Here is a 230,686-nt window from a genome sequence, read left to right as displayed (position 1 = left end):
ACCAGGGATCAAATACACAACGGCATTCGCATCGCGCATTGCTGGGCTATTGGCTCGTTTGCAGCGATTGTAATACGCCGCGTAATCTTGCCGATACGCTTCTAGTGCATCGTCTAGGGTGGCAATGAGCGCGTCTACATCTGGAGCGCTCGGGTCTAGTTCTAGAATTAACGGACGAATCTTGGTGCGCAAGAAGTGATCAGGGCAAGAGGTGCCAAGTGCTGCTAGCGGGCGAAGATCTTTACTGGTCACAAATTCCAGCACTTCTTTGCTGTCATTAAAGTGGCCTACTTTGTAGCTACCGCCTTGGCTGATTTTGCCTCGTAGCGCGGGGGTTAGTTTGGCGACAATTTCACGGCGATCGGCTTCGGGTAGGGTTGGTAATACTTGCCCGCCAAAGGCTGGTGCGGTGTTGTTGCTGGCTAACCATGCTGATGCTTTTTGAATGATACGAACGGTCGTTTCATAACAAGATTTCGCCGTATCGCCCCATGTAAATAAGCCGTGACCTTCTAATACAATACCCACCAATTTCGGATTATTGCGGGCGACTTGTTCTAGTTTTAAGCCTAGATCGTAGCCTGGGCGCTGCCAAGCTAGCCAACCCAATTCGCCACCAAAGATGCTTTCCGTTAGTTGCTTGCTGTTTTTGCTAGCCGCAATTGCAATTAGCGCATCTGGATGCATGTGATCAACGTGCGCATGTGGAATATAAGCATGTAAAGGGGTGTCGATACTGGCTGCACGTGGGTTTAAGTTAAATGTGCAGTGTGGTAAGAAACCGACCATTTCATCTTCGTGCTCAAGTCCGCGATAACGGTTTTTGAGCGCGTTGAGTTTATCCATATAAAGCGTGGAAAAACCATCTAGCTTAATGCTGCCTAAGTCACCACCAGAACCTTTAACCCATAGCACTTCGGCGCGCGCACCGGTGAGCGGGTCTTCCATCTGGATTTTAGCCGACGTATTGCCGCCGCCAAAGTTAGTAATACGTAGGTCTTCGCCTAACAGGTTTGAACGATAAAGTAACAACTCTGGTTCGCTTAGCGTAGCGGCCTCTTGATCATCCCAACGTGAAAGGATGCTATCAGGGTGCGGTGCGTTCATGTGTAACAGGTCTCCAATGGTGAATATCTAACAGACAGCTCTGCTGGCAGTCTTGTGGATGTCGGGCTGATATAACCTGCGTATCCCGTCACCGTAGCAGTGCAATCAAAAATCAGTTGATGGCGGATTTTGATGCTTGTTTGCGTTTTACTAAGTTACTGATCAGAAAAATCAGTGTCAATCAATTAATGATCAATGTTATGATTAAAAGTGATTCAATCACAAAGTTGATTGATTGTTTGTTGACAACTTTATCTGCGCTTGAATAGTCTGTATTACGCAGGAGACACAGCAATGCTGAATAATAAAAGACGTAAAAACCTACTAAAGGTACTGGCTGAAAAACAACGTGCGACCGTTGATCAATTGGTGAAATGGCTCAATGCCTCGCCAGCAACGGTTCGTCGTGATATTAGCTGGCTGGCCGAGAGAAACCTGTTGGTTAGAACCCGTGGTGGTGTAGAGTTTTTGGCGCCCAAAGAGGCTAGTATTCCTCTGGCAGGCGCAACCTTCCAGCATAACCTGACGCAGTTTACCGCCGAAAAAAGAGCCATTGCTCAACGTGCGGCTAGCCTATGTCAGGACGGTGAATGCATCATCATTAACGGTGGAACCACCACCTACATGATGGGCGATTTTCTGACTGAACGACACTTGAAAATTTTGACCAATTCGTTCCTGATGGCGGAACGTTTGCTCACGAATAGTCAAAATGAAATCATTGTGCCCGGTGGTCAGATATACCGTGAACAGAACGTCATCCTTAGCCCATTTGATAGCGATATCACGCAACATCACTATGCTTCCAAGATTTTTATGGGCGCATGTGCGGTGTCTCAGGTTGGGTTATTGGAAAGCGATCCGCTGTTAATCCAGGCAGAAAAGAAATTGCTTAGTCAGGCAGATGAACTCATTTTACTGGCAGATAGCAGCAAATTTAGCAAAAAAGCCGGCTTAATCTTGTGTACGTTAGAACAACTAGATTATGTGATTACCGATGACAAAATCAGTGATCAATCCGTCAATATGCTAGAAGCGGCTGGCGTCAAAGTATTGGTGGAGTCGATCGATACGGATTAAGCAGCTTTCTATTTCACGTGTTTTACAAATACATATCCAATTATATAAAAGAGGGGTAGACACATGAAGTTGAAGAAAATCCTGGTTGTAGCAACCTCAGCAGCGTTGATGATCATGCAAGGATCAGTATTTGCTGCTGAAAAGGTAAAAATCGCCATGGTTGTAAAAAGCCTAGGTAATGGTTTTTTTGACGCGGCAAATGAAGGTGGCAAAGAGGCCGCTAAAGCATTGGGAGATGTTGATTTTATCTACACCGGCCCAACTACACCGACCGCAGAAGGTCAAATCGAGGTGATTAACTCGCTGATTAGCCAAAAAGTAAATGCGTTAGTGATTTCTGCGAACGATGCGAGCGCGCTAGTACCAATTGCCAAGCGTGCCATGCAACGTGGCATTAAAGTGATTTCATTTGATAGCGGCATTGCAAAAGATGGCCGCCAACTACAATTGAATCCATCGAATGCAGAGTTAATCGGCGTGAAACAGCTGCAAATGGCATCTGCAGCGATTGGTGGACAAGGTGAAATTGCGATTTTATCTGCAACCGCACAAGCCACTAACCAAAACATTTGGATTGGTGAGATGAAAAAAGGGCTACAAAAGCCTGAGTTCTCCAAAATGAAATTGGTTGCCACCGTGTATGGTGATGACCAATCAGACAAGAGCTACCGTGAAGCCATTGGCTTATTGCGTAGCCATCCAAATCTAAAAGCGATTATTGCACCAACGACCGTTGGCATTAATGCAGCAGCCAAAGCGGTGGCAGACGAAAAACTGATCGGTAAAGTATTTGTGACCGGTTTGGGATTGCCATCAGAAATGGCCGGCCATGTGAAAACGGGCGCAGTGAAAAGCTTTGCGATCTGGAACCCAATCGATCTAGGTTACTCGGCAACCTATATTGCGCATGAGTTTGTCAAAGGCAAAGCAACCGGCAAAGCGGGCGAAACGCTTAACGTTGGCCGTATGGGCAAAATTAAAGTCGATGGCAATGGTGAAGCCGCCATGGCCGCGCCATTCACTTACGATAGCAGCAACGTAGACAAATTCTCCAAAGTATTCTGATTTTTTACCGTAACGGATAATCAATCGTACAGCGTCTGCTAACCCTAAAGGGTTGGCAGGTAGCTGCACAGACGTATGTTTTGGAGATCAAGATGATGGGTAACACAATTGTTGCCGATTTGCTGCCGCAATCTCTACCAGATCAGGCTGCTGCTGTGCGTTCACGCAGTGATGAGCCTGTGCTGGAGTTACGCGATATTAGTAAGCGGTTTGGTGGGGTGAAGGCGCTAACCAATATGCAGGTAAAAGCCTTTCCTGGGCAAGTAGTTGCATTGATTGGTGAAAATGGTGCCGGTAAATCGACGCTAGTCAAAATTCTTACGGGTATTCATAAGCCTGATGGCGGCCAATTGTTATTAGATGGCCAAGCACAACGGTTTAGTAGCCCTCAAGCAGCCATGAAAGCAGGCATTACCGCCGTTCATCAAGAAACCGTGATGTTCGATGAATTAAGCGTGGCAGAGAATATCTACATTGGCCATCACCCGATGGTAGGCACGCCTGCCCGTGTGGATTGGGCAAAAATGGAGACAGATGCCGAAGCCTTGTTCGAGCGCCTAGAAGTGCGGATGAACGTGCGTGCAAAAGTCAAAGAACTGAGCATTGCACAACGCCACTTTGTTGAAATTGCCCGTGCGCTTTCTCAGCACGCCCGCATTGTGATCATGGATGAACCGACCGCAGCGCTTTCGCAAAGAGAAATCCAAGAGCTTTACCGGATTATTGATCAGCTAAAAGCAGCAGGAACGGCTGTGATTTTCATCTCTCACAAGTTTGATGAAATTTTCCGTGTGGCAGATCGTTATACCGTGCTCCGCGATGGCGAATTTGTGGCAGAAGGGTCGATTGCGGATATCTCTGAACAACAATTGATTGCCATGATGGTGGGTCGAACTATTGCCCAAGTATTCCCTAAGGAAGATGTGCCGCTTGGCGACACCGTGCTGTCTGTGAACGGTTTCTCCCATCCGACCGAATTTGATGATGTCAGCTTTCAATTGCGCAAAGGCGAAATTCTCGGCTTTTATGGTTTAGTGGGGGCAGGGCGAAGCGAGGTAATGCAGGCGGTATTCGGGTTAACTAAACCCAGCCGTGGCAGCATCGAAATCAATGGCAAAAAAGTGGTCATTAAATCAGCGGAAGAAGCTATTCGTGCCGGCATCGCTTACGTTCCAGAAGATAGGCAACATCAAGGTGGTTTGATGTCGATGTCTATTTTGCACAATGTCACGTTGCCGCTATTAGAGAAAATGGGCTTTTGGCTATTAGGCAAAAAGCGAAAAGAACTCTCGATTACCCGCGATTACACCCACAAATTAGAGCTAAAAGCGGCGCACTTTGGGCAGTCGATCTCTGAACTTTCTGGTGGCAACCAGCAAAAGGTAATTTTGGCCAAATGGCTAGCCACCAAACCTTCGGTGATTATTCTCGATGAGCCAACCAAAGGGATTGATATCGGTTCGAAAGCCGCGGTTCATCGCTTTATGAGCGAACTGGTTGCTCAAGGCCTATCGGTGATTTTGGTATCTTCCGAACTTCCTGAAGTCATGGGGATGTCCGATCGAATTATCGTGATGCACCAAGGGCAAGTCGTGAAGGAATTTGCACGAAGCGAAGCAACCTCCGAAGCTATCGTGGCTGCGGCATCAGGAGTAACGCATGACTAACTTTATTCATCAGCGTAAGCGCGAGCTGATTTTAGCCTTACTGATTGCGCTATTAATTGGCTTAATTGGTGTTCGTGCGCCCATCTTTTTAACCCTAAAAAGTATGGATAACCTCGTCACAGACATGTCAATTTTGCTCATGTTAGCGTTAGCGCAAATGCTAGTCATTGTGACAAGAGGGATTGATTTGTCCATCGCGTCCACCTTGGCGTTAACCGGCATGATGGTCGCGTTGCTTAACCACCATCACCCCGATATTCCGGTACTGGTTTTATTGGGAATATCTATTGTATTGGGGGCTGCGCTTGGGCTAATTAATGGCGTATTAATTGGTGTGTTCCGCCTACCGCCCATTGTGGTGACATTGGGCACCATGAGTGTCTACCGCGGCTTAACGTTTGTTTTCTCTGGCGGTGCTTGGGTATCGTCAAACGATCTGAGTAAATCCTTTATCGAGTTCCCGCTATCTAGATTCGGCGGTGTGACAGCGCTAGTATGGCTAGCCTTACTCTCTTTAATTGTTGCAGCGTGGGTTGTGAAGTACACCCGCTTTGGTCGTGAACTCTTTGCGATTGGCAATCATCCCTCTGCTGCCAGATTAGTCGGCATTCGCATTCCCGCGCGCTTAATTGGTGTGTATACCTTATCAGGGATGATGGCAGGGTTGTGCGGGTACTTGTGGGTTGCACGCTATGCCGTCGCGTTTACCGAAATTGCTTATGGATTTGAACTCAATGTGATTGCGGCCTGTGTGATTGGCGGTGTGAGCATTGCAGGTGGCGCGGGGACGGTGGTGGGGGTGGTGTTAGGCTCGCTCTTTTTAGGGGTGATTAATAATGCCTTACCGATTATCCAAGTGTCCCCATTCTGGCAAAGCGCGATCACTGGTACGGTGATTCTGGTGGCGGTGTTAGTCAATGCGCGTGGTGATAAACGCGGTGGTAAGCAAATTCTACCGTTACATTTTCGTTCCGCCAGTGCAAAAGGCTAAGTAAAGAAGAGGGGGAGACCCTCTTCCTGCTGTATAAAGAGTACGCAGTACGACACATATAAATAAGTCGATCATGGCACGCCCTGAATCGATATAAAGAGGAGTTCAACATGACCAGTCGTTATCAAGTTGAAGATCGCGCAGCCCACTTCTGGAAAGAGCTTTTTAAGCGCTGGGAAGTCTTGTTGTTGGGCATTTTTGTGATGATCTTTGTCTTCAATAGTCTGCATTCCGATCACTTTTTAGACCCATACAATTTGGCCGATAGCACCTTTAACTTTAGTGAAAAAGCGCTGCTGGCCCTACCCATGGCATTACTGATTATTTGCCGGGAGATTGATCTTTCTGTGGCCGCCATTATGGCGCTGTCGTCTATGGCAATGGGACTCGCGAATCAACATGGGCTATCTGCCTATGAATTAGCCGCTATTGGTATTGGTACGGGCGTCCTATGTGGCCTCATGAACGGGGTATTAGTGACCAAATTTCGCTTGCCTTCTATTGTGGTGACGATTGGAACGATGTCGCTATTTCGCGGTATTGCGAGTGTGGTACTGGGGGATCAAGCCTTCACTAACTACCCGACTGAGTTTGGCGAATGGGGGCAGGGCTATGCGTGGGGAATTATCCCTAAAGAGTTCATTGTGTTTTTAGTCGCCATTGTAGTGTTCTCTTTATTGCTACATGCCACGACGTTTGGCCGTCGCTTATTTGCGATTGGCAATAACCCTATCGCGTCACGTTTTACGGGTATTCGGGTAGAGCAACATAAGCTATTTCTCTTTGTGTTAATGGGCGCGATGGCCGGGCTTGCTTCTGTGCTACTCACCGCGCGTATTGGCAGTACTCGTCCAAATATGGCGCTAGGCTGGGAGCTTGAAGCCATCACCATGGTCATTTTGGGGGGCGTCAGCATTGCCGGTGGTATCGGCACCATGCTCGGCGTGGTGATTGCAATTTTCACTATGGGGATGGTGACCTACGGTATGTCGCTAGACAATATTCCCGGCATCATCATGACGATCTTGGTCGGCTTTTTATTGTTGGTCACCATTACCGTACCAGCAGTGCTCCGTCTTGGCACTGTGCGAAAGGAGTGATCATGGAGCAAATCGCTTTTCGCATGCAGTTGCATCGAGGTCAATTAGCCGAATATAAGCGCCGACATGATGAGATTTGGCCAGCGTTGGTAGACCTCTTAAATGCTGCAGGTATTCGGGATTACAGCATCTTTTTAGATGAACCAACCCATCTACTATTTGGCGTATTACGACGAACAGATGATCATCAGATGGATGCCTTGCCGCTTCAACCGATCATGCAAAAATGGTGGGCGTACATGCAAGATATTATGGATAGCCATCCAGACCACTCTCCGGTGTCTGTTCCGCTGATTCCTGTCTTTCATCTGGATTAATCATGTCACTGATCGCAGTTTTTGATATTGGCAAAACCAATGCCAAGTTGACGGTGACCACTCGTTCCGGAGCGGTACTGCTTGAAACCAGAACACTGAATCACGTTGTGCAGACGGGGCGTTATCCCCATGCAGACGTAGATGGCTTATGGGCGTGGTTATGCCAGACCTTGCAATCCTTTTCTGATCGACTAGCGATTACCCAATTTGTAACCACGACACATGGCGCAACGGCCGCCTTGATTGGTGATGGGGAGTTGGTGTTTCCTGTGATGGATTATGAATGGGGGATAGAGGACGAAGCGCTTTACGCAAATGAGCGCCCCAGTTTTCAAGAAACTTGCTCGCCTAAACTACCCGCAGGGTTAAATCTAGGACGGCAAATTGCATGGCTCGCCAATACCCAACCAGAAGCATTCGCACAGGTTACGTCTATTCTCATGTATCCCCAATATTGGGCGTGGCGACTCACTGGGCATGCGGTAAGTGAAGTCACCTCTTTAGGTTGTCATACCGATTTATGGACGCCGAGCACTGGTGATTTTTCTAGTTTGGTCGCAAAAAAAGGCTGGCGGCATTTGTTTCCTCCTTTAGTAAGTGCCAATACCGTGGTCGGCACAGTGTTGCCGACGGTGGCTTTAGAGACAGGGTTAGCAGCACACTGCGAAGTCATTGCGGGCATTCATGATAGTAATGCGTCTTTACTGCCGTATTTGTCTGCCTCAAGCAAGGGGGAATCACTCACTGTCCTTTCCTCTGGAACTTGGCTCATCATGGCGAATATTGGCGGCGATGTCTCATGCATTGAAGAATCTGCAGACATGCTTGCGAATGTAAGTGCCTATGGGCAAGCCATTGCCTGTGCACGCTTTATGGGGGGGCGAGAGTTCGCTGAAATTGCCGGGCAATCACTTTCCCCTTGTGCAGAAGCAGACATTTCTCGGCTAATCAGTGAATCGATTTTCGCTTTACCTGCATTTGCCGAAACGGGTGGGCCATTTATGGGTAAATCCGGAAAGATCACGACAGACCGGGTACTTTCAGCGGAAGAAAAATACGCGCTAGCCACACTTTATTTGGTGTGCGTGACGCACTATTGTTTGCAAAAGCTGGGTAGCCAAGGTCGCCATGTCATTGAAGGTGGTTTGGCGGGTAATCCCTTCTTTGCCGCACTGCTTGCGGGCTTAGACTCGTCAAGACGTGTTTACTGTTCTGATGATCTAGCCGGTACAACGGGGGGCGCCTTGTTACTCTGTCAGACAGACAATATACCTATTAAGCAGCTGCGTGAAATTGTTCCAACCTTATCGGATGCTATCCAAGCCTATTATGACGTGTGGCTAGAAAGTGCACTGGCACATTGAATTCCACTTGAGGAATCGCGAACCCATCATGGGCATGAGAGGGCGCGTTTTTTAACCGGGCAAATTGCCCGGTTTTTTTCGTCTAGTACCTAGAGACGAATCTGAGTATTTGACACGTCAAACGACTCGTATTACAGTTTAGTTATGAGTATTTATTCAAAAAAGAATAAGTACCGCGCCGATTTGACACAGCTTGCCGGCGCGCAATAAATGGGGCTAAAGCGTTGGAATGGACTCAAAAAACCCGCCGCGCTTTCTATAGCCCGGCGGGTTTTTGCTTTTTAACCGCTCGTTTATCTACGAGTAGGAGAATTCATGTCACAGTCTATCGAAAACGATTCTGTCGGCATTGTGGTGCCACAAGTTGCCCATTTTGACGAACCGCTAGCGTTAACTAGCGGTAATACACTAGCAAACTACGACCTTGTGTATGAAACCTATGGCAAGCTAAATAGCGATGCTTCGAATGCCATCTTAATTTGCCATGCTTTGTCTGGCCATCAGCACGTAGCGGGTAAACACCACGCGGATGATAAGCAAGTTGGCTGGTGGGATAATATGATTGGCCCAGGCAAACCAATTGATACCAATCGCTTTTTTGTGGTGGGTTTAAATAACCTGGGTGGATGTCATGGTTCGACAGGTCCATCTTCTATTAACCCTGAGACCGGTCTACCTTACGGTTCACGCTTTCCGGTGGTGACAGTAAAAGATTGGGTCGATTCTCAAGCCAGATTATCAGATCGTTTAGGCATCACTCAATGGGCGGCTGTTGTGGGTGGTAGCCTTGGCGGAATGCAGGCATTAATGTGGAGCATGAGCTTCCCAGAGCGGATTCGCCATGCAGTGGTGATTGCGTCTGCGCCCAAACTATCTGCGCAAAACATTGCGTTTAATGATGTCGCCCGTCAGGCAATTTTGACGGACCCTGATTTCCATAATGGTGACTATTACCAGCATGGCGTAGTGCCAACACGTGGTTTGCGTCTTGCTCGTATGTTAGGCCACATTACCTATTTGTCTGACGATGGAATGGGTGAAAAATTTGGCCGTCTGCTGCGCAATGAAAAGTTCAAATATAGCTTTGATGTCGAATTCGAGATCGAGTCTTACTTGCGTTATCAGGGCGATAAATTTGCCGGTTACTTTGATGCGAATACCTACCTGCTAATGACCAAAGCGCTGGATTATTTCGATCCTGCAAGGCGGTTTGGAGAAGGCAATCTTAGCCGGGCGTTGGCACGTGCAAAAGCCTCTTTCTTTGTGGCCGCATTTGATTCAGATTGGCGTTTTGCCCCTGATCGCTCTAGAGAAATTGTAAAAGCATTGGTCGATAACCGTTTACCAGTGACTTACGCAGACATTGAATCGGCACATGGACATGATGCCTTCTTAATGAAAGATCCCCAGTATTTCGCCGTGATGCGTCGTTATATGGATCGCATTTACCGAGAGGTAGCATGATGGCAAACGTCTCATTAAATATTCGCCCAGAATTCAAACAAATTGCCGAACAAATCAAAGAAGGTAGTCGCGTGCTCGACTTAGGTTGCGGCGATGGTTCTTTGTTGGCCTACTTGCAGCAAACCCGAAAAGTAAGTGGCTACGGGGTCGATCGGGATGACGACAATATATCTGCTTGTTTAGATAATGGTGTGCACGTCATTCAAAGTAACCTAGAGTCAGGGCTTTCTATGTTTGAAAGCGACTCGTTTGACTACGTGATTTTGAGCCATACCATTCAAGCGATGAAAGATGTGGAAGGGATTTTGAAAGAAATGTCTCGCGTAGGAAAAGAGTGTATTGTGTCTTTTCCAAATTTTGGTTTTTGGGATAATCGCCGTCAGTTAATCCTAGGCAGAATGCCGGTGTCCGATCTGATTCCATACCAATGGTACGATACGCCGAACATTCACTTTTGTACGGTCAAAGACTTCCATCGCCTATGCACGCAACTTGGTTTTCATGTGCAGGATGTACGCCCTTTACACAATGGCGAACGCGTTCCATTCTTAGCTAATTTATTAGCCAGTTTGGCGATTTTCCGATTTACCAAGTAACGCAAATACCTGAGAGTTGCTGCTATGCCTACTATTGCAGATTTTAAAGCGGTATCGTTAGCCGGTAAGCCAATTGATTTGGCCGAGTATCAAGGCAAAGTAGTGTTGGTGGTTAACACGGCGAGCCAATGTGGTTTTACACCGCAGTATGCGGGGTTAGAGGCGCTTTATCAGCAGTATCATGCAAAGGGACTAGAGATTCTCGGGTTTCCATGCAACCAATTTGGGAAGCAAGAACCTGGCAATGCATCCCAAATTGGTGCTTTTTGCCAAAAGAACTATGGCGTTAGCTTCCCTATGTTTGAGCGAATTGATGTCAATGGGCATGCCACTATCCCGCTTTATCAATGGCTAAAGAAAGAAGCAAAAGGGATATTCGGGCAGCCAATTCGCTGGAACTTTACCAAGTTTTTAATTGGTAGAGATGGCAAGGTAATTCGGCGATATGCGAGTTGGACAAAGCCAGAAAAAATGGCCGCAGATATTGAGAAGTTATTGGGCTAGTTTGGCTAACTTGTTGATTAGTTAGCCAAACGGTGCCGGTCACGATTTATTGTTAGCTGATTGTTCGTCTTTTAAATTGTACTTTTTTACCTTATCAAACAAGGTCGTTTTTGCCATTCCTAATGCTTGGCTAGCTTGGGTTAAATTACCCTGATAATGTGCCAGCGCATCTCTAATTAACGCTTTCTCAAACGTTTCTACTGCTTCTGAGAAATTCTGAGGCCCCGTTTTTTCTGGGATTTCAGTGCTTTTAAAGAGAGGCAACCCGAGCGCGACGCGCTCTGCCACATTTTTTAATTCCCTTACATTGCCTGGCCAATCATGCGTTTGCAGACTCGCGATCATCGCGCTATCTGTCGCAGGTACTTCTCTGTCAAAACGCAGTGAGGATTCTGCCAAAAAGTGCTCGAACAAGAGGGGGATATCTTCTTTTCGCTGACGAAGTGGTGGAATGGCGAGGGTTGCTACATTCAGCCGGTAGTATAGATCCGTCCGGAAAAGACCTGCTTTACTATGCTGTTCCAAGTCTTCTTTGGTGGCGGCAATAATACGGCAATCGACAGGAATCGATTGATTCGAGCCTAGGCGTTCTAAGCGTCTATCTTGCAGTACGCGCAGTAATTTAATTTGTAGCGCGATGGGCATCGTTTCAATTTCATCTAGAAACAACGTGCCTTGATGCGCATGCTCGATTTTACCAATCCGTTTTTTACCTGCCCCAGTAAATGCATTGGCTTCGTGCCCAAAAATCTCACTTTCAAACAGGCTTTCCGGTAAACCGCCGCAGTTAAGAGGCACAAACGTGTGTTGTTTCCTACGGCTAAAGTCATGCAGGCTACGTGCAACTAATTCTTTACCTGTTCCTGTTTCGCCTTCAATCAATACATTGGCGTCGGTATCGGCAAGGTTCGCAATCATTTTGCGCAAAGATTGCATCGCGGGGGAGTGGCCGATCAAATAGGCTTCGAGGGGTTTTTCATGCAACTGCTGACGTAAGAAGCTAACTTCTAATGCTAAGCGCCGCTGTTCCATTGCGCGTCTTGCCACTTCAATTAAGCGTTCAGGTGAAAATGGTTTTTCAATAAAGTCATACGCACCATCACGCATGGCATCCACCGCCATGCTAATTGCCCCATGTCCGGTAATGAGTACCACCGGTAAGGTGGCATCAATTTGCCGAATACGTTTGAGTAGCTGCAAGCCGTCCATGCCGGGGAGTCGAATATCAGAAACGATAATCCCTGCAAAAGTATTGCTAATCATCGGCAGGGCTTCTTCTGCAGACGTTGCCGTTAGCGTCGGAATATCCTCTAAAGCAAAGGCTTGCGAACAGCCAACTAATACATGAGGATCATCCTCAATAATCAGCACGCTTAGTGGACTGGTACTCATGTGACTTTCCTATCAATGAAGGGTAACGACAAAGATTACTTCAACAGGGTGAATCGGACCCTCGTTTATGATTCGTCAGACTGATGAATGTCTAGCGTCAGCGTAAAGGCTGCACCACCCGTTGGGATTTGCTCTGCACTTAATTTGCCACCCACCGCAGCCGCCAAGCTTGCCGACAAGGTGAGGCCCAATCCTAAACCATGAGGTGCAGGCTTGGTGGTGAAAAATGGCTGAAAAAGGTTATTCAATGCTTCGGTAGATAAACCACTACCATTATCTGCTACCGTTAAATGCAATTTTTCGTTGTCGATCTTTGCAGAAATAATGAGCCTTGGCGTGTCTGTCGATTGCATTGCATCGATCGCATTACCAATCAAATTGGTCAGAATTTGCTCAAGGCTAGTTTGATCAATATTGAGGATCACATCTTCATTGAGATTATCCTGAACAACAATCACCCCTTCTAACCGTGGTTGAAGCAGCAGCCAATTTGCATCTAATGCGCGTTTTAAGCTAGATGTGCCATGCTTGCGTTCAGGTTTTCTCGCAAAAGCACGTAAGTTCGCAGTGGTTCTACCCATTCGGTCCACCAACTCATTAATCATCTGTAAATTGGTGGTGACCACTTCCTGGTTGCCGCGTTCGAGAAACCGAATGCTGTTAGCGGCAATGGTTCTTAGTGCAGCTAAGGGTTGGTTTAGCTCGTGTGCAATACCGGTAGACATTTGGCCTATCGCGGCCATTTTACTTGCTTGAACTAATTCATCTTGCGTCTCACGCAAGTGTTGTTCGGCGGCCATTCGCGATTCCACTTCCGCCATCAACTGTAAGTTTGTTTGTTGCAAGACTTCTGTGCGCTCGGTAATGCGCTGTTCTAGTTCGCTATTGGCTTTTCGTAACGCTTCTCTGGCAGCTAATCGCGCGCGAATCACTTTGCGTCGTTCATTCCAAGCAATCAATAAAATAGAGAAGCAGGCAAATAAGGTCGCCGCCAAAATTGCATTACTGATGGCATCATCTTTTACCGAGTCAAGTGGAACTAGCAGGGTAAATCCCCATGGCGTCCCTTGTAATTGCCTTGTTTGTGCAATATAACTAACCGGCCGGTTACCTTCCGTCTTATCGCCTTTTAGCACCAAAATTTCGGCATGATGCCCAATTGGCTCTCTAGTAATTGGCGCTAAATCTAAAAGCGCTTGCCAATAATATTGCAAGCTTCTTGCCAATGCTTCGCGCTTGGCTGGCGAAATCGGGTTAATTGCTTTTAGTTTTAAGGCAGGATCAGAAGATAAAATAATGATGCCGTTGCTATCGGTCACAAACGCATGTAACCCTGCTTTTTGCCAGCGTTCTTCTAGTGCTTCTAACTTAATTTTGGCTACACCCACCCCGACAATTCGGTCTCGGTATTTCAGTGGGTGAGAGAGGTAGTAACCCGGTTCGCCTACCGTAATTCCTATCCCATAAAATCGACCGGGAGTCCCTTTAATGGCATCTTGCCAATAAGGGCGAAAGGATAAATCCTCATCTAGATAACTATCCTCATCATCCCAATTGCTCGTCGCTAGCACGCGACCCGTTTGGTCTAACACATAAACCACTCGGCTACCCGCTCGTTGGTTTAGTCCTGACAGATAGCGGTTTGCTGCCTCACGTGTTTTGGGTGAGGGAGACATCAAAATATCTTTGATGGGCTGCTCTAGTTCAAGAATAGAAGGCAAAAAGGCATATTTGCCCATCTCGCTTTCAATTCCCTTTGCGTGAAACTGTAATTGTTTTGAGGCACTTTCCTGCAGCGTATTAATGCCATGCTGCATGCTCAAATGAAAAGTAAGCGCACCTATACAACCCATTAAAAATAGCAGTAATGCAATTTTAAAAAGGGTAGCTCGGTTTAAAAATACGCTATGAGACTTCAGTGGCATGTCGCTATCTATTCCTCCATGCCGGAAACGATCATTTAAGTCGTCATCCGGTTCGGAGAAAAGCATAACCGATCTTTTGGTGACTTGCTGAGCAAAATCAATGAGATCAGGTTTAGAGGACATGCGGTTAGCCCTGCTTAACAATGGGGAATGTCGTTAAGCAGGGCACTCCTGTGGGTTAGTGTTGAAGGATTTTGGATAAGAATTGCTTCGCACGGTCTGAACGTGCTTCTGCATTGCCAAAGAACTCTTCTTTTGCGCAATCTTCTACAATTTGACCTTTGTCCATGAAAATAACGCGGTTTGCCACGCGACGTGCAAAGCCCATTTCATGCGTCACACACATCATGGTCATGCCTTCTTGTGCCAACTCCACCATTACATCCAATACTTCATTCACCATTTCCGGATCAAGCGCTGAGGTCGGTTCATCAAATAACATCGCGATAGGGTCCATCGCTAACGCACGTGCTATCGCTACACGCTGCTGTTGACCACCAGACAATTGACCAGGGAATTTATGTGCGTGCGCTTTCAAACCCACGCGGTCTAGGTAACCCAAGCCTTTTTGTGTTGCTTCCTCTTTGCTACGTCCCATTACCTTCATTTGTGCAATGGTTAAGTTGTCAGTAATGCTTAGGTGCGGAAACAATTCAAAGTGCTGAAATACCATCCCGACACGTGCGCGTAGTTTTGGTAGGTTGGTTTTCGGGTCAGCAATCGAGATGCCATCGACAACAATGTCACCTTTTTGGAAAGGCTCAAGCGCGTTGACACACTTAATGAGCGTCGATTTACCCGAGCCAGATGGTCCGCAAACCACGACCACTTCGCCTTTACTGATTTTGGTATTGCAATCGGTGAGAACCTGAAAGTCGCCATACCATTTACTAATTTGTTTAATTTCAATCATTTGTAAATCCTTTCATTCACAGTTAACTAGCAGTTAACTGCTTAGCGAATAATGGCAATCTTTCCGTGCAAATATTTCACCGCTTTAGATAAGCTAAAGCTAATCGTGAAGTAAATAATTGCAACGCCGATATACATATCAACCAAGGTGTTATCTCGGTGCGCCACTTTATCTGCGGCGCCCAATAAGTCGGTCGCACCTACCACATAGACCAACGAGGTATCTTGGAATAGCACGATGGTTTGCGTGAGTAGCAACGGTAAGATATTGCGGAATGCCTGCGGCAAGATCACATAACGCATGTTTTGCGCAGGGGTAAAACCCATCGCTAGACCGGCGTTAATTTGGCCTTTTGGAATCGACTGGATACCCGCGCGGATAATTTCGCAGTAATAAGCCGCTTCAAAAATCGCAAAGGTGACATAGGCCGATTTATCCGCGCCCATTTGAACGCCGGTGATTAATGGCAGCAAAATGTAGAACCAAAAAATCACTAGTAACAATGGGATGGAACGAAACAGGTTGACGTAAGTAGACGCCGCGCCGCTAATCCAACGGTTATGAGACAACCTAGCAATCGCGAGAAACGTACCAAAGGTAATCCCCACTAACATGGCAAAGCCAGTCAGACTCAGCGAGTACTGCAAGCCTTCTAGAATGAAGTCACGCGAAATCCAGACATTTTCGAGATTAATTTCCATTATTTACCTCCCGAAATATAGCCCGGAACACGGGTTTTCTTCTCAATGAACGCCATTATCCTGTTCACACTAAATGCGACGATTAGGTAAAGCGCACTAACAATGGTCATGACTTCAATCGGGTTGGCTGGTGCATAGTCACCGGTAATCTGCTTCATTTGGAAGGTCAGTTCGGTTAGACCAATTGCCAAGGCAACGGCCGAGTTTTTGAAGATGTTCATAAACTCTGATGTTAGTGGCGGAATCACAATACGGTAAGCCATTGGCAGTAACACGTAGCGGTAGGTTTGCCCTAAGGTAAAACCCAATGCTAAACCTGCATTCTTTTGTCCTCGTGGCAACGCCAAAATACCGGTTCTTACTTGCTCTGCGACACGTGCCGCGGTAAATAGTCCAAGCCCAAACACGGCGGTAGAAAACTCAGGCAGCGGCATATCTCGCTTCATCCAGTCGCCTAGGGCGGTTGGCAATAGTTCTGGCAAGACAAAGTACCAAATAAACAACTGAACAATCAGTGGAATATTTCGAAAGATTTCTACATAAGCCGTTCCAATAAAGGATAAGGGCTTCGAGGGGAGGGTACGCAAAACGCCAATCAGTGAGCCCAGTAGAAGGGCGATCACCCATGCCGATAGCGCGGTCGCGACTGTCCAGCCTAGACCGGTAGCTAGCCACTGATAATAAAATTCATCAGATTCAGGGACTTGTTGTAAAACAACTCCCCAATCCCATTGATAAGTGCTCATGACAACTCCTTACCGTCTATCAAAGGACAGTAAATAAACTGTGGTGACGGCGGTGGAAGTAATTAATTAAGGCGGTTGCCTATTTTTTTATGAAAGGCAGGGTAAAAGGACTTTACCCTGCCTATTTAGTACATCATCACGTTAAAACAAATAGCTTTAACAGCGGATACTTACACGCCTTTGTCAGACGGGTTTGCAATCGCATTTTTCAACTCTGGGCTCATTGGCAAGTTCAGGTTGATATTTTTTGGAGGGATTGGGCTTAAGAACCATTTTTGGTAAAGCTTATTGATTTCACCAGACTTCATGACGCCTTTTAGGGTGTCATCCACTACCTTTTTAAAGGTTGGGTCATCTTTACGCAACATGATGCCGTATGGCTCTGCACGTAGTGTTGGGCCAACAATCGCAAATGCTTTTGGATTCTTAGAGTTGGCAATTAAACCTGCTAGCAAGATTTCGTCCATCACAAATGCATCTGCACGGCCTGTTTCAACCATCAAGAAGCTTTCTGCATGGTCTTTTGCATAAACGTTTTTCACGTCAATGCTCATGCCTTTTTCGTTTTTGCGGATTAGCTGATCTGACGTTGTACCAGTCGTCGTTACGACTGCTTTACCATTTAGGTCATCCAAAGAGTCAATCTTGGTTCCTGCTTTAACTACCATGCGTACTGGCGCCACGTAAGTTGCAACACCGAATGCAACCTGTTTTTGACGTTCGAGTAGGTTACTGGTTGAACCGCACTCTAGGTCAACAGTGCCGTTAGTCATTAGCGGGATACGAGTAGCAGAAGTCACTGGTACTAGGTTTACTTTCAAACCTGGCATGTTTAATTCTTTTTTCACCGCATCAACGATTTTGTAGCAAAGGTCCATTGAGTAACCAATAGGCTTTTGCTTGTCGTCTAGGTAAGAGAACGGAATAGAAGATTCGCGATGGCCAACGTTAATTACACCACTTGCTTTAATTTTTTGTAGTGTAGACGTTGCATCTTCAGCAAATGCAGTTGCTGAAAATGCACAACCAATAGCGGCCATCATGAGGGTTGCTTTGCGGAACATCATCTCTCCTTTTACATGCTGATGCACGTAGATGTGTAAGTGAATTAGATCAACCGTTTGTTGATCATCGTTGCGCTATTTCTAATGCACAAAGCGTGCCAGTCATCTGGTTGAAATATTTTGTATTTAAATTCAATTACTTAGTATATCTTGATTGCGAAAGATGTGACCTTGACTGTTCGGAAATCCGAATAATGGTGGCCAATCTGTTCGAACGTTCGAATAATTCTTTAATTAGCTTGTTTGATGTTTATTAAAAAAAAGCTACTATAAATTATGCTAAGCAATGTAAAGTTTTCCGGTATGATGCCGATCTATTTTTTGCTGCATGTTCATAATAAATATATCGCTCATCAAGAGATGAGCTAATCGTCCCCTGTTCAGGAGAATCCTAACAATGACTTCTATTCGCACGCGGGTAATTGTTTTTGTCTTAACTATTGTTGTACTGCTTTCTGCGTTATTTAGCGGGGTGGCGTATTACAAAATGCGCGAGTCGCTTGTTACTGGTGTGTATGCCGAAATTAATCAAACGGCAGCTGGTAAAGTGAGCTTTGTTTCTGAGTGGGTTCAGTCCCGCCAAAAAATCGTTGGGTCTGTATTGCCTCGTTTTGGCTCGGGTGATCTCAAGCCAATGCTAGATCAAGCCCATGATGCGGGTGGCTTTGATGATATGTACGTTGGGCAGCCTGATAAAACCATGACCCAGTTTAGTAAGGCGATTCCCGTCCCACCTGGCTATGATCCAACCGGTCGTCCTTGGTATAAAGCAGCAGAAGCTGCCAATGGCCCAATTGCCTCTGCACCTTATATTGATGCAGCCTCAAAACGCCCAATTATTACATTTGCCGAAGCACGCCGTGATGGCGGTAATTTGGTGGCGGTTGCTGGTGGGGATGTGACCTTGCAACGGGTCGTTGAAGAAATTATGTCAACCAAGCTTCCAGGTGAAGGTTATGCATTCCTAATCACTAAAGATGGTTCTGTGATTGCTCACCCTGCAAAAGATTCTGGACTGAAACAAATTAAAGAGGTGATTCCTGGTTTTGATTTAGCTCAGTTACCTGCGGATGGCAAAATCCAATCCATTAAAGTAAATGGTGATGGTGCTATTTCAGCCCTATATCCTGTCGGTAATACCGGCTGGTTATTGGGGGTGATGGTGCCGGAATCCAAAGCATTATCAGATCTAAATGAAATGCTGGTGCTGATGCTTGGCTTATTAGTGGTGGCCTGTGTGGGCGCAGGGATATTGGCTTACGGTGGTATTTCAAAAATGATGTCTGGCCTTGCTGTCATGCGTGATGCAATGAATGAAGTGGCCAGTGGAAACGGTGACCTAACTAAGCGTTTGCCAGTGAACTCTAAAGATGAAATTGGCCAAATTGCCGAAGCATTCAACAAATTCTTAGGTAGCCTTCGCCAAATGTTCTTGGATGTTAGACAGCAAAGCCAAGCGGTTGGCGAAGCCGCTGAACGTTTACATCAATCTGCTCAGGTCGTTCGTTCCTCTTCTACCCATCAGGCAGAAGCTGCAACCTCTACTGCTGCCAGCGTAGAAGAGGTGACGGTCAGTATTCAGTACATTGCAGATACGGTGAAAGACTTTGAGGCAACGGCGAATGAAACTGGCGCAGCAACCTCTTCTGGTGAGTCTTTGGTTCGTGATGTTGCGCGAGAAATTAGCCAAATTAATTCAAGCATTAACTCATTGGCAGACACCATGGGTAAACTTGGCGCGCAATCTCAACAGGTGGATACCATTGTTCAGGTAATTAAAGATATTGCAGAGCAAACTAACCTACTGGCATTGAATGCGGCAATTGAAGCGGCGCGTGCGGGTGAAATGGGGCGCGGTTTTGCTGTGGTGGCAGATGAGGTGCGTAAGCTAGCCGCTCGAACCGCACAAGCAACCATCGAAATTGGTACGATTGTTTCTGGTATTCGCACGGAAATCGATGCGGCAAGCAACAGTATGGTTAGTACGCGCAAACAAGTCGACCATGGTGTGGCGCTATCTGATAAAGCAGCTGAGGCGATTAGCACCGTGCATGGTGAAACTGCTCGCTTAATTACGGGCGTATCTGATATTGCGAATGCGACAAAAGAGCAAGCGGCTGCGAGTACGGATATTGCGCAAAACATCGAGCGAATCAGCAGCATGGTTCAGCACAACAGTAGTACGGTGGATGAAGTTGCCGATGCAGTTGCGCAATTGGAGCAATTGTCTGCTTCGCTACAATCCATTATTGGACGCTTCCATCTATAAGTAAGGTTGAATAAGCGCCTTGTGCGCAAACAATAAAAAGCTCATTAGGTCTTCTCCTGATGGGCTTTTTTATTTAGCATCTAAACGATCTTCAAGTTGCTATTTCTTTGCCGAAAGTCCCTATGCATATTTTACTCATGCCCGATTCATTCAAAGGTTCGCTAGCTGCTAGCGAGGTGTGTTTGGCGATGGAAGATGGAATAAAGCGGGCGTTGCCAACGGCAATGGTTACTGCGTTTCCAATGGCTGATGGTGGTGAAGGAACGATTGCGGTGACGCATGCTTCCTTTGGTGGCGAAATGGTGGAACTAGAAACCATTAATGCAAATAGTGAGCAGACCTTAGCACCTGTTTTGTGGCTAGATGCGGAAACTGTATTAATTGAGTCTGCAACGGTGGTCGGTTTGCCCAATGCTATTCCAGGTACGCTGTGGGATAGAACGACTTTTGGTTTGGGTTTGCTGATTAAAGAAGTTGTGAGTCTTGGTGCTAAAACGGTGTTGCTGGGGCTAGGTGGTTCGAGCACCAATGATGGCGGTGTTGGTCTGCTCATGGGAATGGGGGCAATCTTGACTGATGCGTCTAATGTAAGCATTCCGCCTACGTTAACAGGGTTACAGTCACTTTCCGCGATAGATTGGTCTCCGATTACTCAGCAATATGCCCATGTGCGGTTTGTTGGGTTAAGCGATGTGGAAAATCCATTGTGCGGCGAAATGGGCGCTTCAGCTATTTATGGTCCACAAAAAGGGTTGGCAAAAGACGAGATCGCGTCTGCAGATCAATTATTAGGTCATTTTGGACAATTAATGATCGCCAATGGATTATCCCCCGCGTTAATAAAGATGCCAGGGGCGGGCGCCGCTGGTGGCTTGGGGTTTGCGATTGCGGCATTGGGCGGCGAGCTAATTGGTGGTGCAGCATGGTTGCTCGCGCAACCAATCGTTAAGCAGGCGATGAAAGAAGCGGATTGGATTTGGACTGGAGAAGGTCGTTCGGATTTACAAACGCTATCAGGAAAATTGCCTTTGCAGGTGGCTAAGGAAGCAAGGCGTGTTAATAAGAAGGTGAGCTTGTTGAGTGCTTCGATTGCAGAAGACGCGCTAACAGCTTTATCCCAACAGTTTGATGGTTGCTTTAGCATTGCGCATGGCTGTCATGAACTAGATTACATGATCGCCAATGCGCCGCAATTACTTCAAAATCAGGCCTACCAGCTAATGCGCGTAAAACTAAGCAGTTAAGCAGATCACCTAGTGGGGCCTGAAAAGCATTAGCGCTGCTTTTCTTGCACGAGGACGATTAACGCTTTTTGGTAAAAGGTTTGTAGTTCAAGTATATTTTTCGTCTTTTTCGCGCTAGCTAACAGTGGCTCGAAGTATTCATTGCGTTCATTTGGGTAAACCGATAGCGCAGAAATAATCCAGCGTTTCGCTTCGGTTACTTGTCCCATTTGCGCTAGTAATATTGATCGGCGATACACAACGGATGCGTATGGGCGCCAGTAAAGTAATCGAGTATTTCTTGCTAATTTGCTTGCGACGTTCACTTCTTCAGAACTATCTAGATAGCTCAGCATTTGATCCGCTTCTAGAGAGACAAACGGATTCTTGACTGCTGCGGCCCCAAGTACTTTAGACTGATTGGGGTTGCTGCCAGATAGACTGTACCCTTCATTTATTTGTAGTGAGCCTTGGTACACCATGTAAGTGGCCCATCCCGTTGCTCCGACGCCGGCTATCCAGATAAGCGGTACGATCACACTAGGAAGAGTGATGGTTTTTACGGCTCTTTCTGTTGTGGCTAGCATGATCGTGAATGGAATCAATAAATACCAGTACCAAAGCGGAAACTCTAAATTGGAGTGGATAAATAAGACGGTTAGCCCACCCCAACAAAGAATCGTTGCTGCACTTTTTTCTGTTTTGATTTGCTGCAAGAACCAAGTCGCAAAGAGTAATACGGTGAGTAGTAGTCCGATCGACCCCGTTTCCGCCGCTAATTGGGTAAAGAGATTGTGCGAGTGGTCATACACCTTATCTCTGGGCACTTCGTTGTATGGGGGTAGTTGTTGCAAGATAAAGCTTTGGTAAGCGTAGCGACCAACGCCTACGCCATGAACAGGATGATGCGTCCACGTCTCAAAGCTTTTTTTCCATTCATCGGTTCTTAAGCGTTGGCTAGCAGAGATACCACCCGCTTCAATTCGGTTCAACGTAGAACGGTTAGTTACGCCTAAGAAATGGGAGGCCGTAGGGGGCAAGCTAAACTGGGCAACTAAGCCGACCAGCATGGCAACGACTACCGCAGAGGAGACTCGACGAGGTTCTGCGGTACGAATGAAAAAATACGATAGTGTCGAAATCCCTAGTACGCCAATTAGGCTTAAAAGGACGGTTCTAGAGCCTGTAAAGGGTAGCGGCGCACCGAAAAAGATGAGTGCCGCGAAGTAGGCGAGGTATCTCATCCAGCGTTGCGGAATGTGACTAAAGAGATAAATTGCCGATAACCAACTAATGAGTAACAAACTGCCAAAGAGGTTGGGTTGCCCGATCGCGCCATTGAGTTGTAAGCGGCTAAAGTTGCTGCAATGTAGGCAGCTAAAAAATTCCTCCCAACCGGTATAAGCGGTATAACCGCCCCCTAGTGTGAGCAGAATGGCGATGAAAGAGATAATGGATTTATTACCCGTGATCTTACTAAATTGCTGAACGGTAAGTGAGAGGGTAAATAAACCAATGAAGCTAAAAGTGGCTTGCCAAAGCGGCATGTAGCCCGGATCAGCAAAGCCAAGGGCAATACCTAATAAAGCACTTACTAGTGCGGTGTATAGGAGGGTCGGTGTAATCGCCAGCTTCATGTGGAGTAACCAATATCAATATTGGGCGGCAGTTTAGCATAGCTAAATTAACTGCTGTATCAAGAAACCGGCAACTCGTCACAGGAATGAAAATATTTTATTTGGCAGGTAGAAAAACAACAAACCCCAAGGCATGCCTTGGGGTTTGTTTGATTTTGCACGTCTGACAGGAGGCCGAAAGCTTACCTGTCAGCAACCAGCAATTATAGCTTTTCAGCGTTGCCAGCTAGGTATTCAGCAACCCCTTTAGGGTCAGCTTTCATACCTTTGTCGCCTTTGTTCCAACCTGCTGGGCAAACTTCGCCGTGCTCGTCGGTGAACTGAATCGCGTCAACTAAACGTAGTAGTTCGTCAATGTTACGGCCGATAGGCAAGTCGTTAACGATAGATACACGTACTTTGCCAGATTTGTCGATCAAGAATGCGCCACGGAAAGCAACGCCGTCATCTGTCTCAACGCCGTAAGCTTGAGCGATAGCGTGGTTGATGTCAGCTGCCATGGTGTACTTCACTGCACCGATACCACCAGCATTGATTGGGGTGTTACGCCATGCGTTGTGAGTGAAATGAGAGTCGATAGATACTGCAACTACTTCTACGCCTTTTTCTTTGAATGCGTCCATGCGGTGATCCAAAGCGATCAACTCAGATGGGCAAACGAAAGTGAAGTCTAGTGGGTAGAAAAATACCAAGCTGTATTTACCAGCGGTGGTTTGAGAGAAGCTGAAGCTGTCTACGATTTCGCCAGAACCCAATACGGCTGGTACGGTAAAGTCAGGGGCTTGCTTGCCAACAAGTGTTGCCATTTGTCACATCTCCATTGAAAGATTGCATCGTCTGAAAGTAGACGCTGCTAAAAGTAGGGTACTCCACACTCTGACTAGGTCAGTAGCTGGGTAGTTCCGAAAAAACTTAACTACCTAAGTATAGCGGGGATTGTATTAAAAAAAAGTGGGGTGCTTGAATTTAGTGATTGATTTTTTCTATTGGCTCGATAGAAAAAAAGCATTGGTGTTTGCACCAATGCTTTTTCCTTTTTTATTGCCCCGTGTGGGTGTGATGTCTGTGTTGACCTAAAAATCTAGACAACTCACTGAGCGCTTTTTGGTATACATCACGCTTGAAGTCAATGACCGACTCTAGCGGATCCCAATAACTACTCCAGCGCCACGCATCAAACTCTGGATGAGAGCTTGCACGTAAGCAAACGTCACAATCTCGGCCGGTTAGTCTTAGTAAAAACCAGATTTGTTTTTGACCACGATAACTGCCTCGCCATTCTCTTCTGATCCAACTCGTGGGAACGTCGTAACGTAACCAATCGCGGGTTCTGCCGAGAATTTGTACGTGATCAGGTTTTAGACCGATTTCTTCTTGAAGCTCACGAAACATGGCTTGCTCAGGCGTTTCGCCATGTTTTATACCTCCTTGTGGAAACTGCCAAGAATGCTCCCGTATCCGTTTACCCCAAAACACTTGGTTTCTACCATTACACAATATGATGCCGACATTGGGGCGATAACCGTCGCGATCAAGCATAGTTATCACCTTGCAAAACTAATGAACTGACGTGATTTTTTCACATTTGGTCGAATTTTTCCAGTCTGGTAATAATTCGGTCATCCTTTTGGCAACAGTGAACTCTGTTTTAGATCAGCAAGTTGTCTTTGCTATGCGGATTTTCATCCACCAAACGGATCAGTAAGTCATTAAATGCCAAGCCTGTACTATCGGATAATGCCTCCGCTAACTCATGCAAGGCTTCAATGCCGGGCTGATGCTGCGTACGGTTAAACGCCATTACAATCGTATTGCCATGCCGGTAATCCGGAAGTAACAAAATTTGGCCTTCAAAAATCGCCCGAATACGTTCCACTAGCATTTGAAACTGTGGAGAACTACGCCATAAATTCACCATCATGATGCCATTTTCAGTCAACGCTTTTTTTGCATTGTGATAAAAGGCATCGCTACATAGGTTGTCTGCTAGCTTATGGCTGCCAAAGCCGTCTACCATAATTACATCGGTATGATTGGTTTTATCGGCAATAAATGCGCCACCGCAGCCAATGTGAACCGGCAGTTTCTCTTGGTCTACCGGTAGCAAGAATGCACTGTGGGCGACACTCACCACTTCAGGGTGCAGCTCGACACTTTCGATCACTGCATTCGGAATGTGTTTATGCATAAACTTAGGCAACGATGCACCACCTAAGCCAAGTACCGTCACGCGTTTGGGACGGTCGTTAAATAGCATAAAGCCCATCATGCAATGGGTGTAGGGTAAAACAAGGACGGCAGGGTCGCTAATTCGCATAGCGGACTGAACGGTTTCAGAACCTAAATGCAAATAACGGATGCCGCCTTTTTCGCTTACATTGATGGCAACGGATTCGTTGCCTGCCGTATTTCGGCGAGTTCTAAACAAGGCCATTTAGGGGGCCTTTGGCCATTCGGCACGGGTAGTACGGATTTCTGCGCCCACGGCTTCTACATCCGGATAGGCCTCTAGTTTGGCGGTTGAGACACAAACCGAGTTTACCTCTGGGCAGGTGAAGCAAAGGTCGACAATGTTTTCTGCCAAGGCTTCTTGTAAATTGAAGTGCTTGCTTTTGACTAGCTCGACAATCCCATCGCGCAAGTAGTCATAGTCTAGCGAGTATTGCACGTCATCTGCGGGTAGGCGGACATCATCTAATTCCACTTCTAGATTGATGTGAATCGTTTGGCGACGCAGACGTTCGTGTTGGTAAAAACCAATAGAGGCCATTAATCGTAAATTACGAAAAAAAAGTTTACGCACAATTTAGCTTTCAGAGATAAATACTTCGGCCACCATCAACATTTAAGACATGGCCAGTGACATAGGGTGCTTCTAATAACAAGAAAGAGACCGCCCCCGCTAAATCTTGCGGTGTACCGGCTCTTTCTAAAAACGTGGTAGCAAGAATGGCATTTCTTGCCGTTTCATCAAAGTCTGGGTGCGACTCAGGCCAAATATTAACGCCAGGCGCTACCGCGTTCACCCGAACAGCCGGTCCTAACTCTCCTGCAAGCGACTTTGTTAACGCCACAATACCCGCTTTGGCAATCGAGTAAACCACATGACCGCGCATGGGTCTTTCTGCATGAATATCAGCAATGTTTACAATGGCCCCTTTGCTGGCGGATAAGTAAGGGGCGGCGGCTTGGCTTAGCCATAAAGGCGCTTTTAGGTTGGTGCCAATCAGGTCATCCCAACTTGCTTCTGTAATGCTGCCAACAGGGGTAGCGAAAAAACTAGACGCGTTATTTACCAAATAATCTAGACGGCCAAACGTTGTAATGGCGGTTTCTACCAGTACATCTAAGGCGGCTGTATCTAGTAGATCTGCTTTTACCGCGACAGCAGAGTGGGGTCTTAGCGCATTCAGTTTGGTGACTAAGTCATTTGCTTCTTTTTCTGCCTGCCGATAATGAATGACGACATTCACCCCTTTGGCGTGCAAAGTTTGGGTAATGACAGATCCTACCCGTTTGGCTGCGCCGGTAATGAGGGCGACGGGTTGCTCGGATAAATGACTAGTTGAATTGGTTGCCATACTGAGTTGGTAAACGCATTCGTAAGAATCGAGAGTCTTTATTTTAAACTATGTAGCAAAGGTTTAGGCGACTTCTCTTTGCGCCACATACAACAATACATGCGTTCATGAACAGATACGCTCACTTACTCAGTTAGCTTTGGTTACAATAGCGCGCTGCAAAATAGGGGTGAGCTCAATGGCTGATTTAGAGCGATTATCTACGTGGATTAAATACCGTAGTGGTTTGTGTAAGGACTGTACTGCGGCATGTTGTAGTATGCCGGTGGAAGTGCGCCTAACGGATCTTATCCGTTTAGGATTGGCGGACGAGTTTGAGCGCGGCGAACCCCTAAAACAAGTGGCAAAACGCCTTGAAAAACAGCGCGTTATTGAGCATTTTAATTTCAAGTCTGGTCGGTTTACTTTAGCCAGAAAAACAAACGGCGATTGTTTGTTTCTGGATCAAGATACACGCCTCTGTACCGTTTACGACAAGCGCCCGGATACTTGTCGCAACCATCCTACCATTGGTCCTCGCCCTGGTTTTTGTGCTTATACCCCGCAGATGAGGCAGGGTAGACGGTCAAGTTAGCAAAAAGCGTTAGGATTGACTGAATATTCTTTGCATATCTGTCATATAATCAAGCCATGCAAAACCCGCATGAACCTCCTTCTTTAGATCGCATTGATTTAGCGTTCGGCTGCCTATGTCTGCTGACAGGGGGGATATTGTTTTGGAAAGTGATTACGTTTTTCCTAGACGTGAATCTTCAGCAAATCACTGCGAAGGCAATTATTGGAAGCTGGTTGGCTGTTTGGTTAGGCGCCAATGCACTTAAAGTGGGGAAGTCGATTGTGAGCGACTCCATTGCATGGATGCGCTGGCGTAAACTGCACCCACCGCCGCCACCGGTTGATGAGGTGGAAGGCGAATCAGAAGATACTCCTGTTGATGCACAGGCTTAACGGTGTCTTCTACTGAATCTACAATCAACGAACTTTCCCTACTGGCTGCTGCACCGCAGCTTGGTCAATTGCTTTCTGCGCTCGATCGACCTATTTTTTTAGATCGCTTATTTGATTGGTTGTCTGGGTATTTGCCTCACCAACAAATGAATCTTTACCGCTATGTACGACCAACACGAGGAGAACCTGTTTCTGCCGTAGAAGTGCTGTATTGGTCTTCAAAAGCCGAGTCACTGGGGGATTACCCCCAGTTGCAAGCGTATGTGGGTAAATATTGGCATGAAGACCCGGCGCTAGATGTGATTCAGCATCTAGCCGAACCTTGTTTGTTTGTTGCGAGTACCGATCAACTAGGCGAGGCCTTTCTCAATGCCTGCTACCCCGGGGGCGCTTCGCAAGATTGTGATTTGCTGTGCGAATGGGGAGATGATGTCTTATTGCTTGCGCTATATCGTCTAGATGGCGCTTGCCGTTTTACCATGCAAGAACTGGCAGTGTTGCGACAATTATGGGCAATGATTTCGCCGATGTTGGTGCAACATTTGCAATGTTGCCAACGCGAACCGGTGATGCTCACCGAGGGCTTATCGCTACGATTTGAGCAAAAGCTATTACGTCAGCGAATTCAGTTATCGCCAAAAGAATATCAGACCTGTTTGTTACTGCTTTCTGGTCAGAAATTACCAGCAATTGCGCATGAGTTAGCGGTGACCGCAAATACCGCCAGAACGTATCAGCAGCGAGCATTCCAAAAGTTAGGCGTGAGTAATCAAGCGGCTTTTTTTGCTTGGACGAACGCCTAGTCATTTTGCTGTGTCCTCAGATTCGGGGACATACAGTTATCTTTATCACACATAGACTTTGCCTCATCTACTCCTTTTTGGGCTCGGTCTATATGGATCTTATTCGTGATTTCTTCCAACAACATGGCATTACCGAAGTGGAATGTATTGTTCCTGATACGACAGGTATTGCAAGAGGAAAAATTATCCCCAGAAGTAAGTTTGAAACAGGGGAAGATATGCGGATGCCGGTTGCCGTATTAGAGCAAACCGTGACTGGAGACTACCCGGATGAATCTAGCACCGGGCCGACAGACCCAGACATGGTGTGCATTCCAGACCCTACTACCATTCGCTTAATTCCATGGGCGACAGACCCCACCGCACAAGTGATTCATGATTGTGTGCATTTTGATGGTTCACCTGTCGAAATTTCATCACGCTATGTGCTGCGCCGTGTGCTTGCGCTTTATGAGGAAAAAGGTTGGCAGCCAGTCATTGCACCAGAGTTGGAGTTCTATCTGGTGGATATGAACCGTGACCCAGATTTGCCTTTACAACCGCCGATTGGTCGGACGGGGCGGGCAGAGTTTGGTCGCCAGGCGTACTCGATTGATGCGGTGAATGAGTTTGATGCGCTGTTTGAGGATATTTACGAATATTGTGAATCCCAGCATCTAGACATTGATACGCTCATTCATGAAGTGGGCGCGGCACAAATGGAAATTAACTTTTTGCATGGCGATCCATTGGCCTTAGCTGACCAAGTTTTTCTATTTAAGCGCACAGTCAGAGAAGCTGCACTTAGACACAAGATGTACGCCACGTTTATGGCTAAACCGATGGAAAATGAGCCGGGGAGCGCTATGCATATGCATCAAAGCGTAGTGGATAAGGAAACCGGGCAGAATATTTTTACCCAAGCAGATGGCACGCCTAGCCAAGCGTTTTATCACTTTATTGCCGGGCAACAGGTATATATCCCATCTGTAATGCCTATCTTTGCGCCATTCGTTAACTCTTACCGCCGATTATCTCGCTTTACCGCGGCCCCTATTAATGTGCAGTGGGGCTTTGATAACCGTACGGTAGGGATTCGTATTCCTACTTCATCCCCTGCTGCAAGACGCGTCGAAAACCGTGTGGCTGGCGTAGATTGCAACCCATATCTAGCGATGGCCGCTACCTTGGCATGTGGCTACTTGGGTTTGACCCAGCAACTCTCTGCGACAGAACCATTAGCAACCGATGGGTACGATTTGCCGTATGAGTTGCCTAGGAATTTAGAAGAGGCAATGACACGTATGCAAGTCTGCGAGCCAATTGCCGAAGTCTTGGGAAGACAGTTTGTGAATACCTATTTGCAGACGAAAGAACTAGAGCATGAAACCTATAGCAAAGTGATTAGCTCTTGGGAGCGGCGTCACTTATTGCTGCATGTCTAAATAAAAGTACTCGTCAGAGTCGTTAACGAATTACTTGGTATTTTTTGGAGAGGAAATCACCATGTTGGTTAGTCGTATCAGCAAAGTTATCCCTAGTTTCGTTGTGTTGGCATCCTTGTCGGCTGCTTGCCAAATGGCGTGGGCAGAAGAGCCTGTTTTAAACATCTATAACTGGAATGACTATATCGGAAAAGACACCATTCGCCAGTTTGAAAAAGAAACCGGCATCAAGGTGAAGTACGACGTTTACGATAGCAATGAAACCTTACAGGCCAAACTGCTAACGGGGAAAAGTGGTTACGATTTAGTGGTGCCATCTTATGAGTTTGCGGGTAAACAAATTCAGCTTGGCGTGTACCGAAAGTTAGATAAGGCGAAGCTGAGTAATCTAACGAATCTCGATAGCAATATCTTAAAGAAAATGCAGCCGGCAGACCCCGGTAACCAAGTGTTAGTCCCTTATATGTGGGGAACAACGTCAGTTGCTATTAACGAAGATAAGGTGAAAAAAGCGTTGGGTGGCAATTTACCGACGGATGCATGGCGCTTGGTGTTTGATCCAAGTTACACCAGCAAACTAAAGGGGTGCGGCATTTCCTATATGGATAATCCGTCGGATGTGTTTGCGATGCAAAACATTTATCTAGGAAAAAATGCCAATGATTTTTCAAAAGAATCGTTAGATAAAAATGTCTCTGAACTCGCAAAAGTTCGCAAAGATATTCGCCTATTTAATGCATCCCCGATTGATTTGTTAGCCAATGGTGATGTGTGTGTAGCACTAGCTTTTTCTGGTGATGCATTAGCCGCTAGAAATCGTGCAGAAGAAGCCAAAAATGGGCAAAAAATTCGCTACATTATTCCGCAAAAAGGAACGGTTGTTTGGGTGGATAGCTTGGCAATTCCTAAAGATGCCAAGCATCCGGATAACGCGCACAAGTTTATTAACTTTATTCTGCGGCCGCAAATTACCGCGAGTATTAGTAACGAAATTTTCTATGCCAATGCAAACACCAAAGCAACGGCCTATTTAGATAAAGCGATTTCAGGAGACCCTGCGGTGTATGTACCAGAAGGTTTAATGAAAATGCTGGTCGCAGAAAAAATTATTCCAGCTAATGAGCAACGGTTCTTAACACAAAGCTATACCCGTTTTAAAACCAATAAGTAATGTGTGTTTCCCCCTGAAGTGAGAAAGGCGATTGTATGTCTTTAATGAGTTTTGTCAGACAACCCCATGTGGATTCTTACTATGCCGCGACCGCGAATGACCATAGTCGTTATCCCACGTTAACCGAAGATTTAACCGTCGATGTCTGTGTGGTGGGCGGTGGGTTAGCAGGGGTGTCGACAGCACTCAACTTAGCGGAAAAAGGCTATAAGGTAGCCTTGGTGGAGGCCTCTCGTATTGGCTGGGGTGCAAGTGGGCGTAATGGCGGGCAGATGATCTATGGGTTTGCTTGCGGCATGGATACGTTTGCCAACTTCATGTCGGAAGACGAAGTAAAGCAAGTCTGGCAAATGGGGATGTATTCGCTTGATATTATCCAGCGACGCGTAAAAGACCATCAAATCGATTGTGATTTGAAGACGGGCTATTTCCATGCGGCAAACAAGCCTCGTCATTTAAAAGAGTTAGAAGCTTGGCAAACAGAAGCCATTCAACGCTTTGGACATAACCGATTCTCATTGGTCGATCAAACCGATCTTTCAAAATATGTCGATACAGCGGCTTATTTAGGCGGCATGTTTGATCCGGATAGTGGTCATCTTCACCCGCTGAATTACAACCTTGGGTTAGCTCGTGCGGCTAAATCGGCTGGCGCCATGATCTTTGAAGAGACGCCTGCAACGGATATTCACATGAGCCAGCAAGCCGGCCAGAAAAATGTGGTGATGACGCCGACAGGTGAAATCCGTGCGGAATGGCTGGTGCTGGCATGTAATGCCTATATTGGTACGCTTTCTCCTGCGCTCGATAGAAAAATCATGCCAGTTGGCACGTATGTGATTACCACCGAGCCGATGGAAAAAGCCCGTTGCGACGCCTTAATGCCGGCACGCGCGGCCGTCTGCGATAGCCGTTTTGTGTTGGATTATTTCCGCACGACGAAAGATAACCGAATGCTATGGGGCGGCAAGGTAAGCTATTCCAAGTTACCACCGGCAGATTTGCCCAACGCAATGCGTGCTGACATGCTAAAAATTTTTCCACAATTAGCCGATTTAAACATTGAGCATGCGTGGGGAGGCTTTTGCGATATTACGATGAGCCGTGCGCCGCATTTTGGCCGCTTGTCTCCTACCACTTATTTTGCACAAGGCTTTTCTGGCCATGGTGTCAATGTAACAGGGCTGGCTGGTGAACTCATTGCTAACGCCATTGCCGGGCAAGCAGAAAAGTTTGATTTGTTCGACAAGGTAAAACACCGTGATTTCCCTGGGGGAAGTTTATTTAGAACGCCTGCGCTAGTCATGGCGATGCTCTACTACCGGTTAAAAGACTATCTATAACCCCAAAAATAAAAATGCAGATAAGTGAAAAGTCATGATGAAACATGCATTGTTAATAGATCCAGAAAACTTAGCCGTCACGCCACAAACCGACTTTCCGCTGAATGATCGTCGAGTCAGTGGTAATCCATTACGGACGACTTGGAACTGCTATACCACACAAGATGAAAAACTCTTCGTTGGCGTATGGGCATCTGAAATTGGCAGCTGGAAAGTGGTTTGCGATCCGAATGAAGAAGAGTTTTTCACCATCATCGAAGGGGTGGCAAAAATGATCGATGAGGATGGCCAAACCACTACCTTTCATCCGGGACAAGGTGGCGTGATTCCTGGTGGATATCGGGGTACGTTTGAAGTAATTGTACCGGTCAAAAAATACTATATGATTACCACCCGTGACGCAGGGTAGTGCCGCTATTATTTGTGGGCGAAGGTTGTTTTGACAGAGGTGAGTATTGATGCAAGTACAGATTGTCGATTTACCCGCTGTACGATTGGCGACTATACGAAAAGTAGGGCCGTACGGGGAAGCGATCAGCTTATTCTGGAAAGAAACATACTTACCTTGGCTAGCAGAACAGCATTTATTAGCAAACAGTCAGTATGGGATTGGTTACGATAATCCCTATATCACCCCTGCTAATGAATGTCGCTATGATGCGGGCGTGGAAGTATCTGACGATTATCTTATTCAATCGCCTGCTGTAGAAACAACCCTAGCGGCAGGGCAATATGCCGTCTATGCGTTTGAAGGAACCTCTTCCGACATCGTGCAAGCATGGAAAATGCTGATGCAAGATTGGCTACCAAAAAGTGGTTATGAGTTAGCAAATCTACCTTGCTTTGAACGGCATATTCGTCCAGTTTCCTCCGAAATAGTTGGGCTATTCGCCTGCGATATATGTATTCCGCTGAAATCTAAATCTGTCTAAATTTTAATCTGCCCGTCTCTATTTCACGACTTACAGACTTGCTTGACCAATTGGTCAGCAATTGCTCAAAATCATTGATGCCAATCAAGGTGATTTCTATCTGACCTACCTAAGCTATCGAAAATCTTTACGAGAAGCTATTTTATGTGACTGATTTGTAAAGAAAATATAATTTCTATTGGCGAGTGTAGGTCGGCGTATGAAACAGAATCATCCCATTACTCAAAACGAAAAAGCTTTTAACCAAGGTTTGATTGTCACCAAAACAGACTTAAAAGGTCAGATTACTTACGCAAATGATTTATTTGTTGAAATCTCGGGTTTTAGTCGAGAAGAGCTGATTGGTCAGCCTCATAACATCGTTCGTCATCCAGACATGCCTGCTGCGTTATTTAAGCAGCTATGGGATACGGTAACGACAGGGGAATCATGGCGTGGTTTGGTAAAAAATCGTTGTAAAAACGGCGATTTTTACTGGGTCGATGCGTTTGTGGTCCCATTGGTAGAGAAGGGCACGCCAGTTGGTTTTATGTCGGTTAGAAAACCAGCAGACAGAAATGAAGTTGCACATGCCACCGCGCTTTATCCTACCTTACAACAATTAGCGGAAGTGAAGTTAGCGAAAACAGAAACCTTGCTTCCGTGGCTAACGCCATTATGTGTCTTGGTTCTGATGCTAGCACTTGTTGGCAATCTGTTACTTAACCCAACTTGGATGGGGGGCGGATTGTCTATTGTGGGCGTTGTGACGCTGATTGCTTGGTGGTGGTTAGAAAGAAATAAGAAAACCCAGCAAACCAAGCTGCTCACTGTGTGTGATGCAATTGCAAAAGGCAACCTAACCAATCAACTTGTCTTATCTAAAGCGAGTGACTTGGGGCGACTTGAAGCTGCATTTGCCACGATGCAAGTGAATCTAAAAGTGATGTTAGACGAGTTGCAACATTCGTCTAGAGATCAGGCGAGCAATGCAGTGGAAGTAACAAAGAGTATTGCTGCACTAGTCGAACAAGTCTCTAGTTGCAAAGTACACTTTCAAGAGATGAAGCAAGAATTAGAAGATTTAAAATCGTCAGAAGAGCGTGTGAAAGGAGCGGCGGAAAAGACGGCGTTACTCAGCCAAGATAATCAAAAGAGCCTAATGGACTGCGTGTATAGCATGCAAGCCACCCATCAAAAGAGTGTGTCTTCTCATCAGCTAGTGAAAGACATGCAGGTGTCGATCGATGAATTAAACAAGATCGTCGCGAGCATCTCTCATATTTCTCAGAATATTCATGACATTGCCGGCCAAACGAATTTATTGGCTTTAAATGCGGCGATTGAAGCGGCAAGGGCGGGTGAAAGCGGAAAAGGTTTTGCGGTGGTGGCAGACGAAGTGAGAAAGCTAGCAGAAAGAACGACAAAGAGTACGCAAGAAATTAGTGCTCTGGTTCAACACGTCTCTCATGCGACAGATTCGGCGAATAGCGCTATTCACCAAATTGCTGATGAATCCTCCGCAACGGCGACGATTATGCAGCACACGATGGATGAACTGAGCAAACTACAGTCTTTAGCAAAGCAAGTAGATGCCATGATGCAAGACATTGCCAAAATGAATTCAGAGCAATTTGAGACGACTAGCCATTTAGCGATAGAAATGGAAATGTTGTCAGATTCATTAACGGCTTCTGCTTGCCATGTGGCAGAAAGCCGTAATTCGCTAGATGAGCTATCTAATCAGGCGCGCTATGTTGAAAAAATGGCAGATGCGTTTAAAGTCGAGTAAACGTATTAGCCTTCACGGGTAAGCTCATCTACTAAACCATTGATGAGCTTATTCGCGATACTGTACTTGAATGGTTGTGTTGGTAATTCATCTAATGAAAACCAGCGTGCATCTTCAATTTCATTGTCGTCTGGTGTAATTTCTCCGCTATCGTAATCGGCAACAAACGCCAGCATTAGCGAGTGTGGAAACGGCCAGCATTGGCTATTAAAGTAGCGAAGGTTTTTAATCTTAATGCCGACTTCTTCCATCGCTTCTCGGTGAATGGTTTGCTCGATGCTTTCACCTGGTTCTACAAATCCTGCTAGCGCGCTATACACGCCAGGCGGGAAGTGTGGACCTCTTGCTAGCAATAATTGTTTATCTTTTTTGATGAGTACCATCATGGCTGGGCTAATACGCGGATAGGCTAGTTGCCCGCAAGATGGACATACTCGCGCCCGCTCACCCAGTTTAATGGTGGTAGAGGTACCACAACGCCCACAAAAACGATTCGAGCGATCCCACTCGAGTATCTGCAACGCTCTCGCTGCAATCCAAACAAAGTGCTCTTCTATCTCGGCAAACGCTGCGCGCAGCCCGAGCCATCTGCCTGCTGTCTCTTGCTTTTCAGTTAAGTCGACCGCGTAGCAATGTTGTCCAGCTAAATCCCCAATGTAGTGATGTACTAAATCGAAATAAGACTGGTTATTTGGTAAAGACAACATGTGCGCATCTACGTAGCACAATTCATTCTCATAAAACCCAAACAATAAGGGGGCTTCTGTGCTTGGTGCGGATGGCGTGAGGGTCGGCTCAAATGCAAAAGGGAGCATGTTTAATCCAGTTCTTTATATTCTACGAGCACGATATCTAGCTCTTGCGGGCCTTCGGGCGTTTGCAAGATGACCGTATCACCTTCTCGTGCTTTTGTTAGTGTTCTGGCGATGGGAGAAATCCAACTCACATAGCCTTTGGCTGGATTAATTTCGTCTAGTCCAACAATGCTAATGGTTTCATCGTCACCACCGTCACGATTAAACGTCACGGTTGCGCCAAAAAATACCTGATCCGTATCTTTTCGTTCTGTATCGACGACTTCCGCAGTCTCTAGACGTTTTGTCAGAAAACGAATGCGACGATCGATTTCTCTCAGTTTCCGTTTTCCATAAATATAGTCACCATTTTCTGAGCGATCTCCATTACTGGCTGCCCAACTCACAATATTGACTAACTCCGGGCGCTCTGTCGAAACTAAATGACGTAGCTCATCTAGCATGCGCCGATGGCCTTTCGGGGTCATGTAGTTTTTGCTACCAGGCGGAATAGGCGGGACGCCTGCTGGCAGATCGTCATCGTCCTGATCGGTTTCTTTTGTAAATGCCTTGCTCATCTGAATAATAGTTTAGATAGTGCGATGAAAAAGATAGTCAGAAATTTTTAAAGAATTTTATACTGATGTGTAAGATTCTTGAAATTGGTACGACTAACGTTTAGGTGACACAAAATATGACGGGAAACTATTTTCACATATTGCGGTCAGTCTTGTATTGACAATACACCTATAAAAGAGAATCGTATCATCAAATTTATCAGGAGTTTTCAAGATGGATAAAAAACAAGCACTAATCTTAAGCGCAGTTGGTTCTTTACTTGCTGTTAGTTTTGTTGCAACACCAGTTGCTGCTGCAGAAAAAGAAAAATGCTTTGGTATTGCAAAAGCAGGTAAGAACGATTGTGCAAGTGCAACAGGTAGCCATAGCTGTGCTGGGCAAGCTAGCAAAGATAACGATCCTAACGATTGGAAATACGTGGCCAAAGGCACCTGCCAAAATATGGGTGGCATGGTCAAGTAATCGTCGGTTTCACTGAATCAGAAAATTCGGGTAGACCCATTCCCTACCCGAATCCGCTGCAGAGATGATCTGTGGCATTGCCAATCTCCATTGGCAAAAACAGGTAAAAAAATAAACATCATTACCTGTTGGTTGGGAGCTGTAAGGTTTCATCAATCATTTCAATTCAGGAGACACAATAATGCAATCGAAGCAGAAACTGATGTTAAGCGCACTAACTGGATTAATGGTTCTGGGCGCATCTGCCAGTGTGATGGCAGAAGGCGAAACAGAAAAATGTTTAGGTGTGGCAATGGCCGGACAAAATGATTGCGCTAGCATCAATGGCAGTCATAGTTGTGCAGGGCAAGCAACCGTCGATCATGATGCGGCTGATTGGAAAAATGTACCCGTTGGAACATGTACCCAAATGGGTGGCGAAGTCTCCTCTTCTTAAGTTTATCTAATCAAACCAGCGGGGTGTTTCCTCGCTGGTTTGATCATCAACTATCATCCAAATGAACAATTTAACGCATTTACCCGTGGCGGCAGGGCTTGGGTTACGCCACCCTTTTGTCAAAGAAGTTTGGCAGAAAAAACCAAAAGTGGCGTGGTGGGAAGTCCATAGCGAAAACTATTTTGATGGTGGTGCCAATTTAGCCACCCTCAAAGCGTTGCGTGCTCACTACCCAATTAGTTTGCATGGGGTAGGGATGGGCATTGGTAGTGCTGTGCCACTTGATCAAACACATTTAAACCGGCTGGCAGATTTGGTTAATGTGATTGGGCCAAACCAAGTGTCAGAGCATTTATGCTGGAACCGAACCGAAAAAGGAGCGATTCCCGATTTACTTCCTGTGCCTTATACACAAGCCATGATCGACTGGATCGTCGACCATGTAGATCAGGTGCAGAATAAACTAAAGCGGCAAATTTTATTAGAAAATGTGTCTGCTTATTTAGCCTTTGAAGGTAATGAGATGACCGAGGCCGATATGCTGGCTCAGATTGTGCAGCGATCTGGCTGTGGCATCTTATTAGATGTGAATAATATCTATGTGAATAGCGTGAATTTAGGTGTATCTGCCGATGCGTTTTTGGCCGCGATGCCTGCTGGTTCGGTAAAAGAAATTCATATTGCAGGCCACAGCGAAGAAGATGGTTTTTTACTCGATACCCACGATCACCCGGTTATTCCACCTGTCTGGGCATTATTAGAAAAGGCCTATCAATATGTTGGGCCTGTTCCTACCTTGTTAGAGCGTGATGGCAACATCCCTGTATTAGACGAATTACTGCTAGAAGTCGCTACAGCAGAGGAAATACTGGGTAAGGTGAAAAGAGAAAAGGGGATGTCTTGATGAATCCAACTGTTCAGCAATCACAGTTTTTTGATTTGATAACGTCTCCAAATCTAGCAGAAGACGCATCGAGTTTATTTTCTGTTTTTAGCCCTCAGCGATTAGCTGCGTATCGCCGCAATCATCAACTCAATCGCACCCATGCACTCAGTGCTTTATTTCCTGTTGTGACTGCTTTAGTTGGGCAAGCTTTTTTTGAGGAAATGGCGGCGCAATATGTAAGTAGCCAAAGAGCCATATCGCCCAATCTTCATGATCTAGGTCACGACTTCCCTGACTGGATGGCGTCTTATCCCCCAGCTATTTCATTGCCATACCTACCGGATGTGGCAAGGCTAGATTGGCGCGTACATTGCGCTTTTTATGCAAAAGATGCGTCACCATTATCACCTTCTAGCCTAGCATCTGTGCCGCCAGAAAAAATAGGGGGACTGATCTTTGTTTTTCATCCTGCTGTCTGTCTCATTCAATCGAATTGGCCGCTAGCGGATATTTGGGAATACCACCAGCCAGAACAAAAAGTGGTGCAAGTGGATTTAAATAAACCAGGCGGCGGGGTGCTCGTGACTCGTATTGCTAATGTAGTAACGCCTATCCGGCTCTCAACAGTAGATACAGCGGTGACCAACGCGCTGATTAGCGGGTGTGGTTTTGCAGAAGCGGTGGATATAGGGTTGGCAATCGATGAGGCATATCAGCCGCTATCCACGCTGCAATGTTTGTTTGAAGCGAGTGCTTTGATCGATATTCAATACTAACAACAATAGAACCCATCCATACAGGAGGAACACATGCGTCGCTCTCAATCAAACCGTGAATGGCAAGCACCTTGGCTAACTGCATTGCAATCGATCGCTTTGCTGTTAATGCGTATAGAAATCTTCCGCGTTTTTTTTCGCTCGGGGCTTACCAAAATAGATGATTGGTCTATTACGATCGCTTTATTTACCGATGAATACCATGTGCCATTATTACCACCGAGCATCGCGGCACCATTAGCTACTGGCGGCGAGTTAATTTTCTCTGCGCTACTCATTGCGGGGTTATTTGGACGTTGGGCGGCGATTGGCTTATTTGGTGTGAATGCGATGGCGGTCATCGCTTACTGGCATGGTTTGGTGACACCAGCGAGTGTATGGACACCTGGTCTTTATGATCATTGGCAATGGGGGCTGATGTTGTTTGCCCTCTCTGTTTTCGGTACTGGCGGAATTGGGTTAGATCGCTTTCGTAAATCTGCTTAATTTTTGATCGCTAATAAATTTCTTAATCAATTCAATGGGGTAACTGCTTTATCCACAAGCTTTCCCCATGCTTGTCAAAAATGGATGTGGAAACTCTGCTATGTTATCCACATCCATCCAAAAATACTCTTTTACATTTGGTTTTGTGCGGTTATCCCCCAGATCGGCTTATAATTTGCCTAAATTATGAGCGCAGGTATTTTGTTGTTTAATTTCAGTGATTTAATGAATTTATCCACAGCTTATCCCCGAGCTAGTTCAGTTCCAATGTGAATGAGTTTGTGGGGCTGATTAAATTTTAATCTGGCATGTTTTGTTGAATAAATTCATGGGTTTAGCAACCTTTTCCACAGGCTTTCCACGGAGGTGTTCAAGCTTGATGTGGAAAGATGAGTTGAATAACTTTATCTGGTCAAAAGAATCACCATTTTTCTCTCTTTGTGCTTAAGTTTGACTTAAGCTTGCAAAGGTAAACTTTGTTTTGCCAGTCTCAGTCAGCGTGTAGAAGGACTGCTAAACGTATGAGTCGAGTCTGGATGGAAAGTATCCGTCGAATCTCCCGTTGATGGATATTTTCCGCACCTTACAAAATGGGATGGAGAATAAAATGGAAAATAAAAGCAAAGTACTCGTTTGGGATCTACCCACACGTGTGTTTCACTGGGTGTTAGTGATTAGCTTTCTAACCGCATACTTTACTTCTGAAGGTGAGCACCTTCGTAGTATTCATGTGCTGGCTGGTTACAATGTGGCACTCATGATTATTTTCCGTTTAATCTGGGGACTTGTCGGTACGCGTTATGCACGGTTTACTCAGTTTATCCGTTCTCCATTGGCCGCTATTCGTTATTTCAAAGCCATTAAAAATGGCGACCCAGAACATCATGTTGGGCACAACCCTGCTGGTGCATTAGCCATTCTGGCGTTACTTGCATTTGGTATTGCAACGCCATTAACTGGCTGGCTAACTTTTTCCGATACGATGGATGCGGGAGAGATTCACGAACTACTTGGTAATGCGTTCATGGGCTTAGTGGTTATCCATGTAATTGCTGTTGTGTTAAGTAGCGTACTGCATAAAGAAAACCTAGCGCGTGCCATGGTCACCGGTAAGAAAGAGGGCGCATCTACAGAAGGTATTCGTTCAGCTAGACCATTAGTGGGCGCTTTATTGTTAGCCTTAGTGGTTGGCTTTGTTTACTCAGGCTACGGTGGTGCAAAAAGTTTACTTGCCCAACAGCCAATGTTTGCGCCTTTATTTCAAGATAATCGGCTAGAAGCTGGAGATGACTATAGCAGTGCAGATAGTAGCGAACCCGCTAAACAGCTGGTGTTAGCGAGTGCCGGCGAAACAAAGCACCATGATGATGGTGATGAAGATGAGCATCGTGAAAATGAACATCACGATAAAGAGTCGGGTGAAAAAGATTAATCCATTTCTCTAGTCGTTCAGATTAATATAAAGAAAAAGGCGGCCATTGGCCGCCTGAGTGTTGAGTGAGTCTTGCGTTGTTGTTGTAGAAATCTTTACTTATTGAATCTCTTCTGGTTTCACTACTAGCCAGTTTTTATCTGCTGTGACCGACTGACCAAGTGCCGCTTGTTGCTTAGCCGAATCTTCCCACCACTTTTGAATCACCGGCATATACTTCGCTTTGCGGTTTACCCACACTCTAACGCCACCTTTTGCCACATCTGTGCCATTTAACAGCATGTAACCATCAGAAATTGGTGTGTCACCAGCGACTAAGACCGGTTTTTTCCACTGGTCAATCCAGCCTAAAATGGTCCCCATTTTTCCTTCATACCAAGTCATTGGGTTCATTAAATAAGGGGTTAATTCCATATTTAAGTTAGCAGCTTGGTTGTAAGTACCTTTTTTGATTTGCAAACGGGACGTTGTTAGTGCACCAGTGCTTTTGTCTTTCAAAAGCATATTCACACCAATAATGTTTTCTGGTTTTGCGTTGTAGCCATATTTAGGATCGGCTACTACCATGCGAACAAGTTCTTCACTAGCTGCACTGATCACATAAACGCTAATGCCATTTTCTTGCAGCTTGTTATATAGCTCTTGCATGCCGGTATAGAATTTGGGTGGGGTAGAGCTCGCCTCAACTACCTCTTCACCGTTGTAATATTTCACGGGCACCGGTTTGCCTTCGGCAATCATGTCATCAAGATGACCTTTCAGTTCTTTTAGCGTCAGTCCAGAGAAAACTTGTGCTACCCATGGATAACAAACCAAATCATCTACTTCACACATTCTCACATAGTAGCTGTATAGGCTCTCTTTGAATGTTGGTGTGTCTTTAAATGGAATCAGTTTTAAAGATGGGTCTAGCTTTTCTCGGGTAATGATTCCTTTCATTTCTAAGTACGGGAGCAGGGATTCTTCAAGGTCATAGCGGTAAGTCGTGTTGTCTGCGTCAAATACAGCATAAGCGCCGGTATTTGCATTTTTCTTGATCATCGCATCGAGTTTGGCGGCAACGTCAGCTGGCCAATGCGTTAATTCCGTTGCGGACGCAGAGAAGGTGGTTAACGCCAGTGAAACAGACACAAACAGCTTTTTCCAAGAATTCATATGGGCTCCCAATAGTGGAATGAAAATTGTTGTTGTTTGAAACTGTGTGATGAGTATTACATGAGTAATTTAAAAAGTACACAATAATACAAAAAAACACACAAATACCCATTTTTGAAAAAAGGGGGATCAAATAGATACTCAAACCCGAGGGCGGGTGAGGTGTGTTTAATGTAGTGGAAGAGAAACGGTAACGGTTAAACCTGTACCTTCAAGGCGGTTGCTAAGTTGAATGGTGCCATGGTGTAAGCGGACAATCTCCGCTACTAACGAAAGCCCAAGGCCAGTACCTTCTTGACGTGTGCCGGTGATTCGGTAAAAACGATCGAAGACACGATCTAATGATTCTTCTGGAATACCTGGACCTGTATCTTCAATGATTAAAAGGGCTTTATCGGTGTCGGACAGGCAGGAAATGGAGCACACACCACCTTCAGGCATATAGCGCAGCGCATTATCCACTAAGTTGCGCAGCATTAATTGCAATAAGGTCGCATCGCCATTCACAATAATGGGATTATCTGTCAGCAGTGCTAACTCTTGCTGGTGTGATAATGCTCGTCCTGCCTCATTCGCAAGTGTGTTTCTTGCTAGTTGTTGAAGGTCTATTGGCGTGTCTCCAATCAAGGTTTGATCATGTTCAATGCGGGCTAACGCAAGCAACTGATCCAGCACGCGGGATGTTCTCCCTGAACCTTCAACCAGTTGCTGCAATGCATGCGCACGTGTTTCTGGATCTTGGCTTTGGCTGGCTAGTTCAGCCTGCACACGCAACGCGGCTAATGGCGTTCTGAGCTCGTGTGCCGCATCCGCGGTAAAACGTCTTTCTTTGCGAATCGATTCATTTAGCCGTTCTAGCAGCGCATTCAGTGCTTTTAACATCGGCTGCACTTCTGCGGGAATATTTTCATCAGGGACGGGTTCTAGGTGTTGTGCATGCCTTGTACCTATCTCAGAGGCTAGCCGGGTAAGTAGTTGTAATCCTCTGCCAATCGACCATGAAATCATAATGGCTAAAACAGGGGCAAAGAGTAAAAAGGCGAGTAACTGTGTGGTCACAATTTCAGCAACCACTTTATGTAATTTTTCTTTATCTTCTAGCACGCGAACTTGTAGCGAATGGTCTTCATCCCAAACGGCAAAAGAGCGCCAACTTTGTTTGTCTTGGCGATTGACGGCAAAACCACTTTCCGGGTTAAACGGAACGGAAGGTGCGTTTGGACTGGCAATAATTAATGCGCCATCATTTCGCCAAACTTGTACTTGTAACTCATCATTCTTCGCAGGGAAATGTTCGCTCTCGATTTCTTCCTCTTCCCCTTTTTTATCTCGGTGCTTTATTGAGCCTTCAATATTAAAGGCAAGCAGTGTGTACGCTGTTTCTTGTAGTTTGCTATCTAGTAACTCTAATGCCTCGTGCCTAGCTGCATAAATGGTAATCAGTGCTGTCACTAACCATAGTGACAACATCGCAATCAATGTATTTTTTAACAACTGTTTTTTTATTGAAGGCATTGTTTTTTCAGCACTTTTTTGCTTTTGACCAAATGGTTTGTCACGTAAACGTCACATCAAATTAGTAGAATGACTCTCTGGTACAGGATATAAGAGTCTCGAGGTTTAGTGTGTCAGTACATGCCTTTAACCGCATGGATCGGGAAGATGAACAGCTTAATTTTTTCATGTCCATTTTGGATAAGGAAGAATTGCATGCCCATTTTCAGCCGATTGTAGACTTAAAGCAAGGCCGAATTCTTGGCTTCGAAGGGCTTATTCGTGGCCCTGTGAATTCCACGTTAGCCTCTCCCGCGCAATTGTTTGATATTGCAGCGCGCCACGGCCTGTTATTGCCCCTAGAGGCGGCATGTCGACGTGTGATTATTCGCCAATTTGCAGAGCGCCAACTACCTGGTAATTTATTTTTAAATACCAATCCAGACTGCTTTTTTAGCCCCGCTTTTTCGGTCGACATGCTGGTTGATATCGCCAAACAAAATAACTTTCCAGCAAGCCGCATCGTTCTTGAAATTACCGAAAGCCGTCCAGTCACCGGCGGCTATCAAGCCTTGTTGCGCAGTCTGACGCCGTATCGAAATGCAGGCATTAAGATTGCGCTAGATGACTTAGGCGCGGGTTTCTCAAGCTTGCGTTTGTGGTATGAGTTGCAACCAGACTTTGTCAAAATTGACATGCACTTTGTGCAAGAAATTGACCGCGATCCACTCAAAAAGCACTTTACTACAGCGGTTCAACACCTCACGGCTTTGTCTGGCAGTTGCTTGATTGCAGAAGGTATCGAAACCCATGAAGAACTCCGTATTTTGCAAGAGTTAGGGGTGGCGTTTGGGCAGGGCTACCTGCTAGGTAAGCCGATGGGACTGGCATCTCCTACGATGAACCCAGACGTGCTCGCCACCATTCAACGAGAAAATGAGCGTATTCAATTACATCAGCAGGGCAGAAAGACCAATCACTCGCTTTCGCTGATGATGCAAACGGTAGCACCGGTTAGCCCAGAAACCTTGAGTGAAACGGTTTACCAACGCTTTGCCAATGACCCCGAGCTATATGCTTTACCTGTGGTGGCGGATGGGCGCCCGATTGGCATGTTAGATAGGCAAACTTTACTCGAACTATTTGCCGGGCATTACAAACGAGACTTATATGGTAGAAAACCTTGTCACCGATTAATGGACACCAACCCATTAGTCGTAGATGCTACCTCTGATTTGTCGGTCGTTAGTCAGCAGGTGGTGGCAGAAGGGCGCAGCCAGTTATCGAAAGGGTTTATCGTTACGGAAGGTGGTTATTATCGGGGGATCGCAAGCGCGTATGACGTCATGCGCGCCATGTCAGCCCATCAACTTAATCAAGCGAGATACGCCAATCCGTTAACGCAACTCCCTGGCAATGTGCCGATTGATGAGCAAGTCGACATGCTGATCGCAAACAACGTACCGTTTGTTGCGTGCTATGCTGATCTCGATCATTTCAAACCATTTAATGATGTATATGGTTACCGCAAGGGTGACGACATTATTCGGCTAACAGCCAATCTGCTGTTAGATATTTCTCAACCCAAGCGTGATTTTGTCGGGCATATTGGCGGGGATGATTTTATCGTGCTCATGCAAAGTGCCGATTGGGAACATCGCTGTCGTATGGCTTTACAGCGCTTTGATCAAGATGTCAGCAATCTGTTTTTACCGGGTCACCGAGAGCAAGGTGGCTTTATGGGGGTTAACCGCCAAGGCGAAAACACCTTAATCCCATTAACCTCGTTATCGATTGGTGCAGTCGTCGTGCCATCCGGTGCTTGCAGCACACATCACGATTTGGCCGAGTTAGCGGCAGAGGTGAAGCATATGGCAAAGATGACACAAGGAAGTAGTTTGTCTATTTGCCATATGAGTCAGGCTTGGCGTTAATTCTTAAGAACAGAGTGTTTCAAGCGGTAACGGTCTTTTCCAGAACTTCCACTTGTCACTTGTTTGAATACGGTAAGTGGAGGTTTCAGATTCGTCAGAGAGTACTAAGTCTAATTGACTCACTTTTCCACTCGATAACGCCGCTGCAAGTGGCGTAAACCAAACATCTTCCACTTCACGTAACGCTTCTTGCCATGCCCACACATCTTGGCGAATCTGCGCCCAATTCGCCGTTTCTAGCTTAATTAACGCATCTTTTTCAGATTCGAGAATCATCTCGCTTCTTGATGGGGATGGGCTAAATGGGATGTTCAATTGCTTGGCGAGGCCTTGCCACATCACGTTATCTATCCACCATTGGGTTGACGACGGCTGGCTAGCTGTTTGTGTTGATTTGCCTGGGCTTGATAACCAAACGCCATGAATCACCGGCATCCCTTTGGCATCTCTTTCATCATTTACTGGGTGGTTATACATCAGCATTTGCATTTCATTCATTTGCCGATGCCAAACCATCGCATTAGGGCCGGTTGGCAAAATCGGGTCCATGCTTCTGCCCACCGCGGTTTCAAACGGCGTAAATGACTCCGTCACCTCATTCGCAACATGTAGCAGCCACTGATCTGGGGTTTGCACATAAAACTGCATACCATCCTGAGCGAAATGCTGATTTAACCCTCTTACCAATGCTTCTGCTTCCAATAGGCTAATCCCTAACTGGCCCGCATCGGCAATTCGTAATTCGGATCGATTGGGAATTAAGTGGATCGGATGAGCAAATAGCCAAGTCCCTGCAGAATCTGTTGGCTGATTGGCTAACAAGCTGGCTGCATAGGCTGCCGACGGGAAGTCTCGCGATTGGGTGGCGTCCGCTAACCAATCATTGCATGTGCCAGTAATGGATTTAATTTTACTTGCTTTGCCTAATAACCAAGCCAAAGAAGGAAGAGACAACTCTCTAAAGAATTGCTTATCTGCATGTGGCCAAATCAGGCCGGGAAGTACTAAAGTCAGTTTCATGGGCAGAATTGTAAACCTGACCCTTATAAAAAGAAATGATGAGATGGATGATCAGAAATCCTGAATAACGCTTAACGAAGATAGTAAATCCGCGTTACTATCCGGTTTAGGCTGTTTAGCCGACTGTTTTACGCACATTTAACGAAATACAGGGCAATCAGGTGACAGAAGAGCAAACGTCGCAACCGGATAATCCGGGGCATCTACAAGTTATCCAACATGTGTCTGCCAATATCAAACAGGCACGACAACAAAAAGGCTGGAGCCAAGTGCATTTGGCGACGGTCGCGGGCGTTAGTCGGCGTATGTTGGTGAATATTGAAGCCGGTGAAAGCAATGTCAGTATTGCGACGGTAGACCGTTTGGCAACGGCGTTAAATGTCCCGTTTGACCGAATTGTCAGGGCGCCGCAACCAGATGCTCAACAAATGAAAGCGCCGGTGCGTGTTTGGCAAGGAAACCAGCCTGCTAGCCATGCCACGCTATTGCAAAGTGTGCAAAGTAGCAATACCACGGTTGAACTGTGGTTTTGGCAGCTTGCTCCGGGTGACTCATATCAGTCAGAAGCGGATCCTGTTGGCTACCAAGAAATTCACTACGTGATGAGTGGTGAGTTGGCCTTGGTCACAAAAGGCAGAATTCATGTCGTGAAGGCGGGTGAGTCTTTTGTCTTTGCTAGCCAAGAGCCTTATGCGTATCAAAATAGAACCACGCAAATGCTCTCTTTTACCCGAAATATGGTCATGGCGCTTTAAGCACTAAGTTTAGGTCCCCAAAAACAAAAAAACAGGCTCGAATGACCTGTTTTTTGTTTTTGGGGGTATATCAGATATTACGCAATGCCCAATGCGGCTTTTTGTTTTTGAATTAACTCAGCAATACCAGCGCCTGCTAAATCGAGTAATTCATTCATCTCTTCACGGCTAAACGCTTCACCTTCTGCCGTACCTTGGATTTCAACAAATTTACCGCTACCCGTCATCACCACGTTCATATCCGTGTCGCAAGCAGAGTCTTCTACATAATCCAAGTCTAGTACCGGTTTGCCATCCGCTACCCCAACAGAAATTGCCGCCACGTGATCTTTTAGTGGAAGGCTAGCTAATTGACCTTTGCTTACCAACTGAGACAATGCATCATGAACCGCCACAAATGCGCCGGTAATACTAGCGGTACGTGTGCCGCCATCTGCTTGAATCACATCACAATCCACAATTACTTGGCGCTCGCCTAAAGCAACTAAATCGATCACTGCACGAAGACTACGGCCAATTAAGCGCTGAATTTCCTGTGTACGGCCACTTTGTTTGCCGCTAGCTGCTTCGCGCTTCATGCGAGAGTTGGTCGAGCGTGGCAGCATGCCGTATTCAGCCGTTACCCAACCTTGGCCTTTGCCTTTTAAAAAAGAAGGCACATTCTCTTCAACGGTCGCGGTGCAAATTACTTGCGTATCACCAAAAGAAATTAGCACACTACCTTCGGCATGCTTGGTAAATTGTCTAGTAATGCTTACTTCTCGAAGCTGGTTTGCTTGTCTGCCTGATGGGCGCATGATTGCATCCTTTATAAAAATGTATGGGCAACGCACATTGGGTTGCCCATCAAAAGAGTATTCAATTTAACAGGTGCGAATCTAGGTTCGACATCCATTATTATTTATTTGGTATAGCGTTTAATCGCTTTTTGAATATCCGAAATTGCTTTCTCAATATCCTCGTCAGACACTTCGCCAGTTGCTTTTAGATCGTCATCCACACGGATGGTTTCCAATTGGCTATTCACGTCGTTATCTGTCATTTTTAGCGTAGAGGTAGCGGTACTTTGGTTCAGATCATCCTCTTCCAACCAAGTAATACCCAGCGCGGTTAAGTTGTCGCCAAATTTGCCACCATTAAACTCTGCCTTATCCATTAATTGAGGCAGTGCGTAGAGAACCGGAAACTGGCCTAGGTACTGTTGCAATTCCATTGGATCTAATGTGCCCCACAGACCATCTGTACACAACAAAATCGTATCGCCATGCGATATCGGACGGCGTGGCGATAATTCCACTTCTGGCGGGAAGGCACTGCCTAAGCAGTTATAAATCTTGTTACGATCAGGGTGAGTTAATGCTTGGGCTGGGGTGATCTTACCCATCTGCATTAACTGCTGAACGCGAGAATGATCGGTGGTAACGTGCTGCTGCTGCCCGTTATGGAAGAAATACAGGCGAGAGTCGCCCACGTGCGCCCAATAAGCCATGTTGTCCTGAATTAAACAGGTCACGATGGTGGTGCGTGGTGTTTCTAGCAACTGATTTTTACTGGCGTAATCTAAAATTGCATCATGCGCTTGGTGAATGGCTTCATACATAAATGCAGAAGGTTCTTTCACAACAGGTTTAGCTGCCGCTTCAAATTGGCGGATCAGCATTTCAACTGCAATTTGTGCGGCAATCTCACCTTGCAAATGGCCTCCCATGCCATCTGCAATTACCAATAACAACGCATCACGGCTATAGCTATAGCCCATACGGTCTTGGTTGTACTTGCGTCCACCGCGTCTACTTTCTTGGTAGATGGAAAACTTCATTTTATTTTTTTGCCTCAGCGATTACGCGGAAAAATATTTTGCGTTAAAAACGACCGGATTTTTTGTGAAAGTTTTGGTTCCGGAATTTCATAGTCATTACGTAACAGTTCTTTTTGAATTTGCAGTACAGACTGCGGGCGATTCAAAAAGTCTTTTTCAAGGCACCAGTCTACTATTTCTAGTAAGTGCTTAGAATAGACCCCATTCCACAGTTTAGACGCCGAAACATACTTATCTTCGACTGCCCGTTGATCACCCGGTTGCGGTGCATGGGCGGCCATGCATGCGTAGATACTAGCTCCCACGCTGTATATATCGCTCCAAGGACCTAAGTTATCTCTGTCCCTATACTGTTCTGGCGGCGCAAACCCTGGCGTAAACATTGGCGATAAGCGCGGGTTATTTTGTGTAAAAGTTTGTCTGGCAGAACCAAAATCCAACAGTAATGGTGTACCGTCTTGTCTAATGTAGATGTTCGCGGGTTTGATATCTAAGTGAAGAAGTTTGTGCAAATGCACTTCACGTAAACCATTTAGCAACTGGCCAAATACCAAACGAATCATGCTCTCTTTCATGGTTTCGTTTTGCCGCAACTGAATCTCTCGTTGCAACGTACGGCCACGTTCGTAGCTCATCACCATATAAACGGTTTCATTAGCGCGGAAAAAGTTAATCACGCGCACAACATTCGGGTGATTAATCCCCGCCAACGCCTTGCCTTCTTCAAAGAAGCACTTTAAACCATAGCGGAAAGTGGGAAGATACTCAGGGTTCTCTGGATTAACGATTTCGCCATCCACACGAAGCACCAGTGAACTTGGCATATATTCTTTAATCGCCACTGGCTGATCATTTTCATCATGTGCCAGGTAAACGATACTGAAACCTCCAGAGCTTAACGGTTTTACAATGGTATAATTCTGTAATTGATATCCGCGCGGCAGTGGTAAGTTAGCTTGCTGACCCATGTTTTGCCAAACCTGTTCTCTTGTTGTGGGGACGAACGGTGTCTAATTATTGTTTAAGGCAAGCGCTACGCTTGCCAAGGCAACTGTACTCTACCAAGTGTTTTGCTGGATTAGCAATCATCTCGGTCAGAAAACAGTGATTACAACGTATAATAATTGAATTGTCATTCTTCGTTCGCCGCTTGTAAAGTCGTGGCGTCCGATTTTTCGGAATCTCTGAAAGGAAAATGCATGATTGCCAGTATGACCGGCTATGCAGTGAAAACTCTCCCAACCCCAATCGGCATGATGACGTTGGAATTGAAATCGGTCAATCACCGCTTTTTAGATGCAGTGTTCCGTCAACCAGAAGAATTCCGTCAATTTGAACCGTTGATGAGAGAGTCTCTCTCCGCTAGATTAAACCGCGGTAAATTAGAGTGCCGAATTGGGTTAGTGCCTAATCCAGATCAAACCCCAACCTTGCAAGTGAATCAAGCAACCGTCTCTGCGTTGCTCGCTGCAGAACAGCAGGTGTTGGCATTAGCTGGTGGTGCAAAAGGCCTGACGGTATCGGATATTTTGCGTTGGCCTGGCGTATTGGCAACCGACTCTGTCGATACCGAAACCTTAGCTGGCATTGTTAAAGGCGCAATCGAAGCGGTATTAGATGACTTTATTGCGACTCGCCATCGCGAAGGCGATAAATTATCCGCCATGCTGATTGATCGTATTGAACAGATCGAAGCGATTGTAAAAGACATTACGCCGCTATTGCCAGCTGTGGTGGCTGCTTACCAGCAAAAGTTAACCGAGCGTTTGCAAGAGGTTTTAGAGCAAGGTGAAGAGTCTCGCATCCAACAAGAAGTGGCTCTCTTTGCGCAAAAAATTGATGTGGATGAAGAGTTGACTCGTCTAACTACCCACTGTACCGAAGTGCGCCGCATCCTGAAAAAGGGTGGAGTGGTTGGTAAGCGCCTAGATTTCTTGATGCAAGAGTTGCACCGCGAAGCCAATACCTTGGGCTCAAAAGCCGCCAACATGGAATTCACCCAAGCATCGATGGACCTGAAAGTGCTGATCGAGCAAATGCGTGAGCAAGTGCAGAATATCGAATAAATAGCACTTGTCTCTTCAAATAAAAACGCCACGAAGATTACTCATCGTGGCGTTTTTATTTGGTGCAGGCAAACCCTAATCTGGCTTACAGCCCTTCAAAGTCACAAATCGTAAACAGCGGGATTTGTTTGTCCTTGATCAGCTTGCTGCCACCTAGTTCTGGCAAGTCAACAATTGCAGCTGTTTCAATCACTTCTGCGCCTAGGCGTGTTAGTAATTTGTAGCCAGCCATCATGGTGCCGCCAGTCGCGATCAAGTCATCGATCAATACAATACGGTCACCCGCTTTGCAGGCGTCCGTATGCATTTCTACGGTGGCGTTGCCATACTCTAGCTCATACTCTTCAGCAACCGTGGTGAACGGTAGTTTGCCTTTTTTACGAATCGGGATGAAGCCGACATTTAGTTCGTAAGCAAGTACAGAGCCTAAAATGAAACCGCGTGCATCTAAGCCTGCCACCATGTCGATTTTTTGATCCATATAGCGGTGAACAAAAATATCAATCAATAGACGGAAGGTTTTTGGGTTTTGCAAAACAGGAGTAATGTCGCGAAACATCACTCCATCATGCGGCCAGTTAGGCACAGTACGAATCCAGCTCTTTAAATAGCCGGCATAATCCAGATTACTTAAGTTTTCCATTGGTCACTTCTTAGTGGAAGAAAGCTAGTTTGACGATCCAAAGACCGGCAATCACTAGTACGGTTGGTTTTAAATCTGCAAAACGACCAGCCAATAGTTTGATGGCGACATAGCTAATAAAGCCAAATGCAATACCATCGGCAATCGAGTAGGTAAATGGCATTGCTACTGCGGTAATTACCGCTGGGGCAGATTCTGTTAGATCTTCCCAGTCAATTTCTGCAAGGCCGCGTGTCATTAACACCGCTACATAGCAAAGTGCTGGTGCAGTGGCGTATGCCGGCACCGTTTTCGCTAGTGGAGAAATCCATAGGCAAGCCAAGAATAAAAGCGCCACTACTAATGCGGTTAGACCGGTGCGGCCACCTACAGAAGTACCTGCTGCAGATTCAATATAGGCGGTTGTAGAAGAAGTGCCAAGTGCTGCACCGGCTGTAATGGCGACAGAGTCCGCCATCAATGCACGTTTTAGACGTGGCAATTTTCCATCTTTATCTAATAAACCAGCGCGGTGACAAACGCCCACTAATGTGCCGGTTGTATCAAACAAATCAACAAAGAAGAAAACAAAAATAACGCCAACTAGACCTGCTGATAGTGCGCCGTTTAGATCCATCTGCATAAAGGTGGGTGCCATGCTCGGAACAGGGGCAAACACACCTTCAAATTTAGATAAACCAAGGATAATCGAGAGCACGGTGACGGCCAAAATACCAATGATGATCGAACCGTGAACCTTGCGATATTCCAATGCAACAATCAGGAAGAAGCCAAAGATAGCCAGCAATACTTTTGCATCGTGAAGATCTCCCATGGTAACCAGCGTTGCAGGGCTGCCTACAATGACACCAGCACCTTTCAGCGCGATGATGGCTAAAAATAAGCCAACCCCTGCTGAAATCGCGAACTTTAGCGATTTAGGAATTGCATTCACAATCGCTTCTCGCACTTTAAATAAGCTTACCGCAAGGAAGATCACGCCAGAGATAAACACTGCGCCCAGTGCGGCTTGCCAAGGCACACCCATGCCTTTTACAACAGTAAATGTGAAGTACGCGTTGAGACCCATGCCTGGTGCTAGCGCAATCGGGTAGTTAGCCACTAACGCCATAATCGCGGTACCCAATGCCGCCGCTAAACACGTTGCGACAAAAACCGCATTAAAATCCATACCTGTGATGGATAAAATACCTGGGTTAACAATAACGATATAGGCCATCGTCAAGAAGGTGGTAAACCCTGCGATGACCTCTGTTTTTACATCTGTTCCATGCTCTTTGAGCTTAAAGAGATTTTCCAGCAGCATCTGTAATGCCTCCCTATGCAGGAAAAGGTGGTTCGGAAAGAAAGCCGGCGATTCTATCCTGAAATGGATGCCTAGTTGGATAGGTAAAGCATCTGTTTGATGGGGGGTAATCGCAAGCTAAGCGGGATTTTTGACGGAAACGATATAAAATTCAACCATTTGGTCAGTTTTATTTAGGTGAGATGAATAGGTTGTAACATTTGCGCCAATCAGACACTTTTCTCAAAATGCTGCAAAGCAACACGTAAATGGGGCGCTAATTTCGCCGAAAAATAAGACAGGTTCAGGAAATCATTACAAAAATGCGAGTTTTACCGGTTAAATTTTCTTGAAGCTTGTGTTACGCTGACAAATCCCACTGCAAAAACGTGATGTCTTACGAAGTTGGGTGTGTGTCATCAAATGTCGTTTTTATTCCCATCCAGATTTACTAGATATGCTGGGTGATAAAAGTCTGGATAGGAATGAAAACACTTAAATCAAGCAGGTATATTTAGCATGGAAAAAGGCAATATTTTTATCGTGGCAGCGCCATCTGGTGCCGGTAAAACCACTCTGGTGTCTGCTTTATTAGCAGCAGATGCTAATGTGAAACTGTCCGTTTCATTTACGACTCGTTCTCCTCGCCCAGGAGAAGAGAATGGTAAGGACTATCACTTTGTTAGCCGTGATGCGTTTGTCGACATGATTGGCAAAGGCGATTTCCTAGAGCACGCAGAAGTGTATGGTAATTTCTACGGTACCTCAGAAAAATGGATTCGTGAGCAGTTAGCCACAGGGCAAGACATTTTGCTAGAAATCGACTGGCAAGGCGCTCAGCAAGTTCGTAAATTATTCCCAGAAGCCATTTCTGTATTTATCTTACCGCCTTCATTGGAAGTGCTAGAGCAACGTTTACGTGGTCGTGGTAAAGATTCTGAAGAAGCGATTCAAGTGCGCTTAAAGTCTGCACAGGACGAAATTCGTCATGTGGATGAATACGACTATGTGATTGTTAACGAGCTGATCGATGCATCCGTTCATGACATTATCAGCATTGTGCGTGCGGCGCGTTTAAGAATCGTCAATCAATCCCGCAAGTTTGCCCAACTGATGTCCGAGCTCAAGGGCGTTTAACATCGATTTGGTGTACAATAGAAAATAGGCGGGGTGTTTATGCACCCTGCGTAAGCATTTTTATACAGCTTATCTTTGCTATTCGTAGCGTTTTAAGTTGTTTGTCGCTAACTGTATTACCTGAGTAAATCGACTATGGCACGTATTACCATTGATGATTGCCTGAAAAGAATGGCAAACCGTTACAACCTGACATTGGCTGCGACCACTCGTGCTCGCCAGATTGCGAATGGCTCTACTCCACAGGTAGATGCTGCACGTGACAAGCCAACAGTTGTTGCATTGCGTGAAATGGCGCAGGGCAAATTGTCAGAAGAGATTCTTAAGCGTTATCGCGATTTTTAAGCAATCGCTGGATTCTCTATCATGGACGGGGCCGCCATTCCACTAAGTACAGATGCAGTCGGTTCTGGCAAAGTTGAGTCTGCGCCGGCCTCTCCCCATGAGCAGCTTGAGCAAAGCCTCGAGCTTTTTTTCTCCAAACTTAAATATTTACCTCAGCCTGATATTGATCTATTAGAAGCGGCCTATCGCTTTAGCGAAGTGGCGCACGAGGGACAATATCGTAAGAGCGGGGAACCCTACATTTCCCACCCACTCGCGGTGGCGACGATTCTTGCTGATTGGCATTTAGATCCTCAGGTCTTGATGGCGGCGCTCTTGCACGATGTGGTGGAAGATACCGCGGTAACCAAGGAAGAGTTGCAAGAATTATTTGGTAAGCCAGTCGCAGAGTTAGTCGACGGTCTATCTAAACTAGAAAAAATCGAATTCCAAAGTCACGAAGAAGCCCAAGCAGAGAATTTTCGTAAAATGCTGCTGGCCATGGCGCGTGACATCCGCATTATTCTGATCAAGATTGCGGATCGTCTGCACAATATGCAGACGCTTGATGCGATGCGTGCAGATAAACAGCGTCGCATCGCACGTGAAACGATGGATATTTACGCCCCCATTGCGAACCGCATTGGCTTAAACGCGGTGTATCAGTCGTTACAAGATCTTAGTTTCCGTTATCTTCACCCCAATCGGTATCAGGTTTTATCCAAAGCGGTGAAAGCTGCGCGCGGTAATCGCCGGCAGCTAATTGATAAAATCTTGGCTGCACTACAAACCAAGCTAGAGTCTGCCAAATTAAAGTTCTCTGTTTCCGGTCGCGAGAAAAACCTGTTTAGCATCTATAAGAAAATGCAAGAAAAGCATCTGACATTTTCTGAGGTGTTAGATATTTATGGTTTTCGCGTGGTGGTAGAAGATGAGCCTTCATGCTATTTGACATTGGGTGCTTTGCACGCCCTCTATAAGCCAATCCCGGGTAAGTTTAAAGACTACATCGCCATCCCGAAAGCAAACGGTTATCAATCGTTGCACACTACTTTATTTGGCCCGTACGGAACGCCAATTGAAGTTCAAATCCGTACGAAAGATATGCATCGCACGGCAGAGGATGGCATTGCTTCTCACTGGATGTATAAGAGTACCGATGGCCACATGAATGAGGCGCATCAGCGCACGCATAAGTGGTTGCAACGTTTGCTTGATATTCAGTCTGAAAGCGGCGATGCCGCCGAATTTCTTGAACATATCAAGGTCGATCTCTTCCCTGACGAAGTGTATGTGTTTACGCCCAAAGGCCGCATTTTGGCCTTGCCACAAGGCGCAACCCCAATCGACTTTGCTTATGCAGTGCATACCGATATTGGTACGCATTGTGTGGCCGCGCGGATTAATTACGAACTCATGCCACTTCGTACACGCCTAAGAAGTGGTGATCGGGTAGAGATTGTGACGGATAATCAGGCGTTCCCGAACCCGTCATGGTTATCTTTTGTTTCTACCGGTAAGGCGCGTTCGCAAATTCGCCATTACCTAAAAACCATGCAATACAACGAATCCGTTGCATTGGGTGAGAGTTTGCTTGAGCAAGCCTTTGATGTACTGGCACCAACGCGGGGAGATCACCCTCCTGAAATGTGGGATCGTTACCTGAAAGAGATTGGCTCGAAATCGAAAGATGAAGTGCTAGCTGATATTGGTTTAGGTAAGAAGCTCTCGATGGTAGTTGCACGTGCGCTATTGAAACTGAGCGGTATAGAAGCTGCTGACATGAGTGGCCTGCCTGCTATTCAACTGCGTGGTTGGGAAAGCTCTGCACTACATTATGGTAAGTGTTGTTATCCACTGCCGGGCGACAAGATTGTGGGTTTGGTGACAAAAGGGCAGGGCTTAGTTGTCCACATGTCTGATTGTCATCACGTAACCAACCCAGAGGTTAACCCGGAGAATCTTGTGGAAATCGATTGGGATCCGCCATCCGATAAGCAATACGATGTCGGCCTAGATGTTATTGCGGTGAACGACCGTGGCGTGTTAGCACAAGTGGCTGCGGTGGTATCTGATCACAATGCCAATATTGTGAATGTGCATTTAGAAGAGTTTGATCAACGACCAAACTTCACTTACATTCGCTTCTTGTTGCAAGTGCAAAATCGCGCTCAGTTAGAAGATATTATCCGTAACTTGCATGCGATGCAGATTGTCGAAAGTATTCGCCGCCGCCGTAACTAATGCTAGCGTCGGCGCTGCATCTGTAACCTTTTTTAATTCAAAACAAGAACTTGCAAATGGCTGACTTTCTTATCCGTGCAGCAACGCCTGCAGATGTGGCTTCTATTCATCAAATGATTTTAGACCTTGCAGAATTTGAGCAACTAACCCATTTAGTCGTTGCGACAGAGCAAGATTTGCATCAGCAATTGTTTACTGATAGTCCTTTTATTTTTGCCTTTGTGGTTGAGCAAGCGGGCAAGGTGGTGGCGTTTTCGCTGTGCTTTAAAAATTACTCTACCTTCTTAGGTAAACCCGGTCTTTACTTGGAGGATCTGTATGTGCAACCTGCTGCGCGGGGAATGGGCATTGCTAAAGCGATGTTGCGTTATCTAGCGAAAGAAGCGGTGGCGAGAGGGTATGGTCGATTTGAATGGACGGTACTGGATTGGAATGCCAACGCCATTGCCCTGTACGAGTCGATGGGCGCTGAACTAATGAATGAATGGCGAATCTGCCGTGTAACCGGCGATGCATTGCTGAAACTTGCTGGAGATTAACTAATCTTCTAATTTTTCAGATCGTTGCGATTGATATTGTGCATACACAATGGCAGCGGCCCATACACAAGCGATAATTAGCATGAGTCGGCCGCCATTGTGCGCTAAATTCGCAATGAGTTGATCTTTTTCTAGTAGCCCCAAATCACCTAAAATATTGTGCCAGTCATGCCGTTCTGATCGCATATCAACAATATCTTCGTTGTACTCTCCAATTAAACCAAGCTGCAAACTTCTGGCATCACCAATATAAGGGGCAACATCCATTAGGCTTTGTCCTGCCCAGGCAAAGCACACCGATGCAGCAAAGGGATTTTTGTATTTCAGCAAAAATGCGGCCGCTAGAATGAGTGGCCACAGCACTTGGAAGAAACTTCCGCCAAAGAACATTATCAAACGGCCAAACGGTCGAAAAAACAAATGCCCCGCTTCGTGAAAAACGAGGTTGATATTGTGCATGAACGAACTGCCAATTTCGTTGGTATGCCAGTTCATGGTGATAAAATGCAGGCTCCACCAGACAAGTAAGCCAAGGCCAATAGCCCGTACCCACCACATATCATGATCGGATATTGTGTCATCCGAAGCGGGTGGAGTAATGAATCGTTCTTTCCAGGTGGGGTTAGTTGACGTGTCGTCATCCTGTTCTTCGTCGTGTGCTTGTTTGGACATTGGTGACGAGGCGAGTATTTTGGCAAATACAACACCGCAACTCGGGCAGATAGGAATGGGTTTTCCTTCTGCAGTTCGTGCATTTGCTTTGCATTTTGGGCAAACCACAAATCCATGTGAGTCGATGTGCATTTATTTGGCTTGAATGTCATTGGCGTAGTTTGACTATATCATTTGAGAAAGCTATGTGGATAGACACTCACTGTCACTTAGATGCGCCAGAATTTAAACCGGATCTTGCAACACTGATGGCTGATGCACAACAATCAGGCGTATCTGCTTGGGTGGTGCCCGCGGTAACACTGGCAACGTGCACGGATGTGATTGCACTATCTGAACAACAAAGTGCGTGTATTCCTGCACTTGGCTTGCATCCCATTTATGCCGATGCTGTACATGAAATGTCTCATATTGATCAATTAGATGAATTGCTGGCGACGCATCGGCCTTGGGCGGTGGGTGAGATTGGTCTGGATTTTTTTGTGGAAGGGTTGGATGAAAAGAAACAAACTGATTTGTTTGTCGCCCAACTAAAACTAGCCAGAAAATATGATCTACCGGTTGTGCTACATGTACGTCGTTCGCAAGATAAAATCCTTAAATACTTGCGGCAGTTTCCGGTAAAAGGTGGTTTTGCCCATGCATTTAATGGCAGTGACCAACAAGCAATGCAGTTTGTCCAAATGGGGTTTAAATTAGGGTTTGGTGGTGCGATGACTTATTCACGCGCCTTAAGAATCCGTCATCTAGCCGTGACACTCCCGCTAGATTCGATCGTGATAGAAACCGATGGGCCAGATATCCCGCCGGAGTGGGCGCCGCATCAACGTCATACCCCTGATCAATTACCTCGGATTGCAAAAGTATTGGCAGCGTTAAGAGGTGGGATAGCATTAGATGAACTCTCTATACAATTAAGAATCAATACAGAAGTCGCGTTAGGCAGAGCGCTACCCGTTTAAGCAAGATACTCGACTTGTCTAGAATGAGTGATCAGGCGACAATGCCTGCCTTCCACCCCTTTGGTTATGCAGCAAGGAATCGCTAAATGGATTTGCAAGCAGTAAAACAATATCTTCAAGGTCTACAGCAGCAGATTGTCGATGGGCTTTCTTCTTTTGATGGAAAGTCTTTTGAGCGAGATGAATGGGTTCGTCCACAAGGTGGTGGCGGGATTTCTTGCTTGATAGAAGATGGCCATTTCTTTGAGCGTGGCGGGGTGTTGTTCTCTCATGTACAGGGAGATCGCTTACCTCCGTCTGCATCTGCTAGCCGTCCTGAAATTGCAGGCCGTCGCTGGGAGGCGATGGGTGTTTCTTTAGTATTGCATCCACGTAATCCCTATTGCCCAACTGTACATTTAAATGTGCGCTTTTTCTGTGCGATGGAAGAGGGCGCAGAACCCGTTTGGTGGTTTGGGGGCGGAATGGATTTAACCCCCTATTATGGATTTACCGAAGATGCCGTACATTTTCATCAAACCTGTGCCGATGCGGTTAGCCCTTTTGGCGAGCAATATTACCCGCAACTGAAAAAACAATGTGACCAATATTTCTATTTAAAACATCGCCAAGAACCTCGTGGTATTGGTGGTTTGTTTTTTGATGATTTTAACCTATTAGGTTTTGACGCTTCTTTTGCATTTACCCGTTCGGTGGGCGATGCATTCCTAAAGGCGTATTTGCCGATCATCGCAAAACGCAAAGAGATGCCTTTTGGTGAAAAAGAAAGAGAATTTCAACTGTATCGCAGAGGCCGTTACGTTGAGTTTAATTTGGTGTTTGACCGGGGTACGCTGTTTGGTCTTCAATCTGGCGGAAGAACAGAATCTATCTTGCTTTCTATGCCGCCATTGGTTTCTTGGAAATATGATTGGCAACCAGAAGAAGGTACTGAAGAGGCGAAGTTATATACCGATTTCTTGATAGAAAAAGACTGGTTAGGACGTGGTAGTTAGCAAATTCAGATTTCAGTAATATTACCGATCGGGGGCAGAGATGTCCCCGATTTGTATTTTGGGGGCTAAAGTGTCGTAAATCTGATCTGCTCTGTCGCAAAAATGACCATTTTTGTGAAAAAAATTAATGCCATGTTAATAAAATTGGTGTTTTTTTGTTTTAAATCATTGGCTTAATGTAAATGTCGCATTTTTATAAAATTTATTGCCGTTCGTGTCGTAATTACATAAAATGAACTAACTGATCAGGTGCTCTGTTGGGTTGATGCTATACAGACTTTGTTAAATCAACTTAAATCGCACCCTTCTGGCAAAAACTGCAATAAATAGTGGTTTTCAAAGACAGGCAGCCATATTGAAACTGCCTGCAAGGATTATCAAAAAGCAATCCAGTCTGAAGTTAATCAGGAACCCGTTTTGATACCCGGGCTGGCGGGTAGGATAAGGGTTCTGTGCCTGTTCGTGAGGGGAAAAATGGACAGACAGCAGTGGTTGGACGGCACGCTATATCGCCGACATTTTGAGCAGGACAGTTGTGGCTTTGGCCTGATTGCCAATTTAGACGACACACCAAGCCATTGGCTGGTGAAAACAGCGATTGAATCATTGGCGCGCTTGACGCACCGTGGTGCGGTTGCTGCGGATGGTCTGTCTGGTGACGGCTGTGGTTTACTGTTTAAAAAACCAAGTGCCTTCCTTCGTGAAGTTGCGGGTGCCTGTGGTTTTCCATTAGCAGATAATTACGCTGCCGGTTTGGTCTTTCTAAGTGCCGATGCGGAGATTGCAGAGCAATCTCGCCAGATCCTGAAAACCGAACTAGCTGGCCAAGGTTTATTGGTAGCAGGCTTCCGCTCTGTACCAACTAACCCGATTGCACTTGGCGAATATGCCAAGGCAACGCTGCCAACCATTGAACAAGTATTTGTAAACTGCCCAGCTGTGATGACACCTGACGTGTTTGAGCGTCGCTTGTACATTGCACGCCGTCGCGCAGAAAAAGCAGCGAAACCTGCTGACAAATCATTCTATATTCCAACCCTATCTGGCAAAGTGATTAGCTATAAGGGCTTGGTCACACCAGAAAACCTGCCGGTATTTTACCCAGACTTGCAAGACGCACGCTTCTTGTCATCTTTGGCGGTTTTCCACCAGCGCTTCTCTACCAATACTTGGCCAGAGTGGCGTCTAGCACAGCCATTCCGCATGATGGCGCACAACGGTGAAATTAACACCGTTCAAGGTAACCGTTCTTGGGCGCGTTCACGCGAACAAGTAATGAAGTCTGCGCTGATTCCAAACATGGATGATATCCGCCCAGTGGTTAGCACGGACGGTTCTGACTCTATGTCGATGGATAACCTATTAGAAGCATTGGTGATGGGCGGTATTCCGCTATTCCGCGCCTTGCGTCTAATGGTGCCGCCAGCATGGCAAAACGTGGATAGCATGGACAAAGATCTTCGTGCTTACTACGAATACACTTCTATGCAGATGGAGCCATGGGATGGCCCAGCGGGTATCGTATTAACCGATGGCCGTTACGCCGCCTGTATGCTAGACCGTAACGGTCTGCGTCCTGCACGTTATGTCGTGACCAAAGATCGCCACTTAACCATTTCTTCAGAAGTGGGTGTATGGCCATATGCGCCAGAAGACGTGGTGGAAAAAGGCCGCGTTCGCCCAGGTCAAATTTTTGCAGCTGACTTGGAAACAGGTGAGCTACTGCGTTCAAACGATATTGATAACCAAATCAAAGACGCAGCGCCATTCCGCAAATGGGTAAAAGAGAACGCGCGTTACATCGAAACCGCGATGAACGAAGACGGTCTTGGCCCCGTGATGGACAAAAAAGAGCGTTTGGCCTATCAGAAGCAATTCCAACTAACGTTTGAAGAGCGTGATCAAGTGATCCGTGTCTTGGCGGAAGATGGTCAAGAGGCCGTGGGCTCGATGGGGGATGATACGCCTATGGCGGTGTTGTCTCAGAAAATCCGTTCGCCATTTGATTACTTGCGTCAGCAATTTGCGCAGGTAACCAACCCACCAATCGACCCGATTCGTGAGTCGGTGGTGATGTCGTTGAACACCGTTTTTGGCCCAGAGCGCAATATTTTTGAGCAAAGCCCAGACCATGCGAAACGTTTGGAAATTCGTTCGCCAATTCTGAGCCACGCGAAGTACGAAGCGCTAATGAACTTAAATGATTCGAACTACAAATCAGTGAAGTTCGATATCACTTACAACCCACAAGAATCTACGCTAAAAGCAGCACTAGATAAGCTGGTTGCGGACGTATTGGCTGCAGCTCGTGCGGGAGGGGTGATTCTAACGCTAACAGACCGTAACATTAGCAAAACTCGCTTGCCTATCCATGCGTTATTTGCTGTGGGTGCGGTGCATGCCGCGCTAATTAACGCAGGTCTTCGTACCAAGACAAACTTGGTTGTAGAGACCGCTGCAGCGCGTGATCCACACCACTTTGCTTGTTTGATTGGTGCGGGTGTTTCTGCTATTTATCCATACTTGGCTTACCAGACTGTACAAGAGTTGCTAGAAACTCAGCAGATCAGCGGTAACATCAATGATCTACTTTCTTACTACCGTAAAGGTATTAACAAAGGGTTGTTGAAAGTCTTGTCTAAAATGGGTATTTCAACCATCGCTAGTTACCGTGGTGCTGGCTTATTTGAAGCCGTTGGTATCCATGAAGAAGTGATGGAAGTTTGCTTGCCAAACACAGAGAGCCGTTTGTCTGGTGCTAACTTCGCTGACTTTGAAGATGATATGAAAGCATTGGCACGCCAAGCGTGGAACCCAATGCGTCCAATCTCTCAAGGTGGTTTGCTGAAGTATGTGTTCGGTGAGGAATATCACGCTTACAACCCAGATGTGATTACTTGGTTGCAAAAAGCGGTACAAAATACCGATTACGATGCGTATCGTAAGTATGCCGATCTTGTGAATAACCGCCCAGTGGCGATGTTCCGTGACATGCTAAAACTGAAAACAGTAGATGGCATTTCGCTAGAAGACGTTGAGCCAGTAGAAGAAATCCGTAAGCGTTTCGACTCTGCAGGGATGTCGCTAGGTGCGCTATCTCCTGAAGCCCACGAAGCACTTGCTGAAGCGATGAACCGCATTGGTGGTCGCTCTAACTCGGGTGAAGGTGGTGAAGACCCTTCTCGTTACGGCACAATCCGTAACTCGAAAATCAAGCAAGTGGCAACAGGCCGCTTTGGTGTGACACCACATTACTTGGTGAATGCAGAAGTGCTACAGATTAAAGTAGCGCAGGGTGCAAAACCGGGTGAAGGTGGTCAGTTACCGGGTGACAAAGTAAGCCCGCTAATTGCACGTTTACGTTGCTCTAAACCTGGCATTCCGTTGATTTCACCTCCGCCGCATCACGATATTTACTCGATCGAAGATTTGGCGCAGCTGATTTTTGACTTGAAACAGGTTAACCCACAGGCCTTGGTGTCTGTGAAGCTAGTGGCTGAACCAGGTGTTGGTACGGTGGCAGCCGGTGTTGCCAAAGCGTATGCCGACTTGATTACCATCTCTGGTTACGACGGTGGTACAGGTGCATCACCACTGACTTCTGTGAAGTACGCTGGTACGCCATGGGAACTAGGTTTAGCAGAAGCACAACAAGTGTTGCGTGCAAACGGCTTGCGTGGTCGCGTTCGTATGCAAACTGACGGTGGTTTAAAAACAGGTCTAGATGTGGTGAAAGCCGCTATTTTAGGTGCAGAAAGCTTCGGTTTTGGTACCGGCCCAATGGTTGCCTTGGGATGTAAATACCTACGTATTTGTCACCTAAACAACTGTGCAACGGGTGTGGCTACGCAAGAAGTAAAATTGCGTACAAAGCACTTCATCGGTATCCCAGAAATGGTGATCAACTATTTCACTTTCATCGCGCAAGAAACCCGCGAGTGGATGGCGAAATTAGGTGTATCTAAACTAGAAGAGCTCATTGGCCGTCTAGACCTACTGGAAGTGCTAGAAGGTGAATCCGAGCGTCAAAAACGCCTGGATCTAAATGCGTTGGTGGGTGGTCGTGATATTCCAGCTACTGAACCACGTTTCTGCGTAGAAGCATCTAACCCATCTTTCGATAAAGGTGAGTTGGCTGAGCAGATGGTGGTGGATGCACAATTGGCACTACAACATAAAACTCACCAAGAGTTGTTCTACCCAATTAAGAACACCAACCGTTCGATTGGCGCACGTTTGTCAGGTGAAATTGCTCGTCGTTGGGGCGTAAGTGGCTTGCCAGAAGGCACGTTACATGTTCGCTTTAAAGGTAGTGCAGGTCAGTCATTTGGTGTTTGGAACGCCAATGGTCTAGATCTAACCCTAGAAGGCGATGCAAACGACTACGTTGGTAAGGGTATGAACGGTGGCCGTATTGTGATTGCTCCGCCACCTGGTTCAACTTTCAAGTCTCACGAGTCTGTGATTGTGGGTAACACTTGTTTGTATGGTGCGACAGGCGGTAAGTTGTACGCAGCAGGTATCGCTGGTGAGCGTTTTGCCGTACGTAACTCTGGTGCATTCGCGATTGTAGAAGGTGCCGGTGAACACTGTTGCGAATACATGACCGGTGGTTGTGTGATCGTCCTAGGTGAAACGGGTGGTAACTTCGGTGCGGGTATGACCGGCGGCTTCGCCTTGGTATACGATGAAAACGACAAAATCGTTCGTCGTTATAACAACGAGCTAGTCGACATTCAGTTGATCACTAGCGAAGCGTACGGGCATGTTCGTCAATTCTTGCGTGATCGTATTGAAGAGCACGTTGAATTAACAGGCTCTGCACGTGGTCGGGAAATTCTGGATGACTTTGCCGATGCAATTGGTAAGTTCTGGTTGGTAAAACCAAAAGCAGCGAAGTTGGAAAGTCTGCTGAAGGACTAATTGCGTGAAATGGAGGGGAAACCCTCCATCTCTGAAAAGTTATCGAAAAGATTTGAGGCGTATCATGGCTGACGTATTTCAGTTTTTGAATCTTGGCAGAAACCCGGGCGAGAAAAAACCGGCAGAATCGCGCAAGATTGAGTTTAGAGAAATTTATCAACCACTAAGCAAAGAGCAAGCTGTTGAGCAAGCTGGCCGTTGCTTGGGTTGTGGTAACCCATACTGCGAATGGGAATGCCCTGTTCACAACTTTATTCCTAACTGGCTAAAGCTAGTCAAAGAAGGCAAGTTGTTCGAAGCGGCAGAAATATCGCACAAAACCAACTCTTTGCCAGAGATTTGTGGTCGTGTTTGTCCGCAAGATCGTCTGTGTGAAGGTTCTTGTACCCTGAATGAAGACTTTGGTGCCGTTACCATTGGCTCGATCGAAAAGTACATTACAGACGAAGCCTACAAAGCAGGCTGGCGTCCAGATATGTCTGAAGTGGTTTGGACAAGCAAAAAAGTCGCCGTCATTGGTGCTGGCCCTGCTGGTTTGGCCTGTGCAGACGTTTTGGTACGTAACGGTGTGAAACCTGTTGTGTTTGATCGCTACGAAGAAATTGGTGGTCTGCTAACTTTCGGTATTCCAGAATTCAAACTGGAAAAAGAAGTGGTGCAACGTCGTCGTAAGATCATGGAAGAAATGGGTGTTGAGTTCCGCCTAAACACCGATATTGGCCGTGACATTAGTATTGACGAACTACTGCGTAATTACGATGCCGTCTTTATGGGTATGGGTGCGTATAAGTATATGAAGGGTGGTTTTGATGGTGAAAACCTACCTGGCGTACTAGAAGCATTGCCATTCTTGATCTCTAACGTGCGCAACACCATGGGTACGTTAAAGGATGGCGAAGAGTTCCTAGATATGGCAGGTAAGCGCGTTGTGGTACTTGGCGGTGGTGATACCGCAATGGATTGTAACCGTACCTCTATCCGTCAAGGCGCAGAGAGCGTGATTTGTGCTTACCGCCGTGACGAAGAAAACATGCCTGGTTCTAAGCGCGAAGTCGCAAACGCGAAAGAAGAGGGCGTGCAATTCTTGTGGAACCGCCAACCAGTTGGCGTGGTAGAACACGAAGGCGCGTTGGGCGTGAAGCTAGTCACTACTCGCTTGGGCGAACCGGATGCAAAAGGCCGTCGCTCCCCAGAAGTGGTGCCTGGTTCAGAAGAAATTGTACCTACGGATGTTGTGATTGTTGCGTTTGGTTTCCAAACCGAACCAGATAGCTGGTTTGAAGCACAAGGCATCAAAACAGATGACCGTGGCCGTACCGTTGCTCCAGCAACACAAGCATTTAAACACCAAACCACCAACCCGAAAATTTTCGCGGGCGGTGACCAGGTGCGCGGTGCAGACTTGGTGGTACGTGCAGTATTTGAAGGCCGCCAAGCAGCCGAAGGCATCTTGTCTTACTTGAACGTTTGGTAAGGTAAGCAATACTACCTAAAGGTCGTATTGATAAACAAAACGGCAGAAGAGCAATCTTCTGCCGTTTTGTTTTGTGCGGTTGTACTAGCAATAAAAAATGGCGACCTACTTGGCCGCCATTTTTTTCACTTCGCAATCTTACGATTCGCTAAAGTCCATTTCTGGCGGCTCTTGTTTAAAACCTTTTGTTAAATAGGCCAGATAAACTACGCCTACCGCCAACCAACCAAGACCTAACTTGATGGCATGTCCATCCAAGCTAACCAATAACCATAAATCGGCAACAGCACCAAGTGCGGGGATAAGCAGAAAGCGAATAAAGTCACGTGGAGATGGTTCTGTTCTGCGAATATAAAAGCGCGCAATCACAGAAATGTTCACGCTAGTGAATGCCAAGAACGCACCAAAGTTAATGAATGAAACGGATGTGCTGACATCCATGGTCAGTGCGAGTAATGCAACAACGCCACATAAAACAATGTTAAAAGCCGGTGTTTGGAATTTATTATGTAATTTACCAAACAAACCTTTTGGTAACACACCATCACGTCCCATTGCATAGATTAAGCGAGAGGCACTGGCTTGCGCAGACAATCCAGAAGCAAATTGACCAATGATTAGACCAATCAGGAAGATTGAGACAAAAATGTCACCACCAATATTTTTGGCGATTTCAGACGCCGCCGCATCTGGTGATTGATAGTTTAAACCTGGGTGAGCTAAACCCACAAAGAATGAAGTCACAATAAATATACCACCACCAAACAAGGTAACCAACATAATGGCTTTTGGGATGGTTTTCTTCGGGTGAACGGTTTCTTCTGTTAGCGTGGTCACCGCATCAAAGCCAAGAAAAGAGTAACAAGCAATCGCCGCACCGGCCATTACTAATGAAAGCTGTACTTTTGGCTGATAAAACGGAGATAGATCAAAGAAAGACTTGGTCGCATCACCGGCTACATAGTGAATAGCAAGTAACACAAAGGCGATTAAAACCAGCATTTGCGTCAACATCATTAGGTAGTTGATGGTGTTCGCAAACTTAATGCCAGCAATATTAATGCAGGTAGTCACCACGATAAAACCGATAATCCAAACTGACATTTGCACATTGGGGAAGGCGCTATTTAGGTACACTGCGCCAAATAGCCAGATCACCATCGGTAAAAATAGATAATCTAATAAAACCGCCCAGCCCACCAGAAAACCTAGTTTCGGGTTAATTGCTTTACGCGCATAGGTATAAGCAGAACCAGCAACTGGGTACTCTGCCGCCATTTTTCCATAACTATATGCCGTCATTAGCATGGCGATTAATGCGAGTGCATATGCACCGGCAGTTACCCCTTGGGTGGTGGTCGCCATAAGGCCATATGTACCTAATACAATAATTGGGGTCATGTAGGCTAAGCCAAACAAGACCACCGAACTTAACGTCAACGATCGTTTTAAACCACTCATTACTCTCTCCCTAAACAATGTAGTGACTTCACTACATCCAAAAAGCACCCTCCTCAGGGCGCAATTTCACACAAACAACTTATTCAGAAATTACAAATGCGCGTTGACCTTCGTTACCTTCTACTAGCGTTCCTACTTGCTGAATACGGCGAAGCGCAAGGTATTGGTAATCTGTACGGCTTTTCTCAACGAAAGCCATATCTAAAGAAACCTGAGCAAAGCTTTCTTCGCGCCCTAAAGCCGTAATGACTTCACCAAATGGGTTGACGACAGCGCTTTCTCCCGCAAACACTAAATCGCCACCGGTACCGCAACGGTTCACCATCACTGCAAAGATTTGGTTTTCCATCGCACGCGCGGTAATTAGTACGCGGTGAACCGGGCCATAAGGGTCCATATTGCCGTTTGTGACTAAGAGTAGTTCCGCTCCTTGTGCGGCGAGGGCGCGCGCGGTTTCTGGGAATTCAATGTCAAAGCAAATCAAAATGCCAACCCGAATTCCTTTCCACATGCCGGTTACTAGCTGGTTACCCGGCTCAAATACGCCAATATCCGATGCCCATAAGTGAGTTTTACGGTATTTCAGGTGAATACCTTCTGGCGACATTAAGACCGTGGTGTTGTAAAAGTGGCCGTCTTCTACCTCTGCAAATCCTAGTGCAACAGAAATTTGTTTTTTATTAATCGCGGCTTGCACAGCTGCAAGGGTCGGGCCATCTTCGGTTTCAGCAACAGAAGCGACTTGTTCTGCTGTTGGAAAACCCATCAAGCAAGTTTCTGGAAAGACAATCAGGTCTGTCTCCGCTGCTGCAGACTCGATAATCGACAACACCTTGGCTAGATTGGGTTGAGTAACACCATCTTCCGAACTAATTTGGGCTAATTGAATATTCACGTGTCACGCTCCGAAAGCACGTTGATCTAATACCGAGATTTGCATCAAGTAATACAGAGTATTTGATGAATCTCTTTATAATGTGGATGAATCAGTAATGTCAGCAAGTATAGGTTTAGAAAAAATATTTAGACATTACGCATTAGGGGTAACCTTTGGGGGGTATAGGGATGCTGTCATTGGATAATTTTGTGTGGCACCGCGCGGTTGGTGTGGTGATCGAGTCCTTAGATCAAGACGATTTTTGGCTTAAATTGACCCGCGTATTATCTGATTATGTGCATTTTGATAGCTGGGTCGCATTAGTTTTTACAGATCACTCTCCTCCAAACGTATTAGCAGAGATGCCAATGGATGACGGTTTGGCTGATCCGTTATTTGAAGATTATCTCAATGGCCTTTATGTATTAGATCCGTTCTTTATCGCGTCCAGAGAAAATCGTAAAGAAGGTTTGGTGCGGCTAGACGATGTGGCACCGGATCGATTCAAAGCGACTGAGTACTACCAACGGTATTTTCGCTTAAATATTGTGGAAGACGAACTGCAAATTAATTGCTTGCTACCAAATGAAGCGACCTTGTGCTTATCGCTAGGTTCGCATCAGCGAATTCCGCCGACCGCACTCAGTCTGTTAGAGATATTGTCACAATGGTTAATCCCTTTATTACGGCAGCGTTGGCATTTCGAGCAAATTAAAGCTAACACGGTCTTATCTGGTTCTCGCCCGGCCACTAAAGAGCGAGTCTCTGCATTAGTGAATGCTAAATTCAACTTGGGCAATAGTACGCTCACCACAAGAGAACTAGAAATTAGTCGATTAATGTTAAGCGGCTTTTCTTCGAAAGGGATTGCTTCTCGCTTAGGAATTGCGACAGAAACCGTCAAAGTGCATCGTAAACACTTATATTCAAAGTTGGGCATTAATTCACAGTCCGAATTGTTTTCTCTCTTTTTGCGAGAAACTGTTTCAGATGTTGGGGTAGGGGAATAAACTAGATTGAATAGAATAGATCGGCAATCGAAGGTTGCTCTGGCATAATATGCGCCGTATGAAACCTCGATATCGACAAGCTGCTAATACCTACTCACTGTCTGATCCTGTTTGGACACAGGCAAGAGTCATTGCTTCACCACTTGCGTGGCGATGGCTAAGTTCAGCGGGTTCACTTACCTGGCGTTTAAAACAATTAAGCCCCAATTTTGCGGTCACCCTGATGAAGTCCGGGCATGGCTTTGTCTTGCCGGATGAATGGGCGTCAATTGCATTGCCCAAAAGGCAACAGGTCTGGCAGAGAGATGTTTGCCTAACGCTAGATGATGAGCCAATGGTAGTCGCCCACAGTATCACTTCTCTCACTGGCGTGAAGCAAGTTTGGAAATCGCTGTATACGCTAGCAAGAAGACCGCTTGCGGAAGTGTTGTTCACAGACCCTAGCGTACTTCGCTTACCGTTATCTTATGCGCGCATTAACCCATTTCATCCGCTATATCAGCAAGTCAAGCAAATCGACAAGCATTTGTCCGAGCCACTGTGGGCACGACGCTCTATTTTTGTTCGTAACAATACACCGCTAATGGTGACAGAGATATTTTTACCTGCTTTATGGAAAAGGATTTATCGCAGCCATGACGCTTAGCAATAAATTACACGCTTATGCGAGACTTGTTCGTTTAGATAAGCCGATTGGCTCACTCCTCTTGATGTGGCCAACCCTATGGGCGTTATGGTTAGCAAGTGCAGGGCGCCCAGACCCAATGTTGGTAGTAATCTTCATGGTGGGAACCGTTCTGATGCGTTCTGCTGGTTGTGCTGTCAATGATTGGGCGGATCGGGATTTTGATGGCCACGTAGAACGTACCGCAAAGCGTCCCATCGTATCTGGCGAGGTCTCTCCAAAAGAAGCCATTGTGGTGGCAGTTGTTTTGGCGCTCATGGCGCTATTAATTGCACTTCCTCTCCCAACATTATCCTTGCTAATGACTATTCCAGCAGCCATTTTGGCTGGTACATATCCCTTTTTTAAACGGTTCTTTGCGATTCCTCAGGCCTATTTAGGGATTGCTTTTGGTTTTGGTATCCCGATGGCGTATGCGGCAATTGTTGGTGAGGTGCCCGCTATTGCATGGTGGTTATTAGTCGCTAACGTATTATGGACAATTGCTTACGATACTGAATACGCCATGGTGGATCGAAACGATGATATTCGTATCGGCATTAAAACGTCAGCGCTCACTTTTGGACGATTTGACGTCGCAATCATCATGCTCTGCTACGCCATTGCATTAGCAATTTTGGTGGCGGTTGGGATGGTGCACCACTTAGGCATGATCTATTACGGTGGATTGGTTGTTGCGGGTTTGATTGCGGTGTATCACTATTTCTTAATCCGAACCAGAGAACGTGCCAAATGCTTCAAGGCCTTTTTGCATAACAACTGGTTTGGCTTGGCTGTGTTTGTTGGGATATTAGGTCAATTAATGTGACAAAACAGTTTGCTAGCTAAAGGTTTGATCATTTTCTGTCTCCGCGTTTTTGAAATTTGACTTGAGTCAATTTTCGTACTCGCTGAGGTGTGGACAATTGCTCCGTGTTAAATGAAGTGATTACATGTGGAGTAAAAAAATGAATTGCAAACTTTTGTCAGCGGTTTTAGTTACCGGGTTGTGTGCATCTCTTGCTGTAAAAGCTGAAGATGAAGGTAATTGGATGATTCGTGCAAGGGCAGTGAATTTAGATATGGCCCAAAAGTCTGATCCAGTTTCAGGAACAGGTGCAAGCAACCGCCTTACTGTAAATAACAAAGTAATTCCAGAGTTGGATGTTAGCTATTTCTTTACACCAAACATTGCTGCAGAATTAGTGTTGACAGTACCTCAGAAGCAAAATGTATATCTGGATGGTGACAAAATCGGTACGTTTAAGCATCTACCTCCAACCTTGCTAGCTCAGTATCATTTTAATCCTGAAGGTAATTTCCGTCCGTACGTTGGTGCCGGTGTTAACTATACTTTGATTAGTAAAGAACAGATCGCTAACGGGGCTTATCACTTAGATAACCACAGTACCGGACTTGCTCTTCAAGTAGGTTTTGATTATAAACTGGGTAAAAACGTTTACTTGAATGTGGATTTGAAAAAACTCCGCCTTCGTAGCGATGTGCTAGATAGTTCTAATCAGAAAGTTTCACGCGTGAAGCTTGATCCAGTCTTGTTTGGTATTGGTATTGGATATCGTTTCTAAGTGATGTAGCTATATCCGCTCATTGAGTTGGCGTATTGAACAGAGGCTGATTTATCAGCCTCTGTTTTTTTGTAATTAGCCCTTGCTAGGAGCAAGTACTAATGCTTCGCCTTCAAGCACAATCGTTTCACCCACCTTACAAACAGTTGCTAGGGTCACTCGTTTTTTTGCTAAATCAATCGCGGTAACCGTTGCCCGGGTAATGACTGTATCGCCAGGGCGAACTGGCGCCTTAAACTTTAAGCTTTGGCTCATGTAAATACTGCCAGGTCCTGGTAGACGAGTGCCAATAACGGCTGAAATTTGACCGGCAGTTAACATGCCGTGTGCAATGCGGCCTTTAAACATGGTGGCTTCTGCATATTGTTGATTCAGGTGAGCAGGGTTGGTGTCGCCACTGACGCCGGCATACATCACAATATCTGCATCGGTAATGGTGCGACCAATTTCTGCAAATTGACCCACTTCCATCTCTTCAATGTAAACACAATCTTGCGACATCCTAAAACTCCTTGAGGTTAAGGTATTGAGTTGCAAATATCATAAGCGGCAATGCCAGAATTTGGAATCAGAGCATGTTAGAAAGACTTCGCTACTTTGGCTCTCTTTGATACACATCATATTTGCAGTGTTAGGTAAAACGGTTGTATTTATTGTATGATACATTAAATTGCGGAACCTTATTCCGCATTGCAGAATTAAATGGGTGCAATAAGGGGCGCCTATTAAAATTCATCATGCAAATTGGTATTCATGATGAACTTTGTCGTTAATTCACGGCGATTGGCTTAACGCATATAGTTAAGCCTGTTAAAATATAAAGTTATCGAATTCACTTTTAGGCTGAAATGCACTTGTGTTCAGCCAAATTAGTTGGCTACAAAGTGTTTTATGCCAACTACTACTAATTAACTCTTCATGCCAGCAGGAGGCGTATGAAAGTCCTAGTCGCAGTTAAGCGCGTTGTGGATTACAACGTCAAGGTACGTGTAAAAACCGACGGTAGTGATGTTGATATTGCTAACGTAAAAATGTCGATGAACCCTTTTGATGAAATTGCGGTAGAAGAAGCAATTCGTTTAAAAGAAGCAGGCAAGGCAACTGAAGTTGTCGCTGTGTCTTTGGGTGTGACGCAATGCCAAGAAACGCTACGCACTGCTTTGGCTATGGGTGCTGACCGTGGCATTTTGGTTGAGACAGATCAAAAGCTAGAGCCATTAGCCGTCGCAAAGTTACTAAAAGCGGTGATCGAGAAAGAGCAACCTCAATTAGTGATTCTTGGTAAGCAAGCGATTGATGACGACGCAAACCAGACTGGTCAAATGTTGGCTGCGCTAACCGGCTTCCCGCAAGGTACATTTGCTTCAAAAGTCGAAGTGAATGGCGACGCGTTAACCGTGACTCGAGAAATTGACGGCGGTCTAGAAACGATTGAAATTAGTTTGCCAGCGGTGATCACTACCGACTTGCGCCTAAATGAGCCGCGCTTTATCAAATTGCCAAATATTATGGCAGCAAAGAAAAAGCCAATCGAAACCACGACGCCAGCCGCTTTAAACGTAGATGTTGCTCCACGCATTACAGTGGTCAAAATGGCTGAGCCTGCGGCACGTGCTGCAGGTAAAAAAGTGGCTAGTGTTGCAGAACTAGTTGAAAAACTCCGTACTGAAGCAAAGGTGCTGTCATGAGCGTATTAGTCATTGCAGAACACGATAATAAAGAATTAAAAGTTGCTACCCTAAAAACTATCGCTGCAGCTCGCAAAGTGGGTGCCGATGTTCACGTATTGGTTGCAGGGTTTCAATGCGCAACCGTAGCAGAAGCTGCAGCAAAAGCAACTGGCGTAGCAAAAGTGCTAGTGGCTGACGCAGAAGTGTATGCGCATCAATTGGCTGAAAACATGGGTAGCCTAATTGCGTCGCTCGCTAAAGCGTATGAGGCTGTATTGGCGCCAGCAACCACTGCGGGTAAAAACTATCTGCCACGCGCAGCAGCATTGTGTGATGTTTCAATGGTTTCTGACATTGTTGCTGTTGAATCCGCAGATACTTTTGTGCGTCCAATTTATGCGGGTAACGTATTAGCTACCGTAAAAAGTAACGATCCAATCAAGTTTGTTACTGTGCGCCCAACTGCATTTGATGCAGATGTTAGTAACACCGGTTCAGCAAGTATTGAAGCTGTAGCAGCGACCGCAGACAGTGGCAAGTCTAAGTTTGTAAATGCAGAAATGGCAAAGTACGATCGTCCAGAATTAGCGACCGCACGAGTGGTGGTGTCTGGTGGTCGCGCATTGGCGTCTGCAGAAAACTTCAATGCAGTGTTAACACCGCTTGCAGATAAACTAAGTGCCGCATTAGGTGCCTCACGCGCGGCGGTGGATGCTGGTTACGCGCCAAACGATTATCAAGTAGGCCAAACAGGCAAAGTGGTTGCGCCTGAAATTTACTTTGCGGTGGGTATCTCTGGTGCAATTCAGCACATTGCAGGTATGTCTGCTAGTAAAGTCATTGTTGCGATCAACAAAGATGAAGAAGCACCAATTTTCCAAGTGGCAGATTACGGTATTGTGGGTGATTTATTTACCGTTGTGCCAGAGTTGGTGAAAGCACTGTAAGTAATTTTTGTTCGCGTGCACAAATAAATAAGGCTGCCTAGGCAGCCTTATTTATTTTCTGGTTTACATTTCGTTTCCGAAAACTAGAGATATCGCGATCAAGCGTCTTTTGCAAATGTAATTTGCGCATGCCCGTTTGCTCTGGCGTGGTAAAGTGCTCTATCTGCGCGGACAACCAAGGCTTGAACACGTTCTTGGCCGCCCATTTGTGCAATGCCACCAGAAATAGAGATGGTGACTTTTTCGTTTTGAACATACATAGACGAGCGTTGCAGAATCAATTGCAAGCGGTCTAAAACAAATTTGGCACCTTTCAGATCGGTTTCAGGAAGAATGAGTAAAAATTCTTCATCCCCATATCTCACCATGCTGTCAGAATCCCTCATGACAGATCGGCTAATGGTGACGAGGTGTTGCAAAATTTTTCCTGATAGGTCAATGCCAAAGTTGGCTTTGTAATCATTAAAACTATCGACCGATAGTAGGCAAATGGTCAAGCGCCCTTTGTTCTGCTGAGCTTTTAACACTTCTCTTGCTAGTGTTTTATCCATGCCCAAACGGTTTTGTGCGCCAGTCAATTGATCGTGATGAATCCCGTGCTGGGTTTCTTCAATTTCTTGCTGCAATGTCTGTAAAGATTGGCGAGTTTCATTTAGCTCGACTCGAGAGCTTTCCACCGTCAAATGCATCGATCGAGTGGTTTCCAGTATAGAGCCTAACAACGACATGATCTGCTGTTTCTCTTCTATTTCACTTAAGTGTTCAATCGATTGAGAAATACTCTGGTTTGAGCCGCCTAAGTACTGAATCAGATTTAGCGTGGTGGACGATGCTGAATTAACTACTTCATGTAATTGCCCGACAAAAGCCTCATCAATACCTGCATTTTTTTCGGCTGCAGGCGGCGTGTCGCCGGTCACTTCATAATAGAAGCGGGCGTAATTTTCTGGTGTCGGTGGCAAAGCCTGTTCGGCTAAGCGAATCAGTGCAATGCGCGCAATATCGGCTGGAGATGCTGGCATATTATCTTTTTAGCATATCTGCAAAAAATGTACAGAAATAACCCGCCATTTCAATTGTAAAGATTCTTGAATGGCAGCATGTTTTGTTTTTATGGGCTTCGCCTTTTATCAGGCAGGGGCAGCATAAACGAGGAGGTCGCTCCCTGCAAGCCAATTGGTAGAAATCTGAAGAACATTGTCGAGTTGCTGTCATGCAAATCGGATGCTAGTTATAATAGCTACGATTACACGCCTAAACGTAGTGACTAAGTGCGGGGGTGTTTAGTGCTCCGTTGTTGGCGTTCCCTCTTTATTTAATATAAGCAACCAACTATTAAATCTATGCATATTCATATTTTAGGTATTTGCGGCACGTTTATGGGCGGTATTGCCGCATTGGCAAAGTCGGCAGGACATCGGGTGACTGGGTGTGATGCCGGAGTCTACCCTCCAATGAGTACGCAGTTAGAACAATTGGGGATTGAATTAATTGAAGGTTTTCATTCTGACCAGTTAAATCTCAATGCCGATCTATATGTGGTAGGAAACGTCGTCTCTCGTGGTAATCCGCTAATGGAAGCCATTATGGACCGTGGCCTGCCATATATTTCTGGCCCGCAATGGTTGGGTGAGAATATTCTGAGAGATAAATGGGTGCTAGCTGTTGCCGGTACGCACGGCAAAACCACTACCAGTTCCATCTTGGCCTGGTTGTTAGAGTATGCAGGTTTAAACCCAAGCTTCTTAATTGGTGGTGTACCAGAAAACTTTGGCGTATCTGCTCGTTTAACCGATAGCCCATTTTTTGTCATTGAAGCGGATGAATACGACACAGCGTTTTTTGATAAGCGCTCAAAATTTGTGCACTACCGCCCACGCACTGCCATCCTTAATAATCTAGAGTTTGATCACGCAGATATATTTAATGACATTGCTGCTATTGAAACCCAATTTCACCACTTGGTAAGAACCGTACCGGCTAGTGGTCGATTGGTCGTGAATGGTAAAGAAGCATCGCTTGAGCGTGTGTTACAAAGAGGTTGCTGGTCAGAGGTGGAAACCTTTGGCGCGGACAATAGCCTTTGGCAAGCCGGCGAGCAAACGGAATGTAATGGTTTCGAAGTAAAAGTAGGTGGTGCACTACACGGTAATGTTAGTTGGGAATTGCTCGGTGAACATAACCGAAATAATGCATTGGCTGCGTTAGCGGCTGCTAGGCATGTGGGTGTGACGGTTACAGATGGTATTGCTGCGCTAGCTAGTTTTCAAAACGTCAAACGTCGTATGGAAGTAAAAGGCTGCGTAAACGGCATTACCGTGTATGACGATTTTGCCCATCATCCCACTGCCATTGAAACCACCATTGCTGGCTTGAAACATAAAGTTGGTGATGCGCGCATTTTAGCTGTGCTTGAGCCGCGTTCTAACACCATGAAACTAGGTACGTTAAAAGACCAATTGGCGAGTAGTTTAACGGTTGCAGATAAAGTCTTTTGCTACGCAGCCAATCTAGGGTGGGATGCCGCTGGTTCTCTAAGCGCGCTAGGGGATAAGGCGAGTACCTTTGAAGAACTCGATACGCTAGTGCGGGCGGTAGTGGCAGAAGCTAAAGCGAATGACCATATTTTGGTGATGAGTAATGGCGGTTTTGGTGGTGTGCATGGAATGTTGCTCTCCGCATTGGTGGCGGAAAAATAACTCGTAGTGTTTTTTGGGGGGTAAAAGAGTTTGGTAAATCACTTGTTTTGGGTTGTGCTGATTATAAAATAAGCATGACAAGTGGTTTTGTTGCAAAACCGCCACAGAAAGGCAACGAAATGACGAAGGGCTGTGTTTGATACTTGGCTTTTTTGCTACACCTGCGTTTTAATAGTCTCGTGGTTTTGAAATTGGTGTCGCTAAAGACATCGATATACGTCAATCAAACTCAACGGAGTTTTATCAAATGAAAAAACTGATCGCAGTTGCAGTTCTTAGCGCTTTCGCAGCTCCAGCTTTTGCTGACAGCGGCAACGTAACTATTTCTGGTTCTGTTCAAGGCGCATACCAGCACGATAACAAAGCATACGACGGTACAGCTGCTCAAAACCGTATCAATGGTCGTTTCGAATTGACTTTCTCTGGTACTGAAGACCTAGGCAATGGTTTGTCTACAGTATGGGGTGCAACAACACGTACCGGTCTAGGTACAACTACTGGCGAAGGCTCTAAAGAGTCTGGCGCATTCGCAGGTAAAGAAGTTTACGTTGGTCTAAAGAGCGCTTCTTTCGGTCAAGTTCGTCTAGGTAAAGATCTAGACAACTACAATGACGGAAAACACAGTGGCTTCACATACTATAACTACGGCGGCGATTTCTTCGGCCGTACTGATGTATATAATGATTTTGGTTCTTCTAATGGTACAGACTCTCGTAACAACGTAGTTCGTTACGATCTACCAGCATTCGGTAATTTGACAGCTTCTGTTCGCTACAACATGGGCGAAAACAAAACTGCATCTGTTAAAGCATCTAAAGGTTACACCGTACGTGCTGACTACGATACCGAATCTTGGGATCTAGGTGGTGCTTACAACTTGCAAAAAGGTAACTCTACCTCTGCAGGTGACAACTCTGCTAAAGTTACTCAATACAGCTTGACTGGTGCTTACCGTTTCGGTAACGGCCTAGAAATCGCTGGTGAATACGAGCGTACTAAGAAATCTGAAACCAATGCTTCTTACGTTGCTAAGAAAGAATCTATGTTGTATGTTAACTATACAACTGGCAAGCTAGGTTTCGGTGGTGAAGTTGGTCGCGTTAAGAACTACAACTACGATTCAGCTAAAAAACAAACTCTATACGGTTTGTATGCTCACTACAGCCTAAGCAAGCGTACTACTGCATTTGCTGAGTTGGTATCTTCTAAAGTTACCGATCAAGATCGTGCACGTAGCTTTGCTATCGGTATGAAACACTCTTTCTAATCTGTTAGTTATCTAATAGTTTAGTCAGTGAAAAAACCGCCTTCGGGCGGTTTTTTCTATTTGTGGTTTTGTTATTGTTGATTCGTTTGACTGTCAATAGATTGTCATTCTTGCGTCACGGTGTTGTCATGTTTACCTGCTTAGATAGTGGGTATGAATACACCGAACGATGCTTACTTATTATCTTCTCCTGAGCAACCTGCTAACGTTGCTTCTGCCCCTTCCTCATTACATTTCCGATCTATTTTTATTTCTGATATTCATTTGGGGACCGCTGGTTGCCAAGCGAAGTTCTTATTGGATTTTCTAAAGCATACTGAATCTGAACATCTCTATCTGGTTGGCGATATTGTCGATGGTTGGGCGTTGAAGCGGAATTGGTATTGGCATCAGACGCATAATGATGTTGTTCAGAAAGTGCTAAGAAAAGCCCGTAAAGGGACTAAGGTGGTGTTTATTCCGGGGAATCATGATGAATGTGTCCGGCACTTTTTAGGGCTTACCTTTGGCGATATTCAGATTGCAGATGAGGTCGTGCATGAAATGGCTGATGGGCGAAAGCTATTGGTACTGCATGGTGATTTGTTTGATGGGGTGATTCAGTGTGCCAAATGGTTGGCTTATGTAGGAGACCAAGCATATGAATTTACGTTGAAACTTAACCGTTGGTTGAATCAGGTTCGTGGACGAATGGGGTTGGGGTATTGGTCGCTATCTCAGTACCTGAAGCATAAGGTAAAGAAGGCCGTCAATTTTGTGACTCAGTTTGAAGAGGCGGTTGCCGCGGAAGCACGGCAGCGGGGATTGGATGGGGTGGTATGTGGCCATATTCATAAGGCTGAGCTGCGGGAAATTGGCGGCGTGATATATGCCAATGATGGGGATTGGGTAGAAAGTCTAACCGCGTTAGTGGAAACCTTTGAAGGTGAATTACAGATTATTAGTTGGCAAGTGCCGGGTGGGCAAATACTAGAAAGGCTGCCGGCAGTCGTGGCGAGTAAGCATTCATAAAAGCGATCGTGATTTTACGATCGCTTTTTTTATATCTAACAATCACCTAAACGGAATATACATGAAGATTTTAATTGTCACGGATGCTTGGTTGCCACAGGTAAATGGGGTGGTGCGTACTTTAGAATACACGGCGGCCGATTTAGAAAAGTGGGGCCATGAGGTGGAGTTTTTGACTCCGCAAGGGTTTAAAACGATGCCAATGCCAACGTATCCGGATATTCGATTGTCGCTGTTCCCGTACCGAAAGGTAAAAGCCTTTATCGAAGAATTAAAGCCAGAGGCGATTCATATTGCAACAGAAGGCCCATTGGGTATGGCTGCAAGAAAGTGGTGCTTGCAGCAAAATGTGCCATTTACCACCGCTTATCACTCGCGCTTCCCGGAGTATGTTCAGTTACGCACGGGTTTGCCATTGTCGGTAAGCTATGCTTGGTTGCGCCGCTTTCATGGTGCGGCTCGTCATGTGATGGTGCCAACGCCGGTGGTGAGGAAAGATTTAGAAGCCCAAGGCTTTACGAATGTCGCGACATGGTCTCATGGGGTGGATTTAAATCGTTTTCATCCTGAGGGGGAAAAGAATGCTTTGCCGGGTGAGCCGCCAGTGTTCTTGTATGTGGGGCGTGTGGCGGTAGAGAAGAATTTAGATGCCTTTTTGTCCTTAGATTTGCCAGGTTGCAAATGGGTGGCAGGTGTTGGCCCTGCGCGAGAGCGGTTGATGAAAGAATACCCTGAAGTAAATTGGCTAGGGGTATTAGATAGTGTGCAACTCGCTGCTGCTTACCGTAGTGCGAGTGTGTTTGTGTTCCCGAGTAAAACAGATACCTTTGGTTTGGTGATGTTAGAAGCCATGGCCTGTGGCTGCCCTGTGGCTGCTTATCCTGTTACTGGGCCTCTAGATGTGATTGGTGACTCTGATGCTGGTGTGATGGAAGAGGATTTAAAGTTGGCTTGTTTAAAAGCCTTGGTAATTGACCGTGCGACGCCTAGATTGTACGCAGAGCAATTTGCTTGGGAAAAAGCGAGTGAGCAGTTCTTGTCTTGGTTGTGCCAAATTGTTTGGGAGGGTAGTAAACCGTATGAGAAGACGAAACAATTGGCGATTGCATGAATAGTTGATTGTCATTTAAATGTCGTTTAAAGACAAGTAATTTTCCATCTAAACCCAAAGTTTGATCTGGATCAAGCTTTGGGTTTTTGCATTTTTAACCGTGTTGGTAATTTTAAAAAGTACTTATTTTTCAATTGGATGTATGCGTATGAATAAAATGTGAAAAAAGTTTGACCAAATTTATAGGTTTACCTATTGATACGTCGAAATCCCTTTTTAGCATGTCGAAAAAACGTTAATCCGACATGCAAGAAAGCCCGAATATTGCGCCCATGTTCTGCACGTTTGTTTTCATTTAATTGCACATGGGGTGAGAGTCATGGGAATGCGCGAAATTGCTGTAAAAAATGCTGAAGTTGCTGACAAAGTACGTGAACTAGTCAACAACCGTAAACCAGGCTATAGCTTGGATGCTCCTTTCTACGCTAGCCAAGAAGTCTTTGATATTGATATGAAAGAAATCTTTGGTAAGCACTGGATCTATGTTGGTGTTTCTCCAGATGTACCAGAAGCTGGTGACTATATGACCGTGAAAATTGGTGAGCAGCCAATTCTGATTGTTCGCGGTGAAGACAATGAAATTCGCGCGTTCCATAACGTTTGTCGCCACCGTGGCGCACGTGTATGTAGCGGTGCAAAAGGTTCTACCGGTAACTTAGTATGCCCTTACCACCAGTGGACATATAACACACAAGGTAACTTGCTATTTGCTGAGCACATGGGCGAAGGTTTCAACCCACAGCACCATAGCCTAAAACCAGTTCATTTAAAAAATGTAGCCGGTATGTTGTTTATCTGCTTGGCTGAAAATCCACCAGCAGACTTCGATGACTTGGTCGCTACTATGACCCCGTACATTGCACCACACCAAGTAGAAAACACAAAAGTTGCTGCTCAGATCGATATTATCGAAGAAGGCAACTGGAAGTTGACCATGGAAAACAACCGTGAGTGCTACCACTGTACTGGTAACCACCCAGAGTTGACGATTTCCTTGTTTGCTTACAGCTACGGTTTCGCACCTAGCGAAGGCACTGACCCAGGTGCTGAAGCTTACGACAAGATGATTGCTCAGCGCCATGCAGAGTGGGAAGCAATGGGCTTGCCATCTAAAGAAGTTGAGCGTCTAGATTGCGCGATTAGTGGTTTCCGTACACAGCGTATGCCACTAGACAAGGCTGGTCAGGCTCAAACCATGACGACTGAATCTGCATGTAAAAAATTATTGGCTGACTTTACCGATTCTGCATTGGGTGGCTTGTCTTTCTGGACACAACCAAACAGCTGGCACCATTTCATGGCGGACCACATTGTGACCTTCTGTGTCTTGCCAATTAGCCCAGGTAAAACATTGGTTCGTACTAAGTGGTTAGTGAACAAAGATGCAGTAGAAGGTGTGGATTACACCGTAGAAAACCTAACACACGTTTGGAAACAAACCAACGACCAAGATCGTTTGTTGGTGGAAGAGTCTCAGCGCGGTGTAGTGAGCGATGCTTACGAGCCAGGTCCATACTCTCCATACACTGAAACATTGGTTGAGAAGTTCTCTGCTTGGTATGTTGGCCGTTTGAAAGCTAACTTAGGCTAAGTAGTAAAAGGGAGGCTTGCCTCCTTTTAAAGAAAAAATTGGTTCAACAGCATGCCCTATGAATAATTTGCCTACTGGCAGATGCTTTGTAGGGCTTGTTGTTTTAAAACCTTCGTCGTATTTAGAGGAGATGCTTTGATGATTCAGCGCAGTTTATTTGTTTCTCATGGTGCACCTGATATTGTGTTAAACCCGGGTACTTGGGGGTCGATGTTATCTGCGTATGGTCAAATGCTGTGTGACGTAAAGGCGGTGTTAGTGATTTCTCCGCATTGGAGAACAAGAGGACTATTTATTACTTCAGCAAAAGCGCATCATGCGATGCATGATTTTGGCTCTTTTCCTGAAGCATTGTATGAAATGGAATATCACCCACCGGGTGCAACCAAGTTAGCCGAAGAAATTGCGACGCATCTTAGCCAACAGGGTTGGCGGACAACGGCGGACGCGCTACGTGGTTTAGATCATGGCGCATGGATTCCGCTCATGCAGTTATTTCCGGATGAAAATGTACCGGTGCTGCAGTTATCGATGCCCATTAAGATGACGCCACTAGAGGCGTACCAATTAGGTGAGGCATTACAAGGATTAAGCCGCAGTGGTGTGTTGGTGATGGGGTCTGGCTGCTTGACGCATAATTTGAAAGATTACCACCAAAAGCCACTAGAAATGCCGGACTATGTGATGCGTTTTACCGAGTGGATTCGCGATCGTATTGAGCATAATGATAGAGCGGCGTTGATTGATGCGCTAACGTTAGCGCCGGATGCCGAATTAGCCCATCCTACGTCAGAACATTACTTACCCTTGTTAGTGGCATTGGGGGCGGCTGGCGATGATGCACGGGCGACGCTCTTAGAGACCGGTGTGCAGTCGAATGTGCTATCGCTGGAGTCTTATGCTTGGGGCGTGCATTCTGCACCTGAAACTTTCCGCGCTTGTTAATTAAGCCTGGGGGCTGTAGGGGAGTCACAATTGTCCCGATTATCGGGGTAATGCTCTTGGTTTTGTACTATTGGTTGTGGAAATGAATCGATTTATGATGCTGCTATTCTGATATTAGCTAGGGGCATGATGATGGCGGCAAATCGATTATTTATTTTTTTGCATGGCGTGGGAGATAGTGCTGCTGGCATGCGTGGTTTTGCCAATCACTTTGCCGCGCAATTTCCGGACGTAGCGATAGAAGTGCCAGATGGCACCTTGCCAATGGGCCCGCATGGCGGCAGGCAGTGGTTTCCTATTCAAGGTGTGACAGAAGAAAACCGGCCTTCACGAGTCGCGGAAGGTTTGCCGGCAGTAGTGAGTTTGATTAAGGCTGCGCAAGCAAAATACCAAGTGGCAGCGAAAGATACCGTGCTAATTGGTTTCTCGCAGGGGACAATTATGTCTTTGGCCACCGTGGTGGCGCATCCTGAATTAGTGGGGGCAGTGATTGGTTTTTCTGGGCGATTTGCAGAACTGCCATCATCCATTTCAACAGAAACCAAGATTCATTTGTTGCATGGTGAAGCAGACCCTGTGATGCCGGTGATGCTGGCAAAGCAGGCGTATGCGCAGTTGCAATCGCTAGGGGCGAGTGTGACCTTAGATACCGAACCCGGCGTGGCCCATCATATTGGCGCCGGGCTATTCCAAAAAGCGATTGGCTATTTAACGGTATAAGCTGCAGCGAATTAGAATGTGACACCTGCGCGAAGAATTACGTTCGCGTAGGGGGTGCATTCGCCTGTGCGGATAATGACCTTGGCAGTTTTGCTGAGGTCTTTTAACTGCTCATGGCTGATCGTATCTTTAGTAATGCCCTGCGTGGCAGTTTCAATACCGGTTTGAATTTCTGGGCTATGGTTCGCGGTTTCTGCGGCAATTAGCACGGCTTCAATGGCTAATTCATTGGCAACTGCTGTAAGCACATCTAGAAATTTAGGCAAGCCTGGTACAACTGCTAGATCAATCAGCGGGGTATTGGCGGGTACTGGCAACCCTGCATCGCCAATCACGATTAAATCCCCATGACCAGCAGCGGTAATGATCTCGGTAAGTTTGGCGTGAAGCAATCCTGTTTTTTTCATGTTAGCTCGCGATGAATTGATTAAGGCAGCGTAATTTCGTGACGATGCGGAATGGAGCTTTGTGCGCCTTGCCTGCTGACGGTAATGGCGCTGGCTGCTTGGCCAAAGGCGATCGCTTCGGTTAATGCCATACCTTCTTGTAGGCCGGTGGCAATGCCGCCAATAAATGTGTCACCCGCTGCGGTGGTGTCTACGGCAGTGACTTTTTGTGCCGGGAAATGGCCATTTGCTTCTTTGCCTAATGCGTAAACACCTTGGCTACCTAAGGTAATCATTACTTGATGAATACCTTGTTCTTGTAGTTTCAGCGCTGCTTGGTGAGCACTTTCTACATCCGTCACCGAAATACCGGTGAGTTCGGTTGCTTCGGTTTCGTTAGGGATGAGGTAGGAGATCGCTTGCCATGCCCAATCGGGTAACTCGGCCATTGGTGCAGGGTTGACTAACACTTTGGTGTCCACCTTTTTCGCAATTTCTAAAATGCGAATAATGGCAGGGATGGGAATCTCGAATTGCAAGATAAGCAAAGAGGCGGCTTGGATATCTGCTTCTAAGGCATCGATATCTTCTGGGGTAAACGTACCGTTCGCACCTGCAGAAAGTAGAATGCGGTTTTGGCCGTTATCTTCCACTAAAATAATGGCAATGCCGGTGGCTGTCTCTACTGTTTGAACCGCGCTGGTTTCTGCGCCGGCTTCTTTTAAGCCGTTGATTAAACTCTGACCAAAATCATCTTTACCAACTCGACCAATCATACGGACATTGGCGCCTAGTCTTGCGCAGGCAAAAGCTTGATTGGCTCCTTTTCCACCATGATGGGTGGCAAAGTCATGTCCGAGGAGTGTTTCCCCGGCTGCTGGTACACGTGGAGTACGCATGACCAAGTCCATGTTAAGACTGCCAATCACAAGAATAGGAGCGGATGAGTTTTGCATCATTGTTGAATCAAATCATGAAAGAGTAGAAGGGGCGGCAGAAGACTGCCGAACAATTAATTCTGGTTGCAAGATCAGTTGGCGAGTTTGCGTACGGCCACCTGACAAGCGCTCTAGTAGTAATTCTGCCGTACCCACGCCAATCGCCTTTTTCGGCTGCGCAATGGTAGTAAGTGGCGGGATGGTATACGCGGCTAATTCAATATCATCGAATCCAACAATCGAGATATCACCCGGTACGGATAAACCTGCTTGGTGAATCGCACTCATTGCACCAATTGCCATCACATCGTTACAAACAAACACAGCGGTTGGACGATCGTTTCTTGCCAGTAAGGTTTGCATTGCATTGAACCCGCCACGGCTAGTGAAGTCACCACGTGCCACATCGCCTTCTCGACGATCAATGCCTGCTGCTTGTAGGGCTAATTTCCAGCCCGCACGTCTTTCTGTGCTTGGTGCTAAACCTGCCGGGCCGCTAATACAGGCAATATTACGATGACCGAGTTGAATGAGATGGTCTGTCGCCATTTTGCTGCCCGATGTATGGTCTACCTGAACCAGATCGCTATCTAAGCCAATAATGTTGCGATCGACCAATACCAGCGGTACGTTGAGACTTTCTAATTGGCTGGCTAGTGCTGCTTCTGCGCCTGAAGCGACTAAGATCAGCCCATCAATCCGCCGCTCTGCCAATACGCGAAGATGGCAAGACTGTTTTTCTGGGTCGTTATCAGAATTACATAAAACAAGGTTGTAACCCGCATCAAAACACTGGCTTTCTACGCCGCGAATAATTTCCGCAAAGTAGGGGTTTGAATTATTTGGAATCATCATCCCTAGGGTGCGGGTGGAGTTGTGTTTCAAACTCCTTGCGATCGCACTAGGCACGTAACCTAGCGTAGCTACTGCCGTCTCAATGCGTTGCTTGGCCTCTTCGCTAACAAAGCGAGTGCCATTTAGCGCGTGTGAGACGGTGGTGACCGATACGCCTGCATGTAATGCGACATCTTTAATGGTTGCCATAGTAGCTCTGGTATACGCTAGGTGAGTTAACCGCGTGTTTCAACTGTGTATTTATTGCATTTAAATTGGCAAATTGCCAGATTAGTGTGAGCGACGGTTACGACGACGTTCACGGTACATATCTAGCACAACGGCAATAATAATTACACAACCGGTGATAATGCGCTTTGTTGGTTCTGAGGCACCAATTTGTGCCAATCCAGCTTCTAGCACTGAAATGAGCAATACACCTAAGAATGTGTTGGCAACTGAGCCACGGCCACCCATTAAGCTAGTGCCACCAATCACAACGGCTGCAATCACGACTAGTTCTGCACCAATCCCCGCGTTCGGGTCTGCTGCTTCAAGGCGTGATGCTTGCATAATACCGGCAAGACCCGCTAATAAACCGGTAATGGCAAACACCGCGATTTTCACTGGGCGAGGATCAACACCTGCTAAGCGAATGGCTTCTTCGTTTGTACCAATACCAATCATGTAACGGCCAAATACAGTTTTCACCAAGATAATCTGGGCAATGATCACAATTGCAATCGCAATAAAGAAAGACGGTGACAATTGGCCAACCACCGGCGCACTTAACCAATCAATTGCGCTACCGATATATTGGGTTTTAGAGTCGGTTGCAATGTACGCTCCGCCACGTGCTACTTCTAGCATGCCTAAGGTGACGATAAAAGAAGGTAAACGCCAGCCAACTGAAATCACCCCGTTAATCATGCCGGTAACTAAGCCAGTTAGCATGGCAAGTAGCATGGCTGGGAATAAGCTCCAGTGCCATTGCAGCATGGCAATACCCGCTACAGCACTAGAAAGTGCCATGACCGAACCAACGGATAGATCAATACCGCCGATGATAAGAATAAAGGTCATGCCAACGGCCATTACTGCTACGGCTGGGATTTCGTTCGCAATGGTGGTGAAGGTATCTAAACTAAGAAAATACTCACTTAAATAACTAAATAAACCCACCATGAGCAATAGTGCAATGATGAGGCCTAGGTAGTTTCCAAGCTGCTGCTTTAGTTGGCTGGCTTGGTTAGCAGTCTGACTTTGGGTGGTCATGATGTTTTTCCTGCAAAATTAATGGGTTTGTGCAGTGGCTGCGCCATGCTTCATCGAGCTATATTCGCTAAACGCGGCTTCTAGCAAGGCTTGTTGTGACCAAGAGCCACGCTCAAAAATGGTTATGAGTTTGCCCGCACTCATGACGGCAATTCGATCGCAGACGGACATCAACTCACGAAGGTCACTTGACACCATCAAGAGGGCTTTGCCATTGGCGGCCATCTTGTCCATTTCTTTGTAAATATCTGCACGTGCACCGATATCTACACCACGGGTTGGTTCATCTAACAGTAACACATCACAATTGCGATGAATCCAGCGAGCAAAAACCACTTTTTGCTGATTACCGCCAGAGAGTTCTCCGGTGGTTTGCTCGATGGAGTGGCTACGGATGCCTAACAGTTCGCGCATTTCACTGACTAAGCGAATTTCTTTCGCGGCTTGTAGCCACGTCCGTTGTGAAACATCGGGAAGATTCGCTAAAGTGGTATTCACTCGAATCGATTGGCTAAGCAGCAACCCTTGTGCTTTACGGTCTTCTGTAACCAAACCAATGCCGGCTTTCACCGCTTTAACTGGTGAATGCTTCATCGGAATAGATTGGTTTTTGAGGGCGATCTCACCACTGTCTCGTTGGTCTGCACCAAAAATTAAGCGGAGTAGTTCGGTACGGCCAGAGCCAACTAACCCAGCGATGCCTAAAATCTCTCCATTATGTAAATCTAGGCTGACATCTTTTACTGCACTGCCACGGCTTAGGTGTTTGCAGCTAAGTGCGAGTCCGCTAGTTGGACGGCGAGGTCGGTCCATGCTTTCTTGTACGTCTTTACCTACCATCAAGCGAACAATTTCGTCTTGTGTGGTGGTTTTCATTGGACGTGTTTCAATCAGGTGGCCATCTCGAAGTACGGTCACACGATCTGCAATTTTTTCGAGTTCGTCTAGGCGATGTGAAATATAGATAATGCCAACGCCACGTGCTTTGAGCTTTTCGATCTGTTCAAAAAGATGCTCAACTTCACGGTTGGTTAGCATGGCACTGGGTTCGTCTAGAATCAGCACTTTGCAGTTACCCACTAAGTTGCGGGCAATCTCTACCATTTGCTGGTGGCCAATACCTAATTGGCTAACAGGGGTTTCAGGATCGATATGTCCTAAACCAATGGTTTCCATCTGCTTTTTCGCCAAGTCCAGCATGGCTTGTTTGCGAATAAAACCGCCACGGTTTGGCAGACGATCTAATAGTAAGTTTTCGGCAACAGTTAAGGTAGAGATCAACCCTAACTCTTGCAACACCATCCGAACGCCTTGTTGCTCGGCCGATTTACGGCTATCAGGGCGGAAGTCTTTTCCATCTAATAGCATCACGCCACTAGTTGGCGTCACTAAACCCGCAATGATTTTTGATAGGGTACTTTTGCCCGCCCCATTTTCACCGGTGAGTGCTAAGACTTCGCCAGCGTGCAGGGTCAGGTCAATATGCTGTAGCACCGGGCCTGCGTAATGCTTGCCAATACCAGATGCATGAAAGAGTGCGCTACTTGTCATGGTAGTATTCCATTGATCCCGCCAGATCAATTTCGCAGAACGAGCGGGATCAAAGCAAGATTACTTGGTTACCAATTTAACATTGGTCTCAACAACTGCTGGCAGTTTGTTTTGCGGTGTTTTTGCTTTCACTGCTTTTAATGCAGTTTCAATACCAAACACAGCTTGTTGTGCACCAAACTGATCTGCAGTCGCTAATACACGGCCATCTTTTAGCATTGGTTGGATAGCAGAGATGTTATCGTAACCAACAACAGCTACTTTGCCTGATTTGCCTGCAGTTTTGATCGCCGCCACTGCGCCTAGTGCCATATTGTCGTTACCCGCCAAGATCGCTTTTAGATCTGGTGTTTCACGCAACATTGCGCTAGCGATCGTGTTCGCTTTGTCCATTTCCCATTCGCCAGACTGCACGTTTACTACGTTGGCTTTTGCTGCTGCCATCGCGTCTTTGAAGCCTAGGGTACGTTGTTGCGCGTTAAGGGTGGTAGAAACACCTTCTAGGATCGCTACTTTATCGCCTGCTTTGATCGATTTTGCTAGGTAGTCACCCACTAGTTTTGCGCCAGTGCGGTTGTTTGGGCCAACAAACGGTACGGTAATGCCTTTTTCTTTCAATGCTGCTGCATCAAGTTTGTTGTCGATGTTTACAACAATAATGCCTTTAGATACGGCTTCTTTTAGCACTGGTACTAGCGCTTTAGAGTCTGCTGGTGCAATCACGATTGCATCTACTTTTTCAACCATCATTTGCTGAACGATTTTGATCTGTGCTGCGGTATCGGTTTCGTCTTTAATACCGTTGCTCACTAATGCGTAATCTTTGCTGTGCTGTTTCTGATGAGCCTTCGCACCATCTTGCATGGTTTGGAAGAATTCATTTGCTAGGGATTTCATCACTAGCGCGACCTTTGGATGTGCAGCATCAGCAAATGCACTGCTGCTAGCGAACAAACCAACAGTGGTGATCGCTGCTAAGGTTTTTAAAGCAAAACGGCGTGAGTTCATCAGGTTCTCCTAAGTGTCTATTCTGACTTTATTTGGTAGAAAACAATGACGCAAACGTTTGCGCAATCGTTTGCGTGCAGTTTATGTGCACAAAATAAGCAAATCAACAACTTTCGATGTTGCGCTGCCGCATTTTTGTCAACCGTTTGACGAGATGTTTTAAAAATAAAAAAACATCCACCGAGTGAAGGGGGAAATAGCGAGCGGAATATAAGGCGGATTAACTGACTGACCAGTTGGTTACATGAGCGTATAGGTTTTCTTTAAAAAATGCGTATGAATATAGAAGGGAGATTTCCATACTCGCAATCAGAAACACAATAAAACTGCCCAATAAAGAGGAGCGGATACATGAAGATTGCGAGCAAAACATTGGTAGCATTTGCGGTGGCGTTGGCTTCCGTGTTGGTGGTCGGTGTGGCTGGTATATTGCAAATGCGCAGCATTGGAAAAGAACTTGATACCGCCTTTAACGATACGCTGCCTAGTCTATCTATATTGCAAAATGCCAAGGCTGAGGCCGTTAAAGTCAATGCGGCAATGATTAAATTTGTGCTGACGACGGATCTTTCATCGAAAGATAGCTATGAAGCGGAAATGAAAGCCGCTGACGCCAATGTCACAAAATTTCTAAAAACTTATCAGGAAAAATATCTCAGCGACGAACAAGACAAAAAACTACTCAGCGTATCGTTGGCGACATTTGCCGGCTACCAGCAGTCATTAAAAGAGGCGATTGAAGTTTCTAATTCGGGTGATTTGGCCGCTGCAGAAAAACTGATGAAGAACGTCTTGGCGCCAAAAGCGAAGCAGTTAGAAGACAATCTTGAAGCACAGGTTAGCCATAGTAATGCGCTTGGTTTGCAAAATGCGGATTCAGCAAAAAAAGCAGAGGTGATTGGACGTCAAGTCATTATCTGGGGGGCGCTGGCTGGGTTGATTCTTTCTGCGTGGATGGGGTTTAAACTATACCTAACGATTCGTAGTGGGCTAAATACGCTATATCAAACCGTCCATGAGGTGAGTTCGACTTTGGACTTTACGAAGCGAGCTAAAGTAACGACGGAAGATGAGGTCGGAAAAACGATTCATGGTTTAAATGAGTTGCTTGATCGTATGCAGCAAAACCTGCAAGTGCTGTTGGCTAGTTCTCAGGAAGTGGCAAATAGTGCAAATCAGATGACGGCGAATGCGCAACAACTCGCCCAAGCATCGGATACCCAAAGTGATGCAACAGAAAATGTGGCCGCGACGACGGAGCAAATGGCCGTGAGTATTCAGCTAGTGGCCGATCAGTCTCATCAATCACAAGGGTTGGCGAAAACTTCAGGCCAATTAGCCATTGCAGGGGCGCAAATTATTGGGAGTACGATTGACGATATTCGCCGAATTTCTGCCACGGTAAAAAATACCGATGAAACGGTAAAGTTGCTCGATCAACAAAGCAACCAAATTGGTGCCGTCTTGGCCGTGATTAAAGAAGTGGCTGACCAAACCAACCTACTCGCATTAAATGCAGCCATTGAAGCGGCAAGGGCGGGTGAGCAGGGGCGCGGGTTTGCGGTGGTCGCAGATGAAGTCAGAAAATTGGCGGAACGTACTGCATTATCGACACAAGAAATTGCTGGCACGATTAACCAAATGCGCCAATTGTCTAATAGTGCGCGTCAGCAAATGGAATTAACTTTAGAAGAAGTAAATGCCAGTGTGAAACGTGCCGATGAAGCAGGTGGTGCCATCGAAAAAATTGGCGAGGCGGCAGAAAACACAGCAAGTAATGTAGAAGAGATTGCGCTTGCCATTCATGAGCAAAGTTCCGCAACAAGCAATATCGCCGTGCAGATTGAACGCATCACACAAATGACGGAAGAAGCGAGTGCATCTGCCGAAGCAGCTTTAGCAACCGCTAACCGACTAGATCAGTTGGCGAGTGAGCAAATGAATATTCTGCAAAAATACAAACTTTAGGCGTCTAATAAACCTGTTCGGTTGCCGATCCATCTTTCTAGATGGGCGGCAGCCACTTCTGGTTGCTCGGCTAATAATCTTGGCGCCAGATTTCTCGCAATTTCGAGTAAATCCGTATCTCTTTCTAGATCTGCAAACCGCAGTAATGGCACGCCACTTTGACGGTTGCCTAATAGTTCACCTGGGCCGCGAATGTGTAAGTCTTCACGCGCAATCTCGAAGCCATCTGTGCTTCGGCGCATGAGGTCTAGTCGGGCTTGGGCGATTTCGCCTAATGGCGCTTGATATAGCAAAGTACAGTAACTTGCTTTGCTGCCGCGTCCAACTCGACCACGTAATTGATGTAGTTGCGCTAAACCCATCCGTTCAGCGTGGTCGATCACCATTAGCGTGGCATTTGGCACGTCTACGCCCACTTCAATCACGGTGGTTGCGACCAAGATATCTAACTCATGGTCTTTGAATGATCGCATCACCGCTTGTTTTTCACTTGGTGGCAATTTGCCGTGGACTAAGCCAATACGCAGGTCGGGCAACATCGCTTGAAGTGTTTCGTGGGTGGCAACGGCGGTCTGTAGTTGTAATGCTTCAGACTCTTCAATCAGCGGACAAACCCAATAGGCTTGCGCGCCTTGCCCTGCTGGTGCGGGGCGGCAAGCGGCGCCCACTCGTTCTATCAAGTGTTCGCGCTTACGGTTATCTAACAAGGTGGTGACGATGGGTGTTCTACCTGGTGGAAGTTCATCAATCACAGAAACATCCAAATCCGCAAAATAGCTCATCGCCAAGGTACGGGGGATAGGTGTTGCCGACATCATTAGCTGATGCGGTGCTCGGTTTTCATCGCTGCCTTTGCTGCGAAGTTGTAGCCGCTGCCCGACACCAAATCGGTGTTGTTCATCTACCAGTAATAAGGCCAAATTGGCAAAGCTGACTTTGTCTTGAAAAAGTGCATGCGTACCTACCGCAATTTGCACTTCGCCTGATGAAATCGCCGCTAGGTTGGTTTCCCGTTCTTTTTTCTTTTGGCTGCCAGATACCCAGCCAATGCGGATACCCATGGGCGTTAGCCACTCGGTTAGCTTGCGGAAGTGTTGTTCGGCTAGTAACTCGGTGGGGGCCATAAAGGCAGCTTGCATGCCATTTTCGACAGCTTGCAGAGCGGCGAGTGCGGCGACAATGGTTTTACCACTACCCACATCCCCTTGCAGCAAACGTTGCATCGGTACATTGCGGCTTAAATCACGGCAAATTTCGTCAACAACGCGGCTTTGTGCAGGTGTGAGCGCAAAGGGGAGGCTGGCTAATAGTTGGCCAGTTAACTGACCGGTAGACGTAAGGATTGGCGCAGGAACTTCTCTGCGTTTGGCACGGTTAGACAGGAGGGTGAGTTGCTGTGCGAGTAACTCATCAAACTTTAACCGTTTCCAAGCCGGGTGTGTTTTGGCGGTAAGGGGGTATAAATCACTCTCTACCGGAGGCGAATGCAAGAACCGGATGCTCTTTTCTAGTGGTGGTAGTTTATACGCACCGACAATCGAGGCTGGCAAGGTATCGTCTAACAGGACATGTTTTAATGCAATGCCAACTAGTTTCGCGAGGGTGTCTTGGGAGAGTCCGTTGGTCGTGGGGTAAACCGGGGTAAATTGGTTACCCAGTGGCGCATCTAGCCCACTAAACTTGGCGCGAGGGTGCACCATTTCCAAACCAAAGAAACCATGCTTAATTTCGCCGATTAACCGAACCGATTTACCGACTTGCCATTGCTTTTGCTGTGAGGGATAGAAATTGAGAAAACGGACAACTAAACGTCCCGTTTTATCGGCTACTTCGGCAATCAATTGTCTGCGATGACGAATTTGCACTTCGCTTTTTTTGATGAGGCCTTCGACGACAACGACCCGATCATGCGGCGCTTCGGTGATGCCATACAACTGCGTTTCATCTTCGTAACGATGTGGCAAATGCAATACCAAATCTTCCAACCGTGTAAGGCCGAGCTTGGCTAGCTTTTGGCGATTAGGATCGGTAAAGCCGGCGAGTTTACGAAAGGGATCTGGCGTAGCTGAAATGACTTCTGACATAAGTCAGGATTATTCCATAGTAGTAGCCGGTTTGCTATGCCTAGCATTAGATGGTTGATGTGTTTGCATCGGGAAATAAAAAACCGCCTAAGCAAGATACTTAGGCGGTTTTTGGTATTGCTATATTGCTCGAGATTAACCCAAGAACAATACGCCGTCAGCTTCGATCAACGAGCCGCGTGGTAGCGCAGATACTTGAACCGCTGCACGTGCTGGGAATGGTTGTGGTACATACTCAGCCATGATTTCGTTTACTTTAGCGAAGTTAGCCAAATCCACCATGAAGATGTTCAATTTAACTAAGTCGGCCAAAGAACCGCCAGCTGCTTCAGCAACTGCAGCTAGGTTTTTAAACATTTGATGGATTTGTGCATCGATGCCTTCCACGATTTCCATGGTCGCAGGATCCAATGGAATCTGACCAGACAAGTACACGGTGTCACCTACTTTTACCGCTTGTGAGTAAGCGCCAATTGCTTTAGGTGCATTGTCTGTATGGATGATGGTTTTTGCCATTTTTTAAGCTCCGGTGGTGATAAATCACTCTTTGCCAGTCTTTGCCATATGGGGTGCGTTAGGCTGGTAAAAAGTGGTGAAGTAATTGGTTAAGGAAACGCTGTCCTTTTAAAGTTGGCGTAATCATCTCATGATTTCGAGTAATTAGCCCCTCTGATTCGGCGTTTTGCAATGCTTTCCCGACGCGGTTAATAGGTAATCCGGTATGCTGAGCGAAGAGCTCAACCGGGAAGCCTTCGGTTAACCGCAAGGTATTCATCATAAATTCAAACGGTAAATCCGTTAACTCTACCGCGTGTTCTTCTAAAATTTGGCTACTGTTTGCTACGTTTTCCATATAGGCCGTTGGTTGCTTATGGCGTATTTGGCGCAAAATCTTGTCGTGGAAAGATAGCTTGCCATGTGCGCCAGCGCCAATCCCTAGGTAGTCGCCAAAGCTCCAGTAATTCAGATTATGCTGACAACGATGTCCTTTTTGCGCGAAGGCGGATGTCTCGTAGTGTTCAAAGCCGGCTGCCGCTAGTCGGTTTTCGATCGATTCTTGCATATCCGCCGTCAGATCATCATCCGGTAACTCTGGCGGATAGCGATAGAATAGCGTGTTCGGTTCTAACGTTAGGTGATAGCACGACAGATGTTTGGGCGAGAACGATAGTGCCGTCTCGATATCTTCCATGGCTTCCGCTAGGGTTTGGTTTGGAAGACCATACATGAGATCTAGGTTAAAAGTGTCAAACGTTTCTGCGGCAATGTTGACCGCCCGTTTGGCTTCTTCGCTATCGTGCACGCGGCCTAAAGCCTTGAGATGACGTTGGTTAAAACTTTGAATGCCAATGGATAAGCGTGTAATGCCCGCCGCCCGATAATCTTTGAATTTTTGGATTTCAAACGTGCCTGGATTGGCTTCTAGAGTAATTTCCGCATCGGTATGAATGCGCAAGCGTGCCCGGAACGCCTCTAAGATTCTATCTAACCCTTTGGCCGATAAGAGGCTTGGCGTGCCACCACCAAAGAAAATCGTAATAACACGGCGGCCCCAAATAAGCGGTAGGGCGGATTCTAAATCCAGTATGAGTGAATCAATATAGGCGTCTTCGGCTAAGTCACCCCGTTTTTCATGCGAGTTAAAATCGCAATAAGGACACTTTTTTAAGCACCAAGGGATATGTACGTAAAGTGACAAGGGCGGCAGCGATGTCATTTGCCAGTTACTTTTCCCTACCGGCATGGCTATGGGTTGGCTCACTTGCCGGCTTCCTTGTACGGATTCACTAGACTATCGATCATATCGTGCAGTGCCTGCCTAATTTGGGCTTCCGTACATTCTAGTAGCACTGCGTCTTCTAACGCATCTTGCGCCATCTGACGAAGTTCTTCGATATTTTCATTTAATACTTTAATTTTTTCGACGCAAGAGACGGGGCTACCATCTGAACGACACCAAGTAGGAGGGGTGAAACTCATTTTGTCAGTCCGCTTTCTTTTAGCTTGGTCAGCAATGCCTGAATCGCTTGGCCGCGGTGGGAAATGCTATTTTTTTGCTCTTTTGGTAACGCTGCTGCTGTGCAATTAAATGCGGGCAGATAAAAATGCGGGTCATAGCCAAAACCACCATCGCCACTTGCGATATCTTGCACTACACCATACCAACTGCCATCGACAATCACTGGGCGAGGATCATCCGCATGTAATACCAGTGCCAATACGCAGTAATAGAAAGCAGTGCGGTCTTTGTGTGAGGCTAAATCTGCAATTAATTTTTGATTGTTGCGCTCGTCAGATTTTGGTTCTCCCGCATAGCGTGCAGAAAAAACGCCGGGAGCATTACCCAAGGCTGGCACACAAATACCCGAATCATCTGCTAGCGCAGGTAAACCGGTTAGCTTACTAGCGTGACGCGCCTTTGCGAGTGCATTTTCTAAAAAGGTAATGTGCGGCTCTTCGGCTTCTGGCACATTCAGTGCGCCTTGCGGAATTACCTCAATCTCCATTGGTGCGAGTAGGGCAGAAAACTCGGCAAGTTTTCCTTTGTTATTACTGGCTAACACCAATTTTTGCAGCGTGTGGCTCACGGTGGAATATCCAATCGGTCATTGAATCAAATGAAGTGCTTATTTTACGCCGGTTCCGGATTTGGGGGTAGTTGGCAGTTGTGAGTAACCTAGAATTTTCGTTATGCTGTGTCATATCGTTGCTTCGTCCACCGTGAGGAAGCATTGGGAAGATGCTTGTTATTTAATCATTACAGAGACGCCCATGCCGCTTACCCAAGCCGCACAAATGCCTGCTAATTTACATACCGTTGCGCTGACTGTCTCGCTCATGCAAAAACGAGGACTACAGGTAGACGCATTGCTAAGCGGTAGCGGGATTGCGGTGGATGACTTGCGCCAGCCAGCCATGATGATTAGCCACGCCCAAGAGCTGATCGTCTTTCATAATGCGTATGAGCAAAGTGGAGATGCCTCGATTGGCTTGGAAATTGGCACTGCTATGCATATTTCTAGCTATGGCATGCTGGGGTATTCCATGCTCGTCAGTCCAACTTTGGGCGATTCGATTCAGTGTGCGTTAGATTTTCCGCTGTTGTTAGGTAGTTATTTTGATATTTCACTAGAAACGGATGATCAGTTTGCCTACTTGTGCGCCAAAGGCTACAACTATCGGCCTGATTTGTATTTGATGAATAGTGAGATGTGTCTATCTTCGCTATGGGCCATTATTCGTGATGTGATGTCGGCACCGGTTGTGCCTGTGGCGGTGAAGGTAGCTAACGCGGCACCTAAACATCAATCGCAATACATCAGTGCTTTCGGCGTGGAGGGGACATTTGATACCTCTACTAACGCACTCGTGTTCCCAAAAGAATGGTTAGCACAAGCCTTGCCGCTGGCCGAGCCAGTTAGCTATTTAATGGCAAGGCGGCAATGTGCTCAACTCGCTAGCGAGTGGCAGACAGCCAGTGGTCATGGTGTGGTCGCTAAAGCATTACGCCTCTTACATGCGGAACCTAAGCGATACAACACATTAACCAAATTGGCTGATGGGCTTTGTATGTCAGAGCGAACGCTGCGCCGCCGCTTTGCTGCCGCCAACACCTCTTTCCAAACCTTAATTGATAAAGTTCGGTTTGAATTAGCGCAAGATTATCTTAGCCATACCCGTTTGAGTATCGCTGAAGTAGCTGAAAAATTGGGCTACAGCGAAACGGCAAGTTTTCGTCATGCCTTTCATCGCTGGTCGGGCAAAGTTCCAAGTGAATGGCGAGATTCTAGGTAGCTTTTTTCTGCATCACGCGCGCTCAAATTTTTAATTTGCTAACTAAGTAGTACTACTTAAGAAGTTTTTACGATACATTGGCCGTAATTATCCCCTTGCTGGCCGCTTCCACACTGACACACCAAGCCCTAACTGCTGCAAAAATGACATCTGTTTCGCCGTCACCCCATCACGCGAGGAGAGAGCAAGATGCAGCAGCGGCAAGTCGCTATCCAAATTCAAGCATTATCGATGTGTTTTGGCCAAGGAGATGATCAGGTCAAAGCGCTAGATTCTGTATCGTTAGATATACAAGATAATGAGTTTTTTACGCTTTTAGGCCCTTCTGGCTGTGGTAAAACCACTTTGCTAAGGTTAATTGCGGGCTTTGAGCAACCGACGAGTGGCCACCTTAGTTTATTTGGCAAACGGCTAGAAGGCTCGATGCCATTTGAGCGACCAATTAATACCGTTTTTCAAAGCTATGCTTTATTTCCTCATTTAACCGTGGCCAAAAATATCGCCTTTGGTTTAGAGATGCAAAAAAAGCCAGCCAGCGAAATTGATCGCATTGTGGAAGAAATGCTGGTGCTGGTGAAATTAAAGGGGATGGGTAATCGAAAGCCCAACCAATTATCGGGCGGCCAACAACAGCGCGTAGCATTAGCCAGAGCACTGGCTAATCATCCCAAAGTGCTGTTACTAGATGAGTCGCTTTCCGCACTTGATTTGAAGTTGCGTAAAGAAATGCAGGTAGAACTGAAACGTCTGCAACGTGAAACAGGGATCACCTTTATTTTTGTGACGCACGACCAAGAAGAAGCGCTCACCATGTCAGACCGGATTGCTGTGCTGTCTGGTGGTGTGGTTCAGCAGATTGGTACACCATCAGAAATTTATGATGCACCGGTGAATCGCTTTGTCGCGGATTTTATTGGTGAAACAAACTTTCTGAATGCGGTCGTTGTGGCGGATGGTTTAGATCTAGGAAATGGCCTGGGTACCTTAGCGTTTAATACCAGTGGTTTGACGATGGGTAAACCCGTTACGCTGGCGATTCGTCCAGAGCGCCTTTGCTTTGATGAAAGTGGATTGCCTGGGGTGATCGACAACGTCGTTTATATGGGGACCGATACGGTTTACCACGTCACACTGCCGGGTCAGCCAATGATGCAAGTTCGTCTTCAAAATGACTATGGCGCCAATGCCGCTTACCCAGTTGGGACAAACGTCAGGGTCGGCATTCTTACTGAGTCAATTCGTGTATTGGAGGACTAATCATGCTAAGTCCTGCATTGCGGCGAACAGGTTTACTCGCACCCACCGTGATTACCTTGTTTGTTTTCATGGTGTTACCAATGGGGTTAATGGCATGGATGTCGCTTTTAGAGCCTGATACCTATGGTGGGGTGAAGTGGGGGCATTACTCACTAGAAAGCTATACCCAGTTTTTATATGAAAGAGATTTAGACGATCAGTTGGTGCTTAATACCGATTATATCGGGATTTTTGTTCGCTCTTTCCTTCTTGCTGGTGGCGCAACAATTGCCACCTTACTGATTGGGTTTCCAACCGCGTTATATATCGCGTTAAAAGATGAGAAAGCCCGTAACCGCTGGATTTTGCTCATTTCCATTCCATTTTGGACCAACTTACTTGTCCGCACTTTTGCTTGGATGTTGTTGCTGCGTAATGGAGGCTTGGCAGAGCAGTTTCTTAGCGCGGTGGGGTTAACGCACGAACAATTAAACCTGCTTTACACCCCAACCGCCGTCGCAATTGGTCTGGTGTATTCCTTTTTACCCTTCATGATTTTGCCTATCTATACCAGCCTAGAAAAAATGGATTGGAAATTGGTTGAGGCCGCTTTTGATCTGGGGGCCAATCGTTGGATGGCATTTCGCCGAGTCATCTTGCCCTTAGCGATGCCGGGCATTGTTGCTGGGTGTATGCTGGTGCTGATCCCCGCGCTGGGATCGTACTTTATCCCCGAACTACTCGGCGGTGGCAAAAGCTTGATGATTGGTAACTTGATTCAAAACCAATTTGGCGGGGCGAGAAACTGGCCGTTTGGCGCCGCGCTCTCATTTGCGCTTCTAGCCATGGTGATGTTAGCGATGATGGCCTACAACCTTCGATTCAAACGTGCACCGGGAGCAGGCAAATGATCAGTCAAAGCAATCGTTTGTGGCGTTTCAAAGGGGTTGGCCCAACCGCATGGTTTGCCTTGGTGTACTTGTACCTACCAATCTTAATCTTAATTGTTCTCTCTTTTAACGCAAACAAAGTGGCGACCATTTGGAGTGGATTTTCATTAGATTGGTATGCCCGCGTTTGGGATAACCCCAACATTTTAAGAGCCGCGAAAAACTCGTTTATCGTGGCTACCGGGGCAACGATTGTTTCTACCACCTTTGCCACCATGGCTGCTTTGGCGATGTCTGCAGGTAAATTCCGTGGCCAGTCATTCGTAAATGCCATGTTGGGGTTACCGTTATTAGCGCCAGAGATTGTGACCGCCGTGGCGACTTTGCTGTTCTTCCTCGCCATTGGTTTAGAACTGGGCATGTTGTCCGTCTTGGTGGCACATACGGTATTTTGCATCCCGTTTGCCTATATGCCGATTCGTGCAAGGTTAGAAGGGATGGACCCGCGTTATAAAGAGGCGGCTGCTGATTTGTATGCCACCCCTTGGATTACCTTTTGGCGAATTACTTTTCCGCTATTAATGCCAGGCATTGTGTCGGGTGCCATGTTGGCATTCATTATTTCGCTAGATGATTTTGTGATTACCTTTTTTGTTGCAGGTGCGGGCGCTACAACACTACCCGTGTATATCTTCGGCATGATTCGCATGGGCATCACGCCAGAAGTAAATGCGATTTCCGCCATGATGCTGCTAGTTTCAATCGCTTTTGTTCTGTTGTCTTGGTTGGTGGGTAAAGCTCGCCAGTAGAAAGTCTGTTGATTATCGTTTTTATCGAGTGATTTACTTGAGGAGAGAGAAATGAAACGTCGTGTGATTGCCTTGCTGGTTGGCTCAATGGTGTCGGGTATGGTGCATGCCGGTGGAGAGCTAAACCTCTATAACTGGTCAGATTATATCCCGCTAGACCTACTGAAAAAGTTTGAGAAAGACACCGGTGTCAAAGTGAATCTGGATGTTTATGACAGCAACGAGTCGCTGTTAGCCAAGCTCAAAGCGGGTGCAACCGGTTACGATGTGATCGTTCCTTCAGACTACATGGTGAAAATCATGATTGCTGAAGGGCTGCTGGATAAGGTGGAAGTCAATAAGTTACCTAACTTCAAAAATGTGACAGCGCCACTGAACAAACCATTTTTTGACCCAACCCGTTCTTACAGTGCGCCATATATGTGGGGGGTAACTGGCTTTACTTATGATTCTGCGCGCGTGCCAGGTGGCAAATTGCCTGAAAGCTGGAAATCATTCTTCGAGCCACCAGCAGCGCTAAAAGGCCAAGTGGTGGCATTAAATGACATGAATGACATGTTTGTGGCGGCCTCTCTGTACCTGAAGATTGATCAATGTACCGAAGATCCAAAACAAGCACAGAAGGTCTTAGACGTTCTAATGAAACAAAAACCAATGTTGGCGATGTATAACTCAGACGGCACGATTGAGCGCATGCAAGCCAAAGAGGTGATTATGCATCACCAATGGAATGGTGCCGCTCACCGAACCAAAGAAAAGCTAAAGTCAGCGGTCTTCGTGTATCCGCAAGAAGGTATGCCGTTCTGGAACGATAACTTCGCCATTCCAAAAGGTGCGAAGAACAAAGACAACGCCTTGAAATTCCTGAACTGGATGATGGCACCAGAAAACATTGCACTTGCATCAAACTTTACTGGCTACAACAACGCCATTAAAGGCGCTGATAAATTTATGGATGAATCGCTACGCTCTGACCCAGCGGTGAATACCCCTGCTGCTTATAAGAGCCGATTTGTTCCAAATAAAGTGTGCTCACCAAAAGCGTTGGCACTTCGTGACAAAGTGTGGACGAAACTGAAAAAGTAAGCCACGGAAGATTGGGGGGGGCGAATATAACCGCCTCCCATTTGACGAATACATTCCCTATGAACTTCCTTGAGAAGTGGCATAGGGTCTTTTTTACCCAAAATTTCCGGATCCCCCGGGATAGCATGCCAAATAACAGGAGATACTCGTGCTAACCATTTACAGTGATACACATCGTTTGCATTACGGCCAAGCCGAATTAATGGATGGCAAAATGCAGCCTTGTTTCGAGAAACCAAGTCGTGCAGACATGGTACTCGACCGGGTCAAGGCGGTTGGGCTTGGTGAAGTGCGTGGTCCTGATGAGTTTGGTCAATCTCCGCTACTACGCGTGCATTCCGCTGCTTATGTCGAATTCTTAGAAAATGCTTGGAAAGAGTGGAGTGCACTCGGTCGTTCGCATGATGCATTGCCTCTTGTTTGGCCGGTACGCGGTTTACGTACCGATCGTATCCCGGCAGATATTGATGGCAAATTGGGCTACTTTGCGATGGACGCCGGCGTGCCAATCACGGCGGGTACATGGGAGGCGATTCGTCAAAGTGCTAATGTGGCCATGACCGCCATGCAAGAAGTGGCCAATGGTGCGAAGTCGGCTTTTGCGCTGTGCCGTCCACCAGGCCATCATGCCGCAGCAGATTATATGGGCGGATACTGCTATCTCAATAATGCAGCCATTGCAGCACAAGCCTTGCTTGATCGCGGCGCCAAGAAAGTTGCCATCTTAGATGTGGATTACCACCACGGAAACGGCACGCAAAGTATTTTCTATGATCGTGCAGACGTGATGTTTGTTTCCATTCATGGCGACCCAATGGTGGAGTATCCGCACTTCTTAGGGTTTGCCGATGAATATGGCGCAGGGCCAGGTTTTGGCTTTAATCATAACTATCCTTTGCCTCACGGCGCTGCATGGCCAATGTACGAGCAAGCACTAGCAGACGGTATTCGTAAAATACAAGCTTACGCACCAGATGCGGTGGTGGTGTCGTTGGGGGTAGATACTTTCAAGGATGATCCGATCAGCCAATTCAAACTAGAAAATAGTGATTATCTGACCATGGGTAAGATGATTGCAGAAATTGCTTCTCCAACCCTGTTTGTGATGGAGGGAGGCTACGCAGTTGAAGACATTGGTGTAAATGCTGTCAATGTTTTGCTAGGGTTTGAAGGTAAATAATTTCTATTCTGTTGTATTTTTTGTGACAGAAACATGAATAATGCTTGACCGGACTTCTTGCTATTTTTATCCTCGGTGAAAATTAAAAAAGAAAGGTCAAGCATGCTAAGGTTTGCTTGGAGTTTATTGCTGCTAGCCACGGTTTCTGGGGCGGAAACTGTTTGGGTCGCGGGCACAGAATGGCCGCCATATATGGGGGCTGCATTACCATCACAAGGTGCAGCTGCCGCGGTGGTGACGGAAGCATTTCGATCAGTCGGGGTGGAGGTAAAGTATGATTTTCTACCTTGGCAACGAACAGTCAAAGATGGCTCGCAAAACCGAAAATACATTGGTTACATGCCTGCTTATTATTCAGCAGAGCGTAGCAAAAATGGTTATCTCTCAGACCAAATTGCCTTAAGCCATATTGGTTTTGCAAAAACGACTCATCGCATCATCCAGTGGAAAGATGAACAAGAACTTGCCAACTACAGAGTGGGTTTGGTGAAGGGCTATGTTAACACGCCAGCGTTTGATCGCCGCTTAAATGCGGGAGACCCAAACCTAGACTTAGCGGTTTCAGATGAAAACAATCTGGTAAAACTTGCCGCAGGGCGGATTGATATGGCGTTAATCGATAGGTATGTCTTTGCCTACTACCAACAGTTCTCAAAAGAGCCGGGCGTAAACACGACAAAACTCGAATTCCAAGGACAGATCGTAGAAGAAAAGCCTGTCTATCTGATCTTCCAGAAAAATCCACGTGGGCAACAATATAAAAGAAAATTACATGAAGGAATGCAGCGAATTAATATGCAAAAGACCTTTATGCTCACGATGCAAGCCATTGTTCCTGGCTTTGCCGATTTAGACATTCAAGCTAACAAAAAATAATTGCCAACGCCAACACATAAAAAAGCCTGCAGGTTGGTCACTTGCAGGCTTTTTGTTTTTCAACGAATCAACGTCAGATTACATGTTTGGATAGTTAGGGCCACCACCACCCTCCGGCACTATCCAATTAATATTTTGACTCGGGTCTTTAATATCACAGGTTTTGCAATGCACGCAGTTTTGCGCGTTGATTTGCAATCTAGGTGATTTACCTTCTTCCGCCACAATTTCATATACGCCAGCAGGGCAGTAACGTTGTTCTGGTGCATCGTAAACGGCTAGGTTATGTGCAATCGGCGCATTGCTATCTTTTAAGGTGAGATGGCAAGGCTGATCTTCTTCATGGTTGGTGTTTGAAAGGAACACAGAAGAGAGACGATCAAAAGAAATTTTGCCATCCGGTTTTGGATAGTTAATTCGATCACATTGGCCAGCTGGTTTTAATTTTGCACTATCTGGTTTTGTGTTGTGCAATGTCCAAGGGGCATTGCCACCAAATAATTTCTGGTCCATGCCCGCCAACAAAGTGCCCCACCACAAACCACCTTTACTCATCCATGGTTTGAAGTTACGAGCTTTGTGTAGCTCGTCTGCTAACCAGCTGCTTTCAAAACTACTTGCGTATGCGGTTAGCTCATCTTGGCTGCGTTCGGCAACGAGTGCGTCAAATGCAGCTTCAGCTGCCAGCATGCCACTCTTAATTGCTGCGTGGCTACCCTTAATGCGTGGTACGTTCAAGAAGCCCGCATCGTCACCCACTAGCGCGCCACCAGGGAAGGTTAGTTTTGGCAAGGCTTGAATACCCCCCGTCACGATCGCACGTGCACCATACGCAACGCGACGGCCACCTTCTAAATATTGGCGAATTTCAGGATGTTGCTTTAAGCGTTGGAATTCTTCAAATGGAGATAGGTAAGGGTTGCTGTAACCTAGACCAACGACAATCCCAATGGAAACTTGATTATTTTCTGCATGGTATAAAAAGCTGCCGCCATATGTGTCGGTACTGAGTGGCCAGCCAGCCGTATGAATCGCCAAGCCTTCTTGATGTTTGGCTGGGTCAATGTCCCACAATTCTTTAATACCAATGCTGTAAGACTGTGCGTCCTTGCCTTCGTCTAGACCAAACTGTTTGATCAGTTGTTTGCCTAAATGGCCACGACAGCCTTCTGCAAATAAAGTGTACTTGCCGCGAAGTTCCATTCCTGGGGTGTATTCTGCTTTTTCGCTGCCATCTTTCGCTACACCCATGTCGCCAGTAATTACGCCACGTACAGTCGTGCCTTCGTTATCAAATAGCACTTGCGAAGCAGTAAAACCTGGGAAAATCTCAACGCCAAGGGCTTCAGCCTCTTGTGCTAACCAGCGACAGACGTTACCAAGGCTGACAATATAGTTGCCATCGTTATGCAGCGTAGAAGGAAGCAGCCAATTTGGCGTGCGCATTGATTCTGTTTCGGTTAAGAAGAAAAAACGATCTTCCGTCACCGCGGCATTTAAAGGGGCACCTTTTTCTTTCCAGTCTGGAATCAATTCGGTCAGCGCTTTCGGGTCCATAATGGCGCCAGAAAGAATGTGCGCGCCAATTTCGGAACCCTTTTCTAGTACAACCACCGACAACTCTTGCCCTTTTTCATTGGCAAGTTGTTTTAATCGAATAGCTGCAGACAAACCAGAAGGTCCGCCCCCTACGACAACAACGTCGTAGTCCATATATTCACGTTCCATGCTACGCCTTTCCCGAGTTCACCATGAAGTGAGCCGCAATGATTGCCTACAATTTCTCTAATTGGACGCTATTTTAACCGCAAATGCACGAATCTCGCAGCGGAAATCAAACAGCTTTTATTCAGTATTACTGAATAGTGGCAAGTTTTTCTGCTGGTTTCGCTTTTGCAAGTAAGACAACCGCAACCAAAACAAAGAGCCCGCCTAGCATTTGTTGCTTACTAAACGATTCATTCAAGAAAAGGCTGCCTAGCGCAATGGTCATCACCGGTTCGAAGGTCGACAAAATTGAGGCTTGGCCAGGTCCTGTGTAGCGCATGCCGATAAAAAAGGTAGAAACCGCAAGGACAGTGCCAATCGCGGCTAGTGCAAAAACCGCCGTCCAACCTACCGTGGTTTGTGGCGGTTGAAACCCTGCATTTAGCGATAGCATCGAATTAGTAATGCCTGCCGTTACCAAAATAATCAGCGTGCCCATCATCGAGTCCCCTTTTAAGCGACTGCCCATGACGATATACACTGCATAAGAAACGGCAGCAGAAAGAGACAGCAAAATGCCTAAGGCAGAGCCGTTAATCTGCCCTAAGGTGAGTGCGGTGCCAATAATCGAAATAAAGAGCGGTAGGACTCTATCTTTTGTGAGTTTTTCCCAGCCAAGCACCGCTACGAGTAAAGTGACCATCACAGGGAATGTATAAAGTAATAGCGCAACTAAGCCGCTAGAGGCGTACTTTAGCGCGGTAAAATATGATTGAGCTTGTAAGGTGTATAAAACCGCCCCCATGAACATATAGCCAAATAGATGCTTGCGCGGGGGAAATTTTGCACCACGCCAAATCACAATTGGCAACATAAGAAGTGCCGCAATGCTAAAGCGCAAAATGAGAAGACTAGTAGGAGATGTGCCTGCTTGGTAAGCTAAGTTGGCAAAAAGTGCCATGCTCCCAAAACTGGCGGCTGAAATCAGTATTAAGACAAAACCTAGCCATCGGTTCGATGAACCTTTGTTTGTTTCCACAGTCACCTCTTTGCATTCTTTTTGTCATGAATATCCAGTAAAATGGCGACTTAATGTCTCCAAGCGTCAAACCGCTTAACTGGACGATGATCTTTGCTTTACTACTTAATAGTGATTTGAAAACAGACTAGAGAGAGTGGAGCAGGGGATCGGCAGATTATTCATCTGCCGAACCCTGGAGGAGAGAGTCGAGTTCTTGCAAACTCAAAACGAATTTTAGACACTTGCAATGGTTTCCGCAAACAGATATTTTTGCTTGTGAGGCCAAAAAATTTTAGGGCTTAAATAAATGTCTGCGCTTCCTATTGCCGCGGTAAGAGTGTTTGAAGTGGCTGCTCGCCATGAGAGCTTTCAAAGAGCAGGACAAGAACTATTCTTATCTGCAGGTGCGGTTGCGCATCAAGTGAAGCTCTTGGAAAACTGGTTAGGCGTAAAGTTGTTTTTACGCCAAGCGAGAGGGTTGGTCTTAACACCTGCTGGCAAGCGATACGCAGATAGCATTAGACCGCTTTTGGCTCAGATTGAGACTATATCTAAGGTTGCGCAAAGCAGAGGTAGTGATGATCGGTTGGTGACGGTTTCTGCGACACCAAGTTTAGTCACGCGCTGGCTGATGCCAAGATTAGGGCATTGGCGAGAAAAAGAGCCAGAGGTTGAGTTGAGATTGTTAGCCTCCGTAGCACCCGTAGACTTTCTACGTGATGGTACGGATGTGGCAATCCGTTTGGGCAATGGACCTTACCATGGTTTGATGTCGGATATATTAATGGCCGAAGAATTTTGTGCCGTTTCGAGTCCTTCTTTCCTAAAAAAGTTCAAAAAATTTACACATCCAAAAGATTTATTGGGTGTGCCTTTGTTGCATGATGAATCCGAAAGTCGTATTCCCGATCAGATTGATTGGCACATGTGGATGGCTGAATTAGGGGTAAAAATTCCCGCGACTGTAACTGGACTACGTTTTTCTCATACCTATTTAACGATTGAAGCGGCCATTTCTGGCCAAGGAGTGGCCATTGCGTCGCTTCCGATGGTAGTAGATGATTTAAAGGCGGGTAGATTAGTTCAGGTGCTGCCTCATCGCGTACCGGGTCCATATCAATATCACTTGCTTCGCTTGCCAGATGCAGAGCGGCGCCCCGCGGTGAAGTCATTTTGTGATTGGGCTAGAGCAGAGGCGGCTGAATGTATGATGCATGCAATTCAAATGTAAAAGCAAAGATGTCGCTTATAAAACAAACTGTTAGCTGTCTTCCTCTGTTATAGTCTTTGCAACAATCCATAAGGAGTGCTGAGTGAGAATCGCCCATACTGCATCAGGAATGCCTGCTCAATGGTGGATGACCGCATGGCCTCGACGAGACTTGGTATCAGATTGCAGTGATGAAGAGCGTTTGAGCGATTGGCTAAAGCAAGGTGGCGGGCTAGTTGTGCGGTCGGCGGATGAGCATTGGCTATCTCCTGCGCTACTGAGTGATCGTACTGATGTGATGGTGATCGATTCACGACAAATCTGGTTAGATGATGTGTTAACCGCGGCAAAGTCTTTTCAGTCTGTTGGTGTTTCTTGTCTAGATCAATGTCCGCCAGATGCATTTACGGCAGGCATGCCTTGGGTGTTAGCAGGCGATCATGGGGTCTTTGATCAAGTCGCGAAGGTGGTTCAGCCTTATTTTGAATATCCTGCGCCACTTTGGTTTACCGGTCCGATGGGAAGTGGGCATTACCTCCAGGCGGTGTTTGAGTTGTGCCGTTATCGTACCTTAGTTCAGTGGCAAGCTTGGATGGGGGATATGCAAGCACCTTCGCCTGAACGAATTGCGCTTCTATTTAAACAAGATAGACACTTGTTGTTGCAGTTAGAGGGCTTTTCGAACCATTATTTATCTTGCCTAGGACTTGACGAGGTGCAGCCGGAGCACGGTTTTGCACCGCAATTAGCTAAGTGGTGTGTGACCATGTTGCCTATTTGGTTGGAAGCTATCCCTTGAGTGTGTCAATGTGTCGCAATGATGGTGTTCTTGCCTGCGATACAATGTGCGATCGAATTCATTTTATTGCCTGAATATGCCTATTTTTTCTCTAGCCAGACTGTTGCTTGCATCATTCGCCTTGTTGTTGCTTTCAGCCTGTTCTAATGCGCCAGATTTTAAAGCTACCGATGTCTCTAGTACATCGATGGGTGGTGATTTTCGTTTGTCGGATACTAACGGGCAAATAAAGCAGCTGAAAGATTTTAACGGCAAAGTGACGGTTATCTTCTTTGGATATACGCATTGCCCAGATGTTTGCCCCACTACCTTGGGTGAGTTAAGTCTAGTGGCAAAAAAAATGGGGGCGAGCTTTTCTGGCGTGCAAGTATTGTTTGTTACGGCAGATCCAGAGCGGGATTCTGCGTCTATCTTAAAAGATTATGTGAGGTTGTTTAACCCAAGCTTTATGGCGCTACGCGGGCAAGGTGCCGATTATGAGGCGTTTAAATCGGCTTATAAATTTATTGCCAGTAAACACCAAGAACCGGGTAGTAGCTATTACTCAGTGGATCATTCCGCAGGGTGTTATGTGCTAGATAAGTCGGGCAAGGTGAGATTGTATGTACCGCTAGGTTTTGGTGTGGATAACTGGGTACATGATTTGAATCTGTTGCTGCAAGAATAGTTGGTCAGACGTATAAATGTGAAAAAACCACCAAAGTTGGTGGTTTTTTCTTGTGAAACAGTCTACGCAGTGCATTTAGCTAGCTAGCAGCACCAATTCCTGCTTCATTTTTTGTAGTGCTTTCACTTCAATCTGGCGAATACGCTCTGCTGATACGCCATATTCTGCCGCTAGTTCGTGCAAGGTGGCGCCACTGTCATCACTTAACCAACGAGATTCAACGATGTGTCGGCTACGTGGGTCTAGCTTGTCTAGTGCGCTCATGAGGCCTTCGCCTTGCAAGAGTGCTACGGCTCTATTTTCTAATTGCTTGGTTGGCTCGTTTTCATCGTCAGCCAAATACGCAATCGGAGCAACCGCATCTTCATGATCGGTTTCTAGTGGCTCGATAGAAATGTCTTGCCCATTCAGGCGCATTTCCATTTCTAATACTTCTTCTGGCTTCACCCCAAGTTGTTCAGCAATATCATTTGCTTCTTTTGGGGTTAAAGCAGAAAAGCCAGTTTTCATGCTGCGAAGATTAAAGAATAGCTTGCGTTGCGATTTTGTTGTCGCAACACGAACAAGGCGCCAGTTCTTTAAGATAAATTCGTGGATTTCAGCCTTGATCCAATGAACAGCAAAGGAAAATAGACGCACCCCACGGTTTGGGTCGAAGCGTTTTACCGCTTTCATTAGTCCAATATTACCTTCTTGGATCAGGTCAGCCTGTTGTAGGCCGTAACCAGAGTAGCTGCGAGCAATCGATACCACAACACGCAGGTGAGAAAGCACTAACTGTCTAGCCGCCTCCACGTCATTGTGTTTTTGGAGCTTATCGGCCAGAGAGACTTCTTCTTCCTGGGTCAACATTGGCATCTGATTCACGCTGTGAATATAGCTCTCCAGATTGTTGGCATGTAGCGCAACAGGTAGAGTCGCATTAACGGTCATCAGAACCTCCCTTGATTTTTTTGGTTTCTGCTAAACAATTTGTAGCAGAATAATCTCTATCTGCAAAGTAGTTTAGCACTCTTGTGGTAAGAGTGCTAAACGGATTTTTTGTTCCCACAGATGGAAAATTTCGATAGCAGAGAGGGCAATGAGTGAGGAATTATTACTTACTGCCGTGCATGCGCACGTATTTCGCATGCAATTCTTCTTGCGATTCTTGCTTGCTAGGGTCATGCGGAATACAGTCAACCGGACAAACTTGCTGGCACTGTGGTTCATCATAGTGGCCAACACATTCGGTACATTTTTCAGGATCGATCTGATAAATCTCTTCGCCTTGAGAGATCGCATCATTTGGACATTCTGGTTCACAAACGTCACAGTTGATGCATTCATCAGTAATCATCAAAGACATGGTGTTCTTCCTTCGAATCAAAACAAAAAATTAACCGGAAAAAGAAATTCTTTTTTGGCCTTTCCGGATCAGGCCTCAGATGCGGTGGCAAGTTTTAACAAGGTATAGTGCACTTGTCCCGCCTTGCCTTGGCGGAAAATTTCCCATTCATCAGAAAGTTCAGGCAGTTTGCCGCTTTCTAAATATAAATAACCGTTAGGCTTGAGTACTTGTTTGGCAATTTCCAACACGTCTGCTGCTAAGTTTGCAGCAAATGGCGGGTCGGCAAAAATCACATCAAACTTTTCTCTTAGCGCAGGTAGCTGTCTAAATACATCTCCCTGACGAAATTCAATTTGGCTGGCGCCTAGCTTTTTTGCATTATCCAGTAGTTGGCGGTAGGCGCGTTGATTGAGCTCAAAGCCTAGCACTCTTGCTGCAAAACGTGAGGCAGCTTCAAAGCTGAGTGCACCACTGCCACAAAACATATCTAGGCAGTGCTTGCCATGTAGATCTTGACCTAGCCAGTTAAATAAGGTTTCTTTAACGCGATCACTGGTGGGACGTAAGCCATCTCCATCCGGAAAGGTTAGTTGATGACGGCGCCATTGTCCGCCGATAATCCGGATTTGATTACGCAACATGCTAGATGAATACCACGAATGTCATCGGATTTTGCCAAGAGTTATGGCGAAACTGCCAATCGCTCCGTACAATAGCAACTTATTCAATCATTACCAATCTGAATGAAGGTAATGATGAACTGCCAACCCTATGAAATTAATCAATTAACTTGCCATTATACCCCAATATATGGGGTTGTTGGATGTTGTAGGAACACCGGATGTTCAGTTTTTTTAAAAAAGATAAATCAAAACCAGTAGATTCGCCTGCTAGCGAGTCTAGTGATGTCGTTGAAAATACAACACCTGTTGAAGCAAGTGCGCCGGTTGCCAAGCAAGAAGATGCCGCGCCTAAGCTTGGCTGGGCTGCCCGGTTAAAGCAAGGGCTAACGAAAACACGTCAGCAGTTTACCAAGCAAATCGCTAGTTTATTTGGTGGCGGTCAGATTGATGAAGACCTGTATGAAGAGCTAGAAACTGTCTTGCTTACTTCTGACATGGGTGTAGAGGCGACGACAAGTCTTTTAAAAAATGTAAGGGACAAAGTGACCTTACGTGATTTAAAAGACCCTGCCGCATTAAAAGGTGAACTAAAAGATGCCTTGTGCGAGCTGATTCAGCCACTTGAGCAACCTTTAAACGTGTCTACTCACCATCCTTTTGTCATTATGATGGTTGGCGTTAATGGGGCGGGTAAAACCACTAGTATCGGTAAATTGACGCATTACTTCCAAAGCCAGGGTAAATCTGTCTTGCTAGCCGCGGGGGATACTTTCCGTGCGGCCGCGCGAGAGCAATTGCTTGCATGGGGTGACCGCAATAATGTGACGGTGATTGCGCAAGATGGTGGTGATCCCGCAGCTGTTGCATTTGATGCCATTCATGCGGCGAAAGCACGTGGCATTGACGTGGTACTTGTGGATACCGCTGGCCGTTTACCTACACAGCTACACCTAATGGAAGAAATTAAAAAGGTGAAACGTGTGGTGACGAAGGCAGAGCCAACTGCGCCGCATGAAATTCTATTGGTGTTAGACGCAAATACTGGGCAGAACGCAGTTCAGCAAGTAAAAGCATTTGATGACGCACTAGATTTGTCTGGTTTAATTCTGACGAAACTTGATGGCACGGCAAAAGGTGGTGTTATTGCAGCGATTGCTAAAGTGCGCCCTGTGCCGTTGCGCTTTATTGGCGTAGGTGAAGGCTTAGACGATTTGCGTCCTTTTATCGCAAATGATTTTGTGAATGCACTCTTTGATGAAGAGGGTGTCTGATCATTACTCGTGAACTAACTACGCATAAGTAATGAAGGGATCTTCATGTCGCTGATTAAACTCAGTCAGGTGAATAAACGTTATCCGGATGGGCACCAGGCTTTGCATCAGGTGAGTTTGGATATTGCCGCCGGAGAGATGGTTTTTCTTACAGGTCATTCAGGTGCGGGTAAAAGCACATTACTCAAGATGATGGCCGCGATTGAACGGCCAACATCCGGTAGTGTGCTTGTGGCTGGCCAAAATATGGCATCGCTCAAACCTGTTGCAATCCCTTTTCTACGTAGAAATCTTGGGTTGATTTTCCAGGATCACAAACTGCTTTTTGATCGTTCGGTATTTGATAACGTCATGTTGCCGCTATCTATTATTGGTTATCCGCCAAAAGAGGCGGCAAAACGTGTACGAGCTGCTTTGGATAAAGTGGGGCTGTTAGATCGCGAAAAAGCATTGCCAATTACCTTGTCTGGTGGTGAGCAGCAGCGTCTTTGTATTGCGAGAGCGGTCGTGAATCGCCCGAGTATTTTGTTGGCAGATGAGCCGACTGGGCATTTAGATGCTGAGTATGCAGAAGAAATTATGCAGCTATTTAAAGCGTTTAATCAGGTGGGATCTACCGTCGTGATTTCAACGCATGATGAGGCGATTTTGACGCGATACGGCAATCGCCGCTTACATTTAGATAAAGGGAGACTGGTTGCATGAAGGCATGGTGGTGGGCGCATCAGCAAGCACTCGGGACTAGTATTCGTTCCTTATTTCGTCAGCCATTTGCATTAATGATGACTTTGCTCGTCATTGGTGTGGCATTGGCGATCCCTGCTTTGTTATGGGTATTAATTAGTAATGGTGAAAAAATTGTCGCCAATATGCCGGTGACGCCACAGTTAACCGTTATGTTAAAACCAGAGGTTCGCCTTGCGAATGTGGGGCCGTTAATTGCAGATCTCAAAGCAAGACCTGGTGTGCAGGTGGAAACCGTTGATAGAGATGCCGCTTTTCAAGATTTAATTAAACGTGGGCAATTAGGTGAACTGGGCGATGCATTGCCAGATAACCCACTGCCCGACGCGATTGTGGTGAAGTTTGACGATATCAATGCGCCTGCGCAATTACTACCCGTGTTGCAGCAAAAGCCAGAAGTGGCGGAAGTCATTCACGACGCTGCGTGGGTAGAAAGATTGGCTGCATTTGCCCATTTAGGTCGAACTATTGTGATTTGGATTGGCGGACTGTTAGGTGTTGGCCTTCTGGTGATTATGGCCAATACGGTACGTTTACAAATCTTGCTTCGCAAAGATGAAATTGAAGTTAGCCAATTAATTGGTGCGACTAATCGCTATATTCGTCGACCATTTTTGTATTTTGCGGCATTGCAAGGATTGCTGGGCGGTGCTGTTGCTTGGGGTGTAGTTGAGTTTGCTGTCATTCAATTGCATGAACCCGTGACACAATTGGCCCATTTATACGGAACAGACTTGGCATTGTCTGGCATGCCAGTGCTGGAAGGACTAATTCTGCTAGTTAGCGTGATGCTAATTTCGTGGTTAGGTGCTTGGATTGCGGTTGGTCGGCATTTGAAGGCATTTATGCCGAAGTAAGTATGGATTGAAATGAAGTGTGAAAAAAGCAGGCCATTGGCCTGCTTTTTTATTTGATGCCGTTAATGAGTGAAAAGCTCGCTGCTAATAAGACGGTGCCAATATGGGCGGCGGCAATATTAGCGACGATTAGCGGTTTCATCTCTGCCGTATTCCCTTTTATTTTCCATAAGGTGAGCAAACACCATAGTTGGAGGATGAGTGGCAGTGCGGCAGAAATGGTTAGCCAATTGCCCGATAGTGATGCTATTGCTAGTAGCAGCATAAAGCAGATTTGAATCATTAATAGGTATAACAGCGTTGCTTTTCCTGCCCCCATTCGCACCACCAAGTGATGTTTGCCTGCTTGCTGGTCTGCTTTTCTATCCGGATATTGATTTAAGAATAAAACGGCGGTTGCTTGTAAGCCGTAATATGCTGCCAGACAAAGGTTTGCTGGTGTTGCTGAAGTCGACAGTAAACTAAATCCAAAAGGAATTGCCCCAAATGAGAGAAAGAGGGCAATTTCTCCTAAGCCACGGCTATTTAATTGTAATGGCTTTGCGGAGTAGCCCCAGGCAAGCACCATACCGACTAAGCCGATTCCTACTAATTGCGGTCGCTGACTGCAAATAATTAAGCCAAGCACTGCTGCGACACCAAAGCAGAGGTAGGCGCTGAAGCGTATTTCTTTAATATGCAGCAACTGATCTTGGATGAAGCGACTGCCGCCTGTAAATGGGGTGATTCTTTCTTCGTTTATTCTGTCGGTACCATTTTCTTCGTCTGCCACATCGTTAATTAAATTGGCACCCGCATGCACAAACAATACACACAGAATCGCGAGGGCATTTAACCACCAAACGTAAGTTTGTGACTGACTGGCAATGCCTAATAGCATGCCGACTAGGCTAAGTGAAAAAAATTGTGGACGGGAAGCGAGAAAATGGGTGCTAAGTTTGTTAGGCATAAAGAAAGCCGTTGGGCGAAGTGAATTTGTCAGAATTGTAAGGTATAAAGGGCTTGTTCGTCCTCTGTTGGCTGGAACCATTTTCAATAGGCAAGTATCATAGCTTTCAATGTCGTCGACATCGACTTTGTTCCTGATAAGGTTTATTTGTGCGTTATTTTGAGCTGCTTTTAGGTTTACGTTATACCCGCGCGAAGCGGCGTAATCACTTTATTTCCTTTATTTCATTAGCCTCCATGCTGGGTATCGCTTTAGGTGTGCTAGCGTTGATTACCGTTCTTTCTGTGATGAATGGTTTTCAAAAGGATATTCGTGCCAAGTTATTGGGAGGTGCCTCCCATATTGAAGTGGGTGGAAATCCACAGCTAGCCGCTTGGCCGCAGGTACTGCAATCGGTGCGGAAGAATGAGCATGTAAAAGGGGCTGCGCCCTTTATCTTCTCTCAAGGGCTATTAACTTGGGAGTCTAATGTTCGCGGGGCCATGATTCGTGGTGTATTACCTGGCGAAGAAAATAAGGTGGTGGATATTGGTCATCACATGGAGCAGGGTAAATTTGAAACCTTGATGCCTGGCAGCTTTAATATTGTTTTGGGTAGTGAGTTAGCGCGTCAGTTGGGGGTTTTTGTCGGGGATAAAGTGGTGCTTGTTGCGCCAGATGGCCAAGTGACACCTGCGGGCGTGATGCCGCGCATGAAACAATTTAAAGTCAGCGGAATTTTTAATATGGATCTATATGAGTACGATGCCGCACTCGCGATGATTCATTTAAAAGATGCGCAAAAACTTTACCGCTTGGGGGATGATGTGACGGGGATTCGCGTAAAGGTGGATGACCCAGACCGCGCGCCTTTTATTCGCCAAGAAATATTACGCGATCTGCCACGGGATGCTTATGCAACCGATTGGACACTGCAAAACGCGACCTATTTCCGTGCGGTACAAATCGAAAAAACCATGATGTTCATTATTCTTACCTTGATTGTGGCGGTGGCTGCATTTAATTTGGTATCGACACTGGTGATGTCGGTGACGGATAAACAATCGGATATTGCTATCTTGCGAACGCTTGGTGCTAGCCCCTCCAGCATTATGGGTATCTTTATGATTCAAGGTTCTCTAACTGGATTTATTGGTACTTTGCTTGGTGTGGTGGGAGGCGTGTCCTTATCATTAAATATTGATGTCGTTGTGCCATGGTTAGAGCGGGTGCTGGGCGTGCATTTTCTTTCAAAAGAGGTTTATTTTGTGAGCGAATTGCCAAGTGATCTGCATTGGGGGGATGTGAGTGTGGTAACGATGATTGCGCTCAGTCTTTCTCTTGTTGCGACTTTGTATCCAAGCTGGCGAGCTTCTCGCGTGCAACCTGCGGAGGCGCTGCGTTATGAGTAATTCCACGCCAATTTTATCTGCGCTTCACCTTGGTAAATGTTTTGGCAAGGGGACAACTGCGGTTGATGTATTAAAAGCCGTTGATTTATCCTTATTGCCCGGCGAAATGAAAGCGATTGTAGGGAGCTCAGGCTCGGGTAAAAGTACCTTGTTACATCTGCTGGGTGGACTAGATAAGCCTGATCAGGGTGAAGTGATGTTAGCTGGTGAACGGTTTTCATCGCTTAGCGAAGCCGCACGGGGGCGATTAAGAAATCGTTCTCTGGGTTTTGTTTATCAGTTTCATCATTTATTACCAGAGCTTACCGCTGAAGAAAATGTAGCCATGCCTTTGCTGATTCGGCGAGTGAATCCAGTTGACGCCCTAAAAGCGGCAAAAGAGATGTTGGCAAAAGTGGGATTACAAAAACGTGTTGCCCATAAACCGGGTGAGTTATCTGGTGGTGAGCGTCAAAGAACCGCAATTGCAAGAGCGATGGTAACTAAACCTGCTTGCCTGTTGGCTGATGAGCCAACAGGTAATTTGGATAGGGAAAATGCGCAAATGGTTTTTGATGAGATGCTGTCCCTGAATCAAGAAATGGGTACCGCATTACTTCTGGTTACTCACGATATTGAACTAGCCAATAAGATGGCTAATGGCGCATTGCGTTTGGTGGATGGGGTGTTGCAGCCGGCCTAATAAATGGGAAAGTTAAAGCGCGAGTGCTAGGTTAGGATGAGCGCTTTAATCAGCGTGCGAAGTTCGCCAATTAATAGATGGGGGTTCATTTCTGGATTCATGTGGCTTCTTAACATGATCCCTTCAAACATGGCCATCATCATGTTGGCTTTGGTTTTTAATTCCTCTTTCGATTTACTCGGAAGATGATTTGCTGCGATGGATTTCGCGATAATTTCAGTGAGTTGATCGCGAATTTCTTCATCAAATTTCGATAGAATTTGATGAAGACTAATGTTTCTAGATGCTTCTGCCCACACCTCTAGCATGAGGGTGGTTTGTTCTCTGTTTGTACAGTCATTCATGCCTTCATCTAAATGATCAAGCATGCTTTCTAACGGATCTTCTGCCGCAATAAACTTAGCAAACATCTCATTATGTTTTGCTTGGTCTTTTTCTGAGATGGCGGTAATGATGGATTCTTTGTTTTCGAAGTAATGATAAATGTGGCCAACACTCATGCTGGCTTCTTTAGCAATAATGGACATGCTTGCTTTGTGAAAACCGTATTGGCGAAAGCAAGTGGTTGCCGCGGTGAGGATCTGATCACACCGTTGCTCGTTGCGTACTTGTGGTTTCGCTGGTTTTTCGCTCATGTCTTTCTCCATAAGGGGCTGTATTCTAACGGAATTCCCTTTTTTTTACTTATTTTTTCGCTGTACTTTAGAAGTTGCTAAGTAGTTGTAAAAAATGTTGTGGATGCTAATTACTATCATTGCCTAAAATTGTAAACCAATTTAGAATGAACGCTCAATCTAATTTTTGATCTGCCGCAAATAATTTACACATTTGGTTTTTTGGGAGAGCTTCGCCATGCGAAAAAGGTATTTGCAACAATCCTCAGGGCTTCTGTTAACAGGTGCAATTGGGGTGCTATTGACTGCTTGCGGTCAACAAGAGGGTGGGCAAGCTGGCCACGGAATGGGCGGAGCAAAGCCTGAAGTAGCGGTTGAAGAAGTGAAAGCCCAACCGCTAACAATGGCGTCCGAGTTGGCTGGTCGTACAGTGGCGGCAGAAGTTGCAGAAATCCGCCCGCAAGTGAATGGCATTATCCGTAAACGCTTATTTACTGAAGGTGCAGAAGTAAAAGCTGGTGAGCCACTTTATCAAATCGAACCAGATAGTTTTCAAGCAGCATTTGATAGTGCGCAAGCAGCATTAGCAAAAGCGGAAGCCACGCTGCTGAGCGCAAAAGCCAAATCTGATCGCATGAGTGAGTTGGTAAAAATCAATGCGGTGAGTAAGCAAGATACTGATGATGCAACCGCTGCATACAAAACCGCACTGGCCGATGTGGCTAGCAATAAAGCTGCAGTGCAGACCGCTAGAATTAATCTGAATTACACCAAAGTATTGTCCCCAATTAGCGGCAAGGTGGGTAAATCTAGCGTCACAACCGGTGCGCTGGTGACTGCTAACCAGACCACCGCCTTGGCGACCGTTCAACAGCTTGATCCAATCTATGTGGATCTCACCCAAACGTCTAAAGAGTGGTTTGCACTGAAGCAGCAATTAGCCAATGGCAAATTGCAGGCTGAGTCGGATGCAAAAGTGCATCTGAAATTAGAAGACGGTTCTCAATATCCATTAGCCGGTAAGTTAGCCTTTAAAGATGTGTCTGTTGATACGAGCACTGGCACGATTACGCTTCGCGCTATTTTCCCGAACCCAAAACGTGACTTACTGCCAGGCATGTTTGTGAAAGCCTCTCTTGAAGAGGGTGTTCGCCAAAATGGTATTTTGGTGCCGCAACAAAGCGTGACACGTACACCAACTGGTGAAGCGGTTGCGATGGTTGTTGGTAAAGGCAACAAGATCGAGCAGCGCGTTCTTAAAGTGGAACGCTCGATGGGTGATAAATGGTTAGTGAGCAGTGGTGTAGTTGTGGGCGATAAAGTCGTGACAGAAGGTCTACAAAAAATCGCACCGGGTGCCGAAGTAACGATTGCTGCACCTGCTGCTAAACAACCTGCTAAACAGTAAGGATTAACTGATGGCTCGCTTTTTTATTGATCGGCCCATTTTCGCATGGGTTGTTTCGATACTGATTATGCTTGCCGGTGTGCTGTCTATGGAACAGCTGCCAGTTGCACAGTATCCGAACATCGCGCCACCATCCGTGGCAATTTCTGCTACTTATCCAGGTGCGTCTTCAAAAGCTGCTGAAGATGCGGTGACTCAGGTAATTGAACAGAAAATGAAGGGGCTAGATGGACTGAAGTATATGAAGTCTACTAGTTCGAGTAATGGTCAAATTAGCATTACGCTAACCTTTGAAGCAGGTACTAACCCAGATATTGCGCAGGTTCAGGTTCAAAATAAACTGCAGCAAGCAATGTCTTCCTTGCCACAAGAAGTGCAAGATCAAGGTGTGCAGGTAAACAAAGCCGCCATGAACTTCATGATGGTGATTGGTATTGTTTCAACCGATGGCAAACGTAGCAATATCGACTTAGCTGACTATGCATCAAGTAACTTGGTGGATGTATTAAGCCGTGTGGATGGTGTGGGTGAAGTGCAGTTGTTTGGTGCTCAGTACGCGATGCGTATTTGGATGGATCCAGCAAAATTGCAATCTTACCAATTAACACCGGCGGAAGTGAAATCTGCACTCGAAGCGCAGAACACGCAAGTTAGTGCGGGTCAATTGGGTAGTTTGCCTGCGGTAAAAGGTCAGCAACTGAACGCCGTGGTCACGGTGCAAAGCCGTTTGCAAACAGCAGAACAGTTTGAAAATATCTTACTGAAAACCACTAGTGATGGTGCCGCGGTTCGTCTAAAAGACGTTGCGCGCGTTGGTATTGGTTCTGAAAGTTATGATGTTGTTTCTCGTCTAAATGGCAAGCCAGCTGCTGGTATTGGTATTAAGTTAGCAACCGGTGCGAATGCGCTTGAAACCAGCAAATTGGTGAAAGCAAAACTGGAAGAGTTAAAAGGTTTCTTCCCAACCGGTATTTCTTCTGAAATTCCTTACGATACAACGCCATTTATTCAAATTTCGATTGAAGAAGTGATTAAAACGCTGGCGGAAGCGGTTGTGCTAGTGTTCTTGGTAATGTGGTTATTCTTGCAGAATTTCCGCGCAACACTGATTCCGACGATTGCTGTCCCTGTGGTGTTATTGGGTACGCTGGGCATTTTATATGCGTCAGGTTACTCGATTAACACACTAACGATGTTCGGGATGGTGCTCGCCATTGGTCTCTTGGTCGATGATGCGATTGTGGTGGTGGAGAACGTCGAACGGATTATGTCCGAAGAGGGGCTTTCTCCAAAAGAAGCCACACGTAAATCGATGCGCCAGATTACTAGCGCGTTGGTGGGTATCGCCTTAGTGCTGTCAGCGGTGTTTGTGCCAATGGCGTTCTTCGGTGGTTCTACCGGTGTGATTTATCGCCAGTTCTCTATCACGATTGTGTCTTCTATGGCCCTGTCGGTGTTAGTGGCGATGACGCTAACCCCCGCGCTATGTGCGACCTTGTTAAAACCTGTTGCAAAAGGCCATGCATACGCTGACCGCGGGTTCTTTGGATGGTTTAACCGTTGGTTTGATAATGGCACACAGCGTTATCAGCGCTGGGTTGGTGGTGTATTGAAACGTGGCATTCGCTTTATGATTGTCTTCGTGGTGATGGTGGCAGGGATGTCATACATGATGATGCGTCTACCGACTTCATTCTTGCCGGATGAAGATCAGGGCATCATGTTTACCATGATTCAGTTGCCAACTGGTGCTACGCAAGAGCGTACGATGAAAGTGGTAGATAACGTTGAGCAATATTTCCTCAACAAAGAAAAGGAAAACGTAAAGAGCATTTTCACGGTGTCTGGCTTTAGTTTTGCTGGTAGTGGTCAGAACATGGCGATTGGCTTTGTTCGGTTGAATGATTGGAGCCAACGTCATCGTCCAGATCAAAACGTAGCAGCAATTGCTGGTCGTGCAATGGGCGCGCTTGGCTCATTACGTGATGCCTTTGTTTTTGCTTTCGCGCCACCTGCTGTGTTGGAATTAGGTACGGCTAACGGTTTCGATTTGCAGTTGCAAGATCGTGGCGGTTTGGGTCACGAAGGCTTGATGAATGCGCGAAACATGCTGTTGGGGATGGCTTCACAAAGTAAAGATGTGATGGCCGTTCGTCCTAACGGGATGGAGGACTCACCACAGTTGCGCATTGATGTAGACCAACAAAAAGCGCAAGCACTTGGGTTATCTATTTCTGATATCAACAGTGTGATTAGTACGGCTTGGGGTAGTAGCTATGTGAATGACTTCTTGGATCGCGGTCGTGTGAAGAAAGTGTATTTACAAGGTTCGACAGACAGCCGCATGAAACCAGAAGACTTGAGCAAATGGTATGTGAAAAATACCGCGGGTGATATGGTGCCATTCTCCGCTTTCTCTAGTATGACTTGGGATTATGGTTCTCCAAGACTTGAGCGTTACAACGGCAGCCCTTCTGTGAACATTCAAGGGATGGCAGGTCCAGGTAAGTCGACTGGTCAAGCAATGAAGGCTATGGAAGAAATGATTGCTAAATTACCGCCAGGTGTGGGTTATGAGTGGTCAGGTATTTCTTCTGAAGAATTAGACTCTGGAAGTCAGACAACCCTGTTGTATTCCTTGTCTATCTTAGTGGTGTTCTTGTCGTTGGCGGCACTTTACGAGAGCTGGTCAATTCCATTTGCGGTGATTTTGATAGTGCCTCTTGGTGTGTTAGGTGCCTTACTTGCGACTTTTGTCCGCGGATTGTCGAATGACATTTACTTCCAAGTGGGCTTGTTAACTACGATTGGTCTATCAGCAAAGAATGCGATTTTGATCGTTGAATTTGCACAGCACCAATTAGAAGAAGGCAAAGAGCTGATCGATGCGACACTGACGGCGGTCAAACTACGTCTACGTCCAATCTTGATGACCTCGCTAGCGTTTGCTTTGGGTGTATTGCCACTCGCCATCAGTAATGGCGCAGGCTCGGGCAGTCAGCATGCGATTGGTACGAGTGTGTTGGGTGGTATGTTATCGGCAACCGTATTAGGTCTATTCTTTGTACCGCTATTCTTTGTGCTGATTCGTAAAGTATTTAAGCCAAAACGCGCTGTCGTTTCTGGAGCAGATCATTCTGCTAACAGCGAGGAGGAAACGCATTCATGAAACATCTAGCTTTAACGCTAGTCGCATCCGGCCTGCTGCTGGCCGGTTGTGGCACCATGGCGCCAGATTATCAGCAGCCGAAAGCACCGATTCCAGTTGGTTTCCCAGGGGAAATGGGCGGTTCGAGTGTTGAATCGCAGGCATGGACATCCGTTATCGAATCTGACAAGCTAAAGCAAGTGATTGCCTTAGCCTTAAAGAATAATCGTGATGTGAAGCTAACTGCGTTAAATATCGAGTCTGCTCGGGCGCAATACCAAATTACCAAGTCAGATTTACTGCCTTCAGTGAACGGTACATTTAGCCAAACCGCCCAAGGGAAACTAGACGGTGGTGGGGTGAGCCATTCTTATGAAGCTGGTTTGACGATGGCAAGCTACGAATTAGACTTCTGGGGACGTGTGAGAAGCCTAAAAGATTCTGCGCTTGAAACGTATTTGGGGACAGAATCTGCTCACCAATCTGCGCAGATTTCGCTAGTTTCTACTACCGTTCAAGCTTGGATGCAATTATCTTCTGACTTGTTTGCACTGCAAGAAAGTCGCAAGTCATTCGATAGCTATCGTAAAACTTATGATTTGACCAAAGCCCGTGTTGATCGTGGTGTGAGTTCCGAAGTAGAGTTGCGTCAAGCTGAAACTGCATTACAAGCGAGCCGTTCAAGCTACTTGGGTTACCAAGGGCAAGTGCAGCTAGACCGAAATGCACTCAGATTATTGGTGGGTGATGAGGTGCCAGAAAATCTACTGCCAAGCGCAGAAGATATTCAAGCGCCACTCGTGATGGATGTGCCTGCGGGCTTGCCTTCAGATTTATTAAATAACCGTCCAGATATTCAAGAGGCGGAACATAATCTGAAGTCAGCAAATGCAAATATTGGTGCAGCTAAAGCGGCATTTTTCCCAACGATTAGCCTAACCGGATTTGCAGGCTCAGCAAGCAATAGTTTGGGAGACTTGTTCGATAACGGAACGGGTATCTGGCGTTTTGTGCCACAAATTTCACTACCCATCTTTAACGCTGGCAAGCTAAGTGCACAACGCGATGTGGCTGAAGTCACTAAAAACATCCAAGTCGCTACTTATGAAAAGCAAATTCAAACAGCGTTTAAAGAAGTGGCAGATGCATTAGCAACAAGATCCCAATTACAGCAGCAATATGATGCAGTAAGTGGGCAACTAAAAGCTGCTGAAGCTGCTTACAAACTGGCGGATGCGCGTTACCGTAGTGGGATTGATAGCTACCTCAGTTTGCTAGAAACCGAAAGAAGTTTAGAAACAGCTCGGATTACGCATGCCAATTTATTATTAAGCATGCAAGCTAACCGAATTGTTCTATATAAGGCGCTTGGCGGCAAATTACCTGTTCCAACTCCTTAATTCAGTAATAATTAGCGCATAAAATGCCCCTGCAAGTGGATAACCACCACTAAAAGGGGCTTTTTTTTGGTCTGAACGAAGAAAAATCGCTTTTTTTAGCTGGCGTGATATGTCCCTTGTGATTTTAGTCGTTTACACTTAAGTAGTAGCGTTTACGTTTTTTCACATGCCGGATATAAAAAAATAATGGCAGATAAAATTGGACGATTTGAACTCGTCAAACCATTGGGGCAGGGAGCCCAAGGCAGAGTCTGGCTTGCAAATGACCCGATGTTAGGGAGAATGGTCGCAATTAAAGAATTGCTGACCAAAGGGACAGACACTCGCCATCGTGAAGCATTGTTAGGGGAGGCTAGAATTGTCAGCCAACTCCAACATCCTTCTATTGTTCAATTATTTGATGTGGTTGAGCATGACAAAGGCCATGTCTTGGTTTTTGAATATGTTGAAGGCCAATCGCTAAAAGATTGGATGGATGCCAATGGGGCAATGGAGCCTGTTAAGGCTGCTGGGGTGATTGCCGAAATCCTGTCTGGTCTAGGTGCTGCACACGAAAAAGGAATTCTTCACCGCGATATCAAACCCGCGAACGTGATGCTAGACGCAAACGGGCACGCAAGGTTAATGGATTTTGGTATTGCAGTGCCTGCGAATCAATCCAATACCTCTGCGGCATCGGGCACTGTGCAATACATGGCCCCAGAATATGTTTCGGGCAGACCCGCCGCCATTAATGCGGATATTTTTTCTGTGGGTGTGCTGGGCTACGAATTAATGACCGGGCGAAACCCTTTTGAGGGGAGTAATACGTTTGAGGTGTTGAATCGTATTGCCAATGTGGCCGTTGTTCCGCCAAGCCAAGTATTGGCGGCAGTGCCAGAGCGAATGGATCATATTTTGATGGTGGCATTAAATAAAAATGCGACCGAGCGATATGCTTCTGCAAACGACATGCAAACCGCTTTACAGAGCTTTTTGACGCCGGGAGAAAACGGTGCAGAAACCGCTGCATATTCTCCGACACTGGAGTTCTTACTTCGTCGACTAAAGCACTCACAAGATTTTCCTGCATTATCACAGTCAATCACTTCTATTAATAAACTCGTCGCGGCAGATGCAGAAAGTATTCATCGGCTTGCGGAAACGATTCTGCATGATTTTTCACTCACGAATAAACTACTTCGTTTAGTGAATTCGGCAGTTTACGGGCAGTTTGGTGGCACGATTAGTACCATTTCCCGCGCAGTATTAATTTTAGGATTTGATACGGTTCGTAACTTGGCGATTAGCTTAATCGTCTTCGAGCATCTGCAAAATAGGCAGCAAGCTACCAACCTGAAAGACCTGATTGTAGGAAGCTTTTTAAGTGGTTTGTTAGCGAGAAAAGCCGCAAAAAAAGTAGGGTTGCGAACTGGAGAAGAAAGTTTTATCTGTGGGATGTTCTATCACATGGGTAAGCTCTTAGCTGCTTATTACCTGAATGAAGAATATCAAGAAATTGTTAAACGGATGCAGCAAGGGCAAACGGAGCAACAAGCCGCTATGCAAGTGCTGGGGGTGGACTTTTCTGAACTAGGGCTTTGTGTTTCAAAAGAGTGGCGATTCCCTGATAAGTTAATCAAGGCGATGACCCCATTTAAAGATAGTGTCCCAACTCCTAGAGGCGATGCTGAGCAAATACGCTTAGCGGCAAACTATGCCGGAGGGCTTTCGCAAATTGCTATGTTTGCAGGGATTACCGATAGAGATAAATCGATTGCGGCACTACATCAGCAATACAGCAAACACGTGCCAATTACTGAAAGCGAACATTTAGAGTTTTTAAAAGAAGGACTGAATGCTTTACTAGATGAGGCGCACTTCTTTGGGGTGGATGTTGGTCGCGGTGGGTTCGTGAATAAGCTCAAGCAATTTGCTGGTATGCCGTATCAAAGTGCTGAAACGAAGTCTGGCGAATTGGGGGATACCCTAGAGCAAGCCGCACAAGCCTTTCTGAATGCAGAAGTAGATACGGTTACCCAAGATACAATTGATACGGAAGGGGTGCTCACCGCTGGCGTACAAGATATTACCAATACATTAGTGAGTGATTACAAACTCAACGATCTAATCAATATGATTTTGGAAACCATGTATCGCGGTGTTGGCTTTAGGCGTGTTCTTTTCTGTATGAAAGATGTACGAGCAGGAAAACTCGTTGCCCGTTTTGGCTATGGCGCGGATATCCCCGAAATGAAGCAATACTTTTCGGTCCCATTAGATGGCGTGCATGATGTGTTTCAATTATCAATGTCCAAAAACTTGGATATTCAAATTGATGATGTAAAGACAGGATCGTTATCAGAGCGAGTGCCACAGTGGTTTAAAACGCATGTAAGAGCTGAAGCATTTGTGGTGCTACCTGTCATCATCGATAAAAAAGCGATTGGTATGTTTTATGGGGATCAAGCGACGGCAAATACCTTAAACCTGACCGCTAAATCGCTTACCTTGTTGAAGACACTAAGAAACCAAGCTGTTTTAGGAATTAGGCAAAAACAACCATAGCCAGAGTCCAACTATCAGATTGCCTTAAACGGATGTGCAGCCATAGGTTATAATTCCTTGTTTATTATGTGCAGGAATCATTATGGAACCCGTCCGTTTAAGTAAGCGCATGGCAGAGTTAGGTTTATGCTCAAGACGCGAAGCGGATGAGTATATTGCGCAAGGCTTAGTCCGAGTGGACGGCCAAATCATCAGTGAGCTTGGCTCCAAAATATTGCCGAATCAAAAAATCGAACTGGCAAAAGAGGCCAGTCGACAACAAGCTAATCGCGTTACTATTTTGCTGAATAAGCCGGTTGGTTATGTTTCAGGCCAGGCGGAAGATGGCTATAAGCCCGCCGCAACCCTGATTACTGCTGAGAATCACTTTCCTGGTGATCGTAGCGGTATCCAATTTAGCCCTTCTCATACCCGTGGACTAGCGCCTGCTGGACGTCTGGATATTGATTCCGTCGGTTTATTAGTACTTACCCAAGATGGTCGCGTTGCTAAAAAAATTATTGGCGAAACCTCTGAACTCGAAAAAGAATATTTGGTTCGTGTGAGTGGCCGCTTATCCGAAGAAGGCTTACGTAGGCTGAATCACGGATTATCTTTAGATGGAGAAAAGCTAAAGCCCGCGCGCGTTTGGTGGCAAAACCAAGATCAGCTACGTTTTATCTTGCAAGAGGGGAAAAAACGCCAAATTCGTCGTATGTGTGAGTTAGTTGGTTTGCGCGTTGTCGGATTAAAGCGTGTTCGTGTGGGACGCATTATGTTGGGAGATCTTCCCCCTGGACAATGGCGTTACCTACGTTCCGATGAGCGTTTTTAATGTCACGGTTAGATCAATTATTGGTTAGCCAAGGATTGGCTGTGTCTCGTAGTCAGGCGAGACAAATGATCGAATCCGATCGCGTTTTTCTAGAAATCGCTGGTGATCGTGTTCTGTGTAATAAGCCTGCTGGTAAATTTGATCCGAAAGCACAATTTTATATTGTGCCTGATGAACTAGACCGTTATGCCTCTCGTGGCGGTCTAAAGCTGGCTGGTGCGCTGCGTTCATCCAATATTCGCCCAGACGGCGATATTATTTTAGATGTTGGCATGTCGACGGGCGGCTTTACCGATTGCATCTTGCAAGCAGGCGCGGCAAAAGTAGTGGGTGTAGAGGTTGGCCATGATCAATTGGCTGCAAAATTACGAAATCGCCCAGAGATTGTCTGTCTAGAAGGAATTAATGCGCGCCATCTGAGTGAAGCCGATTTAGGGGAGCATTTCCCTAATGGTGGATTTGATGGGGTTGTGATGGATGTTTCCTTCATCTCGCAAACCCTTATTTTGCCAAATCTCGTTCCCTTGATGAAAAGTGGCGCCTGGATACTTAGTTTGGTCAAACCTCAGTTTGAAGTAGGACGGGAAGGGCTGGGAAAAGGGGGCATAGTAAGAGACACTAGTCTTTTCCAAACGGTTGAAGAGAATATTCGAGAAGCAGCCAAACAAGCTGGCCTAAATATTTTGGGTTGGTTTGAAAGCCCTATTCAGGGTGGTGATGGTAACCAAGAGTTTTTTCTTTTTGCTAAAAAATCCTAATTAGACAAAGGGTTTCTACTATGAAAATCACCGACTTTTCCAAGCCAAATGCCATGGAGGAGTTAGTCTCTCGTATTGCAGAGGACGGATGGGCCGTTGTCGATCATTTTTTACCGGCGGACTCCGTTAAAACACTACGTAAAGAGTGTATGGCCGCACATCGAGAGGGTGGTTTCCATGTAGCGGGAATTGGCCGCGGTGGCGATTTCACTGTGCAAGAGGGTATTCGCTCTGACGAAGTAATGTGGCTAGAACCTGAAACCGATAGTGCATCGCAGAAGGCGTACTTCACCCAGTTAGATCAGATTAAGCAGCAGATGAATGAGCAGTTTTTCATGGGGCTGAATGAGTTTGAGGGCCACTTTGCGATCTATAACGAGGGCGCGCTTTACAAAAAGCATCTAGACGCATTTCGTGGTCAGCGCAGTAGAGTCCTGACTGTCGTTTTTTATCTCAATGATGATTGGGCGTCAGATGATGGTGGTGAGTTAAGATTGTATCTAGACCCAAATGGCGAATCGGAAATACGAGATATCATGCCGATTGCCGGGCGTGCGGTTATCTTTATGGCGGAACGTTTTTGGCATGAAGTCTTGCCTGCTTGCCGAGATCGGATGAGTATTACCGGTTGGTTTAAAGTGAGGTCGACTTAAAAACAGTTGTAGTAGTCTTGCAACAGGCGAATGTTTTTGGACGTGTTTGATAAATTGTGTATTTACATATAGAACGAACGTTCTATAATGAGTGCATATTCCTTGAACGCGGAGAGTGTCATGAAATACATTCGTCAACTTACCTCAGATACCAATCGTTTGTCTAGCCTGGGTGATGCAATTGTGTTTGCAGTGTCTAGCATGGTAGGTATCTACCTACTAGCTGGTATGATATTCCCTGCTTAATCAACTGCTTATAAGTTGATCATTCCTTTTTCTAGCATGCCAGCAAATTCTTCTGCTGGCATGGGTTTCGCAAAAAGAAACCCCTGAATTTGATCGCAGCCATTGAGTTTTAAGAAGTCATATTGCTGAATGGTTTCAACGCCTTCTGCCGTCACGGAGAGATTAAGCGAGTGGGCAATATTGATAATGGCTGGGACTAGCGATACTTCTCCTTGCTCATAACCACTCATGGCAATGAAAGATCGATCTAACTTCAGATTATCGACCTTAAATTGGTGCAAATAGGAAAGGGAAGAATAGCCTGTTCCAAAGTCATCAATACTGACTTCAACTCCCAGTTCTCGAATTTGCTTAAGGTTGCGCTCAATCTGATCAGATTGTCTTAGCAACATTCCTTCTGTAATTTCAAGTTGCAGGAACTTAGGAGCGATTCCAAATTGCTTTAGAATTGCTTCAATACTGTTGGGTGTTCTTGGATCAGAGAAATGATCTGCGCTTAAATTCACCGATACAGGCACTAAAGTGTGCTTTTCTGCTTGCCACTGCTGCATGTGGCGAAGTGTTTTGTGCAATACCAATAGATTTAACGATTGAATCAACCCACGTTCTTCCGCTAACGGAATAAAGTTAGCCGGGCTAATATAGCCGCCTTCGGCTTTCGGCCACCGCACCAATGCTTCTGCACCATTGATGATGCGTGTCAATGTATCTACTTTAGGCTGGAAGAATACCTCTAGCCGCTCTAGTTCGATTGCACGACGAAGTTTTTGCTCTAGATCTAGTTGATTTTCAACATCTTTCACCATTGAATGGGTAAATGGCTGAACAAGATTTCCTCCATTTGTTTTGGCAATTTGCATGCTGATATCTGCATGGCGAATTAATGTCTCTGCATCTGCACCATCGGCGGGATAAACCGCATAGCCAATACTCGCAGTCAGCGACACTTCTGATTCTTGTACCGTGTGCGGGAAAGTGATGACTTCCATTAAACGACGACAAAGATGCTCGATCTCTTCTCCTCGGTTAATAGGTGTAAATAGAATCACAAATTCATCACCTGCAAAACGGGCAATAGCATCTGTTTTTCGAAGTAAACGACTTAATTTCACCGAAATTTGTTGAATTAACTCATCGCCAATTACGTGTCCAAGTGCATCATTTACATTTTTGAAACGGTCTAAATCGACATGCAAAATAGCAAACTGATCATCATGTAATGCCGATTGGATTGTTTTGCTAATCATTTCTTTTAGGCCGCTACGGCTATAAAGACCGGTGAGTTGATCGTGCGTGGCCAAATAAATGATGCGTTTTTCAGAGAGTTTTTGCTCTGTAATATCCATTTGCACCGTGGTAATACGTACCACATTTTTCATTTCATCTAATGTCGTTTTCGCAAATAAGGCGAGTTGTCGAATGCTATTGTCGGGCAAGAGTATTCGGTAATCCGTCTTATACTGGCGTAGATGACCAAATGAAAGTTGCTCCATCAAATTTTGAAGTTTTGGCAGATCTGCTGGGTGAACGCGCCTTAACCACTCCCGTAGTGAAGGGGTAATGGAACCATCTGGGATACCAATAAACTGAAAGGTTTGGGTATCCCACTCATGCGTATTTTCTTCTAGATACCAGTCCCAAATCCCCATCGCCGTCGCTTGGGTTGCTAACTGTAGCCTGCCACCTAGTTTATTTAATGTTTTTTCTGCACTTCGCCATTGATCTAAACTCTTTTTCAGTAACTGAGTTTGTTGTTCGACTTGGCTGCGACTACTTTCTAAGGCGTTGGATAGCTGTAAAAAAGCATTGTGCAAATGCACTAACGCATCGGGGTGGTGGGGCGGGTTTTCATCTTTTAGATGAAAACTAATCAGTTCATCTGTTAGTCGACGCAGATTGCCTAGCGGAAAAATCACCTTGCGGCGGATTTGATAAATGGTGAATAAGTAACTAATCGCTAAACAACCGACCACCAAGGTGGTGACTAACCATTTTTCTTGATGGTTGAGTTGTCCTGCATTGAAGATCGTGAAAATGGCTGCAATCGACAGCAAAATAAACGTGATACCAATTAAACGATGTAGTTTCCCAATGGCGGTACTAGTTTTCTGTATCACAGACATGAACGGTCTCGTTGGACTAATAAGGGCGTTGACTAAGAGAGGCTTAAGTCAGAATGGGAATCCATGCCATCCGCTGTATGAATCAAGGCGTTTACTGCTCGCTCAAAAAGTGGATTGTCATCCATAAACTTTACTCGACCAGTATCTACTAAACGTGAAAACACTTTCGCACCCAGAATAACCGGTTTATTCTGGCCTTGAATGGTCATCGCAAAATGTTTTGCTTTTTTGCTGACCCAGCGAAGCACTGCGGTAGTTGGACTAGACCCAAGCTGCAACGTTACGGCAACTCCCGCTGTTAGTCGATTCATTACTTCTATATTGGGTGTGATGCCCGCTGTGCTAGTTGCGGTTAGCCAGTCTGAATCAGCATAGGCTTCTGTTGGATCGATTGCAACCGTATCTTCCAGCGCCCATGAGAACGTTTCTAATGAACCTTCCAATTCGTTAATCACTTCGTGGAAGAAGTTTTCATTTGGGAACTCTTTAAACTCGTCCTCAGATGCGTCTCCTGGGGTTTGCATCCAAAGAGGGTCAAAAAGTACCGTGTTAATTCGCTTAACAAAATACTCTAAAGGAGGAATATTTACACCAACGACAGTCGATGGTCTAAGAGCTCTTGTATGTGCATCTACTAACCAATTGAGTAATTCTTGTCGTTTATCTGCAGGCCAGGTGGTGTGCTGAAGGCCAATTTTCAAGACACCAATTAAGCGTGGAATCATTTTTAATAAAACATTCCGGTCACTTTGGTGTTGCTTCGGCGCAATGCTCCAGATCAGTTCCGAAATCAGGTTTTTGTATGCATGTTCTTCAGGATCTTGATGAAAAGAGGCTTTTTCTAACACCCTTGCCCAGGTATAAACCAAAAACTCATTTAGGTATTTATCTAAGCGAATACCCTCTAAAGACGCGCTAATCATGGCACTGATGCGGGTAAATCGCATCGTTCTTTCTTCCGCCTGATTAATATACTTCTCGGCCTTATCAATAAACTGTTCTGCACCTTCTAATTGTTGCTGGATGAAGGTTTCTAAGCGGGCTAATTGCTCTTCAAAACAGGTTAAGTGTTCACCATGATCATCTATTAAATCATTAATGATTAACTTCACTTCTTTAATCAGCTTGTCCCCTAATGGGTCCACTTCATGCAAAGCAAGTGACGCAGAACCGAGTTGGTTGACGAGTAATCTTGCTGGGTGGCTACGTTCGTTAAAGAGGCTTGGGTCTTTTAGCGCAACTTTTAATACAACAAACTGTAAGCGACCAATTTGCGCGCGGATTTCTGATGGTACAGCTTGATCTGACAAAATAAATTCAAACAACATGGCCACAATATCAATGATCATTCGCTCATTGGCATTTTGGGTTTTACCTGCCAATTGATCACGTTGCTCCATGATTAAATTACGGACAACCTTGGTATCGTGTACTTCTAAATCAAATTGTTGATCTTGCGTGTACTGTGCTTCTGCCGATGCAGAAATACTTTCCATTAAAGCGTGTGTAACTTCTCTTTGCGGTTGGCTGGCAAAGGATGCTGAAGAGAACTCATCTGCGCCATTAAAAAAGTTACGGATCGTTTGCCCGATTTTTTGTAAGCCTTTACCAAATGAGATGGGAGATTTCTCTTCTGTTTGAGGCGTGAAACTACCGGTATCTTCTGTTATTTCCCCGCTTGGAATGCCTGCTTTGGTTCTTAACTGATCAAAAAGATTGCTTACATTGGAAAGCGGCATGCCTTGAATACTAGATACATGTTGCGTTGGTCTAATCTCTTTTCGATTCGCCGCCGTGTTTGTATTTACGGTAGTGCCTGGAGGCGTACGTTTGGTTTCTGTGGCTTCTTCTGCTAGCTCTTCGTCGTTGTTTTCTTCGTCAGCATGGGCTGTGCTCGTACTATCTGCAGATTTCCGAATGCGTAATTGCATTTGTGCAGAAATGCCGTTGCGTTCAAGCAAATCATTTAACGATTGATAAATTTCTTTCGCTAATGGAAATAAATGCCGCTGTAGATTGATGACGAGGGTTTCATGCACTTCTACTGGTGGATTGAGAGAGTCAATCCCATTAAGGAGTGATTTCGTAAACAAAAAAGGACGGAACGGGTTTTCTCGCTCTAAAATTTCGTCTTGATCAAATAACACCGCGATTCGGACATTTAGTTCATTTAGCGCTTCATAGCTATAGGCACGGGTTTGAGCGGTTAAACCATCAATTAATAATTCTTCTTCAAATGCATTTGCATCTATCAGTGTCAGCTCTGCCGCATGTAAGCCTTTTCCTTTAAAGCTTGGCCGGAAAGAGTTGTAGGCAGTTTGTAAGCTGCGTTTACTGAGTGAGTCTAGTGTTTTGGATAGGGTGTTGATGAGCTCGTTATGTTGTGTGGTTAGCATAGAGCGGGCATCAAAACATTTGCCGGATTCAATAATACTAGTTGCGTTCTCTGCTAACTCAAAAAGCGCGCTTTCTGTCGCGGTTAGCGCAGCAGGGATGCCTTTTTGAAATTCAGCTAAGAACTTTTTTTGTGCAAGAGATAAAAGCTCGTCTCTATCGATCATGATGGCTTCAATGTTGATGTCTGTAAAAATAGCTAACGGTGTTGAAAATGCAGGCGAAAAAGATGCAAATTCATGTTAAGCGCAGTATAGACAATATTGCTTAAAATTTCTGTCAACAATGATTAACTTTTTGTTTTAATCGAGATTTTATTTTCTTATCGAATATATTTTTTTGATTTATGCAGCTGCTTTTGTTAAGGCTAATACCGCTCGTTCAAAAACGGGGGTCTCATCAATAAATCGAATTCGTTCTTTTTGGATTAGTTTAATAAACGTTTCGGTATCGACCATCAGTGGTGTGGGTTGATCTTTTAAGATCAATAAAAAGTGATTACTTTCTTTGTTAACCCATCTTAAGACGGCTGTACATGCCTTGTTGCCAAGTTGGATATGGATGGCCATCCCTGTTGTTAGCTGCTTGATTATTTTCTGTTTTTCAGTAAAAGACATTGGCGTGTCTGTGACACCCTCATCTTCCACTTTGAGTTCATCAATCGTCGTATCAATCCGCTTTAATACTTGAACAAAGTAGCTATTTTCAATGCTTGAGTGAGTATTTTTGGCCGACGTCGGATATTGAAAATCGCTGGCTTCATTTGGCACTGTGATCGAAGTAGCTGGCGTTTCCGACAGCGTTGCCCCTTCCGTTGGGCGGAGTGATTTCATGTGAGTGGAGACTAGCCACTTAAAAAATGCCTCATGTTGCTGATGAACTTCGTTAATTAACCCTAAGCCAGTTTTTAGCAATTCATTCATTGTTGGAATTTGTTTAAACAGCATGGCGCGATCTTGTGTGGTGCGCTTAGGCGTTAGGCTCCAAATCAGGTTGGAAGTTAAACCAATCAGTTCCTTGGATTCTGGATGCGGGTGCTTTGCATTTTCTTCCAGCACTTTCGACCAAGTATTTAATAGAAAATCTTGAGCAACTTTTTCTAATTGATCAATTGGGTGGTTGATTAATAGATTGGCTCGGATTTGAACATAATGTTTAGATCGCTCAGCCGCTTCATTTAAATGTGCTTCAACTTTTGCTAGATGATTGCTCAGGGCTAATTGTGTTTGAATAAAATAAGAGAGTGTTTCTAATTGCTCACTAAATTTCTCAATGTGTTCTCCATTGTCTTCCACTAGCTGATTAATGATACCTTTTACCACTTCAATCAGCTTTTCACCGGTTGGGTCGACTTCATTTAGTTTGAGGCTGGCGGAACCTAACTGATTTACCAATAGCCGAGCAGGGTGCTTTTTGTTATTCAGTAATGCGCTATCTTTAAGCGCTAATTTGAGTACCACAAATTGTAATCGTCCAATTTGTGCTCGTATCTCGGCCGGCACGTCTAGATCCGATAAAATTAGCTCAAATAAAATGGCGATTAGGTCGATGGTGACTTTTTCATGCTCAGAGGAAGCTAGTTGGCGAAGTTTGCCCCGTTCTTGAACGAGTTTATTGTCTAACAGCGCATTTGGTTGCGTCTCTTTACCCGCGGCGCCTGCAACTTGAATTTGCTGATGAATTTCGGCTAATAGCGGTTGGTGAATAGACGAGTGAGAGGTATCGCTTGGTGAGGCCGTTGCAACAGGTGCCTCTCCTTGGAAAAACTGTTGAAATGCTTTACCCAATGACCCTAAATGAAATCTCGCTTTTGTACGAGGAGGTTGGGTTTTTAGTGTCGGAGAGAATGAAGCAACGTTCTCTGTTGCGGCTTTCTCTTGCTTAATCGCAGATAAAATCTGCTCGAACTCATCACCTAGTTGGCTGATGTTTGATTGTAGATGATCTGTTTCTGATTCTACTGGTGCAGAGGCGCGCATCTGATTGGCAGAAGCATCCTCTGTATCGATCGATTTTTTTATCCGTAACGTCATTTCATCAGAAATATTTTCTGCCGCAAAAAATGCATTGATCTCTACGTAAATGTGCCTAACAGCAGGGATTAGCTGGTTGAGCAAATGAAGAACTAACTGATCTTTGATTGCCCTTGGTGGGTTGTAAGGTTCGATTGCCGTTAAAATGGCATGTGCAAAAACATATGGTCTAAATGGATTTTCTCTCGGAAGAATGTCTGGCTGATCGAACAAGTTGGCCATCCGAATATCCATTTCACGCAGTTCTGTATGTACCTGATTCCCAATAATATTCGTCAGGTCTTCCACCAACAGCTCTTCTTCAAAACTATTGGTGTCAATGAGTGAGAGCTTATCCGCCTTGATTGTTTTGCTTTGACGTGACGGGGTAAAAATGGCGTACGCAGAAAGGATAAAACCTTGAGAAAGGGCTTTTAAGGCAATTGCACAGTCTTCCATAAAGGGAGATTGTTGTTGCGTCAGTAAGGCGCGGGCATCAAGAAAGTGGCCAGATGTAATCGGGTTGCCTTCTTTTTCTGCTGCAAGAAATAGCGACTCAGACGCACTGCTCAGTACACTTGGAAGCGCGGTTTCGAACCCCGAAAGCATCAGTTGCTGGGCATGATTCAGTATGACTGTTTTTTTCATTTCGGATCATTTACCCTTGCAAATGGTAGGCTTTCAATATGATATTGAAGCCTACCTGTTTTGATTGATTGGCTATCTGCGCTAAGTCAATCGAGACGATTTCGCTTAAGCATTTTTCAATACTTGTTTTATTTCATAAATCAAATCCAGTGCTTGTCTTGGTGTAAGTGAGTCTGGGTCTATCCCTTCAACAAATGTATGCAGCGCACTTGCCTCGCTAGCAGGCTCTTCTATCTCTTCAAACGCTTGCATCGCAAATAAATCTGCTTGCGGGCCGCCGGCCCCAATGCTCATGGCTTCTAACTGCTGTAAATGGCGTCTAGCGACGCGAATCACTGTGCTTGGCACGCCTGCTAGTTGGGCAACGGCTAATCCATAACTTTGGCTAGCCGGACCATCTTTTACTGCATGCAAAAAGACCACGGTATCTTTATGTTCCACCGCATCCAAATGCACATTGGCAATTTGCGGGTAATCTTGCGAGAGTCTAGTTAATTCGAAGTAGTGGGTAGCAAATAGGGTGTAGCTCTTATTTTTCTCTACCAATTGCCTAACAATGGCATACGCTAATGCTAAGCCATCAAACGTAGATGTTCCTCTACCAACCTCATCCATCAATACCAAGCTTTGCTCAGAAGCATTGTGGAGAATATTCGCGGTTTCGGTCATTTCTACCATAAAGGTAGAGCGGCCGCCCGCTAAGTCATCTGATGCGCCAATCCGGGTAAAAATACGATCAATGGGGCCAAGCGTGACTTGGCTCGCCGGCACAAACGAACCCACGTGCGCCATTAAGGTTATTAATGCTGTTTGACGCATATAGGTAGATTTACCACCCATGTTCGGGCCGGTAATCAGCAGCAATTTTTTTAGCGGTGATAATTGCGCGTGGTTCGCAATAAAATCTTCTACCTGCGCTTCTACCACCGGGTGGCGCCCATCTTGAATATCAATAATCGGTTCTTCAGTAAAGGTAGGTTGCGTCCAGTTACCTTCTATGGCGCGTTCTGCAAATGTGCTTAGTACATCAATCCCTGCTACTGCTTGTGCTAAGTGTAGAAGGTTCGATAAGAATGGCTGAAGTTGATCTAACACGCCTTCGTATAACTGCTTTTCTAAGGCTAGGCTTCTGTCTTGTGCAGAAAGAGCCTTGTCTTCAAAGGTTTTTAATTCTGGCGTGATGTAGCGCTCTGCATTTTTTAAGGTCTGTCGACGGCGGTAATCCTCTGGGACGCTATCTGCGTGTACTTTGCCCACTTCAATATAAAAGCCATGTACTCGGTTGTATTCGACTTTTAAGGTAGAAATACCCGTGCGTTCCCGTTCGCGTTGTTCTAGTGCTAGTAGGAATTCATCGCAATTGGTTTGAATGCCGCGTAACTCATCTAAGTCGGCCGAGTAGCCGTGATTAATTACGCCGCCATCGCGAATTAGCGTTGATGGTTCTGGCAAAATCGCATTCGATAGTAAGTCTGCAATGGCAACTGGTGGGGTTAATTGCTGGGCAAGGTTTGCCAACAAAGCACCTTGTTGTGCCAGTAAATCAATTGGTAACTGGCTTAGTTGCTTCACACTATCTCTTAGGCCAGATAAATCTCTTGGCCGTGCGCTTCTTAAACCAATCCGGCTAACAATCCGCTCAATATCCACAATCGGTTTTAATGCGGAGCGAATGGATTCGAATAATTGCTCGTTTTGAAGCTGTGCGACGGCATTTTGTCTGGCAGTGAGTAACTCTCGATGACGCAATGGATGGTGCAGCCAATGTCTTAATAAGCGGCTGCCCATGCTGGTAATACAAGTATCGAGAATAGAGGCGAGTGTTGGTGCCGCTTCGCCACGGATCGTTTCTGTTAATTCCAGGTTGCGGCGGGTGGCGGCATCTAGCTCAATATACTGACCGCGGCTCTCAAGGGTGATGCCTTGTAAATGCTGTAACTCCGCCCCTTGTGTGCTTCTTGCGTATTGTAATAGTGCGCCTGCCGCAGAAATGCCTTGTGGTAGTGCTTCAATCCCAAAGCCAGATAAATCTTGCGTACCAAATTGTTTGCACAGCAAACGTTCTGCTGCCGATACATCAAAATGCCAAACTGGCAGTTTTTTTAGCGGCGTGGAGATAGATTGGAACACTGCTAAAGTTAAATCTTCTGGGATCAGAATTTCAGCCGGACGTAGGCGCTCTAGCTCAGAAATTAGGTGCTCTGGTTTGCACTCTAACACCGCAAACTTACCTGCCGATAAAGCCATCCAAGCAATACCAAGTCTTCCCTTGTGTGGGATGAGCGCTAAAAGTACGTTGTCTGTTTTTTCGTCTAGTAGGGCCGCATCTGTTAAGGTGCCTGGCGTGACAATGCGAACAACTTTTCTCTCGACGGGGCCTTTGCTGGTTGCAGGATCGCCTACTTGCTCGCAAATCGCAATCGACTCACCTAACTTTACCAATCTGGCTAGATATTGCTCCGCCGCATGGTAAGGAATGCCAGCCATAGGGATTGGTTTTCCAGCACTCTGACCTCGTGCGGTGAGTGTGATGTCCATCAACTTTGCTGCTTTTTCTGCATCTTGGTAAAAAAGCTCGTAAAAATCCCCCATCCGATAAAAGAGTAATTTATCAGGATGATCAGCCTTTAATGCATGGTATTGCTGCATCATTGGTGTGTGTTGTGGGATAGACGAGTCTTTTAAATTGGTCGTGCTCATGCAGTTCTGCTTAGTCATATCAGGCGAAAGAGGTAATTTTAAGTAAGCTTTGCCTAAAAGTCATGGCACAAGCGGAAATCATCCTTTATTTTTATGATATGTATAAGTACTATTGCGATGTTGATAGTTAATTTGTATTGGATGTCTAAAAACAATTAATTATACATATGAATTTTTCTTCACTATACTGGTCTCATCCTAACGCAACAGATCAACCTTAAACAAAGGAGTGCATCATGGCTAACCGTCCAGAAATTAAAACGTTGGAAAACTTGGAAGCGGCATTTGCTGGTGAATCAATGGCGCATATTAAATATCGTTATTTTGCAAAAATTGCTCGTGAAATGGGCGATGAGGCAACGGCGAAAGCATTTGAAGAAACCGCAGATCAAGAAGTGATGCATGCATTTGGCCATCTTGACTTGTTGTATCCAAAATCGACCTTAACACCGGCTAAATGTTTAGAGATCGCGATTGCCGGTGAAACCTATGAATACACTGAAATGTATCCAAAGTTCCGTGAAACGGCAGTGGCAGAAGGTAATACGGCTGCAGTAACCGAGATGGATGAGCAAATTGCAGAGTCTCAAGAACACGCAGCGTTCTTTAAAGCGACACTAGAAAAAGCGGCGAAACGATTTGCTGCATTGGCAAAAGTAGAAGAACGTCATGCCAATCATTACCAAGCGCAGCTAGATAAAGTAAAGTCTGCCTAATTAGATCGTACAACACATTTTTAGATTAACGAATACAGCATTTCAATAAAGGGAAATCAAATGAAAACTTGGCAATGTATTGTTTGTGGTTACATCTACGACGAAGCAGCAGGTGATCCAGATCACGGCATCGCAGCAGGTACAAAATGGGACGATGTGCCTAATGACTGGTCCTGTCCGGACTGTGGCGTGTCGAAAGAAGATTTCGAAATGGTTGAAATCTAATTAAGCATGCTTGGCGGCTAATCCGCCAAGTGGTAAATGAACAGGATAACTATCATGAAACCTATTGTAATTATCGGTGCAGGGCTAGCAGGATTTGGTGTTGCCAGAGAACTCAGAAAACTGGATACAACCGTACCGATTATGGTGATTAGCCAAGATAAAGCAGATTTTTACTCTAAGCCGATGCTATCTAACGCATTTGCCCAAAATAAAACTGCCGAGCAGCTCATCAATACAATGGCTTCGAAAATGGCCGAACAGCATCAGCTAGCCATACAAGCAGAGACAACAGTTGAAAATATCAACTTATCAACCCAAGAGGTGGTAACGAGTGCGGGTGTCTTTGCTTACAGTAAGCTGGTGCTGGCGGTAGGAGCATCTCCTGTTCGTTTGCCAATAGCAGGTAATGCAGCCGATAAAATTTTATCGGTCAATAGCTTAAATGATTATGCAATCTTCCGTGAGCAACTAACCCAAGGAAACAGAGTTGTCCTCTTGGGCGGTGGATTAATTGGCTGTGAATTCGCCAATGATTTAACCACTGGTGGCTTTGAGGTAACGGTTGTCGATTTGGCTGAAACACCCATTGCAGCGTTGTTACCCGCGGCGGTTGGTCGGTCACTACAAGATGCTTTAGTAGAGAAAGGTGTTAAATTTTGCCTAGGCCGGAAAGTCGTGTCAGCTAATCAAGAGGGCAGTGCGTTGAATGTCGTGTTAGATGATGGAACGACACTCGGTACGGATCATGTGTTATCTGCCGTTGGGTTGCGGCCAAACACTGCCATTGCGGAAAAAGCGGGGCTTTCTGTGAATCGTGGCATTGTGGCAGATAGCTTTTTGAAAGTGGCTGAAAACGTCTATACGCTGGGTGATTGTGCCGAAATTGATGGTCAATGGCGTCCGTATGTCATGCCAATTACGATTGCAGCGCGTTCATTGGCGAAGACACTATTGAGTGAACCTGAGGCGGTGAACTTCCCTGTTATGCCTGTGCAAATTAAAACGCCTGCTTATCCAATCTTAGTGCAACCTGCACCAAGAGGCGTAGAAGGGGTATGGCACGAGGAAGCGGTTGAAGACGGTAGTATTTGGCAGTTTGTCGATACCACCAATAAAGTGAATGGCTTTGTACTGACTGGCAAAGCGATTGCTGCTCATCGTGCAAAAATGGTCGCTGCCATGGCTTAAGTGTCAAAACGTGTCGTGTTGGAGAGAATCGTTGTTTGCTAAACGAACTTTTTCTCTCCTCTCCCTCTCTCTAACAATAAGACAGGCATCATTGCCATCGAATCAGCCTAATAAATAGAGAAGGGTAATCAATGAAAAAGTTATTAGCCGCAGTGGCGGTGACATTAGTAGCTGGTCATGCAAGTGCCGCCGATTGGGTAAACGTCGGGGATGATAACCGTGTCGATTTAGACGCGGTAAAAAAAGATGGTGATCAGGTTACTTACCAAATTCGTTGGGACAATCCTAAAGATGCAGACGAATATCAATTCACAGAAGTTGTCGTGGATTGCAAAACAGGTATAACCCGTTTGCCTCGTTACTTCAATCATAAGAAAACAGGCCCACAAGGTTATCAAGCAACGACTGGGGAAGATGCAAAATCTGCTGTGCCAGAAGATGGGACCGTGGTGTCCGTGCTGAACCATCAGCTATGTAGCGGCAAGCCAAGTGGTGCTGCGATCGAGCAAATTTTGCTTGGCGATAATTAATCTCCTTGCACATCCAATAAAAAAGCTGGCGTTAGTGCCAGCTTTTTTATTGGATGTCTAGCATTCAACCGAAATGCCTTAAGAACGCAATCCCAGCATCGCTAATACGTCAATATCATCGATATCTTTGATACGCTTCAGCAGGATTGGCTTCGCTCCGGTAAATGACTTCCACGTGGTTTTGAATCGCTCTTCGCCATCAGTTTCTGCATCCGCATTCTCATTTTGCCTAAAGCGCGCTTTTTTGGTGATTAAATTGACGCTGACATCACTATTGGTCACAGGGCCAAAATTGTCACTTGCATCATAACCAATCAGCTGAAAATCTCCATGCTGATAACGGAAGTTGTACATCCAGTAGCCGTATCTACCATGCCCATAGTGTAAATAGAGGTTGCCTTTTTCAATCGATACATTCAATTCCGGCGGCATGTAAACGCCTCCATCCTCATTTTCAGAGGAAAAGCATGACAAATTTTCTAGCGCTAAAGTAAAACCACCTGGTTGAGCAAATGCAATTAAAATCCCTCTTCGATTTCGATCGACTATTTTTTGAAATTGATTTTCCACAAACTGGCGTTTGTCGGTACTTTTGATGATATAAACCCAATCCTTTTGTTTATCCCCGTTAAGATCACCGCTAATTTTTTCGGTGACAACATAGCCACTAGGAACAAATGCATCTGGCGAGTTAGCCACCTTTCCTATTGTTTGGCTAAACACGTGAGTTGCACATAGAAGAAGTGCTAAAGCAATCATTTTTTTCATGATATTTTTCTGTTGTTGCTGGCTTAAATACCGCCAGTTGCGTGAGATTTTACCGATTGAATTTTTAATCCAGTGAGTGTTCTTTTTAGTTGCACTACATCATCAGACTCAGAGGTAATCTGCGGTAAGTTGCTGGCAGTGATGGTTGTGCGCTGTTTGTAATGCACTTCCGCCGTCATCCAAGGGAAGCCACTACGTGTGATGATCACATCATTAAAGTCTGATGAAGTGGATACATGCAATACCGTTAGTGCTGCGGATGCTTCTTTTAAATAGCCACACATTTCGTCTTTGCCGCCTTCAACTTCCCATCTTCCTTTGGCACTTTCTGCGGTTAATGAAACGGCTAAATCACTAGCAAAGTCATCACATGCAGATGTGTCGCCCGATAGCGCTTTTGCATCATGTTTTGTAAGCATCGACATAATGTTGGACTCAGAAAAAGTAATTCGCGAATGTGCAAAGAAAAGTAGAGATCCAAATAGCGTCAATAAAATCATTTTTTTCAAGTTGAATCTCCTTCTGTGGCATGCAAATGTTTCCGTCTGCACGCGAATCTCAACAGATCGCTGAGCATTTGCTTGAATGCTAATTAAATATTATGCAAATGGCAAATTGAACGTAAGAAACTGTCCCCGTTTATCGTCTAAAAAAACTGCTAACTAGGCAAATTGTTTAGAGAGGAAAAAAAGAAAAAACAGAGGATGTGAATGATCTCAAAAGCACTGTGTTTAGTGGTGGATTAGTGCTTAAAACAATGCTTTTGAGGGGGGCGCTTTAGGTTGCGATACGAATTAGCTCTCAAGTACCCATTTGCCAGGCCCATCCGATCCAAGTTGTTTGGCTAGGTAAGGGAGTACATCAGTCAATGTGTCTTTTAAGGTGTAAGGCGGGTTCACAATAAACATGCCACTGCCAAACATTCCAAATCCGTCTTCACGAGGAACTTCCACTTCTAACGATGCATTAAGCCAAGATTTGCACGGTAGCTGTTTTAGCTTTTCCACCATCGCCAACCAGCCCGGGCGTTGAAGTTTGGGGTACCAAATGGCAAATGTACCGGTTGCAAATCGGTGTAAGCCGTCTTCAACTGCTTTAACAACCGTTTGATAGTCTTGCTTATCTTCGTAAGGCGGATCGATCAAAATGAGCGCACGGCGTGGCGGTGGAGGTAAGACAGATTTCAGCCCCGCAAAACCATTCGCTTTTTGTACTAAAGCGGGTTTTCCTGTGCCAACCAATCTCGCTTCCGCAAAAACGGCTTCTAGTAATTCTGCATCACTTGGGTGTAATTCAAATAAACGGAGTTTATCTTCCACGCGAAGGCTTTTACTCGCTACCCACGGAGAGCCGGGATAATTGGCTAATTCACCATTCGGATTGTCTGCGCGAATGGTATCGATAAACCGAGACAAGGCCAAAGGGAGGTCTGATTTTTCCCATAGCTTACCAATACCCGTGTTGTATTCCGCATTTTTTGTGGCAAAACCCGCAGTTAAATCATATCTACCCGCACCTGCATGCGTGTCGATGTACCACCAAGGCTTTTCTTTCTGGTTCATGTATTGCAATATTTCATGCACCACAAGGTGTTTGAGTACATCGGCGTGGTTGCCGGCATGAAAGGCGTGGCGATAACTTAACATGTTGCGTTTGCTTTAGCGGGTAAAGTTAGATTGTACTGTAAGCTGTCGTTTCTCTGCCAATTTGCATGTGTTAAAACGCAACAGTCGGCAAAATTCTGTTAACCTACGCAGCCCCTTTTAAAGATGGATACCCTAGATGGCACGCGCTTGTGGCATTGATTTTGGCACTTCTAATTCAACAGTCGGCTGGTTACGACCGAACGCGCCTATTTTGCTGCCGCTGGAAGATGGAAAAGTAACGCTTCCAAGTGTCGTATTTTTTAATGCCGAAGAAAACTCCTCCCATTTTGGCCGAGATGCACTAAACGAGTACCTAACAGGGTACGAAGGCCGGTTGATGCGATCGCTCAAGAGTATTTTGGGCACGAGTCTAATTGATGGCCAGACCGAAGTCATGGGGCGAGCACTTCGGTTTAGAGATTTGCTCAGCTACTTTATTGGCGAACTGAAAGTGCGTGGTGAAGCCGCTGCTCAGCATGAGTTTCGTCAGGTGGTGATGGGGCGTCCTGTCCATTTTGTCGATGATGACCAGGAAGCCGATCAACGCGCAGAAGATACTTTGGCTGATATCGCCAAATCTTGTGGATTTGAAGAGGTTAGCTTTCAGTTCGAGCCAATTGCCGCAGCGTTTGACTATGAACAGCAAATTTCCTCTGAAGAGCTCGTGCTGATCGTGGATATTGGCGGGGGTACGTCAGATTTCTCGCTCGTCCGACTTTCGCCTGATCGACGCCAATTAGTCGATCGTAAAGATGACATCTTAGGTAATGCGGGGGTGCATATTGGAGGAACTGATTTTGATCGCCGACTTAGCTTAGAAACGGTGATGCCACTACTTGGCTATCGAACCGGCCTAAAGCATCGTAATGCAGAAATCCCATCCAGCTATTACTTCAACCTGGCTACTTGGCACACCATTAACTTGGCTTATACCCGTAAGGTGTGGGCTGAGTTGCAAGATGTCATGAGAGATGTGGCCGAGCCGGTGAAATTTAAACGTCTCTTAACGCTGATTGATGATAAAGCCGGGCATGAACTGGCGATGCGTGTAGAAGCAGCAAAAATCACGCTATCAAGCGAGTTGCAAACAGAGATTGATTTAGATATTGCTGAAGTAGATCTATCTCATGAGATCTCTCAAGCAGACTTCTTTCAAGCCATTGATCCGGAAGTAAACCGCGTCGCCGCGACGGTTGATGGCATGCTAAAAACAGCAGGGTTAAATGCGGCTCACATCGACACCGTATTCTTCACCGGTGGTTCTAGCGGCATACCGCATTTAAGAGCAAAAATTGCTTCCGTATTGCCGGCCGCTCGCCATGTAGAGGGTGATTTGTTTGGCAGTATTGGTGCTGGTTTAGCGATTGACGCTGCTCGCCGATATGGCTGATCATCCGGTCAAATTTTATCACTTGGTGTAAAATAAGTTTTATTTGCCGCATGACTATCATGCGCGCGTTGATTAACCGTCGGTCTGTTTTACCGGCAGGTCTGTGGTTTGCTTTCGCATGCCACATCAGGAGTTAGCATGTCTTTGAAGTTCACCCTTCACAAAACCGAAGGAAAAGCCCGTCGTGCGACGGTTACGTTAAATCATGGTGATGTAGAGACCCCAGCGTTTATGCCGGTAGGTACTTATGGCACAGTAAAAGCCATGGCACCTAACGAATTAAATGATATCGGTGCGCACATTGTCTTAGGCAATACATTCCACCTTTGGCTTCGACCTGGTTTGGATGTGATCCGCGCACATGGCGGCTTACATCAGTTTATGGGATGGGATAAACCTATCCTGACCGATTCAGGCGGTTTTCAGGTGTTTAGCCTTGGTGCGTTGCGCAAAATCACTGAAGAAGGGGTGAAGTTCCAAAGCCCAATTAATGGCGATAAATGTTTTCTAACGCCAGAAGAATCTATGCGCATTCAAACCGTGCTTAATTCAGATATCGTGATGATTTTTGATGAATGTACGCCATACCCTGCCGATATGAAGCAAGCAGGTGACTCGATGCGCCTATCTAAGCGTTGGGCAAAGCGTTCTCGCGATGAGTTTGATCGTTTAGAAAATCCAAATGCTTTATTTGGTATTGTCCAAGGTGGTATGCATGAAACCCTGCGTGACGAATCACTAGAAGCGCTGGTTGATATTGGCTTTCATGGCTACGCCATTGGCGGGTTATCTGTTGGTGAGCCTAAAGATGATTTTGCACGTATTTTGGCGCACACCGCACCAAAACTTCCAACGGATAAACCGCGTTATCTGATGGGCGTAGGTACACCAGAAGATTTGGTCTATGCAGTTAGCCAAGGCGTTGATATGTTTGATTGCGTGATGCCGACACGTAATGCCCGAAACGGCTGGATCTTTACCCGTTTTGGTGATATCAAAATCAAAAATGCAAAACATCGCTTAGACACACGTCCACTCGATGAAACGTGTTCTTGCTATGCATGTAAGAATTTTAGTCGTGGCTATTTGCACCACCTGCATCGTACCGGCGAAATCTTAGGTGCTCGCTTAAATACTATTCATAATCTGCATTATTATCAGCAGTTAATGCGCAATATGCGTGAAGCGCTAGATGAGGGCCGCTTTGATCAATACCGTAAGCAATTTGCCGAAGAGCGTGCGCGCGGAACTGATTAAGCAAAGTACAATCAAAGCATTATCTGTTCATCATCACTGTGTAGCCCCTGCTTAGTCAGGGGCTCTCTGTTTATACCTCAGGGGGTAGTGTGTTGTTAAAGCGCTTGGTTTCCTTTCTATTACTTGGTTCGGCTTTTCCACTAATTGCAGCTCCATTACCTCCTAATGCAGAAATCTTACAAGGTACGCTACCCAACGGCGTGAAATACCTGATTCAACCCAATGCACAACCCGCTAAAAAGGTGGAGTTACGCTTAATTATGGAAGCGGGCTCAACAGGCGAAACCGATGCCCAAAAAGGCTACGCTCACTTTGTTGAACATATGGCTTTTCAGCACACGAAACATTTCCAGAATGAAACGGTTGGGCAATTTATCGAATCATTAGGGATGCGTATTGGACCAGATTCGAACGCCTACACCAGTTTTAATGAAACGGTGTATATGCTGCCCGTGCCAACAGACGACGAGGCAAAGTTAAAGAAAGCAACCGTATTACTTGCCGACTGGGTGGGGGGGATTACGTTTAGAGCAGCAGATGCACAAAAAGAATCCAGAGTTATTACTGAAGAATGGCGGATGAGCGAGCATCCCCGTGCGCAAATTAAGCCAGCCGATGATGTGCTCTATGCCGGTAGCCGATATGTAGATCGCTCTCCGATTGGTGAGATGGCACTCGTTCGCCAAGCTAATATTCAGCAGCTAAACGACTTTTATCGCCGCGAGTATCGACCAGAGCGTGCAACAGTAATTGCGGTTGGGGATATCAACCCAAGTCAATTAAAGCAAATGCTAGAAGAAGCATTTAAAGATATTCCGCCAAGTACGCCACCAAAATCCCCTGTGGTTCCGCCATTAACATTACAAAAGCTTCCTGCAACCCTCGTGATGAATCACGATAGTTTGCAAGACCCGCTCATTAAGTGGGTGATTCCCGCAACTGTACAACCAGTTAATACAGAGGAAAGTATTTATAGCGGTTTGGCTGTACAAATGGCGCAATCCTTATTTGCTAGACGATTGGACATTCAATCAGAGCAACCTGATTATCCAATCAGTAAGTCGGGTGTGATGACAAATGAAATGGTCGATAGACGAGACAATACCGCCTTCTTATTTGTGCCTAGAACCGGGAAGCTAATGCCTGCATGGCAACGCGTGCAGCAAGAAGTCGTTCGTGCTTCAGAGCAAGGCTTTACGGAGGAGGAATACCAAGACGTTAGACTCAATATGCTGAATCAAATGCGTCAGATGGCCGCCGAATCACATGCAAATACCTCTGAAGAGTTGGCTTCTTCACTCTTGCATGATGTCTTGCAACGGAATGTCTCGATTAGCCCTGCAGAAATGCTGAAACTGACCGAAACATGGTTCCAAACAAATCGGCTGGCTGAAGTCAATGCTGCATTTCAGGGCATGATGCACACCAAGGAAAAAATGCTCACCGTAATGTTGCCTAGCTCGGTGCCGCTTGCTTCGGTAAAAGCTTCGCAATTCAATGACTCTTCAACGTTGGCCAAGTTACCTGTCTGGACAGAGAAAAAACTAGGTGCGTTAACTGATCAACCAGTCAATCCAGGCAATGTATTGTCGCAAGCGGTATTGGGTAACGATATCGTGCGCTATCGGTTATCGAATGGCGCTGAGGTATATTTCAAACAAACACAAAACACCCCAGGTAAAGTAGTGGTTAGTACCTTTTCTTCCGGTGGGCTATACAATGCACCACCTAACCGGTATACCGCCGCATCGATGCTAGATGATGTATTAAATCAAAGCGGTGCAGGAGACTTTTCGCTATCCGCATTAAGCAAAATGACTGCTGGTAAATTAATCTCTTCTTCTTACTGGTTGGGAGCGGGAGAGCAGGGGGTTAGTGGTGAGGCTCGTACAGAAGACTTAGCCGATCTATTCGCACTCATGCATTTGCAGCTTACCAAACCAAGAATTGATCCGCTCATGTTAAGTGAGGTGAAACAAGATACCGTCAAAGCTTGGATTCAAAGCCATAAAAAGACGGAAACTTTGCTGATTGAATCGCTAGCCAATCAAATTTGGTCCGGCGATTATCGAAAAAAATCCGCGACACCCGCTCAAATTAATGAAGTAAATGATGGTGAGTTACAACAATTAGCTAACCAATACTTTACGGCTTCCGGGCCTTGGAAGATGGTTATTGTTGGTGATGTGAATCCAAGTCAATTAACCCCGCTACTTAACCAATGGGTAGCCTCGCTTCCTGCTAATCAATACAAGATGACCTTGGCTAGCCTTTCTCCTAAAGGCGCATTTGTGGATATCCGAAATAATTCGGCAGAGGCTCAAGCGCTAGATGCAAAAGATAGAAGCCAGACGATGTTATTTATCCGAATGCCCGAGGCCTACAACCAACAAAATCGGATGATTGCGCAAGTACTGGAAGATGTTTTACAGCAGCGCTTAGAGGCAGAGTTAAGACAAAAATCAGCGCTCGTGTATGGCATCGGTGTAGATGCAGAGATTCGCCGCCAAGAAGGGTTTCGTTTAGATATCGACTTCTCGAGCCAATCCACAAATGCTTCACAAGCCTTAGATAAAACGAAGCGCATCCTTGAAGACCTGCAAGCTAAGGGGGTGAATGAAGAGGAATTCAAGTCAGCCATCTTGCATAGCCAGCGGGTGTGGGAGGATGCCGAAAAAGATGATCATGTGATTGCGGGAACGCTTGTTAACTATATCCGTAGTGGAGAACCTTTGCAAAGCATTAGAGATAGGGTGAAAGAATTAAGCCAATTAGATCGTGCTTTAGTGAACCAGCAAGCCAAGCATTGGTTTGATAAAAAGGCCATGTCGATTGGACAAGTCAATCCGTTCTCAGGAACCTAATGCAGAATTAACCGTCCATTAAATTGCAATTGTCATTCTTGGGAATGTCATTTGGCAGGAGTAAGCTGCCGAAAGTAATCTTTGCAACGTATTGCGCTGCAAAGAGCAGGAAAGCCAATGCGCCATTACTGTAATGATGTATTTGGCAGAAAGGACGGAATTTGGAACTCTTACTAAATAAACTGCTACTTCGCCCTGATGCTTGTGATGAAAGATGGCTAATGCAGTTAATCAACTGTATTCGACCAAACAAAAAGCAAGAGATCAGTGATGCAAATCTGAATATGATTGCGCTAGTTGATCTGCTAGAGAGGCGACCTGAGTATCAGCTGGCATTGTCTTCTTTTGTGAAAAAGATGTTGTTAACGTATCGCTGGCAACAACTATTTTCCGACTCCGGTATACCGGATAGCAAAGGTTTTGCAGCCGCCTTCTGGGAACGTTTGGTATTTCACTTTTTGCCACCAATCATCCGCTCAGAAAGTATGATTGATCAGCTCGGCATTTTTTTCTCGGACGAAGAGGATGAAGAATGGTTGTCAGCCATTTCGCCCTCCATTTGGCGTCGTCTCTTTTCTCTATTGGTTCCAAACGCAGAGACGAAAGCAGAGATTACCAATTATCTGCGATCAGAAATTGTTAGTGCAATCCAGGTACTCTCCTATCGCGTCAGTGCAATTGGCTTAGAACCAGAGTTGATTCGTAATGTCGCTGATTTAGAAAAATATGACTCTCCATTTATCCAGCAAAATGTCGAAGTCGTTTCTTTTCTGAACAAATTCAAGCATTTGGATGCATCATTAGACGAGGGACTTCGAGGTGATCAGCTCCACATTGAAGTTTTGTTATCTCAATGCGAATCTATTATTGGTAAAGTCAGAAAAAATGCACAGATAAATGGCGTGAGTATTAGTTTGACACGCTTATTATTAAAACTTGGTTTAAGTATCTCTCGATTAAAAGAATTGCTTGCCTTGCTAGAAGGGGCTTCTCCAGCGCAAGTGGGCGATTTTGCATTAGCTGTTGTTCGTAATGAGGCAAAGCGTTACAGCATTAAAGAACTATTTGGCTCCAATACTGCACTGTTGTCACTGCAGGTGACCGAGCATGCTGGGCGTACTGGCGAACACTATGCGGCAAATAACCGTGCAGAATGGAAATCCATGTTGAAGTCAGCGATGGGCGCTGGCTTTGTCATTGCGTGGATGGCCTTGCTAAAAATTCTAATTAGCAAAATGGACCTATCTCCACTTGGATTTGCAGTACTGTATAGCTTGAATTACGGTCTAGGCTTCATGCTAATCCATATTTTGCACTTTACGGTTGCGACCAAACAGCCCGCGATGACGGCAAATATGATTGCCGCTAACATGGATAGCCACTCTAAAAGTAAAAAGCAGCGCTTAGATGGACTCGTAGATTTATGTACCAAAGTTGCTAGAACCCAGTGGATTGCGATCGCCGGTAATATTTTATTTGCCTTGCCGTTGGCCATTTTAATTGCGATGGCAACGCAATCTTTATTTGGACATCCATTAGCAAATGCAGAAAAAGCAAAGCATTTACTGGCTGATCTAGATCCAATCCATAGTTTGGCATTATTTCATGCCGCTATTGCTGGCGTATGCCTCTTTTTGTCTGGTTTAATCTCTGGCTACTACGATAACAAAGCAAGCTATAACCATATTCCCGAACGTCTAAAAGCGCTGCCTGGCTTGCAAAGTATTTTAGGTCGAAGACGTCTTAATAAAATGGCCGATTATATTGGCCAGAATTTAGGTGCGCTCACCGGTAATTTCTTTTTTGGATGCATGCTAGGAACAATCGGGGTTATCGGCTTATTTATTGGCTTACCAATCGATATCCGGCACATCGCATTTTCAAGTGCTAACTGGGGATTTGCGATGGCCTCTATGGATTGGCAAGTCACTTGGCACTATGCGTTGCTAACCTTTGCAGGGTTTTTATTAGTCGGAATGGTGAACTTGTTTGTCAGTTTTAGCATTGCTCTTTCGGTAGCGATGCGATCACGTCGTGTCGCACTTTCTGAAGATCGGCAGTTGATAAAAGCGTTGTTGGCCGCATTTAAATCCAAGCCATCAAGCTTTTTCATCCCTCCTAAAGAAGAGGCTGCATCTGCAAGCATGCAAAAAGATTCCTCTTGAAAAAAAGGAACTTTCTGATGGCTTTAGCACCTTAGGGTTTGCAATCTGATATGAGAAGGTTGGCATTCATCCTGCCAACCCGTTAGAATGTCCGATTGTTTTTATCTGATCATGATTAACAAAAGCAAATAATCGTGATGATTAGCGTTAAATATTAAGGGAAATAACTATGTGGATTAGTCCAGCTTTTGCAGCGTCAGGCCCTGCTGGTGCAGGTGGCATTATGCAGTTCTTGCCAATGATTGTGATTTTTGCTGCTTTCTACTTCATTTTGATTCGTCCACAACAGAAAAAAGCTAAAGAACACCGCGCAATGTTGTCTGCTATCCAAAAGGGTGACGAAGTCATTACTAATGGTGGTATTGCTGGCAAGTTGGTGAAGGTTTCTGAGCAATATGTAACGGTTGAAATCGCTGCAAATACAGAAGTGGTTATCCAACGTTCTGCAATCGCTGCGAAATTAGAAAAAGGGACTATCAAGTCTGTTGCTTAAGTAAGCTTCCAGATAAATTGATATGTTTCGTAACTAACCGGGAGCCAAAACGCTCCCGGTTTTATTGGAAAACGCTATGAACCGTTTCCCGCTATGGAAAAACTTAATGATCGGCCTCGTCTTAGTGGTCGGTCTCTTGTATTCATTGCCAAACCTATTTGGTGAAGCACCTGCTGTACAAGTCTCTCCGCTAAAAGCAACCGCCACAGTCGATGCCGCCATGATGGCCAAAGTGGAGCAAACGTTAAAAGCTGCTCACTTGCCTTATGACGCGGTCGAGCTAGAAACGAATGGTGCGAAAGTTCGTTTTGCTGATACCGAAACCCAGCTAAAAGCAAAAGATGCATTACAAGCTGCGTTTGGCGAAAGTTATGTTGCTGCGTTGAACTTAGTGCCAAATACACCAAACTTCTTAAGAAGTATTGGTGCTCACCCAATGTTCCTTGGATTGGACTTGCGTGGTGGTGTTCACTTCATGCTTGAACTCGATATGCAAGCGGCCATTGAAAAAACAATGGAAGGGCATGCTAGAGATATGCGCATGACGTTGAAAGATCGCAAGATCCGTTATGTGCGTATTATTAAAGATGCTGATACAGCAACCGTTAGCTTCCGTGACGCAGATGCAGTAGAAGCTGCTTTCCCAATTTTAAAATCAAAAATGACTGGTATCGGTCTCACGAAAGTGAATGACGGATCTGATTTTAAAATTGTGGCCAAACTATCTAACGAAGAGTTAACCGCTGTTCGTAAAGCGGCGGTTGATCAAAACATCGCAACGCTACGTAATCGTGTGAATGAACTAGGTGTGTCTGAACCTATTATTCAACAGCAAGGCGCCGATCGTATCGTTGTTCAGTTGCCTGGTGTGCAAGATACCGCAAAAGCAAAAGACTTAATCGGTCGTACTGCTGCACTAGAATTGCGTATGGTGGTTGCAGATTGGCGTAGCCCAGACGTGATGGAAGCTGCGCTAAAGGGTGATCTGCCTCCAAATACCGTGCTAGTAGATGATAATGAGGCTTACAACCCATTTAAAAAGCTATTGCTGAAAGGTGATGTTGAGCTAACCGGTAATAACATCGAAAAAGCCGACCCTTCATTTGATCAGCGCTCTAATCAGCCTGCCGTTTCCATTAAGCTAGACTCTGTTGGTGCGGATATCTTCAAGCAACTTACTCGTGAAAACGTTGGTAAGAAGATGGCAATGGTCTTGATTGATCGTGGCCGTGCAGAAGTGATTACCGCGCCAAACATTAACGAAGAAATTGGTGGTGGTCAGGTACAAATCTCTGGTGCAATGTCTTCAAAAGAAGCTTCTGATGTCGCCTTGCTACTCCGCTCTGGTTCATTGGCTGCGCCAATGCACATCGTAGAAGAAAGAACGATTGGCCCATCATTAGGTAAAGAAAATATTGCCAGAGGTTTTCACTCTACATGGGTTGGCTTTGCCTTGGTGGCATTGTTGATGCTGTTCTACTACCGTGTATTTGGCGTGATTTCTGTGGTGTCACTTGCTGTAAACGTGTTGTTACTGGTCGCCGTATTGTCGATGTTGCAAGCAACCTTGACCCTGCCTGGTATTGCCGCAATGGCGCTGGCGCTGGGTATGGCGATTGACTCTAACGTGCTGATTAACGAACGTATTCGTGAAGAGATTAAGGCCGGTAACTCTCCTCAGGTCGCGATTAGTGAAGGCTATAAGCATGCTTGGGCAACGATTATCGACTCTAACGTAACGACCTTGATTGTTGGTTTGATGCTAATGATCTTTGGTACCGGACCCGTTAGAGGCTTTGCGGTGGTGCATTGTCTAGGTATTTTGACCTCGATGTTTAGTGCGGTACTTGTCTCTCGTGGCTTGGTAAACTTGGTTTACGGTGGCCGCAAGAAGCTGAAGACGCTATCCATCTAATCATTAAATGTGCTTTGGCCTGCTGTTTTTAGGCAGGCCGATTGAAAGGGAAATGAAATGGAAATCTTCCATCCCAAAAAAGATATACCTTTTATGAGTTATGGCAAACTCACCACATTTATTTCGATGGTGACGTTTGTTCTAGCCGTATTTTTTCTGGTGACTCGGGGTCTACACTTTGGTGTGGACTTTACGGGTGGTACGGTACTAGAAGTTCAATATGCTAAAGCGCCTAACCTAAATGTGATTCGTGAGGATGTGCAAAAGCTAGGCTACTCTGAAGTGGCTGTACAAACTTTCGGGACATCTAAAGATGTCATGATCCGTTTACCGCTGTCAAAAAGTGCGAATGCTGCAAAACAAAGTGAACAGGTCATTAGCCTATTGAAGGTAAAAGACCAGAGCGCAACCTTAAAACGAGTGGAGTTTGTCGGCCCTCAGGTTGGGCAAGAGTTGGTTAGCAGTGGTTTGATTGCGATTGGCTTGGTATGTGCTGGCATTATTGCTTATTTAGCGATGCGCTTTGAGTGGAAGTTTGCGGTTTCAGCCATTATTGCCAACATGCACGACGTGATAATTATCTTGGGTTGTTTTGCGTTCTTCCAGTGGGAATTCAACCTAACGGTATTGGCAGCTGTGCTGGCGGTGCTGGGTTACTCTGTGAACGAATCCGTGGTGGTGTTTGACCGTATTCGTGAAAACTTCCGCAAGGCGAGAAATAAATCCGTTACAGAAATTATCGATAACGCGATTACCTCAACGATGAGTCGTACCATCATGACTCACTTGTCTACTCAATTAATGGTAACTTCAATGCTGTTCTTAGGTGGGGAAGTGTTGCATAACTTCGCACTTGCGCTAACTATCGGTATTTTGTTTGGTATCTACTCTTCAGTGCTAGTGGCATCGCCATTATTGTTGATGTTTGGCGTAAAGCGCGAAGATTTTGTAAAGCCTAAAAAGACCGAAGTAGAACACGCAACACCATAATATTGGTCTTCAGTAAAACGAATGAATAGGCAGCAATTTATTGCTGCCTTTTTTCTATCTTAAAGCGAGATTTCTATGTTTTTGGTTGATTTCATCCTGCATATTGACGTGCATTTACAAGCGCTATTTGCGCAATATGGGTTGTGGGTGTATTTCATTCTTGGGCTGATTGTTTTTAGTGAAACGGGTTTGATTGTGGCACCCTTTTTGCCGGGTGATTCGCTGCTGTTTGCCGCGGGTGCGTTGACGGTTGGCAGTGTACTAAATCCCGTTCTGCTTTGTGTGGTACTTATTTGTGCGGCCTTACTTGGTGATAATGTGAACTACTGGGTGGGTAGAAAATTGGGAATGAAACTATTTTCCAATCCAAACTCCAAAATTTTTAGACAAGACTACCTCAATCGGACGCATGCCTTTTTCGAAAAACATGGTGGAAAAACAATTATCGCCGCTCGTTTTGTTCCCATTATCCGTACCTATGTCCCATTTACCGCTGGAGCAGGGGCGTTGCCATACCGTCGTTTTCTGAGCTTTTCATTTATCGGGGCTGTGGTATGGGTGGTTACACTCGTTTACGCAGGCGTATTCTTTGGTGGGCTACCTTGGGTGAAGAAAAACTTTACCGTCTTGGTGCTAGGGATTGTTGCCGTTTCATTTATACCGATGCTGATCGAAGTGCTGCGTCATCGATTTGCAAATAAAGGTTAGCAAGTTAATAAGATTAGTTGACCAATTTAATCGGGTATTTTACAATTTTAACTAATCCGATTAACCGCTACATTCACGGGGTCTGACCGATGCGATTAACAACAAAAGGTCGTTTTGCAGTAACTGCAATGATAGATCTTGCGCTACGCTCATCTTGCGGCCCTGTCACATTGGCTGCGATTAGCGAGCGTCAGAACATTTCTCTTTCTTATCTTGAGCAGCTGTTCGGCAAGCTTCGCCGCGCTGAATTAGTCGATAGTATTCGCGGCCCTGGTGGCGGTTATTGCCTAGCTAGAGAAATTGCTGATGTTTCAGTTGCCGATATCATCATGGCAGTGGATGAGCCAATTGACGCAACACAATGTGGCGGAAAAGAAAACTGCTTAGAAGATCGTCAGTGCATGACGCATGAACTATGGAGTAGCCTGAATGCAACGATTTATCAATTTCTTGCTTCAGTGACACTCGGTGAATTAGTTGAACAGCAACGCCAAAAAATGGAGTCTAGCTGTAACGATACCAAAGTCATTCTAGATAAACGACCTGCCGCTGCAGTGTAACGAATGACTTGCTTACGATTGAATAGGACACGTTAAATTATGAGTAAAAAGCCGGTATATCTTGATTATTCTGCAACGACACCAGTCGATCCTCGTGTGGCTGAGCAGATGATTCCATGGCTGACCGAAATGTTTGGTAACCCGGCAAGCCGTTCTCATGCTTTCGGATGGGAAGCCGAAGAAGCGGTTGAGAATGCTCGTAATGAAGTGGCTAAGCTAGTTAATGCAGATTCAAAAGAAATTGTTTGGACTTCTGGTGCTACCGAATCAAACAATTTGGCAATTAAAGGTGCGGCGCATTTTTACTCAACCAAAGGTAAACATTTAATCACCATGAAAACCGAGCACAAAGCGGTGCTTGATACCATGCGTGAATTAGAGCGCCAAGGCTTTGAAGTGACTTACTTAAATCCATTAGAAAATGGTCTAGTGGATATGGATGTACTGAAAGCAACCATTCGTCCAGACACCATTCTTGTGTCTGTGATGTTTGTGAATAACGAAATTGGTGTGATTCAACCAATTGCGGAAATTGGTGAGTTGTGCCGTGAAAAAGGCATTATTTTCCACGTAGATGCAGCACAAGCCACCGGTAAGGTCGTGATCGATCTTGCTTCGCTGAAAGTGGATTTGATGAGCTTCTCTGCTCACAAAACCTATGGTCCAAAAGGCATTGGTGCACTCTATGTGCGTCGTAAACCACGTGTTCGTATCGAAGCACAAATGCACGGTGGTGGTCATGAGCGCGGTATGCGTTCTGGTACGCTGGCTACTCATCAGATCGTTGGTATGGGTGAAGCTTTCCGCATTGCACGTGAAGATATGGTTGCAGAAAATGAGCGTATCCGCATGTTGCGCGATCGCCTGTGGAATGGTGTTTCTTCAATTGAAGAAGTTCACTTAAATGGTGACATGGACGCACGTGTTCCCCATAACCTGAATGTGAGCTTCAACTTTGTTGAAGGTGAATCATTGATCATGGCGTTAAAAGATTTGGCTGTGTCTAGTGGTTCGGCATGTACGTCTGCAAGTCTTGAGCCATCTTATGTCTTACGCGCGCTAGGTCGTTCTGATGAGTTGGCGCATAGCTCTATTCGTTTCACGATTGGCCGATTTACAACCGAAGCAGAAGTCGATTTTGCCGTTCAATTGATTCATGAAAAAATTGGCAAATTGCGTGAGCTTTCTCCATTGTGGGAAATGTTCAAAGATGGCATCGACTTGAACTCTGTTCAGTGGGCCGCTCATTAATTAACGACTCCTATGTGGTGACTTTGTTGCCATATAGTTTTTTGACCAGTTTTGTCACGCCGCTTCATCGTTAATGAGGTGGGTGAAGGAGAAGTAAAATGGCATATTCAGATAAAGTGATTGATCATTACGAAAACCCTCGCAATGTTGGTTCATTCGACAAAGGCGATGACTCTATTGGAACCGGCATGGTTGGTGCGCCTGCCTGTGGTGACGTGATGAAGCTACAGATTAAAGTGAACGAAGCAGGTGTGATTGAAGACGCAAAGTTCAAAACATACGGTTGTGGTTCTGCGATTGCTTCTAGTTCGTTAGTGACTGAGTGGGTAAAAGGCAAGTCTTTAGACGAAGCGCTATCTATCAAAAATACTCAGATTGCTGAAGAATTGGCGTTGCCACCAGTGAAAATCCACTGCTCTATTTTGGCTGAAGATGCAATTAAAGCAGCGGTAGAAGACTACAAGGCAAAACACGGTAATAACTAATCGTGTACGTAGTGTCGGGTAGGGAATGAGGAAGGAAAGATCATGGCAGTGACATTGTCAGTTAGTGCGGCAAATCATGTTGCAAACTTTATTGCTAAACGTGGTAAAGGCATTGGCCTACGCTTAGGGGTGAAAACCTCTGGCTGTTCAGGTTTGGCGTATAAGTTGGAATTTGCAGATGACAAACAAGAAGGTGATTTAGAGTTCTTGTCTCATGGTGTAACGGTGCTAATTGATCCAAAAAGCCTAACCTACCTAGACGGCACGGAATTGGATTTTGTGAAAGAAGGCTTGAACGAAGGGTTCAAGTTTAATAATCCGAATGTGAAAAACGCCTGTGGTTGTGGCGAAAGCTTTAATGTGTAATTTCTAATGTCTGCCGAAGTTAATTTCTTTGAGTTATTCCAGTTGCCGATTCAATTCCAAATTGATGCAAAGCAACTGGAGGCTGCATATAAAGACGTTCAAACTAGAGTTCATCCAGATCGATTTGCGGTTGCATCAGATGCAGAGCGTCGTGTTGCCATGCAATGGGCGGCAACAGCGAACGAAGCATTTCAAACCCTCAAAAAACCATTGTCACGCGCGCAATATCTATTAAAGCTAAATGGTGTGGATGTTGGCCTAGAGTCAAATACCAAGATGCCAATGGATTTTCTGATGCAACAAATGGAATGGCGTGAGTCTTTAGAGTCTGCTGTTGCTGCGAAGTCGATGAGTGACTTAGACGACCTGAATGATTTGGTAGGTCAAGAAAATCGAGCGTTGATTCTTGCGTTACAAGAGGCGTTGGCCGATCAGAGTAGCCTTGCAAGTGCTGCTGTGATTGTAAGAAAACTGCATTTCATTCAAAAGCTAGATGAGGAAATTAGTTCGAGCTTTGATCTTCTTGCAGAATAGATGTCATTCTTCGTATTTCAAATAATATTCATACATTCAATATTCATGATGGATTAAGAGTTGCTAAGAGCTGACCTTAATAAGCTAGTCAACAAGTGGTTGAGTGTGTATAAACGTAGCAAAAATGTAGTCACCTCTCATTGATAAGTGGTTGTAAATAACCATTTGATATTCGTCACCAAAATGTAGTTAGTTATCTTTACTAGGGTTATTTGATTATGGCGTTGTTACAAATTTCAGAACCTGGCCTTAGTGCTGCTCCACATCAGCATCGTTTGGCGGTTGGAATTGATCTAGGAACAACGAACTCTCTAGTGGCTACAGTGAGAAGTAGCATGCCTGTGGTCTTGCCAGATGAGCAAGGCAGAGCCTTGCTGCCATCTGTTGTGTACTACGATGCAGAAGGTAAGCCGCTTGTTGGTTATGGCGCTCAGGCTTTTCAAGCGAAAGAGCCGCAAGATACATTAGTCTCTGTAAAGCGCTTTATGGGACGAGGTTTGAAAGATATTTCAACCGAACATTTGCCATACAGATTTGTCGACGCACCAGGCATGGTTCAGTTTAACCTTCGTGCGGGTCAAAAAAGCCCGGTTGAAGTTTCTGCCGACATACTGAATGCGCTAAAAGTACGTGCAGAAGCATCGCTTGACGGCGATTTGGTCGGGGCGGTAATTACTGTACCCGCTTATTTTGATGATGCACAACGCCAAGCAACCAAAGATGCCGCTAAATTAGCGGGTTTAAATGTACTTCGATTATTAAATGAGCCAACGGCTGCTGCGATTGCATATGGTCTGGATAATGGCTCTGAAGGCTTGTTCGTTGTTTATGATCTAGGTGGTGGCACATTCGATGTTTCCATTTTGAAGTTAACCAGAGGGGTCTTCGAAGTGGTTGCGACGAGTGGCGACTCTGCCTTAGGTGGGGATGACTTTGATCATCGCATATATTGCTGGTTGTTAAATGAAGCGGGACTATCTCAATTAGGTCATAAAGATAGTCGCTTATTGCTACAGAAGGCGCGCGAAGCTAAAGAAGCGCTAACTGATTCAATCTCCACTCATGTTGCCGCCGTGCTTGAAGATGGTACGCCAATTCAAGTGACGTTGACGCAAGATACCTACTTTGAAATCACCAAGCATTTAGTCGATAAAACCATGCTTCCTGTACGTAAGGCATTGAAAGATGCTGGCGTGCGAGCAGATGAAGTCGATGGTGTGGTGATGGTTGGCGGCTCTACCCGGATGCCGCACGTTCAACAAGCCGTTGCAAAATTCTTTAATAAACCGCCACTGAATAATCTAGACCCAGATAAAGTGGTTGCTTTAGGTGCTGCTATTCAAGCTAACGTGCTAGCGGGTAATAAGTCTGGTGATGAATGGTTGTTGTTAGATGTCATTCCATTGTCTCTTGGTTTAGAAACCATGGGCGGGTTGGTTGAAAAAATTATCCCTCGCAATAGCACGATTCCTACTGCAAGAGCGCAAGAGTTTACAACCTATAAAGATGGCCAAACCGCCATGCGCATTCACGTATTGCAAGGTGAGCGTGAGATGGTGGCAGATTGTCGTTCGCTTGCTACGTTTGATTTAAAAGGAATTCCTCCAATGGCTGCCGGCGCGGCCAGAATTCGAGTAACCTTCCAAGTGGATGCGGATGGCTTGCTGTCTGTTAGTGCTTTGGAAGTTGGCAGTAAAGTGGAAGCAAGCGTGGTCGTGAAGCCATCTTATGGACTAACCGATGAAGAGATTGCCAACATGCTGCAATCTAGTATCGAAAATGCCAAAGAAGATATGGATGCGCGTCGACTGTCAGAATTGATTGTGGATGCAAACCGTTTAGTAGAAGCAACGGAAGCCGCGATTGCGGAGGATGGTGCAGCGCTATTAAACGATGCTGAAATTGCAATGATTAACGAAGCATTGGGTTTGTTAAAACAGGCTGTATCTGCTCGCGATGAAAAGCAGATTAAAGAGATGACGGCGAATGCATCAAAAGTAACGGATGATTTTGCTGCAAAACGGATGGATGCTAGTATTCGCAAAGCGTTAGCAGGACAGAAACTGTCTGAAATTGGATAAGTGAAATGACAAAAATAGTAATTTTGCCGCATGATGAAATCTGCCCAAATGGTGCTGAAGTGGAGGCAACGCCTGGTCAGAGTATTTGTGATGCATTGCTCGAGCACGATATTGATATTGATCATGCTTGCGGACAAGTCTGTGCCTGTACGACTTGCCATGTCATTATTCGTGAGGGATTCGCAAGTTTGAACGATACAAGCGAAGACGAAGATGATATGTTGGATCGTGCATGGGGATTAACCGCGCAGTCGCGTCTTGGTTGCCAAGCAAAAGTGGCAAATACACCATTAGTGGTAGAAATTCCAAAATATAGCCTTAACCACGCTAAAGAGGGTCATTGAAATGAAGTGGACAGATTCAAGAGAGATTGCTATCGAATTGTCTGAGGCTCATCCAGACATTGATCCGAAAACTGTTCGTTTTACAGACCTAATGAAATGGGTGATGGAACTACCTGGTTTTGAAGATGATGAAAGCCATTGTGGTGAGAAAATCTTAGAAGCTATCCAATTAAACTGGATGGATGAAGTCGAATAAACCAAGGTGTGAATGGTAAATTCGACACAATCGATTTAAAAAGCCCTGAATGATCAGGGCTTTTTTGTTGCGAGCTTGATTTACGTTAGGTGTTTCTTCGGCATTCATGGCAAAATTCTGTCCTGACATGCTCGCATCTTTTAAAAAGTTTATTTTCTTTCGCGTCTTCTTTTCACTTTGCCTGATCGGGTTGCAATTTCCTGTTTCAGCTGCGCAGGTGAGTTGGAGTAGTGCGGAAATGGCGTGGTTTAAATCTCATCCGGTTATTCGGGTGGGTTTATCCACTAATGAGCCATTTACACAAATTGATCCTAGAACCGGTACTGTTGTCGGTTATATCCCCCCTTTTTTAGTGCAACTCCAAAAGCAGATGGGGGTTCGACTTCAACCCATCTGGTATGCAAGTTCAACTGAGTTAGATGAGGCTTTCCGGCTACGGCAAATAGATATTGTTGTGCCGAAGGTGCAAACGCCTGAAGCATTGAAAAATGCAATTTTTTCCGATCCTTTTTTAAGGTTATCAAATAAGCTCCTTGTTAGAAATGATTACCGAGGGGAAGCGGTTTTAGAAGAGTTGTACGATGTTCGCTTGTCTGTCGTCGCTAATTCGCCGGTGGCCGGTTTTTTAAATCGAAACTATCCGATTCTTCCCCAGCAAGCTTATCTCTCTGAAAGTGAAGCCGCGTTAGCCGTTGTGCAGGGCAAGGCTGATATGGTGGTGCTTGATCAGGCAAAAAGTACCTGGTTAATTCGGCAAACGGCCTATGCAAGACTAAGAATAATAGGCGAGAGTGGTTATAACTCGCTCTTTAGAATTGCCGTTCGCTCAGATTGGCCATTGTTGGCGCATATTCTGGATAAAGCGATTGCCTCTGTTCCAGACAATGAAATGCGATCGCTCTACAATCGCTGGATGTTGCCGCCTCAGCCGCAGTTGCTGGATAGTCGCTGGTTCTGGGGCGCGGTCTCTGCTGCCCTATTAATGTTGGCCATCTGGATGGGCTGGTTAACACATGTGAATCGCCGATTAAGAAAGCAAACGCAAGATCAATTAATCCAATTGGAACATGAGTTGTGGGAGCGTCAACAAATGACCTCTCAACTATCTCAAACGCAGTTCACAGTAGATCATTCGACCGTTGGAGTATTTCAAGTTAATTGGGATGGTCGAATTCAGTATGCTAACCAAGCTGCGGCCAAACTTATTGAATATACCTCGCTAGAGTTAGTCCGATTAAGACTTCAACAAGTCATGCCGCAATTTACGGTGGATAGCTGGTTGGACTTTTGGCACGACCTACGCTCACGCCAATCGGCAACATTTGAAGGGGTGTTGGAAAAAAGAAATGGTGGACGGGTAGCCGTTGAAGTGACCGCGAGTTATTTGGCATGGGCAGAAAGCGAATATATTGTTTGCTTCATGACTGACATTACAGAGCGATTGCGGATTGAAAAGGCATTAAGGCAAAGTGAAGCCCGATTTAAAGGGATTGCATCGAATGTTCCTGGTGTGGTTTTTCAGTTGGAAAGATCCTTGATTAGTGAAGAGGTTAACTTAACCTACCTCTCTGATGGCAGTAGCTTATTGCTTGGTTATGCTCCTGCGGAAATTCTAAATAAAGATTTAGAGTTTTCATTGCTTATCCACGATGAAGATCGAACTTCATTTGAGCGAAGTTGGCGTATGGCGCGAGATCGCCTGGCCGATTGGCATTGGCAGGGCAGAATTATTCGTCGAGACCAGACCGTTTTCTGGGTGGACTTGAAAGCCGAAATTCGTCGTCTCGAATCCGGCACGGTTGTGTGGGACGGTATCTTATGGGATATCACCAATAATAAACAAAATGAACTATCCCTTTTGGCTACTGGCGAGCGATTAAGAGAATTGTCAGTTCACTTAGAAAGTGTGCGTGAGGAAGAGAAGGCGAAAATTGCACGCGAAGTACACGATGAACTAGGGCAAGTGCTAACCGCTTTAAAGCTAGAAACCTCGCTTTGTGAACTGTCATTTGCAGCGAATCATCCAGCGCTTCAAGAGCGCTTAACTGGGATGAAAAAGTTAATCGACCAAACGATTAAGATGGTGAGGGATGTTGCTTCTGCCTTACGCCCCCCAGTGCTGGATTTAGGGTTGGCGGCTGCTTTAGATTGGTATGCAAGGCGTTTTGAAGCAAGGTTTGGATTGCCCGTTGCCGTGACTATTGCAGACGATGTGCCATTTTTAGACGAGATGGAATCGACTGCATTATTTCGAGTAGTGCAAGAAGCACTAACGAATGTTGCAAGGCATGCAGATGCAGGAAGTGTTAGGATTGACCTCGTCATGCGTGATGAGGTGTTAATTCTTACCATTGCAGATGATGGCAAAGGTTTTGATATTCACCAATCAAAAGAAGAGCGATCTTTTGGATTGATTGGCATACGAGAACGTATTGAAATGATTGGCGGAGAATTCACTATTGATTCTCGTCTGTACCACGGAACTGTTTTGCTTATTCAAGTTCCAATGAAAGAGAAAGTACGCACATCATGATTAAAGTCATTGTGGCAGATGATCATAAAATTGTACGAGAAGGTTTAAAGCAATTGATTAGCCTTGCTCCCGATTTAACGGTTGTCGGTGAAGCGACAAATGGCCAAGAGGTGATGGAGCGTGTGAAGCAGTTGGCGGCGGATGTCTTATTGTTAGATATCTCGATGCCGGATTGTAACGGGGTAGAGTTGATCCCCAAAGTGAAGGCTTTGCCTACGCCGCCTTCTATTTTGATGCTTTCCATGCACAATGAAGCGCAAATTGCCGCACGGGCATTAAAGAATGGCGCATCTGGCTATACAACGAAAGATAGTGACCCAGCATTGTTGGTGGCGGCAATTCGTAAGGTGGCGGCTGGTGGAAGATATATTGAGCCAGATCTTGCCGATCGCTTGGTATTTGAGGTTGGTTTATCAGGGGATCGTCCTGCGCATGCATCGTTATCTGAACGAGAATTGCAGGTGTTTGAACGGTTGGTTAAAGGCGCGCATCTAAATGATATCGCAGAGCAACTGGTCATTAGTGCTAAAACAGTCAGCACACATAAGGTACGATTAATGCAAAAATTAGGCGTGACTTCTAATGCCGAATTGGTGCGTTATGCACTGCAGAATCAATTATTCAAGTAAGTAAATCCCTTGTCCCTGTAGGGAAAATCCTACAGGTACGTCAGCTATATTCTTAGGTAAAAATCCGTGCTGGATGATATTGCAAATCCAGTAATCAGCGCATCATACGATCCATTATCAACCGGATGGATCAATCATGTCCGATACTTCAAAAGACATCCTTGTCAGTTTTCGCAATGTTCAGAAAAGTTACGATGGCGAAAGCTTAATCGTAAAAAGCTTAAATCTGGATATTCGCCGCGGTGAGTTTTTGACTCTGTTAGGCCCATCTGGTTCCGGTAAAACCACCAGTTTGATGATGCTTGCAGGTTTTGAAACACCAACTGCTGGTGAAATTCGTTTAGGTGAAAAGACACTGAACAATGTGCCGCCTCACAAACGTAACATCGGTATGGTTTTCCAGAACTATGCGCTGTTCCCTCATTTAACTGTTGGCGAAAACTTAGCCTTCCCATTGAAGGTTCGTAAGCTAGACGCAGCGACAGTCGATGAAAAAGTTAAAAAAGCATTAGCAATGGTTCAGTTGGAAAAGTTTGCTAATCGCTACCCAGCGCAAATGTCTGGTGGTCAGCAGCAGCGTGTAGCGCTAGCTCGCGCACTAGTGTTTGAGCCTCAATTGGTCCTGATGGACGAGCCATTGGGCGCGCTAGACAAGCAATTGCGTGAACACATGCAGATGGAAATCAAACACATTCACGAAAAGTTGGGTGTAACTGTTGTGTACGTTACCCATGATCAAAGTGAAGCGTTGACAATGTCTGACCGTGTAGCTGTGTTTAACAACGGTGATATCCAACAGATTGATGGTCCACGTGCTCTGTACGAAGCACCTACCAGTTCATTTGTTGCAAACTTTATTGGCGAAAACAACCGTTTAAGCGGTGTGTTGCAAAGCGTCGATGGATCAAGCTGCCAAGTACGCCTGACCCATGGCGAAGTCGTTCACGCCAATAAGATCAATGTCGGTGATGTTGGTCAGCCAGTCTCTATTTCTATTCGTCCAGAACGCATTATGTTCAACGCAGATAGCGAAACATGTGCAAACCGTTTTAATGGACGTATCTGCGAATTTATCTATCTTGGTGATCATGTTCGTATTCGCATGGAAGTGTGCGGAGAGCCTGATTTCATCGTCAAGATGCCGATTGCTCAGCTAGATGACAATCTGAAAGTCGGTGACATAGTTCCTATCGGTTGGTCTGTAGAGCACGCAAGAGCACTAGACCCACTGTAATTGGATGGTTTCTGAAGTAGTTGTTTTTTTTGCAAACGCAACCCTTTTAGAGCGAGGAGCGAGTAAATGAGTAAAGTAAGTATCAAGCCAGTGGTAATTGCTGCCACATTAGCAATGGTTGCAATGTCAGCTTCTGCAAAAGATCTGACCGTGATTTCTTTCGGTGGTGCAAACAAAACTGCTCAAGAGAAAGCATACTACGGCCCAATCAAGGCAAAAGGCATCAATGTTGTAGCTTCTGAGTACAACGGCGAAATGGCTAAAATCAAAGCCATGGTCGATACAAAAAGCGTGTCTTGGGATGTGGTTGAAGTTGAATCTCCAGAACTAGCACGTGGTTGTGATGAAGGTCTATTCGAAAAACTAGACTACTCAAAAATCGGTAACAAAGCAGACTTCGTACCAGGTGCTGTTCAGCAATGTGGAGTAGGTGTGTTTGTTTGGTCGACTGCTTTGGCATACAACGCAGACAAGCTAAAAGCTGCTCCTACTTCATGGAAAGACTTCTGGGATGTGAAAAAGTACCCAGGTAAACGCGGTCTTCGTAAAGGTGCTAAGTACACCCTTGAAATCGCTTTGATGGCTGATGGCGTTGCACCAAAAGACGTATACAAAGTATTGGCTACACCAAAAGGTGTGGATCGTGCATTCAAAAAGCTTGACCAATTAAAAGCGAACATCCAATGGTGGGAAGCTGGTGCTCAGCCTCCACAATTCTTGGCTTCAGGCGACGTAGTAATGAGCTCTGCTTATAACGGCCGTATTTCTGCTGCAGCTAAAGAAGGTAAAAACCTGAAAGTGGTTTGGGCAGGCAGCTTGTACGACTTCGACTACTGGGCAATTCCAAAAGGTACACCTAACAAAGAAGATGCATTGAAATTCATCGGATTTGCGAGCCAACCAGCTAACCAGAAGACTTACTCTGAAAACATCTCTTACGGTCCTTCTAACAAGAAAGCCGTGGCTTTGTTAGCACCAGCAGTTGCTGCTGATTTGCCAACCTCTCCTAAGAACATCAAAAACGCAGTTGGCGTTGATACCGTGTTCTGGGCAGATTATGGCGAGTCTTTAGAGCAACGCTTTAACGCATGGGCTTCTAAATAAGCTTCCCCTCTGATTGCGATTGCAATCCCGCCCTCCTAAGGGAGGGCGGTTTTTTCTCTGGAAGGGTTTTCTAAATGAGTTTTCGGCAAGCAGTTTCAACAAGTGGTTTTATTCTAAGCTCCATCTTACTTAATGCTGCGGTTGCAGAACCATTGTCGATTGTTTCGTTTGGCGGCCCTAACCAGCAGGCTCAGATTAAAGCTTTTTATACCCCGTTTCAGGCAGCTACCAAAATTAAGGTAGATGCAATTAGTTATAACGGTGATTACAGCCAAATTGAACAGGCGCACGAAACCGGGAGTCCTCGCTGGGATTTAGTAGAGGTAGAGTCTCCTGAGCTTTTACGTGGTTGTGAAGCGGGTGTCTTTGAAAAAATTAGTTGGACAAAGCTAGGAAACGCTACTCAGTTTGTTCCTGGTGCTGTTAGCCGCTGTGGAGCCGCTATTTTTGTCTGGTCTACTGTGCTTGCCGTCAAAAATGGCGCGAATACGCCGAAAGACTGGGCTCAGTTCTGGGATGTGAAAAAGTTTCCAGGTAAGCGTGGTATGCGTAAAGGGGCGAAATATAACCTTGAATTTGCCTTGCTTGCCGATGGCGTAAAGCCAAATCAAATTTATGAAGTGCTCTCTACGGCTGATGGCGTGGACCGGGCCTTTAGAAAACTACAGCAACTAAAACCAAATATTGTTTGGTGGGAAGCTGGCGATCAGCCGCAACAATGGTTGCAGGCAGGTCAAGTAAGTGCATCAACTGCATATAGCGGACGCGTTGCGTTAGCAAAGCAAAAGGGTGTGCCTATCCAAGCCGTTTGGCATGACTCTATTTACGATTTCGACAGCTGGGCAATTGTCAAAGGTAGTCCAAATCGTGAAGCTGCGCTGAAGTTCTTGGAATCGGCACTAAAGCCTGAGCGCCAAGCGGTATTTGCAGAAGCAATGAGTTATGGTCCAACGCTTTATGATGCCATTCCGAAAGTGAAAAGTAAGTTTCAGGCGGATTTGCCCACTTCGCCTGCCAACATGGTTCAGGGCATTTCACTCGATGTAGTGTTCTGGGCTCTTTACGGCGATAAGCTGGAAAAGCGTTTTAGCAGCTGGGTTGCTGCGAAGTAAATTTCAAAACGCATTGGAGATTCAATGATGACAACGAATGCTGCGCAAAACGCACCCATTCTTACCGTAGACGGCGTACCTTTAAAAACTCAGCTGCATCGTGCTGAGCGTTTAAACCGTTTTAAGTCACTGGCACTGATTGCACCGCTAGCAATCTTTTTAGTGCTCGTTTTTGTCATGCCACTCGTGGCCATGCTTAAAAAGAGTGTAGACAATCCTGAAGTACATGATGCTTTGCCAAAGACATCGGCAGCAATTTCTGCTTGGGATGGCAAGGGGTTACCTGCTGAAAATGTCTATGCGTCATTGATTGCAGATCTTCAAATTGCTTACGATAACCAAACCATGGGTGATCTAGGCAAGCGTCTAAATACTGAATTACCTGGCTATCGCAGTTTGGTAAACAAAACGGCTCGTGCATTACCGCTAGATCCTAAGCCAGCTTCTGTGAAAGCGGCATTGCTAGAGCTAGATGAGCGTTGGGGCGATCCGTCTTACTGGCAAGTAATTCGTCGTAATGCCTCGCCTTACACCTCTTACTATCTGTTAGCGTCTCTTGATCATAAAGTTGATGAGCAAGGACAGATTGTAAAAGCAGAGCCAGAACAAGCGATTTACCTAGATGTATTTGCTCGTACCTTGTGGATGAGCTTTGTGGTAACGATTTTGTGTCTAGTATTCTCATATCCAGTGGCGTACTTATTGGCAACGCTACCAACACGCAAATCTAACTTGTTGATGATTTGCGTACTGTTACCATTCTGGACATCTGTACTAGTGCGTGTTGCCGCTTGGATCGTGTTGCTACAGTCTGGCGGTCTGATCAACTCATTCCTAATCTCTTTGGGTATTATTGATCAACCACTTCAGTTGGTATTTAACCGTGTGGGTGTATACATCTCCATGGTACATATCTTAATGCCATTCATGATTCTGCCTATTTACAGTGTCATGAAAGGAATTTCGCCAACGTACTTACGTGCAGCGATCTCATTGGGAAGTCATCCATTCTCAGCTTTCTGGAAAGTTTATTTTCCTCAAACCGTCGCAGGTGTTGCGGCAGGTGGTTTGCTAGTGTTCATCATGTCGATTGGTTACTACATTACGCCAGCGTTGTTAGGTAGCCCGAATGATCAAATGGTGAGTTACTTTGTTGCGTTCTATACCAATACAACCATTAACTGGGGTATGGCGACAGCGCTAGGTGGCTTGTTATTCGGTGCAACGCTGATTCTATATATTGTGTATAGCTGGTTGGTTGGTGCTAACCGTCTACGTCTGGGCTAAGAAAGGAAATCAACATGTTACAGCCTTATGCAACCCCGATTGAACGGATTTGGTACTGGGGATTCCGTGTTCTTTGTACACTAGTTGTTTTATTTTTAATACTACCAATCTTGGTGATTGTTCCATTATCTTTTAATGGTGGTTCATTCCTTGTGTATCCGCTGCAAGGTGTGTCATTACGTTGGTATGCCGAGTTTTTTAACTCGGCCGAATGGATGCGCTCTCTAAAAAATAGTTTGATCATTGCACCAGCGGCAACGTTTGTTGCCATGGTATTGGGAACAATGGCATCTGTCGGTTTGACTCGTGCAGAGTTCCGCGGTAAGTCACTATTAATGAGTATCCTGATTTCACCAATGGTAGTGCCGGTAGTGATTGTGGGTGTGGCAACTTATTTGTTCTTTGCTCCACTAGGTATGTCTAATAGCTACCTATCACTGATTTTGGTTCATGCTGCTCTAGGTGTTCCATTTGTGATTATTACGGTAACTGCAACCTTGCAAAGTTTTAATCGAAACTTGACGAGAGCTGCGGCAAGCCTAGGTGCAGATCCCTTAACTACCTTCTTTAAGGTGACATTGCCGCTAATTGCACCGGGGGTGATTTCTGGCGCGCTATTTGCCTTTGCTACCTCGTTTGATGAAGTGGTGGTGACGTTATTCTTGGCCGGACCACAACAAGTAACGCTACCACGCCAAATGTTTGGCGGTATCCGCGAGAACATTAGCCCAGCGATTGCTGCCGTAGCGACGATCTTGATCGCTTTCTCAGTGGTGATGCTGTTAACGCTAGAGTGGTTGCGTGGGCGCAGTGAAAAAATGAGAACGTCAGCGTAATTAGCAGGTTTTTCTCATCTAATTGATTGCGTAAAAAACTAAAAATGGCGAGAGTTCTCGCCATTTTTTTTTGGGGTTCCTAATCTCGGCAGTGTACAATCTCGCTATTTGAAAAATCTCCGCCCCACAATGGGTGATGATGAACTGTCAGATAGCAAGTTTAGAAAACTAATCTGATCTCAGTATAGGTTTAATTATGAGTCTGAAATGCGGTATTGTTGGCCTGCCAAACGTAGGTAAATCCACTCTTTTTAATGCGTTAACGAAAGCGGGCATCGAAGCGGCTAACTACCCGTTCTGTACCATCGAGCCAAACGTTGGCGTGGTTGAAGTTCCTGATCCTCGTCTAGATCAATTATCTGCCATCATTAATCCACAACGCGTTGTGCCTGCAATTGTTGAGTTTGTGGATATTGCAGGTCTTGTTGCTGGTGCAAGTAAAGGTGAAGGATTGGGTAACCAGTTTCTTGCCAATATTCGTGAGACCGATGCAATCGTCAACGTGGTGCGCTGTTTCGAGGACGACAACATTGTTCACGTTGCAGGTAAGGTTGATCCCATCTCTGATATTGAAGTTATTCTAACGGAGCTAGCACTAGCAGATTTGACTGCTGTGGAGCGTACGATCCACCGCGATGCCAAAAAAGCAAAGTCAGGTGACAAAGATGCGCAAAAGTTAGTCGCAATCCTTGAAAAACTACTGCCGCATTTAAATGAAGGTAAACCAGCGCGTTCGGCCGGTCTATCTGATGAAGAAAAATTACTCATCAAACCGCTATGCCTGTTAACGATTAAACCAGCGATGTACGTTGCAAACGTGGCTGAAGATGGTTTCAAAAATAACCCGCTACTAGACCGTGTGGCTGAGCTTGCTAAGTCAGAAGGTGCACCAGTGGTTGCTGTTTGTGCCGCCATTGAGGCAGACATTGCCGAGCTAGAGGATGCCGATAAAGCCGACTTCTTGGCGGAGCTAGGTCTAGAAGAGCCTGGTTTAAATCGCTTGATCCGTGCAGCGTACCAGTTGCTTGGGCTACAAACCTATTTCACTGCTGGTGTAAAAGAAGTTAGAGCCTGGACGATTCGAATTGGCGATACCGCACCACAAGCGGCTGGTGTGATTCATACCGATTTCGAGCGTGGCTTTATCCGTGCGCAAACCATTAGTTTTAATGACTTTATCACTTTCAAAGGTGAGCAAGGCGCTAAAGAAGCCGGAAAAATGCGTGCAGAAGGCAAAGAATATATCGTTAATGATGGTGACGTAATGAACTTCTTGTTCAACGTCTAATGAAGGAGTTGTGCATGCGGTTGGCTTGGAAACGTTGGATCTTTTCATTATTGGCGGCATGCACCATCTTGTCTTTGCATGCTGAAGATGAGGCTGATTTAGAGCAACCAGATGACGTCCCTTGGGAAGAAGTGAAAAGTACATTGCCTGCGTATCCAGAGGCAGGTGAGTGGCTTCCTTTTTTTGTGACCTCAGCGACTACCAATACTTTTTACATTGATGCAAAAAGTTTGGAGGGGACAAAAGATGGCGTGATGCATTACACGCTAAAAGTTGTCAGCGAAAATGGAGCGGTAAACGTTACTCGGGAAGGTATGCGCTGTTCTACTCGAGAACAAAAATTGTATGCGATTGGTGATGATCGCAGTAAAACATGGCGAGAACCAAGAAATAATCAGTGGGTGTTTTTTAAGAAGTGGGCCATCAACAGACAGTTGAATGTTTTGTATGATGACTTTTTCTGCCCAGGCCGAATTATCGTTTATAACGTAAACGATGCGATTCGTGCATTACGTTCAGGGGTGCCTGTTTCAGGAAAAAGCAGCAGAGATTGATTAACTTTGTGACAAATTGTCGCAAAAATGGTCGACAGAGGTTTAATAAGGCCTCTGCTTTGCGTTAGAATAGAAAAGTTTTAGATCATGGCGGGATAACGAGCGATGAGCAATCAAGTAGTTGATAGTGGAAAACGCCGGTTCCTACTCACCGCATCAGGTGTGCTGGGTGGAGCTGCGGTAGCTGGGGTTGCGACCCCTTTTGTGGCCAGTTGGTTCCCTAGTGCACGAGCAAAAGCTGCTGGTGCACCTGTGGAAGTAGATATCAGTAAGATCGAACCGGGTCAATTGCTGGTAGTTGAATGGCGTGGTAAACCTGTATGGGTGCTTAATCGCACACCAGAAATGTTGGCAGCACTGCCTACATTGGATGCAAAGTTGACAGATCCAAAGTCTGAGCAACCTCAGCAGCCAGATTATGCAAAGAATGAGCTTCGCTCTGTTAAACCAGAGATCTTCGTTGCATTAGGTGTCTGTACGCACTTGGGCTGTTCACCAACCTTGCGTAAAGAAATCGGCCCAGCTGATTTAGGCGCAGATTGGCAGGGCGGTTTCTTGTGTCCATGTCACGGCTCTCGCTTTGACTTGGCTGGTCGAGTGTTCTCAGGTTCTCCTGCACCAATCAACCTTGAAATTCCACCATACAAGCTATCTGGCTCTACCTTGCTAGTTGGCGATGACGGTAAGGGAGCTTAATTTAAATGTCGAACAATAACAAAGCTGAAGCGTTGTTAGGCTGGGTGAACGCACGTTTCCCGCTAACAAAAATGTGGGAAGAGCAGTGGGGTAAATACGCTGCGCCTAAAAACTTCAACTTCTGGTATTACTTTGGTTCATTGGCTGCATTGGTGCTGGTTATTCAGATCGTAACCGGTATCTTCTTGACCATGAACTACAAGCCAGATGCGCAAACTGCATTCTATGCAGTGGAATACATCATGCGTGACGTGCCGGGCGGATGGATTATTCGCTATATGCACTCAACTGGCGCATCGATGTTCTTTGTTGTGGTTTATTTGCATATGTTCCGTGGTCTTTTGTATGGTTCATACAAAGCACCGCGCGAATTAATCTGGATCTTCGGTGTGATGATCTTCTTGGCGTTGATGGGTGAGGCTTTCATGGGCTACCTATTGCCATGGGGACAGATGTCATTCTGGGGCGCTCAGGTGATTGTTAACTTGTTCGGTTCTGTGCCATTCATTGGTCCTGACCTAGCAATCTGGATTCGTGGTGATTACGTTGTTTCTGACGTTACCTTGAACCGTTTCTTTGCGCTTCACGTAATTGCATTGCCGCTTGTGTTGATCGGCTTAGTTGCTGCTCACTTAATGGCGCTTCACGAAGTGGGTTCTAACAACCCAGATGGCGTTGAAGTGAAGAAACAACCTAAAGATCCAAAAACTGGTTTGTATCTAGATGCAATCTACAGCCACCCTTACTACACCATCAAAGATATTTATGGCGTTGTGGTGTTCTTGGTTGTGTTCTCTGCGATTGTGTTCTTCTTCCCTACAGGCGGTGGATACTTCCTGGAAGACAACAACTTCTTCCCTGCAGACCCATTGAAGACACCTCCACATATTGCTCCAGTTTGGTATTTCACCCCATTCTATGCAATCTTGCGCGCAGTGCCTCCATTGTTTGGTTCTCAATTCCCTGGCGTTGCTCTAATGGGCTTGGCGGTTGTGTCTTTTGCGCTGCTTCCATGGCTAGATCGTAGTCCAGTGAAGTCAATTCGCTACCGTGGTGCGATTTGGAAAATTGCCTTGGCATTGTTTGTGGTTGCATTCTGTGGCTTAGGCTACTTGGGTGTATTGCCATCAACTCCAGAGCGTACTGTATTGGCTCGTATCTATAGCGTGATCTACTTTGCCTTCTTCTACCTAATGCCTTTCTATACCAAGATTGACAAGGTGAAGCCAGTGCCAAGTCGTGTGACTATGTAAGGGATGGAATCAGTCATGAAATTCAAGTCGATAACTAAAAAACTGCTTGCGATTGCTTGCCTGACACCACTATTTGCAATGGCAAATGAAGGTGGTCCTGCGCTAGACAAGTTCGAAGTTAATACGCGTGACAACGTATCGTTGCAACGTGGTGCACAGACATTTGTTAACTACTGTTTGTCTTGCCACTCTGCACAAGCAATGCGTTTTAACGGTCTAAATGAGATTGGTATTCCTGATCAGCAAATCAAAGATAATATGTTGTTTGCTGGCGAGAAAGTAACTGATCAAATGAAAGTGGCAATGAACCCAAAGGACGGTAAAGGTTTCTTTGGTGCAACGCCACCAGATTTATCTGTTATTGCTCGTGCGCGTGGTGCTGATTGGTTGTACACCTACTTGCGTAGTTTCTACCGCGACTCTTCTCGTCCTACGGGCTGGAACAACGTCGTGTTCGATAAGGTAGGTATGCCACATGTGTTGTGGGAACTACAAGGCGAGCAGCACGCAGTCTTTAAGGCTGAAAAAAATGCTGAAGGCCAAACAGTGCAAGTGCTAGAAAAGCTAGAGCTAGTAAAACCTGGCTTATTGACTAGTATTGGCAAAGATGGCAAAGCAAACACAGCAGACTATGATCAGAAAGTCGGTGATCTAGTAAACTACCTTGTATGGATGGGCGAGCCTCATCGCAATCTGCGTGAGCAGATGGGCTATGCGATCCTGTTCTTCTTGGGTGTGTTGCTATTGCCATTCGTATACTTCTTAAAACGTGACTACTGGAAAGAAGTTCACTGATATTTAAGTTGAATGTGAAAAAGAAAAAAGCCGGTAAAACCGGCTTTTTTCTGTTTGAAAACAATGGCTTGTGAATTTGTTCTGGATATTGCCTATCGCTTTTTGGTAAAATGTTTTTTTAGTTCTTTTCCGAAAGCTATCTCATTATGATGACTTTATATTCTGGAACCACATGTCCATTTAGCCACCGCTGCCGTATCGTTTTATTTGAAAAAGGCATGGACTTTCAGATTAATGATGTGGATATCCATAATAAGCCAGAAGATCTAGCAGTGATGAACCCATACAACCAAGTACCAGTCTTGGTTGAGCGCGATTTGATCTTGCATGAGTCTAATATCATTAATGAGTATATTGATGAGCGTTTCCCTCATCCTCAATTAATGCCTGCTGATCCAATCATGCGCGCACGTGCACGTTTGTTCTTGTATCGTTTTGAGAAAGAATTATTCGTCCATGTTGAAGCTTTAGAGAAGGGCGAGGGCGATGCGGAGAAATCGAAAGCATCTATTCGTGACGGACTTTCTTTGTTAGCGCCTATCTTCACTAAACAGAAATTTATGTTAGGTGAAGAGTTCTCGATGCTAGACGTTGCAATTGCTCCACTACTATGGCGTTTAGAGCATTATGGTATTGAGTTGCCAAAATCTGCTGCGCCAGTGCTGAAGTATGCCGAGCGTTTGTTTAGCCGTCAGGCATTTATTGACTCGCTAACTGCATCTGAAAAAGCGATGAGAAAATAATTAGGATTGAAGATGCTATCAACTACTCCATACTTTATTCGTGCTTTGCATGAGTGGTGTTGCGACCAAGGCGAAACGCCGCATATTGTTGTTGCAGTCTCTGCTCAGACTCGTGTTCCTATGCAGTTTGTCAAAGAGGGTGAGATTGTTCTCAATATTGGCGCTAGTGCCGTTCAACGTCTAATGATGGATAACGATAGCATCTCTTTCTCGGCTCGCTTTGGTGGTGTGGCGCAAGAGTTGTATATTCCTGTTGCAAGAATTAAAGCGATCTATTCTAGAGAGTCTGGTACGGGCATGATGTTTGAGGTGGATGACACCGATGACACACCAAATGCAGATTTTGAAGAAAATAATAAAAAAGATGAAAAAAGTACTTTACAACCAGGCCTTAGATTAGTAAAATAGCGTTCTAGTTTGATTTGAGGCCGGTTTAGCTCAGCAGGTAGAGCAGCGCTCTTGTAAAGCGAAGGTCAGTGGTTCGATTCCTCTAACCGGCACCAACAAACTATAAAAAATGCTCAGACAATTTGTCTGGGCTTTTTTTTTATCTTTATATCGTCATTCGGCTCTTTTTGTCATATCTAATGATGAAATGTCTTTCTTTCAACGTACTCTCATTCTTCTCTAGTCAGTAGATTGCGAAAACGAAAAGAGGGATGGTGCTTCAATGCTTTATTGGGTCGAAATTATCGCAATACGCAACTGATGTAGCGTGAATTTGATAATAATTATCGATTTATATTACCAATGCTATTGAATCACTGGCATTTGTCGCTAATAATGCAGCATTGATTAATTATATCTGTGGGTAAATGGCAACTGAACGTGCTTCCAAGGCAAATAATACGACAACGGTATCTCTATTAAAGAGGTTGGCCGTATTTGTTGTTTCTGCAATTGCGAGCGCGGATGTGGTTGCTTTACAACTTGGAGATATCCAAGTTAAGTCTTCTCTGGGATACCCCTTTTCTGCGGTCATCCCCGTCAAACTAAAAGATGATGAAGTTTTAGATGCTGCATGTGTCCGTCTCTTACAAGAGGGCCGGCAAGATTCTACTTATATTCGTCAAGCTAGCTTAACGGTTCAACGAAACAAAAATATCAGCAATATCGTTATTCATACGAGTAACCGGATCGATGAGCCACTAGTTCGTTTGGCTATCTCGGTAAATTGTAATAGCACTAGCACGATTAGTCGTGAATATCCCATATTGCTAGATCCGCCTTCCGTTGTGGAGGCTGCTCAAGCGCCGAAAGTGCTAGCTACCCCTTCGGTTAAAGCAACCGATAAACGTTTTCCTGGCCGTTTGCGTGTTGCTCGTAATGGGGATACATTTCAAAGTATTGCAGCAGCCATCTATGCGAATGATCCAGCGGCTCAAGATGCCTTTGTTCGGCAAATGCTTTCAAGATACCCTGATGTTGCTAATGCAAATGAGGTGTTGGAGTCTGGGCGAAGAATTTATTTAGTCAAAGTAAAAACAGCAGCAGAGCGTATTAAACCGCAGGCACCTAAACCCGCGCCTACGCAAACGGTCTCTAAGCCTGTGGTTGCAGCTCCCTCTGCTGCAAATGTCGCTCCAGAAAATGTTCAGCCAACAGATCGTTTAGAGTTGTCTTCCGCAGAGTCGGGCAATGATGATTTTTCATTAAAGCTTTCCTATTCGCTTGCACCATCAACTAAAAATTTAACACCTGCTGAAAAAGAAGCCTTAAAGCAAAAATTACAGTTAATTAATTCGGATGATCAGCTATCTTATCTGATTGACTTGCAGACACAATTAAAGCAAGTTCATCAAGAAATGGATGCGATTCGAAATAATCGACCTGTGGTTGCCGCTACCTCACCCGCATCAGAAGAAAGCGCTTCGCAAACATCTGTATTCTCCAATTGGCACATCGGATTACCATCAGACTTTTGGTGGATGATGGTTGGTGGATTACTGCTTATTGGTGTGGCTGGTGGTGGCTATTATGTGTATCGCCAGCGTAAACAGTCTAATGAGTGGTCCTTTGATGATTATGTGCCGCCAGTTGCTGACGATGGATTTACTGGCGCTCAAAGCCTCATTCTACCTGCGGATGCCTTAGACTCAGACTATGCAACAACTGGTAAGCCAGCCGTTGAAGATGTTTCAAATGACTTTACCGCTGATGTAAGTCGTTCTAGTAGTATTTTGGTTGAGGATTCTGAGCGCTGGGCGGTAGAGGAAGCACAGGTGTTTTTGGCTCACGGCTGGGTCGATCATGCTGTATCGCTGCTCAAAGAAGAGATCGACAAAAACCAATACCACCTAGATTTGTGGATTATGCTGTTTGATGTATACAAGCAAAATCAAATGGTCGATGAGTTTGATGCGTTGGCGGTTCAGTTCAAAGAAATTGCATTCGGTTTGCCGCTATGGGATCAAGTGGTAAATATGCAAAATGAACTACGTGCATCTGCTGCGCATCAAAAGCAAAGTGAAGATGATATTGCTGCTTTAGATGCTGCGTTGGACTTAGACTTGGCGAGTAATGAAGGCAGTGAAGGACTGACAGCTGCGTCGTTAGATACCGATCCGCTGGCAACAAAACAGGTAGATACAAATGAATTGCCTTTTGAATCTGTTTGGTTAACGGATGATGCGCAAGAAGACGTGTCTCCTAAAGGTCAGGTAGTTGAAGATGGGGATGTGTTAGACATTTTCGAGCCGGTATTACTGCCAGAAACTAGCGCCCCGAATAGCCCTGTAGAGCTAACCCCTGAGGCAGTAGAATTAACACCAGCCCCTCAGGATGCGCTTGAATTTGAGTTTAGTGGCATCTCTTTAGCGCCTCAAGTAAAAGAGGCTGATGTAGATGCAGAAAATGACGTATTTGCTGAGCAGATTGATTATTCGAATATTGACTTAGATTTGTCTCTAGATTTGCCTGATGACCCCGCTAAAAAAGATAAATAATGGCGGTGGCCTGACTGAGTTTATCTAGGAAATAAAAAAGCGCGATTTATTCGCGCTTTTTTATTTGAACATTGATGGATTATGTCTTGCTGACTTTGCTTTCGCTGCCTTTAAGCAGATCTTTAATGTTTCGTTTGTGGCGATAAATAAGTAGGCAAGAAACTGCAACAATTGCATAAAGTTGAGGTTTGTTACCGATGGCGATATAGGTAAAAATAGGGGCGCAAATGGCTGCACTAAGCGCAGATAGAGAGGATATCTTACTGACTTTAAGTACAACTAGCCAGACACCTAAGCAACTGAGTCCTAGGGGTGGATTCACGGCGATTAAAATGCCTAAAGCAGTAGCAACACCCTTACCACCATAAAAGTTAAAGAAGACTGGCCACATATGTCCTAAAATAGTGGCGAGAATGACTGTGGCGATTGCTTCGTCATTTAATTGATAGCTGGCTGCAAAAGATTGAGCAATAAACACTGCTAACCAGCCTTTTGCTGCATCCCCTAGCAGAGTTAACGCTGCAGCGGTTTTATTCCCTGTGCGCAGCATATTGGTGGCGCCGGGGTTTTTAGATCCAAAGGAGCGTGGGTCGGGTAGTTTAAATAATTTGCTGGTGATAATCGCAAAAGAAATTGATCCAATTAGATAGGCGAGTATCGCAAACCCGGTTGCTGCCATCATAAAATCCCTTAAAATCTAAGACTAACGGTCGATTGTAAGTGATTTTTGCAGTAGACCAAAGTAGATTGACGTAATGTAGTGCTTTCGTTGTTTTCTATCAATGATCTAAGTGGTATTTCATCAGGGAGTGTGCTGTTAGATGGTTCGACCAAAGCGCAATATGGTGTTATTTCGTCAGAATATTTTAGAGGCGGCTTGGCAAGAAATGTTGAGGTCTACTTCTGAAGACCTCACCATGATGGACTTGGCAAGGCGTGTAGATATGTCTGTAGGCAATGTCTATAAATGCTTTCAGTCAAAAGACGAAGTAATGCTGTTTGTCTGCTTGCGATATTATCGCGAACTAGCCGAGCTATTAAAAAATCCTGCCCATCATTCATTATTGGATGTATTAAGTGCGTATTTAGCTTTTGTAAATGCCCGCTTTAATCTATATGTGTTTATTATGCGACGTCCTTTTTGGCACCGGGCATTTTTGAGAACACCACTGGCTGACATCGCCAGATTATTACAGTTTCAGATTTTACGAGTAGTTGCTTTGGCCAGACTGCTGTTGGTTCGCTTGCAAGAAGGCAGGGCGGTTGCAACAGAGAAACTACCCGATCAATTGCTGTATTTATTTAATAGTTTGCATGGTCTGTTGATGTCTCACCATACAGGGCTATCAAAGTCGGTGAATAGAGATAGGGACGTGGTTAGTCAGTCGCAACTACAACTCATGGTGGTGGCGATTACCCACCACCACTAATCGTCGCATCGTGGGGCTATTTGTGATGTCCACCCGAATACCAGTCGCCACTAGACATGCCTGAGTTACTGCCACTTCGCCCCCAGCTTCTGTAGGTTGAGTGATCGTTATTTGTTTTGACGTTGTAGAGCGTCAAGCTGCAAGAAATGGCGATAGCGTAAAGAATATAAACCAGTTTCGTCATCGTTACTTCACTATTAGTTTAGCAAATAGCACAGGGATCCATAGCAGTACGAGTCCCAAAATGATGGTGCCAATGGCTAGCTCATCTTGGAGTACAACGTTTGCCATGACAAACAGGAAAGAAAAGACCTTTGCGATTTCTATTAATTCAGCTGAGTTGTCCTCTGTTGATTGGGCCGTTTCTTCTAGCGTTTGACCAAACCATGCGCCAACGGTTTTAGCCGGTAATTTTTTTGCTAAGCTCCAAGATAGCTCATTCTCTGTTTTTTCTAGGGTTAGCTTTTGATCACCTTTACCAAAATCGCTGATGTGTGAGGTGTCTCCAATATTGACACGCCAGTTAAATGCCCCAGCTGCGTATGTGACTTTGGATTGGTAGTCATATAAATGCTGATAACTTAGGCTGTTGTAATTCACTTCTTTGCCTGATTGTTTTGCAGGCCAGTTGTTCAGCACGTTTACCTGTTCCCATCCCGAATCTGACTCAACCAACCAGAGAAAACCTTTCCTTGGATGGAAGAGTAGGTATTCCCACCAGTTGCTATTCTCTTCGCCTACTTCTAGGCATCGCATGCAGCCAATTAAGGTGTATTTAATGCCAAGTATGGTGGCAACATCCCCTAATTTCAGCGTCGAAAAGACCGATGCTTCTGCTTTCTTTTTGGATAGGATCACCGCTTGTTCTGGTGTGGCGTCGATCGTGGACTGGCACGAAGGACAAACCAACTGAGCGGCAACGCCAGGAACAAATTGGATAGCACTACCGCAAGCCGGGCAACTAAGACTACTTAGTTTATTTTTGATTCGACCAGCTTTTTCCGCAATGATGTCGTCTGTACGTAAATTCTGTAGTTTGAACTCCTCAACAGATCCGGCCTTACCGACAAAGCATTCTGGCGAGGTTGATTCGCTATAATCGAGCGTCAGAAAGAGGTTTCTGGAGCGAAAATCAGCAGCCTTCAACTCCCAACCTTCTGCGACGACAAACGGTAATTCACCTTCGCCGGACGTGCAGCGTGCAGTGCGAACATCGCTAGCAATAAATAAGGACTGTTTGTGCGAGAAAATGCTTCCCGGAATGAGCGATTCAAAGGTGGGTGGATTGCTTACTTCGCCATCAGAAAGGGTAATGACAAACTGATTACTAGCATCTGATAGCCAGCCTGTCGTGCCATCATCAAACCAGATGTACCACTCATTCCAGAAGCCATCTTCGTATCGAAGCTGAATACGCCCAATCGTTTGGAAGGCATTGCCGTTAAAGATGCCACTTGTACCTATTTGTATTGGTGAGTAGTCCTCTAGAATGGCCGACATTTTGCCGGCCATTTCGACTGAAGCACCATGTTGCAATATCGTGGTTTGACAATATTCGCATACTGCCATCGCGGATGTTGCTGAGCGAAATGAAACGGGTGCCCCACAAGAGGGACAAGCGGTCTGAAACATTAATCCATTACCCGATTAGTTTTTTAAGGATTTCAGCTTTGGCCGTATCGTAATCTGCTTGTGTGATTAAGCCCTTATCTAGGAGGCTTTTCATTTTGAGCAAATTAGCTTCTAAGTCTTCAGTAGGTGAGGTAGGGGCTGCTACTACTGATGCACTTGGCATTGGCGCTGTAGGTTGTAGGTTCGGCTGTAATGCTTGTGCCATCACCTGGCCCACTTGTAAACCCGCACCTAAGCTTGCTCCCATGCCTGCTAAGCCACCTTCATTTTGTGCTGCTAATGGAATGGCCTGTGCGGTTTGGTATTGAGTATAAGTGCCCATATTGCCAATCATGCCCATGGAGATGCGGGTGTCGATCGCTTTTTGGAGTTCTTCCGGTAGGGAGATGTTTTCAATGGCAAAGTTATCTAAAGCAAAGCCATATTGTTCAAATGCAGCGCTTAGATTGGCTTTGACCAGATTGCCAGTTTCTAACTGATTGGCAGCCATGTCTAAAAATGGGACATTACTACCACCTAAGGTGGCCGTTAATGAGCTAACCACTAGGTTTCGAAGCTGTTGTTCTAGGTCCTCTCTGGAATAGCTTTCTCGTGTACCGCTAATCTCTTTGTGGAATTTTTCTGCATCCACCAATTTGTAAGAATACATGCCAAACGCACGTAGTCTGACCATGCCAAAATCTTTGTCTCGGATGGTGACCGGTTGTGGTGTGCCCCATTTTCGACCTAATTGAAGTCGGGTGCTAAAGAAGTACACATCTGATTTAAATGGGGATTCAAAAAGTTTATCCCAGTTTTTCAGGTAAGTAAGTACAGGTAGGGTTTGGGTGGTTAGCTTGTAGGTACCTGGCCCAAATACATCCGCAATTTTGCCTTCATTCACAAAAATGGCGATTTGCGACTCTCTAACGGTGAGGCTTGCTCCGTATTGAATCTCAAAATCCTGCATCGGATAGCGCCAAGAGAGCACACCATCTACTTCTTCTGTCCAATGCAGAATGTCAATAAATTGCTTCTTAATAAATGATCCGATGCTCATATTGATCTTTCTTGTGTATGGGGGCGATGTTGTCTAGGCACGCTTACTTAAGACAGGCAAGCCGCATTAATGATGCCAGTGGTGAGTGAGATGGTGCCCACTAACAGGCCCATGGCAGCGTTATTATTGGCTAATTCCGTGTTTAAGGTCGGGAAACAGCGGCTAACCAGTAGGTAGGTTAATAGTTGGATGACCATGGCAACTGAAGCCCACAGAAGATAAGGCACAATGCCATTACTATGTAGTGCACTGGATGCTAAGGTGAGGCTAAAGCCTAGTACGGCACCAGCCAAAGATAAGGCGGCTGCAATGTTGCCTTCTTTGATTAATTGAAACTCGTTAATGACCGTGGTTTTTGTGTAGATGAGCATGAATGCTAGCAACAGGCCAAAGCCACTGAGTAAAAAGACGAGATAACTTGAAATACCAGGTAGATGCATACTGTATTTCCTTGTGCGAAATATGGTTATTAGGGTTATGCTATCGGTTTATTTTTTATTTGGCAAACCAGCAACGCACTTTTTTCGCCCTTTAATCGCGAATCGTGGTTGATTTTGCCTTATTTGTTGGATGCCGTTACTGAATGCTTGATCGTTTGTTAGTCTTTTCTGTCTTTATTGTTGCGTCTTGTGGCTTGGCGTATGAGTTAATCGCAGGGGCAATGTCTAGCTACTTGCTAGGGGATTCGCTCTTACAGTTTTCCAGTGTCATTGGATGCTATTTATTTGCAATGGGGATAGGTTCGCATTGCTCTAAGTATATTAAAGATGAAGATGCACTCAGTCGGTTTATTGATATTGAGTTGTTGATTGGTTTAATTGGCGGTATTTCTGCATTAATTCTGTTTGCTGTTTTCGCGTGGTTGTCTTCACCATTTCGCTCTGTTTTATATGCGTTAGTATTGCTGATTGGGATGGGCGTAGGGATGGAGATTCCACTCGTCATGCGGGTATTAGATCGTCAGCAACTGGCATTGAAAGACTTGGTTAGCCGAGTACTTACGTTTGATTACCTTGGTGCGTTGGCGGTTTCCTTGCTTTTTCCGCTGGTGCTGGCACCGCATTTAGGCATGATCCGTACTGGATTATTATTTGGTATTTTTAATGTACTAATTGCGTTGTGGACAGCTCACTGTTTTCAGGCGCAGATAAAACAAGTAACAGCCAAGCGGGTGCGCGGTGGGGTGATTCTCGGGGGGCTGATTCTTGCGTTTGTTTCCGCGGATCAATTAACCAAATGGGCTGAAAAAGGCTTGTTTGGCGATGAAACCATTTTTTCTCATACGAGCCCCTACCAGAGATTAGTGGTAACGCAATGGAAAGATGATTTGCGCTTGTATATCAATGGAAATTTGCAGTTCTCTTCCAAAGATGAGCATCGATATCATGAGTCTTTGGTGCATCCGCTGTTATCTAGCCAGCCTTGGGCGAAACGAGTGTTGGTGCTTGGTGGCGGTGATGGTTTAGCTGTGCGGGAAATCTTAAAGTACCCAAATATTAAACAAGTGGTGCTGGTGGATCTTGATCCGGAAATGACAAAGTTATTTAGCACGGCAGAGCGTTTGGTAAAGCTTAATCAGCATTCACTGACGAATCCAAGAGTAAAAGTATTTAATCAAGATGCGGGGCAATGGTTGGAGTCGAATACAGAGATGTTTGACGCCATTATTGTGGATTTCCCCGATCCTTCTAATTATGCACTGGGTAAGTTGTATTCCGTGCCGATGTTCGAGTTAATGCAAAAGCATTTGGCTTGGCACGGCCGCTTAGTCGTGCAGTCTACTTCCCCGTATTTTGCGCCGCGTTCTTATTGGTGTATTGATGCGACGTTAAAAGAGGCGGGCTTGAATACATGGCCATACCATACGTATGTCCCTTCTTTTGGAGAATGGGGCTATATCTTGGCGGGTAAGACCGCCGACTTTGTTCCGCCAAATCAGTATGCGATTCCACTGCGCTACTTAGACCCTGTGGAAACAAAACGTATGTTTAGTTTTCCGGCGGATATGAAACCGATGAAGATGATTCCTAACCGGTTAGATAATCAATCTTTGGTTCATTATTTTGAGCAAGATTGGCATCAGGTTATTCGATAATGAATCGTCGCCAATTTTTCTTTTTGGGCGCTGCTGCTTTAGGGACGGTTGGTGCTAAATGGCGTTGGCAAGAACGGTTGCCAGACATCACGGTGGATCGAGTCGGGATGAAGCAAGGACACCAAGTGCGTGAGCCTTGGCGTGCTGCTGACTTTCCATTAAAAGAACGTCTCCCCGTTGTGATTTTAGGAAGTGGGATTGCTGGGTTGACGTGTGCTTGGCAATTGGACAAAGCGGGTTTTCATGACTTTGTGGTAATCACCGGGCCAGAACGTTATGGTAACGCTGCGTTTGGCGATGCTGGCGAGGGAATGTTATACCCAAAAGGGGCCCACTATTTACCTTTTCCGTCTTTAAGCTCGGTGCATGTGAGAGAGTTGCTTGCAGAGATGGGCATTAGCCAAAAAGATGTCTATGGAAAAGCACCATATTATGATGAACGGGCGATCTTACACTCTCCTGATGAAAGAATATTTGATCCTCAATCTGCGAGTTGGCAGGAGGGCTTATTTCTTAATGCCGACGAGGCGAAGAAACAGTTTCAACGTTTTTTTCTATTGGTTGATTCGCTAAAGAATCAATTGGGGCAGGATGGAAAGCGGTTATTTGATATGCCGATTGCTCAACTGTCTTCTGATACCCGTTGGCATCATTTAGATAAGCTGACTTTTCAAGAATGGCTAGTAAGCCAGCAGTTTACGCATCCGCATTTACTCGACTATTTGGACTATGCCTGCCGAGATGATTATGGCGCAGGGCTAAAACATGTTTCAGCGTGGGCGGGGATTCATTATTTTGCCGGTCGTGATGGGCATGCCGCGAATGCTGCTGATGGTGGATTACTGACTTGGCCTGAGGGATTGGGTAAACCCGCCTCGTGGATGGCAGCCAAATTAGCCCCTCATCAATTGCGAGATGGTATGGCAATGAAAGTAGAACTGAAGGGTGAAAACGTTGCTGTCTATATACAAACACCAACTGAGAAATATCGAATAGAGTCCGATCGAGTGGTGATGGCGATGCCGCTCCACGTGACGAAGCATCTGTTGCCATTAAATGCATTTGGCTTTGATGATAAACAGCATATGCCGGTGCATTCTCCTTGGTTAGTGACTAACTTTATCTTGGATGATTTTCCAGAAGAGAAGCCTGGTGAAACGCTTGCTTGGGACAATATCGTTTCTGGAAGCGAAGGGTTAGGATATGTCGTAGCGACGCACCAATGGATTCGGCAATACCGGCCTGAAAAGACCGTGTTCACCGCATACCGGACTCTCCCTTTTGATGACGCGAAAAAAGCGAGGGAGTGGTTAGCAGAAGCAACTGAAGATGAGCTCTTTGCATCAGCAATGGTAGATTTAGAGCTGGTTTACGATAAACATCAACTTTATCGTCGTTTGGCACGCGCAGAGATTAGCGTGCGCGCACACGCAATGGCCACTCCCACTCCCGGTTTTTTAAGTAATGAAGGGTTGAAGCAGCTTCGCGCACAAAGTGGGCGAGTCCTTTTTGCACATTCAGATTTATCTGGCTATTCGGTGTTTGAAGAGGCCGCTTGGTGGGGCTACCGTGCGGCCGATAAAATACTAGGTCGCGTTAGCTAGCTGAAGAGCTTGGGTAAACCTTGCCGGGATTCATGATGCCTTGTGGGTCTAGTGCCTGTTTAATTTGTTGCATGAGGGCAATTTTAACCGGATCTGCATATCGCGGTAGTTCGTTGTTTTTTAATTGTCCGATGCCATGCTCTGCACTAATAGAGCCATTTACTTGCTTTACTTGTTCGTACACCAGATGATTAATATGCTTTTCCAGTGGCACGAGGTCCAATTGGCTTTCGGGTGCCTTTCCTACATTAAAATGTAAATTGCCATCTCCCAGATGCCCAAAAATCTGTAATCGATAATCTGCCTGATCTTCTTGTAGGATGCGACTGGTGACTTGAATAAAGTGTTCCATCTGTGAGGTAGGTACAGAAATATCGTGTTTAATCGATAGCCCATCTTTTTTCTGCGCTTCTGAAATAGATTCTCTTAATGTCCACAATGCTTGGGTTTGTTGCAAACTTTGGGCGATGACGGCATCAATCACGCTAGTTTGGTTCATTAGGAAACTTTCCACCATCTCGGTAAGCGGGGAGTGCTCCCACGTGTCTGATACCTCCATTAAAACATACCACTCATTTGTTTCGCTTAGCGGTAATTTTGCGCCGGGAATGTGCTGTGTGACTAAGCCCATGCAAATATGAGAGATCAACTCATACGCGGTGAGTCGATCTCCAAATTGCAATTGCGCTGCATTTAATAGCTGCACGGCGTCGGATGGCGATGCGAGTGAGATAAGTGCTGTGGTTTGATGTTTGATGGCAGGGAATAACTTAAGCGTTGCGGCTGTGATAATACCTAGCGTGCCTTCTGCACCAATAAACAACTGTTTGATATCTAGGCCGGTATTGTCTTTGCGTAACCCGCTCAGTGAGTTTAAAACGTTACCATCTGGCAAAACCACCTCTAAGCCCAAGGTAAGGTCGCGCATATTGCCATAGCGTAAAACTTGAACACCACCCGCATTGGTCGATAAATTGCCGCCAATTTGGCAGCTGCCTTCTGCCGCTAATGATAGGGGAAAGAGACGATCATGCTGGCTGGCGATGGTCTGGATTTGGCCAAGTGTACAACCAGCGCCAACGGTAATGGTTTGGTTTTCTGTATCAATACAGTGAATGTGGTTTAACCGGCTTAAAGATAGAATGATGGCTGGCGTGTGTTGGGTGGGGGCTGCACCACCGCAATGACCGGTGTTTCCACCTTGCGGGATTACATAAATATGATTGGCGTGGCAATACTGCACCACTTTAGAGACTTCATCTGTGGTTGCCGGGCGAATCACTGCCATAACAGAACCGTGGTAACGACCACGCCAATCTTGGCAATATGGGGCAACTTCTGCTGCTTGGGTGAGTACATTCGCAGCGCCGACAATAGTGGTGAAGGCTACAATTGCTTGCAATTTTTATATCCCAACTGACGTTCTTTTGACCATTAGTATACTGTGTTATCAACTAAGTCCGTTACAATCATCTGATAAGTAATTGATTTATATGTTTATGTTGTAAATCTTTGTCATTAAATCTTGGTTGCCTGTGCTTTCTTTGCTTTCGTGAAGAATGTCTATTCTGCTTTTTTGATACAACTCAATACAGTTAAATTGTTTTGCTGGCATTCTAATTAAAGATGATTAGTTAGAAATACTCTTTTTGAAAGGCTCTTATGTCTCAGATCAGTTCTCCTTTCCCTTTGTTGCGCCTACGTGGCAAGTCGGTTTTGCCGGTAGTCCAAGGGGGTATGGGCGTAGGGGTGTCTGCGCATAGCCTTGCTGGCAGCGTTGCGAGAGAAGGGGCTGTTGGTACATTGGCAAGTGTGGATTTAAAACACCACCATCCTGATTTGTTAGAGATGTGTCACCGTGTACGGGACCAAGAAATACTTAATCAAGCGAATTTAACGGCGTTAGATCGTGAGATTAAAGCGGCAAAAGCATTATCTGGCGGTAATGGTTTAATTGCGGTGAACGTGATGAAGGCGGTTGCAGACCATGCGCGCTATGTTCGTCAAGCCTGCGAAAGCGGTGCAGATGCAATCGTAATGGGTGCTGGTTTGCCGTTTGATTTGCCTGAAATGGCTGCAGATCACCCGAATGTGGCGTTGATTCCGATTTTGTCAGAAGTACGTGGCATTGCGCTGGTGCTGAAAAAATGGATGAAAAAAGGCCGTAAGCCAGATGCGATTGTGATCGAGCATCCAAAGTTTGCGGGTGGCCACTTAGGTGCTGCCAAAATTGATGATTTGGGTGATCGTAAATTTGATTTTGATGTTGTGCTAGAAGGTACGCTGGAATTATTCCGCGAAATGGGCATTGAAAATGAGATCCCACTGATTGTTGCTGGTGGGATTAATAGTTACGACAAAGTGCAAGATGTGTTCCGTTGGGGGGCCTCTGGTGTGCAATTAGGCACTGCGTTTGCCGTTTCTCAAGAAGGCGATGCGCATCCAAACTTTAAGTCTGTGCTAGCGGGTGCTGGCAAGGATGATATTGTTGAATTTATGAGTGTGGCTGGTTTGCCTGCTCGCGGTGTATTAACACCATGGTTAAAAAACTATCTGAAGCGTGAAAGCTTCCTGCAGTCAAAGGCAAAATGTGATGCCTCTCGTTGTACCACTGGACTAAATTGTTTGTCTGCGTGTGGATTACGCGATGGGATTGCCAAAATCGGTCAGTTTTGTATCGATTCACAACTGGCTGCAGCATTAAAAGGGGAGATCAGCAAGGGGCTGTTCTTCAGAGGATCCGAATCGTTGCCATTTGGTAACGCAGTTCGTCCTGTGAGAGAGCTAATTAATTACCTGCTGAATGGTGTAATGCCTCAGTTGGAACAGGATGAAGGAGTTCAAATTGCTGTTGCATGAAGAAATACCCTCTTTGGAGACTCCTCTAGAAATGCTAGAGGCTTGTCACGGTCGCATCCGTAAGTTTTGCCAGAACTTGATTCGCTTGGTGAGTCATTTAGAGTTGGAAGGCAATTGCCCGGACGCGATGCAATCTGCAGCTAATATTCTGCGTTATTTTGATCAGGCTGCACCTGCTCATCACCATGATGAGGAAGAAGATTTATTTCCAGCCCTGAAAGAAGCGATTAAGGGGGATAGCGAAGAAGTCGCTGTTTTGTCTGCTATGGCAAGATTGGAAGCCGAGCATTCTCGTATGTATAACGATTGGCAGGCGGTTCGTCAGCGTCTAAAAGCGTTGTCGGAAGGCTTCTCGATTGCGCTTAACCATGATGGCGTTGCAACGCGTTTTGCAATGAACTATTTGCAACATGCGAAAGAGGAAGAGGAGCTTGTGTATCCGCACGCAGCAAGGCTTCTGAATGCTGCGCAATTAGCAGTGATTTCTGGCCAGATGGTGGCAAGAAGACAAGTCGCGTAATTCGCTAAGTAGATCTAGCGCTAATTAAAAAGCCTGTGATGGTAATGCATCGCAGGCTTTTTATTTTTGTAATTGTAGACTGTTTGGCTCATAAAATGGAAAACCAAGGCCGCCCATTTGCAACGTCATTCGAAGTTGGTCTCCAACGTTGGCGTTGGGGGGCAAGTGCATAAAGCTTTGGTAGGTGTTGCTTGCCTTATCGGTTAGCGTCACCACGATGCCACCTTTCCCATGAGAAATAGATTGAATGGTCAGTACCGTCTTGAAGGTAGGCGTAGACGGAAAGTTTCGATTGAGGATGAGTGCGAGTGCACCAAAGGCAACAGAAAGTACAACGATATTGGCAATCGTCAATAGGCCAATCTGGCGTTTGCGCAAAGTCAGTAAGCATCGCCATACCATCAGTACACCACCGGCAATACCAAACGCTTCCGCCCAAAGTAGGGTGTCGTTAAATGTATGACTCCACCCCCAAAACCCGAGCGTAATTACGAGCGAGACGGTTAAGAGAATAATGTTTGGTTGGAAAAAGTTAGATTGTTTTTTCATTACATTACATATAACCAGAACACCAATCATGCCAGTGTATTTCAATCCTATATATATGTCATGTAAAGCACAGATAGAACGGTGTATGTGGTCAAAAAGGTTGGAAGCCGTGCTTTAAAATATCTTTACATTTTGATTTTAATTGATAATAATTATCATAATCGTTATCTTGATCAATTAGGTTTGCATGATGAAAAAATTACTGGTTGCTGTGTTGTTGTCTGGTCTTGCTGCGGTGGCTCACGCAGAAGATGCTCAGGTTTATAAGCTAGATATTAAAGATGGTGTACTTACCCCTCAAAAACTAGAAGTGCCTGCAGATAAAGCGTTCAAAATTGAAGTGAAAAACAGTGGCAAAACGGCTGCCGAGTTTGAAAGCATTCCGCTGAAAAAGGAAAAAGTTATCGCGCCAGGCGCGACTAGCATCATCGCGATTAAAGCGCTAAAAGCGGGCGAATATAAATTTGTGGATGAATTCCACGAGAACCAGCCGACTGCGCAAGGCAAGATTGTTGCTAAGTAATTTTCTAAGCGAATACTTTCGGAGAAATCATTGGAACAGGTAATTTTTATTGTCTGGCGTGAAAGCGTAGAGGCCATGCTGGTGATTGGTATTCTCTATGCTTGGTTAAGAGCTAACCCAGATGCAAAAAATGGGATGAAGTATCTATGGGGCGGCGTAGGTGTGGGCTTAGGCCTTGCGACGATTCTTGGTGCAGCCATTTTGATCTTCCAAGATTTCTTTGCTGGTGATGCACAAGATTATTTCCAGATGGGCATGGTATTAGTGGCATCTGCCTTAATTGTGCAGATGGTGGTCTGGATGCGTAAGCATGGCCGAACTTTGAAGCGAGAGCTAGAAGAAGGCATGGCAGAAAATGCAAAAGCGGCCAATTGGTGGGGAATGCTGACCTTGGTGGCGATTGCTGTCGCCCGTGAGGGAAGTGAAACCGTTATCTTCTTGTACGGCATGGGCTTGGCGCAAGAAGGTACCAATATGGTGAACTTTGTCTTGTCTGCCTTATCTGGTTTTGTACTTGCCTTATTCTCTTTCTGGATCTTACAAGCCGGTAGCAAAGTGTTTTCATGGCGTGCGTTTTTCCGCTTCTCTGAAACACTACTGTTATTACTAGCTGCTTCTTTGCTGGTAACCGGTGTTGAAAAAATGCAGTCTTTCGAGTGGTTACCTACTTTGGTAGACCCTATCTGGGATAGCAGTGCCTTGTTGGCTGATACAGAAGGCTTTGGAAACTTACTGGCAGGACTAACGGGGTATAGAGCGCAACCTTCCCTAATGTTAGTGATTTTCTATGCCGTGTATTGGGCTGCGGTTTGGTTCTTCTTGAAGAAAGCTAGCCACCAAACGGCAACTAAAAAACCAATGATGCCAGCCCAAGCGGCTTCTGAAGGTAAGGCTTAAACCTTAATTGGTAAAAGATAAAACCGAGTAGTTTGAATTGACGTTCAGCAAAAAGCCACTATCAGTCGATAGTGGCTTTTTGTTTTCTTGGTTGTTTAACCAGAGAGATTGGTGAATTACATCTTACGAATCAGCCCGACCATCACCCCAAAAATTTGTAGCGATTGTGTAGGGCGGATCACTGGGTAGGCAGAATTACCTGGTCGAAGCAGATAGTGGATGCCGTCTTTTTCCAGGTATTTAAGGGTAAACTCGCCATCAACAATCGCGACGACAATATCCCCCGGATTAGCGACCAGGCGCTTTTCCACCACCGCAATATCACCTTCCTGAATATGTGCCTCGATCATCGAATCGCCTTTTACTTCAATCAGGACGGTTTCAGAAGGTTTATCAATTAGGTATTCATCGATATTCAGTGCTTCTTGCATGCCATCGTGCACTTCACTTGGTAAGCCAGCCCGCACGACATCTTCCGCCATTGGGCGACCAAAAAAACTTTTGGTTGGCACTAGTCTTTTATCTGGCGAGGTCTCAAGAAACCCTTGCAACTGTAAACGTTTGACCAAGGCAGATACTGCCGACTTTGACGCCAAGCCTAGCAATTGCCCCATGCTGGCGTAAGAGGGAAGACAACGAAAGTCTGCATAGTAATCTTGCAGCTTCGCCAGATAGTCTCTGTCTTTGTTTGGTGGTGGCATGGCTAGACCTATGATCGGTTTATTTAGAACGTTCGTTCTTATTGTATGTGCTTGGTCTGCCTTAGGCAAGAAAAACTGTTGTAATTTTTTCCTGCCGATTCCTAGACATTGGTAAAAAGGCGATAGAAAAAACAACCCTACTCACAGAAGGGTCTGATTTATAATGATTTTTCTGTATAATTGCCTCCCTCTAGTAGATTGATTAGTGGAATTCACCATGGCAGCTTCTCCCGAACTTTTGTTACCTGCAGGCTCTTTGTCCAAAATGCATGCAGCGTTTGATTATGGTGCTGATGCGGTATATGCCGGCCAGCCTCGCTACAGCTTGCGCGCACGTAACAACGAGTTTTCTTCATTAGAAACACTCAAGCAAGGGATTGATGGCGCGCATGCTCGCGGCAAATTGTTCTTTGTGGCGAGCAATATTTTCCCGCACAACGCCAAACTAAAAACCTATCTAAACGATATGGCTCCGGTCATCGAGATGAAGCCAGATGCGCTGATCATGGCCGATCCTGGTTTGATTATGATGGTGCGTGAAAAATGGCCAGAAGTGCCTATTCACTTGTCCGTACAAGCGAACGCGACAAACTGGGCTGACGTAAAATTCTGGCAAAAAATTGGCCTGACCCGCGTGATTTTGTCTCGCGAACTGAGCCTAGACGAAGTGGAAGAAATTCGTCAGCGTTGCCCGGATATGGAACTAGAAGTATTTGTACACGGGGCACTATGTATTGCCTACTCTGGCCGTTGCTTGTTGTCTGGTTACTTTAACCACCGCGATCCTAACCAAGGCACCTGTACCAACTCTTGCCGCTGGGATTACAACGTACAACCTGCTGCAGAAAATGAAACTGGCGATATCGCGCGTATTCCGGTGGAAACCATCAAGTTTGATTACCGCAAGGCGATGGAAGAGGCGGATCAGTCTTTCTCTGGCCTAGGTAATATGCCGCGCCACCCAATGGCAGACAATGTTTACCTGATCGAAGAAGCCAATCGTCCGGGTAGCCTGTTGCCGATTCTGGAAGACGAACACGGCACCTACATCATGAACAGTAAAGACCTACGCGCGGTAGAGCACGTAGAACGTCTGGCGAAAATTGGTGTGAACTCGCTAAAAGTAGAAGGTCGTACCAAGTCACTTTACTACGTGGCACGTACTGCGCAGGTTTACCGCCGTGCGATTGATGATGCAATGGCGGGCCGCCCATTCGACCCAACGCTATTGGGCGAGTTGGAAGGCTTGGCAAACCGTGGCTATACCGATGGTTTCTACCAACGCCATCACACCCAAGATTACCAAAACTACATGAGCGGCTACTCTGAGTCTGGCCGCAGCCAGTACGTGGGCGATGTACTAGATATCGTTGATGGTTGGGCTAAGATCGATGTGAAAAACCGCTTTGGTGTGGGCGATCGCCTAGAAGTGATTCACCCAAGTGGCAACCGTGTGATCGAAGTGACTAGCATGCGCAATACGAATAACTTGCAACCAGTAGAAGTGGCTTCTGGTAGTGGTTATGCGGTAAGTATTCCGTTGCCGGAAGAACTGAATGGCGCACTATTGGCGAGATTGCTGCAGCCAGCGACAGAAGAAACGACCTCTGCATAATTTGACTGTCGTGTCGCCCCAAAAAAAGGATGCCCAGTGCATCCTTTTTTGTTGGGTCTCAATAGGGCAAGGTTTCTATATTGTGTTGCTAATGGCATAATTTTCAAGCAAGTTATTGAAAATTTTTTTGGTTGAAAAAATTGATGACTCAGGAAATGAAGCGTTGTGAACGATTGGGCATAGACCCCAAGTGGCCTAAGCAAAAAAGTATTGCAGCTTTATTGAATCCCAATATCGATGGATATGAAGAATGGGTGCGGTCAAATATTCTAGAATATATTACAAGGAATGATGCAAATCGGTCGCCAGAAAATATACCAAATAGAAATAACGTGACTTTCAGTGACTTTGATATGCTTAGTTGTCCCAAAATCTACAGCATCCTTGCTCGCGTATTTGATTATCAGGATTGGGGCTGTCATATAGCCTACTGGTTACGTTATTACCAAGTGTCGCAACTTCAGAACGTTTTCTGGCACCATCGTTTCAACTCCCTTCTTACAGAAAGGGCTAACCGCAGCCTTAAGATGTTCAATATGGAAAGTGCTGCCCATATGTTGGCCGTGATGGCCATGATAGGCTGGAAAGAAGAGGCAATTTATCAAGGTTACCTTACTCATGCCGCACTGAACCGAGATTATCAATTGGCATTACAATATCGCGAAGAACATCGCCGGGCACAGGCTTTTATCCTCCGGCTGTTTGCTGACTGGGTGGGTGACTGTCATCACCAATGGCCCGCCTATGCGTATGATGAGCCGATCTACGAAACATTGCTTGTACACTGGCGCACACCCAATCCAGAAGACCTTGTGCCATGCTTGCTAGCGGCATGCGACCGTCACACCTATAGTTCGGGTAAAGAAACCTTGAAGAAATTCTTCGACTTTAATACCGAAAATTATCTGCAACGGGTGCCTGTAGAAATTCTATTTCTTTTCCGTTTGCGACAATGGGAAGGCTTGGAGAACCCCATTCTCGACCATCCATTGATGGCCGCCCCCTTTGATCAGCTACCGCCAGTGCAGGCAGTTCCCCCTCTCGATGACTTGATGCAGGGCGTACTCAAGCGCGCCAGAGAAGATTGGCCGATGTACGATGAGGAGCTATCGCTGGAGACTTTGAAAGCTGCTGCGAAATAACTACTAAATAAAAGATGGCAATTTTAGCGACGAGTATTTAGTTGAAATTTGCTTTTCGCATCATCTAATAATGAAATTATTGCCTTTAAATTATTAGCATAAAAATTTTATCGCTATTCCTTACAACAGCACATCATCGCAATGGATGCAAATCAAAAGGGCGATTCAATACGGGCAAAGTAAGGATGTAAAAGTCAAAATTACGGTGATCAAATGAATGAAGTAACTAGAGGTTATTGGGCGGGAGTGGTGTGTAATGCCGATTTTATCTGTATGGATACCTTTTCTGGCTATCGAGGTGGATCTAATCGCGACCCCAAGGGCAAGCAATACATATTTCCTCCCGATGCCAGTGATCTGGCATTAGGTGAAGCGCTGAAAGATACGCTGGCCCATAGCCGATGGGTGCTCCCTGCCCCTCGAGAAGGGCTTACTTTTCCAGCCGGCGTGGAGTTTGATGTGTCTCTGGGAGATTACAAAGTTAATTATCCTGTGTGGGTCAGTACTTTGATGGAATTACATGGTTACAAGACAAAACGTGCACTGTTTAAAGGTATGAAAAATGTGGGCATTGAGAGCAAAAATAATGTAATTACTTTTACCCCCACGCACCATGCATAATTAGAAGGCTGGGAAGGGATTAATGGAGATGTGAATGTCGTCATTCCAGCTTCAAGCATTCCTGAAGCAATGGGCAGTGCTCTTCGGCTTGCTCTGAGCCGCTGCTCTTAGCTGTGGATTGGGTCCCTCAAACTAAGATAGTGTTTTTACAGGGGGGTAGTCATGCGTTTTGAACTTGGCGCAGATATGACTTCTAATCAAGGTCTGTGGCTAGCAGTAATGATCTATATTTTGCGAGTGAGTGATGACGCTTGAGAAAATGAACGAGAAACCGATTGCGAGAATTGCGCATGTGAAATCTCATATTGATGGTTTTGAGGAAGGTAACTTCTATTCTTTAATCAATAATGTGGTTAATAATACAGGTTCTGTTACCAATTCAATGAGGCTTTTAAGCTCTTATTGCACTGCAAAAGCCGTCTATGCCTGGTTTGTTGAGAAAGATATTGTATCTGTACAGAATTACTTTTTTGCAACATCCTTATTTTTCATTAGGGCACTATCGATAGAAGAAGAAAGAAAAGCAAATGGTATAAATTTTCAATTTCTTTTGCCGTCCTTGATATCAAAAAAAACAACAGTTGTAAAATGGTATGCAAATAATATTGATCAATATTTCTTTCCGGATAGGATTGCAAGTCATAAATCAATCGATTTTTGGACATATATTCCTTATGTTGCGATTCGCGGTGACTGGAGCACACTTAAGAAGCTATGTAATATCGTCATAAATGATCCTCCTAATAATAATTTTATAAACAAGCATTTTTATCACTATTTCTTCTATAAGGCCTTGGCTGAATCTGATTTCAGTGGTATGCAAAAAATAATTGATGACATGTTGATTAACAAATACCTAAAAAAAGCGGCAAGCTATGAAGGAGGATTTACCGCAGATTTAATTTGTACACCGCTATTGGTGTTATTGAATATTGCCAAACTTCATGGGTTTTCGCTAAAAATAGATACACCGCTAGTACCGTTGGAGTGGGTGTACTGTGCAAAGCTGAATCATTATTCGTTGCCATTTGATTTTATGAATAACTGGGTGGATGAGCTGAATCTCTGATCGATTTGGTCGTATTGTACCGGAACGATCTCTGTCACAGCTTACCTGTGAGGTTGCGCTGATGATCAGTTGGTGTGACTGACAGACCTGCCATGATCTATATTTGAAGACGTTTTAGCAGGCAATGCCTTGCTTACCCCCTCCACGCCAGTTTATCGTGCAGTTTCACCACATCACCAATAATAATTAGCGCAGGGGATTTGACGCCTTTTTCGGTGATTAGCTCGGGTAATGTCGTTAACGTGCCGGTAATGACGCGCTGATTGTCGGTAGTGGCTTGTTCGACAATGGCGGCAGGGGTGTCTTTGTCGCGGCCGTGCAGGATGAGTTGTTGGCAGATGCTGGCGGATTGACCAACGCCCATGTACACCACCACGGTTTCGTTTTTCTGGACTAGCCGTGGCCAATCTAGCGCTTCTTCTCCTTCGCGGCGGTGGCCGGTGACAAAGGTGCAGGCTTGGGCGTAGTCGCGGTGGGTGAGTGGGATACCCGCATAGCAGGAGGCACCGGCGGCGGAGGTGATGCCTGGGACGACTTCAAACGGGATGCCATTTTCTGCCAAGGTTTCGATTTCTTCGCCACCACGGCCAAAAATGAAGGGGTCACCGCCTTTTAGACGTAGGACTTTTTTGCCTTCTTTGGCTAGCTTGACTAACAGCTGGTTGATGTCGTCTTGCGGCAGGGTGTGTTGGTTGGTTTTTTTGCCAACATAGATACGTTCTGCATCCCTGCGTACTAATTCCACAATTGCTGGTGCGACCAGATTATCGTACAACACCACATCCGCTTCTTGCATCAGGCGCAAGGCGCGGAAGGTGAGTAGATCGGGGTTGCCGGGGCCGCCGCCGACCAGGTATACCGCGCCGCGTTGATAGCGGGCAATGTCTGGCGTGCTGAGTTGTTCTTCCAAATCTCTGCGGGCTTCTTCCAGTTTGCCGGCAAATACCTTTTCGGCAATGCTGCCTTGTAGTGCTTCTTCCCAAAATTGGCGACGAGTGCCAACGTCTGGCAGGGCGCTCTTGGCTTTGACTCTAAATTCGCTGGCTAGCTTGGCTAATTGACCAAAACCATGCGGGACGAGGCTTTCTAGCCGGGTACGCATTTGTCTGGCTAATACCGGTACACCCCCGCCAGTCGAGACGGCGATCATTAGTGGGCTGCGATCTACAATGGCGGGCATGATAAAGCGGCAAAGTTCGGATTGATCGACCACGTTTACCGGAATACTTCTGGCTTCTGCTGCGTGATAAACGGCTTCGTTCACTGTTTGATCATCTGTGGCTGCAATGACGATTCGCTTGCCTTCTACTTGGCTTGGTTCAAAGAAGCCATTGATATGCTGCATATTGCCAGCATCTACTTTGGCTTGTAATTCTGGGTGTAATTCTGGCGATACGATGCACACCATGGCCCCTGCGGCTTCTAGTAAGCTCGCTTTTCGTAAGGCAACTTCGCCACCGCCGACAACGAGGCAGGGTTGTTGCTTCAGTTTCATGAAAATAGGGAAGAATTCCATGGTAGTGCTCTTGGCTGGCGTTTAAACAAAGGCGATTTTAGCAGGGGATACTCTGGTACGTTGAAAAAACCGTATGCGGCTAGGCATCTATTTTTGGAAAGCGAACCGCCACTTTTAGCCCGCCTTCTTCTGCTTTACTCAAAGAGATGGTTGCGCGGTGCGCTTGTGCACATTCTTTGACAATAGCAAGCCCAAGTCCGCAGCCGGTTTCTTTTGTCCCTAGGATGCGATAAAAGCGCTCGAATACCCTTTCTCTTTCTGATGCGGGAATACCTGGCCCACTATCGGAGACTTGCAGCAAGATATGGTAAGGATCGACTTTGACTGCCACGGTGACTAAGCCACGGTTGGGCGTGTAATGGATGGCGTTATCCAACAGGTTTGAAATCATCTCGTGTAAGAGTAGCGAGTTGCCTTCAATACTGGCCGTCTCGTCCCCTTCAAATCCTAGGTCAATCTGTTTGCTTCTGGCCGCTGTTGCAAATTCGGCGGTGAGTTCTCTGGCAAAGGTGGTGAGATCTAGCGGGGTGAATTCTAAATGTTGCACGCTGTCTGGCTCGGCACGAGATAAAGACAATAGCTGATTGGCGAGCCGCACGGTTTGCTTGGTGCTTTGGTGTAACTCGATGAGCGATGCTTGCATGCTGGCGGGCTCTGTGGCGCGTAGGGCAAGTTCTGCTTGGGTATACAGTAAGGTGAGTGGGGTGCGAAGCTGATGAGAAGCATCGGCAATGAAACGTTGCCGTGCGTCGAGCTCGGACTGTAGACGACGCATGGTTTGGTTAAGGCTACCTACCAGTGGTTTGAGTTCAGATTGTACTTTTTCTTCGTTAAATGGATAAAGTTCGCCTTCTTCCCGACGTTGGATTTTGTCGCGCAGCCGCAGGAGCGGTTGTAATCCGCGGTGTATCCCGATAGCGACGAAGAAGGCCGCTAACGCCATCATCCAGAGTTGATCACGCACCGCATCCCAGACAATTTGATTCGCAAGGGCGGTACGCGAGCTAAGCGTTTCACCCACTTGTACGGTGGCGACCATGTGCTTACCCGCAAATAATGGGCGTTGAAAAACAGCAAATCGGACTTCCTCTCCTCGATAGATGGCATCAAAGAAAATAATGGGGGACTGCGGAGTGGGGCGAATGGTTTTAGGGGGGGAGGGTAGGTTGGCATAGCCTGTTAGTTGCTTGCCTGTGTTGAGGGTGACGCTGTAGTAGACGCGATCTTGGAACTGGGATTCGAACATTTCTAGTGCAGCGGCAGGAATATCGACATGTACGCCGGTTTCATCAATCGTGACGCGTTCGGCAATGGTCCGAACCGAGGCCTGTAAGGTTCGATCATAGGCGACATTAGCGAGCTCTTTGGAGGCATCGATAGTTTGCCAAATATTAAAACCAAGCAAGAGGCCGAGCGGAATCATCAACCACATGAGTAGTTGACCGCGTAAGCTTCGGACGAGCTTAACCATTATTTTTTTGCTCTAGCAAATAGCCTAAGCCACGTAGCGTGACAATTTGAACGTTGGCGTTTTCTAGTTTTTTGCGTAGTCGATGAATGTAAATGTCGATGGCTTCTAGGCTAACGGTATCGTCAAAATTGCAAATTTGTTCTAGTAACTGATCCTTGCTGACGGTCTTGCCGGTTTTTAGCAGCAAAACTTCTAAAATCGCATGCTCCCTTGGTGGTAAGGCGATATGGTCTACCCCTAAGCTGAAACGGCGTTGGTTACTATCGTAGGTGAGATCACCACACTGAATATCTGCTGACGGAGCGCCGTTCGATCTTCTAAGTAGCGCGCGTAAACGGGCTTCTAATTCAGTTAAATCAAATGGTTTGGCCAAGTAATCATCCGCACCCAAGTTTAGCCCTTTCACGCGATCTTCCACGCTGCCGTGGGCGGTAAGAATTAGCACAGGCAGTTTGCTGCCGCGTTTGCGTAAGCGGGAGAGTACCTCCCACCCTGATAATCTGGGTAGCGAAACATCTAGCACCAAAATGGCGTAATCGTCTCTTTGCAAGGCGGCATCTGCGGCTAAACCATCTAAGACAAGATCAACCGCAAAGCGGGCATCTGTAAGCGCGCGCTTTAGCGATGCGGCAAGTTCTGGGTTGTCTTCTACGAGCAAGAGGCGCATAAAATCACCTTACAAAAAAACTTTGATGAATGAAAGGTAGTTGAAAGATTGCTTTTTTTATCATGCCAGCACTAACCGAACATTGTCTGCAAAAAAATGTATCGGTAAACAACAAAAAAATAGACACTAAAATTGGAGATACTTGAAATGAATCAGAAACGTCGCCTTTTATTGGCCGTGCTGGCTACCCTTCCTTTGACTAGCGCATTTGCAGCAGCGCCTGCTGGCTATCCGTCTAATTACCAAGCGGTGATTGATGGTGCGATGAAGGAAGGCAAACTAGTGGTTTATTCAACGACCGATACCGCCTTGATGCAACCATTGTTGCAAGACTTCCAAAAAGCCTACCCTGGCATCAAGCTCGAATACAACGATGTGAACTCAACCGAACTTTACAACCGCTATATCAGCGAAACTGCTGCGGGTGGCTCTTCTGCCGATGTATTGTGGAGTTCTGCAATGGACTTGCAGGTGAAGTTAGTAAACGATGGCTATGCCATGAAATACACCTCGCCTGAAGTGAAAAACATCCCGGATTGGGCGCACTGGCGTGATGAAGTATTTGGTACAACATACGAGCCAATCTCTATTGTGTACAACAAGCGTTTAGTTCCTACCGCTGAAGTACCCAAAACTCACGCAGATCTTGTGAACTTGCTAAACAAGAACACCGCCAAGTACAAAGGTAAAGTCACTACTTATGATATCGAGAAATCCGGTACGGGCTTCTTGTTTATTACCCAAGACGCCAAAGTAAACCCAGGCTTCTGGAATCTGGCCAAGGCATTTGGTACGGTGGATGTGAAATTGCAATCCTCTACCGGCGGGATGATGGAGCGTATCTCCTCTGGCGAGAACTTGATCGGTTATAACATCTTGGGCTCTTACGCGATTACCCGTGCGAAGAAAGACCCTAACATCGGTTTTGTGATGCCGACGGATTACTCTTTGGTGATCTCTCGCCTCATGTTTATTTCTAAAACGGCTAAATCGCCAAATGCTGCTAAGTTGTGGACGGATTACGTATTGTCTCGCCGTGGACAATCCATTCTGGCAACCTCTGCCGATTTGTACTCTGTACGCAAAGATATCCCAGGTGAAGCTTCTGGTGATTATCTAGGCCGTGTATTGGGCGGTGCGCTAAAACCTGTTGCGGTTGGCCCTGGCCTTCTCACTTATCTAGACCAAGCAAAACGTCTGGATTTCATCAAGCAATGGAAAAAAGCGCTAGGCCGCTAATTTCCTGAGTCCTGCCCTCCGAAGAGGAGGGCGTTTTCCCTCTGTCAATCGATGCTGGGTGTCCTGTTAGTTCAGGCACATGGGATCGTGTTGTCTGAAAGGATGCCGTAATGAATATCTTGGCAAGATATGGGCTACCCCGTATGACGGTGGTGCTCATCATGCTGACCGCCATTCTGATGCCGATTGGTTTGGTGGTTTGGCAAAGTGGATTAGATGCGCCTTTCTTTATGCCGAATCACGCGTATGGCTTGGATGCGTATCGTTTTATTTTCGATGATCCGGATTTTTGGAGCGCATTGAAAAACACCATCATTATTGCGGTAACCATGCTGGCAATTGCAGTGCCGTTAGGTGGGGCGTTGGCTTTCTTGCTCGCGCGTACTGATCTACCGTGCCGACGTGCTATTGAACTGATGGTGATGGTACCAGTGTTTGTGTCTCCGTTCGTGCTGGGGTTTGGTTATGTAGTGGCCACCGGGCCGGTCGGATTTTATTCCTTGTGGTTCCAGCAACTGTTTGGTGTGATCCCTTGGAATATCTATTCCGTTGGTAGTATTGCGGTGATTGCCGGGCTAACCCATGTACCTCATGTGTATCTATATGCTAGCTCTGCGCTGAAAAATCTGGGTTCGGATGTAGAAGAAGCGGCGCGCGTATCGGGTGCTAGCCCATTTGAAGTAGCAAGACGAATTAGCTTGCCAATGGTATCGCCATCACTGCTATACGCAGGGGTATTGGTGTTCTTCTTGGGCTTCGAAATTTTTGGTTTGCCATTGATTTTGGGCGATCCGGAAGGCCACTTGGTGTTGGCGTCTTACCTGTACAAATTAACAAACAAATTAGGTATTCCTAGCTATCACTTGATGGCTGCGGTGGCCGTTTGCTTGATCTGTGTGACCTTTCCGCTGGTGTTGTTGCAACGTTATTTGCTGCGTAGTGCCAACCGTTATATCGCCGTCAAAGGCAAAGTTACCCGTCAAAAACGCTTGCCATTAGGCAACTGGCGTTGGGCCGCGTTTGCACTAGTGACAATGTGGTTGTTTGTGACTGTGGTGGTGCCTCTCAGCGGGATTACTTTCCGTGCCTTTGTTAGCTTCTGGGGCGAAGGCGTGACGTTCTCTGAAGCCTTTACCTTGCATGCGTTTGCAGAAATCTGGAATCAGCCAAACCTGCTTCGCTCGGTGCTCAATAGTGTCTTAATCGGGGTGATTGGTGGCGCGGTGGCTGTGATGGCGTATACCGCGATTGGCCTAGCATCGCATCGCAAACAAGATGGTTTAACCCGTATTGTCGATTATCTGGTGTTAATCCCTCGTGCGGTACCTGGCTTGTTGGCTGGTTTGGCTTTCTTGTGGGTGTTCTTGTTTGTGCCTGGCCTAAAAGAGCTTCGCAGCACCTTAATTAGCGTCTGGCTGGCCTACACCGTGGTGTGGTTAGCATATGGGATGCGTCTGATTTCTAGTGCCTTGTTGCAAGTTGCGCCAGAACTAGAAGAAAGTGCTCGAACTTTGGGTGCATCGGCCGGCCGCACTAGCCGCGACGTGACCATCCCGCTGATTAAGTTTGGCTTGCTATCTAGCTGGGTGTTGATGTTCATGATTTTCGAGCGTGAATACTCCACCGGCGTGTACCTCTTATCTCCTGGAACCGAAGTGATCGGTTCGATGCTGGTGTCACTATGGGCCGCAGGTGCGGTAGACATTGTGGCTGCACTTTCCCTGATTAACGTCGCACTGGTCGCCATTGGATTGGCCATTGCATTGAAGTTTGGAGTGAATCTACATGAGTAATCCTGCAAAAGAGAGCCTGCATCTCTCTGTAAATAACTTGCATCTTCAATATGGCGACAATCCAATCTTAAAAGGCGTGTCGTTTAATTTGGCACCGGGCGAAGTGGTTGCGTTGTTAGGCGCATCCGGTAGTGGGAAAACCACTTTGCTACGTGCAGTGGCAGGCTTAGAGCATCCTTCTCAAGGCGAAATCAAACTGGGTAGTAGCACCTTATTTGACGGTAGTCGCGATTTTGAACTAGCGGTTGAAAAGCGTAATTTGGGCTTGGTATTCCAGAGCTACGCCTTGTGGCCGCATCGTACTGTATTCGATAACGTGGCCTATGGCCTGACATTGCGGAAAGTGAATGCAGCAGAGATAAAAGACCGTGTTAGCCAAGCGCTAAAGAACTTAGGGCTTGGGCACTTGGCAGAGCGTTATCCGCATCAATTATCTGGTGGTCAGCAGCAGCGTGTCGCGATTGCGCGTGCGTTGGTCTACAACCCGCCGGTGATTTTGTTGGACGAGCCACTCTCTAACCTGGACGCCAAGTTACGCGAAGAAGCGCGAGCTTGGTTGCGCGAATTGATCGTAACCATGGGCTTGTCGGCGCTGGTGGTGACGCATGATCAAACCGAAGCGATGGCGATGTCTGACCGGATTTTGCTATTAAAAGATGGTCGCATCGAGCAAGCGGGTTCTCCTGCCGAGCTGTACTCCACGCCGCAATCGCTTTATACCGCAGATTTTATGGGGAGCAACAACCATCTGCCGGCCAGCGTGAAAACAGTCGAAGGTAGGAAGGCCGTGGTGGAAATTGCCGGCACGCAATTACAAGGCGTTCTAAAAGGCGAGATGAGCGCCGGTAGCCAATGTACCGCGCTGATTCGCTTAGAAAAAGTGGTGACTGGTGGTAACGATAACGCGCTAACGGCAGATCATATTACCTCTATGTTCTTGGGCGACCGCTGGGAGCATCTGTTCCATGTCAAAGCAGGGAATGATCATCTACGTTTGCGTGCGTTTGGCCCCGAGCCATTGAGTGCTGGTCAGCATCAAGTTTCATTGCCAACCGATGCGCTATGGCTATTTCCGCAATAAAACCATTATTACTCACGACAGTCACTAGCCTGTTGGCTGGTGCTGTCGCTGAACATTTGCACATACCACTGCCCTGGATGCTTGGGCCACTACTCATTACCGCTTTATTAGGGATGAGAGGGGTAAAAACCGCTGTCGTAGAAGGGGGGCGGCAAGCAGGGCAGCTGGTGATTGGCTTGGCGTTGGGGCATTACTTTACTTCGCCTGTCATACACGCCATGGCGAACGATGCCATCTGGTTGTTGCTGAATTGTTTGGCGGCTTTATCCGTGGGTTTACTTTCGATGCGGTTGCTCTTGCCCCACTTGACGAGGGCAACTGCCTTTTTTGCGATGTTACCCGGTGGTGCTGCCGAAATGGCGGTTTTGGGGGCGCGTCATGGCGGCGAGCCAGCCATCATCGCACTTTGCCATACGATTCGGGTCGTATTAGTAGTGTCTACTGTGCCCATTGGTATGGTACTTTCTGGCGCGAGTGGCGCAGATACCTATCAACCGCTTCATTTAACCTTTAGCGCGAGTGGGATTGCATTACTCACCATCATCGGAGTTATAGCAGGCTGGCTATGTAGCAAAGCCAAATTACCCAATGCTTGGTTGTTTGGGCCGCTATTAATGTCGGTTGTTCTGACTGCTAACGGTTTGCCGCTGTCTGCCGTTCCACATGAAGTTGTGAACATGGGGCAATGGCTAATTGGCTCGGCGCTAGGTTGTCGATTCCGCCAAGGAATGTTTTCGCAGATTCGGCAAATCGCCAAACGGATCATGGCCGCAATTATCTTATCCCAATTGCTGCTTCTGGCTTTTGGGCTGTTGTTGGCATGGTGGCACCATGTGTCTGTGCCGACGGCCATTTTGGCAACTGCACCTGGTGGGTTGGCAGAGATGTGCCTAACTGCCCGCAATCTGCACTTAGGCGTGGCCTACATTACCGCTAGCCAGTTGGCAAGGCTGGTGTTTTTGCTGGTGTGTTCACAACCTCTGTATTACTTGTATTTGCGTTGGTGTAATCGTCGCGGCTAGTCTAAGGTTTTGCGGTAGGTTTTTAACCCCAGCAACATGATCACCACCATAAAGGCAACGATGGGCCAAATGTGACCCCACAGGAGCGCCAACTCATTACCTTTTAGCAAAATACCGCGTACCAAGATCAGAAAGTGGGTAAGGGGAAGTAAGTTCCCCACCCATTGCGCCCATTCTGGCATCCCCCGAAACGGAAACATAAAGCCAGATAGCAGCATGGATGGCAGAAAAAAGAAGAAAGTCATCTGCATGGCTTGCAGCTGGTTTCGTGCTAGCGAGCTAAAGGTAATGCCTAGCGTTAAATTGGCGCAAATAAATAGCAAAATCACTGCATATAGCAACACCAGATTCCCCACCATTGGCACATGAAATAACCAATACGCCGCCAGTAAAATGAGAGTGACTTGCACTAAACCAATCAGCACATACGGGATAATCTTGCCGGTCATGACTTCTAGCGGGGTAGCAGGGGTGGCAAGTAAATTCTCGAATGTCCCCCTCTCGCGTTCACGCGTCATGGCAAGAGACGTCATCATCACCATCGTCATGGTGAGAATCACCCCGCATAAACCGGGCACCACGTTATAGGCGGTAATGCCTTCGGCGTTGTATCGTCGATGTAAGCGTAATTCTAATAGCGGTGCGCTGGTCAGCCGTCTGCCGGGTAGGTCTGGCGCTAATACATCAGCACCTAACTTATTGAGTACCGAGGTCGCACCGCCAATAGCCATCGGGTCGGTCGCGTCGGTTTCTACTAAAATACTGGGTGTTTTGCCGCGAATTAAGTCTTTTTCGAAACCCACCGGAAAATGAATCGCAAACTGTGCTTCCCCACTTGCTAGTAGGCGTTCTGCTTCTTTTGGGGATACATCCCCTTTTAGATCAAAGTACCCACTCTGCGAAATCGCCGCTAAGTAGCTACGGCTCATCGGGCCAGGTTCTGCCACCACCGAGACGGTTGGTAAGTGCTTGGGGTCTGAATTAATCGCAAATCCAAACAGTAATAACTGAATAATCGGAATACCAATGACCATGCCAAAGGTGAGCTTATCGCGCCGAAGCTGGATAAACTCTTTAATCAGAATCCCTAGCCAGCGCTGGAAAGAAAACTTCATGCTTTCCCTCCCTGACTAGACTTCATGAGATGGATAAAGGCATCTTCCAACGTGGGTTGTATTGGCTCAATACGAATATCTGGCAGGTGTGTGAATGGCGCGAGTAGCATGCCAAGCTGATCCGCATCTTTCCCACTCACATGCAGCGCATTACCAAAGCTGGTGACGTGTTCTACATTTGGATGTTGCTTCAGTTGCAAAATAGCTTCGGGCGATAGCGCGCCATGAATCTGCCAAGTACAAAGCTGCTGCCGAGCTAAAATTTCTGCCACGGTGCCAGTCTCTAATAAATCACCATAGGCAATGTAAGCCAAGCGGTGGCACCGCTCTGCTTCATCCATATAGTGGGTCGACACCAGTACCGTGATGCCTTCTGCTGATAATCGGTGTATTTCTTCCCAGAACTCCCGCCTGGCTTGCGGGTCTACCCCTGCCGTGGGTTCATCTAATAGCAGTAACTTGGGTGAGTGCAGCAGGCAAGATGCCAAGGCCAAACGTTGCTTCCATCCGCCAGATAATGTGCCGGCTAGCTGGTGCTGGCGGCTGGTCAGCCCTAGCGTTTCTAGGGTTTCATCTACTTTCTGTCTGCGTTGGCGAACTTCAAACAATCTCCCTACAAACTCCAGATTCTCGCGAATACTCAAGTCTTCCCACAGCGAGAACTTCTGCGTCATGTAACCTACTTGGCGCTTAATTTCTGCACTTTGCTGAATCACATCCAGTCCCAGGCAATGACCTTGCCCGCTATCCGGTGTCAGCAGGCCACATAGCATTCGGATAGAGGTGGTTTTTCCACTGCCATTTGGCCCCAGAAAACCGTAAATCTGACCTTTTTCTACTTGCAGGGTAAGATCTTTAACGACATGCCGATCACCAAACCGTTTATTCAGCCCCTGTACATCAATGATGAGTTCATGGTCACTCATGGTTTGCCGCTTTGATGCTAACCGGCAAACCTAATGGTAAAGCGGTGCGATTACCAGAAATCGTTGCCTCCGCCCGAAACACCAATCGAGACCGGCTTTGTTCGCTGTAAATCACGGGGGGCGTATATTCTGCGGATGCAGAAATAAAACGTACGGTCGCAGAAATCGGCTGGCCACACCCATCACAAGTTACAGAAATCACTTGGCCCGTCTGATACTTTGTTCGTAGAGCTTCCGGAATATAGAATCGAATTAACCGCTTGTTATCTGCCAAAAAGCGTACAACCGGAGAACCCGCATTCACCCATTCGCCGGGCTGATAAAACACCTCACTCACCAAACCGTTTTGAGGCGCAGTGGCCGACTGGTGCGCCACTAACCACGCCTTTTGACGAACTACCGACTCGGCTGAAGAAACATTCGCCGTTGCCGCCCCTACTTCTCCGGTTCTACCAATGGGGGAGCGGTAAGTTGCTATTTGTGCCTGTAAAGCACTCACTGTCGCTTTTGCCTGATCGCGATTACTCTTTGCAGCATCAACAACAGAAGCAGAAACAAATTTCTGACTAAGCAAACTAGACTGACGCTTGTATTCAATCTCTGCCAACTGCAACGCGGCTTTCGCAGATGTCAAATTAGCCATCAACGCCGCAATTTCCGTTTCACGCTTGGCCGCCTGCAAATTCTTGACCTGATTCTTCGCTGCATCCACCTGCGCATTCGCCTGCGCCAAACCTTCATCTTCTGGAGCCGTATCTACCTTAAATAGCGGCTGCCCAGCTATCACCGCCTGCCCGCGAGACACGGGCGCTTCAGAAACAAATCCAGAAGAGGCCGTAGATAAATAGGTGTAATCCCCCTCAATGTAACCAGTTATGGAGTTTTGTTCTTGTTGTTGGCAGGCAACGAGGAACACACCACTAAGGATGATTAGGTTCGCCAGTGCGGTATTTTTGAAAGTGCTAAGCATCAGACATCACAAGGTAGATAGTTGACCACGTCATTATGCGCGCCTTATTTATAGGGACCAAGCAATCACGCTTGATGCACATCAAGTAGGGGTAAATATTGCATTGCCAATATTCCGTTGCATTTTCCGCACACAACCGCTTACACCATATTGGCAACCACCAAACCTTGTAGCAAAATACGAATCGCAGTTTAAAGAGGCGGGGATTCCGTCGTAGACGTAGGCTGCAAAACGAAAACGGTGCGTTGCACTGACAATTTGCTCATAGATACTGGTAGTCCGAGAGACGGGCTGCTCATATTCGTAGGAGGAACTCCTATGGCCAAGGTTGTTACACTTGCCCATTACTACACCACCCCTGAAATCCAGCAAATGGCGGATAAGGTGGGTGATAGTCTTGAACTTTCCCTGTTTGCTCGCGATGCCGAAGCCGATATTATCGTGTTTGCTGGCGTGCGCTTCATGGCAGAAACTGCCAAAATTTTGAATCCAAACGCGACCGTGATATTGCCGGATCGTGGATCTACCTGCTCACTGGTCGAACAAACCGATGTGACTGCGCTAAAAGCTTGGCGCGAAGCGCATCCAGATCACGTGCATGTGTCTTATATTAATTCTTCTGCCGAACACAAAGCACTGTCAGACTGGATTGTGACCAGCCGCAATGTGGACGACATCATTGCCCATCTGTACGCAGAGGGTAAAAAAGTGATTTTCTCGCCAGACCGCAACATGGGCGCGTACCTAAACTTCCAATACGGTTACGATATGCCGTTATGGTCTGCCGTGTGCGAAGTACACGACAAATTCAACCAGCAAGCGTTAGATGAAGGCTTCGCTAGCGTAGGTGATTTGCCATCTTACCTAATTGCCCACCCAGAAAGCCCATTGCCAGTATTGCAACAGGCAGATTATGTTGGCTCTACCTCTGGTATGCTCAACTGGGTAAAAGCGTTCGATAAAGCACCAAATAGCGTGATCTTTGTCGCGACCGAAGATGGCATCTTGTACAACATGAAGTTGGCTCGTCCAGAATTGGATATTCGCCAAGCACCAATCTACGCGGGTTGCCAGTGTAACCAGTGCCCGTACATGAAGCTAAATACCATCGAAGCAGTCAAACGCGCGCAAGCTGGTCACGGTATCGAGATCGATTACCTGACACCTGCAGCGATCGAAGCGGCTCGTCTGCCAATCGAACGCATGCTAGCTTTCTCTGAACAACACTACAAACTAAATGCAGCACCGGTAGTGGTCAAAGAAGCGGTGCCTGCGTAAGCATGCTCGATTACATTATCTATATTGGCCGGTTTCAGCCATTTCACGTTGGTCATTTAGCTACCGTGCAAAAAGCGTTGGAGTTGGCCGATAAGCTGATTGTGGTCTGCGGTTCGGCACGTCGCTCGAAAAGCTACGAACTGCCTTGGTCGGTTGAAGAGCGCGAATCCATGCTTCGTGCTTGCCTAACGGCGGAACAGCAAAACCGTGTGTATTGCGTCGGTGTGTCTGATCGGATGTATAACGATCAGCAATGGGTGACCGAAGTACAAAACGCGGTAGACAAGGTGATTGCAGTGGATACCGCCAGTTTGGGTAGTCGACCAGCGAGCTTCCGGATCGGGATGATTGGTTCTCAGCTTGGTTTGGATACCGGGTATCTGGACTTCTTCCCTCAATGGAAACGTATTAGTACTGACGAAGTACCCGGCCCGAACGCCAATGCCATTCGCCATGCTTTCTTTGAAGGGGGAGAGTGTTTTGCCCCGTTCGAGACCTTGATTCCGCCACCGGTACTATCGTATTTGCAGGATTTTCAGCAAACGCCTGCCTACGACAACCTCGCCTCCGAATACCGGTTTATTCACCAATATAAAGCCGCGTGGCGTGCAGCCCCTTATCCGCCGACGTTTGTGACGGTAGATGCGGTCGTGATTCACTCAGGCCATATTTTATTGGTGCGCCGCCGTGCGCAGCCGGGTAAAGGCTTGTGGGCGTTGCCCGGTGGGTTTGTAGAACAGCACGAGCGGCTTAAAGACGGTGTGATTCGCGAATTACGTGAAGAAACGCGTCTAAAAGTACCAGAGCCCGTCTTGGCTGGTTCTATCCGGACTTCGCGCGTGTTTGATCATCCGGAGCGTAGCCTGCGTGGTAGAACCATTACTCATGCTTTCCTTTTCGAGCTAGCACCAACGCAAGAAGGGCTTCCGAAAGTGAAGGGCAGCGATGACGCAGACAAAGCGAGTTGGGTGCCGTTGTCTCACTTTTCAAGGATGGAGAGCGAGTTGTTTGAAGACCACTTCTATATTGTGAACTGGTTCTTAGGGCAGATTTAAGGCATTTCGCTGGTACGTTCGCAAATAAAAAATAGGCACTCAAGGTGCCTATTTTTTATTTGTAAATCAGCCATTTAGAAGTCTAGTTGCTGGTTCGATTCTGCTTTACCACTTTCAGTAGCCTCAATATCTACATCGTACCGGAAGAAGTTGTCACCCATTTCTACCAAGTCTTTAATGCGAATCTTACTCTTTTGGCCTTTGTAATAAATCCCGTAAGATTTGCCGATGGAGACTTGTTTTTGCTCTAGTAGAATCATCGCTTGCTGATGACTCTGAGCGCTTGGTGGAATCCAAACCCCAAAAATGTTCTCGAACGCAGCCACATTGGTGGTGGTTTCCCACACCGACATTTTGGCTGCTTCCACCAATCGGACTGATTCCGGGGTGAGCGATAAAATCTCTATCCCCAGCAACATGCTGCTTTCTGCTTCTTGGGCAGTAATTCGGCGAATAATGCCGACTACCCAACGGGCACTTCCTTCAATCTGAATGCTAACGGCCAAGCCCACTTTAGCCCACGGTGCCGCACGGATGGTAATCCCGACACCGCTTTGGCTAATGTCGATAATCCGACCATCGTCTAAGCCCATGGCAAATGCGCGGCTAGCTAAGCTATTCTTTTCTTCTGTACCTGCTACTTTGCGGCGAATGGCAGGGAACTCATATGCAATGAGTGCTGCACGGTCTAATTGGCGCCGATCATGGCGACGCGTATTTACCTTGCCCATCCATTTGTCTCTTAACTGACGAATGGTAACGAACACCTCTGTTACATGCAGTGTATTGTCATAGTTGAGTTTGGTGGGCAACGTTTCTTGCTGACCAATCATGTGCTCTAAGGCGCGGAGTTCATCTAGCACACGATTAATATCTAGAAAAACAGCGTTTTCTAGTTGCGCTTCCGTGAGAATGTCTTCTGGTTTAATTAATGCAGGCGGTTGCTCTAAAGAAGGAGAGAGCAAGTAACACAAACCATTGCTTCTTTGCGGTGTGAAAATTAAGAATGGCGCAAGCATTCTCGCTAGGCGGTTCACAATCTCAATTCGTCTTACTTCTAGTTCCGAGACCAACCCCGTTGCTAATAGGCAGAAGTGAGCTAGCTCAATTTTCGCAGCAGAGAGTGATGCTGTTGGTAGCTTGTTTTGCAGAATAAGTGGTGCGCAGCTATATACCTCGGTCCACTTCATCTGCTTTGCTTGGTGGGTCGTCACAAACTCTAGCTGAAGTTTTCGTGTGCCCCAGGCAATTAAACCGGCATGTGGAGAAACCGCATCTCCCCCCATTGATAACAAACTGCTTTTGTAACCCTGAACACATCTTAAATGGGCTTGGAAAAGCATTTCGGTAAAGGGAGTAAGAGAAGACGAGAACAGTTGAACACGTAACTTGGTTAACTGTCCTTTCATTAATTCTGTCGACAGTTCGATGAAGTGTTGTTTGCAGATGGGCTCTGCCGTACTCATTAGCGACTGTAGCTTGTCTGGGCTAGCAAGGATTGCTTCTTGTTGAGGTAGCCATTCGTTGAAAAAGCTGACCGCTGCCGCAGACGGCATGGTTTTTATTCCCATGGCCGTTTCAAGCGCTTTATTGAGCGGATTCAGGTTTTTAGAAAAGGCTTTTAACTTGTCTAGCATTCCATGTTCTTTATTGTTGTGTGCTTAGCCTATGTAAACAGTAGCGAGCATGCAACTGAATTGGGACATTATATGTGCCTCATTCACGAATGTGTGTGAATTTCCCGCGTGATGTATTTAATACGTCAAGGATGTATCAAAAAAGCGTATTTGCAAAGCATTCTCATTACTGAAATGCACTCTTTTTTGAAAAAAAGAAAAATTTCCGTGGTTTTAAAACCAAAGGTGACTAAGCCCGTACACGCCCAATAAGCAGACCAGAACACCCGCCGCCTTTTTCACCATTGTGTTCTGCATCCATTTGCGCAGCACAAAAGAGAAGCGTCCAATCACTAGCAAATTAGGCAAGGTGCCCAGCCAAAATGCGAGCATCGCCAGTCCTCCCTCAATCGGATTACCGGATAGTAAAGCGCTACTCAGTGCGCTATAGACCAAGCCGCATGGGATAAAACCCCAAATCATCCCCGCAAAAAGCGTTTGCTTGCCGGTTTTAGGTGGGATCACTTTGCCCAAAATTGGCTGTAAAGATTGCCAGCCCGCTTTGCCATATTGCTCGATATACGGAATGAACGAACGCCACCCTGCCAAATAAAGTCCCAGCCCAATTAACATGATTTGCGCAAAAATATAGAGCGCCACCGGGATGGCAAACAACTGGCTAAACCCATGCCCGACTAAACCCGCGACGGCGCCAAGTAGGCTGTAGGTAAACATTCTGCCTACGTTCAGGGTGAGTAGGCGAGTGGTGCTTTTTGGGCCAAAATCACTAATCCCAAATGCAGTGACTAATGCGCCACACATTCCAACGCAATGCACGCCGCCTAGTAAGCCGACAAAAAATAAGGCGGGTAAGGTTTGTGTGTTCGTAAGATCCATCTCGTGTCATCAGACAAATTGGGTAAACATCCGATTGTAGCGGAAAAGTGATTCGCTTTCGTGGGTCTTTATGCGGCAGAATACGTAGAGTGTGCTGATTTTGCTCGAAAAATCAGTGGTTTTCGGGTATCATTCGCGCCATCTGTCGTCATTTTGACGCGTATGTTTCTAATCGGTCTTCAACCTGTTTCTGGTGTCCGCATGCCTCAGATTACCCCGCTGTTCGGCGCTCAAGCGCTTTCCGATTTCCGCCTAGCTAAATTGGCTGATTCGCTCGCCGGCAAATTGCCTGCTGTTCCTCGTATCCAAACCACTTGGGTGCACATTATTGAACACGAAGGCGAATTGTCTGCTGATGCATTGGCGACTTTGCAAAAGCTATTGACTTACGATGAATTCAAACCTGCCGGTGAGGCAACGGGTAGCCTATTATTGGTCTTGCCACGTTTTGGTACGATTTCTCCTTGGTCTTCTAAAGCGACCGACATTGCTAAACATTGTGGTTTAGAAAATGTTGCGCGTATCGAGCGCGGCATTGCTTACTACGTGAGCAATGCAGATGGCACACCTGCCAGCGATGACGTACTGAAAGTGGTTTACGACCTCATCCACGACCGCATGACAGAAACCGTTGTGCGTGAGATGAGCGACGCTGCAGGCTTGTTTGTTCACCAGTCTCCACGTAGCCTAGAATCGGTAGACGTACTAACCGGCGGCCGCGATGCTTTGGTAAAAGCCAACCGCGACATGGGCTTGGCCTTGTCGGAAGACGAAGTAGATTACCTACTAGAAAACTACGTACGCATTCAGCGTAACCCGACCGACGTCGAGCTGATGATGTTTGCACAGGCAAACTCTGAGCACTGCCGTCACAAGATTTTCAATGCCGACTTTATTGTGGATGGCGAAAAGCAGCCATTGTCACTATTCGGCATGATTCGTAATACCCACAAAACCAGCCCGGAAGGCACTGTGGTCGCTTACTCTGACAACTCTTCTGTGATTGAAGGGGCAGAGATTGAGCGCTTCTACCCACAGGGTACCGAGTACGGCTACTCAAAAGACACTACCCACATTCTGATGAAAGTGGAAACCCACAACCACCCAACCGCGATTTCTCCATTCCCGGGCGCGGCGACGGGTTCTGGTGGTGAGATTCGTGACGAAGGCGCAACCGGTATCGGTTCTAAGCCAAAGTCTGGTTTGTGTGGTTTTACTGTTTCTAACCTGAACTTGCCAGATGCTGTACAGCCTTGGGAAGTGGTTGAAGGTAGCGAAGAAGGTTATGGCAAGCCAGACCGTATCGTTACCCCGCTACAGATCATGATTGATGGCCCGATTGGTGCTGCAGCGTTCAATAACGAATTTGGCCGTCCGAACTTGGCAGGTTACTTCCGTACCTTCGAAGAAACCGTGGATGGCGAACGCCGTGGTTACCACAAGCCAATTATGATTGCTGGCGGTATGGGTAATATCGATGACCGTCACTCGTTCAAGAAAGAAGTGATTCCAGGTGCCTTGCTGATCCAATTGGGTGGGCCAGGTATGTTAATTGGTTTGGGTGGTGGCGCCGCGTCTTCGATGGACACAGGTTCAAACGCAGCCAACCTAGACTTCGATTCGGTACAGCGTGGCAACCCGGAAATGCAACGTCGTGCACAAGAAGTGATCGACCGTTGCTGGCAGTTGGGTGACAACAACCCAATCCTAAGTATCCATGACGTGGGTGCAGGTGGTATCTCTAATGCGATGCCAGAATTGGCTCACGGTTCTGAGCGCGGTGCGGTGTTCCAACTGCGTGATATTCAGATCGAAGAAAAAGCGATGGCACCAAAAGAAATTTGGTGTAACGAATCGCAAGAACGCTATGTATTAGCGATTCATCCAGATTCACTTGAATTATTCCGTGGCTTTGCCGAACGTGAGCGTTGCCCATTTGCCGTAATTGGCCACGCAACGGCCGAAAAACAGCTCAAAGTAGAAGATAGCCTACTAGGCACGCCAGCTGTTGATATGGAAATGGATGTATTGCTAGGTAAGCCACCCCGCATGACACGTGACGTAAAACGTGTGGCGCGTGAGTTGCCAGCCCTGAATTTTGATGGCGTTACCTTAAAAGAAGCGGTTTACCGTGTCTTGCGTTTGCCAGCGGTTGCTGACAAATCGTTCCTGATTACCATCGGTGACCGTACCGTGGGTGGTTTGACTGCACGTGACCAGTTGGTTGGCCCATGGCAAGTGCCGGTAGCAGACGTTGCCGTGACCATGATGGGTTACAAAACTTGGCTAGGCGAAGCAATGGCCATGGGTGAGCGTACCCCTGTGGCATTGATCGATGCACCAGCCTCTGGCCGTATGGCAATTGGTGAAGCGTTGACCAACATTGCGGCTGCACCAATCGCAAAATTAGGCGATATCAAACTATCTGCTAACTGGATGGCTGCTGCTGGCCACCCTGGTGAAGATGCTAATTTGTTTGATACCGTGAAAACCGTCGGTATGGAGATTTGTCCTGCACTGGGTATTAGCATCCCGGTGGGTAAGGATTCACTATCGATGAAGACCGTATGGAATGAAAATGGCGAAGCAAAAGCCGTTACCTCTCCACTGTCTCTGATCATCTCTGCATTTGCTCCAGCAACCGATGTGCGCAAGACCTTAACCCCAGAACTAAAAGCAGGTGAAGATAGCGTATTGCTATTGCTAGATTTGGGTAACGGCAAAGCACGTTTGGGCGGCTCTGCACTAGCGCAAGTATACAAACAAGTAGGTAATGAAGCGCCAGACGTTGATAGCACCGATCTACTAAAAGGCTTCTTCAATGCCGTGCAGCAACTAAACGCAGATGGTTTGGTTCAGGCTTATCACGATCGTTCAGACGGTGGTGCATTAGCTGCTGTAGCGGAAATGATGTTTGCTAGCCGCTTGGGAGCGACCGTTGAACTGCCTGCAGACGCCAATGTATTGGCTGCGCTATTTAACGAAGAGTTGGGTGCGGTACTGCAAGTTCGTCAAGCAGACTTGGCGAAAGTACAAGCGATCTTGGCCATTAACGGTGTAGCAGACATTGCTAGCCACTTGGCTGCGGTAAATACGAGTGATCGTCTAATGGTGAAACAAGGCGACCAAGTGTTGCTAGACGAAACCCGTGCAGACCTGCAACTTGCTTGGTCTGAAACTTCTTATCGTATTCAGCGCCTGCGTGACAACCCTGTTTGCGCAGATCAAGAACGTGCTCGCATTACCGACACAGCTGACCGTGGCTTGTATGCAGAAGTGACATACCCATTGGCTGCGCCATTTGTTAGCTCTGGTGCTAAACCAAAAATGGCCATCTTGCGTGAGCAAGGTGTGAACGGTCAGCTAGAAATGGCCGCCGCGTTTGATACCGCAGGCTTCCAGTCTGTCGACGTACACATGAGCGATGTGATCGAAGGCCGTATTAGCCTGAAAGACTTCGCTGGTGTAGTGGCATGTGGTGGATTCTCTTACGGTGACGTTCTAGGTGCGGGTGAAGGTTGGGCGAAGTCTATCTTGTTCAATGCACGTGCCCGTGACGAATTTGCTGCGTTCTTTGCGCGTTCAGACAGCTTTGCACTTGGCGTGTGTAACGGTTGCCAGATGATGAGTAACTTGTTTGAACTGATCCCGGGTGCAAACAACTGGCCAAAATTTGTGCGTAACGCGTCAGAGCAATACGAAGCACGTTTGGTGATGGCTGAAGTGGCAAATAGCCCATCTATCTTCTTGCAAGGCATGGCTGGTAGCCGTTTACCAATGGTGGTTTCTCACGGTGAAGGCCGTGCTTGGTTCCGCCAAGAGGGTGACCAAACGGCAAACGCAGGTTTAACTGCATTGCAATATGTAGATAGCAAAGGCTTGCCAACCGACGTTTACCCGCACAACCCGAATGGTTCTCCAAATGGGATTGCCGGTGTGACAACGCCAGATGGCCGCTTTACGATCATGATGCCTCACCCAGAGCGCACCATGAAAGGGGTGAACTTCTCTTGGCACCCTGCAGAATGGACAGACGAAGGCCCATGGCTAACCATGTTCCATAACGCACGTAAGTGGTTAGGTTAAGTCGGTAGAACAGAAAATGGCATCTTTGGATGCCATTTTTTATTGCTAAGGAATAAAGAAAATGGACAGAAGAAAATTTATTGGCTTGGCAGTGCCCTGTGCTGCGCTAACGCTTTTGGGAAAGTCTGCTTTTGCCGCTCCAACCTTGGTTGATGAAAACAGCGAGCTTGCAAAAACAGTGCATTACATTGCAGACATTAACCAAGTTGATCTTGCCAGTATCCCAAACTACAAAAAAGGCCAGCGCTGCGAAGTTTGCCAATTGTACTCGCCAATTGATGGTCAGCCAGACCAAGGCGAATGCGGCATTTTCACAGGGCAAACCGTCAAAGCAATGGGGTGGTGTGCCTCGTATGCTTAAGATTAAATAACGTCTAAGAAGGGTTTAGGGAATTCTTTGAGAGATCTCTCGCGAACTGGTGTTGATGAGATTTAGCTGCTGTCTCATGAAGCGCTTCAAAATCATGACTTTCTCCATAAGAGCGAGCAATTAGATAAGTTGTTTTAGCTTTTTTTATTGAAAATTTTCTGAATTTTTCTGGAAAGTTTCGTTGATCCGCTTTTATGTATGCAACAATATTACCGAGATAGAAACGATAGGCAGTTACACCCTCCCATTTTTCCTTAAATGGGTCCATGATCGCCTTTTTAAGGCTTGTTTTGATTTCGTCATCTCTCCAAATAGAGAGAACTGCATCAAAAATGCTAGGGATTTCTGACTCTGGGTTTAGAACAACTTGACGGGCTAGTTCTTCTAAAGGGCCAAGTTGGACCTTTGCGTAAAATTCATCTGATGAGACCGACGCTCTCCACAAAATACTGACTAAAAATGCAAGCAGCTTGTGGTTGTCTATCGTACTAGAATGCCAACCTACTTCAATTGTATTTTTTCTAGATATCTCTTCAAAGTATGTGTGGCGTTTGTTTAAAAGGATATCAATGCCGTAGCTATCCAAATCATTAAATGTAGACTCACATTTTTCACAAAGAATTGAGGAATCATAGACTCCAATCGGTCTACGTTTTGGGTAGGTGTTTTCATGAGATGAAATTAGAATTGGTGCTTCATTTCCAATGCGTAACTCTCTCCAAAAAGCTTCTGGAATAATGTGAGACTTGGAAAATTTTCCAGCGGTGTTGCAGAGACGGCAAAGCATTAATTGTGTTCTTTTCTCAAGAAAAAATATGTATCTCTTTAAAAGTGAAATTCATATTTAAAATTTAAGATTAGGAGTTACTCCGCGCCCAACGCCTTCTTATGACTTCCCTTGGCCATCTCTACCGGATATTTCAGCGCATTTTTTGCCATTTTGCTAACGGCAGCATCCAACACATCAATCCCTAATTTGTCGGACAAACGCAGTAGGTAGAGTAATACGTCCGCGATTTCTTCTGCGGCGTGCTGGTGCTGGGCGGGGTCTAAGTGGGCGGCTTCTTCTGGCGTTAGCCACTGGAAGATTTCTTGCAGTTCTGCGGCTTCTACCGTTAGTGCCATGGCGAGGTTTTTGGGCGAGTGGAACTGGTCCCAGTCCCGCTCGCTGGCAAAATCTCTTAGTCTTTGGATGATGGTTTCAATCGTCACTGGGTTGGCGTTGGTCATTAGAAGCTTGGATATTCGTTAGGTCGAAGATCAAATAATAACACTTCAGCGCCTTTGCCTTGGCTAAGTTCTACTACTTCTGCATGGCGTAACCGTGCGCCATCGCCTTCCACCATTCGGTTGCCATTCACGGTTACTTCCCCTTGTGCAACATGAATATACACATGGCGATCGCCTTCTGGTTGGTAAGTGGCGGATTCATCTCCATCAAATAGACCTGCCAGTACCTTCGCATCTTGATAAACAGAAAGCGATCCATTTTCCCCTTCTGGCGAAATAATGGTGCGCAGCTTGCCGCGTTTTTCCGCTACTGAAAAGTTAACTTGTTGGTAACGGGGCGTCACGCTTTCTTGATTCGGCACAATCCAAATTTGTAGGAAGTGTACGTCTGCAGTGTCGGAATGGTTGTATTCGCTATGGCGAATGCCTGTGCCTGCACTCATCATCTGCACGTCACCCGGCACAATCACCGAGCCATTTCCCATCGAATCTTTGTGCGCCAATGCACCAGATAATACGTAAGAAAAAATTTCCATGTCACGATGTGGGTGCGTAGGAAAGCCACCACCACCATGCACGGTATCGTCATTGATGACTAATAGATCAGAAAAGCCACGCTGGTTTAAGTCGCGATAGTGTCCAAAAGAGAAGGTGTGTTTACTATGCAACCAGCCAAAGTCGGCAATGCCGCGTTCATTCGCTGGGCGGTGTTCGAATTCGGTAGTAGACATAGGTTGGCTCAACTTTCTTGTAAATGAATGTTGATCATATCAATCCTACCAAAAGAGTTGGTCTAGATTTTCTGATAGACGCAGTCAGAATCTTTGAACGGATGGTGCGCTATTTTTGTCGCCAGTCTTTCCACGCATCGATGGTAGGGGCGATCGCCAAAAAGAGAAGGACAGCCGCAATAGGTAGAGTAGTGAGGTAACCCATGTAATGAAAACCGAGCGCACCAACAACGCCACCCGAAAAAAATAACCCGGCAAGTGAACACAATACTTTTAGCCGATCATGATTCGCATCCACTAGCGGCTCTGCCCATTCTTTGTGACGATTCCAGTAAAAGAGTTTGCCAAGTTCAATCCCGATATCGGTGATGATCCCGGTGATATGCGTGGTACGAATTTCCGCCTTCGATATTTTGGTGATCACCGCATTTTGTAAACCCATAATGAAGCAAAGTAGCATCACGGTAATGGGTAGATAAAACCCGTGGATGGTAGAGAGTTGCGCCCCAAGTAGTCCGAACACCAGCAATAATACTGCTTCTACCAAGAGGGGAAAGGCGAACTCGGTCAGTTGATGGTGGCGTCTAGCATAGTTGATCATCACAGCAGTACTCGCCGCGCCTAATAGAAAAGAAAGGAGCGCGCCAACACCTGCAAAAACCAAGCCATACATGCCAAGGGCAAGATGATCTGCCATCGCAGACACAATACCGGTCATGTGTGATGTGTATTGGTGAACAGCCAAAAAACCACCGGCGTTAATCAAGCCCGCGACAAATGCGAGAATAAACCCTAGATGTCGGTTGCCCTCTTTCGAGCGAAGATTGCCAGTGAGTTTTCGGGAGTACGCAAACGGCATGAAGAAGACCATTGCAAATCAATGGTTCATCATAAAGGGTGAGAGGTAGATTCAGCAATCTTTGATGTGGCTAATCATCAAAGATTAGTCGGTCGGTTTAATCAAATACACCCAGAATCACGCTTGATGCTTTAAATAAGGCGATCGCTGGTTGCCCAATGGCTAGATGAAGTGCCTCTCGGCTTTCTTCGGTAATAATGGCTGCAATGGTTAGCCCACCAGGGAGCGATAGCGTGACTTCACTATTTACCGCGCCTTGGGTGATTCGCTCAATTTCCCCTTTGAACTGGTTTCTGGCAGAGAGTCGAATACCTGGTAAAGCATCGGCTAACAGGATGGATGAAGATTTAATCAGCGCAATGACAGATGTCCCCACTGCTAGCCCTAATGCTTCGGTGCTTTCATGTGTAATCGTGGCAATTAATGGTTGATTACCGGCAAGTAAAATCGTGATCTCATCATTGACCGCGCCTTTTTGTATCTGCTCTACGGTGCCGACAAATTGGTTTCTGGCCGAGGTTTTTAGATTGAGTTGCTGAAAGAGATTAACGGGTAACGTCGTGGCGTTATTCTCGGTATTAAATTGATTTAAAAATGCTTTTTGGGCGTGGCAGAGTTGTTCGTATTGCAGCACCAGCAATTCGCCACGCGGTGTTAGCCGCGTCCCTCCGCCCCCTTTGCCCCCTGTCATTTTCTCAACAAGCTGTTCACCCACCAGATTATTCATGGTGTCGACTGCATCCCATGCGCCTTTGTAGCTTAGCCCAATTCGTTTAGCCGCTTTGCTAATAGATCCTTCTGCAGCAATGGCAGACAGTAGGGCGATACGGTTTTTGCCACCCAGCAATTGCCCGTTGATTGAGAGAGAGAGTTCACTTTCAACGGTGAATGAAGAATGTTCAGCCATGAATATAGCCTTGCTCGCAATGAATAATTCGCTCGCCAAAATAATCACGATCTTCTGGATCATGCGTAATCATGATGAGTGGAATGTTGAGTGACTGCTGTAGTTCGCTAATCACTTGACGCATTTGCTGACGCAACCCCGCGTCGACTGCAGCGAAGGGTTCGTCTAGTAAGAGTAGTTGTGGTGATGTAATTAAGGTGCGGGCAAGTGCCACACGTTGACGCTGCCCACCAGATAACGCACTAGGAAGCAGATGGGCTAGGTTAGTAATATTTAGCCTATCTAACCATGTGGCCACTTCAGGCAGAATCGTTTTTTTGCTGGGGTTAACGCTTGTCTTTGTTAAGCCAAACGCAATATTCTGCGATACCGTTAAATGGGGGAATAAAGCGTAATCTTGGAACAGAAACCCCACTTTTCTTTTGGGAGGAGCCAAGTCGATAAAGTTGGAATGATCAAACCACGTTTGTTCTTTAAATTGAATGCATCCTTCATCTGGCTTGGTTAAGCCAGCGATCGCACGCAATGTTTGTGATTTCCCTGCACCAGATGCGCCAAATAAGACGATTCGGTCTGCTGAGGTTTGGAAAGCGGCAGATAGCGTGAAACTCTCTTTTCCGCTGCGTAGTGTTTTTTTGAATTGCACTTTAAGCACGGGGAAATTGCCTTGCGTGATGCCCTGGTAAAAGGCGGTTCGCCCCCCAAAGGACAATGATACAAACTAGCGAAGTGATCATGACGAGCTGATTGGCTAGTTGGTCTTCGCCTGCTTGCACGGCTTCATATACTGCGATCGATAAGGTTTGTGTTTTGCCGGGAATACTCCCTGCAACCATCAGAGTTGCGCCAAACTCGCCCATTGCTCGGGCAAAAGAAAGTAATGTACCAGCCAAAATACCGCGCCATGCCAGTGGCAGGCTAACGCGGGTAAATGTTTGCCATTTGTTGAGTCCTAGCACACTAGCTGCTTCTTCAAATTGCGGATCAATCGTCTCGAAGGCTGTTCTGGCCGCTTTAAACACCAAGGGGAATGCGACTAGGCTCGCTGCAATCACCGCGCCTTGCCAGGTAAAGATGAGGCGAATGCCCAATCCATCTAACCAGCTACCTAGCCAGCCTTTTTTGCCTATGATTACCAGTAAGTAGTAGCCCAAGATTGTGGGTGGGAGAACTAAGGGTAAGGTGGCAATTGTATCGAGAAGGTCTCTGCCAATAAAACGAACCCGCGCTAATAAATACCCAGCTGCCACGCCTAAGATTAAATTAATCAGCGTGGCCCAGCCGGCTACTTTTAACGATAGTAATAATGGGGTCCAGATATTACTCATGGTGTATGGTTAGGGCTTGGTAAAACCAAAGCGTCCTAAAATAGACTGTCCTTCTGCCGATTGCAAGAAGCGAACAAAGTCCCCTGCGAGTTTTTTGTGGGTAGATGCACTAACAATCGCAGTAGGGTAGGTGATGCTTTCATCTAGCGGGACACGAAGTACCACTTTCACCTTGTCTTTCATAATCAGCGCATCCGTGCCATATACAAAACCGGCTTCCACTTCACTTCTGGCTACATAGTCTAAGGCTTGGCGTACCGATTGGGCGTAAACAGCTTTCGGCTCTACCGTTGCCCAGAGCTTCAATTTACTTAAACCATCTTTTGTATATCTGCCAGCGGGCACGCTTGCTGGGTTGCCAACGGCAATCTTCTGAACGTTGGCATTATTCAACTCTGTTAAAGATTTGATCGCTACTTTGGTATCCACTGGTGTAATGAGGACAAGGCTATTGCCCGCAAACTGCACACGGCTTGTTTTATCGATTAACTGCTTGCTTGCGGCTTTATCCATCGAATCTTCATCCGCCGTCGCAAGCACATCCACTGGCGCCCCTTGGCTAATTTGCTGAACCAACACATCAGATGCCGCAAAGTTAAATTGGATTTTGTCGTTCGGATGGCTACTTTCAAATGCCTGAGCAATTTGCTTAAAGGCATTGGTCAGGCTGGCTGCGGCAGAAACGGTAAGTTCTTCGGCGTGGCTTGCTACAGAAAGCGATAGGATGGATGCGGATAAAACAATTTTCGACAGCGAGCGCAGCATAGTGAATCCTTCGTTATTCTCGGATATGTATAAAATTATATAACGAATAATAACGATGTCACTATTCTAATTTCGACTGACAAAAGCGGGATTACTTATTGAGTGTTAAATGAGTAGGAACAGGAGGAAGCTGGTAGCTAGCATCAATTTTGCGATGGATGCCTTTCGCTGCGTCTTGCAAAAGCATTGCTTGAATGCGTTGTAGCATTTGGTCGGGCAGCTGAAGGTGGCAAGCTAGGTAAAGGTCTTCTTTATTGAAGGTGAGTTTAGGAACTAGGCTGCCTACTAGAGATTGCTCCCTTAGCAACCTTTGCGCTTTAAAAGGGCTGGTAGCCCAAAGATCGATGCGTTTTGCGACTAGTTTCGCAGGATTTTGTTCATCATGCGCGGCAGTATCGACTTTAAAACCGTGGCTTTTTAGATAGAAGTCTCTTGCGTCGGCATTGTAGGTACCAATCGTGTATGGTCTTGCATCTTCTAAGGTCAGCAGGTTGCCAGAAAAATCATTCCGGCTATAAAGCACCCATAAATTGTAACTAATGGGGCCAATCCATTTAAATGCGTTGAGTCGATCTGGTGTTTTTGACGTGGAAAATAAGCAACTATTGGGTGTTCTTTGTGTTTCTAGAAGCGCTCTGGCCCATGGAAGTTGCTTGATTTGGTAGGAAATTTGAAGTTGATCTAAGGCACTTTTTATTTTATCTACTGAAATCCCGTGAAACTCCCCATGATCCATATAGTTGTAGGGCGGGGAGTCTTCCGTAAATAATTGCAAGCTAAGGGCATGGCACGCAGATGTGAATATCATTAACCCTGTGCAAAGCACAGACATATATCGAAATAAACGCGCACTTCTTCTTTGTTCATCATCCAGAATAGGAGATTGATCATTTGTATTCTTTAGAACAAGGAAATCACCTATTTTATGCGCCATTATTCCTCAAATATAAGCTAATCAATTGTCATGTAATGAAGTGTAGTTGGTCTTTTTTAAAAAGCTAATTTTTTTGTGGGCGGTTTACAATTAGTGCCGCTTACTTAACAAATACTCCCTGAATACTTCCGCAATAGGGCTTAAACGTTTCCCTTTTAAATGCACCACATACCATTTTGAAGCAATTGGAAAATCTACCACATCTAATACCGCTAATGATTCATCCACATAATGCTCACCCAATGCATGATGGGAAATGACTGATAATCCTAGCCCAGCAGAAACTGCTTGTTTAATCGCCTCATTACTTCCTAGTTCTAAGCGTACTTCAGGGAAAAACTGGTGAGTCTCAAAATAGGCGTTGCAATACATACGGGTGCCAGAGCCTTTCTCCCGTAAGATAAATCGCTCATTCACTAATTCCGACAACGGAATATGGGCTTGCCCGGCGAGTGGGTGGCGTGCAGAGGCAATGATTTCTAAAGGGTTATTTAAAAATTCTTCTTGCACTACGTCTATATCAGACGGTGGTGTGGTCATTACATACAGATCATCTAAGTTCTCTCGAAGCCGTTCAATCACCCTCGCGCGGTTATGAATTTCTAATGAGAGATCAATATCTGGATATTGGTTAAAAAATTCGCCTAGCAGTTTTGGCACAAAGTACTTTGCCGTACTCACAATCGCAATTTTTAATTTACCTTGTGTTAGCCCATGCTGCGCTGAAATTAGCTGCTCATAAGAGGCCCATTCATTGGCAATATTTCTCGCGGTTTGTGCAAGGGCTTTGCCTGCGTGGGTGAGAAAAACCTTTTTCCCGATGACTTCATACAGCGGCGAACCAATGCTATCAGCCAGCTCTTTTAGCTGCATGGAAGCGGTGGGTTGGGTGACGTGGCAAGCATTAGCAGCGGCACTAATACTGCCGTGTTCTGCCAGTGCAAGAAAAAGCCGTAATTGTCGAAAAGTGGCATGCATAGATAAAACTCTATGATAAGTAGTGAATAAATCGATTTTAACTTATTTTACCAATTGAGTAAGATGCGTCGCATGCAAAGGAGATAATAAATGCACACCTTACTCGACCCTTCGATCCTCTTTTTTATTTTTGGTATTGCAGCAGGGTTACTTAAATCGAATCTGGAAATTCCGCCGGCCATCTCTCGTTTTCTGAGTTTGTACTTATTAATGGCACTTGGTTTAAAAGGCGGGTTTGCGCTTGCAGCCAGCGGCATTACTGGCGCCGTCTCAGCCAGTTTGTTTGCAGCCATCTTGCTAGCAGTAGTGATTCCATTGCTCGACTTTGAAATCTTACGCCGGATGATGCCTTCGCTAGACGCAATATCCGTCGCGGCAACCTATGGTTCAGTGAGTGCGGTAACGTTTATTACCACTACGCAATACTTAGAAAACCAAGGTATTGTGTTTGGCGGACACATGGCCGCATCGATGGCGTTAATGGAATCACCAGCCATTATTATTGCGGTGCTAATGGCCAACAAAATCCGGATGGCGAATACAGCAGGTTCGGCAATGGTATCGGGGAATGGTCAATTAAGTCTAACTGGTGGCGGTATGCCTTCCATGCCACTTGGTAAATTGCTGCACGAATCTTTTACCGATGGTGCTCAGTTGTTGCTGCTTGGAGCTATGTTAATTGGGATTATCACCGGCGAAGCGGGTCAGCAGATGATGCACCCATTCTCTGTTGATCTATTCAAAGGTATGTTGGCATTCTTCTTGTTAGACATGGGCATGCAGGTTGCTAAAAATTGGCCAAGCCTACGTCAGCAATCGGCGTTAGTCATTGTCTATGCGATCATCGCCCCGCTCGTACATGCATTGCTTGCTTTGGTATTAGCGCATACGCTAGGGCTTGAAGTCGGTAATACGATCTTATTGGTGGTCTTAGCCAGTAGCGCCTCATACATTGCTGTTCCTGCCGTGATTCGCTACGCCATCCCAGAAGCAAGCCCTTCACTTTATCTTGGGCTGTCACTAGGGGTAACGTTCCCTCTGAATTTGCTATTTGGGATCCCGTTTTATGTATGGTTAGTGACTAGCCTTGCTTAAGCTTTTTCCTCTGATGGTAACTGAAGAAATTGTTTAATTTGCTGATATACACGGTCGCAATCCGTATCAGAAAGTCGATATTCGTGATCGGTATCTAATAACTCAACATGAATCGACGAGCTTAATTGATAGGTATGTTCAAGATCCTTATGACCATAAGGATCTTGAGTGCCTTGAAAAATGAGAGTTGGTGTCTTTAGTTTTGCTAGATGTTCCGTTCTTTCGGCTTCCGGCGGTTTGTCAGGATGCTGAAAAGGGTAACCAAAACAGATTAGATGATCTACCTTGCTTTCTAGACTCGCCAACGAACCTTGGATGCCACCTGCTGAATAGCAAAGCAATGTCACAACTTCATCTGCTGGCATGGCTTTTAAAAGACAAGCTATCTCATTTGCCATCACACGATTATTTTGTCGATAGAATAAGACATATAACAGTGCAGATGGATGCATAAGCCAATAGGTTTTTTTGATTAGTTGTATCACTATTCGATTGAGTAGCTTCCAGTTCCGAATGATTTGTGCAATGTGCATGCGGTCGAATTTTTGTAACCAGCGATTTCTGGCCTCGACAAAGGTATGCTCTTTAGACAGAAACCACTGAAATGAAAATGCATCTTTAGTCAGATATTGTGTAATTAAATCGATAGGATGATTACTTTTATCTAAATTTTGCCTGCCTACCATCACAATATGATGCAAAGAAGAAGATTTCATTTAATACGTGCTGCTGCGGAAATTAGTTTGGTTAGTCGCTAGTTTAATTCATTCATATTAGACAAACGCGCTAAACATTTTTTAATTCTAACTAAACAATAGAGCTATGTCTTTTAGTACGCCGTTTTCTGATGTATTTATGTCGTTTCACTGCAAAGTAATTCCTAGTAAAACAATAGAATAATTAGAATTCGCCTTACTTTGCCCGCCATTTACTCTCCCATTTTATATTTGGACTTGCTGCATGACCCATCTCATCAAAGCCGTACTAGCGATCTTAATTAGTAATGCCTTATTGATGATGGGAAATGGGGTGTTTGCCAGCGTGATTTCGGTAGACATCACCCAGGCGGGATTTTCCCCTGCGGTAGTGGGGGCTGTGCAGGCGGCTTACTATTTAGGTTTCTTGATTGGCGCGTGGGCGTCTGGCGTTATTATTGCAAGGTTGGGGCATGAGCGTTCATACGCCGCAATGGCCGCCGTCTTGTGTACTGCTGTGCTAGGACATGCGCTGTATATCAACCCTACCTTTTGGGGCGTTCTGCGCTTACTAGAAGGCGCATGTATGGCCATTTTGTTTACCGTTATCGAAAGTGGGATGAATCTCGCGGTAACGAATCAACAGCGTGGTCGTATCTTTTCTTTTTACTTAACCACGGCCTATCTTGCTAGCAGCGTAGGGCAGGGCTTATTACAGTTTTCAAAAAATAGTTCTGATACGCCCTACTTACTGATTACCTGCTTGTTTAGCCTTTCTCTACTGCCAATGATGATTACCGGCCGCCCGGTCAAATCCTATGGCGATCAAGCGCCAAAAGAGAAGCCCATTTTAAATTTAGATAGCCTAAAGAAACTGTACCAGGCGCTTCCTCTTGCTGTATGGGGGGCCATTGGCGCTGGTTGTTTGAATGGTTCGTTTTACTCGATGATGGCCGTTTACTTAAAACAGCGACATTACCAACTAGATGAAATTGCCCATTTTATGGGCGGTGCAATGATTGCTGCATTTGCTTTGCAATGGCCTGTTGGTAAATTGTCCGATCACTTTTCACGGATACGAATTTTGCGTGTCGTTGTACTGCTTGGCGGCACGCTCACCGCGATCATTTCCTTTTTGTCACAAAGCATCTGGCAAGAAGGGCTGATTTTCATCTATATCAGTTTGTCTTTTACGGTGTACGGATTGGTCGTTTCTTATGCAAACGATCATATCCCTGATTACCTAAGAACCACCATCAGCGCCGCAATGCTACTTATTTTCTCCATCGGCGGGATTGTTGGCCCAATCATCGTCTCTACTGCAATGACGCATATGGGCGCTCATGGGTATTTTGTGATTATTAGTGCTGTGATGTTTAGTATTCTAGGTATCACTTACTGCTGGGCACAGAAGCAAAAAGTGTCCATGCATTGATCTTTCTCGGTGGCTAATGATGCTGTGGTAGGGGATTATCAAAAAACGATACTAGCTGCACCATATCTTGCAGGGTAATGCCCTCCGGCCTAACTTGTGTTTGCTGTTCACCTAACACCATTGCTACAAGCATGCGCTCTTCCTCTGGCGTTTTTGCATGCAGTAGGATTTCTAAAAACTCGTCTAATCCAGCTGAATGGATTTTGCGAAGATTGTCGAAGTGAGGGAATGTTGCCATATTCATTCGCATCGAATCCTTTGTATTTTAACTAAAGTCAAAACTTGTTAAGATGATTCTGTGGTTGATCATAGCCCCTCAATTCGATGCTTAATATGATTGCCCCCCCAAAAAAGATGCTTTTTTAATAATCTTTGACCAAATTCTCAGAAATCTGCAGTCGTTTTCCACATAAAAAAACGGCCCAATTGGGCCGTCAGGAAGAGAGAGTCGGTTGTTCTGAATCTGGTGTTAATTAGCTAGCCGAAGCTGGTTTTTCCATTCTAGGGCCTGGCTTGCCTTGGCCGTCACGTTTGCCGTGGTGCGATGGAAGTTGAATCCCTTTTGCTTCCATGCAGGCATGCATGGCTTCATGATCTGCTTTTTTGTCGTCACTTGGCTTACCTTGTGCACGACAATCTTCAAACGCTTGTTTCATTTTTGCTCTATCTTCTGGTTTCATGTCGCGCCAGCCACCTTTGCGCTCATGATGCGGCAACACAATTTTATTCTTTGCCAAACATGCTTCTACCCCTTTGCGGTCAGGACGTCCATCATCATTAATTGTTGCATTGGCATAGCAAGATTTAATCGTGTTCTTTTGCGCAGGGCTCAACTTAATTGTCGGCGCTGGTGCAGGTTTCGCTGGCGTTTCAGCAAATACAATCGTAGATGCTAGTACAAGACCCGCTAAGAGTAACTTTTTCATTTTCTTCATCCTTTTTTATGCAAGTGTTCAACGCAAGAGTCTTTTCCTCTTTGTTGAATACAGTTTGCCGAAAGGATGTAAATGAATATTGTCGAGAACTAAGACTGTTTGTAAAAAGCTGTTGAGAGCGCAAGAAGATGCTACAGGCGTGTTAATAATTGCTAAATATAATCTTTTGGTAAACGTTTCGGTAGAACGAAGGGGGTGGGGCTTATTTTGATGCGCAATCAGAAGTTAAGCAAATCATAGAAACCATTCCTGAGGCTTGAGAGATTTTGCTAGCACCGATTAACATTAAGGCGAAGCCGAGAATGAGCAAGATTGCCGTCTGTCGAGCATTCATCACCGTCTCCTCAAACCAAATAGTTATATTCCTAACCGCAGCATAGGCAACAAATAGTAGGGATACTGATAGCTATTTCACAACTTATGATACGAATAATCATTTGAACATCAAGATATTTAATACTTTGTCATTAAAGTATTGATGGAATTGAGCGCCGAGTTAGTTTTTTTCATTCATAAGCTAGAGAAAAAAATTAGCTTCAAGGACAATAAAAAAAGTGAATAAACACTGTAGTTTGCTTGTTGCTGATGTACCAAGGAGGTTTTGCCCTTGAATAGCCCATATCCAGAAAAAAGATCATCTCATAGCGTGAGAATCCGCCGCGTGCTGAAAGAGCGATTCAGCCTTAGCGATGACAAAGCAGAAGATGCAGAAATCGAATACCGCATCCGTGATGGGGTAGAGCTCCGAGGTGCAACACCTTGGATTTTGATGTTTGCAATTTTTGTGGCATCAATTGGCTTAAACGTGAACTCTACTGCCGTGATTATCGGTGCCATGTTAATTTCCCCATTGATGGGGCCAATTATGGGCGTAGGGTTAGGGCTAGCAGTTTATGATTTTGACTTGGTAAAAAGATCGCTCACCAACTTATTTATCGCCACCATCATTAGCTTAATTGTCTCGGCTATTTATTTCTCTCTAACGCCACTGCAACAAACCCAATCCGAGCTGTTGGCAAGAACAAGCCCAACACTTTGGGATGTCTTGATCGCCTTGTTTGGTGGCTTAGCCGGTATTATTGGTATTACCCGCAAAGAAAGGTCTAACGTATTACCCGGTGTGGCGATTGCAAC

The 230,686-nt window shown here is 45.9% G+C and carries 215 protein-coding genes, 1 tRNA gene and 1 pseudogene (2 of these 217 only partly in view); 134 read left to right on the top strand and 83 right to left on the bottom strand.

Features of this window, described 5'->3' with window-relative positions:
- On the bottom strand, positions 1–1,107 hold the 5' portion of the coding sequence (locus tag LIN78_RS07290; RefSeq protein WP_227180022.1) for a bifunctional rhamnulose-1-phosphate aldolase/short-chain dehydrogenase. It extends 993 nt beyond the left edge of the window; only the first 1,107 of its 2,100 coding nucleotides appear in the window; its start codon is at positions 1,105–1,107; the stop codon falls past the left edge of the window.
- A gap of 294 nt (positions 1,108–1,401) precedes the next feature.
- On the opposite strand from LIN78_RS07290, the gene LIN78_RS07285 reads away from it, so the two are divergent.
- From LIN78_RS07285 to LIN78_RS07240, 10 genes are all read left to right on the top strand, one after another.
- Complete coding sequence (locus LIN78_RS07285) at positions 1,402–2,187, top strand: DeoR/GlpR family DNA-binding transcription regulator (RefSeq protein ID WP_227180020.1); 786 nt, start codon at positions 1,402–1,404, stop codon at positions 2,185–2,187.
- Positions 2,188–2,250: 63 nt separating this feature from the next.
- Positions 2,251–3,252, top strand: coding sequence for a rhamnose ABC transporter substrate-binding protein (gene rhaS / locus LIN78_RS07280; protein WP_227180018.1), 1,002 nt, complete (start codon positions 2,251–2,253; stop codon positions 3,250–3,252).
- A 92-nt stretch (positions 3,253–3,344) separates the two neighbouring features.
- Entirely contained in the window at positions 3,345–4,919 is a 1,575-nt protein-coding gene (locus LIN78_RS07275; RefSeq protein WP_227180016.1) for a sugar ABC transporter ATP-binding protein, read from the top strand.
- Positions 4,912–5,910 (top strand): ABC transporter permease, encoded by a 999-nt coding sequence (locus LIN78_RS07270; protein ID WP_227180014.1) that lies wholly within the window; start codon positions 4,912–4,914, stop codon positions 5,908–5,910. The genes LIN78_RS07275 and LIN78_RS07270 overlap by 8 nt, the downstream gene beginning before the upstream one ends.
- A gap of 110 nt (positions 5,911–6,020) precedes the next feature.
- A complete protein-coding gene (locus LIN78_RS07265) occupies positions 6,021–7,010 on the top strand; it encodes an ABC transporter permease (RefSeq protein ID WP_227180012.1) in 990 nt (329 codons plus the stop codon).
- 2 nt (positions 7,011–7,012) lie between these two features.
- A complete protein-coding gene (rhaM, locus tag LIN78_RS07260) occupies positions 7,013–7,327 on the top strand; it encodes an L-rhamnose mutarotase (RefSeq protein WP_227180010.1) in 315 nt (104 codons plus the stop codon).
- Positions 7,328–7,329: 2 nt separating this feature from the next.
- Positions 7,330–8,691: an FGGY-family carbohydrate kinase gene (locus LIN78_RS07255; protein WP_227180008.1), complete on the top strand. Its 1,362-nt coding sequence runs from the start codon at positions 7,330–7,332 to the stop codon at positions 8,689–8,691.
- Positions 8,692–9,006: 315 nt separating this feature from the next.
- On the top strand, positions 9,007–10,155 hold the full coding sequence (metX, locus tag LIN78_RS07250) for a homoserine O-succinyltransferase MetX (RefSeq protein ID WP_227180006.1): 1,149 nt from the start codon (positions 9,007–9,009) through the stop codon (positions 10,153–10,155).
- A complete protein-coding gene (metW, locus tag LIN78_RS07245) occupies positions 10,152–10,751 on the top strand; it encodes a methionine biosynthesis protein MetW (RefSeq protein ID WP_308443952.1) in 600 nt (199 codons plus the stop codon). Before metX ends, metW begins: the two co-directional genes overlap by 4 nt.
- A gap of 24 nt (positions 10,752–10,775) precedes the next feature.
- Positions 10,776–11,255 (top strand): glutathione peroxidase, encoded by a 480-nt coding sequence (locus LIN78_RS07240; RefSeq protein ID WP_227180004.1) that lies wholly within the window; start codon positions 10,776–10,778, stop codon positions 11,253–11,255.
- A 39-nt stretch (positions 11,256–11,294) separates the two neighbouring features.
- Here the strand turns inward: LIN78_RS07240 and aauR are convergent, their stop codons facing one another.
- The 6 genes from aauR to LIN78_RS07210 all read right to left on the bottom strand — a co-directional run bounded on the left by aauR (position 11,295) and on the right by LIN78_RS07210 (position 17,999).
- Positions 11,295–12,647, bottom strand: a complete 1,353-nt coding sequence (aauR, locus tag LIN78_RS07235) for a two-component response regulator AauR (protein WP_227180002.1) — start codon at positions 12,645–12,647, stop codon at positions 11,295–11,297.
- Positions 12,648–12,712: 65 nt separating this feature from the next.
- Positions 12,713–14,695 carry a sensor histidine kinase gene (locus LIN78_RS07230; protein ID WP_227180000.1) on the bottom strand — a complete coding sequence of 661 codons (1,983 nt, stop codon included), beginning with the start codon at positions 14,693–14,695 and terminating at the stop codon, positions 12,713–12,715.
- Positions 14,696–14,750: 55 nt separating this feature from the next.
- Complete coding sequence (locus tag LIN78_RS07225) at positions 14,751–15,485, bottom strand: amino acid ABC transporter ATP-binding protein (protein ID WP_227179998.1); 735 nt, start codon at positions 15,483–15,485, stop codon at positions 14,751–14,753.
- Between the two features lie 41 nt (positions 15,486–15,526).
- Positions 15,527–16,186 (bottom strand): amino acid ABC transporter permease, encoded by a 660-nt coding sequence (locus tag LIN78_RS07220; protein WP_227179997.1) that lies wholly within the window; start codon positions 16,184–16,186, stop codon positions 15,527–15,529.
- Positions 16,186–16,932, bottom strand: a complete 747-nt coding sequence (locus LIN78_RS07215; protein WP_227179995.1) for an amino acid ABC transporter permease — start codon at positions 16,930–16,932, stop codon at positions 16,186–16,188. Before LIN78_RS07215 ends, LIN78_RS07220 begins: the two co-directional genes overlap by 1 nt.
- Before the next feature lie 170 nt (positions 16,933–17,102).
- A complete protein-coding gene (locus LIN78_RS07210; RefSeq protein WP_505744254.1) occupies positions 17,103–17,999 on the bottom strand; it encodes a transporter substrate-binding domain-containing protein in 897 nt (298 codons plus the stop codon).
- A 394-nt stretch (positions 18,000–18,393) separates the two neighbouring features.
- Between LIN78_RS07210 and LIN78_RS07205 the strand changes: the two genes are divergently transcribed.
- Positions 18,394–20,265 carry a methyl-accepting chemotaxis protein gene (locus LIN78_RS07205; protein ID WP_227179991.1) on the top strand — a complete coding sequence of 624 codons (1,872 nt, stop codon included), beginning with the start codon at positions 18,394–18,396 and terminating at the stop codon, positions 20,263–20,265.
- 137 nt (positions 20,266–20,402) lie between these two features.
- Positions 20,403–21,509, top strand: coding sequence for a glycerate kinase (locus LIN78_RS07200; protein ID WP_264474536.1), 1,107 nt, complete (start codon positions 20,403–20,405; stop codon positions 21,507–21,509).
- Between the two features lie 29 nt (positions 21,510–21,538).
- On the opposite strand, the gene LIN78_RS07195 is transcribed toward LIN78_RS07200, so the two are convergent.
- The 6 genes from LIN78_RS07195 to LIN78_RS07170 form a co-directional block, all read right to left on the bottom strand.
- Positions 21,539–23,125: a PglL family O-oligosaccharyltransferase gene (locus LIN78_RS07195; protein WP_227179988.1), complete on the bottom strand. Its 1,587-nt coding sequence runs from the start codon at positions 23,123–23,125 to the stop codon at positions 21,539–21,541.
- A gap of 203 nt (positions 23,126–23,328) precedes the next feature.
- Positions 23,329–23,931 (bottom strand): peroxiredoxin, encoded by a 603-nt coding sequence (locus LIN78_RS07190; RefSeq protein WP_227179986.1) that lies wholly within the window; start codon positions 23,929–23,931, stop codon positions 23,329–23,331.
- A 232-nt stretch (positions 23,932–24,163) separates the two neighbouring features.
- Positions 24,164–24,664 (bottom strand): RNA pyrophosphohydrolase, encoded by a 501-nt coding sequence (locus LIN78_RS07185; protein ID WP_227179984.1) that lies wholly within the window; start codon positions 24,662–24,664, stop codon positions 24,164–24,166.
- A 109-nt stretch (positions 24,665–24,773) separates the two neighbouring features.
- A complete protein-coding gene (locus LIN78_RS07180) occupies positions 24,774–25,559 on the bottom strand; it encodes a spermine/spermidine synthase domain-containing protein (RefSeq protein ID WP_227179982.1) in 786 nt (261 codons plus the stop codon).
- Positions 25,560–25,928 carry a dihydroneopterin aldolase gene (locus LIN78_RS07175; protein WP_227179980.1) on the bottom strand — a complete coding sequence of 123 codons (369 nt, stop codon included), beginning with the start codon at positions 25,926–25,928 and terminating at the stop codon, positions 25,560–25,562.
- A 10-nt stretch (positions 25,929–25,938) separates the two neighbouring features.
- Positions 25,939–26,706: a pteridine reductase gene (locus tag LIN78_RS07170; protein ID WP_227179978.1), complete on the bottom strand. Its 768-nt coding sequence runs from the start codon at positions 26,704–26,706 to the stop codon at positions 25,939–25,941.
- 178 nt (positions 26,707–26,884) lie between these two features.
- Here LIN78_RS07170 and LIN78_RS07165 point away from each other — a divergent pair, with 178 nt between their 5' ends.
- The 9 genes from LIN78_RS07165 to LIN78_RS07125 all read left to right on the top strand — a co-directional run bounded on the left by LIN78_RS07165 (position 26,885) and on the right by LIN78_RS07125 (position 35,098).
- Positions 26,885–27,280: a YkgJ family cysteine cluster protein gene (locus tag LIN78_RS07165; protein WP_227179976.1), complete on the top strand. Its 396-nt coding sequence runs from the start codon at positions 26,885–26,887 to the stop codon at positions 27,278–27,280.
- Positions 27,281–27,336: 56 nt separating this feature from the next.
- Positions 27,337–27,654 (top strand): hypothetical protein, encoded by a 318-nt coding sequence (locus LIN78_RS07160; RefSeq protein ID WP_227179974.1) that lies wholly within the window; start codon positions 27,337–27,339, stop codon positions 27,652–27,654.
- Between the two features lie 2 nt (positions 27,655–27,656).
- Entirely contained in the window at positions 27,657–28,457 is an 801-nt protein-coding gene (locus LIN78_RS18340; RefSeq protein ID WP_227179972.1) for a helix-turn-helix transcriptional regulator, read from the top strand.
- Between the two features lie 92 nt (positions 28,458–28,549).
- Positions 28,550–29,881 carry a glutamine synthetase family protein gene (locus LIN78_RS07150; RefSeq protein WP_227179970.1) on the top strand — a complete coding sequence of 444 codons (1,332 nt, stop codon included), beginning with the start codon at positions 28,550–28,552 and terminating at the stop codon, positions 29,879–29,881.
- Positions 29,882–29,942: 61 nt separating this feature from the next.
- Positions 29,943–31,052, top strand: coding sequence for a polyamine ABC transporter substrate-binding protein (locus LIN78_RS07145; protein WP_227179968.1), 1,110 nt, complete (start codon positions 29,943–29,945; stop codon positions 31,050–31,052).
- 35 nt (positions 31,053–31,087) lie between these two features.
- Positions 31,088–32,395, top strand: coding sequence for an NAD(P)/FAD-dependent oxidoreductase (locus LIN78_RS07140; RefSeq protein ID WP_227179966.1), 1,308 nt, complete (start codon positions 31,088–31,090; stop codon positions 32,393–32,395).
- A 34-nt stretch (positions 32,396–32,429) separates the two neighbouring features.
- On the top strand, positions 32,430–32,804 hold the full coding sequence (locus LIN78_RS07135) for a cupin domain-containing protein (protein WP_227179964.1): 375 nt from the start codon (positions 32,430–32,432) through the stop codon (positions 32,802–32,804).
- Positions 32,805–32,853: 49 nt separating this feature from the next.
- Positions 32,854–33,327: an AraC family transcriptional regulator gene (locus tag LIN78_RS07130; RefSeq protein ID WP_227179962.1), complete on the top strand. Its 474-nt coding sequence runs from the start codon at positions 32,854–32,856 to the stop codon at positions 33,325–33,327.
- 199 nt (positions 33,328–33,526) lie between these two features.
- Entirely contained in the window at positions 33,527–35,098 is a 1,572-nt protein-coding gene (locus LIN78_RS07125) for a methyl-accepting chemotaxis protein (protein WP_227179959.1), read from the top strand.
- A 5-nt stretch (positions 35,099–35,103) separates the two neighbouring features.
- On the opposite strand, the gene nudC is transcribed toward LIN78_RS07125, so the two are convergent.
- Together nudC and greB are read right to left on the bottom strand one after the other, a co-directional pair.
- Entirely contained in the window at positions 35,104–35,913 is an 810-nt protein-coding gene (nudC, locus tag LIN78_RS07120) for an NAD(+) diphosphatase (protein ID WP_227179957.1), read from the bottom strand.
- A gap of 2 nt (positions 35,914–35,915) precedes the next feature.
- Positions 35,916–36,470: a transcription elongation factor GreB gene (gene greB / locus LIN78_RS07115; protein ID WP_227179955.1), complete on the bottom strand. Its 555-nt coding sequence runs from the start codon at positions 36,468–36,470 to the stop codon at positions 35,916–35,918.
- Between the two features lie 214 nt (positions 36,471–36,684).
- On the opposite strand from greB, the gene LIN78_RS07110 reads away from it, so the two are divergent.
- The 6 genes from LIN78_RS07110 (at position 36,685) to LIN78_RS07085 (ending at position 40,949) form a co-directional block, all read left to right on the top strand.
- Positions 36,685–36,933: a BufA1 family periplasmic bufferin-type metallophore gene (locus LIN78_RS07110; RefSeq protein WP_227179953.1), complete on the top strand. Its 249-nt coding sequence runs from the start codon at positions 36,685–36,687 to the stop codon at positions 36,931–36,933.
- Between the two features lie 181 nt (positions 36,934–37,114).
- The gene (locus LIN78_RS07105; RefSeq protein WP_227179951.1) at positions 37,115–37,369 is read left to right on the top strand and encodes a BufA1 family periplasmic bufferin-type metallophore; all 255 of its coding nucleotides are present in this window, start codon (positions 37,115–37,117) and stop codon (positions 37,367–37,369) included.
- A gap of 61 nt (positions 37,370–37,430) precedes the next feature.
- Entirely contained in the window at positions 37,431–38,273 is an 843-nt protein-coding gene (gene bufB / locus LIN78_RS07100) for an MNIO family bufferin maturase (RefSeq protein ID WP_227179950.1), read from the top strand.
- Entirely contained in the window at positions 38,273–39,031 is a 759-nt protein-coding gene (locus LIN78_RS07095; protein ID WP_227179948.1) for an HvfC/BufC N-terminal domain-containing protein, read from the top strand. Before bufB ends, LIN78_RS07095 begins: the two co-directional genes overlap by 1 nt.
- Positions 39,032–39,064: 33 nt before the next feature.
- Entirely contained in the window at positions 39,065–39,517 is a 453-nt protein-coding gene (locus LIN78_RS07090; RefSeq protein WP_227179946.1) for a DoxX family protein, read from the top strand.
- Positions 39,518–40,124: 607 nt separating this feature from the next.
- Complete coding sequence (locus LIN78_RS07085; protein ID WP_227179944.1) at positions 40,125–40,949, top strand: cytochrome b/b6 domain-containing protein; 825 nt, start codon at positions 40,125–40,127, stop codon at positions 40,947–40,949.
- A gap of 99 nt (positions 40,950–41,048) precedes the next feature.
- On the opposite strand, the gene LIN78_RS07080 is transcribed toward LIN78_RS07085, so the two are convergent.
- Both LIN78_RS07080 and LIN78_RS07075 read right to left on the bottom strand, forming a co-directional pair.
- Positions 41,049–42,104, bottom strand: coding sequence for an HAD family hydrolase (locus tag LIN78_RS07080; protein WP_227179943.1), 1,056 nt, complete (start codon positions 42,102–42,104; stop codon positions 41,049–41,051).
- Positions 42,105–42,272: 168 nt separating this feature from the next.
- On the bottom strand, positions 42,273–43,619 hold the full coding sequence (locus LIN78_RS07075; protein WP_227179941.1) for an ATP-binding protein: 1,347 nt from the start codon (positions 43,617–43,619) through the stop codon (positions 42,273–42,275).
- 167 nt (positions 43,620–43,786) lie between these two features.
- Here LIN78_RS07075 and LIN78_RS07070 point away from each other — a divergent pair, with 167 nt between their 5' ends.
- Positions 43,787–45,532 carry a GGDEF domain-containing protein gene (locus tag LIN78_RS07070; RefSeq protein ID WP_227179939.1) on the top strand — a complete coding sequence of 582 codons (1,746 nt, stop codon included), beginning with the start codon at positions 43,787–43,789 and terminating at the stop codon, positions 45,530–45,532.
- A 3-nt stretch (positions 45,533–45,535) separates the two neighbouring features.
- Here the strand turns inward: LIN78_RS07070 and LIN78_RS07065 are convergent, their stop codons facing one another.
- The gene (locus LIN78_RS07065) at positions 45,536–46,552 is read right to left on the bottom strand and encodes a hypothetical protein (protein WP_227179937.1); all 1,017 of its coding nucleotides are present in this window, start codon (positions 46,550–46,552) and stop codon (positions 45,536–45,538) included.
- Positions 46,553–46,713: 161 nt separating this feature from the next.
- Here LIN78_RS07065 and LIN78_RS18335 point away from each other — a divergent pair, with 161 nt between their 5' ends.
- Positions 46,714–47,307: a helix-turn-helix domain-containing protein gene (locus LIN78_RS18335; protein ID WP_227179935.1), complete on the top strand. Its 594-nt coding sequence runs from the start codon at positions 46,714–46,716 to the stop codon at positions 47,305–47,307.
- A 77-nt stretch (positions 47,308–47,384) separates the two neighbouring features.
- Here LIN78_RS18335 and rph read toward each other — a convergent pair whose 3' ends face one another.
- The 3 genes from rph to LIN78_RS07045 form a co-directional block, all read right to left on the bottom strand.
- Entirely contained in the window at positions 47,385–48,104 is a 720-nt protein-coding gene (gene rph / locus LIN78_RS07055) for a ribonuclease PH (protein WP_227179933.1), read from the bottom strand.
- A gap of 104 nt (positions 48,105–48,208) precedes the next feature.
- A complete protein-coding gene (locus LIN78_RS07050; protein WP_227179932.1) occupies positions 48,209–49,126 on the bottom strand; it encodes a PP2C family protein-serine/threonine phosphatase in 918 nt (305 codons plus the stop codon).
- Between the two features lie 14 nt (positions 49,127–49,140).
- A complete protein-coding gene (locus tag LIN78_RS07045; protein WP_227179930.1) occupies positions 49,141–50,094 on the bottom strand; it encodes a serine/threonine protein kinase in 954 nt (317 codons plus the stop codon).
- A gap of 231 nt (positions 50,095–50,325) precedes the next feature.
- Here LIN78_RS07045 and LIN78_RS07040 point away from each other — a divergent pair, with 231 nt between their 5' ends.
- Positions 50,326–51,192, top strand: coding sequence for a YicC/YloC family endoribonuclease (locus tag LIN78_RS07040; protein WP_227179928.1), 867 nt, complete (start codon positions 50,326–50,328; stop codon positions 51,190–51,192).
- Positions 51,193–51,277: 85 nt separating this feature from the next.
- Here LIN78_RS07040 and LIN78_RS07035 read toward each other — a convergent pair whose 3' ends face one another.
- Positions 51,278–51,835 carry an adenine phosphoribosyltransferase gene (locus LIN78_RS07035; protein WP_227179927.1) on the bottom strand — a complete coding sequence of 186 codons (558 nt, stop codon included), beginning with the start codon at positions 51,833–51,835 and terminating at the stop codon, positions 51,278–51,280.
- 10 nt (positions 51,836–51,845) lie between these two features.
- Complete coding sequence (locus tag LIN78_RS07030) at positions 51,846–53,141, bottom strand: NCS2 family permease (RefSeq protein ID WP_227179926.1); 1,296 nt, start codon at positions 53,139–53,141, stop codon at positions 51,846–51,848.
- 498 nt (positions 53,142–53,639) lie between these two features.
- Here LIN78_RS07030 and gmk point away from each other — a divergent pair, with 498 nt between their 5' ends.
- From gmk to LIN78_RS07010, 4 genes are all read left to right on the top strand, one after another.
- Positions 53,640–54,257: a guanylate kinase gene (gene gmk / locus LIN78_RS07025; RefSeq protein WP_227179924.1), complete on the top strand. Its 618-nt coding sequence runs from the start codon at positions 53,640–53,642 to the stop codon at positions 54,255–54,257.
- A 135-nt stretch (positions 54,258–54,392) separates the two neighbouring features.
- Positions 54,393–54,602 (top strand): DNA-directed RNA polymerase subunit omega, encoded by a 210-nt coding sequence (gene rpoZ, locus LIN78_RS07020; protein ID WP_227179922.1) that lies wholly within the window; start codon positions 54,393–54,395, stop codon positions 54,600–54,602.
- Between the two features lie 21 nt (positions 54,603–54,623).
- On the top strand, positions 54,624–56,825 hold the full coding sequence (locus LIN78_RS07015) for a RelA/SpoT family protein (protein WP_227179920.1): 2,202 nt from the start codon (positions 54,624–54,626) through the stop codon (positions 56,823–56,825).
- Between the two features lie 56 nt (positions 56,826–56,881).
- Positions 56,882–57,364 carry a GNAT family N-acetyltransferase gene (locus LIN78_RS07010; RefSeq protein WP_227179918.1) on the top strand — a complete coding sequence of 161 codons (483 nt, stop codon included), beginning with the start codon at positions 56,882–56,884 and terminating at the stop codon, positions 57,362–57,364.
- Here the strand turns inward: LIN78_RS07010 and LIN78_RS07005 are convergent, their stop codons facing one another.
- Positions 57,365–58,168, bottom strand: a complete 804-nt coding sequence (locus tag LIN78_RS07005; protein WP_227179917.1) for a hypothetical protein — start codon at positions 58,166–58,168, stop codon at positions 57,365–57,367.
- A gap of 53 nt (positions 58,169–58,221) precedes the next feature.
- On the opposite strand from LIN78_RS07005, the gene LIN78_RS07000 reads away from it, so the two are divergent.
- The 4 genes from LIN78_RS07000 to LIN78_RS06985 all read left to right on the top strand — a co-directional run bounded on the left by LIN78_RS07000 (position 58,222) and on the right by LIN78_RS06985 (position 66,390).
- Positions 58,222–58,998, top strand: a complete 777-nt coding sequence (locus tag LIN78_RS07000; RefSeq protein WP_227179915.1) for a TatD family hydrolase — start codon at positions 58,222–58,224, stop codon at positions 58,996–58,998.
- Positions 58,999–59,084: 86 nt separating this feature from the next.
- Entirely contained in the window at positions 59,085–59,993 is a 909-nt protein-coding gene (hemF, locus tag LIN78_RS06995) for an oxygen-dependent coproporphyrinogen oxidase (RefSeq protein WP_227179913.1), read from the top strand.
- A 474-nt stretch (positions 59,994–60,467) separates the two neighbouring features.
- Positions 60,468–64,916 (top strand): glutamate synthase large subunit, encoded by a 4,449-nt coding sequence (gltB, locus tag LIN78_RS06990; RefSeq protein WP_227179911.1) that lies wholly within the window; start codon positions 60,468–60,470, stop codon positions 64,914–64,916.
- Positions 64,917–64,980: 64 nt separating this feature from the next.
- Entirely contained in the window at positions 64,981–66,390 is a 1,410-nt protein-coding gene (locus LIN78_RS06985) for a glutamate synthase small subunit GltD family protein (protein WP_264474534.1), read from the top strand.
- A gap of 138 nt (positions 66,391–66,528) precedes the next feature.
- On the opposite strand, the gene LIN78_RS06980 is transcribed toward LIN78_RS06985, so the two are convergent.
- Together LIN78_RS06980 and LIN78_RS06975 are read right to left on the bottom strand one after the other, a co-directional pair.
- On the bottom strand, positions 66,529–67,851 hold the full coding sequence (locus tag LIN78_RS06980; RefSeq protein ID WP_227179909.1) for an APC family permease: 1,323 nt from the start codon (positions 67,849–67,851) through the stop codon (positions 66,529–66,531).
- Positions 67,852–67,930: 79 nt separating this feature from the next.
- Positions 67,931–68,746 carry a carbon-nitrogen hydrolase family protein gene (locus LIN78_RS06975; protein WP_227179907.1) on the bottom strand — a complete coding sequence of 272 codons (816 nt, stop codon included), beginning with the start codon at positions 68,744–68,746 and terminating at the stop codon, positions 67,931–67,933.
- Between the two features lie 170 nt (positions 68,747–68,916).
- On the opposite strand from LIN78_RS06975, the gene LIN78_RS06970 reads away from it, so the two are divergent.
- The 4 genes from LIN78_RS06970 to LIN78_RS06955 all read left to right on the top strand — a co-directional run bounded on the left by LIN78_RS06970 (position 68,917) and on the right by LIN78_RS06955 (position 71,988).
- Positions 68,917–69,738: a helix-turn-helix transcriptional regulator gene (locus tag LIN78_RS06970; protein ID WP_227179905.1), complete on the top strand. Its 822-nt coding sequence runs from the start codon at positions 68,917–68,919 to the stop codon at positions 69,736–69,738.
- 49 nt (positions 69,739–69,787) lie between these two features.
- Positions 69,788–70,384, top strand: coding sequence for a chorismate--pyruvate lyase family protein (locus tag LIN78_RS06965; RefSeq protein ID WP_227179903.1), 597 nt, complete (start codon positions 69,788–69,790; stop codon positions 70,382–70,384).
- Positions 70,374–71,231, top strand: coding sequence for a 4-hydroxybenzoate octaprenyltransferase (ubiA, locus tag LIN78_RS06960; RefSeq protein ID WP_227179901.1), 858 nt, complete (start codon positions 70,374–70,376; stop codon positions 71,229–71,231). Before LIN78_RS06965 ends, ubiA begins: the two co-directional genes overlap by 11 nt.
- Before the next feature lie 139 nt (positions 71,232–71,370).
- Positions 71,371–71,988 carry an OmpW/AlkL family protein gene (locus LIN78_RS06955; RefSeq protein ID WP_227179900.1) on the top strand — a complete coding sequence of 206 codons (618 nt, stop codon included), beginning with the start codon at positions 71,371–71,373 and terminating at the stop codon, positions 71,986–71,988.
- Between the two features lie 75 nt (positions 71,989–72,063).
- Here the strand turns inward: LIN78_RS06955 and LIN78_RS06950 are convergent, their stop codons facing one another.
- Complete coding sequence (locus tag LIN78_RS06950) at positions 72,064–72,489, bottom strand: MaoC family dehydratase (protein ID WP_227179898.1); 426 nt, start codon at positions 72,487–72,489, stop codon at positions 72,064–72,066.
- A gap of 434 nt (positions 72,490–72,923) precedes the next feature.
- On the opposite strand from LIN78_RS06950, the gene LIN78_RS06945 reads away from it, so the two are divergent.
- On the top strand, positions 72,924–73,676 hold the full coding sequence (locus LIN78_RS06945; protein WP_227179896.1) for an electron transfer flavoprotein subunit beta/FixA family protein: 753 nt from the start codon (positions 72,924–72,926) through the stop codon (positions 73,674–73,676).
- Entirely contained in the window at positions 73,673–74,605 is a 933-nt protein-coding gene (locus LIN78_RS06940) for an electron transfer flavoprotein subunit alpha/FixB family protein (protein ID WP_227179895.1), read from the top strand. Before LIN78_RS06945 ends, LIN78_RS06940 begins: the two co-directional genes overlap by 4 nt.
- Positions 74,606–74,703: 98 nt before the next feature.
- Here LIN78_RS06940 and LIN78_RS06935 read toward each other — a convergent pair whose 3' ends face one another.
- Positions 74,704–75,627 carry a GGDEF domain-containing protein gene (locus LIN78_RS06935; RefSeq protein ID WP_227179893.1) on the bottom strand — a complete coding sequence of 308 codons (924 nt, stop codon included), beginning with the start codon at positions 75,625–75,627 and terminating at the stop codon, positions 74,704–74,706.
- 321 nt (positions 75,628–75,948) lie between these two features.
- On the opposite strand from LIN78_RS06935, the gene mpl reads away from it, so the two are divergent.
- The 7 genes from mpl to ypfH all read left to right on the top strand — a co-directional run bounded on the left by mpl (position 75,949) and on the right by ypfH (position 83,949).
- The gene (mpl, locus tag LIN78_RS06930) at positions 75,949–77,304 is read left to right on the top strand and encodes a UDP-N-acetylmuramate:L-alanyl-gamma-D-glutamyl-meso-diaminopimelate ligase (RefSeq protein ID WP_227179891.1); all 1,356 of its coding nucleotides are present in this window, start codon (positions 75,949–75,951) and stop codon (positions 77,302–77,304) included.
- Between the two features lie 247 nt (positions 77,305–77,551).
- The gene (locus LIN78_RS06925) at positions 77,552–78,571 is read left to right on the top strand and encodes a porin (RefSeq protein WP_227179888.1); all 1,020 of its coding nucleotides are present in this window, start codon (positions 77,552–77,554) and stop codon (positions 78,569–78,571) included.
- Between the two features lie 153 nt (positions 78,572–78,724).
- Entirely contained in the window at positions 78,725–79,582 is an 858-nt protein-coding gene (locus tag LIN78_RS06920) for a UDP-2,3-diacylglucosamine diphosphatase (RefSeq protein WP_227179886.1), read from the top strand.
- 61 nt (positions 79,583–79,643) lie between these two features.
- A complete protein-coding gene (locus LIN78_RS06915) occupies positions 79,644–80,693 on the top strand; it encodes a glycosyltransferase family 4 protein (RefSeq protein WP_227179883.1) in 1,050 nt (349 codons plus the stop codon).
- Between the two features lie 325 nt (positions 80,694–81,018).
- Positions 81,019–82,284 (top strand): aromatic ring-hydroxylating oxygenase subunit alpha, encoded by a 1,266-nt coding sequence (locus LIN78_RS06910; RefSeq protein WP_227179882.1) that lies wholly within the window; start codon positions 81,019–81,021, stop codon positions 82,282–82,284.
- A 138-nt stretch (positions 82,285–82,422) separates the two neighbouring features.
- Positions 82,423–83,229, top strand: a complete 807-nt coding sequence (locus LIN78_RS06905; RefSeq protein ID WP_227179879.1) for a DODA-type extradiol aromatic ring-opening family dioxygenase — start codon at positions 82,423–82,425, stop codon at positions 83,227–83,229.
- A gap of 126 nt (positions 83,230–83,355) precedes the next feature.
- Positions 83,356–83,949 carry an esterase gene (gene ypfH, locus LIN78_RS06900; protein ID WP_227179877.1) on the top strand — a complete coding sequence of 198 codons (594 nt, stop codon included), beginning with the start codon at positions 83,356–83,358 and terminating at the stop codon, positions 83,947–83,949.
- Between the two features lie 11 nt (positions 83,950–83,960).
- Here the strand turns inward: ypfH and rbsD are convergent, their stop codons facing one another.
- The 6 genes from rbsD to LIN78_RS06870 all read right to left on the bottom strand — a co-directional run bounded on the left by rbsD (position 83,961) and on the right by LIN78_RS06870 (position 89,941).
- Positions 83,961–84,356, bottom strand: coding sequence for a D-ribose pyranase (gene rbsD / locus LIN78_RS06895; protein WP_227179875.1), 396 nt, complete (start codon positions 84,354–84,356; stop codon positions 83,961–83,963).
- Between the two features lie 20 nt (positions 84,357–84,376).
- Positions 84,377–85,291, bottom strand: a complete 915-nt coding sequence (gene rbsK, locus LIN78_RS06890; protein WP_227180244.1) for a ribokinase — start codon at positions 85,289–85,291, stop codon at positions 84,377–84,379.
- A 15-nt stretch (positions 85,292–85,306) separates the two neighbouring features.
- Complete coding sequence (locus tag LIN78_RS06885) at positions 85,307–86,317, bottom strand: LacI family DNA-binding transcriptional regulator (RefSeq protein ID WP_227179873.1); 1,011 nt, start codon at positions 86,315–86,317, stop codon at positions 85,307–85,309.
- Between the two features lie 81 nt (positions 86,318–86,398).
- Complete coding sequence (locus LIN78_RS06880) at positions 86,399–87,382, bottom strand: ABC transporter permease (protein ID WP_227179870.1); 984 nt, start codon at positions 87,380–87,382, stop codon at positions 86,399–86,401.
- Between the two features lie 18 nt (positions 87,383–87,400).
- Entirely contained in the window at positions 87,401–88,933 is a 1,533-nt protein-coding gene (locus LIN78_RS06875; RefSeq protein ID WP_227179868.1) for a sugar ABC transporter ATP-binding protein, read from the bottom strand.
- Between the two features lie 60 nt (positions 88,934–88,993).
- Positions 88,994–89,941 carry a sugar ABC transporter substrate-binding protein gene (locus tag LIN78_RS06870; RefSeq protein ID WP_227179866.1) on the bottom strand — a complete coding sequence of 316 codons (948 nt, stop codon included), beginning with the start codon at positions 89,939–89,941 and terminating at the stop codon, positions 88,994–88,996.
- A gap of 351 nt (positions 89,942–90,292) precedes the next feature.
- Between LIN78_RS06870 and LIN78_RS06865 the strand changes: the two genes are divergently transcribed.
- A complete protein-coding gene (locus tag LIN78_RS06865; RefSeq protein WP_227179864.1) occupies positions 90,293–91,909 on the top strand; it encodes a methyl-accepting chemotaxis protein in 1,617 nt (538 codons plus the stop codon).
- Here LIN78_RS06865 and recG read toward each other — a convergent pair.
- The 5 genes from recG to rdgB form a co-directional block, all read right to left on the bottom strand.
- Positions 91,906–93,993, bottom strand: coding sequence for an ATP-dependent DNA helicase RecG (gene recG / locus LIN78_RS06860; protein ID WP_227179863.1), 2,088 nt, complete (start codon positions 93,991–93,993; stop codon positions 91,906–91,908). The two genes, LIN78_RS06865 and recG, sit on opposite strands and share 4 nt — an antisense overlap.
- Before the next feature lie 135 nt (positions 93,994–94,128).
- On the bottom strand, positions 94,129–94,509 hold the full coding sequence (gene ridA, locus LIN78_RS06855) for a deaminase RidA (RefSeq protein WP_227179861.1): 381 nt from the start codon (positions 94,507–94,509) through the stop codon (positions 94,129–94,131).
- 58 nt (positions 94,510–94,567) lie between these two features.
- Positions 94,568–95,737: a radical SAM family heme chaperone HemW gene (hemW, locus tag LIN78_RS06850; protein ID WP_227180243.1), complete on the bottom strand. Its 1,170-nt coding sequence runs from the start codon at positions 95,735–95,737 to the stop codon at positions 94,568–94,570.
- A gap of 14 nt (positions 95,738–95,751) precedes the next feature.
- Positions 95,752–95,973 carry a hypothetical protein gene (locus LIN78_RS06845; RefSeq protein WP_227179858.1) on the bottom strand — a complete coding sequence of 74 codons (222 nt, stop codon included), beginning with the start codon at positions 95,971–95,973 and terminating at the stop codon, positions 95,752–95,754.
- Positions 95,970–96,581: an RdgB/HAM1 family non-canonical purine NTP pyrophosphatase gene (gene rdgB / locus LIN78_RS06840; RefSeq protein ID WP_227179856.1), complete on the bottom strand. Its 612-nt coding sequence runs from the start codon at positions 96,579–96,581 to the stop codon at positions 95,970–95,972. The genes LIN78_RS06845 and rdgB overlap by 4 nt, the downstream gene beginning before the upstream one ends.
- A 184-nt stretch (positions 96,582–96,765) precedes the next feature.
- On the opposite strand from rdgB, the gene LIN78_RS06835 reads away from it, so the two are divergent.
- From LIN78_RS06835 to LIN78_RS06805, 7 genes are all read left to right on the top strand, one after another.
- Positions 96,766–97,788 (top strand): AraC family transcriptional regulator, encoded by a 1,023-nt coding sequence (locus LIN78_RS06835; protein WP_227179853.1) that lies wholly within the window; start codon positions 96,766–96,768, stop codon positions 97,786–97,788.
- Between the two features lie 189 nt (positions 97,789–97,977).
- Positions 97,978–99,045, top strand: a complete 1,068-nt coding sequence (locus tag LIN78_RS06830; RefSeq protein ID WP_227179851.1) for an ABC transporter ATP-binding protein — start codon at positions 97,978–97,980, stop codon at positions 99,043–99,045.
- Positions 99,046–99,047: 2 nt separating this feature from the next.
- Positions 99,048–99,935 (top strand): ABC transporter permease, encoded by an 888-nt coding sequence (locus tag LIN78_RS06825; protein WP_227179849.1) that lies wholly within the window; start codon positions 99,048–99,050, stop codon positions 99,933–99,935.
- Positions 99,932–100,723 (top strand): ABC transporter permease, encoded by a 792-nt coding sequence (locus LIN78_RS06820; RefSeq protein WP_227179847.1) that lies wholly within the window; start codon positions 99,932–99,934, stop codon positions 100,721–100,723. Before LIN78_RS06825 ends, LIN78_RS06820 begins: the two co-directional genes overlap by 4 nt.
- 51 nt (positions 100,724–100,774) lie before the next feature.
- On the top strand, positions 100,775–101,809 hold the full coding sequence (locus LIN78_RS06815; RefSeq protein ID WP_227179845.1) for an extracellular solute-binding protein: 1,035 nt from the start codon (positions 100,775–100,777) through the stop codon (positions 101,807–101,809).
- Between the two features lie 148 nt (positions 101,810–101,957).
- Positions 101,958–102,989: a histone deacetylase family protein gene (locus LIN78_RS06810; protein WP_227179842.1), complete on the top strand. Its 1,032-nt coding sequence runs from the start codon at positions 101,958–101,960 to the stop codon at positions 102,987–102,989.
- Positions 102,990–103,091: 102 nt separating this feature from the next.
- Positions 103,092–103,865: a substrate-binding periplasmic protein gene (locus tag LIN78_RS06805; protein ID WP_227179840.1), complete on the top strand. Its 774-nt coding sequence runs from the start codon at positions 103,092–103,094 to the stop codon at positions 103,863–103,865.
- A gap of 78 nt (positions 103,866–103,943) precedes the next feature.
- Here the strand turns inward: LIN78_RS06805 and LIN78_RS06800 are convergent, their stop codons facing one another.
- The gene (locus LIN78_RS06800) at positions 103,944–105,593 is read right to left on the bottom strand and encodes an electron transfer flavoprotein-ubiquinone oxidoreductase (RefSeq protein WP_227179839.1); all 1,650 of its coding nucleotides are present in this window, start codon (positions 105,591–105,593) and stop codon (positions 103,944–103,946) included.
- A gap of 127 nt (positions 105,594–105,720) precedes the next feature.
- Positions 105,721–106,611, bottom strand: coding sequence for a DMT family transporter (locus tag LIN78_RS18330; RefSeq protein WP_227179838.1), 891 nt, complete (start codon positions 106,609–106,611; stop codon positions 105,721–105,723).
- Positions 106,612–106,900: 289 nt separating this feature from the next.
- Between LIN78_RS18330 and gcvA the strand changes: the two genes are divergently transcribed.
- The 3 genes from gcvA to LIN78_RS06780 all read left to right on the top strand — a co-directional run bounded on the left by gcvA (position 106,901) and on the right by LIN78_RS06780 (position 109,269).
- The gene (gene gcvA / locus LIN78_RS06790) at positions 106,901–107,824 is read left to right on the top strand and encodes a transcriptional regulator GcvA (protein WP_227179837.1); all 924 of its coding nucleotides are present in this window, start codon (positions 106,901–106,903) and stop codon (positions 107,822–107,824) included.
- Between the two features lie 82 nt (positions 107,825–107,906).
- The gene (locus LIN78_RS06785; protein ID WP_227179835.1) at positions 107,907–108,602 is read left to right on the top strand and encodes a hypothetical protein; all 696 of its coding nucleotides are present in this window, start codon (positions 107,907–107,909) and stop codon (positions 108,600–108,602) included.
- 76 nt (positions 108,603–108,678) lie between these two features.
- Entirely contained in the window at positions 108,679–109,269 is a 591-nt protein-coding gene (locus LIN78_RS06780) for an SCO family protein (RefSeq protein ID WP_227179833.1), read from the top strand.
- A gap of 75 nt (positions 109,270–109,344) precedes the next feature.
- On the opposite strand, the gene rpoH is transcribed toward LIN78_RS06780, so the two are convergent.
- From rpoH to rsmD, 3 genes are all read right to left on the bottom strand, one after another.
- The gene (gene rpoH / locus LIN78_RS06775; RefSeq protein ID WP_227179831.1) at positions 109,345–110,202 is read right to left on the bottom strand and encodes an RNA polymerase sigma factor RpoH; all 858 of its coding nucleotides are present in this window, start codon (positions 110,200–110,202) and stop codon (positions 109,345–109,347) included.
- 163 nt (positions 110,203–110,365) lie between these two features.
- The gene (locus LIN78_RS06770; RefSeq protein WP_227179829.1) at positions 110,366–110,617 is read right to left on the bottom strand and encodes a YfhL family 4Fe-4S dicluster ferredoxin; all 252 of its coding nucleotides are present in this window, start codon (positions 110,615–110,617) and stop codon (positions 110,366–110,368) included.
- A 68-nt stretch (positions 110,618–110,685) separates the two neighbouring features.
- The gene (rsmD, locus tag LIN78_RS06765) at positions 110,686–111,240 is read right to left on the bottom strand and encodes a 16S rRNA (guanine(966)-N(2))-methyltransferase RsmD (protein ID WP_227179827.1); all 555 of its coding nucleotides are present in this window, start codon (positions 111,238–111,240) and stop codon (positions 110,686–110,688) included.
- 200 nt (positions 111,241–111,440) lie between these two features.
- On the opposite strand from rsmD, the gene ftsY reads away from it, so the two are divergent.
- Genes ftsY through ftsX form a run of 3 tightly spaced genes read left to right on the top strand, consistent with a single transcriptional unit; the run spans position 111,441 to position 114,094 of the window.
- Positions 111,441–112,493: a signal recognition particle-docking protein FtsY gene (gene ftsY / locus LIN78_RS06760; protein WP_227179825.1), complete on the top strand. Its 1,053-nt coding sequence runs from the start codon at positions 111,441–111,443 to the stop codon at positions 112,491–112,493.
- Between the two features lie 51 nt (positions 112,494–112,544).
- Positions 112,545–113,198 carry a cell division ATP-binding protein FtsE gene (gene ftsE / locus LIN78_RS06755; RefSeq protein WP_227180242.1) on the top strand — a complete coding sequence of 218 codons (654 nt, stop codon included), beginning with the start codon at positions 112,545–112,547 and terminating at the stop codon, positions 113,196–113,198.
- Positions 113,195–114,094, top strand: a complete 900-nt coding sequence (ftsX, locus tag LIN78_RS06750; RefSeq protein ID WP_227179823.1) for a permease-like cell division protein FtsX — start codon at positions 113,195–113,197, stop codon at positions 114,092–114,094. Before ftsE ends, ftsX begins: the two co-directional genes overlap by 4 nt.
- A gap of 49 nt (positions 114,095–114,143) precedes the next feature.
- Here the strand turns inward: ftsX and LIN78_RS06745 are convergent, their stop codons facing one another.
- On the bottom strand, positions 114,144–115,043 hold the full coding sequence (locus LIN78_RS06745; protein WP_227179821.1) for a prenyltransferase: 900 nt from the start codon (positions 115,041–115,043) through the stop codon (positions 114,144–114,146).
- Between the two features lie 149 nt (positions 115,044–115,192).
- Here LIN78_RS06745 and LIN78_RS06740 point away from each other — a divergent pair, with 149 nt between their 5' ends.
- Together LIN78_RS06740 and LIN78_RS06735 are read left to right on the top strand one after the other, a co-directional pair.
- The gene (locus tag LIN78_RS06740) at positions 115,193–116,434 is read left to right on the top strand and encodes a lipoprotein-releasing ABC transporter permease subunit (RefSeq protein ID WP_227179819.1); all 1,242 of its coding nucleotides are present in this window, start codon (positions 115,193–115,195) and stop codon (positions 116,432–116,434) included.
- Positions 116,427–117,116 carry an ABC transporter ATP-binding protein gene (locus LIN78_RS06735; protein ID WP_227179817.1) on the top strand — a complete coding sequence of 230 codons (690 nt, stop codon included), beginning with the start codon at positions 116,427–116,429 and terminating at the stop codon, positions 117,114–117,116. Before LIN78_RS06740 ends, LIN78_RS06735 begins: the two co-directional genes overlap by 8 nt.
- Before the next feature lie 26 nt (positions 117,117–117,142).
- Here LIN78_RS06735 and LIN78_RS06730 read toward each other — a convergent pair whose 3' ends face one another.
- The gene (locus LIN78_RS06730; protein ID WP_227179815.1) at positions 117,143–117,751 is read right to left on the bottom strand and encodes a TetR/AcrR family transcriptional regulator; all 609 of its coding nucleotides are present in this window, start codon (positions 117,749–117,751) and stop codon (positions 117,143–117,145) included.
- Positions 117,752–117,968: 217 nt separating this feature from the next.
- Between LIN78_RS06730 and LIN78_RS06725 the strand changes: the two genes are divergently transcribed.
- The 8 genes from LIN78_RS06725 (at position 117,969) to LIN78_RS18165 (ending at position 128,704) form a co-directional block, all read left to right on the top strand.
- Complete coding sequence (locus LIN78_RS06725; RefSeq protein ID WP_227179813.1) at positions 117,969–119,138, top strand: efflux RND transporter periplasmic adaptor subunit; 1,170 nt, start codon at positions 117,969–117,971, stop codon at positions 119,136–119,138.
- 10 nt (positions 119,139–119,148) lie between these two features.
- Positions 119,149–122,307 (top strand): efflux RND transporter permease subunit, encoded by a 3,159-nt coding sequence (locus LIN78_RS06720; RefSeq protein ID WP_227179811.1) that lies wholly within the window; start codon positions 119,149–119,151, stop codon positions 122,305–122,307.
- On the top strand, positions 122,304–123,686 hold the full coding sequence (locus LIN78_RS06715; RefSeq protein WP_227179809.1) for an efflux transporter outer membrane subunit: 1,383 nt from the start codon (positions 122,304–122,306) through the stop codon (positions 123,684–123,686). Before LIN78_RS06720 ends, LIN78_RS06715 begins: the two co-directional genes overlap by 4 nt.
- Before the next feature lie 186 nt (positions 123,687–123,872).
- Positions 123,873–126,233: a serine/threonine protein kinase gene (locus LIN78_RS06710; RefSeq protein WP_227179807.1), complete on the top strand. Its 2,361-nt coding sequence runs from the start codon at positions 123,873–123,875 to the stop codon at positions 126,231–126,233.
- Positions 126,234–126,315: 82 nt separating this feature from the next.
- Complete coding sequence (locus tag LIN78_RS06705; RefSeq protein ID WP_227179805.1) at positions 126,316–127,047, top strand: pseudouridine synthase; 732 nt, start codon at positions 126,316–126,318, stop codon at positions 127,045–127,047.
- Positions 127,047–127,805 (top strand): TlyA family RNA methyltransferase, encoded by a 759-nt coding sequence (locus LIN78_RS06700; RefSeq protein WP_227179803.1) that lies wholly within the window; start codon positions 127,047–127,049, stop codon positions 127,803–127,805. The genes LIN78_RS06705 and LIN78_RS06700 overlap by 1 nt, the downstream gene beginning before the upstream one ends.
- Before the next feature lie 20 nt (positions 127,806–127,825).
- The gene (locus LIN78_RS06695; protein WP_227179801.1) at positions 127,826–128,458 is read left to right on the top strand and encodes a 2OG-Fe(II) oxygenase; all 633 of its coding nucleotides are present in this window, start codon (positions 127,826–127,828) and stop codon (positions 128,456–128,458) included.
- Positions 128,459–128,578: 120 nt separating this feature from the next.
- A complete protein-coding gene (locus LIN78_RS18165; RefSeq protein ID WP_264474533.1) occupies positions 128,579–128,704 on the top strand; it encodes a hypothetical protein in 126 nt (41 codons plus the stop codon).
- A gap of 8 nt (positions 128,705–128,712) precedes the next feature.
- Here LIN78_RS18165 and LIN78_RS06690 read toward each other — a convergent pair whose 3' ends face one another.
- From LIN78_RS06690 to mutS, 4 genes are all read right to left on the bottom strand, one after another.
- A complete protein-coding gene (locus tag LIN78_RS06690) occupies positions 128,713–130,827 on the bottom strand; it encodes a putative bifunctional diguanylate cyclase/phosphodiesterase (protein ID WP_227179798.1) in 2,115 nt (704 codons plus the stop codon).
- Positions 130,828–130,859: 32 nt separating this feature from the next.
- Positions 130,860–133,388, bottom strand: a complete 2,529-nt coding sequence (locus LIN78_RS06685) for a DUF1631 family protein (protein WP_227179796.1) — start codon at positions 133,386–133,388, stop codon at positions 130,860–130,862.
- 177 nt (positions 133,389–133,565) lie between these two features.
- Positions 133,566–135,881, bottom strand: coding sequence for a DUF1631 family protein (locus LIN78_RS06680; protein ID WP_227179794.1), 2,316 nt, complete (start codon positions 135,879–135,881; stop codon positions 133,566–133,568).
- A gap of 105 nt (positions 135,882–135,986) precedes the next feature.
- The gene (mutS, locus tag LIN78_RS06675; protein ID WP_227179792.1) at positions 135,987–138,581 is read right to left on the bottom strand and encodes a DNA mismatch repair protein MutS; all 2,595 of its coding nucleotides are present in this window, start codon (positions 138,579–138,581) and stop codon (positions 135,987–135,989) included.
- Positions 138,582–138,817: 236 nt separating this feature from the next.
- Here mutS and LIN78_RS06670 point away from each other — a divergent pair, with 236 nt between their 5' ends.
- The 4 genes from LIN78_RS06670 (at position 138,818) to LIN78_RS06655 (ending at position 141,240) form a co-directional block, all read left to right on the top strand.
- Positions 138,818–139,297, top strand: coding sequence for a rubrerythrin family protein (locus LIN78_RS06670; RefSeq protein WP_227179790.1), 480 nt, complete (start codon positions 138,818–138,820; stop codon positions 139,295–139,297).
- Between the two features lie 60 nt (positions 139,298–139,357).
- Positions 139,358–139,522, top strand: coding sequence for a rubredoxin (locus LIN78_RS06665; protein WP_227179788.1), 165 nt, complete (start codon positions 139,358–139,360; stop codon positions 139,520–139,522).
- A 54-nt stretch (positions 139,523–139,576) separates the two neighbouring features.
- Entirely contained in the window at positions 139,577–140,710 is a 1,134-nt protein-coding gene (locus LIN78_RS06660) for an FAD-dependent oxidoreductase (protein WP_227179786.1), read from the top strand.
- 131 nt (positions 140,711–140,841) lie between these two features.
- Positions 140,842–141,240 (top strand): hypothetical protein, encoded by a 399-nt coding sequence (locus LIN78_RS06655; RefSeq protein ID WP_227179785.1) that lies wholly within the window; start codon positions 140,842–140,844, stop codon positions 141,238–141,240.
- A 78-nt stretch (positions 141,241–141,318) separates the two neighbouring features.
- On the opposite strand, the gene LIN78_RS06650 is transcribed toward LIN78_RS06655, so the two are convergent.
- The 3 genes from LIN78_RS06650 to LIN78_RS06640 all read right to left on the bottom strand — a co-directional run bounded on the left by LIN78_RS06650 (position 141,319) and on the right by LIN78_RS06640 (position 143,654).
- Positions 141,319–142,008, bottom strand: coding sequence for a hypothetical protein (locus LIN78_RS06650; RefSeq protein WP_227179784.1), 690 nt, complete (start codon positions 142,006–142,008; stop codon positions 141,319–141,321).
- A gap of 23 nt (positions 142,009–142,031) precedes the next feature.
- Positions 142,032–142,517, bottom strand: a complete 486-nt coding sequence (locus LIN78_RS06645) for a hypothetical protein (protein ID WP_227179782.1) — start codon at positions 142,515–142,517, stop codon at positions 142,032–142,034.
- Between the two features lie 285 nt (positions 142,518–142,802).
- Positions 142,803–143,654 carry a 23S rRNA (adenine(2030)-N(6))-methyltransferase RlmJ gene (locus LIN78_RS06640; protein WP_227179780.1) on the bottom strand — a complete coding sequence of 284 codons (852 nt, stop codon included), beginning with the start codon at positions 143,652–143,654 and terminating at the stop codon, positions 142,803–142,805.
- Between the two features lie 136 nt (positions 143,655–143,790).
- Between LIN78_RS06640 and LIN78_RS06635 the strand changes: the two genes are divergently transcribed.
- From LIN78_RS06635 to LIN78_RS06480, 32 genes are all read left to right on the top strand, one after another.
- Positions 143,791–145,044: an Hsp70 family protein gene (locus LIN78_RS06635; RefSeq protein WP_227179778.1), complete on the top strand. Its 1,254-nt coding sequence runs from the start codon at positions 143,791–143,793 to the stop codon at positions 145,042–145,044.
- A gap of 138 nt (positions 145,045–145,182) precedes the next feature.
- On the top strand, positions 145,183–146,301 hold the full coding sequence (gene tgt, locus LIN78_RS06630; protein ID WP_227179776.1) for a tRNA guanosine(34) transglycosylase Tgt: 1,119 nt from the start codon (positions 145,183–145,185) through the stop codon (positions 146,299–146,301).
- Between the two features lie 89 nt (positions 146,302–146,390).
- A complete protein-coding gene (locus tag LIN78_RS06625; RefSeq protein ID WP_227179774.1) occupies positions 146,391–149,165 on the top strand; it encodes a M16 family metallopeptidase in 2,775 nt (924 codons plus the stop codon).
- Between the two features lie 161 nt (positions 149,166–149,326).
- Entirely contained in the window at positions 149,327–151,330 is a 2,004-nt protein-coding gene (locus LIN78_RS06620; RefSeq protein WP_227179772.1) for a site-specific recombinase, read from the top strand.
- Positions 151,331–151,499: 169 nt separating this feature from the next.
- A complete protein-coding gene (gene yajC, locus LIN78_RS06615; protein WP_227179770.1) occupies positions 151,500–151,823 on the top strand; it encodes a preprotein translocase subunit YajC in 324 nt (107 codons plus the stop codon).
- 76 nt (positions 151,824–151,899) lie between these two features.
- A complete protein-coding gene (gene secD / locus LIN78_RS06610) occupies positions 151,900–153,738 on the top strand; it encodes a protein translocase subunit SecD (protein ID WP_227179768.1) in 1,839 nt (612 codons plus the stop codon).
- Positions 153,739–153,795: 57 nt separating this feature from the next.
- Entirely contained in the window at positions 153,796–154,728 is a 933-nt protein-coding gene (gene secF / locus LIN78_RS06605; RefSeq protein WP_227179766.1) for a protein translocase subunit SecF, read from the top strand.
- Positions 154,729–154,803: 75 nt separating this feature from the next.
- Complete coding sequence (locus tag LIN78_RS06600; protein ID WP_264474532.1) at positions 154,804–155,436, top strand: DedA family protein; 633 nt, start codon at positions 154,804–154,806, stop codon at positions 155,434–155,436.
- Between the two features lie 89 nt (positions 155,437–155,525).
- Positions 155,526–155,996: a Fe-S cluster assembly transcriptional regulator IscR gene (iscR, locus tag LIN78_RS06595; RefSeq protein WP_227179763.1), complete on the top strand. Its 471-nt coding sequence runs from the start codon at positions 155,526–155,528 to the stop codon at positions 155,994–155,996.
- A 36-nt stretch (positions 155,997–156,032) separates the two neighbouring features.
- Complete coding sequence (locus tag LIN78_RS06590; protein ID WP_227180240.1) at positions 156,033–157,247, top strand: IscS subfamily cysteine desulfurase; 1,215 nt, start codon at positions 156,033–156,035, stop codon at positions 157,245–157,247.
- Between the two features lie 98 nt (positions 157,248–157,345).
- Positions 157,346–157,732 (top strand): Fe-S cluster assembly scaffold IscU, encoded by a 387-nt coding sequence (iscU, locus tag LIN78_RS06585; RefSeq protein WP_227179761.1) that lies wholly within the window; start codon positions 157,346–157,348, stop codon positions 157,730–157,732.
- A gap of 42 nt (positions 157,733–157,774) precedes the next feature.
- A complete protein-coding gene (gene iscA / locus LIN78_RS06580) occupies positions 157,775–158,098 on the top strand; it encodes an iron-sulfur cluster assembly protein IscA (RefSeq protein WP_227179759.1) in 324 nt (107 codons plus the stop codon).
- A 6-nt stretch (positions 158,099–158,104) separates the two neighbouring features.
- The gene (hscB, locus tag LIN78_RS06575; protein WP_227179757.1) at positions 158,105–158,632 is read left to right on the top strand and encodes a Fe-S protein assembly co-chaperone HscB; all 528 of its coding nucleotides are present in this window, start codon (positions 158,105–158,107) and stop codon (positions 158,630–158,632) included.
- 218 nt (positions 158,633–158,850) lie between these two features.
- A complete protein-coding gene (gene hscA / locus LIN78_RS06570; protein ID WP_227179755.1) occupies positions 158,851–160,713 on the top strand; it encodes a Fe-S protein assembly chaperone HscA in 1,863 nt (620 codons plus the stop codon).
- Positions 160,714–160,718: 5 nt separating this feature from the next.
- Positions 160,719–161,057 carry an ISC system 2Fe-2S type ferredoxin gene (gene fdx / locus LIN78_RS06565; RefSeq protein ID WP_227179753.1) on the top strand — a complete coding sequence of 113 codons (339 nt, stop codon included), beginning with the start codon at positions 160,719–160,721 and terminating at the stop codon, positions 161,055–161,057.
- 1 nt (position 161,058) lies between these two features.
- Positions 161,059–161,253 carry a Fe-S cluster assembly protein IscX gene (iscX, locus tag LIN78_RS06560; RefSeq protein ID WP_227179751.1) on the top strand — a complete coding sequence of 65 codons (195 nt, stop codon included), beginning with the start codon at positions 161,059–161,061 and terminating at the stop codon, positions 161,251–161,253.
- A 106-nt stretch (positions 161,254–161,359) separates the two neighbouring features.
- Positions 161,360–163,786: a PAS domain-containing sensor histidine kinase gene (locus LIN78_RS06555; protein WP_227179748.1), complete on the top strand. Its 2,427-nt coding sequence runs from the start codon at positions 161,360–161,362 to the stop codon at positions 163,784–163,786.
- A complete protein-coding gene (locus LIN78_RS06550) occupies positions 163,783–164,415 on the top strand; it encodes a response regulator transcription factor (RefSeq protein ID WP_227179746.1) in 633 nt (210 codons plus the stop codon). Before LIN78_RS06555 ends, LIN78_RS06550 begins: the two co-directional genes overlap by 4 nt.
- A 136-nt stretch (positions 164,416–164,551) precedes the next feature.
- Positions 164,552–165,649: an ABC transporter ATP-binding protein gene (locus LIN78_RS06545; RefSeq protein ID WP_227179744.1), complete on the top strand. Its 1,098-nt coding sequence runs from the start codon at positions 164,552–164,554 to the stop codon at positions 165,647–165,649.
- 66 nt (positions 165,650–165,715) lie between these two features.
- Positions 165,716–166,753, top strand: a complete 1,038-nt coding sequence (locus tag LIN78_RS06540; protein ID WP_227179742.1) for an ABC transporter substrate-binding protein — start codon at positions 165,716–165,718, stop codon at positions 166,751–166,753.
- Positions 166,754–166,827: 74 nt separating this feature from the next.
- Positions 166,828–167,865, top strand: coding sequence for an ABC transporter substrate-binding protein (locus tag LIN78_RS06535; protein WP_227179740.1), 1,038 nt, complete (start codon positions 166,828–166,830; stop codon positions 167,863–167,865).
- Positions 167,866–167,889: 24 nt separating this feature from the next.
- Positions 167,890–169,152 (top strand): ABC transporter permease, encoded by a 1,263-nt coding sequence (locus tag LIN78_RS06530; protein ID WP_227179737.1) that lies wholly within the window; start codon positions 167,890–167,892, stop codon positions 169,150–169,152.
- A gap of 14 nt (positions 169,153–169,166) precedes the next feature.
- Positions 169,167–169,988 (top strand): ABC transporter permease, encoded by an 822-nt coding sequence (locus tag LIN78_RS06525; RefSeq protein ID WP_227179735.1) that lies wholly within the window; start codon positions 169,167–169,169, stop codon positions 169,986–169,988.
- Positions 169,989–170,184: 196 nt separating this feature from the next.
- A complete protein-coding gene (gene ychF, locus LIN78_RS06520; RefSeq protein WP_227179732.1) occupies positions 170,185–171,276 on the top strand; it encodes a redox-regulated ATPase YchF in 1,092 nt (363 codons plus the stop codon).
- A gap of 14 nt (positions 171,277–171,290) precedes the next feature.
- Positions 171,291–171,830, top strand: coding sequence for a CNP1-like family protein (locus LIN78_RS06515; RefSeq protein WP_227179730.1), 540 nt, complete (start codon positions 171,291–171,293; stop codon positions 171,828–171,830).
- Positions 171,831–171,935: 105 nt separating this feature from the next.
- Positions 171,936–172,526 carry a ubiquinol-cytochrome c reductase iron-sulfur subunit gene (gene petA, locus LIN78_RS06510; protein WP_227179727.1) on the top strand — a complete coding sequence of 197 codons (591 nt, stop codon included), beginning with the start codon at positions 171,936–171,938 and terminating at the stop codon, positions 172,524–172,526.
- 5 nt (positions 172,527–172,531) lie between these two features.
- Positions 172,532–173,779 (top strand): cytochrome b, encoded by a 1,248-nt coding sequence (locus LIN78_RS06505; protein WP_227179725.1) that lies wholly within the window; start codon positions 172,532–172,534, stop codon positions 173,777–173,779.
- 15 nt (positions 173,780–173,794) lie between these two features.
- Complete coding sequence (locus tag LIN78_RS06500) at positions 173,795–174,574, top strand: cytochrome c1 (RefSeq protein ID WP_227179723.1); 780 nt, start codon at positions 173,795–173,797, stop codon at positions 174,572–174,574.
- A gap of 146 nt (positions 174,575–174,720) precedes the next feature.
- Positions 174,721–175,317, top strand: a complete 597-nt coding sequence (locus LIN78_RS06495) for a glutathione S-transferase N-terminal domain-containing protein (RefSeq protein ID WP_227179721.1) — start codon at positions 174,721–174,723, stop codon at positions 175,315–175,317.
- Between the two features lie 12 nt (positions 175,318–175,329).
- Positions 175,330–175,725, top strand: coding sequence for a ClpXP protease specificity-enhancing factor (locus LIN78_RS06490; RefSeq protein WP_227179719.1), 396 nt, complete (start codon positions 175,330–175,332; stop codon positions 175,723–175,725).
- Between the two features lie 19 nt (positions 175,726–175,744).
- Positions 175,745–175,820, top strand: a tRNA-Thr gene (locus LIN78_RS06485).
- A 312-nt stretch (positions 175,821–176,132) separates the two neighbouring features.
- Entirely contained in the window at positions 176,133–178,262 is a 2,130-nt protein-coding gene (locus tag LIN78_RS06480; RefSeq protein ID WP_227179716.1) for a type IV pilus assembly protein FimV, read from the top strand.
- A 79-nt stretch (positions 178,263–178,341) separates the two neighbouring features.
- Here LIN78_RS06480 and plsY read toward each other — a convergent pair whose 3' ends face one another.
- The gene (gene plsY, locus LIN78_RS06475) at positions 178,342–178,941 is read right to left on the bottom strand and encodes a glycerol-3-phosphate 1-O-acyltransferase PlsY (RefSeq protein ID WP_227180239.1); all 600 of its coding nucleotides are present in this window, start codon (positions 178,939–178,941) and stop codon (positions 178,342–178,344) included.
- Between the two features lie 142 nt (positions 178,942–179,083).
- Between plsY and LIN78_RS06470 the strand changes: the two genes are divergently transcribed.
- Positions 179,084–179,692, top strand: a complete 609-nt coding sequence (locus LIN78_RS06470) for a TetR/AcrR family transcriptional regulator (protein ID WP_227179714.1) — start codon at positions 179,084–179,086, stop codon at positions 179,690–179,692.
- 16 nt (positions 179,693–179,708) lie between these two features.
- Here the strand turns inward: LIN78_RS06470 and LIN78_RS06465 are convergent, their stop codons facing one another.
- The 4 genes from LIN78_RS06465 to LIN78_RS06450 all read right to left on the bottom strand — a co-directional run bounded on the left by LIN78_RS06465 (position 179,709) and on the right by LIN78_RS06450 (position 182,803).
- Positions 179,709–179,876 carry a hypothetical protein gene (locus LIN78_RS06465; RefSeq protein WP_227179712.1) on the bottom strand — a complete coding sequence of 56 codons (168 nt, stop codon included), beginning with the start codon at positions 179,874–179,876 and terminating at the stop codon, positions 179,709–179,711.
- A gap of 2 nt (positions 179,877–179,878) precedes the next feature.
- Positions 179,879–181,261 (bottom strand): DUF4178 domain-containing protein, encoded by a 1,383-nt coding sequence (locus LIN78_RS06460; protein ID WP_227179710.1) that lies wholly within the window; start codon positions 181,259–181,261, stop codon positions 179,879–179,881.
- Between the two features lie 70 nt (positions 181,262–181,331).
- Positions 181,332–182,357 (bottom strand): SPFH domain-containing protein, encoded by a 1,026-nt coding sequence (locus LIN78_RS06455; protein WP_227180238.1) that lies wholly within the window; start codon positions 182,355–182,357, stop codon positions 181,332–181,334.
- Between the two features lie 53 nt (positions 182,358–182,410).
- The gene (locus LIN78_RS06450) at positions 182,411–182,803 is read right to left on the bottom strand and encodes a DUF350 domain-containing protein (protein ID WP_227179708.1); all 393 of its coding nucleotides are present in this window, start codon (positions 182,801–182,803) and stop codon (positions 182,411–182,413) included.
- A 143-nt stretch (positions 182,804–182,946) separates the two neighbouring features.
- On the opposite strand from LIN78_RS06450, the gene LIN78_RS06445 reads away from it, so the two are divergent.
- Both LIN78_RS06445 and LIN78_RS06440 read left to right on the top strand, forming a co-directional pair.
- Complete coding sequence (locus LIN78_RS06445) at positions 182,947–184,458, top strand: polyamine aminopropyltransferase (protein WP_227179706.1); 1,512 nt, start codon at positions 182,947–182,949, stop codon at positions 184,456–184,458.
- Positions 184,458–186,062 carry an FAD-dependent oxidoreductase gene (locus tag LIN78_RS06440; protein ID WP_227179704.1) on the top strand — a complete coding sequence of 535 codons (1,605 nt, stop codon included), beginning with the start codon at positions 184,458–184,460 and terminating at the stop codon, positions 186,060–186,062. The genes LIN78_RS06445 and LIN78_RS06440 overlap by 1 nt, the downstream gene beginning before the upstream one ends.
- Here LIN78_RS06440 and LIN78_RS06435 read toward each other — a convergent pair.
- Positions 186,055–187,464, bottom strand: a complete 1,410-nt coding sequence (locus LIN78_RS06435; RefSeq protein ID WP_227179702.1) for an FAD-binding oxidoreductase — start codon at positions 187,462–187,464, stop codon at positions 186,055–186,057. The genes LIN78_RS06440 and LIN78_RS06435 overlap by 8 nt on opposite strands.
- Positions 187,465–187,724: 260 nt before the next feature.
- On the opposite strand from LIN78_RS06435, the gene LIN78_RS06430 reads away from it, so the two are divergent.
- Together LIN78_RS06430 and LIN78_RS06425 are read left to right on the top strand one after the other, a co-directional pair.
- Complete coding sequence (locus LIN78_RS06430) at positions 187,725–188,921, top strand: NAD(P)H-dependent flavin oxidoreductase (protein WP_227179699.1); 1,197 nt, start codon at positions 187,725–187,727, stop codon at positions 188,919–188,921.
- A 31-nt stretch (positions 188,922–188,952) separates the two neighbouring features.
- Positions 188,953–189,441 carry a hemerythrin domain-containing protein gene (locus tag LIN78_RS06425; RefSeq protein WP_264474527.1) on the top strand — a complete coding sequence of 163 codons (489 nt, stop codon included), beginning with the start codon at positions 188,953–188,955 and terminating at the stop codon, positions 189,439–189,441.
- 60 nt (positions 189,442–189,501) lie between these two features.
- Here LIN78_RS06425 and LIN78_RS06420 read toward each other — a convergent pair whose 3' ends face one another.
- Positions 189,502–189,990: a hypothetical protein gene (locus LIN78_RS06420; protein ID WP_227179695.1), complete on the bottom strand. Its 489-nt coding sequence runs from the start codon at positions 189,988–189,990 to the stop codon at positions 189,502–189,504.
- Between the two features lie 190 nt (positions 189,991–190,180).
- Here LIN78_RS06420 and LIN78_RS06415 point away from each other — a divergent pair, with 190 nt between their 5' ends.
- Positions 190,181–190,513, top strand: coding sequence for a cupredoxin domain-containing protein (locus tag LIN78_RS06415; RefSeq protein WP_227179693.1), 333 nt, complete (start codon positions 190,181–190,183; stop codon positions 190,511–190,513).
- Between the two features lie 30 nt (positions 190,514–190,543).
- Positions 190,544–191,410 (top strand): FTR1 family iron permease, encoded by an 867-nt coding sequence (locus LIN78_RS06410; protein ID WP_227179691.1) that lies wholly within the window; start codon positions 190,544–190,546, stop codon positions 191,408–191,410.
- Between the two features lie 116 nt (positions 191,411–191,526).
- On the opposite strand, the gene LIN78_RS06405 is transcribed toward LIN78_RS06410, so the two are convergent.
- Positions 191,527–192,111, bottom strand: a complete 585-nt coding sequence (locus tag LIN78_RS06405) for a LexA family protein (protein ID WP_227179689.1) — start codon at positions 192,109–192,111, stop codon at positions 191,527–191,529.
- Positions 192,112–192,328: 217 nt separating this feature from the next.
- Between LIN78_RS06405 and trhP the strand changes: the two genes are divergently transcribed.
- The 5 genes and pseudogenes from trhP to LIN78_RS06385 all read left to right on the top strand — a co-directional run bounded on the left by trhP (position 192,329) and on the right by LIN78_RS06385 (position 196,558).
- Positions 192,329–193,726, top strand: coding sequence for a prephenate-dependent tRNA uridine(34) hydroxylase TrhP (gene trhP, locus LIN78_RS06400; protein WP_227179687.1), 1,398 nt, complete (start codon positions 192,329–192,331; stop codon positions 193,724–193,726).
- Between the two features lie 143 nt (positions 193,727–193,869).
- Positions 193,870–194,868, top strand: coding sequence for a hypothetical protein (locus LIN78_RS06395; RefSeq protein WP_227179685.1), 999 nt, complete (start codon positions 193,870–193,872; stop codon positions 194,866–194,868).
- A 109-nt stretch (positions 194,869–194,977) separates the two neighbouring features.
- Entirely contained in the window at positions 194,978–195,085 is a 108-nt protein-coding gene (locus LIN78_RS18385; protein ID WP_373307745.1) for an endonuclease toxin domain-containing protein, read from the top strand.
- A pseudogene (locus tag LIN78_RS06390) lies at positions 195,082–195,600 on the top strand (contact-dependent growth inhibition system immunity protein). Before LIN78_RS18385 ends, LIN78_RS06390 begins: the two are co-directional and overlap by 4 nt.
- A 133-nt stretch (positions 195,601–195,733) precedes the next feature.
- Entirely contained in the window at positions 195,734–196,558 is an 825-nt protein-coding gene (locus tag LIN78_RS06385) for a hypothetical protein (protein ID WP_227179681.1), read from the top strand.
- A 133-nt stretch (positions 196,559–196,691) separates the two neighbouring features.
- On the opposite strand, the gene cysG is transcribed toward LIN78_RS06385, so the two are convergent.
- The 3 genes from cysG to LIN78_RS06370 all read right to left on the bottom strand — a co-directional run bounded on the left by cysG (position 196,692) and on the right by LIN78_RS06370 (position 200,212).
- A complete protein-coding gene (cysG, locus tag LIN78_RS06380) occupies positions 196,692–198,074 on the bottom strand; it encodes a siroheme synthase CysG (RefSeq protein WP_227179679.1) in 1,383 nt (460 codons plus the stop codon).
- Positions 198,075–198,153: 79 nt separating this feature from the next.
- On the bottom strand, positions 198,154–199,545 hold the full coding sequence (locus LIN78_RS06375; protein WP_227179677.1) for a sensor histidine kinase: 1,392 nt from the start codon (positions 199,543–199,545) through the stop codon (positions 198,154–198,156).
- On the bottom strand, positions 199,538–200,212 hold the full coding sequence (locus tag LIN78_RS06370) for a response regulator (RefSeq protein ID WP_227179675.1): 675 nt from the start codon (positions 200,210–200,212) through the stop codon (positions 199,538–199,540). Before LIN78_RS06370 ends, LIN78_RS06375 begins: the two co-directional genes overlap by 8 nt.
- A gap of 147 nt (positions 200,213–200,359) precedes the next feature.
- Between LIN78_RS06370 and LIN78_RS06365 the strand changes: the two genes are divergently transcribed.
- The 4 genes from LIN78_RS06365 to LIN78_RS06350 all read left to right on the top strand — a co-directional run bounded on the left by LIN78_RS06365 (position 200,360) and on the right by LIN78_RS06350 (position 205,347).
- Positions 200,360–201,451 (top strand): ABC transporter substrate-binding protein, encoded by a 1,092-nt coding sequence (locus LIN78_RS06365; protein ID WP_227179672.1) that lies wholly within the window; start codon positions 200,360–200,362, stop codon positions 201,449–201,451.
- Positions 201,452–201,561: 110 nt separating this feature from the next.
- Positions 201,562–203,244 carry an ABC transporter permease gene (locus LIN78_RS06360; protein WP_227179670.1) on the top strand — a complete coding sequence of 561 codons (1,683 nt, stop codon included), beginning with the start codon at positions 201,562–201,564 and terminating at the stop codon, positions 203,242–203,244.
- Positions 203,237–204,325, top strand: a complete 1,089-nt coding sequence (locus tag LIN78_RS06355; protein WP_227179668.1) for an ABC transporter ATP-binding protein — start codon at positions 203,237–203,239, stop codon at positions 204,323–204,325. The genes LIN78_RS06360 and LIN78_RS06355 overlap by 8 nt, the downstream gene beginning before the upstream one ends.
- A complete protein-coding gene (locus LIN78_RS06350; protein ID WP_227179667.1) occupies positions 204,307–205,347 on the top strand; it encodes an AbrB family transcriptional regulator in 1,041 nt (346 codons plus the stop codon). The genes LIN78_RS06355 and LIN78_RS06350 overlap by 19 nt, the downstream gene beginning before the upstream one ends.
- Here LIN78_RS06350 and LIN78_RS06345 read toward each other — a convergent pair.
- The 3 genes from LIN78_RS06345 to LIN78_RS06335 are packed head-to-tail and all read right to left on the bottom strand — an operon-like array spanning position 205,344 to position 208,358.
- Positions 205,344–206,462 carry an ABC transporter permease gene (locus LIN78_RS06345; RefSeq protein ID WP_227179666.1) on the bottom strand — a complete coding sequence of 373 codons (1,119 nt, stop codon included), beginning with the start codon at positions 206,460–206,462 and terminating at the stop codon, positions 205,344–205,346. The genes LIN78_RS06350 and LIN78_RS06345 overlap by 4 nt on opposite strands.
- Positions 206,459–207,388: an ABC transporter ATP-binding protein gene (locus LIN78_RS06340; RefSeq protein ID WP_227179664.1), complete on the bottom strand. Its 930-nt coding sequence runs from the start codon at positions 207,386–207,388 to the stop codon at positions 206,459–206,461. Before LIN78_RS06340 ends, LIN78_RS06345 begins: the two co-directional genes overlap by 4 nt.
- Positions 207,381–208,358 (bottom strand): HlyD family secretion protein, encoded by a 978-nt coding sequence (locus tag LIN78_RS06335; protein WP_227179662.1) that lies wholly within the window; start codon positions 208,356–208,358, stop codon positions 207,381–207,383. The genes LIN78_RS06340 and LIN78_RS06335 overlap by 8 nt, the downstream gene beginning before the upstream one ends.
- 318 nt (positions 208,359–208,676) lie before the next feature.
- Here LIN78_RS06335 and nadA point away from each other — a divergent pair, with 318 nt between their 5' ends.
- Positions 208,677–209,636 carry a quinolinate synthase NadA gene (gene nadA, locus LIN78_RS06330; RefSeq protein WP_227179660.1) on the top strand — a complete coding sequence of 320 codons (960 nt, stop codon included), beginning with the start codon at positions 208,677–208,679 and terminating at the stop codon, positions 209,634–209,636.
- A 2-nt stretch (positions 209,637–209,638) separates the two neighbouring features.
- On the top strand, positions 209,639–210,691 hold the full coding sequence (locus LIN78_RS06325; protein WP_227179658.1) for a bifunctional nicotinamide-nucleotide adenylyltransferase/Nudix hydroxylase: 1,053 nt from the start codon (positions 209,639–209,641) through the stop codon (positions 210,689–210,691).
- Positions 210,692–210,765: 74 nt separating this feature from the next.
- Here LIN78_RS06325 and LIN78_RS06320 read toward each other — a convergent pair whose 3' ends face one another.
- Both LIN78_RS06320 and LIN78_RS06315 read right to left on the bottom strand, forming a co-directional pair.
- Complete coding sequence (locus LIN78_RS06320) at positions 210,766–212,328, bottom strand: PilZ domain-containing protein (protein ID WP_227179656.1); 1,563 nt, start codon at positions 212,326–212,328, stop codon at positions 210,766–210,768.
- Between the two features lie 213 nt (positions 212,329–212,541).
- Complete coding sequence (locus tag LIN78_RS06315; RefSeq protein WP_227179654.1) at positions 212,542–213,204, bottom strand: sulfite exporter TauE/SafE family protein; 663 nt, start codon at positions 213,202–213,204, stop codon at positions 212,542–212,544.
- 201 nt (positions 213,205–213,405) lie between these two features.
- Between LIN78_RS06315 and purL the strand changes: the two genes are divergently transcribed.
- Complete coding sequence (gene purL / locus LIN78_RS06310; protein WP_227179652.1) at positions 213,406–217,290, top strand: phosphoribosylformylglycinamidine synthase; 3,885 nt, start codon at positions 213,406–213,408, stop codon at positions 217,288–217,290.
- 61 nt (positions 217,291–217,351) lie between these two features.
- Positions 217,352–217,651: a high-potential iron-sulfur protein gene (locus LIN78_RS06305; RefSeq protein ID WP_227179650.1), complete on the top strand. Its 300-nt coding sequence runs from the start codon at positions 217,352–217,354 to the stop codon at positions 217,649–217,651.
- 13 nt (positions 217,652–217,664) lie between these two features.
- Here the strand turns inward: LIN78_RS06305 and LIN78_RS06300 are convergent, their stop codons facing one another.
- The 10 genes from LIN78_RS06300 to LIN78_RS06255 form a co-directional block, all read right to left on the bottom strand.
- A complete protein-coding gene (locus tag LIN78_RS06300; protein WP_227179648.1) occupies positions 217,665–218,447 on the bottom strand; it encodes a hypothetical protein in 783 nt (260 codons plus the stop codon).
- Between the two features lie 77 nt (positions 218,448–218,524).
- Complete coding sequence (locus tag LIN78_RS06295; RefSeq protein ID WP_227179646.1) at positions 218,525–218,890, bottom strand: nucleotide pyrophosphohydrolase; 366 nt, start codon at positions 218,888–218,890, stop codon at positions 218,525–218,527.
- Positions 218,890–219,621: a pirin family protein gene (locus LIN78_RS06290; protein ID WP_227179644.1), complete on the bottom strand. Its 732-nt coding sequence runs from the start codon at positions 219,619–219,621 to the stop codon at positions 218,890–218,892. The genes LIN78_RS06295 and LIN78_RS06290 overlap by 1 nt, the downstream gene beginning before the upstream one ends.
- A 109-nt stretch (positions 219,622–219,730) precedes the next feature.
- Positions 219,731–220,480 carry a YoaK family protein gene (locus LIN78_RS06285; protein WP_373307744.1) on the bottom strand — a complete coding sequence of 250 codons (750 nt, stop codon included), beginning with the start codon at positions 220,478–220,480 and terminating at the stop codon, positions 219,731–219,733.
- A gap of 97 nt (positions 220,481–220,577) precedes the next feature.
- Positions 220,578–221,387 carry a TOBE domain-containing protein gene (locus LIN78_RS06280; RefSeq protein ID WP_227179642.1) on the bottom strand — a complete coding sequence of 270 codons (810 nt, stop codon included), beginning with the start codon at positions 221,385–221,387 and terminating at the stop codon, positions 220,578–220,580.
- Positions 221,380–222,042, bottom strand: coding sequence for an ATP-binding cassette domain-containing protein (locus LIN78_RS06275; protein ID WP_227179640.1), 663 nt, complete (start codon positions 222,040–222,042; stop codon positions 221,380–221,382). The genes LIN78_RS06280 and LIN78_RS06275 overlap by 8 nt, the downstream gene beginning before the upstream one ends.
- Complete coding sequence (gene modB, locus LIN78_RS06270; protein WP_227179637.1) at positions 222,035–222,715, bottom strand: molybdate ABC transporter permease subunit; 681 nt, start codon at positions 222,713–222,715, stop codon at positions 222,035–222,037. The genes LIN78_RS06275 and modB overlap by 8 nt, the downstream gene beginning before the upstream one ends.
- A 9-nt stretch (positions 222,716–222,724) precedes the next feature.
- Complete coding sequence (gene modA / locus LIN78_RS06265; protein ID WP_227179635.1) at positions 222,725–223,480, bottom strand: molybdate ABC transporter substrate-binding protein; 756 nt, start codon at positions 223,478–223,480, stop codon at positions 222,725–222,727.
- Between the two features lie 91 nt (positions 223,481–223,571).
- Positions 223,572–224,414: a substrate-binding periplasmic protein gene (locus LIN78_RS06260; RefSeq protein WP_227179633.1), complete on the bottom strand. Its 843-nt coding sequence runs from the start codon at positions 224,412–224,414 to the stop codon at positions 223,572–223,574.
- 90 nt (positions 224,415–224,504) lie between these two features.
- Positions 224,505–225,392: a LysR family transcriptional regulator gene (locus LIN78_RS06255; RefSeq protein ID WP_227179631.1), complete on the bottom strand. Its 888-nt coding sequence runs from the start codon at positions 225,390–225,392 to the stop codon at positions 224,505–224,507.
- Positions 225,393–225,482: 90 nt separating this feature from the next.
- On the opposite strand from LIN78_RS06255, the gene LIN78_RS06250 reads away from it, so the two are divergent.
- Complete coding sequence (locus LIN78_RS06250) at positions 225,483–226,487, top strand: sodium-dependent bicarbonate transport family permease (protein ID WP_227179629.1); 1,005 nt, start codon at positions 225,483–225,485, stop codon at positions 226,485–226,487.
- Here LIN78_RS06250 and LIN78_RS06245 read toward each other — a convergent pair.
- On the bottom strand, positions 226,484–227,203 hold the full coding sequence (locus tag LIN78_RS06245; protein ID WP_227179628.1) for an alpha/beta family hydrolase: 720 nt from the start codon (positions 227,201–227,203) through the stop codon (positions 226,484–226,486). The genes LIN78_RS06250 and LIN78_RS06245 overlap by 4 nt on opposite strands.
- 244 nt (positions 227,204–227,447) lie before the next feature.
- Here LIN78_RS06245 and LIN78_RS06240 point away from each other — a divergent pair, with 244 nt between their 5' ends.
- Positions 227,448–228,617, top strand: a complete 1,170-nt coding sequence (locus LIN78_RS06240; protein ID WP_227179626.1) for an MFS transporter — start codon at positions 227,448–227,450, stop codon at positions 228,615–228,617.
- Between the two features lie 13 nt (positions 228,618–228,630).
- On the opposite strand, the gene LIN78_RS06235 is transcribed toward LIN78_RS06240, so the two are convergent.
- From LIN78_RS06235 to LIN78_RS18160, 3 genes are all read right to left on the bottom strand, one after another.
- Entirely contained in the window at positions 228,631–228,861 is a 231-nt protein-coding gene (locus LIN78_RS06235; RefSeq protein ID WP_227179624.1) for a hypothetical protein, read from the bottom strand.
- A 229-nt stretch (positions 228,862–229,090) separates the two neighbouring features.
- Positions 229,091–229,543 (bottom strand): hypothetical protein, encoded by a 453-nt coding sequence (locus LIN78_RS06230; protein ID WP_227179622.1) that lies wholly within the window; start codon positions 229,541–229,543, stop codon positions 229,091–229,093.
- A 211-nt stretch (positions 229,544–229,754) separates the two neighbouring features.
- A complete protein-coding gene (locus LIN78_RS18160; RefSeq protein WP_264474524.1) occupies positions 229,755–229,886 on the bottom strand; it encodes a hypothetical protein in 132 nt (43 codons plus the stop codon).
- 273 nt (positions 229,887–230,159) lie between these two features.
- Between LIN78_RS18160 and LIN78_RS06225 the strand changes: the two genes are divergently transcribed.
- Positions 230,160–230,686, top strand: the 5' end (the start) of a protein-coding gene (locus LIN78_RS06225) for a TIGR00341 family protein (RefSeq protein WP_227179620.1). 853 nt of this gene lie beyond the right edge of the window; only the first 527 of its 1,380 coding nucleotides appear in the window; the start codon lies at positions 230,160–230,162; the stop codon falls past the right edge of the window.

The sequence above is a fragment of the Leeia speluncae genome (genome assembly GCF_020564625.1).
In the GTDB taxonomy this organism is placed as follows: Bacteria; Pseudomonadota; Gammaproteobacteria; order Burkholderiales; family Leeiaceae; genus Leeia; species Leeia speluncae.
The sequence above is the reverse complement of the archived record's forward strand: the minus strand, read 5'-3'. Positions and strand labels throughout refer to the sequence as shown.

Coding starts and splice junctions, on each gene's coding strand:
- LIN78_RS07285 (WP_227180020.1), top strand. CDS start 1,402: ATGCTGAATAATAAAAGACGTAAAAACCTACTAAAGGTACTGGCTGAA.
- rhaS (WP_227180018.1), top strand. CDS start 2,251: ATGAAGTTGAAGAAAATCCTGGTTGTAGCAACCTCAGCAGCGTTGATG.
- LIN78_RS07275 (WP_227180016.1), top strand. CDS start 3,345: ATGATGGGTAACACAATTGTTGCCGATTTGCTGCCGCAATCTCTACCA.
- LIN78_RS07270 (WP_227180014.1), top strand. CDS start 4,912: ATGACTAACTTTATTCATCAGCGTAAGCGCGAGCTGATTTTAGCCTTA.
- LIN78_RS07265 (WP_227180012.1), top strand. CDS start 6,021: ATGACCAGTCGTTATCAAGTTGAAGATCGCGCAGCCCACTTCTGGAAA.
- rhaM (WP_227180010.1), top strand. CDS start 7,013: ATGGAGCAAATCGCTTTTCGCATGCAGTTGCATCGAGGTCAATTAGCC.
- LIN78_RS07255 (WP_227180008.1), top strand. CDS start 7,330: ATGTCACTGATCGCAGTTTTTGATATTGGCAAAACCAATGCCAAGTTG.
- metX (WP_227180006.1), top strand. CDS start 9,007: ATGTCACAGTCTATCGAAAACGATTCTGTCGGCATTGTGGTGCCACAA.
- metW (WP_308443952.1), top strand. CDS start 10,152: ATGATGGCAAACGTCTCATTAAATATTCGCCCAGAATTCAAACAAATT.
- LIN78_RS07240 (WP_227180004.1), top strand. CDS start 10,776: ATGCCTACTATTGCAGATTTTAAAGCGGTATCGTTAGCCGGTAAGCCA.
- aauR (WP_227180002.1), bottom strand. CDS start 12,647: ATGAGTACCAGTCCACTAAGCGTGCTGATTATTGAGGATGATCCTCAT.
- LIN78_RS07230 (WP_227180000.1), bottom strand. CDS start 14,695: ATGTCCTCTAAACCTGATCTCATTGATTTTGCTCAGCAAGTCACCAAA.
- LIN78_RS07225 (WP_227179998.1), bottom strand. CDS start 15,485: ATGATTGAAATTAAACAAATTAGTAAATGGTATGGCGACTTTCAGGTT.
- LIN78_RS07220 (WP_227179997.1), bottom strand. CDS start 16,186: ATGGAAATTAATCTCGAAAATGTCTGGATTTCGCGTGACTTCATTCTA.
- LIN78_RS07215 (WP_227179995.1), bottom strand. CDS start 16,932: ATGAGCACTTATCAATGGGATTGGGGAGTTGTTTTACAACAAGTCCCT.
- LIN78_RS07210 (WP_505744254.1), bottom strand. CDS start 17,999: ATGATGTTCCGCAAAGCAACCCTCATGATGGCCGCTATTGGTTGTGCA.
- LIN78_RS07205 (WP_227179991.1), top strand. CDS start 18,394: ATGACTTCTATTCGCACGCGGGTAATTGTTTTTGTCTTAACTATTGTT.
- LIN78_RS07200 (WP_264474536.1), top strand. CDS start 20,403: ATGCCCGATTCATTCAAAGGTTCGCTAGCTGCTAGCGAGGTGTGTTTG.
- LIN78_RS07195 (WP_227179988.1), bottom strand. CDS start 23,125: ATGAAGCTGGCGATTACACCGACCCTCCTATACACCGCACTAGTAAGT.
- LIN78_RS07190 (WP_227179986.1), bottom strand. CDS start 23,931: ATGGCAACACTTGTTGGCAAGCAAGCCCCTGACTTTACCGTACCAGCC.
- LIN78_RS07185 (WP_227179984.1), bottom strand. CDS start 24,664: ATGCTTGATCGCGACGGTTATCGCCCCAATGTCGGCATCATATTGTGT.
- LIN78_RS07180 (WP_227179982.1), bottom strand. CDS start 25,559: ATGGCCTTGTTTAGAACTCGCCGAAATACGGCAGGCAACGAATCCGTT.
- LIN78_RS07170 (WP_227179978.1), bottom strand. CDS start 26,706: ATGGCAACCAATTCAACTAGTCATTTATCCGAGCAACCCGTCGCCCTC.
- LIN78_RS07165 (WP_227179976.1), top strand. CDS start 26,885: ATGGCTGATTTAGAGCGATTATCTACGTGGATTAAATACCGTAGTGGT.
- LIN78_RS07160 (WP_227179974.1), top strand. CDS start 27,337: ATGCAAAACCCGCATGAACCTCCTTCTTTAGATCGCATTGATTTAGCG.
- LIN78_RS07150 (WP_227179970.1), top strand. CDS start 28,550: ATGGATCTTATTCGTGATTTCTTCCAACAACATGGCATTACCGAAGTG.
- LIN78_RS07145 (WP_227179968.1), top strand. CDS start 29,943: ATGTTGGTTAGTCGTATCAGCAAAGTTATCCCTAGTTTCGTTGTGTTG.
- LIN78_RS07140 (WP_227179966.1), top strand. CDS start 31,088: ATGTCTTTAATGAGTTTTGTCAGACAACCCCATGTGGATTCTTACTAT.
- LIN78_RS07135 (WP_227179964.1), top strand. CDS start 32,430: ATGATGAAACATGCATTGTTAATAGATCCAGAAAACTTAGCCGTCACG.
- LIN78_RS07130 (WP_227179962.1), top strand. CDS start 32,854: ATGCAAGTACAGATTGTCGATTTACCCGCTGTACGATTGGCGACTATA.
- LIN78_RS07125 (WP_227179959.1), top strand. CDS start 33,527: ATGAAACAGAATCATCCCATTACTCAAAACGAAAAAGCTTTTAACCAA.
- nudC (WP_227179957.1), bottom strand. CDS start 35,913: ATGCTCCCTTTTGCATTTGAGCCGACCCTCACGCCATCCGCACCAAGC.
- greB (WP_227179955.1), bottom strand. CDS start 36,470: ATGAGCAAGGCATTTACAAAAGAAACCGATCAGGACGATGACGATCTG.
- LIN78_RS07110 (WP_227179953.1), top strand. CDS start 36,685: ATGGATAAAAAACAAGCACTAATCTTAAGCGCAGTTGGTTCTTTACTT.
- LIN78_RS07105 (WP_227179951.1), top strand. CDS start 37,115: ATGCAATCGAAGCAGAAACTGATGTTAAGCGCACTAACTGGATTAATG.
- bufB (WP_227179950.1), top strand. CDS start 37,431: ATGAACAATTTAACGCATTTACCCGTGGCGGCAGGGCTTGGGTTACGC.
- LIN78_RS07095 (WP_227179948.1), top strand. CDS start 38,273: ATGAATCCAACTGTTCAGCAATCACAGTTTTTTGATTTGATAACGTCT.
- LIN78_RS07090 (WP_227179946.1), top strand. CDS start 39,065: ATGCGTCGCTCTCAATCAAACCGTGAATGGCAAGCACCTTGGCTAACT.
- LIN78_RS07085 (WP_227179944.1), top strand. CDS start 40,125: ATGGAAAATAAAAGCAAAGTACTCGTTTGGGATCTACCCACACGTGTG.
- LIN78_RS07080 (WP_227179943.1), bottom strand. CDS start 42,104: ATGAATTCTTGGAAAAAGCTGTTTGTGTCTGTTTCACTGGCGTTAACC.
- LIN78_RS07075 (WP_227179941.1), bottom strand. CDS start 43,619: ATGCCTTCAATAAAAAAACAGTTGTTAAAAAATACATTGATTGCGATG.
- LIN78_RS07070 (WP_227179939.1), top strand. CDS start 43,787: ATGTCCATTTTGGATAAGGAAGAATTGCATGCCCATTTTCAGCCGATT.
- LIN78_RS07065 (WP_227179937.1), bottom strand. CDS start 46,552: ATGAAACTGACTTTAGTACTTCCCGGCCTGATTTGGCCACATGCAGAT.
- rph (WP_227179933.1), bottom strand. CDS start 48,104: ATGCGCCCATCAGGCAGACAAGCAAACCAGCTTCGAGAAGTAAGCATT.
- LIN78_RS07050 (WP_227179932.1), bottom strand. CDS start 49,126: ATGAAGTTTTCCATCTACCAAGAAAGTAGACGCGGTGGACGCAAGTAC.
- LIN78_RS07045 (WP_227179930.1), bottom strand. CDS start 50,094: ATGGGTCAGCAAGCTAACTTACCACTGCCGCGCGGATATCAATTACAG.
- LIN78_RS07040 (WP_227179928.1), top strand. CDS start 50,326: ATGATTGCCAGTATGACCGGCTATGCAGTGAAAACTCTCCCAACCCCA.
- LIN78_RS07035 (WP_227179927.1), bottom strand. CDS start 51,835: ATGGAAAACTTAAGTAATCTGGATTATGCCGGCTATTTAAAGAGCTGG.
- LIN78_RS07030 (WP_227179926.1), bottom strand. CDS start 53,141: ATGCTGCTGGAAAATCTCTTTAAGCTCAAAGAGCATGGAACAGATGTA.
- gmk (WP_227179924.1), top strand. CDS start 53,640: ATGGAAAAAGGCAATATTTTTATCGTGGCAGCGCCATCTGGTGCCGGT.
- rpoZ (WP_227179922.1), top strand. CDS start 54,393: ATGGCACGTATTACCATTGATGATTGCCTGAAAAGAATGGCAAACCGT.
- LIN78_RS07015 (WP_227179920.1), top strand. CDS start 54,624: ATGGACGGGGCCGCCATTCCACTAAGTACAGATGCAGTCGGTTCTGGC.
- LIN78_RS07010 (WP_227179918.1), top strand. CDS start 56,882: ATGGCTGACTTTCTTATCCGTGCAGCAACGCCTGCAGATGTGGCTTCT.
- LIN78_RS07005 (WP_227179917.1), bottom strand. CDS start 58,168: ATGCACATCGACTCACATGGATTTGTGGTTTGCCCAAAATGCAAAGCA.
- LIN78_RS07000 (WP_227179915.1), top strand. CDS start 58,222: ATGTGGATAGACACTCACTGTCACTTAGATGCGCCAGAATTTAAACCG.
- hemF (WP_227179913.1), top strand. CDS start 59,085: ATGGATTTGCAAGCAGTAAAACAATATCTTCAAGGTCTACAGCAGCAG.
- gltB (WP_227179911.1), top strand. CDS start 60,468: ATGGACAGACAGCAGTGGTTGGACGGCACGCTATATCGCCGACATTTT.
- LIN78_RS06985 (WP_264474534.1), top strand. CDS start 64,981: ATGGCTGACGTATTTCAGTTTTTGAATCTTGGCAGAAACCCGGGCGAG.
- LIN78_RS06980 (WP_227179909.1), bottom strand. CDS start 67,851: ATGAGTGGTTTAAAACGATCGTTGACGTTAAGTTCGGTGGTCTTGTTT.
- LIN78_RS06970 (WP_227179905.1), top strand. CDS start 68,917: ATGCTGTCATTGGATAATTTTGTGTGGCACCGCGCGGTTGGTGTGGTG.
- LIN78_RS06965 (WP_227179903.1), top strand. CDS start 69,788: ATGCGCCGTATGAAACCTCGATATCGACAAGCTGCTAATACCTACTCA.
- ubiA (WP_227179901.1), top strand. CDS start 70,374: ATGACGCTTAGCAATAAATTACACGCTTATGCGAGACTTGTTCGTTTA.
- LIN78_RS06955 (WP_227179900.1), top strand. CDS start 71,371: ATGAATTGCAAACTTTTGTCAGCGGTTTTAGTTACCGGGTTGTGTGCA.
- LIN78_RS06950 (WP_227179898.1), bottom strand. CDS start 72,489: ATGTCGCAAGATTGTGTTTACATTGAAGAGATGGAAGTGGGTCAATTT.
- LIN78_RS06945 (WP_227179896.1), top strand. CDS start 72,924: ATGAAAGTCCTAGTCGCAGTTAAGCGCGTTGTGGATTACAACGTCAAG.
- LIN78_RS06940 (WP_227179895.1), top strand. CDS start 73,673: ATGAGCGTATTAGTCATTGCAGAACACGATAATAAAGAATTAAAAGTT.
- LIN78_RS06935 (WP_227179893.1), bottom strand. CDS start 75,627: ATGCCAGCATCTCCAGCCGATATTGCGCGCATTGCACTGATTCGCTTA.
- mpl (WP_227179891.1), top strand. CDS start 75,949: ATGCATATTCATATTTTAGGTATTTGCGGCACGTTTATGGGCGGTATT.
- LIN78_RS06925 (WP_227179888.1), top strand. CDS start 77,552: ATGAAAAAACTGATCGCAGTTGCAGTTCTTAGCGCTTTCGCAGCTCCA.
- LIN78_RS06920 (WP_227179886.1), top strand. CDS start 78,725: ATGAATACACCGAACGATGCTTACTTATTATCTTCTCCTGAGCAACCT.
- LIN78_RS06915 (WP_227179883.1), top strand. CDS start 79,644: ATGAAGATTTTAATTGTCACGGATGCTTGGTTGCCACAGGTAAATGGG.
- LIN78_RS06910 (WP_227179882.1), top strand. CDS start 81,019: ATGCGCGAAATTGCTGTAAAAAATGCTGAAGTTGCTGACAAAGTACGT.
- LIN78_RS06905 (WP_227179879.1), top strand. CDS start 82,423: ATGATTCAGCGCAGTTTATTTGTTTCTCATGGTGCACCTGATATTGTG.
- ypfH (WP_227179877.1), top strand. CDS start 83,356: ATGATGATGGCGGCAAATCGATTATTTATTTTTTTGCATGGCGTGGGA.
- rbsD (WP_227179875.1), bottom strand. CDS start 84,356: ATGAAAAAAACAGGATTGCTTCACGCCAAACTTACCGAGATCATTACC.
- rbsK (WP_227180244.1), bottom strand. CDS start 85,291: ATGCAAAACTCATCCGCTCCTATTCTTGTGATTGGCAGTCTTAACATG.
- LIN78_RS06885 (WP_227179873.1), bottom strand. CDS start 86,317: ATGGCAACCATTAAAGATGTCGCATTACATGCAGGCGTATCGGTCACC.
- LIN78_RS06880 (WP_227179870.1), bottom strand. CDS start 87,382: ATGACCACCCAAAGTCAGACTGCTAACCAAGCCAGCCAACTAAAGCAG.
- LIN78_RS06875 (WP_227179868.1), bottom strand. CDS start 88,933: ATGACAAGTAGCGCACTCTTTCATGCATCTGGTATTGGCAAGCATTAC.
- LIN78_RS06870 (WP_227179866.1), bottom strand. CDS start 89,941: ATGAACTCACGCCGTTTTGCTTTAAAAACCTTAGCAGCGATCACCACT.
- LIN78_RS06865 (WP_227179864.1), top strand. CDS start 90,293: ATGAAGATTGCGAGCAAAACATTGGTAGCATTTGCGGTGGCGTTGGCT.
- recG (WP_227179863.1), bottom strand. CDS start 93,993: ATGTCAGAAGTCATTTCAGCTACGCCAGATCCCTTTCGTAAACTCGCC.
- ridA (WP_227179861.1), bottom strand. CDS start 94,509: ATGGCAAAAACCATCATCCATACAGACAATGCACCTAAAGCAATTGGC.
- hemW (WP_227180243.1), bottom strand. CDS start 95,737: ATGCCGGTAGGGAAAAGTAACTGGCAAATGACATCGCTGCCGCCCTTG.
- LIN78_RS06845 (WP_227179858.1), bottom strand. CDS start 95,973: ATGAGTTTCACCCCTCCTACTTGGTGTCGTTCAGATGGTAGCCCCGTC.
- LIN78_RS06835 (WP_227179853.1), top strand. CDS start 96,766: ATGCCGCTTACCCAAGCCGCACAAATGCCTGCTAATTTACATACCGTT.
- LIN78_RS06830 (WP_227179851.1), top strand. CDS start 97,978: ATGCAGCAGCGGCAAGTCGCTATCCAAATTCAAGCATTATCGATGTGT.
- LIN78_RS06825 (WP_227179849.1), top strand. CDS start 99,048: ATGCTAAGTCCTGCATTGCGGCGAACAGGTTTACTCGCACCCACCGTG.
- LIN78_RS06820 (WP_227179847.1), top strand. CDS start 99,932: ATGATCAGTCAAAGCAATCGTTTGTGGCGTTTCAAAGGGGTTGGCCCA.
- LIN78_RS06815 (WP_227179845.1), top strand. CDS start 100,775: ATGAAACGTCGTGTGATTGCCTTGCTGGTTGGCTCAATGGTGTCGGGT.
- LIN78_RS06805 (WP_227179840.1), top strand. CDS start 103,092: ATGCTAAGGTTTGCTTGGAGTTTATTGCTGCTAGCCACGGTTTCTGGG.
- LIN78_RS06800 (WP_227179839.1), bottom strand. CDS start 105,593: ATGGAACGTGAATATATGGACTACGACGTTGTTGTCGTAGGGGGCGGA.
- gcvA (WP_227179837.1), top strand. CDS start 106,901: ATGTCTGCGCTTCCTATTGCCGCGGTAAGAGTGTTTGAAGTGGCTGCT.
- LIN78_RS06780 (WP_227179833.1), top strand. CDS start 108,679: ATGCCTATTTTTTCTCTAGCCAGACTGTTGCTTGCATCATTCGCCTTG.
- rpoH (WP_227179831.1), bottom strand. CDS start 110,202: ATGACCGTTAATGCGACTCTACCTGTTGCGCTACATGCCAACAATCTG.
- LIN78_RS06770 (WP_227179829.1), bottom strand. CDS start 110,617: ATGTCTTTGATGATTACTGATGAATGCATCAACTGTGACGTTTGTGAA.
- rsmD (WP_227179827.1), bottom strand. CDS start 111,240: ATGTTGCGTAATCAAATCCGGATTATCGGCGGACAATGGCGCCGTCAT.
- ftsY (WP_227179825.1), top strand. CDS start 111,441: ATGTTCAGTTTTTTTAAAAAAGATAAATCAAAACCAGTAGATTCGCCT.
- ftsX (WP_227179823.1), top strand. CDS start 113,195: ATGAAGGCATGGTGGTGGGCGCATCAGCAAGCACTCGGGACTAGTATT.
- LIN78_RS06745 (WP_227179821.1), bottom strand. CDS start 115,043: ATGCCTAACAAACTTAGCACCCATTTTCTCGCTTCCCGTCCACAATTT.
- LIN78_RS06735 (WP_227179817.1), top strand. CDS start 116,427: ATGAGTAATTCCACGCCAATTTTATCTGCGCTTCACCTTGGTAAATGT.
- LIN78_RS06730 (WP_227179815.1), bottom strand. CDS start 117,751: ATGAGCGAAAAACCAGCGAAACCACAAGTACGCAACGAGCAACGGTGT.
- LIN78_RS06725 (WP_227179813.1), top strand. CDS start 117,969: ATGCGAAAAAGGTATTTGCAACAATCCTCAGGGCTTCTGTTAACAGGT.
- LIN78_RS06720 (WP_227179811.1), top strand. CDS start 119,149: ATGGCTCGCTTTTTTATTGATCGGCCCATTTTCGCATGGGTTGTTTCG.
- LIN78_RS06715 (WP_227179809.1), top strand. CDS start 122,304: ATGAAACATCTAGCTTTAACGCTAGTCGCATCCGGCCTGCTGCTGGCC.
- LIN78_RS06710 (WP_227179807.1), top strand. CDS start 123,873: ATGGCAGATAAAATTGGACGATTTGAACTCGTCAAACCATTGGGGCAG.
- LIN78_RS06705 (WP_227179805.1), top strand. CDS start 126,316: ATGGAACCCGTCCGTTTAAGTAAGCGCATGGCAGAGTTAGGTTTATGC.
- LIN78_RS06700 (WP_227179803.1), top strand. CDS start 127,047: ATGTCACGGTTAGATCAATTATTGGTTAGCCAAGGATTGGCTGTGTCT.
- LIN78_RS06695 (WP_227179801.1), top strand. CDS start 127,826: ATGAAAATCACCGACTTTTCCAAGCCAAATGCCATGGAGGAGTTAGTC.
- LIN78_RS18165 (WP_264474533.1), top strand. CDS start 128,579: ATGAAATACATTCGTCAACTTACCTCAGATACCAATCGTTTGTCTAGC.
- LIN78_RS06690 (WP_227179798.1), bottom strand. CDS start 130,827: ATGTCTGTGATACAGAAAACTAGTACCGCCATTGGGAAACTACATCGT.
- LIN78_RS06685 (WP_227179796.1), bottom strand. CDS start 133,388: ATGATCGATAGAGACGAGCTTTTATCTCTTGCACAAAAAAAGTTCTTA.
- LIN78_RS06680 (WP_227179794.1), bottom strand. CDS start 135,881: ATGAAAAAAACAGTCATACTGAATCATGCCCAGCAACTGATGCTTTCG.
- mutS (WP_227179792.1), bottom strand. CDS start 138,581: ATGAGCACGACCAATTTAAAAGACTCGTCTATCCCACAACACACACCA.
- LIN78_RS06670 (WP_227179790.1), top strand. CDS start 138,818: ATGGCTAACCGTCCAGAAATTAAAACGTTGGAAAACTTGGAAGCGGCA.
- LIN78_RS06665 (WP_227179788.1), top strand. CDS start 139,358: ATGAAAACTTGGCAATGTATTGTTTGTGGTTACATCTACGACGAAGCA.
- LIN78_RS06660 (WP_227179786.1), top strand. CDS start 139,577: ATGAAACCTATTGTAATTATCGGTGCAGGGCTAGCAGGATTTGGTGTT.
- LIN78_RS06655 (WP_227179785.1), top strand. CDS start 140,842: ATGAAAAAGTTATTAGCCGCAGTGGCGGTGACATTAGTAGCTGGTCAT.
- LIN78_RS06650 (WP_227179784.1), bottom strand. CDS start 142,008: ATGAAAAAAATGATTGCTTTAGCACTTCTTCTATGTGCAACTCACGTG.
- LIN78_RS06640 (WP_227179780.1), bottom strand. CDS start 143,654: ATGTTAAGTTATCGCCACGCCTTTCATGCCGGCAACCACGCCGATGTA.
- LIN78_RS06635 (WP_227179778.1), top strand. CDS start 143,791: ATGGCACGCGCTTGTGGCATTGATTTTGGCACTTCTAATTCAACAGTC.
- tgt (WP_227179776.1), top strand. CDS start 145,183: ATGTCTTTGAAGTTCACCCTTCACAAAACCGAAGGAAAAGCCCGTCGT.
- yajC (WP_227179770.1), top strand. CDS start 151,500: ATGTGGATTAGTCCAGCTTTTGCAGCGTCAGGCCCTGCTGGTGCAGGT.
- secD (WP_227179768.1), top strand. CDS start 151,900: ATGAACCGTTTCCCGCTATGGAAAAACTTAATGATCGGCCTCGTCTTA.
- secF (WP_227179766.1), top strand. CDS start 153,796: ATGGAAATCTTCCATCCCAAAAAAGATATACCTTTTATGAGTTATGGC.
- LIN78_RS06600 (WP_264474532.1), top strand. CDS start 154,804: ATGTTTTTGGTTGATTTCATCCTGCATATTGACGTGCATTTACAAGCG.
- iscR (WP_227179763.1), top strand. CDS start 155,526: ATGCGATTAACAACAAAAGGTCGTTTTGCAGTAACTGCAATGATAGAT.
- iscU (WP_227179761.1), top strand. CDS start 157,346: ATGGCATATTCAGATAAAGTGATTGATCATTACGAAAACCCTCGCAAT.
- iscA (WP_227179759.1), top strand. CDS start 157,775: ATGGCAGTGACATTGTCAGTTAGTGCGGCAAATCATGTTGCAAACTTT.
- hscB (WP_227179757.1), top strand. CDS start 158,105: ATGTCTGCCGAAGTTAATTTCTTTGAGTTATTCCAGTTGCCGATTCAA.
- hscA (WP_227179755.1), top strand. CDS start 158,851: ATGGCGTTGTTACAAATTTCAGAACCTGGCCTTAGTGCTGCTCCACAT.
- fdx (WP_227179753.1), top strand. CDS start 160,719: ATGACAAAAATAGTAATTTTGCCGCATGATGAAATCTGCCCAAATGGT.
- iscX (WP_227179751.1), top strand. CDS start 161,059: ATGAAGTGGACAGATTCAAGAGAGATTGCTATCGAATTGTCTGAGGCT.
- LIN78_RS06555 (WP_227179748.1), top strand. CDS start 161,360: ATGGCAAAATTCTGTCCTGACATGCTCGCATCTTTTAAAAAGTTTATT.
- LIN78_RS06550 (WP_227179746.1), top strand. CDS start 163,783: ATGATTAAAGTCATTGTGGCAGATGATCATAAAATTGTACGAGAAGGT.
- LIN78_RS06545 (WP_227179744.1), top strand. CDS start 164,552: ATGTCCGATACTTCAAAAGACATCCTTGTCAGTTTTCGCAATGTTCAG.
- LIN78_RS06540 (WP_227179742.1), top strand. CDS start 165,716: ATGAGTAAAGTAAGTATCAAGCCAGTGGTAATTGCTGCCACATTAGCA.
- LIN78_RS06535 (WP_227179740.1), top strand. CDS start 166,828: ATGAGTTTTCGGCAAGCAGTTTCAACAAGTGGTTTTATTCTAAGCTCC.
- LIN78_RS06530 (WP_227179737.1), top strand. CDS start 167,890: ATGATGACAACGAATGCTGCGCAAAACGCACCCATTCTTACCGTAGAC.
- LIN78_RS06525 (WP_227179735.1), top strand. CDS start 169,167: ATGTTACAGCCTTATGCAACCCCGATTGAACGGATTTGGTACTGGGGA.
- ychF (WP_227179732.1), top strand. CDS start 170,185: ATGAGTCTGAAATGCGGTATTGTTGGCCTGCCAAACGTAGGTAAATCC.
- LIN78_RS06515 (WP_227179730.1), top strand. CDS start 171,291: ATGCGGTTGGCTTGGAAACGTTGGATCTTTTCATTATTGGCGGCATGC.
- petA (WP_227179727.1), top strand. CDS start 171,936: ATGAGCAATCAAGTAGTTGATAGTGGAAAACGCCGGTTCCTACTCACC.
- LIN78_RS06505 (WP_227179725.1), top strand. CDS start 172,532: ATGTCGAACAATAACAAAGCTGAAGCGTTGTTAGGCTGGGTGAACGCA.
- LIN78_RS06500 (WP_227179723.1), top strand. CDS start 173,795: ATGAAATTCAAGTCGATAACTAAAAAACTGCTTGCGATTGCTTGCCTG.
- LIN78_RS06495 (WP_227179721.1), top strand. CDS start 174,721: ATGATGACTTTATATTCTGGAACCACATGTCCATTTAGCCACCGCTGC.
- LIN78_RS06490 (WP_227179719.1), top strand. CDS start 175,330: ATGCTATCAACTACTCCATACTTTATTCGTGCTTTGCATGAGTGGTGT.
- LIN78_RS06480 (WP_227179716.1), top strand. CDS start 176,133: ATGGCAACTGAACGTGCTTCCAAGGCAAATAATACGACAACGGTATCT.
- plsY (WP_227180239.1), bottom strand. CDS start 178,941: ATGGCAGCAACCGGGTTTGCGATACTCGCCTATCTAATTGGATCAATT.
- LIN78_RS06470 (WP_227179714.1), top strand. CDS start 179,084: ATGGTTCGACCAAAGCGCAATATGGTGTTATTTCGTCAGAATATTTTA.
- LIN78_RS06465 (WP_227179712.1), bottom strand. CDS start 179,876: ATGACGAAACTGGTTTATATTCTTTACGCTATCGCCATTTCTTGCAGC.
- LIN78_RS06460 (WP_227179710.1), bottom strand. CDS start 181,261: ATGGCAGTATGCGAATATTGTCAAACCACGATATTGCAACATGGTGCT.
- LIN78_RS06450 (WP_227179708.1), bottom strand. CDS start 182,803: ATGCATCTACCTGGTATTTCAAGTTATCTCGTCTTTTTACTCAGTGGC.
- LIN78_RS06445 (WP_227179706.1), top strand. CDS start 182,947: ATGCTTGATCGTTTGTTAGTCTTTTCTGTCTTTATTGTTGCGTCTTGT.
- LIN78_RS06440 (WP_227179704.1), top strand. CDS start 184,458: ATGAATCGTCGCCAATTTTTCTTTTTGGGCGCTGCTGCTTTAGGGACG.
- LIN78_RS06430 (WP_227179699.1), top strand. CDS start 187,725: ATGTCTCAGATCAGTTCTCCTTTCCCTTTGTTGCGCCTACGTGGCAAG.
- LIN78_RS06425 (WP_264474527.1), top strand. CDS start 188,953: ATGCTAGAGGCTTGTCACGGTCGCATCCGTAAGTTTTGCCAGAACTTG.
- LIN78_RS06420 (WP_227179695.1), bottom strand. CDS start 189,990: ATGAAAAAACAATCTAACTTTTTCCAACCAAACATTATTCTCTTAACC.
- LIN78_RS06415 (WP_227179693.1), top strand. CDS start 190,181: ATGAAAAAATTACTGGTTGCTGTGTTGTTGTCTGGTCTTGCTGCGGTG.
- LIN78_RS06405 (WP_227179689.1), bottom strand. CDS start 192,111: ATGCCACCACCAAACAAAGACAGAGACTATCTGGCGAAGCTGCAAGAT.
- trhP (WP_227179687.1), top strand. CDS start 192,329: ATGGCAGCTTCTCCCGAACTTTTGTTACCTGCAGGCTCTTTGTCCAAA.
- LIN78_RS06395 (WP_227179685.1), top strand. CDS start 193,870: ATGACTCAGGAAATGAAGCGTTGTGAACGATTGGGCATAGACCCCAAG.
- LIN78_RS06385 (WP_227179681.1), top strand. CDS start 195,734: ATGACGCTTGAGAAAATGAACGAGAAACCGATTGCGAGAATTGCGCAT.
- cysG (WP_227179679.1), bottom strand. CDS start 198,074: ATGGAATTCTTCCCTATTTTCATGAAACTGAAGCAACAACCCTGCCTC.
- LIN78_RS06375 (WP_227179677.1), bottom strand. CDS start 199,545: ATGGTTAAGCTCGTCCGAAGCTTACGCGGTCAACTACTCATGTGGTTG.
- LIN78_RS06370 (WP_227179675.1), bottom strand. CDS start 200,212: ATGCGCCTCTTGCTCGTAGAAGACAACCCAGAACTTGCCGCATCGCTA.
- LIN78_RS06365 (WP_227179672.1), top strand. CDS start 200,360: ATGAATCAGAAACGTCGCCTTTTATTGGCCGTGCTGGCTACCCTTCCT.
- LIN78_RS06360 (WP_227179670.1), top strand. CDS start 201,562: ATGAATATCTTGGCAAGATATGGGCTACCCCGTATGACGGTGGTGCTC.
- LIN78_RS06355 (WP_227179668.1), top strand. CDS start 203,237: ATGAGTAATCCTGCAAAAGAGAGCCTGCATCTCTCTGTAAATAACTTG.
- LIN78_RS06350 (WP_227179667.1), top strand. CDS start 204,307: ATGGCTATTTCCGCAATAAAACCATTATTACTCACGACAGTCACTAGC.
- LIN78_RS06345 (WP_227179666.1), bottom strand. CDS start 206,462: ATGAAGTTTTCTTTCCAGCGCTGGCTAGGGATTCTGATTAAAGAGTTT.
- LIN78_RS06340 (WP_227179664.1), bottom strand. CDS start 207,388: ATGAGTGACCATGAACTCATCATTGATGTACAGGGGCTGAATAAACGG.
- LIN78_RS06335 (WP_227179662.1), bottom strand. CDS start 208,358: ATGCTTAGCACTTTCAAAAATACCGCACTGGCGAACCTAATCATCCTT.
- nadA (WP_227179660.1), top strand. CDS start 208,677: ATGGCCAAGGTTGTTACACTTGCCCATTACTACACCACCCCTGAAATC.
- LIN78_RS06325 (WP_227179658.1), top strand. CDS start 209,639: ATGCTCGATTACATTATCTATATTGGCCGGTTTCAGCCATTTCACGTT.
- LIN78_RS06320 (WP_227179656.1), bottom strand. CDS start 212,328: ATGCTAGACAAGTTAAAAGCCTTTTCTAAAAACCTGAATCCGCTCAAT.
- LIN78_RS06315 (WP_227179654.1), bottom strand. CDS start 213,204: ATGGATCTTACGAACACACAAACCTTACCCGCCTTATTTTTTGTCGGC.
- purL (WP_227179652.1), top strand. CDS start 213,406: ATGCCTCAGATTACCCCGCTGTTCGGCGCTCAAGCGCTTTCCGATTTC.
- LIN78_RS06305 (WP_227179650.1), top strand. CDS start 217,352: ATGGACAGAAGAAAATTTATTGGCTTGGCAGTGCCCTGTGCTGCGCTA.
- LIN78_RS06300 (WP_227179648.1), bottom strand. CDS start 218,447: ATGCTTTGCCGTCTCTGCAACACCGCTGGAAAATTTTCCAAGTCTCAC.
- LIN78_RS06295 (WP_227179646.1), bottom strand. CDS start 218,890: ATGACCAACGCCAACCCAGTGACGATTGAAACCATCATCCAAAGACTA.
- LIN78_RS06290 (WP_227179644.1), bottom strand. CDS start 219,621: ATGTCTACTACCGAATTCGAACACCGCCCAGCGAATGAACGCGGCATT.
- LIN78_RS06285 (WP_373307744.1), bottom strand. CDS start 220,480: ATGCCGTTTGCGTACTCCCGAAAACTCACTGGCAATCTTCGCTCGAAA.
- LIN78_RS06280 (WP_227179642.1), bottom strand. CDS start 221,387: ATGGCTGAACATTCTTCATTCACCGTTGAAAGTGAACTCTCTCTCTCA.
- modB (WP_227179637.1), bottom strand. CDS start 222,715: ATGAGTAATATCTGGACCCCATTATTACTATCGTTAAAAGTAGCCGGC.
- modA (WP_227179635.1), bottom strand. CDS start 223,480: ATGCTGCGCTCGCTGTCGAAAATTGTTTTATCCGCATCCATCCTATCG.
- LIN78_RS06260 (WP_227179633.1), bottom strand. CDS start 224,414: ATGGCGCATAAAATAGGTGATTTCCTTGTTCTAAAGAATACAAATGAT.
- LIN78_RS06255 (WP_227179631.1), bottom strand. CDS start 225,392: ATGCATGCCACTTTTCGACAATTACGGCTTTTTCTTGCACTGGCAGAA.
- LIN78_RS06250 (WP_227179629.1), top strand. CDS start 225,483: ATGCACACCTTACTCGACCCTTCGATCCTCTTTTTTATTTTTGGTATT.
- LIN78_RS06245 (WP_227179628.1), bottom strand. CDS start 227,203: ATGAAATCTTCTTCTTTGCATCATATTGTGATGGTAGGCAGGCAAAAT.
- LIN78_RS06240 (WP_227179626.1), top strand. CDS start 227,448: ATGACCCATCTCATCAAAGCCGTACTAGCGATCTTAATTAGTAATGCC.
- LIN78_RS06235 (WP_227179624.1), bottom strand. CDS start 228,861: ATGAATATGGCAACATTCCCTCACTTCGACAATCTTCGCAAAATCCAT.
- LIN78_RS06230 (WP_227179622.1), bottom strand. CDS start 229,543: ATGAAAAAGTTACTCTTAGCGGGTCTTGTACTAGCATCTACGATTGTA.
- LIN78_RS18160 (WP_264474524.1), bottom strand. CDS start 229,886: ATGAATGCTCGACAGACGGCAATCTTGCTCATTCTCGGCTTCGCCTTA.